Here is a 224,919-nt window from a genome sequence, read left to right as displayed (position 1 = left end):
TGCATACGGTGCCCCCGGTATCGCGGGCCCCCCGTTGTTGAACATGTAGATGACGGTGAAGTTGTTGAAACTGAAGGCGAACGAGGCGATTGCGAGGGGTGCCGTCGCGACGAGCAGGAGCGGCAGGATGATCGACCTGAGAACCCGACCTCGGCCGGCGCCGTCGATCGACGCGGCCTCGAGGGTGTCGCCCGGGAGTGCTTGCAGGGCCCCCGTGCACACGAGGAACCAGTACGGATAGCTCAACCACACGTTGACCCACAGCACCGCCATGCGCGCGAGCCACGGATCACCGAGCCAGTTGATGTCGGCGCCGAAGAAGAAGAGGTCGTTGATGACACCGAACTCGGGGTTGAACATGCCGCGGAAGAGCAGCGCCGACATGAACGCCGGGAACGCGTACGGGAGGATGAAGAGGGTGCGGAGGAACTTGCGCGCGCGCACCCGGGGGTCGTTGAAGACGAGGGCGACGAGGAGCCCGATCGCGAAGCTGATGCCGACCGAGAGGATCGCGAAGGCGAACGTCCAGCCCGTGACCATGAGGAGGGGCTGTGCGAGGTCGGCGTTGGCGAAGAGGCGCAGGAAGTTGTCGAAGCCGACGTTGACGTACCACCCGGTGGGGAGTTCGGTTCCGTCGTCGGCGACGAAGCGGCCATCCTCGGTGGCGGTGTAGACGGTGCCAGACGCGGTGTCGCTGATGGTCTGCCCCGCTTCGTCCCACACGAGGGTCGAGGTGTAGACGGCACCCGTGGTGCCGTCGCGAGTGCGGACCGATCCGTCGTTGGGGTCGTCGGAGACCGGAACGCGCAGCTCGGCGACCTCCTGCTGCAGTGCCGTGTCGGTGAGGAGTTGGGCTCGGGGGATGACCGACCATCCGGGCACCTCCGTGGGTGCGCCCGACGACCCGAGGGTCGCGCCGTCGACCGCGGCGAGCCCGCTCTCGGCCGAGCCGACCTGCACGCCGCCCGTGTCGTCGGCGATCGCGAGCCCGAGCTCGCCGAGCCGTTCGACGACGGCCATCGGATAGGTGGGGGAGCTGTCGACGCGGCGTTCGCCCTGGATGAGGGTGGCTTCGACCGCTTGCTGCTGGGTTCCGGCGTGCCCGCTCCCGTAGTTCGTGAACGCGATGTAGGCGGTGTAGCCGAAGATGAAGATCTGGAACACGGCGAGGAAGGCGAGCCCCGGCAGCAGGTATTTGAGGGGCAGCGCGCGCTTGGTGAAGTAGACGATGTCGGCGACGATGACGAGGCCCGCCGCCACCCCGAGCACGACCCAGGATTCGGCCGCGAAGGCCGAGAGCACCGTCATGACGCCGAGGGCGTTGACGATCGCCATGATGAGGAGCTTCACGAGGAAGCCCCAGCCCGCCCCGCGCCACTGACGTGAGTGCGCTTCGCGGGGTCGACCGCCGCGGGGCGGCGGTTCGACTGCCTCGTTCGCGACCTCGGTCAGCGGTTTCGCCGAGTTCATTGTCATGCGGAGAACCTCTCGTCGGGCTCAACTGGAGTGGGTGAGATGGGGCCGGGTCGTGCGGGGAGGGGCCGGTCGGGTCGCCCGACCGGCCCCGATGGGGTCAGCCCTCGAGGGTGCTCTCGAGATCGACGACCATGCTGTTCCACGTGTCGACGGGGTCGGCGCCGGAGATGATCTGCGACTCCGCGGAGTTCCAGAGGTCCCAGACGGAACCCATCTCGGGGATGCTCGGCATCGGCACGCCGTTCTGGGCCGAGGCGAGGAATCCTGCCGTGATCGGGTCGGACGCGGCCTCCTCGGCGACGGTCGAGTAGGCGGGGATGCGCGGGTCCGCTTCGTAGAGGGCGCGCTGGGCGTCCTCCTGGCCGAGGAAGTTGACGAGGAACTCGGTCGCGAGCAGCTCGTTCTCGCTCTGCGAGCTCAGGTAGAAGCCCTGCACTCCGACGAACGGAGCGGCGGTCTCGCCACCGGCCGAGGGGATCGGGTTGACCGCGAGCTCGAGGTCGGGGAACTCGTTGACGACCCACGGCCCCTGCACGGTGTACGGGGTCTCGCCCGAGCGGAAGAGCTCGAGGTTGATGTCGTAGTCGATCGTGGTCGAGAGGTAGCCGGTTCCGTCGGAGCCGTTCTCGGAGAGCCACTGAGCGAAGGCTTCACCCTCCGCGCCGCCCATGCCGACCTCGGTCGTGTACGACCCGGTGTCGTCTTGCACGAAGACGGGAGCGCCGAAGGAGGTCTGCAGGCCGTACATCGTGTAGCCGTCGCCCGTCTCGCCCGCGGTGTTGATCACGAACGGGCGCTCGGCGCCCGACTCGAGCCCGCGCTCGACGAGGTCGTCCCAGTCGGTGGGGGCTTCGTCTCCGACGAGGTCGACGTTCTGCAGCAGCGCGACGGTCTCGAGCGAGTAGGGCAGGGCGTAGAGCTGACCGTCGTAGGTCATGGCCTCGAGCGCGACGGGCTCGAACTCGGATGCCGCGTCGCCGAGGTCGATCGTGTTGACGACGCCCGCGGTCACGAGCGCTCCGAGCCAGTCGTGCGCACCGACGGTGATGTCGGGTCCCTCGCCCGTGGGCACTTGGGCGATGAAGTCGTTGCGGAGGTCTTCGAAGTTCTTCTGCACGAGCGTGATGGTCGCGCCCGTCTCCTCCTCGAACGCGTCGGCGGCGGCGCGGATCGCGTCTTCGCGCTCCGCATCCGTCCAGATCACGAGTTCGGCGCCGTCGCCGCTCGCGGTCTCGGTCTCGGTGTCGCCGCCGGAGCAACCGGCGAGCACGAGTGCGGAGGCGATGGCGACCGCACCCATTCCCAGGGTCTTGCGCATGTGCTGTTTCCTTCCAGAGGGGTCGCGCCGTGCCGCCTCTGGGCGGATCGCGGCGATGCGACCGGGGTGAGCTCAGACCGGGTGGTCCGAGCCGATGTCGTGGAGCTGTGGGTCGTGGGGTTTGTGGTGGTGGGGTTGGTGGTGGTCGTGGGGCTCGGGAGGGGAGAGGGTCGTCACGGGCTCCCTTCCGCGGCGACTCGCACGATCGCGACGGCACCCGCCGCGACCTCGATCGCGTCGCGCACGGCGGTGTTCGTCAGGAGTTCGACCGACTCGTCGGTGCGGATGGGCAGCGTCACCTGCGCCGGGGCGTCCGAGTGGTTGATCGCGAAGACGTAGTCGCTGGCGTCGGATCGCCGCGTGACGACCTCGACGCGATCGGCGGGGGAGCCGAGGTGCACGCCCGCCGTCGCATAGACGTCGGCGAACAGTATCCGCATCGCATCGTCGCCGAGTCGCGTGCTCACGTACCAGGCCGTTCCCGCGCCGAAGCGGTTGCGCGTGACGGCGGGCTGGCCCGCGAGGGGGCCGGCGGTGTAGGCGGCGACGACCTCGGCGGTCGTGACCGAGATGTCCTCCTGCCACAGGTCGGCCGCGACCTCGGAGCCGTCGTGCCAGCGGAGCGCGGATGTCGCCCCCTCGCGCTGTGGCAGATGCTCGTCGACGAGGGTGCCGAGCACATCCCGCAGGGGCGCGGCAAACCCGCCCTCGTGCACGACATCGCGTTCGTCGACCACCGCGGAGAAGAAGGAGACGACGAGGGTGCCGCCGCCTTCGACGTAGCGCGTGAGGTTCGCGGCATCCGCGGTGCTCAAGAGATATTGCGCGGGGGCGACGACGAGACGGTAACCCGAGAGGTCGTGGCCGGGGAGGGCGAAGTCGACGGTCACGTCGTCGCGCCAGAGCCGCTCGTAGTACGAGCGGATGCGCTCGCGGTGGTCGAGGTCGTTCGACGGGCGCCACTCGAGGTCTTGCGCCCAGAACGACGCGAAGTCCCAGAGAACGGCGACGTCGGCTTTCACGCGGGAGCCGCGGAGCTCATCGAGCTTGGGGAGGTCGCCTCCGAGCGCGGCGACCTCGCGCCACACGCGAGAGCGGGTGCCTGCGTGCGGGAGCATCGCCGAGTGGAACTTCTCCGCCCCCGACCGCGACGCGCGCCACTGGAAGAACAGCACGGCGTCGGCCCCGCGAGCGACGTGCGCGAGCGAGTTGCGCGCGAGTTCCCCCGGCCTCTTCGCGTGGTTGCGCGGCTGCCAGTTCACCGCGGAGGTCGAGTGCTCCATGATGATCCACGGCGCACCGCCGCCCACCGAGCGGGAGAGGTCGGCCGCGATCGAGAGGCCGATCTCGCCCTCCTCGTCGGCGGCCCACAGGTAGTGGTCGTCGGCGACGATGTCGACTTCGCGGCCCCACGCCCAGAGGTCGGTGGTCCACGCCTGGTTGGCCATGAAGTTGGTCGTGATCGGCTGCGCGGCGTGCTCGCGGATGGCGTCGCGCTCGGCGATGTAGCACGCGAGCAACTGGTGGTCGGTGAACCGCGCGAAGTCGAGGCGCTGCGACGGGTTGACGACCGAGGGGGCGGCGGCGGGAGCACCGACGTGATCCCAGTCGATGTAGTGCTGGCCCCAGAACGCGGTGCCCCACGCGGCGTTGAGCCCGTCGAGGTCGCCGTATTTGTCGCGCAACCAGCTGCGGAACGCCCGCACCGATTGCTCGGAGTAGTCCTCGCCCACGGGAACGCCGTATTCGTTGTGCACGTGCCACATCACGACCGCGGGGTGGTCGCTGTAGCGCTCGGCGAGCGTCGAGGCGATGCGCACGGCCGCCGTGCGATAGGCCTCCGACGACGGCGAGGCCATTCCGCGAGCGCCGAAGCCCATGACCACGCCGTCACGGTTGATGACGCGGGCATCCGGATAGCGCGCGAAGAACCAGGCCGGGGGCGATGCCGTGGGGGTTCCGAGGTCGACCGCGATGCCGTTCGAGTGCAGCAGGTCGAGAAGCTCGTCGAGCCAGGAGAAGTCGAACGTGTTCTCGTCTACCTCGATGAGGGCCCACGAGAAGATGCCCACGCTCACGAGGGTCACTCCACCCTCCCGCATGAGGGCGACATCCTCGGTCCACGTCTCCCGCGACCACTGCTCGGGGTTGTAGTCGCCTCCGTAGGCGATTCCGCGCACCGCGGGCCACAGGGAGGAAAGGGTCATGACGCTCCGTCGAGTCAAGGGTGTTGAGTGCCGACGCGATGTCGACGAATAGACTGTAACCGTTCACAGTCGGTTCCGTAACCCTAAGCCGAACTGCCGCCGGCGACCGAGAGCGTTACCTAACTGTGACCGGTTACAGGTGGGTCATCGAATTCTGACGGTCCCTCACTCGGACACGGTAGAGTTCCGAGCCGTGGACGAGACCGCGCTCCGGCGCAAGCCGACGATCCGGGACGTCGCTGCCGCGGCAGGCGTCTCGTACGGCACGGTGTCGCGAGTGCTCAACGGCGGACACTGGGTGTCGGCGCCCGCGAGAACCGCCGTCGAAGAGGCCATCGTGTCGACCGGATACACGACCAACCACGCCGCGCGCAGCCTCGCCACCGGCCGGGCAAACTCACTCGCCTTCCTCCTCACCGAGCCACAACACCTCCTCTTCGCCGACCCCACGTTCGCCCTGCTGCTGCGCGGGGCCGCCGAGTCGCTCGCGCGCCGGTCGATGACCCTCGTGCTGCTCGTCGCGAGCACGCCAGACGAGCGCGCCAACGTCGCCAACTACGTCGCCGCCGGGCACGTCGACGGCGTCATGCTCATCTCGACCCACGAATCCGACCCGCTGCTCGACACCCTCCTGCGCGCGGGCATCCCCACCGTGTGTTGCGGTTTGCCGCTCGGGCACGAGAGCGACGTCGTAGCGGTGTCGGTCGACGAAGAACGTTCGGCGCGCGCCGTCACGCGACACCTCCTCGACCGCGGGCGTCGCCGCGTCGCGACCATCACGGGACCCGCCGACACCCCGGGCGGCCGCTTCCGGCTCGTCGGATACCGCGACGAACTCGGCGAGAGTTTCGATCCCGCCCTCGTCGAGGCGGGTGACTACAGCGTCGAATCGGGAACCGCCGCGATGACGGCACTCCTCGAGCGTGAGCCCGACATCGACGGGGTGTTCGCGGCGAACGACCGCATGGCGGCGGGAGCGCTCGCCGCTCTGCGACGGGCGGGTCGCCGCGTTCCCGAAGATGTCGCGGTCGCCGGTTTCGACGACTCCGGACTCGCTTCGGGCCTCGAACCGCCCCTCACGACCATGCGCCAGCCGTGGGAGCGCATCAGCGAAGAGATGGTCGACCTCCTCCTCGGGCTCATCGCGGGGGAGGACCGCGCGGGCGTCACCCTCCCCACCGAGCTCGTCGTGCGGGAGAGCACGTAGCGCGAGGGGTCGTGCTCGGCGCGTGTGTGGGCGCGGGTGTGGGCGTGTGTGTGTGTGTTTGCGGGCGCGGATGTGGCGCCGGCGAGCCTCGACTAGGAGCCGGCGTGCGGCGCGCCGCGCGTGCATCCGCGTTCCCGGCGTGTCTCGTGTGGAGTCCTACCCCGCGCGCGCGGGAACAGGCGCGGAACGCACCCCGCCCCTGCGCAGGACCGCCCCCGACCCCGCACGTCGACCCGGGCGTCCATAGCAACCTCATACGCCGCGCATGTCGCGTTCACCGGTCCCGCCGCAAAGCTCGTCGCGACCGAACACTCGCGACCGAAAGCATCCACCATGAGCCGCATCCCCGAGCCAGACCGCACCCCGCAGGGCCCCGCCTACGAGGGGCGGCTGCTCGATCGAGCGGATGAGGAGGTCGTCGACCAGGGCGCGTCGTTCGACATGCGCACCCTCGTGAGCCGCCGCGGGATGCTGAGCCTGCTCGGGCTGGGGGCGGGCGCGCTCACCCTCGCCGCGTGCACGAGCGAGACCGGGTCATCGACAGGGAGCGGGTCGAGCGGCGCCTCCTCCGCGACCGCCGAGGGCGAGATCCCCGACGAGACGGCGGGACCGTATCCGGGCGACGGATCGAACGGCCCCGACGTGCTCGAACGGTCGGGCATCGTGCGGAGCGACATCCGCACCAGTCTCGATGGCGGGACGACCGCCGCCGGCGTGCCGATGACCCTCGACCTCACCGTGCTCGACGTGGCGAACGGCGACGCGCCATTCGCGGGAGTCGCCGTCTACGTGTGGCAGTGCGACGCGGCCGGGTTGTATTCGATGTACTCGCCGGGGGTGGAGGACGAGACGTACCTCCGCGGTGTGCAAGTGGCCGACGCAGACGGTCTCGTGAGCTTCTCGAGCATCTTTCCGGCGTGCTACTCGGGCCGCTGGCCGCACATCCACTTCGAGGTCTACCCGGATGTCGCAGACATCACCGACTCGACGACCGCCATCTCGACGTCGCAAGTGGCCCTGCCCGACGACGTGAGCCGCGCGGTGTATGCCTCGAGCGAGTACGCCGGGTCGTCGGCCAACCTCGAACAGGTCTCACTCGAGTCGGACAACGTCTTCGGCGACGACGGCGGGCAACTGCAGCTCGCGACCGTGACCGGCGACACCACATCCGGATACCGCGTCTCGCTCACCGTGCGAGTCGACACGTCGACCGCCCCGACGGCCGGCGCTGCGCCGAGCGGCGGGGGAGGGGCCGGAGTCGGGGGTGCCGGGGGTGGCGCTGAAGCGCCTCGCTGAGGTGCGCCGAGTGCGTGCGCCGCGTCACTCGTGCCCCGAGTAGGAGCCAGCATGCGCCACGCCCTGCGGGCCTCCGCGGCTCCACCCACAGTGGGATGCGCGCTTGAAGCGTGCGTCGTAGTGTGGGCGTGTGAACATCCGGTCGAACGCAGCCTTCGGGCGTCTGGGGGTTGTCGGCGAGCTCTTCGCCGGCATCAGGTAGCCGACCCTCTGCCGGTCCGACGCGCGATGTCGTCCGTCGTCGACCGGCGCAGCACCGACCCCACACCCCACACCTTCGCTCGGCAGCGTTCGCAGTAGCGCGACCGGATTGCCTCGCCTCCGTTCGAGTCGCCCGGCCGATTCAGTCGATCCAGACGTCCAGACATCCAGACATGCAGACCGTCCGGACCGCGCTGACCGCCGTCGAGCCCTCACGATTGGTTCATCTCATGTTCCCTCTCACCGACAAGGCCGTGCGCGCCTCGTTCATCAACGCGTCCCGCAAGGAGACGACCGACATCACTCTCCCCACCGATTTCGACGACCTCGATTGGGGGTCGCTCGACTTCCTCGGGTGGCGCGACCCGAGGCAGCCGCGCCGCGCCTACGCGGTCATCCCGACGCTCGACGGCGACCCCGTCGGCATCCTGTTCAAGCAGGCTGATGCCTCTCCGCGCTCGCGTGCCCAGTGCTCCTGGTGTCAGGATGTGCGGCTGCCGAACGACGTGGTCTTCTACAGCGCGAAGCGGCCCGGGCCGGCCGGGCGCAACGGCAACACGGTCGGAACACTCGTGTGCCAGGAGTTCCAGTGCTCCGCCAACGTGCGCAAAGATCCGCCGCTCGCCTACGAGGGGTTCGACCTCGCGGCCGCGCGCCTCCAGCGCATCCACGACTTGCGCATCCGCACGGCGAGCTTCGCGGCGACGCTCGGGGGCGGAGCGTGAGGTGCGCCGCCGCCGTCGTCGCGCTGGCGTCGGCGGCGCTCGTCTCTGTCGCGCTCTCGGGGTGCGGCACGACGTCGGAAGCCTCGAGCTCGAGTGCGGCCCCGACGCCGAGCCCGTCGACATCCGCGGCTCCCGCTGTCGTCGACGCGAGCGCGGAGTTCGAGGAGCTCGAGGCACGGTTCGACGCGCGGCTCGGCGTGATGGCGATCCAGATCGGTTCGCTCGGCGCTGCACCCGACCCCGAGAACGGGTCGGGCAGCGACGCGACGGGCGGCATCGTCGAGTGGCGTGCCGACGAGCGTTTCGCCTACGCGTCGACGATCAAGGCGCTCGCCGCGGGAGCCGCCCTCGACCTGCTCGGCGTCGACGGGATGCAGGCGACCGTGACGGTCTCGGCCGACGACCTCGTGACGTATTCGCCCGTGGTCGAGACCCGTGTCGGCGGGAGCATGACTCTCGCGGATGTCGCCGACGCCGCGCTCACCGTGAGCGACAACACGGCGGGCAACTACCTCTTCGACGCCGTCGGTGGGCCCGACGAGCTCGATCGTCTGCTCGCCGAGGCGGGAGGCGAGGCCACAACCGTGTCGCGCATCGAGCCCGAGCTCAATGAGGCGACTCCGGGCGACGATCGCGACACGAGCACGCCCCGCGCCATGGCCGACACCCTGCGCGAATACGTGCTCGGAGACATCCTGCCTGCGGCCGAACGAGCACAGCTCGTGGGCTGGATGACGGCGACCGAGACGGGTGACACCCTCGTGCGGGCCGACCTGCCGAGCGAGTGGGTTGTGGGCGACAAGTCGGGTTCGGGTGGCTACGGCACGCGCAACGACATCGCGGTGGTGTGGCCGACGGATGGCGCGCCGATCGTCATCGCGGTCATGTCGAGCCGGGGCGCAGCGGACGCCGAGCGCGACGACCGCCTCATCGCCGAAGCGGCCGCGGTGGCCGTGCATGCCCTCGGCGCGATGGACTGAGGTCGCGGGCGCGCGGGCCGCGCGCTGCGCGCGGCCCGGGCCGCCGACATCCGCTCGCCCTTCTTGCATCCGCCGCCCATCTGTGGCCGGCGGATGCAAATTGGGGCGGCGGAACCGCGGGCGGGCGTGAGTGCGCTCCGGCACCGAGCGCGACAGAATCTTTTCGTGACCTCACCAGCACTAGCACCAGCCCCAGCTCCGTCTGCGGTTCCCCCCTCGATCGAGCCGCGCGTCGTCGCCGTCGCACGCGACGACGACCACCGCTTCAGCAAACCCGTCGCTGACGCGATCACCCTCGTGGAGGGCATCGGCGTAGAGGGTGACGCGCACGCCGGCCCGACAGTGCAGCACCGCTCGCGAGTCGCGCGAGACCCCTCCGTCGAGAACCTCCGGCAGGTGCACCTCATCCACTCGGAGCTTTTCGACACACTCGCCGAGGCCGGTTTCGATGTCAGCCCGGGGCAGCTGGGCGAGAACCTCACAACGGTCGGCGTCGACCTCCTCGGGCTGCCGACCGGTGCGATCCTGCGCCTGGGGTCGGATGCCGTCCTCCGCGTGACCGGGCTGCGAAACCCGTGTCAGCAGATCAACGGGTTCCAGCCCGGCCTGCTCGCCGAGGTGGTGGGGCGGGGCGCCGACGGCACCGTCGTGCGCCGGGCGGGCGTGATGGCCGTGGTGCTCGCGGGCGGCGTCGTGCGCGCGGGTGAGAGCATCCGTGTGGAGTTGCCTGAGGGGGAGAGGCTGCCGCTCGCGCCCGTGTGAGCCGACCCACGCTGACTGTGCCCGGCGGATGAGGCACGGATGTCGTCGACGGGAAGTGGTGGCTTCCCGGTGCCCGCCCGCCGCCCGGTGCCCACTATCCGCCGCCCGTTTCGGCATCCGCGCCGCAAAGATGGGCGGCGGATGCCGATACGCCCGGCGCGACGGCGATCGGAGCTCCTAGGCTTGCCCGATGACGAGAACGGATGGCACCGAAAGTTCGGCCCGCTACGCACGGATGTCGCGTGCGACTCGCTGACACCCGCACCGCGACGGAGGTCGTGCTGACGCCGGTCGACTACGAGTTCGCCGAGGTGTCGGGTGATGACTGGGACGACAACTGGCTCGTCGTCGAGGGGCGCGTGGTGACGGCATCCGCGTCGTGGACCTTTCGACATCCGTCGATCCTCGTGACGGAAGCAGAGGCGCTGCACGACTGGTTGACTCGCGTGGTCGATCGGGTTGAGGCCCCCATGGTCGTCGCGCCGCCGGCCCTCCCGACGCTCACGTTCGTCGAACCGAATCTCGCGTTCGGGGTCGTCGGTTATGCCGGGGGCGCGGTGACGATCCGCGTCTTTCTCGACCAGGAGGCCGCACCACCGCAGGGGCCTGCCGAGCGTGACACGGCCACCGCGACCGTCGACGTCACGGTCGATCTCGCGGCGCTCGCCGACGCCGCGGCCGAATGGCGCGGCGAGATCGACCGGTTTCCCGAGCGCCGTTGAAGCGGAGTGGAGCTGAGCGTGGTGCGCCTCACCGGCCGCCGGTCGAGGACGGTGACCGTGAGGCGTGCTGCGTGCTGCGCGAGCATTCAGGCGTCGACGGTGATCGCCGGCACAACACCCTTGAGCTTCGGCGCGAGGCCGATGTCGACGACGACAACTCGACCGGCGTAGCGCGATCCGGGCGGGAGGAGAAGTCCGGCCTTGATCGCGCCGAACGTGACCGTGACGTCTGCGGTGAGAACCGCAGAATCCGGCACGGCACCGTCGTCTGGCGAGACGCCGCTCGGAAGGTCGACGGCGACGATCGCGGGGCGGTCTGGTGTCTCGAGCGTGGGCAGAAGAGCGACGACGAGGGCTCGGGCTCGTCCGCGAAGCGCGGCTCTGTCGGCGGCGCCGCTTCCGGTTCCGAGGATGCCGTCGACGATGACGTCGCTCGTCGACGAAAGGCCCGCGATCTCGTCTGCGCTGACGCCGCGCCGCATCCCGACCCCCGCCGACGTCGCGGCCTCGAGGGCCTCAGCGTGCACGCCGTCTGCTGTGGCGACTGCCGTCACGGCGATGCCGCTCGCGGCGAGCTCCGCCGCAGCGAAAAGGGCGTCACCGCCGTTGTTCCCCGAGCCGACGAGCATGAGAATGCGCACGGTGTCGTCGCCCCCTCGAATCGGGCGCGAGGCGAGTGTCGCCCGGATCTCGGCGGCGAGCCCGGCCGCTGCCCGGCGCATGAGCGGCATTCCGGCCGCGAGCAATGGCTCCTCGCCTCGGCGTACTTGCGCTGCGGTGTAACCGTGACGAGTCATGGCCGCCATCCCATCACGCTTGCTGACTCTGCGGCCACCCGGTGGAGCGAGATCGACCGGTTCTGGCGTGGCGCGCCGGCCCGCGTCATCCGCTGTCCGAGAGCGATTATTCTTCGCCTGTGGCCACGGAGAAGCGAGTACCCCCGCCGGGACGAGATCGGAGCACGCCTCCGGGAGGTTTCATGGCGGGCAGCTTCGCCTTCCGTCGCGCGGTTCTCAGGCGCACTCTTCCCCAGGATGCCGACTGGCTCGTGTGGGACCCGATGATCGTCCAACAGCAAGCGGCATTGAAGTTCGCACCGATTTCCTCGCTCCTGTGCGTCGGCGTGGTGATCTACTTCGGTGTCACCGAGGGTCTCGTTTTCTGGACCGGTGATGCGATGTCAGCGGGTGGGGCGATTTTTCTCCTCGTCATGGCCGTCTTCCTGCTCGTAAACGCCCGCGACCGGCGCGTAGGTCTGCGAGCGCTGAGAGAGCAACTGGACGCGAGGCGAGACAGCGGGGCACCCCCGGCACGCGGGCCACTCGAGTGAGCAATTATTCTCTTCCCATGAAGACGCGACCAGCGCATCGGCTCACGGCGCGTGAGCGAAGGTCGGTGGCGCTCTCCGCTGTCTACAGCGGAACGTTCTTCGGGGTGGTCAACACGCTCGTCTCCCAGCTCCTGATCGAGCCGTTGCCCCTCCACGTCGGGCTCGTCCAAGGGGTGCTGACGGGCGTCTTCTTCGGCGCTTTCATGGGAGGCGTCATGGCCTTCAACCTCAAACGGGCGGGCGGGCACGCCGGGTCGGCCGCGGTGATGGGCGCGCTCAGGACGCGCACGCTGTCGGATGTTCTCGATCCGCAGACCTGGGACCTGCTTCTGTCACGACAAGAGAGGTCGCTGATACTCGCGCGCCTGTATGCGGCGTTCTTTGTGGTCGCCAGCATTCTCATCGCCGTCATTGCCGCCACGGGAGAGCCGTCGAGATACGAGCCGTTCCTGTGGGGTGGTGCCGTGCTGATGTTCGCGCTCGCGATCGTGACCGTTCTCGAGGCCCGCGTTCGTCGAGCGAAGGTTCGAGGCCTTCGCGAGCAACTGGCGACCGGCTAGCGCTGGATACGGCGAGGAGCGGATCGGCGAACGCGACGCTCGCTGAGGTGAGTTGCACCGGCCTGTTGACGCGCCGCGTGCCGCTCGGTACCGTTCCCGCATGATGAGCATCGGCGCACATTCACGCTGCCGGAGCCGTCGGTGAGCGCCGTCATCCCGGCCGACGCCGTGCGAGTCCCCGGCAGCCGCACACTCCGGTTCGAGGGCGAGGATCACGGCTCCGAGGTGAGCTTCTTCCTCGTCACCAACGACCCCGGGCAGGGCCCCGACCTCCACCGCCACCCCTACACCGAGACCTGGTCGGTGCTCGAGGGGGAGGCCACGATCCGTCTGGGCGACGACACCGTCGTCGCACGCGAGGGCGACAGCGCGGTCGTGCAGGCCGACACCTGGCACGGCTTCACCAACACCGGCAGCGACGTCCTCCGCATCATGTGCATCCACGCTTCGCCCCGCATGGTGCAGGAGGACCGGATGCCGAGCGCCCCGCCAACCGAGGAGTGACATGTCGACCGTGCGAAGCATCTATCCCGTGCTCGCCGTGAGTGACCCGGCCGCGCGTGCCGCGTTCTTCACAACCCATTTCGAGTTCGTGGAGACGTTCGCGGCCCACTGGTACGTGAGCTTGCGGCGCGACGCCCATGAGCTCGCCTTCGTCTCCCACGACCACCCGACGATCCCTGCGGGGTTCGGCACAGCCGTCTCGGGCGTTCTTCTCAACATCGAGGTGGACGACGCGACGGCGGAGTACGCGCGTCTCGTCACGGATGCGGGCCTGCCGTGCCGCCTCGATCTCCGCGACGAGTCATTCGGCCAGAGGCACTTCATCGTCGAGGGGCCCGACCGCATCCTCGTCGACGTGATCGAGGAGATCGCACCGTCGGCCGACTTCGCGAGTGCTTTCAGCGGCTGAAACGAGGCGGGGCGTCTGGAGCGGGAGCCGGCGCGCTCGCTGCTCGTTTCGGCATCCGCCGCCCAGAAATGGCGGGCGGATGCCGAAATGGGCGGCGGATGTGGCGTGGGTCGGGCGCGTGCGCGCCGCGCGCCCGCCGCGCCCGCACCGCCCGCCCCCACCCCGCTCAGTCGTCGTCGCGTCGCCGCGCCGCCCGCGCGATCGCGCCGATCACGCCCGCGGCGACGAGCACCGCGCCGAGCCCGACGACGGCCCAGACCACCACTTCGCCCGTGACGAAGTCGGGTTCGAGGGTCGTCACGACGAAGGTGAGGGCGGCGACGACGAAGAGGATGAGCCCCCACACGACGGTTCCCGCCCGCATCGTGCGCTCGGGGGCCGCGTCCGGGGTGAGGAGCGAGGTGGGGTACTGCTGGGTGGGTGCGGTGCGCGGGTCAGTCATTGCCGTTTCCTTCTGTCGGTGTCGTGTCGAGGTCGCGGATGATGACGACCTCGCCCGCGCCCAGGGTCACGGTGAGGTCGATCGACCGGTCTGCGGGGCTCTGGTCGGCGGTGCGTTCGGCCCCGTAGGCGGTCGAGATGTGGCGCAATACCCCGCGGTCTTCGAACCCGAGGGTGCTGGCGCCGTTCCCGATGCCGGAGGTGGAGCCGGGGGCCGCCTCGATCTCGCCGGCGAGCACCGTCGCCTCGACCGTCGCGCGCTCGTCGGCGGGCAGCAGCACAGTGACCGTGCCCGCCCCGATGACGAGGTTCACTTCTGAGGGGTCGGCGCCGAATCGCGACGGCGCGTTCGCCGCGCCATCCGCGTAGAACTCCCGCAGGTCGACGGTCACGTCGCCCGCCGCCACGACGATGTCGTTCGGATTCTGGCCCGCGGCCGCGGAGGATGCGGAGGGCGTGTAGGTCATCTGGCCGACGACGTCCACCCTCGGGTTGTCGGGCACGAGCCCCGTGATGATCAGGGAGGTGAGCACCACGATCGCGACACCGGATGCCCCACCGGAGCGCTTGCCGATCACCCCGTTGATGATGATGCCGACCGCGAGCACGGCGAGGGTGACGCTCAGGGCGGGGAGCACCGCCGACGCGGTGTCGCTGCCGGCGCGCACGGCGATGAAGCTGAGGCCCCCGGCGATGAGAGACAAGCCGATGACGACGAAGGAGAAGAGCGGGTTCGACCGGGTGCGGGCGTTCTCCGCACGTTCGACTGCGGCGCGCTCCGCTCGTTCGGCGCGAGCCCGAGCCTGCGCGGCTTGCGAGGCCGCGTGACGCTCGGCCTGCTGCTGTCGACGGAACGCGTCGTTCTGGGCGGCGAAGAGTGCCTGGTGTTCGCGCCACGCGGCGAACTCCTCCGCGGACGCGTCGCGCGGTGGGGCGGGTGGAGCTGTGGGTGGCGTGCCCGCCGTCGTGGTCGGCGCTGTGCCCGCGGCTGCGCCACCTGCCGTGCCCGCAGCCGCGCTCGTCGCGAAGGATGCCTCCGCGCCGGATGTCGGCGTCGCGACCGTCGGGCCGTCGTAGGGCGCGCGGTAGGCGCCATCCGGCCACCCCGCGGAGGAGCCGGGCTGGGAGCTCGAGCGCCGGGCGACGAGCACGATGAGGGTCACGATGAGGCCGAGCACGACGATCGTCCAGAGGGCTCGGCCGAACGAGTCGCCCCAATACGGCTCGCCCTGCCAGACGGAGCCGATGGCCCAGAAGCCCTGGCTCACGGGGAGCATCGAGAGGAGCAGCAGGGTGCCGATTCCGGCGATCGGTGATTCGACGCGGCCGCGGAACACCTGCTCGAGGTGGATCTTGTCTGAGCCGTCGGGCAGCAGCAGCCAGGCCGCGGCGTAGAGCAGCAGCGCGGGTCCGCCGAGCACCGCGAGCACGACGACGATGCCGCGCACGATGATCGGGTCGATGCCGAGCCGCTCGGCGATGCCCGCGCACACCCCGCCGATCCAGCCGGGGCGTCGGGGGAGGTCGAGTCCCCGCATCCAGTCGAAGAAGCGGTTCGTGCCGGCGAGGGGTGGAGTGTCTGAAGCGGGCGGCGGGGTCTCGGTGGTCGAGTCGCCGGGGGTGTCGGTAGCCATGAGTCGATGATGGCCGCGGGCGGGCCTCGGCGGCCATGGGGGATGACCCCCATCGCACCCTGATCTTCTCGCTGGGGGTGCGCTGCCGCCGACGCCCTCTGGTTGGATGACGGGGTGACGACACCCCACCACCGGCCGCCTCTCGCGCGGCCACGCCGTGTCATTCTCGGCGGGGTGTGCGAGGCGCTGTCGATGCACCTCGGTTTCTCGGTGCGCGCCGTGCGTGTCGCCATGATCGTGCTCGCCGTGGCGGGTGGCGGCGGAGCGTTGCTCTACCTCTGGCTGTGGGCGCTCGTTCCCCTCGAGCCGGCCCACGCGACCCCGGACTCGGATGTCGACGACACCGCCGTGACGCGTCGCGCCCCCGTCGCGGCGTTGCTCGTGGCGGTCGCGGCGGTCGCCTCGCTCGTGGCGTTCGAGTCGTTCGCTGCCGCGGAGGGCCGCGCGTCGCTCGCGCTCCTCGTCGTCACGGGTGCCGCCGGCACCGCCGTCGGATGGAGCCTCTACTTCGACCGCCACGACCCCGGCCGGTCGCCGCGCTACGGCACGATCGTGCGCATCGCGTCGGCCGGCTTGCTGTTCGTGGCGGGGGCGGTGGCGCTCGCGAGCCGCCCCAACGCGGTCAACGCCGTGCTCGGGGTCGGCCTCGTGGTGCTCGCGGTCGCCGTGATCGCCGCGCCCCGCGTCGTCACCCTCTGGACGGAGCTCATGCGCGAGCGCTCGGCGCGTGTGCGCGAGGAGCAGCGCGCCGAGATCGCGGCCCACCTGCACGACTCCGTGCTGCAGACTCTCGCCCTCATCCAGAACCGGGCGGGTGCCTCGAGCGAGGTCGCGCGCATCGCGCGGGCGCAAGAACGGGAGCTGCGCGATTGGCTGTTCGCCGCGGAGGAACCCGCCGCGGGCGACCTCGCGACCGAACTGCGGCGGGTCGCGGCATCCGTCGAACTCGACTTTCCGGTGCGCATCGACGTCGTCTCGGCCGGGGCCTCCGACGAGCCGGCGTCGGCCCCGCTTCTCGCTGCGGCCCGCGAGGCGATGCTCAACGCGGCGAGGCACGCGGGCGGCGACGTCTCGGTCTACCTCGAGACCCTGCCAGGCTCGACCGACGTGTTCGTGCGCGACCGCGGGCCGGGGGTCGACCTCGATGCCCTGCCCGCAGACCGGCTCGGCATCCGGGAGTCGATCATCGGGCGGATGTCGCGTGCCGGCGGTTCGGCCACGGTGCGCCCCGGTGCGGGCGGCGCGGGCACCGAAGTACATTTGCGTTTGGAGGCTCCCCGTGATTGATGTGCTCATCGTCGACGACCACTCGATTTTCCGCTCCGGTCTGCGCAGCGACCTCGACGCGTCGCTCAATGTCGTGGCGGAGGCCGCGACGGTCGATGAGGCGGTCACGCTCATCGCCGAGCATCGGCCGCGCGTCGTGCTGCTCGACGTGCACCTCCCGGGCGGGGCGGGCGGCGGGGGCGCCGAAGTGCTCCGGCGGTCGAGTGCTCTGCTCGGCGAGGTGCGGTTTCTGGCCCTGAGTGTCTCGGACTCCGCCGAAGACGTCGTCGGGGTCATCCGGGCGGGCGCTCGCGGCTACATCACCAAGGGCAGCTCGGGCGAGGAGGTCTCACGCGCCGTCGCGGCGGTGGCCGGGGGAGACGCCGTGTTCTCGCCGCGCCTCGCCGGGTTCGTGCTCGACGCGTTCGGTGCCGTCGCGGGCGAGCAGGCCGAGACGAGCGACGAGCTCGACCGCCTCTCGGCTCGCGAGCAGGAGGTGATGCGCCTCATCGCCCGCGGATACTCCTACCGCGAGGTCGCGACCGATCTGTTCATCTCGGTGAAGACCGTGGAGTCGCACGTCTCGGCGGTGCTGCGCAAACTGCAGCTCTCGTCACGCCACGAACTCACGGCGTGGGCGTTGGAGCGAAAGCTGCTGTAGCGCGACCCGCTCAGCGCAGCCGCCGCATCATCTCGAGGGTGCGGCCCTCGGCGAAGCCGATCGGGCGCGAGCGACCGGTCGGGGTGAAACCGTGCCGCTCATAGAACCGTTTCGCGGGTGCGCCGTTCTCGTCGACCCACAGTCGCAGCACGTCGCCGCGCTCGGTCGCCCACGCCACGATCCGATCGAGGAGCGCGTCGGCGACACCGCGCTCGCGACCGCGGAAGTCGGGCGTGACATAGACCCCGGTGAGGATGAGCTCGGGCCCGTCGTGATCGCCGGTCTGCGCGCTCATCATGCCGATCCACCGCCCCGTGGCTGTCTCGATGGCCACGATGCTGGTCGCGTCGTCGGCCTGGCCTCGGCGGGCGCGCATCCGCCAGTCGTCCTCAGTCATCGCGAGAGTCGTCTCGAGGGTCGCGCCGTAGGAGATGGGGTTGTCGGTCGCGTTCTCGACGCGCAGTTCGCGCACGCGCGGCCAATCGTCTTCGGTGGTGGTGCGGATGGTGACGTCAGCGAGGGGCACGACGACACCGTAGTGGGCCCCGGGGGAAGTCGAGTGTCGCGAGGCGCGCGCGTGCGGGAGGGGGTGGCGCGGGTTGAGGCCGCATCGTGGTCGCAAAACGCTGTTTCGACCAACACTGGACCACCGTTTGCGACGGCGATCGCGCGGATGCTGCGGATCGCGCGGCCGGAGCCCGCGCACACGCCGATTCCGCAGCGCGAGCCTTGCTCGCGCAGCCGAAAAGGGCCACTCTTCTGGGGAACGAAGGGAACACCATGGTGACGGACGACCACACCGAGTCGGGGTTCAGCGATGTCGAGCTCGCCGCGATGAAACAGCGCGCGGCCGAACTGCGCGAGCAGGCAAAGGGCGGCACCGGGTCGGCGAAGAAGCAGCGCGAAGCCCAGGCGTGCGTCGACGCCATCGAGGGGCTCGAGGGGTCGGATCGGGCCGTCGCCGAGCGGTTGCACGCCATCGTCACGGAGGTGGCGCCGCACCTCGACCCCAAGACCTGGTACGGCTTCCCGTCGTACGCCCGCGACGGCAAGGTCGTGGTCTTCTTCCAACCGAAGTCGAAGTTCGACACGCGTTACGGATCCATCGGGTTCAACGAAGAAGCCCTCCTCGACGAGGGCGTCTTCTGGCCCACGTCGTTCGCCGTGCTCGAGGTGACCGACGCCGTCGAGGCGCAGTTGCGCGAGCTGGTCACCAAGGCTGCCGGCTGAGCGCCCAGCATCCGCGCGCCCCCTCTGCGGACGGCTCGTACACGTCGATCGCGGTCGCATTCGGCGTTGAGGGCGATCGGTAGCGACCATTCGCGACCGCGACCGCGACCGCGATCGCACCCCGTGCTGCCCACTCCACCCCGCGCGCTCTTGCCGCGCGCACCCACACCGCCGGGTTCGCCCGTCCCGCGCAGTTGTCATTAGGCTCACGCCATGACCATCGCCGCCGCCTCGACCTGGGCGTGGCCGGAACTGCATTCGGCGCAGCGGGAGGTTCTCCTCGATGTGCTCATCCACGGGTCGAGGTCTCGCGCGGACCTCGCGAGACGCACGGGGATGTCGCGCACGAGCCTGAGTCGCATCACGCGCGACCTCGTCGACCTCGGTCTCATCTCCGAGGGGGAGGCCTCGGCGCCGAGCGGCCGCGGTCGGCCCGCCGAGATGGTGCATCTGCGGCCGGATGCGGCCCGCTTCATCGGCATCAAGCTCACGGGCGAGGCGCTCTACGCCGCGATCTCCGACCTGCACGCCAACGTGCTCGAGACCGTCGAGGTCGAGCTCGAGTCGCGCGCCGTCGGCGACGTCGTCGCCCTCATGGCCTCGATCATCGCCGACTTGCGCTCGCGGTTCGATCGCATCGCCGCGGTCGGCGTCTGCCTCGCGGGTGACGTGGAGGAGGTCGACGGGCGTTCCCTGCTGATCGGCTCCGACTTCCTCGGGTGGGACGAGGTTCCGCTCGTCGGTCTCGTCGAGGCGGCGACCGGCCTTCCGGCGGCCGTCTCGAACGACGTGCAAGCGCTCACCGTGGCACACCACTGGTTCGGCGCCGGGCTCGGATGCCGCTCCCTCGTCGTCATCGGCCTCGGCGCGGGCATCGGCAGCGGAATCGTCGTCAACGATCAGCTCGTCTACGGTTCGCGCGGCCACTCCGGCAAGGTCGGGCACACGATCGTGAGCGAGGCGGGCACGCGGTGCTCGCGCGGTCACGAGTCGTGCGCGAGCGGGTTCGTCACCATCCCCGCGATTCTGCACAATGCGGGGACCGGCGACTTCGAGGCGACGCTCGCGCTCGCGGGCGAGGGTGAAGCGCGCGCGTCGCGTGCCATCACGTCGGCGGCGCGGGCACTCGGTGAGGTCGTGGCGAACCTCGTGAATCTCGTGAATCCCGAGCGCGTCGTGATCACCGGCGAGGGTCTCGAGATCGCGCGCGCGGGGGCAGACGCGTTCTCAAACGCGGTGTCTGCGCGGCTCGACCCGGCGACGGTCTCGGTGCCGATCGTGCTGGAGGATTTCGATTTCGGCGACTACGCATGGGCCGCGTCGATCGGAGCCATACGCAGGGTCGTCTGAGCCGCCATGTCGACTGGCGCGAGGCGCTGACACTCACCACTTGACATTTTGTGCCGCGCCGGAACAAAATAGGCGAACGCACCGAGAGCTCGTCTTCCACCCGCTCTCTGCCACCGACCGCGGCGCATCGCAGCCCCCGGCGTCACTACAAAGGAGTAGCTGGACAATCATGAAGTCACCCATCAGATTCACCGCCGTCGCCGCCCTCGCGGCGGGCGCTCTCGTTCTCTCCGGATGCGCATCAGGCTCGGGCGGGTCCTCCGACGGCCCGGTCGAGCTCGAGTACTGGACCTGGGCACCCAACGTCGACACGGTCGTCGAGACCTGGAACGCCGAGAATCCCGACATCCAGGTCGAGGTCGTCGAGGCGGCCGGCGCCGACGACATGATGCCCAAGCTTCTCGCCGCATCTCGGGCGGGGGAGGGCCCCGACCTCGCTCAGGCCGAGTTCCAGAAGCTCCCCAACCTCGTCGTGAGCGACGTCGCCGCCGACATCAGCGAATACGCCGACGCGTTCTCGGGAGAGTTCACCGACTCGACGCTCAACCTCGTCACCATCGGTGAGGGCATCTACGGGGTGCCGCAAGACATCGGTCCGATGATCTTCGTCTACCGCGCCGACCTCTTCGAGGAGTACGGACTCACCCCGCCCACGACGTGGGACGAATACGCCGACCTCGCTCGCGAGGTCAAAGAGGTCGCGCCGGACGCGTTCCTCGGTGGCTACCCCGACGACGCCTCCACGTTCGCGGCCTACACGCAACCCCTCGGCGCTGAGTGGTGGTCGACCGACGGCGAGTCGTGGACCATCGGCATCGACGATGCCGCCTCCGAGCGCGTGGCCGAGTTCTGGCAGCCCCTCGTCGAAGACGAGGTCGTCGACACGACCCACTTCTTCACCCCCGAATGGAACACCATGATGAACGACGGCACGCTGTTGAGCTGGACCGCGGGCGTCTGGGCCCCGGGGGTCATGGAGAGTGTCGCCCCCGACACCGCAGGTCTCTGGGCTGCCGCGCCCATGCCGTCGTGGGACGGCGAGTCCGAGGTCGGCCTCATGGGCGGATCGTCGGTCATGGTCACCAACACCTCGGAGCACCCGGCTGAGGCCGCGGAGTTCCTCGCGTGGCTCAACGGTTCCGCCGAGGGTTCGAGTCTGCTCGCATCGGAGGCCGGACTCTTCCCGGCCTCGACCGCCGGGCAGGAGAGCCTCGCCGACCTCCCCGTGCCGAGCCTCGTGAGCGAGCAGACCGACTTCTGGACCTTCGCGGCCGACGTCGGATCGAACACCGCGCCGATCACCTGGGGCCCCAACGTGCAAGTCGCGTTCGACGCATTCAGCGACGGCATCAAGGCGGCGACGGCTTCGGGTGGGTCCTACACCGATGTCCTCGAATCGGCGCAGGACGCCGTCGTCTCCGACCTCGAAGAGAGCGGCTTCACCGTCAACTAGGGGCCCGGATGTCGGGGGCGGTCGTTCGCGCCGCCCCCGACATCCCTCGATCGAAGGACACACCATGACCTCCACTCTCACCGCACCACCGGCGGCGCGAGCCGCCACGTCGCCTCATCGTCGCCGTCGCAACTCCACTCGGCCGCGACTCGCGCCGTGGGCGTTCCTCGCCCCCGCCGTCGCGCTCTTCACCCTCTTCCTCCTCGTGCCCATCGGCTACGCGGTGTTCCTCAGCTTCGTGCAGCTCAAGGTGCAGGGAGGCGCGTTCGGGCGCCGCGAGCAGGTCTTCGTCGGCCTCGACAACTACGTCTTCGCGCTGACCGACCCCGAGTTCGTCGCCTCGCTCGGCAGGCTCGCGACGTTCGGCATCATCTCGGTGCCCCTCACGCTCGGCCTCGCGCTCATGTTCGCGCTCCTGCTCGATCTGCCGGGCATCCGGTTCGCGCGGTTCGCCCGCACGGCGATCTTCATCCCCTACGCGGTGCCCGGTGTGATCGCAACACTGCTGTGGGGGTTCATGTACCTCCCGAGCACGAGCCCGTTCAACGCGGTGCTCACGAGCGTCGGACTCCCGGCCGCCGATTTCCTCGGGTCGTCAGAGATCTACGGATCGCTGTCGAACATCGCCATCTGGGGCGGCGTCGGTTTCAACATGATCATCATGTACACCGCGTTGCGCTCGATCCCCGCCGAGATCTACGAGGCCGCCAAGATCGACGGCGCGAACGAGTGGCAGATCGCGTGGCGCATCAAGATCCCGCTGCTGACACCCGCGCTCGTGCTCACCCTGCTCTTCTCGCTCATCGCGACCCTGCAGGCCTACTCCGAGCCGACGACCCTGCGCACGCTGTCGAACTCGATCTCGTTCTCGTTCTTCCCGCTCATGAAGGTGTATCGCGACGCCTTCGCGACCGACAACGTGTCGGGCGCTGCCGCGGCATCCGTCGTGCTCGCCCTCGGAACCCTCCTCATCTCTCTCGTGCTCCTGCGTCTTCTTCAGCGCCGCACGTTCGAAGAAAGCAAGTGACGCCGTGACCACGACCACTGCACGTCCCGCGTCGCGCGCGGCCGCCAAGCGCCCCGCCGTCGCCCCGTTTCCGACACAGCGTCGGCGCTCGAGCCGCACGCGCATCCTCCCCACGGTTCTGCTGCTCCTCGGCGCCGTCTACACGCTCATCCCGATCGCGTGGGTCGTCACGGCGTCGACGAAGTCCCGCGGCGAGCTCTTCAGCGAGTTCACCTTCCTGCCGGGAACAGGGTTTCTCGAGAACCTCACCGACCTCTCCACCTACGGCGGCGGCCAGTTCTGGCTGTGGTCTCTCAACAGCCTCATCTACGCCGGCGGAGGCGCGCTGCTCTCGACCCTGGTTTCGGGGGCGGCCGGCTACGCGCTCGCCCGCTACCGCTTCCGCGGGCGGGGTCTCGTGTTCGCGGTGCTGCTCGCGGGCGTCATGCTCCCGCAGATCACCCTCGCGATTCCGCAGTACCTGCTCATGTCGGAGATCGGTCTCGCCAACACCTACTGGTCGGTGCTGCTCCCGAGCATCATCAACCCGTTCGGCATCTACCTCGCGTGCATCTATGCGCAGTCGTCGGTTCCGGAGGAGACCATCGAGGCCTCCCGCATCGACGGGGCGAGCGAGTTCCGCACCTTCCGATCCGTCGCGACGCCGATGATGCTCCCGGGCCTCGTGACCGTCTTCATGCTCCAGTTCATCGGCATCTGGAACAACTTCCTGCTGCCGTTCATCATGCTGAGCGACGAGAGCAAGTTTCCGCTCACGACCGGGCTCTACCTGCTCCTGAACCGCGGCACAGGCACCCCCGCCCTCTACAGCCTCGCGATCATGGGCGCGCTGCTCTCGATCATCCCGCTCGTCGCCCTCATGCTCTTCCTGCAGAGGTACTGGAAACTCGACCTCATCAGCGGCAGCCTCAAGGGATGACGTACTACTCACCCCTCACCCTGGGAACCTCCGCGTGGCTCGGGCGGCGCGATCGGGAAGGAACGGATGCCTCCCCCCGCGCCGTTCTCGAGCGCGTGCTCGACGGCATCCGTTCTCTCGCGGTCGTCGACACCTCGAACGAGTACGGCGGGGGGTTCAGCGAGCAGCTCATCGGCGACGTGCTGAGAGAGCGCGGCGGAGTGCCTGACGGCGTGACCATCGCGACGAAGCTCGACAGGGATCCCGCGACGGGAGACTTCTCGGCCGACCGCATGGTGCGCTCGATCGAGGAGAGTCTCGTGCGGCTGGGGATGTCGAGCGTGCCGCTGCTCTACCTGCACGATCCCGAGTCGATCAGTTTTCGCGCGGCGATGGCCGAGGGAGGTCCGGTCCGGGCGCTCGAGGGAATGAAGGCCGACGGCCTCGCCGACCGGATCGGCATCTCGGGCGGCCCCGCTCCCATGCTCACCAACTACGTCGAGACGGGCGTCTTCGACGCGGTCATCACCCACAACCGCTTCACCCTCGTCGACAGGTCGGCCGAGCAGCTCCTCGACGCGGCGGCGCAGCGAGGCGCGCTCGTGTTCAATGCGGCGCCCTACGGTTCGGCGCCCCTCGCGAAGTGGCCCGACCCGGTCACGCACTACGCCTACCGGCCCGCCCACCCCCTCGTCGCCGAGTCGATCGACCGGATGGGGGAGATCTGCGCGCGGCACGGCGTCTCTCTCGCGGCTGCTGCGCTGCAGTTCAGCATGCGGGATCCCCGCATCACCTCGACGGTCGTCGGGCTCAACACCCTCGCCCAGCTGGACCGCACTCTCGACACCGCCGCGCTGATGATTCCCGAGTCTCTGTTCGCCGAACTCGAGGCGGTCCGGCCCGCGCCGGTCAGTTGGCAGGAGCCTCCCGGAGACAGCCCATGGAACGACCCCGATCACCACGAAGGACCCCACAATGACTGAACTCGTCTCCCGCTCCCACGACCAGCCCGCCGGTCGCACCTTTCCGTGGATCGCCGAGGGCATGGCCTTCGGCGGCGATTACAGCCCCGAGCAGTGGGCCGAAGAGGTGTGGGTCGAGGATGTCGCGCTCATGCAGCGCGCGGGCGTCAACTCGGTGAACCTCGGAGTGTTCTCGTGGGGTCTGCTCGAGGTTGCCGACGGGGTCTTCGAGTGGGGGTGGCTCGACCGCATCCTCGATCTCCTGCACGAGGGGGGCATCGGTGTGAACCTCTCGACACCGACCGCCGCGCCGCCCATCTGGTTGCTTCAGACGCATCCCGAGATCGCGACGGTCGACGAGAACGGCGTGCGCACCGGTCAGGGCGGGCGCCTCGCGTGGTCGCCGAGCTCGGCGACGTTCCGCCGCTACGCCCTGCGGATGGTGCGTGCCCTCGCCGAGCGCTATCGCGACCACCCGGCGCTCAGGCTCTGGCACGTGAGCAACGAGATCGGCAATGAGAACTCGCGCTGCTACAGCGACGAGACCGCGGTCGCGTGGCGCGCGTGGCTCGAGGCGAAGTACACGACCGTCGACGCGGTCAACGACTCGTGGGGCTCGGCGTTCTGGGGTCACCATTACACGTCGTTCACGCAGATCGAGCCGCCGCGTTTCGCGCGCGCGAGCCACAACCCCGGTCTCCTCCTCGACTTCGACCGGTTCTCGTCGGACGCTCTCCTCGGCCATTACCTCGCCGAGCGGGAGGTGCTGCGCGAGGTGACCCCCGACATCCCCGTGACCACCAATTTCATGATCATGAGCTTCACCCAGGTCGACGACTACGGCCGCTGGGCCGAGGAGGTCGATGTCGTCGCCAACGATCACTACACGATCTCGTCCGACCCGCTGCGCCACTCCGAGCTGTCGTTCAGCGCCGATCGAACCCGCGGAATCGCGAAGGGCGACCCCTGGCTGCTCATCGAGCACTCGACGAGCGCGGTCAACTGGCAGACCGTCAACCGCGCCAAGGAGCCGGGCGAACTCACGCGAAACAGCCTCGCGCACATCGCGCGCGGAGCCGACGGCGCGCTGTTCTTCCAGTGGCGGATGTCGACGGCCGGAGCCGAGCAGTTCCACTCGGGCATCGTCACGCATGCCGGAGCCGACTCCAAGGTCTTCCGCGAGGTCGAGGCACTCGGTGCGGCACTCAAGAACCTCGCCCCCGTGGTCGGGTCGCGCGTCGAATCGGCGCGAGTGGCGATCCTGTTCGATCACGACTCCGCGTCGGCCCAGTCCTTCGGTCGGATGCCGTCGACCCTCCTGACTCCGCAAGACCTGCCCAAGCGATTGCACCGCGCCTTCGCCGCACGGCACATCGCCGTCGACGTCGTGCCGTCGACGGTCGACCTGAGCGGGTATTCCCTCGTCGTCGTGCCCACTCTCTACCTGGTCTCCGACGAGGCCGCTGAGCGCATCGCCGAGTTCGCTCGCGGCGGTGGGCACGTCGTCGTCTCCTACTTCTCGGGAATCGTCGACGAGAGCAGTCGCGTGCGCGAGGGCGGGTATCCCGGCGCGTTCCGAGACCTCCTCCAGATTCGCACGGACGAGTTCTTCCCCCTCTTCGAAGACGAGTCGGTCGAGCTCGACAACGGCTGGACCGCCGACCTCTGGACCGAGTCGCTCGAGCTCCGGGGGGCGACGGCGCTCGCGAGCTATCGGTCGGGGGAGCGTCAGGGTGTTCCGGCCCTCACGCGCGCGAGTGTCGGAACGGGCACGGCCACGTACCTCGCGTCGCGCCCCGACGACGACGCCATGCTGCAGTTCGTCGATGAGCTCGCGGAGCTCGCGTCACTGCCGGTGATCGCCGACGCGGATGCCGGGCTCGAGCTCGTGCGCCGGGTCGGCGCCGATGCGTCGTTCCTCTTCGCCCTCAACCACACTGCGGGCACGCTGACGGTGCGGGAGGGTGGCACCGACCTCATCACGGGGGAGGAGCACGGGTCGACCGTGACCGTGCCCGCCGGCGGTGCAGTCGTCGTCATGAGGTGATCCGCCCACGATCGGCGGCGCCGAACATCCACCCTCACGCGAGCCGACGGCCCGCACTCCATCGAAAGACCCGCACATGAAATTCACCGACGGCTTCTGGCTCACCCGCCCCGGCGTCACCGCTCAATACGCTCTCGAGGCCTACGACATCGACGTCGAGAGCGCGAGCCCGGGGGTCGACGGCGATCGCATCGTCGTCACCGCCCCCACGCGGGTCATCGAGCGCCGCGGCGACGTTCTCAACCGCACGGCGCTCACGGTGACGCTCTCATCGCCTCTCGAGGGTGTGATCAGGGTGCGGATCGACCACTTCCAGGGGGCGCGACGATCGCGCGGATTCGAGCTCGTCGGGGCCGAGACCGGCCTCGGCGACATCGTGGTCGACGCGCGCGGCGGAACGATCACGTCGGGATCGATCTCCGCGAGGGTGAGCCAGGGTGCGCCATGGAACCTCGAGTTCTCGTCGGGCGGCCGCGTGCTGACGTCGAGCGGGCACAAGTCGGTGGGCTTCATGGAGCTCGGGGCCGACGCCGCGGTGTCGGCCGAACCCGCGGGGGTCGCGGGGGTCACGCTCAACGGGCGAGCGCACGCGTCGAGCTACATCCACGAGCAACTCGACATCACCGTCGGCGAGACGATCTACGGGCTCGGCGAACGATTCGGCCCGCTCGTCAAAAACGGCCAGACGGTCGACATCTGGAACGCCGACGGCGGCACGGCGAGCGAGCAGTCCTATAAGAGCGTGCCCTTCTACCTCTCGAGCCGCGGCTACGGGGTGTTCGTCAACCAGCCCGAGCACGTGTCGTTCGAGGTCGGCTCCGAGACGGTCGAGCGAGTGCAGTTCTCCACCTCGGGCGAGTCGCTCGAATATTTCGTCATCGACGGGCCGACCCCCAAAGACGTGCTCGAGAGGTATACGACCCTCACGGGCAAGCCCGCTCGCGTGCCCGACTGGTCGTACGGTCTGTGGCTCTCGACGTCGTTCACGACGGACTACGACGAGGAGACCGTCGGGCAGTTCATCGACGGCATGCGCGAGCGCGACATCCCCCTTTCGGTCTTCCACTTCGACTGCTTCTGGATGCGTGAGTTCCACTGGACCGACTTCGAGTGGGACGCCCGCGTGTTTCCCGACCCCGAGGGGATGCTCGAGAGGCTGCACGGCAAAGACCTGCGCTTGAGCGCGTGGATCAACCCCTACATCGCCCAGCGGTCGTCGCTCTTCGCCGAGGCAGCGAGCCAGGGTTTTCTGGTCAGACGCGCGAACGGGGACATCTGGCAGTGGGATCAGTGGGTGGCCGGAATGGCCCTCGTCGACTTCACGAACCCGGGTGCGGTCGAGTGGTTCCAGGGCAAAGTGCGGGGTCTCGTGCGGCAGGGGATCGACGCCATCAAGACCGACTTCGGGGAGCGCATCCCGACCGATGTCGTGTGGTTCGACGGCACGGCGCCCGAGACCATGCACAACCTCTATGCCCAGCTCTACAACCAGGCCGTGTTCGCGGCGCTCGAGTCGGAGAGGGGCGCGGGTGAGGCCGTGCTCTTCGCGCGGTCGGCCACCGCCGGGGGGCAGCGCATGCCCATCCACTGGGGCGGAGACAACACATCGTCGTTCGTCTCGATGGCCGAGACCCTGCGCGGCGGACTATCGCTCGCGATGAGCGGGTTCGGCTATTGGAGCCACGACATCGGCGGCTTCGAGGGTCGACCCGACCCCGAGGTGTTCAAGCGTTGGGTCGCGTTCGGACTGCTCTCGAGTCACTCCCGCTTGCACGGGTCGAGCAGCTATCGCGTGCCGTGGATGTTCGACGACGAGGCCGTCGAGGTCACCCGCCGGTTCGCGCAGCTCAAGTTCGAGCTCATGCCCTATCTGTCGCGCGTGGGCGTCGAGGCGCACGAGCGCGGGCTCCCGTTCATGAGGCCGATGCAGCTCGAGTTCGCCGACGACCCCGCTGTGCGCTACCTCGACCGGCAGTACATGTTGGGCTCCGACCTGCTCGTCGCGCCCGTGTTCACGGAGTCGGGAGAGGTCGAGTACTACCTCCCGGCGGGACGGTGGACCAACTACCTCACGGGCGAGCAAGCGGATGGCGGGGTGTGGCGATCCGAGGTGCACGACGTCTTCAGCGTGCCTCTGTGGGTGCGCGAGGGCGCGGTGCTCCCGATCGGCGGGCGCACCGATCGTCCGGACTACGACTACACCGAGGGGCTCACACTGCGCATGTTCGCGGGCGACGTCGACCGGGAGGTCACCGTTGTCGCGCCCGGGCACCCTTCCGTGGTCTTCCGCGTGAGGGGCGATGTCGACGGGCTCGACGTGCGCTCCGAGCCGGCCGTCGTGTTCTCGGTGGCGACGCCGGGCTCCGCACCGCGAATGTCGGTCAACGGCGCGGTTCGGGTCGATCCCTGACACACTCCCCGCCCGCGAGACGTTTGTCGAGCCGTTGCGCATATTCGCCGACCGGCAGACAGTGAGGGGATGCGCACCCGACGAGTGACCCCGTGACCGACGCGCGACGCCGCGAACTCGGCGATCGCGACGACCCCGTCGAAGACGAGCTTGCGGAGTCGTTCGACAACACCATCACCGAGGGTGCCGAGCGCTTGCAGCGCACGTGGCGGGGAATCCTCATCACGGGGTTCTTCGGTGGGCTCGAGGTCGGCCTCGGTGTCATGGCCTATCTCGCCGTGCTCGATCAGACCGGCGATCACCTGCTCGCGGGTCTCGCATTCAGTATCGGGCTCGTCGCCCTCATGCTCGCGCACAGCGAGTTGTTCACCGAGAACTTCTTGATGCCCGTGGCGGCGGTCGTCGCGCGCGAGGGCACGGTCGGCCAGCTCGTCAAGCTGTGGGGTGGCACGCTCGTGATGAACCTCGCCGGGGGCTGGGTCTTCATGTGGCTCGTCGTTCAAGCGTTTCCGCAGTGGCACGACACCCTCGTCGAGTCGGCCAGACACTTCACCGATGCCCCGTTCGGCTTGCAGAGCATCGTGCTCGCTATCCTCGGCGGCAGCACGATCACCCTCATGACGCGCATGCAGCAGGGTACCGATTCCGAGGTCGCCAAGATCGTCGCGACAGTAATCGGGGGATTCCTGCTGGCGGGGTTGCAGCTGTTCCACTCGATCCTCGATTCCCTCCTCATCTTCGGCGCCATCCAGTCGGGAGCGTCGATCAGCTACCTCGACTGGCACGCCTGGTTCGGCTACACCCTGCTCTTCAACATGCTCGGTGGCCTCGTTCTCGTGACGGCCCTGCGGTTACTGCGCACGAAAGAGCTCTTCCAGCAGAAGGCGGATGCCGAGCGCGGCTGAGCGGGGCCGAGAGGGGCGAGACGACCGGGCGAGCCGCCGTGATGAGTCATCGCCGAAATGTTGTCAAACCGAACAATTCGCTCTAACGTGATGCCAACGCCCTTTTTTTTGAAGCAGAATTCCAACGTTGGAAAGACGCTTCGAGAACGCAGCAGGCATCCGGGTTCCAGCGTTGGAGTCGGGGTGTGAGTTCGGAGAATCGGCGCCACGCACTATCCCTCGCAGCAACAGCGGCCGCCCTCGCGGCCACAGACAACGGTGTCTCTGCACCGCGAAAGGAACAGCGAATCTCATGCTCACGAAAAGAACTCTGCTGGCAGCAGGATTGACGACCGTCGTCGCCGCCGGTCTCGTCGGATGCTCGAGTGGTGGCGGCAGCGGCGGAGGTGCCGGCGCGAGCGACACGAACTGCAGCAACGACATCATGGTCGACGACGTGCCCATCGTCACCTACTGGGCCTGGCTCGAAGACAGCGCGGAGACCATCGACAACTTCAACTCGAGCCACGACGACGTGCAGATCTGCTGGACCAACGCGGGTCAGGGCGGCGACGTCTACAGCAAGCTCGCGACGACCATCCAGTCGAACTCCGGTGCCCCCGACATGCTGCAGATCGAGTACGACTGGCTCAACAGCTTCGTGATCCAAGACGGCCTCGTCGACATGGCCGAATACGGAATCGACGAGTACGAGTCCAGCTACACCCCCGGCGCGTGGCGCGACGTCTCGAGCGGTGACGGCGTCTACGCCGTGCCCGTCGACCTCGGTCCCGTAGGCATGTGGTACCGCGAAGACCTCTTCGAGGCCAACGACATCGCCATCCCGACCACGTGGGACGAATACGCTCAGGCCGCGGAGGAGTTGGATGCCGCGACCGACGGTGCGGTCAAGATCGGCAACTTCGCGCCGAACGGTCAGGGCCAGCACCTCGCGTTCCTCGACCAGGCCGGTGCCGCGCCGTTCGACTTCGACAGCGCCAACCTCACCGAGATCGGCATCAACGCCAACGACGACGCGAGCAAGCAGGTCTTCGACTACTGGATCGACCTCGTCGACCGCGGCCTCGTGGGCACCGATCAGGCGTGGACTCCCGAGTTCAACACCAAGCTCGGCACGGGGGAGTACGCCACGGCCGTCTACCCGGTCTGGTACAACATCCACATCCCGTCGTTCGAAGACGCCGACCCCGACGCCGTGTGGCGTGCGGCGCCGATCCCGCAGTGGGACGCCGCCAACCCCGTGCAGGTCAACTGGGGCGGAAGCACCCTCGCGGTGACGACTCAGGCCGAAGACCCCGAGCTCGCGACGCGAGTGGCCGCCGAACTCTACGAGCCGCAGGAGAACAAGGAGCTCGCGGTCGAGGTCGGTGGCGTGTTCCTCGCGCAGCCCGACATGATCGAGTCGGACTACTTCCAGGGTCGCGAGTACGACTTCTACGGGGGACAGCAGATCAACCAGGAGATCTTCTCCCCCGCTGCGCTCGACTACGACGGAGTCACCTACTCGCCGTTCACGCAGTTCTACTACGACGAGATGCAGCGACTGCTCTCGGAGGCGATCGCCGGCGAGATGACGGCCGACGAAGCCGCCGACGGCCTGCAGGAGTCTCTCGAGACGTATGCCGGTGAGCAGGGTTTCACCCTGAAGTGAGTTAGTCCGATGCGGGCGGGGGCCGAGCCCTCGCCCGCATCCTCCTCTGTGTTCATCTGCATCCCAAGGAAGTGATCCATGACCACCACGCAGCTCGACGCACCCCCGCGTTCACCCGATAAGAGCAAGAAGAAGGGCGCGAGCCTCAACCAGAAGAACGCCCGATTCGGGTGGTTGTTCCTCGCCCCGTTCGCCGCCGTCTTCCTCGTCTTCCTCGTGCTCCCCCTCGCGTACGCGTTCTGGATGAGCCTCCACACCAACACCCTCGCGGGTGGCGAACAGTTCGCAGGACTGACGAACTACGTGAGGGCCTTCAACGACGAACGCTTCCTCTCGGGCATGGGCAGAGTCGCGGCCTTCGCCGTCGTGTTCGTTCCCATCCAGATCGGCCTCGCGCTCATCTTCGCCCTCATCCTCGACGACGTGCGCACGCGCTTCTCCTCGTTCACGAGGCTCATGATCTTCGTGCCGTACGCCATCCCCGGCGTCATCGGCGCCCTCATGTGGGGCTTCCTCTACAGCCCCTCGTTCGGCCCCCTCGTCGGGTTCTTCGAGATGCTGAGCCTCCCCGCTCCCGACCTGCTCAGTCGAGACACGATCTTCGGGTCGCTCACCAACATCGTCACGTGGCAGTGGACCGGCTACTACATGATCATCATCTACGCGTCGCTGCAGTCCATCGATCCCACCCTCTACGAGGCCGCCCGCATGGACGGCGCGTCGAAGTGGCAGATCGCCCGGCAGATCAAGGTGCCGATCGTGGCGTCCTCGCTCGTTCTCACCATCGTGTTCTCGCTCATCGGCACGCTGCAGTTCTTCACCGAACCCCAGGTGCTCGCTCCGCTCGCGGGCAACGCCATCGACGCCTCGTACACGCCGAACCTCTACGCCTACAACCTGGCGTTCTCCTACCAGCAGTTCAACTACGCGTCGGCGATCTCGTTCGCGCTCGGACTCATGGTGTTCCTCGCCTCGATCATCTTTCTGATCGCCACTCGCAAGAAGAGCGGACTTCGATAATGACCACCTCACCCGCCCCCCTCGTCGACGAAGCCATCACCGAGTCCCGACCACGCAAGAAGCGCGCGAGCTCGCAGCCCAAACCGAAGAAAGCCGTCGGGATGCACCTGCTCCTGGCCATCGCGGCGCTCTACTTCATCCTGCCCCTGTGGTGGCTCATCGTGGCCGGCACCAAGACCACGAGCGGTCTCTTCGCCGGCACCGGCGGTCCGCTCTGGTTCGACGACGATTTCGCCCTCTTCGACAACATCGCCGAACTGCTCACCTACAACAACGGCATCTACGTGCAGTGGTTGGGCAACTCGTTCCTCTACGCATTCGCCGGGGGTGTCGGCGCGACCGTGCTCGCGGTTCTCGCGGGATACGCCTTCGCGAAATACCGCTTCCGCGGGCGCCAGGTCGCGTTCCTCACGCTCCTCGCCTCGGTCATGGTGCCGCTCACGGCGCTCGTCATCCCGACCTACGTGCTCTTCAACAACCTGGGTCTCACGAACACGATCTGGGCGGTCATCCTGCCCTCGCTCCTGAGCCCGTTCGGCGTCTACCTCATGCGCGTCTACATTCAGGATGCGATCCCCGACGAGCTGCTCGACGCCGCGCGCGTCGACGGCTCCGGTGAGATCCGCACGTTCGTGACGATCGCGCTGCCGCTCATGCGCCCCGCGATCGTCACGGTGCTGCTGCTGTCGATCGTCGGCGGGTGGAACAACTACTTCCTCCCGCTCGCGATGCTCACCGACCAGACCCTGCTCCCCGTGACCGTCGGTCTCAACTACTGGCAGGTGCAGTCGAACTCGGCGACGTCGGCGAGCCTCATCTGGAACCTCGTGACGAGCGGCGCTCTCGTGTCGGTGATTCCGCTCATCATCGCCTTCCTCCTCCTGCAGCGGTACTGGCAGGGTGGGCTGTCGCTCGGCAGCCTCAAGTAACCGAGAGCGGCCTGAGAGTGATGCGAATGATCCAGCATTCCAACGACGGAAGGCGACCATGACCAACGCTCGCGTGACCATCGACCCGCAGTTCGTCGTCGGCGCCATCAATCGCCGCCTCTTCGGCTCGTTCATCGAGCACATGGGGCGCGCGGTGTACACGGGCATCTACGAGCCGGGCCATCCGACGGCCGACGACGAGGGCTTCCGCCGCGATGTCATCGACCTCGTCAGAGAGTTGGGCGTCTCGGCGATCCGGTATCCGGGCGGCAACTTCGTCTCGGGCTTCCAGTGGAAAGACGGCATCGGCCCGAAAGAGGAGCGTCCGCGCCGGTTGAACCTCGCGTGGCGGTCGACAGAGACGAACCAGGTCGGGTTGCACGAGTTCGCGAGCTGGACGGAGAAGGTCGGAAGCGAGCTCATGTATGCCGTGAACCTCGGCACGGCCGACACGACCGACGCCCTCGAGGTGCTCGAGTACGCCAACATCGAGAAGGGGTCGACGGTCTCGGAGCAGCGCATCGCCAACGGCCGCACCGACGCCTTCGGAATCAGGATGTGGTACCTCGGCAACGAGATGGACGGCCCGTGGCAGCTCGGCCACTCCCCGGCCGACGACTACGCGAAGAAGGCATCCCGAACGGCGAAAGCCCTGCGCCAGCTCGACCCCGAGGTCGAACTGGTCGCCTCCGGGTCGTCGCACCCGACGATGGCGACCTTTCCCGAGTGGGACCGCACGGTGCTCGAGTACACCTACGACGACGTCGACTACATCTCGTGTCACGGGTACTACGAGGAAAAGGCGGGCGACCTCGGCTCGTTCCTCGCGTGCGGGGTCAAGATGGACCGCTACCTCGACACCGTCATCGCAACCGCCGACTATGTGAAGGCGCTCAAGCGCAGCGACAAGACGCTCGAGATCTCGTTCGACGAGTGGAACGTCTGGTACCTCGGCGACAACCTGCGCAGTTTCCCCCGACAGGCCGACCGTTTCTATCGCACCGACGAGATCGAGGGGAACGACTGGCCCGAGGCGCCGAGGCTCGCCGAGGACGTCTACTCGGTGGCGGATGCGGTCGTGGTGGGCGGTCTGCTCATCTCGCTGCTGCGCCACGCCGACCGGGTCACCTCCGCGTCGATGTCGATGCTCGTCAACGTGATCGCGCCCATCACGACGGAGCCGGGTGGGGCCGCCTGGCGGCAGACGACGTTCTACCCGTTCGCGCTCACCTCCGCTCTCGCGCACGGGGTCGCCCTCGACGTGCGCGTCGAGAGCGACCACTACGAGACCGACGAGCACGGCAGTGTCGCGCTCGTCGACGCGGTCGCGACCCACGACGCCGACGCCGGTCGAAGCGCGGTGTTTCTCGTCAACCGGTCGCAGTCCGACGACATCACCGTGACGATCGACCTCGCCGCCCTCGGAACGACCGCGGTGCTCGACGCGCAGACGATGGCAGACGACGACATCTCCGCGCGCAACACCCGCGAGGATCCGGATCGCGTGCGCCCGACCGGGAACACCTCGGCGTCGACCGACGGCAGCGTGCTCACGATAACGCTGCCGGCGGTCTCCTGGACGGCCGTCTCGCTCGGCTAGGTGCGTCGCGCGAGCAGCGGCGCGTCGGAGCAGATGTCGGGACCGAACATCTTGAGGATCACGAGAGGGGTGTCGCCCGTGTTGATGTAGAGCAGGTCGCCGGTCGCCCGATCGTGCGACACGAGGAGTTCGTCGTGGTTGTGGCTCTGGCCGACGACCTCGACTCCGCCGACGGTTCCGGTGCCCGACCAGACGAACACACTGAACACGCCATTCTCGGCGCTCCGGTAGCTCGCCCCGGGGTCGATCACGAGGCGTTTGCCGCAGAACTTGTCGGAGCCGTAGAAGATCCACGCCTCGGTCGCGTCCCCCTCGTCGCGGAACACCTCCGGAACGAGGCGGTGGTTGTCGTAGAAGTAGGGATCGCCGTTCTCGTGCCAGTCGATCCAGTGCAGGGGTGCGGTGTCGCCGTGGGAGGCCCGATCGTCGTCGCTCACATCCTTCATGAGGAGGTTCTTGTCGATGATGGCGCCCGCGTTGAGAGCTTGGAGCATCGCGAGCGTGTCGGAGTCTTCCTGAAGCTCGATCGTCAGCGCGGTTCCGGGTGCGTGGAGTACTCCCGACGGGATGAAGAAGCCCTCCTCGGGCACCTGGAGGTAGGCGGGGGAGTAGCGCAGGATGCGGTCGTCGTTCCAGTCGCGGAGCACCGCCGTGAATTCATCCCACAGTCGATCGCGGTCGAGCGAGGGGTGGATACCGAGAAAGGTCTCGGGGTGGGGGCCGAGGTCGACTCCCGACGGAAAGTAGTAGGCCTCGTCTTTGGAGTTGCGGCCGGCACGCGCGGCGAACTCGAGGGGTGGATGGATGTGCTGCGGGATGCGCTCGGCGAAATCGAAGATCTTGGCGAGCCGCCCGAGGCCCGCGTGGGTCTCGGCGTAGGCGGCGCCCAGGAGCAGGTCGGGTGCCGCTGCGACCGCGTCAGCGAGGCTGATCCGTTCTCCCGCCGCCGTGCGGATCATGCTGATCCCCTCGTCGTCGGGGCCGACGGCGTTGTCGGCTCTCGTCGTCGAAGCGAGCCAGCGCTCGCAGATGAAACCGCGAATGCCGACGTCGTAGGCATCTGTGGGCAGACCGAGCCGACGGCCGGGCGGGAGCCAGTCACGAGCGACCCAGGCAGGGTCGAGCCGGAGGATGCCCGCGCTCTCACGCAGTTCCCGCTCGACGAGGTCTCGAGTGGTGCGGGTCATCAAGCTCCCTTCGACGAGCTCCGTCGCTCGTCTCGATGTCACACGTAGTATTACAACGATTACCTTAGGGGGCGACGATGCCGATGGAGCGCGGAATCTATGCGCAGGGGTGGTTCGCTCGCGGCCACAACTACCACCCGAGCCTTCCGCCGCGGCGGCTCAAGATGGCGGAGGACTTCGCCGACTACCGAGCGACGATCACCACGTGGCCCTCTCTCGGCGGCGGCTCGATCTCTCTTCCCTATCTCGAAGACGAAGCTCACGCTCCGGTTCCCGCCAGACTCCGGCAATACGGCTTTCTCAAGGACTCCGAGTTCGCCGACGAACTCCGCCAGCGCGGGGTGAAGGCCTTCGGCGTCATCTTCTCGACCCAGGGGTGGGAGTTTCCGGTCGAGCTCTCCGACGACGAATCGGAGATCCTCGCGATGAACGAGCTTCGCGGCGTCGGAAAACGCGGGTGGCTCGGCCTCCGCGAGTTCACGCAGAACCGGTATCCGAAGCTCTGGGCGCCGTTCGAGAAGTACTTTCCCGACGGCCTCGTCAATTCGCGCGGCGAGGCCGTGACCGATCTGTTCGAGGAGTGCTGTTCGCGAGACATCCACGGGGTTCCGCATCACGCGGGCTGGCTCGAGGTGCCCGGTCGTGAGCACGAGTGCCACTTCATGGACCTCAACAACCGGGTCTGGCGGGAGTATCTCAAAGCCATCGTGCGCATCCAGATCGATGCGGGCGTCGACGGCATCCAGTTCGACGAGCCCGACAGTCCGCTCGGCGCGCTCGGCTATGGCGGCTCCTTCAGCTACGACAACGTCGCGGGGTTTCGCGACTACCTCGCCGGTCTCGCTCCGGGACAGGTGCCCGAGAGCGTCGGCGACCCGGTGGCATTCCACTACGGTCGGTGGCTCCTCGGGCGCGGCGTCGAAACCGTGAGGCTCAAGGCCGACGGCGAAGAGGGAGTCATGGCCCGGCACTACGTGAGGTTCTTGCAGGGATGCCAGGCGGCGAACTTCGCCGAGCTCTCGTCGTATGTGCGGGAGTACGCCGCGAGTGTCGGGCGCACGGTGCTCGTGTCGTCGAATCTCTTCGACGGGGCACCGTGGCACGACCCTCTCGCTTCGATGCTCGACGTTCTCGTGCCCGAGCAGCGTCACACGCTCTACGAGCAGCCGGGGTGGATGCGGTTCATCGCGGGATTCGGTGGGGGCAAACCCGTGTGCGTCTCGACCAACCCCTACGGCGGAGTCATGCCCGAGCTTCTCGCGAAGCTCAACCGAGGCGCTGCGATCGACCGCTACCGCGTCATGATGTACGAGGCCGCGGCCCTCGGGGTCACGATGTCCGTGCCCTACGGCGCGTGGATGGGGTCGAAGATCGAAGACGCCGTGTGGGCGCCGCACGACGAGACGCTCGAGATCCAGAACTTCCTCGCCGACAACGAGCGCCTGTTCTCGCCCGAGACGCACAACGCCCTCGGGGTCGTCTACAGCACCGACAGCAACTTTCTCGAGACGACGTACCAGATGCTCAACTCGAGCGCGGAGGATGTCTACCCCGCCGTCGGCGAGACGTCGCCGCGCGCGATCCCGTTCTTGCGCGCGGTGAACTCCCTCGGTCTCGCTCGTCACCCGCTCGACGTCGTGATGTTCCACGACGGGGTGCATCGCGACGACGACGCGACCGCCGGGGCCCTCGCGCGATACTCGCGCATCGTGCTGCCCGGGTGCGGGTCGCTCACGAGCCGACAGGTCGCGGCGATCGTGGGCTATCTCGACGGCGGCGGCTCCGTCACTCTCTTCGGGGAGCTCGGTGGCCAGGGGGAGTTCGGCGGCCAGAGTGGCGTCGACGTGACGCCCATCCGCGAGCACGCGCGCACGACCGTCGCCGACTCGACGAGTGCGGATGCGCTCGTGCCGGAGGGCTCGCAAGTGGTCGCTACGGGCCTCGTGCGCGGCGCCGTGAGCATCCAGTGCTCGGGGGGAGCGGCGGGCGCTCTCCACGTGGTGAATTACGACTACGACGAGGGGGTCGAGCGAACGGTCGTGGCCGATCTAGTGAGCGTCGACATCGACGTGCCCTTCGAGGTGCGCGGTGCCACGGTGCATCATCCGGGGCGCGCGAGCGAGGTCGTTCCCGTGCGCACGATTGCGGGCCGTGTGCGGGTCGAGATCTCCCAGCTCGGGCCCTACGCGATCGTCGAATTCGACTGACTGCCGCTCGTTTTCTCGGAGGCCCGCCGTCGACCCTGCCGAGGCGTTCGCCGAAACTGCGTCTTGACAGGTGCCGTCTGCGTCACCCATCCTGTCCGTGAGATGGATTTACGACGTTGTAAATCGGCCCCCCGAAGTCGCACCGTCGCGGTTCACCACTAGGCGCCAGCACACCCCCGCGTTGACGCCGAATCTTCATGCACAGAGACGTGCACAGTGAGAGGAAACAGACGGTGAAAGAAACTCAGTCAAGACGGCCTGTCCGTCGACGCAGACCGGGGCGGAGGTGGCTTGCGGCAGTGACCGTCGCCGCCGTCGGTGCCGGTTCGATCCTGGCGGCGCAGAACGCCGTCGCCGCAGGCACCGACCCGTGGATCTCGGTTCCACCGAACCCCGTGGCCGACGTCTACCGGTTCACGGTGCCCGACGCCGCCATCGAGCCCGCGACGGGTGTCGACCCCGCCGTCGTCGCGGTCGAAGGCAACTTCGGCCCGGGCAAGACCTGGTCGACCCTCAATATGGGAGCGAGCGGCGGCAACTGGTCGTCGACGATCGGCCCGCTCGATCCGGGTCTGTACTACTACCAGTACTCGGCGCGACCGGCCTGGAACCAAGACGCCGTCGGGTTCCGCAACCCCGACAGCCCCCAGGAGGTCACGTCGAAGCCCGCGTGGAACACGCTGTTCGTTCCGGGCCCCGGCGCCGAATGGCTCGCCGACGTGCCCGCGGGAGGGCAGCTCGAGACGCTGACCTACGACAGCACCGTTGCCGAAGAGGAACGCTCCGCCCTCGTGTGGACACCGCCGAGCTACGACGCCGACCGCGCTGAACCCTACCCCGTGCTGTACCTCCTGCCCGACGCGGGCCAGAGCTACAGCGAGTGGACAGAGCTGGGTCGGGCCGCTCAGATCCTCGACAACCTCGCGGTCGAAGGCGACCTCGAACCCATGGTCGTGGTGATGGGGGATGGAGACACGGCGGATGCCCGCGCCGAAGTGCTCGACAACATCCTCCCGTCGGCCCGCGCCGAGTTCAATATCTCCGACGACCCGTCGAATCAGGCGATCGCCGGAATCGGTCGCGGTGCCAGCCAGGCGCTCAACCTCCTGCTCACCGACACGGGCGAGTTCTCGAAGGTCGGCTCGTTCTCGGGCAGCCTCGTGAGCACGGTCAACGCCACGAAGGCGGCGCAGATCAACGAGGCGACCGACCTCGTGCGCGTCTACACGGGCAACGTGACAGACCCGGCCTACAACCGGACCGTCGCGCTCGCGAACAAGTTCACGGCCGCGGGAGTGGAGTTCCAGTCCGACGGATCGGACCCCGAGACCGGGGGAACGTGGGACACCTGGCAGAAGAGCCTGCACGACTTCGCGTCGCGCGTGTTCGCCTCGCCGTCCGACACCGGGCCGAGCGAGGGGCACTTGCCTCTCGAGAGCCACTCGCTCCCCGCTCCGGGCACGGCACCGACCCCCTGGATCGACGAGAACGGTGTCGTCACGTTCGAGACCGGCACCGAGTTCGCCGACGCCAACCACGTCACGGTGTGGGGCAACTTCGGCCCGGCGGGCAGCTGGCCGCGAATCCCGATGACGAAGCAGTCCGACGGTCGTTGGCGCCTCACCGTGCCGTTCGAGGGTGGTTCGTACTATTACAAGTTCGTCGTCGAGGGTGTCGATCACAAAGACACCGGCAATCCGACGTCGGTTCTCTCGGAGCCCAACTGGAGCACGTTCTTCGTGGCCGGCGACGGCATCCGCGGGGAGTACACCGGCGACGTCGCTCCCGAGTCAAGGGGCGCGGTCGAGGTCCTGCCCTACATGAGCACCGCGAACGAGCAGGAGCGGTCGGCCTACGTCTGGACGCCTCCGGGCTACGACGCGGATCGCGCCGAGGCCTACCCCGTCTTCTACCTCCAGCACGGTGGCGGACAGACGTGGACCGACTGGGTGGAGGTCGGGCGAGCAGCCCAGATCCTCGACAATCACTACCTCAAGGGAAACATCCTTCCCATGGTCGTGGTGATGGGCAACGGCAACGGGGTCGACTTCCCGAACGAACTGCTCACGCGGATCGTTCCGGCAGCCGAGACGCAGTACAACGTCAGCTCCGACCCGAAGCAGCGCGCTCTCGCGGGACTCTCGATGGGCTCGGGTCACACCCTGAGCACGCTGTGGGCTCACCCGGGAGAGTTCGGCTACATCGGGGCGATGTCGGCTTTCGGCGCACCGCCGGCCGGCGCCGACATCGAGGCCATCAACGAGGGCACCGAGCTCATGCGCATCTACACGGGTGACATTCAGGACTTCACCTACCAGAACACGCTCAGCCTCATCGCCGCTCTCGAGGATCGGGGGATCGACCACGAGTTCGCTCCGATCATCCCGGGTCCGCACAGCTGGGACGTGTGGCAGAAGTCGCTCATCGACTTCCTTCCCCGGTTGTTCAAGGGAGACACGAGCGAGGGCATCCCGATCGAGGCCGAGATTCCTGAGGCCGAGAACGGCGTTCTCGCCATGACGATCGCGGACTACGGTGACGGCGTCGCGCTGTCGGAGCCGGAGAACGCGGGAGACCGTCTTCGGATGACCGGACAGCTGCCCGAGGTGACCGTGTCTGATTCGCGCACGGCTCAGCAGGCGGGAGTCGGCGGGTGGGCTGTGTCGGGTCACGCCGACTCGTTCACCTCGACGGGGCAGACGCTCACGGCCGATCACTTCGGGTGGACGCCCGACGTGCTCACGCCGCGACCGGGTCTCGTCGCCGGGTCGCCGGTCGACACGGTGCTCGACGGTGGTCCGGGGCTCGAAACGCCCGGAACGCTCGCCTCGGCAGATGCTGAGGGTCGATTCGGGTCGGCAGTTCTCGGGGCGGAGCTCGAGCTGGAGGTTCCGGTCGGAACCCAGCCCGGCACCTACACCGGGCTGTTGACCATCTCCCTGTTCCCCGTCGACTAGGCGGGAACTCGAACGAGCGCGGTCGGTCGGAGACACCTCCGGCCGACCGCGCTTCAGTCACTCTCTCGAGGATCATGAATCACATCTCCCCCCGCCGTGCCGCGCGAGCTCTCGTCGTGACCGGCGCCTTCCTTCTCTGCGGCACCCTCTCTCTCGGCCCGACGGCGGCATGGGCCGCTGCGCCGCCCGCCGCCGCGTCAGCCGTCGAACAGACCACGTGGGCGCTCCGCCCCGCCGAGGGGGCTGAGGCCGACGGGCGCGTGTCGCTGCGCCACACCATCGACCCCGGTGCCGCGGTGACCGACGGTCTCGTTCTCACCAATTTCGGCGACCGAGCCGCGTCGTTCGCGCTCTTCGCGAGCGACGGCGCCATCGGTGACGACGGCAACTTCACGGTCGTGTCGGGTGACGCCGCTGTCGACAGTGGCACCTGGATCGAGCTCGAGGTCCGGGGTGCGAAGGCGGATGAGAGCGGCCGCACCGTCGTCGAGGTGCCGGCCGCGTCATCCCGGGCCGTCTCGGTGACGGTGCGTGCTCCCGAGAATGCCACCCCGGGTGACCACCCGGCCGGCATCGTCGCCGAGTTCGTGCCCGGCGACGACTCGAATGTGCAGATCGCCTCAAGAGTTGGCGTTCGCGCGCACGTGCGCGTGGCCGGCGACATCGCGCCGAGCCTCGAACCGCAGGCGGTCTCGGCGGCCTACGAGCCGTCGTGGAATCCGTTCGCCCCCGGTCATGTGACGATCGACTACGCCCTCGCGAACGACGGCAACATCCGTCTGGGTGCGAACGCCGAAGCGGCGTTGGCGGGGCCCGCGGGTCTCGCCGGTGCGACCACATCCACCGAGGTGCGGGAGATCCTCCCGGGAACGAGCGCTACCGCCTCCCAGCGTGTGAGCGTGTGGCCGACCGTGTTCATGTGGGGAAGCGTCGCGGCGACCCCCATCGCCGTCGGTCAAGACGAGGTCACCGAACCGCTCGCCGACTCCCTCACGTCGTTCACGGTCTGGACGATCCCGTGGTCGCAACTCGCACTCATCGTGCTCGTCGTCGGAGCGGTGGTCGTCATCGTGCGGGTGCGGCGCGGGTCGCGCGACCGCGTGCAACAGCGGATCGACGCCGCTGTGGCAGCAGCCACGGCGTCGGCGGCTGCGGAGTCACCCGCTGCCGCGGAGTCGCCGGGTGACGGCGAGTCACCTGCAGACGACGATGCCGCCGTTTCGGGCGACCCGCCGGCGACCACCGAGCGCCCCGCCGTGTCGCCGACCCGGCGGTGACGGCGGGCTGTGCGTGGCGGGCCGTGCGCGGCACGGTCGATTACGCCCCGCTCGACCGCATCAGTCGGTCGCGTCGGCAAACCCCGTCGACTCGCGGCGCACGATCCGGAACTCGGGTTTGATCGTGCGCGGTGGCAGAGCCGTCTCCTTCTCGCCGATGCGCTCGATGAGCAGGTCGACGGCGGTCTGGGCGATCTCGTCGCGACCCGGGTCGACCGTCGACATCGAGGGCACCGAGTATCGCGACTCGTCGATGTTGTCGAACCCGATGAGCGCGACATCCGAGGGCATGTCGACTCCCGCCGCACCGAGCGCGCGGAGGGCCCCGAGGCCGAGGGTGTCGTTGAGGGCGAACACGGCGTCGAAACGCACGCGGTCGTCGAGCAGCCCCTGCGCGGCCTCGGCCCCGGTCGCGCGATTCCAGTGTGAGGCTCGGCGCACCAGCTCGGTGTCGTAGGGAAGCCCTGCGTGTTCGAGCGCCTGGCGGTATCCGCGCAGTCGCAGGCTCGCCGAGCCGGCCTCGGTGCTGTCGGGGTCGCCGGCGCCGATGAGGGCGATGCGCGTGCGTCCGATGTCGAGGAGGTGCTTGACGGCCGCATGCGCGGCGCTCGTGTTGTGCATCGCCACGTGGTCGGTCGGCCCGTTGAAGATGCGCTCCCCGAGCAGCACGATCGGCAGCGGGGTCTCGAGGGCGTCGACGTCGCTCTGGCCGAGACTGATGGGGCTGAAGAGCAGGCCGTCGAGAAAGCTCGGGCGAGCCGCCCCCGACACCGCGAGCAGCTCGCTGTTGCGGTCGCCGCTCGTCTGCTCCACGACGACGCCGAGCCCGCGGCGTTCGGCCGCTCGGATGACGGCGTCGGCCAGTTCGGCGAAGTAGTTCTCTTTGAGTGCAGGGAGCGCGAGCCCGATGATGCCCGTGCGACCGGACCGGAGGCCGCGAGCAGACAGGTTGGGGCGATAGTCGAGCTGGTCGATCGCGGCGAGCACTCGGTCGCGCGTGAAGGTGCGCACGTGAGGGTGGTGGTTGATCACATTGGAGACCGTCTTCACCGAGACGCCTGCGATGCGTGCCACGTCGTGCATGGTCGAGCCCATGACCTGCTCCCTCCCGGGTCGATCGCCGCAGCGGCAGCTTCGATTCAGCCCCAGACGAGAACCGTTTCGTCAGGTCAGTTTGCCACGTCTGCGTTCAGCGACGGCGTCACTCGGCGGCAGAACCCGCGCGAAGATCACGACGAGCAAGCCGACGAGCGGCACGATCGTGAGACCGAGGCGCAGCGACCCGGCGTCGGCGATCGCGCCGACGATCGGGGGCGAGATGAGGAAGCCGACACGGAGCAGCCAGCTCACGAGGGTCAGGGCCGTGCCGGGGCGGAAACCGTCGAGCTCGTCTGCGGCCTGCATCGCGGCGGGGATGAGGGTCGCGACACCGAGCCCGGCGAGACCGAAACCCACGATCGTGCCGACGGTCGACGGAAACCCGAGGGCGAGCCCCATGCCGACGAACACCGTGACGCCGCCCGTTCGCGCCACCGCGCGCTGCCCGAACCGGTCGACGAGCCGGTCGCCGAAGATGCGCCCGACGAACTGCATGCCCTGCAGCGCGACGAATCCGATCCCCGCGACGAACGCGGACGCGCCGAGCGACCCCGACAGGTAGATCGCCGACCAGGAGGCGCCCGAGTCTTCGACGATCGCCCCGGCAGACGCGATGACGACGAGCGCGGCGAGGATCGCGTATTTGAGCATCCCGGTGCGGCGTCGCGGGGTGGCCGCGGGGGAGGTTGCTGCGGGGGAGCCGGCCACTGCCGCCGAGGGGGCCTCGGTCGCGACATCCGCGGGCTCGGGTCCGGGCAGCAGAAAGCGGTAGGCGACCATGGCGATGCCGCCGAAGATCACCGCGGAGATCGCGAGGTGCAGGGGGATGGGGATGCCCGCTTGGGCCGCTCCCGCTCCGAGCACGCCGCCCAGCACGGCGCCGACACTCCAGATGGCGTGGAAGGAGTTGAGGATCGAGCGGCGGAAGAGCCGCTGCACGCGAAGCCCATGGGAGTTCTGCGCGACATCCGTGATCGAATCCATGGCGCCGGCGAGGGCCATGCCGAGGGCGAGCGTGATCCAGGCCGAGCCCGACCCAGCGATCAAGATGCCCGCCGCGGTGACCAGGGTGGACGCCACGGCGACCCTCGACGATCGGAACCGGCGCACGAGGTATCCGGCGCTCAGACCGGCGATGAGCGCGCCGAGGGGAAAGGCGGCGACGGCGAGCCCGAACGCGGTGTTGGTGAGGTCGAGGTTGCGCATGACCTCGGGGTACCGCGGCAAGAAGTTCGCGAAGAGGGCGCCGTTGGTCAAGAAGAGCAGCGCGACGGCGACGCGGGCACGGCGAACCTCGACGCCGGGGCGGCGATCGTGGGGAGGGTGTGAGGTCATGGGAGTTCGCGTCATCGGAGGGGAGCGACCCGGCGTCGAGGTCGCGACGCTGCGGCGTCGGATCAGTGTAGGGGAGCCGAGCCTTGCGCGAGACGGCGGCTCCCCGCACGAGACCCGCTCAGGCGGCGCTCCCGCGCGACGCAGTCACCGCGCGACCGTGAGTGCGCGCCGCATCCTCGGCCGACTCTTTCAGCTCGCGCGCCACGTCGGCGAACGCATCGAGCGCGGGGTTCACTCCGACGAGCGTGAACGGTCGCTGAACGACGCGGAGGTCGAGACCCCAGACGTCTTCGAGCACGCGGCGCAGCCAGGCGGTCGAGTGATCCCAGCCCTCTTTCGGCGTGCCGGGCGCGTAGTTGCCGCCGAGCACGGTGACGAGGGTCGCGGGCTTGCCCTGCAGTGCGGTGCCGGTGGGGTCGATGCGCGAATCCGTGTAGGCGAGGTCGAACCAGGTCTTGACGTGCTGCGAGACGCCGTAGTTGTAGAGAGGCACGGCGAAGAGCAGTGCTTCGGCGCTGACGAGCTCGTCGGCGAGGGACGTTGCGAGGGCGCGCGCGGCCACTTGCGACTCAGACCGCTGGGTCTCGTCGACGAAACCGCCGGTGACGGCGTCGGCCCATGCGGTTGCCGGCACGGGGTCGCGGGCGACGTCGCGGCGGGTGACGACCGAGTCCGGGTGCGCCGTCGTCCACTCCGCCTCGACGATGTCGGCGAGTGCGTGACTGACAGAGGTCGCGGGCAGGATGCTGGCATCCAGGCGGAACAGTGACATGAGATCCCTTTCGTTTTACGTAGTCACTAGGTTTTCCGTAGCGACTACGTGCAGCGTAGCACCGGGTAGACTGGGGCGATGGGCGAATCCGACGAACGCATCCATCTCTGCGATGCCTCCGTCACGCTCGCGTTCAGTGTTCTCGGCAAGCGTTGGAACGGCATGATCATCGCCACCCTCGGGTTGGGAAGCGCCTCGTTCGCGACACTGCGGCGATCAGTCGGGGGGATCAGTGACACCGTGCTCTCCGATCGGCTCGGCGAGCTCGCTCACACCGGGCTCGTGGCGCGAACGGTCGTGAGCGGACCTCCCGTGACGGTGTCGTATGCCCTCACCGACAGTGGCCGCGGGCTCGTGCCGATCCTCGATCAGCTCGGCGTGTGGGCGTCGGCGAACCTGGGCGAACCCTCGAGTTCGTGCTGACGGGAGGCGAGGAGACGCACTGAGTCACGCCCATTCACGGGCGGCACGAAACACTCTTGAGATAAAGCTATTGACATTAGCCAAATGGCGATGCAGACTAGCTTTGTGCTCACCGAGTGCACTCCATCTCCTCCGCTTCACCCACAGAACGGATACGACCATGAGCATCGTCCTCGCCACCACGATCGACATCGCAGCCACCCCCGAGGAGGTCTGGGAGGTGCTCTCCGACTTCTCCGCTTATGGCGAGTGGAGCAACTTCTCGCGTATCGACGGGGCCCCCGAGCTCGGTTCGGCGCTGAAGATGCGCATGCCCGGTTTCTGGTTCTCCTCGACCGTCACGGCGGTGACCGCGGGCCACGAACTCCAGTGGTCGGCGAAGATCCTCACGGCGGGGCTGTTCCTCGGCGAGCACAACTTCACGCTCGAGCGGCAGGCCGACGGAACGACCCGCCTGCACAACACCGAGACCTTCTCGGGGTCGCTCACGCGGCCGTTCGAGGGTTTCTTCGCCAAGAACCACAACGAGGGCGGCTACGCCGCGTTCAACCAGGCGCTCAAGCGTCGCGTCGAGGCCCGCGCCGCGCGCACACTCGTCCCCGCCCTCGCAGCCTAGATTCGTCGGGATCGCCGTTCCGGAAAGTCTCCGGTCGGATCAGTAAACCCGAGTCAGGCCTGGCCTGTCGGGTGGTCGACGACCCGATCTCGGTGGGCCAGCCGCCGGATGGCGAGAATGACCGGCTCGTATAGCGCCGTGCCGAGAACGGCGTAGCTCACTGATTCGTGAGGCGTCATGGTGTCCATCGGCGCGAGCTCCTCTTCAGCCAGGGGGACGAGCGCATCACGGTATCGCCGCGCGACGTCGGGATTCCATGGCAGGCCCGCGTTGTCGAGCCCCTCGAGTGCCGCCTCGAGTTGGCGGGTCGCCGGATACGCGGGGTCGAAAGCGAAGCCCAGTGCGCGGGCCGCATGCTGGGCTCGGGGAAGCTCGGCAGCGGTCGCGTCGAGCGCGTCGGAGTCGTCATCCGATTGCGACTCGTTGTCGTAGGGCGGCAGGGCGGCGACCGCACGGCCCATGGCGTCGACCGGGTCGTCGTGTGCGCCATCGACGATCGCGAGGATCTGCCGCACTCTGGCGATCGGCAACCCCCGCACGGAGGTCAGTGCGCCGATCAGCGCGATCCGCTCGAGATGATCCGAGCCGTAGTCGGCCCGGGTCGGCGAGGTCACGTCGCCTCGCTCGAGCATGCCCTTCCGCAAGTAGAACTTGAGTGTCGGGATAGAGACGCCGCTCGCCGCCGAGAGTTCTGAGATACGCATCCATCGCCTTTCCGCTTGCATTAGATACTACCGCTACCCAATACTGGATACTGTAGATATCCAATTGATCGAAGGTGGCTCGTGGTTCCCCTCATAGTTCTCGCCGCAGCATCCGGTGCCGCTCTCGTTGTGACCGCGCTACGTGGTCCGCATGGTCGGGCGGATGTCGTCGTCTCGCTGCGCGTCGGTGTCGCCGCGATGTTCCTGGTGGCGGGAGTCAGTCACTTCGTGGGGATGCGCGACGCAATGATCGCGATGGTCCCCGATGTTCTGCCGCTGCCCGAAGTCATCGTCACCATCACGGGAATGCTCGAGCTGGCCGCAGCCGGAGCTATGGCGTCGCGTCGCCTCACGCCGTGGGCCGCGATCGGTCTCTCCCTGCTTCTCGTGGCGATGTTCCCGGCGAACGTCAGCCTCGCCCTCACATCGACCGACCTCGCGTGGTCGCAGACCCTCGTGCCGCGCACAATCATCCAAGCCATCTACCTCTCGGCCACCACGGCGCTCGCCATCACGGCGATGCCGCGCGCGAGGCGACCGAGAGTTGCCGCTGCCACTTCGATGTGACGGGCGGCAGGGGGTCGGTGTTGCCTTGCGGCTCCTGGCCCCTCTCTGCGCTGCCTCTGTCGGCGGACTCTTGACAAACCGCTCGTCCTTCGTCATTCTCTTGGTTACATGGTCTGACCATCAGGCCAATTGGACCTACAAGGGAGTAGTTCGATGAACCTGTTCTCACTGCTGGAAGCTCGGCGAGAGCTCGCCGGGCCGATTCGCGTCGGTGTGATCGGCGCCGGCAAATTCAGTTCGATGTTCCTCACCCAGGCGCTCGGCTCGGCAGGCATCCATGTCGTCGGTGTCGCCGACATCGACATTCCGAAAGCGCGCGGAGCCCTTCAGCGCACCGGGTGGCCGGAGGAGCGGTATGCGGCTGGCTCATTCGACGAAGCAGTGCGAACCGGCAGCACGTTCGTGACCGAAAGCGCAGACGAGTTGATCGCTCGCTCCGAAGTCGAGGTCATCCTAGAGATCACCGGCAACCCGCTCATCGGCACGTATCACGCGGTCCGGGCGATCGACAACGGCAAGCACGTGGTCATGGTCAACGTCGAAGCGGATTGCATGGTCGGCCCGCTGCTGCAGCGCCGCGCCGAAGCAGCCGGTGTCGTCTATGCGATGGCCTACGGCGATCAGCCGGCCCTGATCTGCGAGCTCGTCGACTGGTGCCGCACCGTCGGCTTCGATGTGGTTGCGGCGGGCAAGGGAACCAAGTACCTGCCCGAGTACAACTACTCCACCCCCGACACGGTGTGGGACTACTACGGCTTCACCGCCGAGCAACTCGAATCGGGCGACTACAACCCCAAGATGTTCAACTCGTTTCTCGACGGCACCAAATCCGCGATCGAGATGGCCGCGGTGGCGAACGGCACAGGCCTGATCCCCCAGGAGGAAGGCCTGCTCTTCCCCGCGGCGAGCAAGGCGGACCTTCCGACAGTCTTTCGCGAGAACCGCCTCGCCGGCGGAAGCCTCACGCGACGGGGCACCGTCGAAATCGCGTCGAGCATGTACCGCGACGGCACCGAGGTGCCCGACAACCTCCGATGGGGCGTCTACGTCACCTTCGAAGCGACCACCGATTACGCGGTCCAGTGCTTCGCCGAATACGGAGTGCACACCGACGACACGGGTCGCTATGGATCTCTGTACCGGCCGTACCACATGATCGGGCTCGAACTGAATGTCAGCATCGCGGCCGCCGTGCTGCGCAACGAGGCGACGGGAAGCCCCACCGGCTTCCGGGGCGATGTCGTGACCACGACCAAGAAAGCGCTTCGCGCCGGAGACACCCTCGACGGCGAAGGCGGCTACACGGTCTTCGGCAAACTCGCCCCAGCACACCTCTCGCTCGAACGCGAGGCGTTGCCTCTCGGGCTCGCGCACGGAGCGCGACTCATTCGTGACGTTCCGAAAGACACGACCGTGTCGTGGAACGACGTCGAGCTCGACGAAAGCCAGCTCGCGGTGCAGTTCCGCCGTGAACTCGAAAACGAATTCCGTGCCGAGCACTCCTCTGCCGCCGCGGTCTCCGCCTGAGCGCCGCCCGTCGTGGAACCTAGAATGATCGCAACCGGGGCGGCGCGTCCCCGTGAACATCAGGCTCAGGGGTGCATCGAACGTGACGACAGCCGAAGGGTGGCAGCCCGTTCAACGGGTTCGTACCTACGAACAGGTCATGTCACAGATCGAGGAGCGCATCCTCGACGGACGCCTGAAGGCCGGCGACCGTTTGCCGAGCGAACGCGATCTGGCACTGCTGCTGGGTGTGTCACGTCCGTCGCTGCGCGAATCGCTCCGGGTGCTCGAGGCGCTCGGAGTGGTGGATATCCGTCGCGGGGGCGGGGTGGATGGCGGCGCTGTGCTGCTCAGTGCGCCGGGGCCCGGGTTTGTCAACCTGCTCAAGCTGCAACTCGCTCTCGGACACTTCGACTCGACCGACGTGCTCGACACTCGGGTGGCGCTCGAGACATGGTCGTGCTCGGAGGCGGCCTATAGATCGACCGACATCGACCACACCCGGCTGGCAAGCATCCTCGACGACATGGAGGCACCCGGCATCGAGGCCCACGAATTCAACCGCCTCGACACCGCCTTCCACGTCACGATCGCGGAATCCACCGGGAACACCCTCACCGCTCATCTCATGGGCTCACTGAGGGTCGCCATCCACCGACAGATGATCGAGGCATACGACCGGCTCGATGACTGGCGACGCACGGCCGTGACCGTGCGGCAGGAGCATCGAGGCATCCTGCAGGCCATCACCGACAAAGACGCCGCAGGCGCCGCTCGACTCGTCAGCGAACACATTCACGACTTCTACAAGATCGGCAACGTCGGAGGAACCTACCCCGGGCACTGATTTCCGGCCCGGGCGAACCCGGGACTCCTTCGACGGCGTGCCACCCCTGCGGGCGAAACTCGCCAATTATCAAAGGAGATAAATCATGACAACCCACCCCGTGGCCGACCGCCAGCTGGCGGAACGTGCGCGCAACGGTTCCCCCGACAAGCGCAAGACGGCGATCGGAAGTGCCGTCGGCACGACGATCGAGAACTACGACTTCTTGGCATACGGCACCGCTGCCGCGCTCTACTTCGGTGATGCCTTCTTCAACGCCGACGACCCCGTGGTCGGGGTGTTGCTCGGATTCCTCACCTTCGGAATTGGGTTCGCGATGCGACCGCTTGGGGGGATCATCGGCGGGTACCTCGGCGACAAGTACGGGCGCAAACCGGTGCTAGTGGGTGCTCTCCTCATCATGGGGTTCGCGACAGTACTGATCGGTGTACTGCCGACGTACAGCCAGGTGGGAGTGCTGGCGCCCATCCTGCTCACGGCCATTCGCATCATCCAGGGGCTCGCGTTCGGTGCCGAGTGGGGTGGGGCGATCCTCATGACCTTCGAGCACGCGCCGTGGAAGCAGCGCGGGCGCTACACGGGTATCCCCCAGGCGGGAGTTCCACTCGGCCTCCTGCTCGCCAACCTGGTCTTCCTGGCCACGGTCGGGCTCGACAGCGAGTTGGCTTGGCGACTGCCTTTCCTCCTCAGTGCCGTGCTCATCGTCGCGGGCATCGTCATTCGTCTGAAGGTGAGCGAATCGCCTGAGTTTGAAGAAGCCAAAGCGGCGGGGGAGCTCGAGAAGAACCCGATCATCTCGGTGCTCAAGAGCGACTGGCGCAACGTTTTGCGCACCATCTCCCTGCGACTGGCCGAATCCGGCGGGTTCTACGTGATCGTCACCTATTTGATCTCCTACATCAGTGCGGGGGAGGAGCCGATAGCCGACCGCGCTGTCGCCCTGACCGGTTTGGTGATCGCCGCGGCGCTCGGAGTGGGGGCGACAATTCTCTGGGGTGCGCTCGGTGACAGGGTGGGGCGCAAGCCCGTCTACATCGTCGGGACCGTCCTCCTCATCGCTTTCGGGTTCCCGCTATTCGGGCTCGTCAACACGGGGAGCGCGGCACTGATCGTGTTCGCCTACATCTTCGGCCTGACGATCATCCACGACATGCTCGCGGGAACTCAGGGTGCGTGGTTTTCCGAACTGTTCCCCACGAGCACCCGCACCTCGGGAGCGTCGCTCGGATACCAATTCTCGGCGGCGATCTCCGGGTTCATTCCTCTTATCGCGGCCGCGGTGGCCGTGCCGCTCGGGTTCGGCGGCGTCGCGCTCGTCTACATGGGCTGCGGAGTCATCGGACTCGTGGGTGCTCTCCTAACCCGCGAGACCTGGGGGAAGAAGCAGCGCGCCGAGACCGAAGCGATCATCGCCGGCACGTTCAAGGGGTGACGTTCGCCCCTTAAGCCGCGTTGCGAAAGGGCGGAACCCGTCTTCTCGCTCCTCACCGCTTCGAGGAATAGTGTCTGTCGCACATGTCCGTCAAAGGAGGTAACTATGGGACTCGATGACAAGATCAAGAACGCCGCACAGGATCTCACCGGCAAGGTGAAGGAAGCCGTCGGCGAACACCGCAACGATGAAGACCTGAAGGCCGAAGGCCAGAAGGACCAGTCTGCGGCCTCCGTCAAGAAGGCCGGCGAAGACGTCAAGGACGCCTTCAAGTAGACCGCTTCGATCAGCGCGGAGGCGGCGTCCCCTCGGGGGCGCCGCCTTCGTCGTTGTCGCAGATGCCTGCCGATCGCCGACTCCGGGCTCGAGCCGACTCAGCGCGCGGTGAGCGCCTCCGCGTAAGCGCGCACGGAACGGTTGTAGCGCGGGAGGGTCGGTTCGATGGCCTCGATCGCCACGCGGAGCGCCTCGTCGCGACGACCCGCGCTGTGCAGGGCGAGTGCGAGAAACACTCGCGGGGCGGCCCCGGTAGCGGGGTGCTCGGGTGCCGTGCTGAGCATCGCGATCGCCTCGTCGATTCGGCCGAGGTTTCGCAGCGTCGACGCGTGCTGCACGATCATCCGTGCCGCTCGGTCGGCGTCCACCGTGTCGAGTCCGGCTGCGGTTGCGGCGGCGTAGTGCACATGTGCCTCGGCTTCGCGCCCGGCGGAGTCGAATGCGCCGCCGAGCTCGAACTCGGCGAGGGCAGGGTGCGGTGCGTCATCCGCGAGGGCCCGCATTCGGATGACCCGCTGCTGGTCGTCCATGGTGTCGTCAGCCCACAGCGCGTCAACGCGGTGTTGCCAGTCGTCGGAGCTCATCGATCCAGGCTATTGCCCGCGCGACGACGCCGAGCGGTGGTGGGCGCTGCGGAATAGGCGGCGGGCCCCGGCGCCTTGAGTGTCAGTGTGAACACCCTCATCGTCACCGCCCACCCCCACCAGGATTCGCTCACCGCGAGCATCGCCCGACAACTCGAGACCGCGCTGGGGCAGCGCACAGTGGTCGTGGCCGACCTCGCCGCGGAAGGCTTCGATCCGCGTTTCGGCCCGGCAGACCGGGACAGGTATCGCGGCGACGGGGAACTCCCCGACGACGTCGCCCGCGAACAGCGCCGCCTCGATGATGCCGACCATGTCGTCTTGGTCTTCCCCGTCTACTGGTGGTCGATGCCGGCGCTCCTCAAAGGCTGGGTCGACCGCGTGTTCATCAACGGGTGGGCTTTCGAGATCGATCCCACCGAGGGAACCCGCCGCAAACTGAGTGGACTCACGGTCCACCTCCTCTTCGTCGCCGGTGACGCCGCCGAGACCTACGAGCGACACGGCTACGAGCAGGCCATCCGCAACCAGATCGAGCACGGCATCGTCGACTATTGCGGGGCGAATCGCGGCTCCTCCGTCTTCGTCTACGAGTCGGAGCAGGACGACGCGCAGGCCCGCCGGGCGCTCGTCGACGGCGCCGTCGACACGGTCGCCCGCGCCATCCGGGGCTGACGTCTCGCCGGCCGGCTCGGAGTGCAAGGATCGCTGTATGCCCTCCTCCACCGCGCTGCTCGTGATCGACCTACAGGTCGGCGTCGTCGCCGACTGTGTCGACGCTTCTGGCGTCGTGAATCGCACCGCGGCACTCGTCGATCGCGCTCGCGAGAACGATGTTCCCGTCATCTGGGTGCAGGACCACGCGGACTTCCCCGAAGAAAGCGAGGGGTGGATGCTCGCGCCTCCACTGCAACGGCGGCCCGACGAGCCGCTCGTGCGCAAGACCTACCGAGACTCGTTCGCCGACACCGACCTCGCCGACGTGCTCGCCGAGCGGGAGGTGACCCGCCTCGTCGTCGCCGGGGCGCAGAGCGATTTCTGCATCCGCACGACCACGCAAGCGGCCGCGGCTCGGGGGTTCGATGTCACGCTCGTGTCCGACGCCCACACGACGGTCGACGCCGAGCACGACGGCACGACGATCTCCGCGCAGCAGATCGTCGCCCACACGAACATGTATTTCCGGGGCCTCCGCTACCCGGGTCTACAGTTCGGCACCGCGACGCATGCGGAGGTGGTGCTGTGACGCTCGCAGCGGGGTACCGCCTCGTCGACGGTGCGCCCTCGACGGACGACTACGTGCGGCTGCGACGGGAGAGCGGGCTCTCGGTCAAGACCGCCGAGCAGGGCTCTGCCGCGATCACCGGGTCGTGGGCATTCCGGCACGTGGTCGACGCCTCGGGCGACGTCGTGGCGATGGGGCGTCTCGTGGGCGACGGTGCCTGGTACTTTCTCGTGGCCGACATGGCCACGCTCCCCGAGCACCAGGGTCGCGGCATCGGTTCGGCCATCCTCGACTCGCTCCTCGAGCAGATTCACGCCGAGGTTCCGGCGGGCGCCTACGTCACCCTCACGGCAGACCCTCCCGGCCGGCGGCTCTACGAGTCTCGCGGCTTCGTCGACGTGGCACCGGCGCGCACCGGCATGCACCTCGTCACGAACTGACCGTCTCAGTCCGGGCTCTGTTTCCCGAATTCGAGCGTGGCGCGCGGCGTGGTCTGCTTCCGTTCTTGCCGCCACGGTCGAGAGCGACTAGCCAAAGCGACGCCGAGTAGTCCGCCGATCGCGTTGGCGAGAAGGTCGCGAGGGTGCGAGATGCGATCCAGCGGAATCTGCGCCAGTTCGATCGCCAGGGTCAGCGCCAGCGGAAGCGTCAAGCGAGCCGAACCGCGGCACAGGAGTCCTGTCGCCACGCCGACGGGGATGAACATCAGCACGTTGAGCGCGACCTCGAGGGGTCTCCCGGCGGTCCACGACGACGCACTCGTCCACGCCTCCGGGGTGAGAATGCTCAGCCGCGGTTCGGCGCCCTCCGTCGCGAAGGGAACAGGCTGAAGGGTCACCCAGAGCACGGCGCCGACGTAGAGCACCCCGAGGGCGATGACCACCGTCTTCGTTCTCGCCTGCAGTGCGACATCCGTCTTGTGCGCTTTCATGACAACATGTAATTATGTATGTGACGTGTTGTCAAATACATCCGAGCGAGTGAGAGAGGAGTAGCAATGCCCAAGATCGGCTCCGGAACGATCGCCGAGCACAAGGCTCATGTCTGGAACGAACTGCTCGATGCGATGGACGCTCTCATCCTCGAGCGCCCCTTCGAATCCATTTCGATGCGCGACGTGTCCGAGCGGTCGGGTGTCGCCCGCACCGCCGTCTACAACTACGCACCCGACACGCTCACCCTTCTGGTCGCGACGGCCACGCGCGGGAGTGCGGACGTGTATGACGCGGTCTCGAGTCGAGCGACGGACTCGTCCCTCGCGCCCTCCCGGCGCCTTCGCGAGATCGTCACGGTTCTCCTGGTCGACTTCGCGCAGAGCACCAGAGCGTTCCTCGCGATGCAGTCGATAGAACGAAACATCGGGCAAGAGCGGCTGACCGACGCGGTGATCCCGGCTCGCGACCTGATCGGCGACAGCATCGTCGACGTGGTGCAGGCCGGTGTCGATGTCGGCGAGTTCGCGCCTCTGACCGACCCCGGACTGACGCGCGCACTCATGGTCGGTGTGATGCAGGTGGCGTTGCGCCACGGCGATCCCGGCCAGCCCATCGGAGTCGCTCGGGCTGACGCGGTCGCCCAGTTCATCATCAACGCCTTGAGCAACCCGCTACCGACCGGTGACGCTGACCTCGTCACGCGCTGAGGTCTTCGCGCCGCCCGGTCAGTGCGCGATCGTCGCGCCGTTGCTGCGCGCGACCTCGCCAAGCCAGTAGGCGCTCGGCTTCGGGCTGCGCTCGAACGTCGTGCGGTCGACGGCGACGAGACCGAATGTGATGTCGTAGCCGTGCACCCACTCGAAGTTGTCGATGAAGGTCCAGTGCAGATAACCGCGGATGTCGAGGCCGTCTGCGACAGCGTGCGCCAGCCCCTCGAGCGCCCCCGTCGTGTAGTCGATCCGACGGGTGTCGTCGGTCGTGGCGATCCCGTTCTCCGTGACGATCATGGGCGTTCCCCCCGTGACCTCCCACGTGCGTCTGAGCGCCATCTCGAGGGCGTCGGGGCGATACGCCCACCCCACCTGGGTGACTTCGGAGCCCGCAGGGGCGCCTTCGAGGCCGTTCGGTCCGACGAGCTGGCTCGTATACGACTGCACGCCCACCCAGTCGTCGTCTCGTGACGCCTCGAGGTAGATGTCTTCCCAGATTCGGCGGTAGTGGTCGAGCCGGTCTTCGTAACCCTCGCGGGCAACGAGCCCCTGGATGGCTACCGTCCAGCCGACCTTCACGCTCGTCTTCTCGTGCAGAATGGCTCGAGCGCGCTCGTGGGCCGCGAGCATGATCCGCGCCGCTTCTTCCGTCGGCGCGGGCATCGAGAAGGCGTTGAGCCCGGCATCCGAGTCGGAGACACCGTGGGCCTCCGCCAACTGCGCGAACACGGCGGTGGGGTCCGGGTACTGCAGGGGGATCGACATCTGGTGCATGACCGCGAAGATGTTCGGCTCGTTGATGGTCGCGACCCAGGTGACCCCCTCGAGGATCGGTGTCACGGCCGAGACGTAAGCACCGAAACGGTCGGTGGCTTCGGGCGCTCCCCAGCCCCCCGCTTGGGCGAACCAGAGCGGGCTGGAGAAGTGATGCAGCGTGATGACCGGGTCGACTCCCTGAGAGAGGCAGTAATCGATGATCCGTCGATAGTGCGCGAGAGCGTCCGGGTCGATGACGCCCTGCTCCGGCTCGACTCGCGCCCACTCGATCCCGAACCGGAACGCCGTGAACCCGAGCGAGACGACCAAGTCGATGTCTTCTTGCCACCGGTTGTAGGCGTCGACCCCCTTGGCGCTGGGCTCGCGGAATGGCGACCCCTCGAGTTGCTCGAGCGCCCACATGTCGCTGTTGGTGTTGTCACCCTCGTTCTGATGGGGTGCCGACGACGCTCCCCACAAGAACCCCGTCGGAAAGGCGGATGGCGTGGTGGTCATGCGGATGCTCCGTTCGCAACGACGGTGAGGACCGTAGACAGGGGCGCCGTCGAGTCGCCGCCCACCCAGAGGTCGAGCACGGTGGCATCCTGCACGCGGGTTCTGGTGGCCGCGCTCCAGTAGCCGAGCTCGGCGGGACCGAGTTCGAAGGTCACGGTCGTGGTCTCTCCGCCGGCGATCGCGACACGACTGAACCCCTTGAGCTCGCGCACAGGCCGCGACGAGGCGCCGTAGCGCTGATGGATGTAGAGCTGAACGACCTCATCGGCATCGAACTCCGACGTGTTGGTGACATCGACCGACACCACCACGCTCCCGCCGACGGTGATCGTCTCGTTCTCGAGCCTCAGGTTCGAGTAGTCGAATGATGCGTAGCTCAGGCCGTATCCGAACGGGTAGAGAGGAGTCGATTGCTCGTTCCAGTACCGCTTGTCTTGGTTCTCCGGCGCGAAGGTGCGGAGGTGCGAGTAGATGAGCGGCACCTGACCGACGTGGCGGGGCCACGTGAACGGGAGTCGTCCGGCGGGCGAGACATCTCCGAAGAGGAGGCGCGCGATCGCGTCACCGCCGCGCGTGCCGGGATACCACGCCTGCACGATCGCAGACGCGTGCTCATCGATCCACCGCACGTCGAGCGGTCGACCGGACATCAGAACCACCACCACGGGCGTGCCGGTCTCGACGACCCTCTGCACGAGCTCCAGCTGGCGGCCCGCGAGGTCGAGTGTCGAGCGGGAGGCGGTTTCGCCGATCTGGTTCTGTCGCTCGCCGACCACCACGACGGCGACGTCGGCCGCCGCCGCCACGGTGACGGCGTGTTCGATCGCCGCGTCGTCATCGTCGGTCACCCCGATCGCCTTCCCACCCGGATCCGGATCCTGAGCGTCGAACGGCGAGGGGAAGATGCGGTCGGGGATTCCGACCCCGGGGGCGTGATCGACACGGGCGTCTGGGCCGACCCGCGACCGCAGGCCATCGAGGATGCTCACCGTCTCGTCGGTGACGTGACCGAACACCCACGGGCCGAGCGTGTCCCGTTTGCTGTCGGCCAGCTGGCCGATCACAGCGATCGAGGCGGGCCCGGCGATCGGCAGTGTTCCGTCGTTCTTAAGCAGCACAGCCGAGCGTTCGGCCGATGTCTGCGCGAGCTCGCGGTGAGCAGGGTCGACGAGGATGGACTCCGCGGTGTCCTCGTCTGCGAAAGGGTTCTCGAACAGGCCGAGGCGGAACTTCGCAGACAGAACGCGGCGCACAGCCGAGTCGACCTGGCCCTCGGTGATCGCGCCGCTCTTCACCGCTGCGGGAATGGTGTCGAAGGCGGGATCCATCACCGCCATCTCCATGTCGAGCCCGGCATCGATCGCCCGCGCCGCGGCGTCGGTGGCGTCTGCCGCGAAGTGCTGGACCTCCATCGACTTCACCGCGTTGGCGTCGGAGACCACGAAACCCGTGAAGCCGAGTTCCTCGCGCAGCACCTCGGTCAAGAGCCAGGCGTTGCCGCTCGCGGGAACACCGTTGAGGTCCATGTACGCGCTCATGATGTTCTCTGCGCCGGCCTCGATGGCGGCCGCGAAGGGCGGCAGGTACACGTTCCGGAGTTCGGCATCCGACACCTCGGCGTCGTCGTAGTCGCGACCCCCGCGAGCGGCTCCGTACCCGGCGAAGTGCTTGGGGCCCGCGAGCACGTTCTCGTGGCTCAAGTCGCCCTGGAAGCCGCGCACTTGCGCGGCGGCGACCGCGGAACCGAGGTGCGGGTCCTCGCCGATGCTCTCGACGATGCGCCCCCATCGCGGGTCGCGGGCGATGTCGATCATGGGGGCGAAAGTCCAGTGGATGCCGGATGCCCGCGCCTCGCGTGCGGCCACCCGCTGCGCCGCCTCGATGAGCGCCGGGTCCCACGATGCCGTCTGTGCGAGGGGCACGGGGAACACCGTGCGCAGCCCGTGGATCACGTCGAAGCCGAAGATGAGCGGGATGCCGTGGCGGCTTCCGTCGATGACCTTCCGCTGATAGCGGTTGGCGACGGCGGCGTCTTTGATGAAGAGCAGAGATCCGACGCCGCCCCGTGCCGCTGCGGCCTCCACCATCTGCGGTTGACGGAGGAACGCCTGGTGCTCGACGGGCAGAGCCTCGATGTCGAGGCCCTCCGGCACTTCGCCGAAGCAGAAGTACTGGGTCAGTTGCCCCGCCTTCTCCTCGATCGTCATTCGTGCGAGCAGGTCGTCGACGCGCGCGGCGGTGGGCAGCGAGGCGTCCTGATAGGGAAGGTCGGTCATCGGGATCCTTTGTCCGTGTGCGAACGTCGTTGTCATCGCATTGTCGCGCGTCAATAGTATGGCTCGACCGATGACGCGCGTCAATCCCGGTTAACCTGGTAGCGCATCGACCCCAGGAGCGAACACCGCATGATCCCTCGCAGTCAAGACGTCGCCGACCGAGCGGGCGTATCGCGGTCGACCGTCAGCCAGATACTCAACGGGCACGAGGAATTGTTCACCGAGGAGACGCGCGCTCGGGTCGCCGACGCTGTCGCCGAACTCGGTTACCACCCGTCTGCCGCGGGCCGCACCCTCGCGCGCGGGTCGAGCGACCTCGTCATCGTGTTGGTTCCCAACACGACGTTCGGCGGCAATCTGCAAGACATCTACGGAGCACTCACGTCGGCGCTCGCCGAGCGCGGGCTGACTCTCCTTCTCCGGCTCTCCGAAGACAGCGTCGAGTCTCTCGCTCGACTCGCCACCGGGTTGAAACCTCGAGCGGTGCTGACTCTCACCGGGATGCCCGAGGGTCAGAAAAGCGCGCTCAAAAAGCGCGGCGTCGAGGTCATCCAACCCGACGCGAGGTCCGGGGCCGACGTCAATGCACAGATCGGCGCCATCCAAGCGCGTCACCTCATCGACAAGGGATACCGCAAGCTCGCCTACGCGCACCTGCAAGACGAGCGCACCGACCCCTTCGGCACACCTCGGGAGCTCGAGTTCGCCGACGAGTGCCGTCGGCGCGGTGTTCCCGATCCGCGGGTGCTCCACCTCGGGGTGACGCCCGAGTCTGCTGCCGCCGCCCTCGACGATCTCGGGGAGCGGGGTTTCGCTGTCGCGTGCTACAACGACGATGTCGCCACGGCCCTGCTCTACGCCGCCACGCAACGCGGGTGGTCGGTGCCGGAGGACCTCGCCCTGATCGGCATGGACAACACGCCGCTCTCGAGGCTCACGATCCCGCCCCTGACCACGGTCGGTTACGACGCGTCAGAGGTGCTCGCGGCGTCTTTACGTTCACTCCTCCGCGGTCTCGACAAGTCCGACGACGCCCCGATCGACGTCGACGTGCGGGTCGAGATCGTCGAGCGGGCCAGCGCCTAGAGCGAGGTCTCGGCTGCGTATCGGATCTCATCCACGCGAATCCGACCGCTGAGCGCTTGCACTCCGAAGACGCGTCCCGTGAACCCGCCCGCGACTTCCGTGGAGAGATAGCGCCCGTCGAACTCACCGAAACTGTGCTCCGTGCCCTCCGACTCGAGCGCGAGCTCGACGAGGTCCGGTTCCGATGTCGCGCCATGGGGCAGAGGGCGCGGCGCCTTAGCGCGGATCACCAGGGTCGGAACGGTGCCAGGCGAGACGCTCCACTGCCCGACGCTGTGCTCGATCGGACCGATGGCGATCGTCGCCTCCACAGTGCTGCCGTCGTAGGTGAGTCCGTACCAGTGCGTGTCGTCGATCCGCACGAGAAACCTGCCGACCCCCGTTGCGGCGTCGAATCGAGTCGACGCCGCCCACACCGCGTCAGTGGCGCGCGCCGCGAGCATCGCTCGCCCGGGCCGGCTCTCCGCATCGATGAGGAGACCGCCCTCGGGCGCGAGGCGAGTGAAGGTCTCGGGGAACCGTCCGATCCCCAGCCATCGCCCGTGCAGGGCTGCTCCGTCGAATCGGTCTGTGAACGAACGGTCTGTGGGAGGAACAGTGAACCGCGTCTCGTCCGGAACGGGCCAGCCGTCCACCCAGTCGATACCGACCACGAACGACTCCCGCCCGTTCACATGGAAGCCCGGTGTCTGACCGCGAGGTCGCACGCCCAGATGCACGGCGGCCCACGTGCCGTCGGGCAGCTCGACGAGGTCGGCGTGCCCGGTGTTCTGCACCTCGTGAGGCAGGCTCCTGTGGCTCAGAATGGGGTTGCTCGGCGCTGCGTCGAACGGGTCGTCGAGGCTACGAGAGCGAGCGATCGTCACGGCGTGGCCGCGCTCGGTGCCGCCCTCGGCGAGAAGCAGGTACCACCAGTCGTCGATCTGATACAGGTGGGGGCCCTCGGGGAAAGACAGCCCGGTGCCTTGCCACAGCTGCCGGGGTGGTGCGAGGAATGCGCCCGTCTCGGTATCGACGGGTGCCGAGAGGATGCCCGGCTCGTCGGGGTTGAGTGAACACCACGTGACGTGGGCAGTGCCTTCCCGATCCCACGCGATGTCGGGGTCGATCCCCATCGCCCCGGAGATGTATACCGGATCCGACCACGGTCCGGCGGCATCGGTGGCGTGGATGAGAAAGTGTCCCTGCCCGAGGGGAATGCCGTTGACATCCGTGCCGATGATCCAGAACCGACCAGCGTGGTGGCGGATCGTGGGAGCGAAGATACCCGCGCTCGGGTACCCACCGTGCTCCGCAATCTGACCCGGGCGCGTCAAGGCGTTTGCGACGAAATGCCACTCCACGAGGTCTGTGCTCGTGTGGATCGGGATGCCGGGCAGGTACTCGAAGCTCGAGGTGATCAGGTAGTAGGTCTCACCGACCCGGCAGATCGACGGGTCCGGGTAGAACCCGGCGAGAATCGGTTCGGTCGGAGTCACAGTGACGTCTCCTCGGTGTTCGTGGCCCCGACTGGCGCAGCGGTGGGTTCGGCGCCGAGGGAATGAATGGTCATCGCGGTCTCACCGTGTCTCTCGGATGTGACAGTGATGACGACATCACCACTCTCGTTCGCGCCGCGGACGATGGCAATGGCACGACCGCGATAGGTCGTCCGGGTCGAGGCGACGAGGCTCTCGGACGTGGACGGTGTCGCGCTTCCGACGGCAGCGAGAGTCCCCGCGCCGGAGACGCTCACGGTCACCCGGTCCTCCGCCCCGACTTCGACGATCCCGTCGGCGTCGGCGAGTTCGACCCACACATAGGCCAAGTCGTCGGGCCCGTGGAGTTCGTCGGTCTCCGCGCGAAGGCGCACGCGGGCCGGTGCCGCGGAACGGAGTGAACTGCGACCCGATTCGACGCCTCGCCGGTAGCCGATCGCGACCAACTCGCCGGGCTCATAGGGCACGCGGAATCGTGCGAGGTAGCCGCGTTTCGGGCCGGCCGTTCGGCGGCCGAGGGAGCGCCCGTTGATCAGGAGCTCCACGTGATCGTCGCCGGAGTAGACCTCGACCTCGGCGACGCCCGAGTGCCCTCGCCACGACCAGCTCTGCACCGCGTCCGTCGCCAGCCACGGTGTCTTGTTCGCGCGCTGCCCCGCTCGGTCCAGGGGGCGCACGGCGATCCCCGGTTCCGCGGTGCTGCCCCACACCGCCTGGGCGAGAAGAACGGTGGCGCCGGCGGAGCCAGTGATGTCGAACGCCCCGCAGCCCGCGAGAACACCCGGAAAGGGTTTGGCGATTCCGCCGGGCTCCGAACCGTAGGTCCAGTACCCGAGGCCGACCTCGCCGAGGTAGTCCCAGCCCGTCCAGCTGAAGTCGCCGATCACACCGGCAACCGAGGTGACCCGCTTCCAGATCGCCGGCAGGTCGCCGTGCATCGACTCGGTTCCGACGATGACGCGGTCGGGGTATCGGCGCCTGGCGCGCGCGTAACTCGCGAATCCGTAGTTGTATCCCGCGATATCCACGCGGTCGAACGCGGCACGCGTGGCCTTGTCGGCGGCGGGAAGGGTGGAGGCGAGAACCATCATGCGACCGAGCTTCGCCGTGAGCATGTTGGCCGCGGTGCTCGTCGCCGGAGTGCGCTCGAGGGGCTTCTCCTCGTGATCGTCGCTGGGTTTCGCTCGCGCCGACATCATCGCCAAGAGCGGGTTGACGGCGATCGTCGTCGGGCGGGTGGGGTCGAGCTCGGTGAAGAACGAGGTGATCTCCTCGGCGAGGTCGACGCCTGCGTCGACCGCCGCTTCCGCGATCTCGTTGCCGATCGAGTACATGATGACGGAGGGCCGATTGCGATCCTCCTGGATCATGGCCGCGGCATCCGCTCGCCATTCCTCGCGGAACAGCGGAGCCCCGTCGTGGGGTGTCTTCCTGCCGAACCAGACGTCGGAGAGCTCGTCCATGACGTACAAACCGATCTCGTCGCACGCATCGAGGAAGGCGCGGGAGAGTGGATTGTGGGCGCTCCGGATGGCGTTGTATCCCGCCTCCTTCAACAGGCGCGCGCGGCGTCGCTCGGCAGCGGCGAACGTCGCCGCCCCCAGCGGACCGTTGTCGTGATGCACTGCGGTGCCTCGCAAGAGCACGTGCCGCCCGTTCACGCGGAGTCCGTTCCGCGCGTCCACACCGATGGTGCGGATACCCGAGCGCACGCTCCGCGAGTCGAGCTCGATTCCGTCGACGACGAGGGAGACGCGCACGTCATAGAGAGCGGGTCGGTCGGCAGACCAGAGGTGGGCCGACGGAACGGGCACATCGAGTGCGGCGATGCCGCCCTGCACCCCGCTCTTCCGGCGTGCGACGAGCTGACCGTCGAACGAGAACTCTGTGACGACCTGGGCGGTCGGCGGCAACGCCCCGCGCACGCGGACGGACACGTCGACTGATGCGTCAGAGTGCCGGGGCCCGCCGTCGACCGACGTCGTCACGATGCTGATGCCGTCTTGCGCGATCGCCGCCGCACCGACGGAGTCGAGCCACACCGGTCGGTAGATCCCCGAGCCCGTGTACCACCGACTGTTCGGCACCGCGCTGTTATCGACATGCACCTCGATGAGGCTTGCGGAACCGGGGGTCAGAACGCCGAGCGGAAGCCGGAAGGCGCGGTAGGGGCTGGTGCTGCCGCCCACCCGGACGCCGTCGACGACGACGTCACACTCGCCGAAGACCCCCTCGAACTCGACGAAGTACTCGCGCTCCACGACATCCTGCGGGGCGGTCCACCGCTTCCGGTAGACGTAGACACCGCCGGGAAAAAACCCGCCGTGGTTGTCTGTGCCTCCCTGCGCGACGCGGGGCTCGCCGATCATGGCGTCGTGGGGCAGGCGCACGGGAACGCCCTCCACGTCGCCCTCGCGGTGAAACGTCCAGTCGTCGGTGAAAAGCGTCTTCGTCATCTGTTCGACTCCAAGGGGATTGTGGCGGGTGGTCGGCGGGCTTATCGCACGCTGCGCACTTTCCACTGCACGATGATCCCGGCGGTGATGGTGCACACCGCGGCCACGAGAAAGAGCAGCCCGTAGTTTCTGTCGTCGCCGGTGACCCCGATGAGAATGAGCGGTGCGGCGATGAGCGGGGCGACGGCTTGCGCGATCGACGTCGAGTACCCGTTGATTCCGAGAAAACGACCCGCAGCGCTCTCTTTCTCCGGCAGCACCGTGAGCACGAGGGCCTGATCCACCGAGGAGAACACGCCGAGCGCGAGCCCGGTCATGGCCGAGCCGGCGATGAGAATCCCGAAGTTGCTGCCGCCGAACGCGAGCGTGAGGGCACCAACGGTGTAGACGATTCCCGACGCGAGAACGAAGATCTTGCGACGACCGAGCCTGTCAGACAGGAATCCGCCCGCGAGAGCTCCGACACCCGTGACGACGAGGCTCACGAGCGAGATGACGACGATGACGCCGCCGATGTCGGCGACCTGCCCGCCTTCGCTCAAGCGTGACGCGAAGAACAGCGAGGTGAAGGTGGTGGAAAAGGTCACGCCCGTCATGAAGAGCAGTCGCGCCAGCCAGTTCCACGCGAAGTCGGGGTACTGGCGCGGGTTGAAGACCATGCTGCGCAGCACGTTGCGGGTGCTCAGCCGCTCGCTGAACTCGGCCTGACGGGTGTCACGCTCGGGCACCAGAAGGAACCAGAGGAAGAGCAGCACGAGCCCCACCCCTCCGGGCACGAGGAACACGAGAAAGTTGTTTCCGACGAACGCACTGGCGAGACCCACTCCCAACACCGGCGCGGCCATCTGAACGAAGCCGGTCAGACCGGCGACACGGCCGTACTGCGATTCGGGCAGTCGGTCTGCCTGGGACTGCAGCAGCGAGTTCATCGAGGCCGTCCATCCCATGGCGGCGAAGACCCATCCGATGAGCACGACGGGCACGTTTCCGGCGGCGGCGATGACGACGAGACCCAGGAAGCCGAGCACCGCGCCTCCGAGCGCGAACTGCCGACGACGCCCCAGGCGCGAACGGGTCCGGTCGCTCCACAGACCGATGAGCGGTCCGGTGATGGTCGTCACGATCGCTCCGATACCGATGATGTAGCCGAGAACCTCGACGTTGGCGGGCGCGAGTTCTTGCACGCGGAGTGAGAGCGAGAAGCCGATCGGCGCGACGAGCGCGACGTATGCGCCGAGCATTCCGAGCAGCAGGAAGACGATGTATTTCGGCTTCACGGGGGTGCGGATCGTGCCGGTCGCGGTGTGCTCGGCTTTGGTCTCTGCTGCGAGCGCTTGCTGCGCGGGAGAGATCGATGCACCGGGCACCATGGGCGCGCTGGGGTTGTCAGACATGGGGACTCCTTCGTCATCCGACCAGGGCTTCTTCTTCGAATGGAGGGCCTGGAACCTCCGCGCCGGCGATTCGGCTCGTTGACGCGTGACAACGAGTAGAACACGGCGCATTGTCGCGTGTCAACGGGAGGTTTCTCGTGGCGCTCTCGCTCGGGGTCGAGGTGCGCCGCGTACTGCGATCGCAGTAACGAGGCGACTCCGTCGGGATGACGACACCGGTCGTCGCGCCGGTGAGCCTTGAACCACAACCACAACCACGAACACGAACCAGAGAAGAAGGCACGGACACCATGGGAAAACTCGACGGCAAGGTCGTTCTGATCACCGGATGCTCGAGCGGCCTGGGCAAGCAGCAAGCGCTGCGAATGGCCGACGAGGGAGCCGCGCTCGCCATCTGCGCGCGCAGCGAGGAGAAGCTGGCCGAAACGAGACGCGTGTGCGAAGAGCGCGGAGCGGAGGTTCTCGCGATGACGGTTGACATCACCGACTACGACAGCCTCGCCTCGTTCGTGGGCGCGACGGCGGAGCGGTTCGGCACGATCGACGTGCTGGTCAACAACGCCCACACGATCACCATCCCCGCCCCGTTCCTCGAGAAGACGATCGAGCATCTCGACATCGAGATGCGGAGCTCGGTCTACGCCTACTGGCATCTCATGAAGCTGTGCTTTGCGCACATGCGAGACAAGCCGGGCGCCGGCGCCTCGATCATCAACTTCGCCTCCGAGGCCGCCATCGCGGGTGACGCGTTCTACGCCCCGTACGCGGCGTCGAAGGAAGCGGTTCGGGGGCTCTCCCGCGTGGTCGCGCGAGAATGGGGCGTTCACAACATCCGGGTCAACACGGTGTGTCCCAACGGGATGACCGAGAACGTGTCGGAGGGGCTCGCGACGCTCGAGCCCGCGGTGCAGGAGCACGTTCGCAAGGCGTTCGTGGCGAACCCCTTCGGCCGCGCGGGCGACGCGTTCGCCGACGTCGCCCCGGTGATCGTCTTTCTCGCGTCAGACGACAGTCACTGGATCACCGGACAGAATCTGCACGCCGACGGGGGAGCGCTCATCTCGGCGTGAATCGCGCGCGTCGCGTGCCTCGTCGCGGGCGACGCTCACGGGTGGATTCCGGCACGCACCGCGAAGGTGACCAGTTGCGCGCGGTCCCGAGCGCCGACCTTCGTCATCGATCGATTCAGGTGCGTCTTGACGGTGAAGGGCGAGACGAAGAATCGGCGGGCGATCGCGTCGCCGTCGAGGCCGTGCACGAGGGCTTCGACGACTTGGCGCTCCCGGGCGGTGAGGGCGTCGAAGCGGTGCACCATGTCGGGATCTGCGGGCGCTCGTCGCTCGTGGGCCACGTGCCCGATCACCGTTTCGAGCGCGGTCACCGAGAGGGCGTGGCCCCCGGCAGCGACGGAGCGGACCGCATCGATGATCTCCGTCGGCGCGGCTCCCTTGCCCAGAAAGCCTTCAGCGCCCGCGCGCAGAGCGTTGACGACGTTGTCGTCTCTCTCGAACGTCGTCAAGACGAGAATGCGAAAACTCCAGTCGACCGACATCGCCATCATCCGTCTGGTCACTTCGACACCGTCGACCCCCGGCATCTGGATGTCCATGATCACGACGTCCGGGCGGGCGCAAGTGAGGTTCGCGAGGGCGGCGAGCCCGTCGGAATGCTGCGCTACGACGTCGAAATCTTCGGGAGATCCGAGGATGGTTGCGAGGCCGGTGCGAACGATGTCCTGATCCTCGACGATCATGATCCGGATCACGACTCGACCTCCGCGTGCGGAACCAGGATCGTCGCCGTGACTTCGAAGACGTCGTCGGTCGATCGGAGCGAGAGGCTCCCGCCGAGGGACTCCGCTCGTTCGCGCATCCCCACGAGGCCGTGACCTCCTCCGGCAGCCTCCGCGCGCCCTACCGCGTTCCTGCTGGTGATCGTCACGACATCGCCCGTGTGCTGAATGCGCAGTGTCACCTCGCCGGCGGCGTGGCGCTGCGCGTTGGTCAGCATCTCCTGCGCGATCCGGAAGACTGCGGCGCGGATCCGATCGGGAACGGTGACGAGGGGCTCGTCGATCCGGCAGTGCACGCGAAGTCCGGCGGTCTGGAAGCTCTCGATCATCTCGGTCAGAGCGTGCGGACCGGTGATGGGACCGAATGATGACGCGTCGCTCGGCACGCGGAGCATCTGGAGCGTGTGTTGGGTCTCCTCGAGAACGGACTTGATAGCCGTGCGCGCTGCGCGCAGTGACTCTTGCGTTTCGACGTCGGTCGTCTGTGCCGTCATCTCGGCGGTGCCGACGTGCATGCTGATGACCGCGATGCCGTGGCCGATGCTGTCGTGGAGGTCGCGGGCGATGCGAATGCGCTCCTCGGCGACCGCGTTCTGCACCGTGAGGTGCTGATTCCACCTCACGTCGCGCTCGTGCTGCTCCTGGCCGTCTCTCACCTCGGCTCGCGAACGCACGGCAGCCCCGATCGCGGCGGTGAGAGCAGCGCCGAGCACGACCACGGAGGGCCATCGCCCCGCAGCCTCGGTCAAGCCGTAGTGCGACAGAGCGGCGATGAGGTTGGCGAGAGTCACGACCCCGCCGACGAGCAGGGGCGAGGCGCCGCGCAGGGCGAGCAGGAGTGCGGTGAAGATGCACAGGATGCCTGTGCCGGCGGGGTCCCTCCCGGCCGCCGAAGCCAGAACAGGGGCCAGGGCAGACAGCACCAGGCCCACTCGCCACGAGCGGAACGACAGGATCGCCCCCGCGATGCCGAGCAGTGGGCTCGCGGCCCCGACGAGATCACCGGCCCCGAGAAGCGGGATCGCCACGTTGATCCAGCCGCTCAGCGCGATGAGTGTGACCGTGATGAGCGCGGCGCGCCGCGGGGCTATCGCGACCGGGAGCCCGGGGGCGGGGGCGCGGAGGAGTTCGCGGAGGAACATCTGGCCCATCCTTCCTCGAGGGGTCGCGGCGGTCGTACTGCTAGCGCAGTAGCCCGGTCTCGTGCGTCCGGGCGATGGCAGTCGACGTGCCGTGCGTCAATGTGGTCTCGACGGATGCGGTCGCCGGTGCGTATCCGACTCTCGACGAGCGTGTGGCACCATTCATTGACGCGCGTCAATAGTATCGATCACCGGTTACATGACAAGGAGACACAGTGAACTCGACTGACTACACAGGCAAGCGCGTCGTCGTGACCGGATGCTCGTCGGGAGTGGGCGCGGCCACGGCGAAGATGCTCGGCGCGCTAGGAGCCGAAGTCATCGGCTTGAGCAGGCGCGAGCCGACCGAGCCGGTGGCGCAATTTCACGAGGTGGATCTGGCGTCGCCGGAGTCGATCGAGGCCGCGGTGCGCGACATCCAGGCACCGATCGATGCGCTCTTCAACTGCGCGGGCGCACCGCCCACGCTCTCCTCCCTCGAGATCGTCAGGGTGAACTTTCTCGGGCCCCGCCTTCTGACCGAGATGATCGTTCCCCTGATGCCCTCGGGCTCCGCGATCGTGAGCGTGTCGTCGAGCAACGCGGCGGGGTGGCGCAATCGCGTCGATCTCCTCAGGGGGTTCGTCGAGACCGACGGCTTCGACGAGGGTGTCGCCTGGTACGAAGCGAACGTCGACGAGGCGGGCCACGGCTACCCGTTCAGCAAAGAAGCGCTCACCGTGTGGGCCCTCGCGCTCGCCGGCGAGCTCGTCACCCGCGGAATCAGGAGCAACCTCGTGAGCCCGGGAGTGGTTCAGACGCCATTGCTGGAAGCCGCGCAGCAGGCATTCCCACCCGAGATGCTTGCGGGGAGCCTGCGGCCGAGCGGTCGACCATCGACTGTCGACGAGCAGGCGGCCCCCCTCCTCTTCCTCAACAGCTCGGCAGCCTCGTATGTCAACGGTGCCGACCTCGCGGTGGACGGGGGCTACAGTGCCCTGTTCGCTACGTCGGGCTCGTGACCGTCTCGATGAGCGCGATCAGCTCAGCAGGAAGGTGACGTGCATGAGGGGGCTGCGCGCCATCCATTCCTCGAGCGGTTCGACGGGCTGCGCGATGTACGCACGGTGCCTCGGCTGATTGAGGTCGACGATGACCGATTCGAATACGCGGCGGCGCGCGTCTCGATCGACGACGGGTTGCGCCATCGCCGGGAGGTCTGCGCGCACCGAGTTCTTGAGGTGGAAGGTGAACTGCGGGTTCTGTAGGAGGTTCGCATACCAGCTGCGGCTCGCCGGCTGAGTGGTCAGGTAGATCTCGTCGTCGACGCGGTAGAACCAGATCTCGATGCGGCGTTCGCGCCCGGTCTTGGCGCCGATGGTCGTGATGTCGACGGTGCGAGCGGATGCCGACGACGACGGGGTGATGGCGAGCGCTCGCCGAATGCGCTCATCTGCGGCCGACGCTTTCTCGGTCACAGCAGCGCACCGCCGGAGACCTCGAGGCGCTCTCCGGTCGCCCAGCGGAGCCCGGGCGAGACCAGGGCGAGGATCGCGTCGGCGATCTCATCCGCCTCGCCCACTCGCCCGAGAGCGGTCTGCCCCGACAGTGCCTCGCGCATGGCGTCGCTGTCGCGCATGGCTCCGCCGTTGAAGTCGGTCGCGGTCGGCCCGGGGGCGATCGAGTTGACCCGGATGCCGCGTGGGCCGAGTTCGAGGGCGAGGCTGCGGGTGAGTGCTTCGAGTGCCTTCTTCGATGCCGCGTAGACGGATGTCGCCGGGCTGACGTGTCTGCTGAGCGAACTCGACACGTTGACGATGCACGCCTCCTCCGACAGGTGCGGCAGGAAGGCTTGCGTGACGAAAAGCGGTCCGCGAACGTTGACGGCGAAGGTGGTGTCGAAATGCTCGGCCGAGATGTCGCCGAGCGGCGCGAACAGCCCGACCCCGGCGTTGTTGACGAGCACGTCGATGGTGGTGGCGTTCCACTTCTGCGCGATGCTCGCGAGCGCCGCGACGCGTGCCGCCTCGATTGAGGTGAGGTTTGCGACATCCAATCGAATCGCTATGGCGTCTCCGCCCGCGTCGACGATCTGGTGCACGACGTCGCTCGCGTCGCCCCGCGAGGCGACGACGATCCTGAGTCCGTTTCGGGCCAGAGCGAGAGCGGTGGCTCGACCGAGGCCGCGATTGGCTCCGGTGATGAAGGCGATTCGGGGCATGCTGTCTCCAATAAGTAAATGAACGCTTACTTATAAACTAGCCATCCGACCTAGCCGTCGTCAACTGCACCACGAAGGAGACCTATGGCCCGCGACGCCGAAGCCACGAAAGAGCGCATCCTCGCCGCAGCGACCGTCGAGTTCGCTGCCCACGGTTTCGCCGGCGGACGCGTCGAGCGCATCGCCGCCCAGGCGCAGAGCAACGTGCGCATGATCTACGCGTACTACGGCGGCAAGAGCGGCCTCTTCGATGCGACCCTCGCCGAGGCGCTGCGGCGGATGGCCGACAATGTCCCCCCGCGCCCCGACGACCTCGCGGGCTGGGCGGGGGATGTCTTCGACCACCACGAGCGCTTTCCCGAAGTGCTCCGGCTGAGCATGTGGGCCCAACTCGAGCGCCCCGAGGCCACAGCCGAGCCGCGCGAGATCTATCGCAACAAGACGCTCGCCGTAGCGACGGCGGCTGCCAGCCCACTGTCGGCCATCGACGTGCTGGTCTTCATCTACGCGATCGCGCAGGCCTGGCAGCTCTCGCCTGGCGGGCTCACCGGTCTCGAAGAGGGGCCGGGAGTGGAGGCTCGTCGCCACGCGGTCGTCACGGCCGTCGAGCGGATGCTGCGCGCCCGAGCCTGAGCCGAGGTCGCAGTGTTCACTGCATCGAGCATGGTGACGTCTGGCCTCTTCGCGTCCTCTTGGGCCTCGTCGACCGAAGCGGTCTTCCTCAGTCGACCAGGCGCCACTCGCGCACGAACTCGTCGACGGTCTTGGTTTCGAGATCTTGGCGAACCGTTTCGAGGAGGTAATGCGGGTCGCCGACGTCCGCAGGAGTGCGGAGAACCTCGGCCCCACTCGCCCGGCGGCGCACGACGAGGTCGGCGTCGACATCGACGTCACCCCACACCGCGCGCAGCAGAGCCCACATTCGACGGATCATGCGCCGAGCACGGGTGCCCGACGGCTCCTCGAGGTCGGCGACGAGATGGTTCGAGGCGGGCTCCATACATCCATTTTGTCGGATACGTCAGCGCGACCGACGGCCTCCGCTTCAGCGGGCGAGCGTGCAGACGCAAAGAATGGTTGCACTCACACACGCCTGACAGACAACCCCATCTAGCATCGCCAAAGCCCCCGCTTCCCCCTTGCCCGAACGTTCTCAGGAGAACCATGCGCACCGTCAACGCCTACGCGGCACCGTCCGCGACCGAACCCCTCGTCAAGACCACCATCGAGCGCCGCGATGTGGGCCCGCACGACGTCATGATCGACATCGCCTACGCCGGCATCTGCCACTCCGACATCCACACCGTGCGCGGCGAGTGGGGCGACATCCAGTACCCGCAGGTCGTCGGCCACGAGATCGTCGGAACCGTGGCCGAGGTCGGCTCGGAGGTCACCAAGCACAAGGTCGGCGACCGCGTCGGCGTGGGCTGCATGGTCAACTCGTGCCGAAAGTGCGAGTACTGCCTCCGCGGCGACGAGCAGTACTGCGCCGAGGGCAACGTCGGAACCTACACGGGCGTCGACCCGGCCGACGGCACCATCACGCAGGGCGGATATTCGCAGGCCGTCGTCGTCACCGAAGACTTCGTGCTCCGCGTGCCCGAGAGCCTCGACTTCGAGAAGGTCGCGCCGCTGCTCTGCGCCGGCATCACGCTCTACTCGCCGCTGCACCACTGGCAGGCTGGCCCCGACACCAAGGTCGCCATCGTCGGCCTCGGTGGTCTCGGCCACATGGGTGTGAAGATCGCTGCGGCCCTCGGTGCCGACGTCACCGTTCTCTCGCAGACGACCTCGAAGAAGGAGGACTCGCTTCGTTTCGGAGCCAAGGCTCACTACGCGACCAAGGATGCGGAAACCTTCACCGAGCTCGCGAACTCGTTCGACCTCATCATCAACACCGTCTCGGCGAAAGTCGACATGGGCGCCTACCTCGGCCTCCTCAAGGTCGACGGCACCCTCGTGAACGTGGGTGCCCCGTCGGAGCCTCTCGCGGTGCCCGCGTTCGCACTCATCCCGGGGCGTCGCAGCTGGGCGGGTTCCGCCATCGGCGGCATCCGCGAGACGCAGGAGATGCTCGACTTCTGTGCCGAGCACGGCATCTTGCCCGAGACCGAGCTCATCAGCGCCGACGACATCAACGACGCCTACGAGCGAGTGCTCAGCTCGGATGTCCGCTACCGCTTCGTCATCGACACCGCGACGCTCGCGTAACCACCCCTCTCATGAAGCGCCCCCGCGAATCCGCGGGGGCGCTTCGTCGTCTGATGTCGTTCCGATTTCCTCTTCGCCGGTGATCGCTTCAGGGGCCGAGTAAGAGGACAAGCAGGAACCACCACACGGGAACGACAACGACCCCGAGTGAGACCGCGACGACGGCCCACCCGATGCGTGTGCCGCGCTCGACCGAACGATCGAGCAGCGCCGCGACGCCCCCGATCGCGCACAGCACGGCGGGGGTGACGAACCAGAGTCCGATCGGCCCCTGCCGGCCGAGTGAACTCAGCACGAGGGGCACGATGGGGCTGAGGGTGGCGGCCGCGATCAGCACGGCGGCGACGACCGGCACTCGGCGTCGCGGCGTGGTCGCCGCGGGGGGCTCACGGTGCCCGGTCATCCTGCCATTGTCGCGGATGGGCGCCTCCGTCGACGGTCGCCGCTCGAGACGCCGCGACCGAAACTGTTCCGTCCTCGGTTCGCTAGCCGGGCTCCCTCAGAATGAGGGAATGACTCACGATTCGGTTGACGAGCTCCGGGTACTTCGCGGCCGCGCCTACGGGCCACACGCGGATATTCACAAAGACGCGGATGCGGTCCGCCGCTTGCGCGAGCTCGAAGCCGCACACTCCGGCCCGAGTGCTCCGCTCCCCGAGCAGGGCGCACCGGCGACCGAAGACGCATCTATCGATGCATCCGTAGTCCCGGCGACAGAGGACCATGTGGATGACGGGGCGCCGTCGCGCGCCGTCGCCGAGAAGTCGACTTCGGTGGGTTCGCGGAGGCGCCTCACCCTGTGGTGGGGCATCTCCCTCGTCGTTGCGATGGTGCTCAGTGCGGCGATTGCGTCAGCGGTCGCGCCGAGACTCGACGTGAGCCCGCCTGTCGATGGTGCCGAGCTGGTGGCTCGATTGGCAGAAAGCCCCCTCGAGCAATCGGATACCGCCGCTTTCTTGACGGGCGCGGACGGTGCGCAAGGGTATTCAGAGCTGCACGGTCTCGTGGTGATATCGGCGGTTTCTTCGCTGTTTTCGCCCGGAGGTGACGACGCGTGCCTCTTCGTGGCTCGCGCCCAGGATGTCGACGACGCGACGGATACCTCGTACAGCGGGCCCGTTTCCTACGGTTGCGGCGCGGGCCCATTTCCCGCCTCGGTCGAGATGCGAGTCACCGACGATATGCCGGAAGAGTTCGTGGCGCAGTTTGCTCCAGGAGCCGCGCTGCAGTTCGTGCTCGACGAGACCACGTCGTCGGTCGTCGTCTTCGCTGCGGTCGACTGATGGAGGGGGCCGAGGCGGTTCGCTGACCAGCCGGACGTTTCGCCGACTCCCGGGAATGTACGGGGTGAGAGCATTCCACGATCGGAGAAACAGATGCGAAGAGACGAACTCGATGAGCTGCTCGACAAGAGCGACCCTGCCGGCGATCTCACGGCAGCGGAGCAGCGGATGGTCGCTGACCTGGCCGACCAATCGGCCCCGCGCCGGCGAAGTCGATATGCGCGGCCCGTCGCCGCGGGTGCTTTTGCGGCGATGCTGCTCGGAGGAGGGGCGATGGCCGCCGCGGCCGCGACCGGAGTGTGGTCACCCTGGGCGCAGACCGATGCGCTCTACGCCACGACCTACGAGTTGCCCAGCGGTGCCGAGTGCGAGATCCGAGTCGGAGACGTGCGGGGAGCGCGCGAGGATGTCGACGACGTCAACGAGGTCATTCGAGACGCTCTCGCGGGAGTGGAGTTCGACGATCGAGAAGTGGCGGCGGGTGCGGCCCACGTGGGAGTTGAGGGGGACACGGCCACAGATGATCACGCCTATGAGACAGGGCTGTGGTGGGCGGTGCACCTCCGGATAGACGAGGCCCTGATCGCGAACGATCTCGACACGAAGTGGTCGGGCATCGGCGGCGAGGGCAACTGCTCGTGAGGTCGAGCGACAACAGTCATCGCTTGACGGCGGTGCTGCGGGACTCCTCGGCCGACCTTCTGCGCTTTTTTCTCCGCAGGCTCGATCGGGAAGACGCCGCCGACGCCACCGCGGAGGTCATGACGGTCGCGTGGACGCGCGTCGACACGCTGCCGGTGACCCCCGACGAGGCGCGCATGTGGCTGTTCGGGATCGCCCGAAACGTGTTGCTGCACGCGCAGCGCACTCAGGTGCGGAGGTCCAATCTCGCCGCGAAGCTGCGCAGCACTCTGTCGATGCGGGGCGCCCCTCCCGCAGACACCGGGATCGAGATTCGGGATGCGATCGAGAGCCTCGAAGCGGATCTGGCTGAGCTCGTGCGGCTCGTGCACTGGGACGGGTTCTCGATCACCGACGCCGCGAACCTGCTCGGGATACCCCCGTCGACCGCGCGGGGCCGGTATCAGCGGGCGAGGGAGGCACTTCGCGAAACGCTCGCCCCCGTGCCGAGGTGACGGTGGCTCCTTCGCCGCCACCGTCGACAACAGCGAGTCAAAGAGCAGAGCGAGTGACGCCGGTCGTCGGTTCGATCAGATCGAGGTGGGTGTCGAGAGCCGCGACCGCCGCGGAGGTATCGCTGCCGGTCTTTCGCCCGAGGAGGTGGAAGGCCAGGCCGTCGATGACGGCGTGCGTGAGGTCGATCCGGTCCGCGTGAGCGCCGAGGTGCGCGAGGGCCTGGGCGCAGACGTCGCGCACGGCCTCGTGGGTGCGCTCGTAGGCCTCGCGCAGGGAGGGGTCGGTCATCGCGAGGGTGAGAAAGGCGACCGTCACTTCCATCTCGGCTCGGCGCTCCTCGTCGAGGGGGAGCAGTTCGAGCAGGATCGCGCGCGCACTGTCGCGCCTTCGTTCCGCCGACGCCGCTCGTTCGACCCTTTTCGCGAGCCGCTGTATGAGAAGGCCGACGGCCGCCTCCCGCACGCTCGCTTGCGTCGGGAACGTGTAGCGAAGCGATGAGGGCGGAAGGCCCGCCTCGGCGGCGACCTTTCGCACAGACAGCTCGGCCGGGCCATCCCGCACGAGCACCCGCCAGGCGGCTTCGGACACGATGCGGTGCCGTTCGTCGGCATCCATGGTGCGGGGCATGCATCCATAGTGGCACAACTGTGCGGATGTGTGCTAGAACTGTAATCGCACGACCGTACGGATATGGTCGGCGGAGACGAGGACGGACATCATGGCGTGGGTGCTGCTAGTGGTCGCGGGGGTGCTGGAGGCCGTCTGGGCGTCCGCTCTCGGGGCGTCGAAGAACTTCACGAAACGCAGGCCCACGATCCTCTTCGTGGTCGCGCTCGTGCTGAGCATGATCGGGTTGGCGTTGGCGATGAACGACATCCCGGTCGGCACCGCCTACGCGGTGTGGGTCGGCATCGGCGCCGTGCTGACGGTGCTGATCGCCGTCATCCGCAAGCAGGAGAAGATGACCGTGGCCCGCGGGCTCGTGCTCGCCGTGCTCATCGGATCGGTCATCGGACTGAAGGCGGTCAGCTGATGCCGTGGATCATCCTTCTCATCAGCGCCGTGCTCGAAGCGGTGTGGGCGACCGCGCTCGGCCAGAGCGAGGGACTGACCGTCCTCATGCCCTCCATCGTGTTTCTCGTGACCCTGGCCGCCTCGATGGCGACCCTCGGCTACGCCACGCGCCACATCCCCATCAGCACCGCGTACGCGATCTGGGCGGGGCTCGGGGCGGCGTTCACCGTCACCTACAGCATGCTCACGGAAGGCGAACCGGTCACCGTGCTGCGCGTGCTGTTCCTCGCCGGCATAGTCGGTTCCGTCATCGCGCTGAATCTCCTCAAGTCGACCCCGGTGCCCACCGCCGACGACGAGCTCACCGCCCACTGAGCGGGTGACCGCCCGCCGGGCCCGAAAAGGAGACCCGAGCCCGAACGGCCTCGTCGATTCAGAAGCGGACGAGAGGATGTACTCATGACCTACGCGCTACCCGAGACGATGACCGCGGTGGTGACGACGGGTGTCGGCGGGCCGGAGCAGTTGCAACTCCGGAGGGTTCCGGTGCCTTCGGTCGGCCCCCGTGACGTGCTGCTGCGGGTGCTTGCCGCGGGAATCAACAACACCGACATCAACACCCGGGTCGGGTGGTATGACTCGTCAGACACCACGCCGACCGGTCAGAACGCTGCGCCGTCCGGCAGCGCGCCCGGTGGGTACAACGGGGCGACGACGTTTCCGCTGATCCAGGGGGCTGACTGCTGCGGCATCGTGGTTGCCGCGGGTGACGACGTGGTCGACGCTCCCATCGGGTGGCGCGCACTCATCCGATCGTGCATGACCGGAGACGACCAGCAGCAACCGCGCTGGCTCGGAACCGATTGCGATGGCGCGTTCGCCGAGTATGTGGTCGTCCCGGCGACCGAGGTCTTCCCCCTGCTCTCCGACTGGTCCGACGCCGAGCTGGCGACCATCCCGTGCTCCTACGGAACCGCCGAGAACATGGTGCAGCGCAGCGGCCTCGGGCCGGGCGATCGGGTGCTCGTGACCGGTGCGTCGGGCGGAGTCGGCTCCGCAGTGATCCAGTTGGCCCGCCGACGCGGCGCAGAAGTTATCGCCGTCGCGAGCCCCCACAAACACGACGCGATGCGTTCTCTGGGTGCGTCGCACGTCGTCGACCGCAACGCCGACCTGCAGGCGGCCCTGGGCGGTGACCGAGTCGACATCGTCTTCGACAACGTCGCGGGCCCCGGATTCGGCGGCGCTCTCGCCTCCCTCCGCCAACGCGGAACCTACGTCACCTCCGGTGCCATCGCCGGACCCACGGTCGAGCTCGACCTCCGCACCCTCTATCTCAACGATCTGCGCCTCGTCGGCACCACCACGTGGAACGACACCGTGTTCGCGGATGTCGTCTCGTATGTCGAGCGCGACGAGATCCGGCCCCTCCTCGCCGCCACATTTCCGCTCGCCGACATCGTGGCGGCGCAGGAACACTTCCGCGGCGTTGATCGGGTCGGCAACGTCGTGGTGGTTCCTCATTACGTGCCGGATGCGGACTGAGCTATGACGAGCACGTCGTGTGGGCCCGCGACTGCCGTCCGACCGGGGGCCGGGGAGACGTGACGAAGAACAGATCGCGGGAGTCGAAAGTCACGCTCGCGCTTATCGCCTGCGGTGTCGTTCTTCTGACGTCCGCTATCGCTTTCGTCGGGTTGTTTGCGGTTGGCAACCGTCCGTCCGACTACTGCGTGGATCTCGGGCTCGACGTCTTCCGAACGACTGGCGACGTGTCGCATGGAACGGCGCCGACTTATCGGTATTCGCTCGTCCCATTGGGCATCGAGTGCGCCTACTACGTGGCAGCAGACGTGCCGCGCGAGACGCGGTTTCGGGACCTCGGCAGCGTTCCTCTCTACGGGGGACTGGGTCTCACCGCTTACGGAATCTTCAGACACCGTCGCGAGGCTGGGCTCATCGGTTAGCCGCACCGCTCACGAGGCGCATTGATGACTTCGGCGAACCAACTCGTCCGGACTCAAGTGTGCGTCTGTCCGATGGGCTTCCGCCAAGGTGGCCGAATGACTGAAGCAAGAAATTTGATCTCCGGCCAGCGGCGGCGCTGGCGCCTCGCCGGCAACTCCTGATGCACGATGAGTATCGCGAAATGCTGTGGGATCAGCCGGTGCCCCAGGAGGTGCTCCGTTGGTTCGCCCTGAACGGAACACCCGTCGAGGTTCATCAGGTGGCGTGTCGGGAGGGCCTCCCCGACGGGGTGGCGCGCATCCTCGCGACCCAAGGATCGGCCGATACGAGAACAGACTTGGCCATCAATGACGCGCTATCACAGGAAGTCGTATCGGTGCTCTACCAGGGTGCCGACGATGATCAGGCTCGCGAGCTTATTTCGCGACACCCGAACGCACCTGTCGAGCTACTCGTCACCGTGCCCTTCGGTCACGTCACCGGCTTAGCCCTGCACAATTTTCTGAGAAAAGTCGCGGCCACCGAGGCGGAGGAACAAGAGTTGCGGAGAGCTGGCTCATCGATTCGCGGCCAGAGAGCGACACTGGGTGATCTGTGGAGCCAGGTCCGACGCAGCGAACACGAATGAAGAGCGACCGAGACGATAGAAGGACGCGCGCTGCAAACGGCCGCCTCTGGGTCAGACCGTCCAACTCCGCCTATCCGGTGGGCGCGCTGGCGTCCGCCCGTGCGGACCTGTTGTGCAGCGCAATGACGATGAACGGGGGCACGAACACCAGCGGTGTGATGAACATCGCGATCGACCCCCACGCGGCCAGACAGAAGAACGTCCCGACGGCGTGCACGGCTATCGCCGTTCCCAGGGGCCACACGCTCGCCCAGGGTTTCTTGTAGCCGACGCGGTTTATCCACAGCGGGATGGTCTGATTGCCCGCGATGCGCGTCTCGACCAGCCCTGCTCGGGCCGCCAGAACCAGGGCGACAGCGACGATGATCAACCCGGCAACAGCCATCCCGACTCCTCCATCTCTTCAGCGCTTGGCGATCCGCTCGCCCCATGTGATGAGGATGAGCTCTGACTTCGAAGCTCAGGCCAGCTGTGCATGCAAGTCGTCCGTGATCTCGGCGAACCGAACGTTGAAAGCGTGTTCATGGTAGGTCGTGGCGAACAGTGCCGCGCCCTCGTTGCTCGTCATCTCGAGCCTCAGGCTGCTACCACCTGCCGCAGAGGCGGCGGTCCAGGAGCAACGAATGGGCAGTCGCGCGACGCCCCATGGGGTTGCTCCGAGCAGTCGGTAGGCGAACCGGGAGCCGATCTCTCCCTCTCCATCGAGCCCCGGATTCGCAGGGCGCCGGTTGCCCAGGCGCCTCATGTAGGCCGAGACGCGACGCGCTGACTCTTCCGCGGGCAATGTGCTCCCGATATTTACGGATCGGTTAATCGGAAAACGGGGCATGCTCCATTATTTTACGGCTTGGTCGATGCCGCTGACTGGTGACCCGCGCTGTGCAAGCCGAGTCATCCGTCTGCAGGGGGGGTGCCTCGCCCAACGCTGGCTGCGCCCGCGATTAAAGTGGACCAGTGTTCACTGCGATCGCCCTGACGAACCGGGTCGACATGCGGCCTCTCGCTCTTGACGATGCGAAGGAGCTAGCAGCGGCGTATGCGCGTAACCGTGCCCACCTCGCGCCATGGGAGCCGAGTCGGGAGAAGAACTTCTTCACCGAGGATGCGCAGTCGAGAGACATAGCAGCGCGGATCGCGTCGAGCTCGGAGGGCAGCGGGCACTCGCTCGGACTGTTCGAGGGCGTGACTGTTGTTGGTCGGCTCAATCTCGCGGGGATAGTGCGAGGTCCGTTCCAGAGCGCAGCGCTGGGGTACTGGGTAGACGGACAGTACGGGGGCAAAGGGCTCGCCACCGCTGCCGTCAAAGCAATCGTCCAGCTGGCCCGCGACGACCTCGGTCTGCACCGGATCGAAGCGAGCACGCTGCTGAGCAACCACCGTTCTCAGCGGGTGCTTCTCAATGCAGACTTTGAACAGATCGGGATGGCCCCTCGATACCTCAAGATCGCGGGCCTCTGGCAGGACCACAACCTCTACCAAACGCTCCTTCATGACTAACGGCGCAGCGCGACGGAGGACGGTCACCCCGACAAGCCTTCGACGCAATAGCGTCGCTCGATCATCGCTGTGACCCGCCCCCACTCGCTGTTCGCGACCCGGTCTTGGTGAGCTGTGAACGCCGCCTCGTCTTCGAAGAGTTCCTCCACCTGCCAAGTCAGAGGGTCGGCCGTCTGCGTAACGTCGAAGAGGATGCATCCGGGCTCCGCTCGAGTCAGCGCCAGATGGGTCGGCAGGTGGTCCGCGACGAGTCGTGCCTCGTCGTCTGACGTGCAAATGAGTTGGCCCGTCAGGCGCACGCTGTCTATCGGGCGCTCGTCACTGTCGCGGTTGCGCTGGCCTGTCGTGATCAACGTCTCTAGCGCCGCAATCACTTCGCTGGAGGCTGGTCCGTTGTGCTGCTTCCAGCGATCGAAGATTTGATCGAAAGCCGCTGCCCCGACGCTGATGGCACTGTGCCCTCGCGGTGTGACACGCAGATATTTTTTGCGGGCGTCCGTTGGGTCGACGTCCCGGGTCACGTATCCCAGCGCTTCAAGCGTGCCGATCGTCTTCGCCGCGGCCTGTCGACTGACCCCGGTCTCGCGGGCGAGGGTTGCGGCGCTGGATGCTCCGTGGTCGATCGCCTGCATCGCCAACTCGTTCGCCACCGTGAGTCCCGGGTGTCCGGCACTTTCGAGGCTGACGAGAACTTCGTCGACCATGACGTCGAGGGCGCGCACGAGGAGCTGCGCGAACTGGGTGCCGCTGCTGACCTCCATGCTCCAAACCTATCCATCTCGGGGATGTTTGACAACCTAGTTGCCGACTGTTTCAATAGGCAACCTGGTTGTCACTACGAAGGAGAACGCCATGCCCAACACAATCGATGCCCCCGGGGTCACCATCCGCGAGGTTCAGCACCACGCGGCCGACGTCAACGGAACGACCCTGCACTACGTCTCGGCCGGTACCAGCGGTTCCCCCGTCCTCTTGGTGCACGGGTTCCCCGAAACCTGGTGGGCGTTCCATCGCTTGATCCCGTTGCTCGCCGCCGAGCACCGCGTGTTCGCGGTAGACCTTCGAGGCTTCGGAGACTCCGCCACGGCCGCCGACGGCTTCACCAGCGCAGACGCCGCAGAAGACCTGCATGCCCTCATCGTCGAACTGGGCGTCGGCCCCGTTCACCTCGCCGCCCAGGACATCTCCGGTGGGGCCGCGTACCGTCTCGCCTCGGAGCATCCTGAGGATGTCCGCAGCCTCATCGCAACCGAAATGGGGCTCGCCGGTTTCGGTCTCGAGGGATTCGGCGATGTCACCCACGGTGGCTCGTGGCATATCGGCGTCCTCGCCGCTCCCGGCATCGCGGGCCTGCTTTTTACCGGCCGGGAGAGAGAGCTCCTCGGCGGGTGGGCGTTCCCGTCAATGTCGGGTGACCCCGACTCCGTCACCGCTGCGGACATCGACGAGTTCACGCGGACGTACTCCCGCGCAAACGGCTGGAAGGGCGCTGTCGGGCTTTATCAGTCGATGCTCTCCGAAGGCGCAGACTTCCAGGCGCGAGCTGAGCAGAAGCTCGCTACGCCCGCTCTGGCGATCGGTGGTTTCGGTGGTTCCTTCACCGCAGCAACCGTGGCGCAGGTCGTCGAGGGCCCCGTCGATAGCGTTCTTCTCGAAGGTGTGGGCCACTACGTCGCTCTGGAAGCACCGGATCGTCTTGCCGAAGCAATCAAGACCTTCCTGGCCAAGCAGGACTGACTGTCGAGGCGAACCGATTCGTCCACCGGCCAAGTCAGAGGGTCGGCAGGTGGTCCGCGACGAGTCGTGCTTCGTCGTCTGACGAGCAAACGAGTTGGCCCGTCAGGCGCACGTGGCTCGTGGGCCCACGGTAGGTGAAGTCCCGCCGATGGAGCAGACCTGCTGGCACGCGAGCCCGGCATCCGATGGGGGAATAGATTTGCCCGGGGCGGAGCGCTCGCTCGTTTCCGACAGTTCTAGAACACGTGAGGTGCACGGATGAGTGACGCAACGACCGTTCTATCGGGTCAGCGCAGACTCCGCGACATCGTGGGGTTCGTGGTGCTGTATCTCGTTCAGCTCTGCTTCAGCTTCTACGGGTTTGCGGTCATCACCGATTTCGTTCTAACGCGGTCGTATGACTGCTCGTCGTACGGCGGTGAGTGGGGGTGTCTCAACACTTATTGGGGCATGATCATCCCGCCCTTAGCTGGGATAGTCATTGCGGTTGTGGTGCCCGTGTGGGGCGTCGTCCGGATTCGCGATCGGGAGGGCGCCTACTGGCTTCCGCTCGCCGCTATCGCGGTGCTGACCGTCATTTTCGCCGGTTGTTACGGCTATGTCGTCTACGCGCTTGCGGATCCCGCCTCCCGTTTCTCCTTCTAGTGACGTGGCAATCCGCTCGCGTCGAGAGGGACACCTGCAAGCGGCATGAATCCTCATCCGGCTCCGTGTCCTGCGAAGAGACTCACGACACCGAGGAGGACCGAAATCACGGATGCTAAGACGAGCGGAGTAGCTCGGAAAACTAGCGTGACGGGTCGCCACAGATGCGGCGTGTGCTAGAACTCCTGAACGCGGGCGCGGCTCCTGGCGTCCGGTAGTGGATCGGTGAGCGGAATTCTGTTCATTTACCTGCTCGCCGCGAAAGTCGGCCACCGAGGATGAGAAGCGCCAGGCCTACGACGAGGGCAACGTACCCGAGGGCCTCGCCAGAACCTGCGATGACGAAGGCCATGATTCCGACGATCACGCCGGAGAAAAGTAGGACTGTGCCATACATCTGGTGTCGTGTCACGTTGCGATGGTACTTGCGGCCGCGACGGGGCAGGCGTCAACTGCCCGATGAGCAGCCCGCAAGGGTGCCTTGACCGCTATGTGCTCTGGCGGGCGGCACCCCTCACGATTCACCAGGCCACGGGACCGTCGACGTCGGTGAAGGTCCCGGTCGGTCCGTCGGAGGCGATGGTCGCCATGGCCACGGAAGACCGGGCGCCCTCTGCCGGGGTGAGCAGCCCGCGGTGGCCGTTGAGGTCGGTGGCGACAAATCCCGGGCAGACGGCGTTGACGAGGATGTTCTCGGACGCGAGGTCGCGGGCGTACATCATCGTGACCGCTGTGAGCGCGGTTTTGGACGGCACATAACCGAGGGCGATCGGGTCGGTGTTGCCGAAGTGCGAGATGGCCGCGAGCGACCCCGCGCTGCTGGAGACGTTGACGATCCGAGGCGATGCCGAGCGCCGGAGCAGGGGCAGGAACGCGCTGGTGACAGTAATCACGCCGAAGACGTTCGTCTCGAAGACGGCGCGAACGTGGTCGACATCGGCTGAGCGGGGTGATTGCCCTGCGAAACTCGCCCCGGGCTGGTGGCTGATGCCGGCGTTGTTGATCAGCGCGTCGAGCCGGCCGTGTCGCACGGCCACCTGCTCCGCTGCCGCGGCGACCGAGGCGGCGTCGGTGACGTCGAGAGCGACGGCCGTGACGGCCCCACCCGCGGCGCGCAGCTCCGCCGCGGCCTCCTCGCCGCGCTCGAGGTTCCGGGCGCCGATGACGACGGCGTGGCCGAGGGCTGCGAGCTGGGCGGCGATCTCGCGACCGATCCCCTTGTTGGCACCGGTGACGAGGGCGATCAGAGAAGCTGTCATGGGAAGTCCTTCCGTGCCGCGTCGCGGCGAGTGTGACGACGTGCTCCGGGGTGCCGGAGTCGTTCCCCCAGCTTGAACGGCCAGAGCGGGACGCGGAATGTCACAAGGTCGCCTTTTCATGTCGTAGAGTCCAAGAATGCACGTCGACCGGATGTCCGAGGTGCTCGACCTCATCGAGGTGCGTGGCGTCGTCTCTGGGGGTTCCGCGTTGCGGGGCCGGTGGCACACCCGGAGCGTGATCGACGACGACCTGAAGTTCATCGCTGTGGTCCGAGGGTGGGCGATCTTAGACACCGACGGGCCGGCTGCGCCGATCCGTCTCGACGCGGGCGACGTCGCCGTGTTGAACAAGCGGTCGTGGTTGACGCTCGACGGCGGGGACGGTCCGGGGGAGCCGGTGCTCGTCGAGCCTCCCTCCGCGGGAGCGGAGATCCCAGACGCCGACGTGGCCGCGGCCGACGTCGACATCATCATCGGCGGCCGGATCGAGCTGAACTCCACCGGGCGGGAGATGCTCCTGCGGGTCCTGCCGCCCCTCATGCACGTAGGCGCGGACAGCGTCGTCGGTCCGCAGGTCCGGGGGCACGTGCAGCGACTCTTCAGCGAGATCACAGCCCACAGGATGGGCGCGGACTTCGCGATGCGTCAATACGGCCAGCTGCTCGTGCTCGACATCGTCCGCGGGTTCGCCGGCGCCGACGACATCCCGGCAGGGTGGCTCAAGGTCCTGGCCGACGAGCAACTGCGCCCGGCTCTCGACCTCATCCACGAGGGGCCGGCGAGGAGGTGGAGCCTGCACGATCTGGCCCGTGCCTCGTCGATGTCGCGAAGCACGTTCGCGAAGCGGTTTCGAGACGCGGCCGGGACGCCTCCGCTGTCGTACCTGATCGCCTGGCGGATGCTGCTGGCCCAGCGCGAACTCCGCTCGAGAGACACCCGCCTCGGCCCGCTGGCCTCCACGCTCGGCTACAGCTCCGAGAGTGCGTTCAGTGCGGCCTTCAAGAGGCACACGGGAGAGTCGCCCGCAGCCTTCCGGAGCCGATTCGCCCTCGCGAAGCATGGGACTGACCGGTAGCCGATCGCGAGGGTCTCTTGCGTACAGGACGAGGCCCGAAAGTGGTTACCAGGCTCGTTGCTCCCACTCCGTCCGAGCAACTTCGGCCCGCGAAGCAAAAAACTGCGCGGCCTTGGGGTTCCTTGCGCGACGTCCCGACCGGATTCGCTTCTGACGGCGGTCGGTAAACAACTCCACTTCAAAGTCGTCACCAACTTCGTCGGCCACTCGTCTTGCTAAAACGCGACCTGCGTCCTCGAGGGCATCCGGGACCCCGGGCGGACTTTGGCGGTTCGTTTCGTCGGTTTGTCCGGAGGATCGCATCGCCCACCAACGCAGGCCGGCCAGCAGGGAGGGGCTCAGACGGCTTTCCTCAAAACCGATGGGCCCAGGAAACCAAATGATTTCGTCCGCGTGATAGACCTGGAGGCGGATGACCGACGTCTCATACTCGTCTGGTTCGAGTGAACTCTCCATACCCAGAGATTAGGTGCAGGCCGGCGCCACGAACGGTGCCAACAACGTTCCCTGGTTCTGGTTAGCTCGCTCGAGAAGCGATCGTATGTTTCCGACAGTTCTGCAACACGTGAGGCAACCAGATGACGGAAACGGAGGGCGTGATCACTGACGAGAGGCGACGCCGTGACATCGGCGGTTTCGTGGCACTCCTCGTCGCCCAACTGCTTCTCACCTACGTCGGGTTTCTCGCGCTCTTCGAGTTCATCTCTACTGGCGCAACAAACTGCCGGGGTTACGAAGGCGGGCATGAGTGTCTCGACACGGGCTACAGCATCGTCATCCCGTTCTTCGCTGGTTTCATCATGGCTCTGGTCGCCCCCGTGTGGGGAATCGTCCGAATCAGGCAGCGTTTGCTCGCGTACTGGGTTCCTCTTGCTGCGATCGCGTTGCTGACCGTCATTTTCGCGATCAGTTACGGATACGCGGTTTACGCCCTGTCGGATCCCGCAAGCCGATTGTCGGTTTAGAGCCCCGTCAGCTCAATCATCCAGAGCACTCGGTCTCGAAGGTCGAGCTTGGCGAAATCGCGATTGATATGCGACCTGACCGTCACTGACGACAGACGCAACGCCGATCCGCGACCGCGGTGTCGAAAATCGCTGCCCCGCCCGCGCAAATCAAGGACCTGTCGACGGGCTCGAGCGTCCAGTCCACGGCGATTGCTAGGTCACAAGTCCCGAGCTCCGAGTCAATACACTCCTCGGCTCCGCCGGTTGTTGAAGGCGGCTCAATCAGTTACAGCCGCAGAGCGAGGGCGTTGGCGGTCAAGCCCGCGGCGGTGCCGCAAAGCACGACGGTGTCACCGTGACCGATCCGTCCCTCGTCGAGACTCGTGGCGAGCATGAAAGGCACCGATGATGACACCATGTTGCCGAACTCCCTGACGCGGTCTACGTAGGCGTCTTGCGGGATGCCGATTCGGCGCATTGCGATGCTGAGCGCCCTGCTCGCCTGGTGCGGGATGACGAGATCGACCTCCTCGCGGCTGAGTCCGACGCGGTCGAAGAATCGGTCGAAGAAGTCGGGCAGCACACCGAGCATGCCGAGGAGCGCCCGCCGCCCGTTCATCGCAAACAGGTAGTCCGACGGGTCGCCGTCGGCGTAGGACTGGGCCGGATGCAGGGACAGTCCGCCGCGGAGCTCGGTGTCGTGTGCGTGCTCTGGCCATGTCTGCTGCAGGCTCCCGAGCACTCCGGGCGCGACTTCCTCGCTATCCCCGTCAACTCCTCGCGTCAGCACGACGGCGGCGGCGGCGTCGGAGAAGAGCTCGAAGCTCTCGGGTTGGCCCGCGTCGAGAAAGCGGGATCCGACGTCGCCTGAGACGATGACCACCCGCTCGTAGTCGCCCGCGGCGAGGTACCGCGACGCTATGTCCACCGCCGTGATGAAGCTCGTACAGGTCGAGTTGATGTCGAACGCGGCAGCGCGGGCACGGGGGGCGACGCGCTCCATGACGAGCGCGGCCGTGCAGGGGATCGGCTGCACGCCGGCTGCGCATGCCGCGATGATGCAGTCGATGTCGTCGGGCTTGAGGCCTGCGCGTCGGATGGCGTCCTCGGCTGCCGCGGCGAGCATGTCGAGCTGTGACATGCCGTCCGGGATTCGGTAGCGCGTCTGAGTTCCGAACGTGACCATCTCGCCCGGAAGGTAGGTTGCCCAACCCGCCAGCTGGCATTGCCGTAATTGACGCTTTTGCCCGATCACTCGCTGGTGCAGCATCCTCGTGGCTCCTGTCTTCGATGTCATAGCAGGTCCGTACCGGCAGGGTGCTGATCGTGACTGAAAAGTAGTTGCAGCCCTTTACGCTCCCCGGCCAGGAGCAACTGCGCGGTCTCGCGTTGCGCGGTTGTGTCGTGACTGACCAGGCGCGGAATGAGACGGATGCGGCGCTCCGCGCCGAGCAGGTCGCGGCCCCAGGCCGCGTCCCCGGCGAGCAGCACCCGCTGCTCGACGAGGGCGCCGAGGTGACCTCGGGCATGGCCGGGCAGGTCGACGAGCAGATAGGACCCGTCACCGAACAGATCCGCGGTGCGGAGCCCGAACGGGCCGGGCGTGAACGTCGGCGAAGGCACCACCGTCGCCGACCCGAACCACGCAGGCAGTAATCGTCGAAACACCCCCTCGCGAAGCCGCGGACGCTCGAGGGTGCGGCGCGCCGCGTCGCTGAGCACGAATGTGGCGTCCGGGAAGAAGCGGATTCCGCCGATGTGGTCCGGGTGCAGGTGAGAAAGGACGACGTGTGTGACTGATGCGGGGTCGAGCTGCCCCGCGATCGTGTCGCCAGCGTCGATGCGAGGCGGCAACAGTTGTCGATACGCCCACGCGCCGATTCCTGCGCGCCACGGTTCGGGCGCATAGCCGGTGTCGAACAGCACACGCCGTGCGCCAGAGCTGTACAGAAACGCTCCCGCCGGAAAGATGCGGCGCTCAGGGCGGGCACCGCGAAGCAGTCGGTTCATGTCATGGGAGGTCTCGCCACAGGCGAAGTAGGTGAGCTCAGCCACCCGCATACCCTGCAAGGCTCTGGTCGAGCGTCACCGCGGGCCGATAGCCGAGCAGATCCCGTGCGCGGGAGATATCGAGGGTCTGCGATTGGGCGATCGTCGTGACGGTGTACCGCGTGACGGGCGGCTCGGGATGTCCGGGAAGAACTCCGCACACCGCCTCAAGGAGTGCCGCGACCCCGTATGCGACCGTCGCCGGTACCCGCCGGTACCGTGGCTCGATACCCAACCCCGCAAGCAACTGTTCGAGCACCGCGCCGAAGGGACGAGGATCCCCGTTCGTGATGTTGAACGCCTGCCCGTGCACGCCCGGTGCCTCGACCGCGAGCCGCACCGCCAACGCGACATTCTCCACCGCGGTCAGGTCGACGAGTCCGTGTCCGCCGTGCACCAGCGGAATGCCGAACCGCTCGTGCACACGAAGGATCCGGGGGACGAGGCTCGGGTCGCCGCGACCGATGATGCCGCGGGGGCGGAGCATCACGATCTCCGGCTGCACGCCCTCTGCCGCAGCACCCTGCAGCAGTGCCTCCGCCTCGAGTTTCGACCGGATGTAGAAGTTCATCGGATGTCGCGGATCGACCTCGTGCTCCCGGATGCCCACCCGATCGCGGGGGGCGGCGTATATACCGGGCGAGGAGATATGCACTAGGCGACGTGACCCGACGCGTCGGGCGAACTCGAGCACCCGCGCGGTGCCGGTGACGTTGGCATGCTCGAACTCGCTCCAGCGACCCCACGGCGACGAGAGCGCCGCGCAGTGCACGACCACATCCACGGTGCGGCCGAGGTCCGCCCGCGCGAGGGCGTCGACGAAGGTCGCCCCCGCGGGCAGCGCAGCGGCATTGCGGCCCGACGCGATGACGTCGTAGCCGTGTGCGCGCAAGTCGCGCACGACATATCCGCCGAGGAACCCGCTTGCACCAGTGACTAACGCGGTTTCGCCTCGAGACCCGGCGCTCGGCGCATCGCCCCCTGCTGATGCTGCCCCCATGGCGCCAATCCTACGACCGTTGTCGCTTAGATTCGGGACATGCGGATCGCCCTCGTCACCGACTACTACCTGCCCACGCTCGGTGGCGTGCAGACGGCTGTGAAGTCGCTCCGGGAAGCCCTTGCCCACGCCGGTCACGAGGTGACGGTGTTCTGCCCGCTAGCCGACAGGAGCGGCGACCGGTCGATCGTCGCGCTTCCCGTCTCGGGGGTGTTCAGGCCCGATGGCTACCCGTTCACTTGGCCGCCGCGCGGGGCGGTGGCGATGCTGCGGCGGGAGTTCGCGAAGCGGCGCATCGAGGTGGTGCACACCCATTCGGAGATGTTCGCCGCCCTCGCGGGGGTGCGCGCTGCTCGCGAGCTGGGCATCCCGGTCGTCCACACGATGCATGGCCGCGTGGATGTGTACACGACGAGTGTTCTGCCGGTCCCCGCCGTCACTGTTCCGCTGCTCGCAGCCCTCCATTCCCAGCAGATCAGCCATCGAGGTCTCCGCGTTCGGGCCGACTCGCCCTACACCGCCACCCTGCCGGCGAGACGCATGTGGCGCCTCATGCTCGCGCAGTCCCGCGCAAGCGACCGCGTGATCGTGCCTTCCGCGCACTTCGCACGCAAGCTCAGGGAGCAAGGAGTCGAGACGCAGATCTCGGTGATATCGAACGGGCTCGAACAGAGCGTGCTCGACCGTATCGGCACGCCGGTCGAGCGTCGACTCGGCCCGGCGGAGACACTGCGTCTCCTGTGGGTCGGACGACTGTCGCCCGAAAAGCGGCCCGCCGTGATCGCCGAAGCGGCTCGATCGTTCGGCGACGATGTCTCGGTGGACGTGTATGGCGATGGTCTCTCACGGCGGTCGATCGAGCGGATGAATTCTCCGCTGGTACTGCACGGGTCGGTACCGCAGCAGGAGGTGCTCGAGGCCATGCGGTCGAGCCACGTGCTGGTATCGAGCTCGTACGACTTCGACAACCAGCCGATGGTGATGCTCGAGGCGGCAGCATGCGGTCTCCCCGTGCTCTTCTGTGACCCCGACCTCGGCGAGGTTCTCCCGCCGGGTGGTGGCTTCCTCACCGAGACTCCGGACGCCGGGGGCATCGCCGCGCTCGTCGCACGACTCCGGCGTCAACCGGAATCAATTGCCGCCGCCAGCGCGGCGATGATCCGAGGGCGTGACCAGGTGGTCCAGCGGGTCGACGCGGTGGTTGAGGTCTACGAATCCGCAACCGGTGCCTCACGGCCAGCACTCTGAGACCGGAGTTCGCTCCCCTCGAACGCCGTCTGCGAGCCTCCGCGGTCGTCGATGGCTTCCTCGTGCGAGATGGCGATCAGTGCAGTACGGCTTGTGTTGGGCGCCAGCTGCTACCGCCACGCTAGGACAAGCCGTTTGCGTATCGAATTCGCCAAACGGGCGATAGGCATCGAACTAGCATGATGGCCGTGAGGCCGAGAAGATCTGCTGCGGTGATGGTCGTGGTGGTCCTGCTCGCCGTCGCATCCTTCATCGCGATTGCCGGGTTTTCCGGCGCGAGAAATGTGTTCATCGGCGTCACCGGTGACTTCGAGCGTGCCGGAGGTATGTGCAACGTCATCGTTTCTGGCACACCCATCAATGGCGAGGGACTCACGGAGGACGCTGCTGTGATTCCGCTCGGTGGCACCATCACCGAGTCTCTGTTTCCCGGCCGCTACACCGCGACGGCGTACTGCCAGGACGAAGACGGCGCGCAGCGCGAGGGTGAAGTGAACTTCATCGTTTTCGCTAGCGCTGCGGATGTCACAATCACAGCGAGATAGGTCACGTCCCAGCGGGCGACAGTGCCGTTGGAGGATCGGCTACCGTCCGCTTGCCCTGGATCGGCATGTCGTCACTGGAGCGATCCTTGAAGAACCCAACCGATTCGACCCCACAGGGGGATGATCAAAGTATGGACTCCAAGAAAGCAGGACTCGGCTTGAGGCTTCTAGAGGGCGTGGGCAGAGCGGTATCGCGCGCGATCGAGGTTATCGGAACTGCAATCCACGGTGCCTCGAGTGGTGGATTCCAGTCACCCGGCGCCCCCCATAGACCGCCGGGAGAGCGGCCACCCGAGTTTCGTGCCTGACCCGTCGGATGATCAGTCACCCGCCAAGTGCGCGGACTCGTCCCACAAAGGATCCGCTAACGGACGGTAGACCCGTACCGACAAAGCCACTCGACTGTCGAATTCTCGGGGAGGTGGGGGAGACTGTCGGAGTGGTCAGGTTTCAGCAGAAGATCCGCTGGATCGCATACCTCCTGGTAGGCATGCTCGTCTTGCGATCCGTTTTCGTGTTCCTCGAAGGCGGGGTCGGCGAGGGCATCGGAATTCTGATTGCCGCAGCAGTAATTTTGGTATGTCAGCGTTTGATGGAACGAGACGCACGTGACGCCCCATCCGGCGGGCGTGACACTCACCTCTGAGGATCTTCAGCGCATGGTGCCTTCGCCTGGATCCTGCCGCGAAAGCGGCCGCCCAAGGATCGATCACCGACCCTCCTGCTTAGCGCCTCGCGGCCGCAGCGTGTGGGCTGAAGCCGGGTAGTGTCTGCGGCGTGAGGACTAGCGACGGAAAATGGCTGCCAGACAGCGAACGCGGCCGTCAGGTATTCAAGTGGTGCGTGTGGGTCGGCGCTGCCGCTATCGCGGTGTTCATCGTCGTCATCGGAGTGCAAACTGGCTGGAAGTAACAGCAGTACCGGCTGCGGCGCAAAGGACGGCGGTTAGCGGCAGGGATCGTTGGAACTCCCGCAACAAGCGGCGGCCCGCTCGCAACTCTCACACGTAGGTCGAAGCGATCCAACTATGTCCCATACCGATCCCTCAGCGGTTCCCTCGTACCAGCCGAGCGGCATGCTTTGCGTCCGCAACGCAAATCATCGAGGTGCGGGCGCGGTCATCTCCTCGTGAAGCCAGGCGAGGAGAGGACGGGCGACGACCGACGCGAGCAGGGCGTAGCCCTCGGTTGCCGGATGGTAGCCGTCGCCGTCGCGGACCTGCTGACGCCAGAGCGTGCTCGAGTACGTCGCACCGAAGGTCTCGATGAACGGGACGCCAAGCTGCCCGGCGTCCCGGGCCAAAAGGGCGCTGGTGGCCGCGAGGCGCTCATCCTGAGCTGGGTCGCCGACGGCCGGCGGTCCGACGAGGAGCATCGGCACCGTCATCGCGGCTTGCATGTCCTTCAGGGCTCGGAGAGTTTGCTTTGTTGAGGCGCTGAGTCGCCCGGCGCTCTCGACCGTGTCGTTGACACCGAACGACACGACCAGTCGGGGGTCAGTCGCCGGTGTCAGACGCGGGGCCACTTCGATGGGCATGCGGCGGGCGATCTGCGTCGAGGTCTCCCCGCGCACCCCGAGGTTGTAGGCGGTGAGCGGCAAACCGGCAGCAATACCTTCGGCAGTCACCCGCCCGACCCACCCGAGCGCCGTCGGATCCCCGACTCCCGCCACGTACGAGTCGCCCACGAAGCACACCCGCAGATCACGGCCGGCGTCACTTTGAGATCCCGTCACCGCTCCAGCTTAGAAGTCGGCGGCTACTGGAATGTTCTCGGCGTCCGGCGTCCGGCGTCCGGCGTCCGGCGTCCGATTGCTTCACGCGCCCTCAGCGGTGCAAGACGGGTAGCGTTTCTTGGGTGCAGGTGACCCGGCTCCGCGTCTATCCGATCAAGTCGTTTGCCGGCGGCGACGTCAGCTCGTCGCGCGTGCAGCGGTGGGGGCTCGAGGATGATCGCCGCTGGGCCGTCGTCGATCTGGACGGCAAACCCATCACAGCGCGCGAGGCCAACGGCCTGCTCGGATTCACGGCCGAGATTCTGGCCGATGGCGGACTCCTGTTGGGCGACAAGCGCTTCAGCCCCCTGCGGGTGGATCGTCCGATAGATGCGGGACCTGTCCCCGTTGGCCACTCGCGCCAAGGCACCGCGCTGCCGGCCGGCGACGAGTCTGCCGCGTGGCTCACTGCCCGCCTTGGACGCCAAGCTCAGCTCGTCTGGCAGCCCAACCCTGCCGCACGCACCGTCAATCCGAAGCACGGCGGACTGCCAGGAGATCAGGTCTCGCTCGCCGACGTCGGACCTCTTCTGCTCACAAGCGAGGCCTCCCTCGCGCAGCTTGACCGATGGACCGATGACGACACTTTGCCCCTCGACATGGTGCGGTTCCGACCGAACGTTGTGATCGACGGCGACGAGCCGTTCGCTGAGGACGACTGGTCCTCCGTTCGCCTCGGCGACACGAAGTTCCGCGTTGCCGGCAGGTGCGACCGATGCGTCATGACGACGATTGATCCCGCATCGCTAGCGCGCGGCAAAGAGCCGATCCGAACGCTCGCGAGATATCGCAAGAACGACGGCAAAACGTATTTCGGCGTCTGGCTTGTGCCCGTGCTCAATGCCGAGCCCGCGGTCATCGCGGTCGGCGACAACGTCGCGGTCTGAGTCGCGGCTCGACACATTCATCGCCCCCGCCAGGCGCCGCCCTCAGCGGCGCGGGGAGCAGTCGGAATCGAGCAGTTTTGGCTGAGCATCAGGCGCTTGACGGCCTCGACAGCCATTCAGCCTCTGACCGTCGGCGGACGCGTCATCCACACCTCGCGCAGGCCGTCCTCTACCTTCGTTTTTCCGCCGACGAAGCCGTGTCGGCGGTAGAACGCCTGCGCCCGCGGGTTGGGATCTGCCACCCAGAGTCCCGTGCAGGCGTGCGGGTCGAGAACTGCTTCGAGAAGGGAGGCGCCGGCGCCGCGGCCGTGAACTGTCGCGAGCGTGTAGATGAGGTAAAGCTGATCCGTCGTTTCCCCACCCGGATCGAGGGCGGGGCCAGCCATGGCGACTCCGACGAGCGAGCCGTCGAGCTCGGCGACTGCGATCCGGTTCTGTGCATAGAGCGGATTGGTGAGTGCTTCGCTCCAAAAGCGTTCTCGGTGTCTGACGAGGTCCGGATCATCGAGCACGCCATCGCTCATCAAGCCGCGGTACGTCTCTCTCCACGACTCCACATGGACGCGAGCGATGGTAGCAACGTCCTTGCGGGTGGGTCTCCGGACAAGCAGCTCCGATTCCATGGAAAGAGGGTAGGGCGTCGGGTAACCGAAAGCGCATGTCCCGTGCGCGGAGGACACGCACCCACCTGCCTCACCGCCGGACTAGCCTCAGACTCGTGCACGTTGAACAACCTCTTGGCGGCGGAAACGCAGGCGGCCCGGTCATGCGGGCGGGGTCCACAGTGAGAAAGGCCTGGACTCCATCAACCCCTCGCGTGCTCGAGTTCATGGCGGCGGTCCGAGACGCTGGCGTCGATGTTCCGGCAGCTTTTGGCCGCGACGAACAGGGAAGACAAGCCACCGAGTTCATCCCAGGCGACCTTGCACTCAACATCGGACCGCTCGGCCGTCCGGAGCTCAAGCGGGTCGGGTCGATTGTTCGAGCGATCCACGAAGCAAGTGAACGGTTCCGACCATCCGCCGAGGGCGCGTGGATCACGGCCATCCAAGCCCCGGGCAGCGACCTCATCTGCCACAACGACCTCGCCCCGTGGAACTTGATCGTCGGCGAACGCTGGGTGTTCATCGACTGGGACGCGGCCGCACCGAGCACCCGCCTCTGGGACCTGGCCTACGCCGCTCAAGCTTTCACTCTGTCGGACGTTCTCCGTCCTCCCTCGAAGGCGGCAGGCGATTTAGCCGCCTTCGTCGATGGTTACCGTGCAGACACCCGACTCCGCCACGAGCTGCCGAAGGCGATGCATCGCCGGGCCGCCGCGATGCGGGATCTCCTCAGTCGATCGCATGACACCGGTGTCGAGCCTTGGGCGTCAATGTTTGCCGACGGTCACGGTTCCCACTGGCGAGCAGTAACGCAGTACGTGGGATCTCACGAGCAGGTGTGGCTGCGGGCGCTTTTGCCCGTCCGATAGACAACCGGCTTGCGGGCCCAGGACGGGGCCACCGTGTGGCGCAGGCGGGGCAAACCGTCTACTCGCCATATAAGCCGCAACCTGCGCTGGCTGCCTCGTATTGACGGGGATATGGGAAACCGGAGTTGCTCGGATTCGTGGCTGCTCGGCTTTGCGGTCGCTGCTGGGACGTTGACCATCGTTGCGGTTGTCTTCAGCCTCTCGAGCGGAGCGAACGCCTGGTTCGCTGCTTCGGGGTCCGCCCTTCTGTGCGCGGCGACGGCGATAGTCACGAGTCTGCGTAGTTCCAGCAAGAACAGACGCGAGGAAAGAGGCGCGAGAAGCCGAGTTGCCCCGGGAAAGTGACAGCGGCCAAGACCTTCCTCAATAGGCTCAGAGCCCACGACACGTCGGAGGGACAGGCCGTGCGCCAGTCGACCGGCTATCGGACAAGGTTCGATGGCGAACGTGGCACGATCGAGGGGTGAAGGAAAAGCAGCTGTTGGACGAGTTTGCCTGGCAAGAACGAACTGTCCGGTGGGAGCGCTTTGGGTCAGGGCCGGCGCTCGTATTCCTGCATGGGACGCCCTGGTCGTCGCTTCTCTGGCGTCCGATCGCTAGGGCTCTGGCGCGGCGTTTCACTGTCTACCTCTGGGATATGCCGGGGTACGGTTCGTCATCCAAGGAGCCGTCCCACAGCGTTGACCTCGGCGTTCAAAGCGAAGTGTTCGCAGCGCTTCTCGATCATTGGAACCTGACTCGTCCGCACGTCGTCGCACACGACTTCGGCGGCGCAGTCGCGCTCCGAGCGCGTCTTCTCCACGGCGCTGAGTTCGCGTCGTTGTGCCTCGTCGACGTGGTGGCGCTTACTCCCTGGGGATCACCTTTCTTCAACCTCGTGAAGGAGCATGCGGCTGTCTTCGAGCAGCTTCCGTCAGCTGTGCATAAAGGCGCGGTCGAGGCGTATATCAATGGCGCAAGTCACAAGGGGCTGCGTGTCGACGACCTGGAGATGCTCGTTAAGCCCTGGTTAGGCGAGGAAAATCAGACGGCGTTCTACCGGCAGATTGCGCAAGCGGATGAGCGCTTCACGACTGAGATCGAAGGCGAGCTTGGCCGGATCACGGAGCCGGTGCACATCATCTGGGGTGTCGAGGACACTTGGATACCCGCCGACCGGGCCCGTCGACTCAACGACGCCATCCCGCATGCCTCGGTCACGCTGATTCCGGAGGCAGGGCACCTCATTCAGCTCGACGCGCCAGCCGCGCTATCTGCCGAGCTCGCTGACTGGATGGCCGAGAGACACACCGGCACGGTCGAAGCGCGTCGGGCGTAAATGCCGCGTCCGATGCGGCGTGGTGCCTACGACTGCCCGGTTGCCGATCGAATCAAGCGACGGGAATGCCCTCTCGCCGAGATTGAGGGGGCTCTTGGGGCGGGTGACTGTCCACAGTTAAGGTTGAAGAGTGTCAACTCCCGGTGTGGCCGACTACGCGGACTTCTTAGCTGTTTCCTGGCGGGAGCGAGTCGACCTGGCGCCGTCGAGTACGTGGTGGAACTGGCAAGGGCATCAGGTTCACGTGCTCCGACGAAAGAATGCGGATGCATCCGTGCGGGTGCTACTCGTCCATGGAGCTGGCGGTCACAGCGCGGCTCTCTGGCCGATTGCCTCCCTTTTGCCTAAGGATCAAGCCGAGCTGATTGCCGTGGATATGCCGCTGTACGGAGAGACAGTATCCACGGACCCGTCCGCGGTGCGATACCAGGACTGGGTTGCATTACTTTGCGCGTTCGTTGACTCCGAAGACGATGGCCGTCCCTTGGTGTTATTAGGGGCCAGCATCGGCGGGATGCTCGCCTATGAAGTTGCTGCACGCGCCGGCGCTGCTGCAGTGGTGGCGACGAGTTTGCTCGACCCCCGCGATCGGCATGCTCGGGCGGTCATCACTCGCTTCGGCGCGCTTGGCATACTGGGAGGGGCTCTCGCAGGCCTTCTCCCGGGCAGGCTCGCCGGAAGACAAATTCCGATATCCTGGGTCGCTGCCTTATCGAAGATGAGTCGGGATCCCGGTCTGTCACGACTGTGCACTGCGGACTCCCGTGGGGGAGGAGCTCGGGTCCCGCTCGGATTCCTCACCTCGTTCATGACCTACCGCCACACTCCACCGGAAGAGATGCAGATCCCGGTGACGCTGGCCCATCCGGCGAAGGATGATTGGACGCCGGTGGGGATCAGCCTGCGATGGCTCAGTCGAATCGCCGCTCCAGCGGATTTAGTGATGCTGCGCGAGTCCGGGCACTTTCCTATCGAGGACCCGGGGCTGGCTGATCTTGTCGGTGCTGTCGAACGGGTGGTGCAACGCGTCAATGACGGACAAACCGCCAAGCCAGGCTGACGAGGCCGGAGGAGAGGACTTTTCCACTAAGGGATCGGCCGACGGACGCCGCAACGCTCGCATCTCGAAGAGCACCGCGCATCGATCCAATGTTCCTCATCGACTGCGCAGGCGGATGAAGACGTCCGTGCCAAACTTGCGCGCATGAAGCGTGCCTTGGTGGTTGCAGCCATCGCTTTCGCCGCGGCGACCCTCGCGGTGTCTGTAAGTGCTCTCTACGGAAATGTCACCCGCGAGAGTCTTCTCGCGGTTGATGCCTCGGAAACACCCGGTAAGTCGGAAGTCATGCTGGCAATCGGATACGTCGGACTCAGCCTTGCCGCACTCAGCGGCGCCGGCATCCTCGTTCTTGGGCCTGTCGTTCTCTTCCGCTCCGCACGTCACGCATAGTCCGTCGTCTCAGAGAGACAACGTCGGGCACGCCATCGGCTTCGGCTACCAGGCATGTTCGCGTCGCGTCGCATCGCGGGCACCTTCGATCGCAAAGCGCCTCAGTCTGTCTCCACCTCGGCTGGGGGCTGGAACGGCAACCTGGCGATGTGTCCGAAATAGGCAAGGAACACCAGGGGGACTGGCGCAAGCAATGCGAACGACCACCCGGCTAGTAGGCCCTCAGCAATCAGTCCAATACCGATGGCGGCGTTGACCGCAGACACACCCAGGAGGAAAAGCACGGAGAGGACGAGACCCGTTCGGTGGGCGAGGAAGATCGAGTACTGCAGCTCGGCGGTCCGCGCCGACCTTCTGACCAGGAGTAGGGCAATAACCACGCTTGAAAGCAAGACGACGGCACTGAAGGATGCGGAGATGAGCTCTGCTACTGCCACTCCGCCAGATTAGCTCCGGACGCGACTTGCAGCGCGGTTGAGAAGGTGCCCCCTCCCCGATTCATCACCCATTGACCGAGATGCACCGACGAGGGATCGGCATCCGAAGAGGTATACGCGCTAGAGCGATTGTGGCTACCGCTCGCCCCATTTGAGCTGGCGGTAGCGCTTGGATAACCGGCTTGCGCGTGTGCCGGCCACGACCATAACAACGATGACAATAACGAGTACTACCACCCATGCAATCCAGGCAGCAGCCTCACCGCCACTTTCCAGAACATTAGCGAGGAAAGCTCCTTGCACGAAGAAACTGAGAACCATCGCCGCTACATCCAAGCGCATCCGCCGGACCAGTCGACTCTTTTCTTCGCCCACGGCACCCATTATCAAGCGACGAAGTGGCCGAGCGCCCCATAAAGGGCGCCATACAGCGCTTGAGACCGAACTTCAGAGGGACTCCGGCTAATAACGTGGCCGTGATTCCAGCGCCACTGGCGCCACCGGTCGCGCCATACATTATGCCGAAGAACGCTCCCACTAGCGGGTCGGCCACCGTGCAGTGGCGGGCAGCATCCGAGACGCCGGCCCCGTCGTTACTGCGGTGCCCGTTTACCCCGCCCGGTGAAACTGCCCGAAAGGGTGCCCTATCTGCAACGAGCTTCGCCCTGCGCCGACGCTTGGCACGAAGGTGTCGGAAACCTCCAACGTTTCTCGACCAGCCGAAACTGATCGGTAGTGAGCAACTCGGCCGGCGTCGTTTGGGCGCGCGGAATACCCATGTTCGGAAGTGCTCGAAACTCATGGCCGAAATCAAAACCGCCGGAAGCCTCACTTCGGCGTTTCTGACCACAGGTCGCTGGATGGCGTCAGTTCAGTCAACTGGGCCAACCGAGCCAGTGGCGGGAGCTGCGGTGGCCGCTGCACGCTCCGGTTCAGCCAGAAGGGTTGCCCCTGTATTGACCGACCGGTGCCAACTAACTTGAGACAAGTGCCATCTAATTTGAGAACTGACAAGAGAGCGAGTGACGGGAATCGAACCCGCGCTATCAGCTTGGGAAGCTGAAGTTCTGCCACTGAACTACACTCGCGCGTCCGCCGCCCGAGGCCGCGGAACTGGAGTCCACTCTACCGGCTGTGTGCGCTCGCCGGCCCGGGACGGGCGGCGAGCGGCCGTGCTCGGTGGCGGGGCTCGCGACATCCGCGCGTCTGATTTGCGTCCGCAGCGCAGACTTGGTGCGCGGATGCCGAAACCGGCGGCGGATGTCGCGGCGGCGCCCTCCGCGCCAAGCCCAACGCCACGCCGCGCGACGCCGCGCGACGCCGCGCGGCCTGCGGCGCCACTGACGTCACCGCGCGCCGATACCATTGCGCCATGCTGCTCTCCGACCGCGACATCAAAGCCGAGATCGACGCGAAGCGGGTGGCCCTCGAGCCCTACGCTCCCGAGATGGTGCAGCCCTCGAGCATCGACGTGCGGCTCGACCGCTACTTCCGGCTCTTCGATAACCACAAATACCCGTTCATCGACCCGGCCGAAGACCAGCCCGACCTCACGCGCCTCGTCGAGGCGAAGGGTGACGAGCCGTTCATCCTCCACCCCGGCGAGTTCGTGCTCGGATCCACCTTCGAAAAGGTGACACTGCCGGATGATCTCGCCGCCCGACTCGAGGGAAAATCCTCGCTCGGGCGACTGGGCCTCCTCACGCATTCCACGGCCGGTTTCGTCGACCCCGGGTTCACCGGGCACGTGACGCTCGAGCTCAGCAACGTGGCGACACTGCCGATCAAGCTGTGGCCGGGCATGAAGATCGGGCAGCTCTGCTTCATCCGTCTGTCGTCGCCCGCCGAGCACCCGTACGGGTCGGCGGCCTACAGCTCCCGCTACCAGGGGCAGCGCGGGCCCACGGCGTCGCGGTCGTTTCAGAACTTCCACCGCACCGAGACCTCGCACCGCGACGAGAGCCGCCTCGACTGACGTGAGCCTGCGGCGCGACTAGCTCGCACCCCGAAGACGTCAGGCCGTCTTCACGAGCGCCGCCGCGATAGCCCGCGCCGTGTCGGTCGGATGCTGCGGCTCGCGCAAGCGCATCGCGAGGTAGCCCGAGATCACGAGCACGAGCTGGTCGGCGATCGACTTCGGTGCGGTGAGGCCCGCGGCCGCGGCGAGCTCGCTGAGACGGGAGCGCATCGTGTCGGTGTCGCGAGCCACCGCGGCGCGGATCTCCTCCGGTGGGTCGGCGTACTCGGCCGACGACCCGAGAAAAGCGCACCACCGTGACCCCTCCGGGCGCACGCGGAACTCGTCGAGGGCGTCGAAGATGGCGAGCAGCCTGCCCCGCGGCGTCGTGCGGCGGGCGATGGCGGCATCCCACGCATCCATCCACGCGCGATGCCTGCGCTCGAGGGCGGCCGCCACGAGCGCCTCCTTGCTGGGGTAGCCGCGATAGAGGGTCGCCGCCGAAACACCCGCGCGAGCGAGCACCGCGTCGATCGGTGTCGCCGCGATTCCGGCGGTGAAGAACAGCTCGTCGGCGGCGTCGAGCAACTTCGTCTCGGTCGACGCGCGAATAGCCATGCCAGCACCCTAGACTCTCTCAATATGAAACGACCGTTTTTGTTTATAGTGTCGCGGGCGACCGGTGTCGTCATCGCGGGCACCGCGCTCATCGCCGTGACCTACGGCCTCGTGCGCCTCGCCTACGGATTGTTTCTGCCCGACATCCAGGCCGATCTCGGCGTCGACGCCGCCGTCGCCGGCTTCATCTCGTCCGCCGCCTCGGTCGGATACTGCGGGGGAGCGATCGTCGGGTTCTTCATCGCCGCGCGGCACCCCCGACTGCTCGTCGCGGCGGCAGGGGCGAGCGCCGTGCTCGGCGCCGCAGGCATGGCCGGCTCGAACGGCGTCGGAACGTTCGCCGCCTCCGCCGTGGCCGGATCCCTCGGTGCCGGCCTCGCGTCCCCGGGCCTCGTGAGGCTCGTCGGGCGCAACGTGGCCGCGGCAGCGAACGACCGCAGCCAGGCGATCGTCAACTCGGGCACCGGCCCGGGGCTCGCGGCCGCAGGCATCCTCGCCCTCGTGCTGCTGCCCGACTGGAGGCTCGCGTGGGCCGTGGTCGCGGTGATCGGGGTGCTCGCGACCGCCGCGGTTCTCGTGCTCGACCACGCGGGAAAGGCCGAGACCACCATCGGCGCCGACGCCGCCGCACCGGATGCCCGCACCCTCCCCGATCTGCCCTCACGCTCGTGGTTCGCGCACCACGCGCGCGTCATCGTGGCGGCCCTGCTCCTCGGCGCGGGCTCGGCCGCGGGTTGGAACTTCGGGCGCACCCTCATCGTCGAAGCGGGGGCGTCAGACGAGACCTCGGCGGTGGCATGGATCGCGATCGGTGCCGGCGGTGCGGCCGTCATCGGCACGGCACGGTGGCTCGCCTCTCGCGGGCCGCGCGCCGCCTGGACGATCACGACGCTCACGGTCGGCGCCTCGACGGCGATGCTCGCGGTCGTTCCGGGCGCACTCATCCCGAGCCTCGTCGCCTTCGCCGCGTTCGGCTGGGCCTACGTCGCCGCGACCGGGGCGCTCATCGCCTGGACCACCGAGATCGACCCCGAGCGCGCCCCGAGCGGCACGGCACTGCTCTTCGTCGTGCTCGTGTTCGGGCAAGCGCTGGGTGCTGCGGTGCTCGGCGTCGTCGCCGCGGGTGCCGGACTCGTGCCCGCATTCATCGTGGGCGCCGTCGTGACTCTCGCAGCAACGGTTGCGCCGATGCGGTGGCGCCGTGCAGCTACGCCGGCCAGCGCTCCAACTGCCACCCGAGCCACGGGCTGAACGCGAACGGCGCAGCGGCCACAGAGGAACGCAGCTCGTCGGGGGTCAGCCACGCGAACTCGGCGACCTCCTCGGGGTTGGGGGCGACAGCATCCGTCGTCACCGCCGTGAACACCGGGCAGATCTCGTTCTCGACGATTCCGGATGCATCCACCGCACGGTAGCGAAAATCGGGTATCACGGGCGTGACATCGGTCACGGTGATGCCCAGTTCCACGAGTGCGCGCCGCGCGAGGGCGTCGGAGGGTGTCTCGCCGGGGGCGGGGTGCCCGCAGAACGAGTTGGTCCACACGCCGGGCCACGTGCGCTTGCCGAGCGCGCGGCGCGTCACGAGCACGCGCCCGTCGGCGTCGTAGACGTGGCACGAGAACGCGGCGTGCAGGGGGGTGTCGTGCGTGTGCACCGTGGCTTTGTCTGCCCGGCCGATGGGGGCACCGTCGTCGGTGACGAGCACCACGTACTCCGTCGTTGTGCTCATGCTCGTCAGATAGCCTTACCGGGTGAATGCACAGCGGCTGCACGACCTCTCGGTGGAGAGGCAGGCTCAGGTCGACGCCGTGCTGGATCGGTTCTTCAGCCTAGCCAAGAACCGCGCGGCGAGCTTCGGCGCCGAATACGTCAAGCTCTGGCAGACCCTCGAATCGAACACCATCGGGGGCAAGCGTTTTCGTCCGCGCATGGTCATGGCCGCCTACCAGGGCCTCGGCGGAACCGACGACCAGGCCGCCGCCTACGTGGGCGCGGCTTTCGAGCTGCTGCACACCGCGCTCATCGTGCACGACGACGTCATCGACCGGGATTTCAGTCGCCGTGGCATCCCCAACGTCTCCGGAAGCTACCGCGACATCGCCACCACGGCGGGCATCCCCGTGCCGACGGCCGAACACCGCGGGCTCTCCGCCGCGGTCATCGCGGGCGACCTCGCGCTCTTCAACTCCTACCGACTCATCGACCGCAGCGGTGTCGACGACGGCACTCGCGAACGCATCCTCGAGATCATGGATGACGCGCTCTTCGCATCGGCGGCAGGCGAGCTCATCGACGTCGACTTCTCCATCTCCGCATCGATGCCCGCGGTCGACGACGTGCTCTCGATGGAGCGACTCAAGACCGCCGTCTACTCGTTCGAGGGGCCGCTGCAGGCCGGGGCCGTGCTCGCGGATGCCCCGGAATCCGTCGTCATCGCGCTCGGCCGGTTCGGGCGCGAAGTGGGCATCGCCTACCAGATCGTCGACGACCTCCTCGGGGTGTTCGGCCTCGAAACCGAGACGGGCAAGACCACGATCGGCGACCTGCGGGAGGGCAAGCGCACCGTGCTCATCGCGCACGCGACGTCGACCGCGCAGTGGGGCTTCATCAAAGACTTCGTCGGCAAACCCGACCTCACCCTCGACGAAGCCGCGGCCGTGCGCGCGGCGCTCGAGGAGGGCGGCAGCCGCCGGTTCACCCAGCAGCTCGCGCGCGACCACGCCGAGCGCGCGCTCGAGAGCCTCGAGAACCCGGAGATCCCCGATCAGCTCACCGCCGAGCTCACCGCGGTCGCCGCCGACGTGCTCAGTCGAGTGAAGTGATGGCAGGGCAACGCTCCGCGGCCGACCGCCGCGCTTCACGACCCCGCCCGCGACCGCGCCGCGAGAGCCTCTACGACCGCGTCGCCGAAGAGACCGCGGGCGTCGTCATCCGGCGCTACTCCACGTCGTTCGGGCTCGCCTCCCGACTGCTCGGGCCCGACGTGAGGCAGCACGTCGAGAACATCTACGCCCTCGTGAGGGTCGCCGACGAGATCGTCGACGGCAGCGCGTCGGGCGCGGGGGCAGACCAGATGACGGTCGCGCGCATCCTCAACGACCTCGAGCGCGACACCGACGACGCCATGCAGCAGGGCTACAGCGCCAACCTCGTGGTGCACGCATTCGCCCTCACCGCGCGGGAGACGGGCTTCGGCACCGAACTCACCGCGCCGTTCTTCGCCTCGATGCGCGCCGACCTCAGCGCGACCGAGCACGACACCGCGAGCTTCGACGACTACGTCTACGGGTCGGCCGAAGTCGTGGGACTCATGTGCCTGCGCGCGTTCCTGCAGCACGAAACCGTGAGCGCAGCGGATGACGCGACCCTCGTGCACGGGGCCAGGCGACTCGGTGCGGCGTTCCAGAAGGTCAACTTTCTGCGCGACCTCGCCGCCGACTACGAGCAGCTCGGCCGCAGCTACTTTCCCGACATCGACGTGCCCAACCTCACCGAGGCGGAGAAGAACCGGCTGCTCGACGACATCGACGCCGACCTTGCCGAGTCGGCGGCGGTCATCCCCATGCTCCCTCGCAGTTCGCGCCGGGCTGTTGCTCTGGCGCAAGCGCTATTCTCCGAGCTGTCGGTGCGCCTCCGGGCGACCCCGGCGCAGCAGCTCATCCGGTCGCGCGTTCGTGTGCCCAACCCGGTGAAGCTGCGGATCGCCGCAGCCGCAGCATCCGGTCGACTACCGAGAAAGGGCACCCCATGAGCCGCATCGTCATCATCGGTGGAGGAATCAGCGGGCTCGCGTCGGCGGCGCTCCTCGCTCGCGAAGGCCACAGCGTGACCGTGCTCGAGGGGCGCGACCAGGTCGGCGGCCGTGCGGGCTCGTGGGAGCACGAGGGTTTCCGCTTCGACCTCGGCCCGAGCTGGTACCTCATGCCCGAGGTCTTCGACCACTTCTACAAACTGCTGGGCACGAGTGCCGAAGAGCAGCTCACACTGGTGACCCTCGACCCCGGCTACCGGGTGCTGTTCGAGAATGCCGAGTCGATCGACATCGCCGCCGACCCCGACGAGAACCTCGAGATCTTCGAGCGCATCGAACCCGGTTCGCGCAAGAAGATCGTCAAATACCTCGCGTCGGCCGCCGACACCTACGAGATGGCGAAGCGCCGCTTCCTCTACACGAGCTTCGAGAGCCTCCTCCCTCTCATGCGCGGGGATGTTCTCTCCCGACTGCCGCGCCTCGCGCGCCTGCTGCTCCAGCCGCTCTCCACTCTCGCCGCGAGAACCGTCAAAAACGACCGCCTGCGCCAGATTCTGGGGTTCCCCGCCGTGTTCCTCGGCTCCTCGCCGTTCATCACGCCGAGCATGTACCACCTCATGAGCCACCTCGATCTCGACGACGGCGTGCTCTACCCGATGGGCGGGCTCATCCGCCTCATCGACAGCGTCGAGAACCTCGCCCGAGCCGAAGGTGTCGAAATCGTCACCCAGGCGCGGGTCACGCGCATTGTCACTCGCGACGGTGCCGGCCGGAAGCCGGTCGCCTCGGGAGTCGAATACACGGATGCCGCGGGCATCCCCCACGCGCACGACGCCGACATCGTCGTCTCGGCGGCCGATCTGCACCACACCGAGACCACGCTGCTGCCGCGCGAACTGCAGACCTACCCGCAGGAGTACTGGAACAAGCGCACGCCCGGCCCCGGCGCCCTGCTGCTCTACCTGGGTGTGGAGGGCGAGCTTCCGCAGCTCGAGCACCACAACCTCATGTTCACCGAAGACTGGAAGAAGGGTTTCGACGCGATCTTCGGCCCGACCCCGTCGATCCCCAACCCCGCGTCGCTCTACGTGTGCAAGCCGAGCGGCATCGACCCGTCGGTCGCCCCCGAAGGCCACGAGAACCTCTTCGTGCTCGTGCCGATCCCGTCGGACCCTCTGCTCGGCAAGGGGGAGATCGACGGTGACGGCGACCCCCGCATCGAGGCGGCCGCCGACCTCGTGATCGAGCAGATCGCCTCATGGGCGAACATCCCCGACCTCGCCGACCGCATCGTCGTGCGCCGCACCATGGGCCCCGGCGACTTCGCGAGCGACCTCAACTCGTGGAGCGGCACCCTGCTCGGGCCCGCGCACATCCTCTCTCAGAGCGCGCTCTTCCGTGCGGGCAACGTGAGCAAGAAGGTCGACGGCCTCTATTACGTCGGTGGCTCGACCATCCCCGGCATCGGGTTGCCGATGTGCATCATCAGTGCCGAGGTGCTGCTCAAGCGACTGCGCGGCGACACCTCGACCGAGCCGCTGCCCGAACCCCTCGTGAGCTCGCTCGCGCCCGTCGGCCTGCCGGCGGCGGAGCAGCCCGCGGTCGTGGCGGGTGCGGCGGCTTCGGGTGCTGGAGCTTCTGGTGGGGCGGCTCCGGGTGCGGGCGTTTCAGGTGGTGGCGGAGCTGGTGGAGCGGCTGGTGCTGCCGCGTCGGGTGTGCCCGAGTCGCGCTAGTGGGCATCCTCTACCTTGTCGCGCTCGCCATCTCGATCACCGGGATGGTCGTGCTCGACCGACGCTTCACCCTGTTCTTCTGGCGAGCACCCCGCCGGGCGGCGATCGTGCTCGTGGCGGGGGTCGTCTACTTCCTCGTCTGGGACCTCGTCGGAATCGGAGCCGGAGTGTTCTTTCGCGGCGAGACCGACTTCATGACGGGGCTCCAGATCGCCCCGGAGCTCCCCGTCGAGGAGGTCTTCTTTCTCGTGCTGCTGTGCTACCTCACGATGAACCTCGTGGCGGCGGCGCAGCGGGTCGTCGTCGCCCGCTCGCCGAAGAAGGATGCCCGGCTGGCGAGCTCCTCGCACGGACCCTCGGGGTCGCGATCGTGACCTACTGGCTCATCAACGTTCCCTTTCTCGTCTTCGCCGCCGTGGTGGCGGTCATCGCTGTCGCGCTCGTCGCGCGTCGACGTCGGGAGGGTTTCCGCGCGGTCGCGGTGGCTCTCACGCTCGGTATCGTGCTCATCATGACCGCGATCTTCGACAACATCATGATCGGGGTCGGCCTCGTCGGCTACGACACCGACCGCATCTCGGGTCAGTTCATCGGCATCGCCCCGCTCGAAGATTTCGCCTACGCGGTCGCCGCGGTCGTCATGCTGCCCGCGCTGTGGGTCATCCTGTCGCCGCGCGTGGATGCGGGTTCGGGGTCGCGAACATGAGCGTGCTCGCATCCCTCTTCGTGTCGTCGCGGCCGCTGAGCTGGATCAACACGGCGTTCCCGTTCGCCGCCGCCTACTTCGTCACGACACGCGAGGTCGACCTCGTGCTCGTGCTCGGAACCCTCTACTTTCTGATCCCCTACAACCTCGCCATGTACGGCATCAACGACGTGTTCGACTACGAGTCCGACCTCCGCAACCCGCGCAAGGGTGGCGTCGAAGGCGCGTTGCTCGACCCGCGTGTGCACCGCGTCACGCTCATCGCGGCGGTCGCGACGAATGTGCCGTTCCTCGTCTACCTCTTCGCCGTCGGCTCGCCCCTCTCCGCCGTCGTGCTCGTGGTGAGCGTCTTCGCGGTCGTCGCCTACTCGGCCGAAGGGCTGCGGTTCAAAGAGAAACCGTTTCTCGACTCGATCACGTCAAGCATCCATTTCGTGTCTCCTGCCGTGTTCGGGCTCGCGATCGCTGATGCCATCGTGACGCCGGGGCTCGTCGCCATCCTCGTCTCGTTCTTCCTGTGGGGTGTCGCCTCTCACGCGTTCGGTGCAGTGCAAGACATCGTGGCCGACCGGGAGGGAGGGATCTCCTCGATCGCGACCGTCATCGGCGGCCGCGCCACGGTGCGCCTCGCCTTCGTCGCCTACGCTCTCGCGGGTGTTCTGCTGCTGTTCCTCGGGCTGCCGAGCGCGATCGCATCAGTTCTCGCCATCCCGTATGCGGCGAGCGTGCTGCCGTTCTGGTCGATCAGCGACGCTGAAGCCGAAAGCGCCAACCGCGGCTGGAAGCGCTTCCTCTGGTTCAACTTCGCGAGCGGCTTCGTCGTCACGATGCTGCTCATCGTCTACGTGCTCACGAACTCCTAGCGAGCGCGCCGAGCCGAGATCTCGCGCCCACGCGCCCCGTCGCGACATCCGAGCGCCGCGCGGTCGCAAACTGCTGTTCTGCACCGCCGAGAACGACGATTTGCGTCCGCGATCGGTCCCGGGGCGTCGCGGTGTGGAGAACGCGCGTGGGCAGGCGTTCGCGCCGGGCGCAGACATCCCGTTGGGGCGGATCGCGGTCGCATGTGGCGAATGGGCGGCTCAGTGACGACCGATTGCGTCCGCGATCTGTGGCCGAGCGGATGCAAGGCCGAGCGGGTGTCGCCGCATCCCACGCCCGCGCACCCCGCGCCTACCCAGCGGACACCCCGCGCCCACCCACCGGGCGCCGCGCCCCCGCACACGCACACGCACACGCACCACCGCGCCTACTGCGCGTGCGTGGCCGCCCACTGCAGGGCGTTGTCGGCCTGGTCTTTCGTGATCTTGGTGACGCCGCCGCAGTTCGTGCACACGTTGACATACGACGTCGACACCGGAAACAGTGGGATGAAGAAGAGCGTGAAGCGGTTCGTGTTCTTGATCACGCGCTGGGCGACCGCTTTGGAGCAGTAGCCGCACACGAAGTGCACGATCGTCAGAACGGTGTCGCGTGCGTTCGTGCCGAAGAGGAGAAACATCTGCTGATCGTATGCGCCGCGACCATCCGTCGCCGCCCGGTTGACAGGGTCAGCCGCGCCACCCGAGGTTGGCGGCCATGCGCTCGAGGGAACGCACGGTCGTCGCATAGTCGTCGTCGCCGACGCCCTCGGTGACGGAGGCGCGGATGCCCGCGACGACGTCGGCGATCCGCTCGAACGCGGCGCGCCCGGTCGGGGTCAGCACGAGGCCGCTCGGCGAGTCGGCGACCCACTCGCTCTCGATGAGCTCGTCGACCTCGCTCGACACGGTGAGGCCGTCGGCATCTACGGGTTCCACGGGAGCGGCCTCGTCGAGACCGTCAGCGACCGGCGGGCGGATGTCTGCGGCTCGCGTGCGGGCCGGAAGAAACGGCTCGATCGCCACGAACAGCTCGTCGCGGGTGGTGGTTCCGACACTCAGCACGTTGAGCACCTGCCACTGTCGGCGCGTGACCCCGTGTTCGTCGATGGTGGAGTCGAAGCGCTCGTCGATCATGCGGTCGACGAGCTTGAGCCAGTATCCGATCGGTCGTTGATCGGCGATGAAGTCAGCCATGGCTCCACGATACGCCGGGGTCGCGGGCGAGCGGCAGGGGCGAGCGGCAGGGCGGCCCCGACAACTCGCGCAGGCCCGGCGACCCCGCCGGCCCCCGAAGCCCCGCTACTCGATGACCGACGGTCGCGCCTTCACCGGGAGCATGAGCAGTAGTCCGGCGAGAAGCACGAGCACGATGCCGATGATGCCGTAACGGGTGTCTTCGGTGAGCACCACGAAGAGGGTGAAGAGCCCGGGGGCGAGAAAGCTCACGGCGCGGCCGGTGGTCGCGTAGAGCCCGAAGATCTCGCCTTCGCGCCCGGGCGGGGTGATCCGCGCGAGAAAGCTGCGGCTCGCCGCCTGCACCGGTCCGACGAAGAGGCACAGGATGAGCCCGGCGATCCAGAAGCCCGTCTTGCCGTCGCCGATGAAGATCACCGACCCGCCCGCGAGAACGAGTCCGAGGAGCCCGCCGAGGATCACGCGCTTGGCGCCGATGCGGTCGTCGAGCCATCCGCCGATGAAGGTTCCGATGCCGGCCGAGACGTTCGCGGCGACGGCGAAGTAGATGACCTCCGACGGGCTGAACCCGAACACTTGCGCCGCGATGATGGCGCCGAAGGTGAAGACCGCGGCGAGGCCGTCGCGGAAGACCGCGCTCGCGAGCAGGAAGAGCAGCACTTGCGGGCTCTTCTTGGCGAGGGCCGCGACGGTGCGGAACAGCTGGCGGTAACTGCCGAAGAAGCTCACGCGGTTCTCGCGCGCTCGGGCCGGAATCTCGGGAACCTTGAGCAGCACCGGGATGGCGAAGATCGCGAACCACAGGGCGGAGACCACGATGGCGAAGCGGATGTCGAGCGAGCCGCCCTCCGCGCCGAATGGCACGTTGAGCACGCCGTTGCCCGTGTCGCTGCCGAAGTTCTGGATGAACAGCACGAGAAGGATGACGAGCAACACGATGCCGCCGACATACCCCATGCCCCAGCCGAAGCCGGAGACGCGTCCGACCGTTTTCGGCGTCGACACCTGCACGAGCATGGCGTTGTAGTTGACGCCGGCGAACTCGAAGAAGATGTTTCCGACCGCGAGGAGGGCGGCGCCCAGGTAGATGTAGCTCGGCACGGGCGCGACGAAGAACATCGCGAGCATCGCGGCGATCACGAGACCAGTGTTGACTCCGAGCCACAGCTTGCGACGGCCAGAGCCGTCGGACCGTTGACCGAGGATGGGTGCGAGTAGGGCCACGAGCACGCCCGCGATCGTGAGGGCTCCCGACACCACACTCGCGCTCGCCGCTTCGGCCGCGCCTTCGCCGCGTTCGGCGACGATTTCGGGGTCGAAGAAGAGGCTGCTCGCGAGGTAGGTGCTGAAGACGAACGTCGTGACGACGGCGTTGAACGATGCCGAGCCCCAGTCCCAGAGCGCCCAGGCGCGCACGCGCGATTTGGGGATGGGCGCGTCATCCGCGAGTCCCTGCGCGATCTGACCGTGCCCGACGGTGCCGATCGCCCTCGTGTTCGCGACGCGGGGAACCGCGGGGGTGTCGGGTCGGTCGGCGTCGTTGGCGGGGGTCGTGTCCGGCATGGTCACAGGCTAGTGTCCGGCGGTGAACGCGCGGGGTCGGGGCAGGAGGGGTCGCGGCCTAGGCTGGGGCCCACCACGATCAGGAGGAAATGTCATGACTGCTGCCTACGGACCCGACCAGTCCCACACCGCCGCACCCACCGCACCCGCCGCTGATGTCGGCGGCGCCGCGCCGGCCGACGGCAGTGCGCCGCGCAACGGGCTCGGCGTCGTGTCGATGGTGCTCGGCGTCGTGGCCCTCGTTCTCCTGTTGATCCTCGCCGTCGTGCAGGTGTTCGCCATCAGTGGCAGTGGCACGGCCGCTTTCGAGATCATCGGGCTCCTGCAGAGTGTCGTGTCGTTGCTCCTCGGGATCGCCGGGCTCATCACGGGACTCATCGCGCTGCAACGGCGGGGTCTGGCGCGGGGCGCCGCAGGCGTCGGGGTCGGCATCGCCGTCGCGATTCTCGCGAGCGCCATCAACGGGGTGCTCTTCTCGGTGCTCTACCCGTTCGTCGTCGGCTAGGTCCGACGGCGAACACGGGGCACGCGTGGGCAGCGGCCGCCGCCCCGGTCAGTCGGGCCGCGTCGGCGAACCGGTCCCGCTCAGGCGGCCGGGGCTGTCGTAGTTCGGCCGTTCTCGAGGGCGTCGCCCGTGGGTGACCCCATCGGCACGACGAATTGCACCGCACCGGCGCCCGACGTGATGTTGACGACCGACGCCGCGGGGTAGACCGGGTGCTCGGTCGTCGCCACCGTGGTCGCGCGCCCCGCGAAGATGGTCGTGCGCCCGTGGGAGAGGTCGTCGGCCCGCCCGCGCGCGATCCAGTCGCGACGATGCAGAACGGATGTCTCCCCGCCCGTGTCGCCCAGAACCACCGCGCCCTGCACGAACGCCGGGTGCAACCGGTGGGAGAGCGCCGCGAGCGGGCCGGCCGACGGGCGCACGAGAGTGGTGGAGTGCCCCGCCACGACCGTGGTGCCGGGATCGGATCGGAGGGCCTGCACGCAGTCGCTGCGCAGACCGTGATCGCGCTTGTCGCGCAGGATCTGCTCGATCGGACGTGCCCGCGACGTGGCGCTGAGCGGCGTGGTCGGCGTGGTCGGCTCGGCCGCCGCGGGCGCCGTGGGTGCTGTGGCCGAAGCGCTGTCTGACGTCGCGGGGACCGCGAGTCTGCGGAGGAGGGTCACGAGTCGCGTGATGGTGTCGCGCGCGGCCCCGTTGTAGGAGATCGCGACGGAGGGCCCCGACGTGAGGTGCACGACGAGTCGGCCGTCGAGCAGGTGCACGGTGTCTTGGAGCGCCAGAACCTCGCCGTGGGGCGCGGCCCGCACCCCGTAGACATCCTCGGCGCGCGTGAGAACGGTGAGGGTTTCGGCGGTCACGACGATGAGCTGGTCGTAGAGGTTCATGTCGGGGGTCGCGTCACGGCGGGCGATGTTGCGGGGCACTTTGAGCACCAGGAGCGTCTCGGTGAAGTCGATCGCGAAACTGCGGAACAGTCGCGGCGTGCCTTCGACCGTGGTGACGTCGTCGATCCACGGCCCGAAGGCGTCGAACTCGTCTGTGCGCATCCGTCATTCCTAGCGCACCGACCCTCGCAGGTACATGCGAATGCACATATTCGATCGGTGCGGAACTATCGCCTGCGATCGCCGAGCCGCCGCACTTGCCAGCGGTGCACGTCGGGTAGCCAATCGAGCGGAGCGGCGGGCCCGAGTCGGGGGTCATCGAACGGGCCCCCGTCGCGCAGGGTCGTCACGTAGGCACGGTCGAGTTCGATGCGGTGCCGGAGCTGCTCGGCCCCACCGACCGAGCCGTGGCCGGGAACGACGACATCCGCCTCGCCTGCCACCGCGTCGAAGATCGCGAGCGCGGCGAGGTAGTCGTCGATCGGGTGCGCGGCGTCGGCATCGAGAAACGGCATGAGGATGTCGGAGAGCATGTCGCCCGCCACGAGCACGCCGCGCCCCTCGACGAGCAGCGCCGCGTGCCCCGGGGCGTGCGCCTGGTGCTCGATGATGCGCACGTCGGGGCCGTTCCACGGAACCCGCGTCGCGCCGGCGGGCAGCGCCGTGAGAAGTCCGAGCAGCTCCATAGGGATGTCTGCGGCGTACTCCGGCGGCAAGCCCTCCGCCATGCGGTCGACCCAGTCCGCGGTCGAGAGCTGGTCGGCGATCGACGCGGCGCACCGGGCGGTGCCGTACCGCGGAGCATCGCCGAACCGGGAATGCCAGAGCACGTGGTCCCAGTCGGGGTGTGTGGAGAACCCGGCGACGACAGCCTGCCCGAGCTCGCGGATGTCGTCGCCGAGCGCTGCCATCTCGTCGCGGGTGATGCCGGGGTCGACGAGCAGCACACCGCTCGCCCCCTGCACCACGACGGCGTTGCTCTGGATGAACTCGCTCACGTGCACGAACACACCGTCGGCGACCTGGTCGAGCATCGAACGCCTCCCGCTCCGAGGGGGCCACCGTTCGTCTGTCGTCGCGCGAAGACGGTGGTCGTTTCGTGGCACCTATTGTGCTCCTCCGCGGCTCCGCTTCACCAGCGCGGCAGCCTCCCTGCCGGTACTCTGACCTCGTGAACGGCGACTCCCAGACCCCGGACCCGGTAGTTCCCACGGCGACGGTGAGCTACCACCGAGCGTCTCAGCTGAAGGGGTCGACGAGCATCCGCCTGCAACTCGAGCAGGAGCACCTCATCGAGAGTCGTGTCTCGGTGTTCTCTGCGCCCGTCTTCGTCGACGGCCAGAAGCTGCGGGTCAAGTGGGGGAACACCCTCCGATTCAGCGTCGAGGATGCGGGCGTGTCGCGCGCGTGCGTGCTCGTGACCGAGCAGGGCAAGGATGGCTGGCCGGCGACCGTGCCGCGCGTCGTCGCCCTACTCGTCGACGAGGAGCCCGTGCGCCTGAAGCACGAACCTCTCCGCGACGACACCACGCCGTTCGACGAGCAGGTCGTGGAGCGGGAGCCGGAGCCGGAGCCCGCGACTCCAGCGCCGATCGCGGGCGGTCGCACCGAGTTCGCCGAGTGGCTCGAATCCGAGCCATACGGGATCGCCCACCTCGCCGCCCGCCTCGAACCGCGAGCCGTGCTGACGGAGCGGGGACTGCCGCCGGGAATCGCCGGTCTCCACACAGAGACCTTTCCCGTCGACAGGCTCTCCCTGCTCGGCGGCCCGGCGGTCGGCATCACTGCCGCCGAGTGGCCCCGCAACGCCAACGGCACGCGCCTCGCGCACGTGGCCACCCTGAGCCTCACCGCCGTGAACGACGCCCTCGAGGCGGCTCAAGAGGGGCAGCCCGGGGGAAAGCCCGGCCTTCCCGCGACGGGAGTGCTGCAGATATTCCACGACCTCACCGAGACCTACGGATGGGAGCCCGCCGACTGTGACGCGCGAGGGTGGGTTGTGCGGTGGCTCGAGAACCCCGACTTCGCCCACCTCACCGACTCGCCCGACGACGTCGACCTCCCGACTGCCGCGTGTCAGGCCTATGCCGTGGTCGGGTGCCACTCCATCCCCAGCTCCATGGAGTTCGCAGACGAGAGCTTCGACGTGTTCGACGCCGTCGAGCGCGCGGGAGAGGAGATCAATCGGGCGTGGACGCGTCAGCGCACCGGCGACCCGGATGCCGCGGTGGTTCCGGTCACCCACCTGTTCGGGCACAGCCAATCCGGCGTCGACGGTGATGTCAGTGCAGTTCTGTCCGCGGCTCTGCCGCTCACGGCGGCCGGTGACGAGCACCGCCTGATCGTGGACATTGAGAGCTGGACGACTCTCGACGCGTGGTTCGGCGACGCTAAACCCCTCGAGGTCTGGATGAGGCAGTCCGACCTCGAGGCGCGAGCTTTCGACCAGGCGTGGTGCCTCATCCGGACCGACGCGTAGCGCCGTCGACGGACCCCGACCATGACGACCAACGGCTTTGAGATGCCGCACGCGGAGTCCGCACTCGGATTGTCGAGCAGAGTCTTCGTATTCGCGGTCGTGTTGGGAGCCTTCGCGGCAGTGGAGTTCTCTCTCGTGGACTTCTGGTCGGCGTGGCACACGCTGGTTCTCCTCGGGATCGGCATCGTGCTCGGTAGCGTCCTCCCGCACTATCTCGACAGGATCGACAGCACGCGTCGGCGGTCGGTGACGCGGCGGCAGGACGCCAGCATCGTCGTAGCGTCGGGGTGCTTCGCCTTCGCGGCCGCGGTTGTGGCGCGATACGCGGACGAGGCCGGGGTCGCCTTGGGCGGGGCATTCGCCCTTGCACTGGGGTCGTTCTGCATCGCGGCGTTGTGGCGACGCAGTGCCGCAATGGGAGCGCACTCGGCGTAAGCGGCCGCCCTTCGCGACGCGGCGGTGGATCCATAGCGCGGGTGCCGCGCGCGGGTGCCGCGCGCTGTCAGACTGACGGGATGAGGCTGAGCGAGCGAACCTTGAGCGATCCCGCGTGGATGTGGGCTGTTCAGACCGTCACCGCGGTGCTCTTGGTTGCCTCACAGGTCATCTCGGAGCGGGGATCGACCGTTCTTTTGGTCGTGGGCGTGATTCTGGCGTCCGCCGCCGCGACGATGCTCACGCTGACCATTCGGCGTCGGCGCCGGCGTCGGACGGCCGAGCGCGACAGTGAATTCCGGACGACGATCGGATGACTCCTCCGCGCACGCCGATTCGACGCAGCCCGAACAAAACCGTGATCATCGGACTGAGCATCATGCTCATCGTCTTGGGGCTTCTGGTTCTCGGATCCACGATCTTCGGATACTCGGCTGCGATTCCTTTGCTCGGGCAGATAGTTCTGACGCCGTTCTTCCTCACCGCGGTGCTCATGGCCGCCAGCCGCAAGATGAACCACGATCGCCGAGCGCGGGTGGAGACCCACGACGACGCACCGGGGCCGGGATAGCAGCGCCAGCCCCGAGGTCGAACTTTTGCTCAAATAACCTCCCACCGTGGGTGCCCGCTCGGGCATGATGTGAGCAGCATCACGGACGGGATCCCCGCAATGACCACGCACCATCACTCGACAGACGACTTCGCCGAGCTCGCCGAGCTGATGCGAGACGAGAGGGAGAGCGCCGAGCGCCGCGCCCCCGCCGAGGCGCGCGCTCGTCGCATCCGTCGTCGTCGCGGTCTCATCGCCGTGGTGACGGTGATGATGCTCGTGCTCGCGGCCGTCGGAGCATATGTCGTCTGGGCGCTGAACGCGCCGCTGAGTGCTCCGAGCGTCACCTCCCAGGTGCCGCAGGTCGAACCGCCCGCTGCGGCTGCGATCGCCGTGCCGCCGGAGGGGATCTCGGCCATCAGCATCGCGGGCGCCGACGACTACTTCACCGCCGACGTCAGCGGAGGCTGGGCGGCGGGCGCGGCAGACGAACGGCGCCCCATCGGCAGCATCACTAAGCTCATCACCGCCCTCGTGATTCTCGAGGCCCGCCCTCTCGCGAGCCCCGACGACCCCGGGCCCACCCTCACATTCAGCGAGTCCGACAACGACCTCTACGACAAGTACTACGTGCTGGGCGCGACCACCGCCGAGATGCCGACCGGCAGTTCGATGTCGCAGTACGACGCGCTCTCGACCATGCTCGTGCCGTCGGCGAGCAACTACGCCGAGGCAGTGTCGACCTGGGCGTTCGGTTCACAGGGCGCGTTCCTCTCGGCGACGCAGACGTGGCTCGCGGCGAACGGTCTCGGCGGCACCACCGTCGTCGAGCCGACGGGCATCAGCGCACAGAACACGAGCACCGTGACCGACCTCCTGGCGATCGGAAAGCTTGCCGCCGCGAACCCGGTGGTCGCCGCGATCGCCGCGACGCCGTCGATCGCGCTGCCCGGTCCGGGCTCCCTGTCGAACACGAACACGCTTCTGGGCGGGGAGATCACGGGCCTCAAGACCGGAAACCTGGGCGAGGGCACCCACAACCTGCTCTACACCGCGACCGTGGAGGTGGGGGCGGATGCTCCGCTGAGCGTGACCGGGGTCGTGCTGGGTGGGTTCTCACGCGACACCGTGGGGCAGGGTGTCCGCGCGCTGTTGGACAGCATCCGCGCCGGGTTCCACGAGGTCGTCGTCGCGAACAAGGGCCAGGACATCGGCACCTATACGACCCCGTGGGGGGCCACAGCGCAGATGGTGATCGCCGAGAACGCGTCGATCTTCACGTGGTCAGACACGCCCATCGAGGCGTCGATGACGCCCTCAGCGACGGTGACCTACGACGACGGCGAACAGGTCGGAACGATCGACTGGGTCGCCGGGCCGCACACGACGTCGGCCGCGATCGAGATCGAGGGCGAGATCGAGCCGCCCAGCGCGTGGTGGCGGCTCACGCATCCGTCGGAGCTGGGGTAGCTGCGAGCATCCGCTTGACACGTCACGGCGGCGAGTTGCTAGCCTGGAGTCAGTTGCACTCTCGCACCGCGCGAGCGACCCTGACCCCGTCTCCACTTTGCAACGAAGGGACGGGTTGATCATGGGCACCTTCACGTATGACACGTCAGTGCGAGTCGATTTCGACGATCGCGTTCTCATCCACCTGCAGCTGGTGATCTCGGCCAAGCTGCGACGCGACGAGTCGTTCATCTTCACGTGGACCAAACCGGCCGAGGCCGGCGGTGGGCGCACGAGTGTGTGGATCGACCGCAGAGTGCCGGTCGCGTTCGACTACCTCACGAGCACGATGGCGCCGATCAGTCGACGTTGGATCGACGAACTCACCGCCACGACCTTCAACGCGCTCGGGCTCCAGATCGTGCCCGACCCCGGTGATGTGCCGGCGATGGCGGATGCCCCGGCTCGCGAGATGGCGAAGTGACGGCGGGCGACATCGCGGTCGCCGCCGCTCACCCTCAGCTCACAGGCCTCTTGTGGGGCACGGGTGCGGATTGAAGCTCTGACGGGTCGAGCCGTTTCGAGATGATCGCCGCCGCCACCGAGCGCAAGCTCAGGTTGTGGCTGCGCGCGTATCGGCGAAGGGCGTTGAACGCCTCATCCATGTCGTAGCCCCGGATCTCGTAGAGCACGCCCTTGGCTTGCTCGATGACCACGCGACTGTCGAGGGCGTGCTGCAGCTGTGTCGCGACGATGTTTCCCTCGCGGATCACACGCTCCTGCACGATGCCGATCGTCGCGACGTCTGCGAGTGCGCGCGCGGCGGTGACATCGCGTTCGTTGAGCGCGCCGACCTGGGTGCTGAAGAGGTTCATCGCGCCGAGGGTCCGGCCGCGCAGGCGGAGCGGCGTCGCGTACATCGAACGGTAGCCCTGCCCGGCGGCCACCCGCGAGAACTGCGGCCACCGATCGTGGGTGAGGTCGATGTCGGGAACGCTCACGGCGACCCCGGTGTGGAAGCACTCCACGCAGGGGCCGGCGCCGGCGTTGAGCTGCATGATCTCCACGAGCTCGGCCGACTCGCTCGTGGAGGCGACCAAATGCAGGTCGCCCTGTTTGTCGGCGAGCATGAGGCCCCCCGCGTTGGTGTCGAAGAGGTCGGCGCATTCCTCGACGAGCACGTGCAGCATGTTGACGACGTCATAATCCTCCACAAGGGTGTCGGCGAGGCGGACGAAGGTCTGGTTGAGGCGTTGTTCTCGAGACGGGTCAGTCACGGGGGAGCCCTTCCTGCTTGGTGTTCATTGAGGGGTGTTGCCGGTCAGAGTGCGAAAGTCGAGTTGACGAGTGACGACGTCGTGCGCGACCGCTTGCATCGTGCGATCTCGGGCGTAGGCGTGAGCGCGCATAAGCAGGAGGGCGTCGGATGTCGAGCACCCGAGTTGCGCGAGGATCATCCCCGTCGCCTGGTGCACTTCCCTCCGCAGCTCGCCTTCCGGCTCCGCGGGGGTCGCCACGTTGCGGGCGGCGAGAAGCATCGCGCGCTCGGTCGCGGGGGCCACGACAGAACCGACGAGGGTCGCCGCGTCGACCATCTCGGATGGCGTCATGAAGTCGCGTTCGGTTCGGTAGAGCGTCGTCACGCCGACGGGAACGCTCCCGATCGTGAGGGGCAGGGTGATGACCATGCCGACGCCGAGCTTGTTGACGCTCGCGCAGAACTGCACGTATTGCGGGTCGCCGCCGGTGTCGATCTGCACGGGTCGGCCGGTGCGCCGCACCGTGAACCCGGGGCCTTCGCCGAGTTCGAACTGGAGGTCTTCGATGCGCCGCGCGACGTCGTCGCTCGAGGCGAGGATGGCGCCGTACCCCGAGGATCGGAAGATCGAGATCGCTGCCCCCGCTATCGCGAGACCCTCCAGAAAAGGCGCGATCATAGCGCTGGGGGAGGGCGGACCCGGCTCGCCGATATCGGCTGTGTCGCTGTGCGAACTGTGTTCGCCCATTGTCACCCCGGTCGCCGAATTGTCATTGATCGTGACAGGGACTGGGTCTCTCGCCGACGGCGAGTGAACATGCAAGCTCATACAAGTCTGGCATGAAGCGGTGCCCCATTACTAGGGAGGGGCCCGCTGCGGGCGTGTTGCTCAGCCGCGCCGGCGGGCCCGCGCGAGCAGACGAGCGTCTCGCCGAGTCTCGAACGGTGTCGCGATGGCGAGGAAGATCACAGCCACCGCAACCAGGGCGGCGACCTGCCACGGCAGGCTCATGCTTGCCGCAAGGAGCCCCGAAAACAGCCCGAGCAGAGAGGGAAGAATAGCGCGCGACGTCGAGCGCCGAAACTCGATCGCTTCGACGAGTAGTTCCGCCACCCCGGGTGACAGGGGCTCATCCTCGCGGGTCAGACGGGCGAAGCTTCGCCGCTGCGCGGCCGTCAACGCGCCCATCGGTGTTTCTCGTGGCCCGAACGGAGGTTGAGGGAGAAGTCGCCGACTGCGGCGAGCCGACACATATCCCGCGATACACAGGGCGAGAGCGGCCACGAATGCCGCGCCCTGGAGCCACATGAGCGCGGGAGCAGGTCGCGGGTCCTCAGTGTTGATCACGATGGTGGATGCGAGCATCACGCCGACGACCACGATCGCGGCGCTTTGCGTGGAGACGAAGCGCACCGGCTGCCCCTCGACGTTCCACGTGCGCATCCGTCTGATCGCTTCGTCTATTCGTGCTGCATCACCAGGCGCCCACTCGATCACGACGGTCACTGTAGCCGCCGACAAGCTTGGATGCCGACATCCTCGTCACCAATCGCCGAACCTGTCAGTATGACAACCGTGCTTCTCTCCATGGTCGTGTTCCCCGCCGGGATGCTTCTCGTCGTCCTACTGATCGTCGTGGCGATAGTCGGGTCGGCCCAGAAGAGTCCGCTGCAACACCAGCAGGAGGCGGCGTCACGTGCCCGCCGCGACGACAGAACGGGCACGCACCCGGGCGGGTCCGAGTAGCGCCCGCTCGGCGTCGCCCGACGGCTGGGGGTCGGCCGTCGGCCACCCGGCCTCGACAAGGGCGCGAGCCGTGTCGCTCCGAGGCGAGTAGGGGATGTCTTCGCCGCCCACCACGCGATAGTCGTAGGCCCCGGGGCCCGACCACAGCACGGTGCCGTCGGCTCCCGCTACTCCCATCGGCCCGCGTTTGGAGGCATCCTTGTCGCCGTCCGCACCAAGCAGAACGATGAGCGGTCCGGGGGATATCGCCCGAAGCGCGGCGAGCGTCTTCTCGGTCGAGTCGGGTGTGTGCGAGATATCCATGTAGACGCGGGGCCCGGTGTTTCCGGAGACCAGGCTCGTGCGGCCGGGGATGGTCACACGGATGCCCCTGCGCACGCGGATGCCCCTGCGCACGCGGTGGCACAACACATCGAAGTCGTAGCCGACGGTTGCGAGCATCGCGAGCGCGAGCGCCACGGGGCGCCGACAGTCGCGTCCCTTGAAGGCTCCCGCTGGCTGTGGTGTCCGCCGCGGTTGAACCGCCGCTCTGCAGTGCGCCGGAGGGCTCGGTCGCTACCCGAAGGCGGGCGGGCTACCGTGTGTCGATGCCCTCCACCTCTCCTTCGTCCGGTCGCCTTCGCCGCGCCTCCATCACGGTCGCCTACCGCACCGAAACGGGGGTGCGTGACTGGTTGTCACGCCGTGCGGTGCGACGTGGGTGGACTCCGGCGGTCATCCCTTACTCCGGCTACGCGAGCGGCGGCCACGCGCGAGTGCTCGGTCGGGTCGTTCTCGCGCCCGCGAGCGTCGACCCCTCGGGGCGACGTGACGTGCGGGGATGGCGACGGCTTCTCACCCTCGAGAGCCCCGGTGCCGAGGTGCACGTCGAGCTCGCGGGGAGCACGACGACCGTGAGAAGCAACGAGGCCGGCATCATCGACGCTCGCATCGACTTCGACAGTCCCGTCGACTCGAGCACGGCGGATGCGACGCTGACTGTGGGCGCTCGAGACGCGATCGTCGCGAGCATCCACGTCGTGAGCGAGAAGCCGGTGCGCGGCGTCGTGTGCGACATCGACGACACGGCGTGGGTGACCGGAATCTCGCACCCGATCCGGGCGGCGTGGCGCACCCTGCGAGGAACGAGCTCGACGCGGAAGACCGTGCCCGGCATGGGCAGGCTGCTCCAGGCCGCCGTCGAGGGAGACCACCTACCGGGTGTCGTGTACTTGAGCAACGGACCCTGGAACCTGGTCGGCCCGGTCACCCGGTTTCTCGGCAAGAACCACTTCCCGGCGGGCGCCGTGCTCATGACCGACTGGGGGATCACACCCGACCGGTGGTTTCGCGACGGCCAGAAACACAAGTCGTCGTCGCTCGCGCGACTTCTCGACGATTTTCCGCACGTGACGTGGGTTCTCGTCGGCGACGACGGCGAGCACGATCCGCAGCTGTACCGCGACCTCGCCGAGTCTCACCCTGGGCGGGTGGCGGCTATCGCCCTCCGTCAGACGGCGCCGACGCTGACGCCGACCAAGCGCGGGGCGACCGAACAGGAGTCGGTCAACGGGGTGCCGGTGCTGCACGGCCCCGACGGTGATGCCCTCCTGCCGCTTCTGCGTGCGGTGCTCTAGCCGGAGCCCTCGTTCTCGTTCTCGCGCGACGACATCCTCGTGGTGAGCCACTCGACGATGTCGGCCCGCACCTCGGCGTCCAGCAGCGAGAGGGCGTGGCCGGCTCCATCGATCGGTCGCACCGTCACGTCGGCCGAGGCGGTAGCAGGGTTGGGGGCACCGGCGGCATCATCATCCGGTTTGCTCGCCTCGAGTGCGGTCGCGAGAGCCTCGGCCTGGTCGAAGGGGATGAGGTCGTCGTCCCGAGCGTGCACGAGGTAGAACGGCGGGCTGCCCGCATTCGCGAACGTGATCGGCGATGCTGCTGAGGCCGCGGGGCACTCGGCGTAGTCGGCGCACCCGAGGTAGTCGAGTTGCACGCGCTCGAACCCGCGGCCCACGTGCGCCGACGCCGGCTCGGTCAGGTCGAAGGGGGCGCTGACGGTGACGACCGCGACCACCTCGCCGCCGTCCGTCGCGGCGGATGTCGGGGCCCCGCTGTCGAGCGCGAGTAGCGCGGCGAGGTTGCCGCCCGCGGAATCGCCGAACGCCGCGACTCGAGCGGGGTCGATGCGGTAGCTCGCGACCTGCTCGGGATCGCGGGCCCACGCGAGCGCCGAGCGCACGTCGCCGATGGCCGCCGGAAAGGGATGCTCGGGCGCGAGGCGGTAGTTCACCTGGAACACCACGAACCCCTCCGATGCGAGCCACTCGCACGACTCGCGCCACTGTCGCCCCTGCTTGTCTCCGCTGTGCCACCCGCCCCCGTGCACCGACAGGATCGCGGGGCGGGCGGGAGCGTCACTCGAGGTGACCTCGTCGACCGGCACGCAGACATCCAGCGTCTGGTCGGGGTGCGTGCCGTAGGCGAGGTCGGCGTCGACATGAACGGATGCCACCTCTCCGGGCTCGAGAAACGGCGCGAGCTGCAGCGCGAGCGCCGGGCCGAGCAGGCGGCTCCAGGTCGCGGTCATGTGGTGGGTGTCGGAGTAGACGAGTGTCGACCCGATGAGCGCGGGGCAGGTCTCTGCGTTGCACACGGTGTCGGTCATGGTGATGAACCCCGAACCGGTGGTGCGCGCGGCGGCCTCCTGCGCCTCGAGCACCGTCGTGTTGATGGCGTCGCTGCGCGGCACGGCGCACTCGGCGGCCGACTCGAGGTGGGACGCGAGGCACAGCACGGGGGAGCTGCTGAACTCCGGGGTGTCGGCGATCGTCACCACGCGGGTGTCGGCGGGCATCCGCTCGATGCTCGACACCGTGCCCTCCTCCCAGTCCCGGGCGATGAGCTCCTGGTCGCGGTCGGGGCGAGGGGCGATGTGGTTCGTCATGACGACGACGTCGGGCGGGTCGTCGCGGAGGTGCTCGATCACACCGTCGCGCCACGCGGCGCACGTGGGATTGGCGGCGTTGGCCCACGCGATGTCGGTGTCTTGCGATCGGCACTCCGACTTGGTGAACGTCTCCAGCCGGAACCCTTCCTGCTCGGCGGCGACCTGCAGTGCCGGAAACCAGCGTCCGGCGTGGGAGTCGCCGAAGAGCGCCACGGTGACGGGTGAGTCGAGGTCCCCGAACGAGCACGTCGTCACCTCCGCTTCGCCGACGGATTGCTGGCATCCGTTGGAGTAGATCTCGCCCGTGTCGGCGACGGCCTCGTCGAGCGGGGGAGAGACGTCGGAGGGCACGAATTGCGCGGACTCGGGCAGAAGGGTCGCGACCGTTTCGCCCGCGGCTCGATCGGAGTGCAGGGGCATGAGCGCGGCGGCGGCGCTGCCCCCCGCGAGGAGCGCCGCGAGAGCGACCGAGCCGACCGCGGCGAGGCCGAGCGAGCGTCGCGGGCTCGCTCGGCGCGCGCGAGAGCCGCGCCGAAAGGGCGTCTCGACGAAGCGGTAGAGCAACCACGCCACCGGAACCGCGACGACGATGAGGGCCACCCCGAGCCCCATCGGCAGCGCGACACCCGGCGCGGTGTGCTCTTGCACGAGCACGAGGATCGGCCAGTGCACGAGGTAGAGCGAGTAGGAGATGAGGCCCACGAACTGGAACGGGCGCGACCGCAGCAGCCACGACGCTCCCCCGTCGCGGGGGCGACCGAAAGCGATTACGAGAAGCGTTCCGGCGACGGGGGCGAGGGTCGCGAACCCCGGAAAGCTCGTCTCGGCCGTGATGGTGACCGCGCTCACGACAATGAGCGCGAGACCCGCCCAGGTGAGGATGCGGGCGACCACGGCGGGCGTGCGCTGCATCGACGTGATCACCCCGGCGAGCACCCCGCCGACCGCGAGCTCCCACGCGCGGGTGGGGAGCGAGAAGAACGCCCACGGTTGTGATTGCGGCAGAACGACGAGGCACGCGGCGAACGAGAGCAGGGCGACGGCGCCCATCCCGATGACGACACCTCGCGGGGAGCGCCGCGCGACCACGAAGAGCCCGAGCAGCAGGGCCGGCCACAGCAGATAGAACTGCTCCTCCACCCCGAGCGACCAGAAGTGTTGGAACGGCGACGGCTCGGTGCCCGCGAGGTAGTCGGTCTGCGCCACCGCGAACGCGACGTTGGGCACGTAGAGCGCCGACGCGATGGCGTCAGCCAGGATCTGTTCGAGGCGCAGCGGCGACACGAGGATCACCGATGCCACAGCCGTGAGCGCGATGACCGCGAGCGACGCGGGAAGGATGCGTCGAGCTCGGGCCGCATAGAACGCGGCGAAGTCGATGCGCCCGCGCTCCGCAAGGGTGGCGAGCAGGTGCGCGGTGATGAGAAAACCGGAGATGACGAAGAACACGTCGACGCCGACGAAACCCCCCGCGACCGCGCCGACACCGGCGTGCTCGAGCAGCACCAACCCGACGGCGACCGCCCGCAGCCCCTGGATGTCGGGCCGGAACCGCACCTCGGGAGGTCGTGCGGGAGCGGATGTCGCGACTGCGCCCGCACCGCTCATCCGGCCTGCCCCGCCCTGCTTCATCCGTGACGCCGCGCCGGTCTGGCAAGGCGCGTGCACGATAACAAGGCGTCGTGAACAGCCGGGGGCGCTCGCGAGCGATGGCGGGTCACGGCGATGACACGTGCTCAGCTGTAGTGTCGGGCGCGTGAGCCAGCGAGGGTATGGGTATGCGTTGCGGTTGATGTGCGCGCTCGGAGGGGCCCTCATCGTGAGCGGGATTGCGACGCTCGTGGTGAGCGATCGGCCCTCCGTAGCCATCGCCCTGTTGGTGATGGGCGGGCTCGTGGGCGTTGTCGGCTACGGAGCCATACGCGGCCAGCGGCGGAAAGATCAACGATCGTGATCTCATCGGGGCCCGTGCGAGCCGAAGGAACCGGGCCTATATCCGCGGTTCGAGGGCCGCGTCTTCAGCTCATCGGAGGTTGCAAATGGAAAGCCCGCCCCGGACCTCTTTCTGCACGCGGCGTCGCGCATGGGTCACGAGCCCGACCGCTGGGTCGTGATCGAGGACAGCAAGTTCGGGGTGCGTGCCGCGAAGGCGGCCGGGATGCGTGTGTTCGGCTACGCGGGCGGGCTCACCCCCGCCGCCTGGCTCGCCGAGGAGGGTGCCATCGTGTTCACGGACATGGCCGACCTGCCCGGGCTCCTGGGTGAGGTCTAGCGACACCCGAATTCTCAGCAAATGACCTGCCCGCGAGGTGCGCGGGAGGTCTAGCCTCTCTCGTGAGAAACCATCAAGGGAGGAAACCATGGGACTCGACGACAAGATCAAGAACGCCGCGCAGGATGTCGCGGGCAAGGTCAAGGAAGCCGTTGGCGATCACCGCAATGACGAAGACCTGAAGGCCGAGGGTCAGCAGGACCAGTCGGAGGCCTCGCTCAAGAAGGCCGGCGAGAACGTCAAAGACGTCTTCAAGTAGATCCACAGAGCGGCGAGGTGGCATCCCAACGGTGGGGTGCCACCTTCGTCGTTGTCGGCCCGGCGCCCGAGCGTCGACTCACGCGTCGGGGGGTCGCCGACCACTCTCGGAGAAAGCCTTCTTCGGTGAGCTCGTCGAGGTCTTTGTTCGCCTCGTCGAGGAGGTGCTCGGGGACGCCGACATCCGCCGCCGTGCGCAGCACGACCTCTCCCGTGCTCGTGCGGCGCACCAGAGGTCGGTGTCGGCGACCGTGTCGACCGAGCCGAACACGGCCGCGCCGACGACGTTGGCCAAAAACCTGCCGGCCTTGGCGGCGGGGTGGCCGCGCCGGGGTTCGAGCGACGCGGTGAGTGTCGCGCTCGCGGCAGTCTCGTCCATGAGTGCAGGGTAGCGCGGCGCGCGGTGGCCCATCGTGGCGGTGACGGCCCCTTTCGGCCATCATCAACAGAGCCGAAGAGGGCGCGACAACGAGGGGATGGCATGTCTGCAGCCACGAAAGGAACCGCGCTTCGTGAGCGCCCCTCGGGTGGCCGACGCCTTGCGAAGAGGGTGATCGAGGCGTTCCTGGTCGCGCTCCCCGCCCTGCTCGTGGTGCTCGGGACGATCTCCGGCTCTCTCGGAAGCACCCTCGGGAGCTGGCTGTCGGTCGCGGCCGTCGTTGTGATGGCGGCGGGGGTCGCCACGGAGCACTGGGTCGCCTACGTCGTCATCCTCGTGGTGGGCATCATCGCTCTGTTCTCGACGGGGCTCCTGGCGCTCGCCGCGTGGGTGGTCGGCGCGATCTACATCGGGATCGCGGTCATCAACCTCGTGATCATCGTTCGGCGTCGACGTTCGAGCTGACCGAACCCGTCCGCGTCGGGGCGTTGACAGCACCACACATCCTTTGTACCGTTCACTTGATACAAGGAGGTTCGAGTGCTCGACGTCAGCTTGACCGACATCACGCTCGTCGTCGTCGGCTCTCTCGCCTTCATCGCGCTAGCTGCGGCGGGCCTTGCGCTCGTGGGAACGTCGCGGCATCCGCTCGTGGTGAACCGGGCTCGACGTCGATCCGCCTTGAGATCGCTGGTCGCGGTTGGCGTTGCCCTGGCTGCATTCGCGTTCGCTGTGCTCGCGCACCGTCTCGACCCGCGGCTCCAATCGATCCCCTACGTACTCGGGCCTCTCGTTGCGGCGGCCGCCGGCCTGATCGCATTCAGGCTCATGCCGACCCCGTCCATCGACGCGCCGACCCGGCGGCGGGCGGCCAGCGTCGACCGGCGAACGCTTGAGGACTACTCGACTGCCGCGCAACGCCGAGTGTTCCAAGCATCCGCAGTCACCACTGTGCTCATCGTGGTCGTGTGCGGCGTTCTATCGAGACCCTCGCTGGACGGACGATGGATCTGCCCGAGTTTCATCTCCGCCCCCTGTGCCGGGGGAGGTGCACTTCTGTTCCCGGGGTGGATGTTCGGGGTTCCTGCGCTCGTGCTTAGCGCGGCAGTCGCCCTCAGCATGCGTGCGGTGCTGAGGCAGATCGTCGACGCTCCAGCCGCATCTTGGCCGGAGCTGAGCCCTGCTGATGGCGCCCTTCGTGTCGGCGCGATCAGACTCGTCTATCGCGTGACCACCTCGGCATTCGTGCTCGCGGGGGCGATGTTTCTCGGCGTGGCGGCGTTCCCCTTCATCAACGCGGCCGCACTCGGAGACAGTCAAATGTCGGCTGTCGCAACGATCGCGCCCCTCGTTGGGTGGCTGCTGTTCGCCGTGACGGTGGCGAAGCTTCTGTGGGGGGCGGTGTTGGCGGTCATCGCTGTGGTCGGTGCCGTTCGCCTCCCGCGTGCTCCGCGTGTGGTCAGCCTGGGGTCAGTGCTGTGATTCACGTCGACGCCGACGACCCGACGCCGCCCTATGAGCAGATCCGTGCGGGTCTCGCTCGCGAGATCAGGTCGGGTCGAGCCTCAGCGGGCCATCGTCTTCCGAGCGTGAGGCAGCTTGCTGGAGATTTGCGCGTTGCCCCGGGCACTGTCGCCCGCGCGTACCGAGAACTCGAAGAAGCCGGAATGGTTGCCACGCGCGGATCGCAGGGAACGGTCGTGCGTGAAGGATGGGCGTCTGGTGACGAGATGAGTCGGGCGGCTTCGGCGTTCGTCGACGAGGTTAGATGCGTTGCGGACGACCTCGAAGACGTGATCGACGCAGTTCGACAGGCCTGGAGCGGCATCGAGGCGCGGGCGACGACAACTCCCGCGCGATGAGGAACCCCGCTCCGACGGTGGTTCTCGTCGCTCGGTCGAGGGTCGCGCGATCGGTGCGGACGCGAGTCGCTCGCGCGGTCTTCACCGTGGTGGCGAAGTGGACGACGTGGCAGATCGCGGTCGCTTCGCCGTTCGCCTCCCGGGTCTCGCCGTCGAGCCTCGCCTCGCGGCCGTGCGTAATGACGGAGAGAATCCGGAGCTCGGCGGGCTCGCTGGCAGCAGAGTGGCCCCAGCGGCCGCGTTGTCAGCCCCGAGAAGGAGCGGCGATCAGCCGCGCGACCCGCGTCGGAGCAACGCGCCGGTCGACCAGAGGGCCCACGCGATGAGCAGCGGCTGGCCGAAGAGCCGGCCGATGCGCTTGCGGTCGGTGTCGAGACCGAACGCGGGGCGACGGTGCACGGCTTGAGCGATGTTGCCCGGAAAAATGGCGGTGAAGAACGCGGCGGCGACGAGGCCGACCTTCGCGCGCAGCGAGATCGGCGCGAACAGGAGGGCTGACCCGAGCGAGATCTCGGCCACGCCCGACAGCACGACCGTGGTGTCTTCGGGCAGCGGAACGAACTCCGGCACCTGGGCGCGGAAGTCGTCTCGAGCGAACGTGAGGTGGCTCACCCCGGCGAACACCAGAATCGTGCCGAGCGCGATGCGGGCGGTGGTGCGCCCCGGTGAAGCGGACGTGCGGCGGTCGAGTGCCATTTGTCTCCTTGGGGGTCCCGCCCATAGTAGGCACCCCCGTGCGGAACGCGATGTGAGCACTGCGAGCGCATAGCCTCGGCCTATGGATGCAACGGAACCGTGGGATCTGGTCGTGCTCGGCGGGGGGACGGCGGGGCTCGTGGCGAGCCGCGCGGCCGCCGCCGAGGGGCGACGGGTGCTGCTCGTCGAGGCGCACAGGCTCGGGGGCGACTGCCTCAACACCGGATGCGTGCCGTCGAAAGCGCTCATCGCCGCATCACTCGCGGCAGCGACCGCGCGCACATCCGCGGCGCTCGGTGTTCGGAGCCCCGAGGTCGTCATCGACTTCGCAAAAGTCATGGGGCACGTGCGCCAGGCCATCGCCCTCATCGAGCCCGACGACTCGCGGGAGTCGCTCGAGCGCGCGGGGGTCGTGGTGATGGAGGGCCGAGCACGCTTCACGGGGCCGGGCGAACTCGAGGTCGAGGGCGCTCGCATCCGATTCGCGCGCGCCATCATCGCGACGGGAGCGTCGCCCGCCGCGCTCCCCGGTCTGACCGATCGCGCTGACGCTGACGCAGACGACGACGATGTCGTGCTCACAAGCGAGTCGTTCTGGTCGCTCACCGAGCTCCCCGAGCGCCTGCTGGTGATCGGCGGCGGGGCTGTCGGATGCGAGCTCGCCGGGGCGATGGCCAGGCTCGGGTCGGCCGTCACGCTGGTCCACCGCGGCGACCGTCTGCTGCCGAGAGACGACGCCCGCGCGGCCGAGATCGTGCGCGCAGCGCTCGCCGCAGACGGTGTCGATGTGCGGCTCGCGACCACCGTGACGGATGTCGACGGCGCGACGGTGACGCTCGAGATCGGCGACTCCGGTGCGGCCGCCGTCGAGGCCGTCACGGCCGACCGCATCCTCGTGGCGGTGGGCCGTGCCCCGAACACGGCGGCGCTCGGTCTGGAGGTCGTGGGGGTCGAGCTCGACAGCCGCGGCTTCGTGCGCGTCGACGACACGATGCGCACCACGAACCCGGCGATCTGGGCTGCCGGCGACGTCACGGGTCGGCCGCAACTGACGCACATCGCCAACGTCGACGGTCGGGTGGCGGCCGCGAACGCGGCGACAGGCGAGCGGCGGTCGAACGCGCACGGTGTCGTGCCGCGCGTCACGTTCACGAGGCCTGAGGTCGCGGCCGTGGGCATCCGGTGCGACGACGCCGAAACGCACGGCTTCGACGTGGTCACGGTCGACCACCGCGACCTCGACCGGGCGGTGTGCGAGGCGGATGTCGGCGGCTACACCTCGATTGTCGTCGACGGGTCGGGGCGCGTCCGCGGCGCGACCATCGTGGGGCCCCGGGCGGGGGAGTCGCTCGGGGAGGCGTGTCTCGCGGTGCGCCTCGGCGTGACGACGGCGGATCTCGCGAGCGCCACGCATCCGTATCCCACGTATTCCGACGGGGTGTGGAAGGCGGCGCGCATCCACGCGGGATCGCGCGGGGGCGTGAGGTCGACGTCGTGACTCGCAGAGGAATCGGTGTCGGCCTTCTTGCCGGCGGCGGCGTCGTCACGATGGTCGGCCTCATCACTGCCGTCGTCTTCTTTTTTCAACCGTGGCGCACGTGCCCCTACGGCGACGTGCCGGCAGAGTGCGCGATGCTTCCCGCCGATGCCGCGGTGATGGAGGGCGCGCTGGTCGTGATGTTCGTGGGGGTGTGCATCCTCATCGCCGGGGGGATCGTGCTCAACAGACCTCGGGGAAGGTGATCGGGCAGGAGGGCGGGTCGGCTGCGCATCCGCGACGGGCACTGCAAGACTCACGGTCGATGGACTTCGATACCGGCAGTGACGAGCAGCTCGAACGCGTTGCCTATGGCCGTGGGCACCCTCCTGAGCTCGCGGCGAGTGGCTCTCTCGTGGCGGCGGGTTTCGCGGACCAGTCAGCCGAGGATGCGACATCCGAGATCGCCGGAAACAGTGCCACCTCCGTGGAGGACAGCTTCGATCTCTGGTTCGAGGGCCAGCAAATGCCGGCGGACGAGCTCGGCGCCGAGCTGCCGTTGATCGATCCGGAGTCAACCCGAGCGCTTGACACTATGGATTATGTCGACGAGGCGTGGATGGCGAAGGGCCGGGGCGAGCGGTACTGCCTGATTCTCGAAACGAGCGAAGGGGAATCCGGCTATTCGTGGACGTGCGCGAAGCCCGACGCGATCAGTGAGTCGGGACTCGAACTATCGAATGCCGAGTTCCGCATCGAGTGGCGAGCCGAATACTTGTCGATATCTCCGGCCGAAACTGAGAGTTGAGCCTGACTGACTCAAGTTTGCGCCGACTCAACTTGACACGACCCGACTCAGATCGCAGACTTGACCCAACGAGGCTCAAGTACCGGGTCTCGACACGTTTTTGAGAAGGAGCACTGAGCACATGGCTCGAGCAGTAGGAATCGACCTCGGAACCACCAACAGCGTGGTCTCGGTTCTCGAAGGTGGAGAACCCACCGTCATCGCCAACGCCGAAGGCCTCCGCACGACCCCGTCGGTCGTCGCCTTCACGAAAGACGGCGAGGTGCTCGTCGGCGAGACCGCGAAGCGCCAGGCCGTCACCAACGTCGACCGCACCATCTCGAGCGTCAAGCGCCACATGGGCACCGACTGGACCACCGGAATCGACGGCAAGAACTACACGCCTCAGGAGATCTCGGCCCGCATCCTCGCCAAGCTCAAGCGCGACGCCGAGCAGTATCTCGGTGAGCCCGTGACCGACGCGGTCATCACGGTTCCCGCCTACTTCAACGACGCCGAGCGCCAGGCCACGAAGGATGCCGGTGAGGTCGCCGGTCTCAACGTGCTGCGCATCATCAACGAGCCCACCGCCGCGGCTCTCGCCTACGGCCTCGACAAGGGTAAAGAAGACGAGCTCATCCTCGTCTTCGACCTCGGTGGCGGAACGTTCGACGTGAGCCTGCTCGAAGTGGGCAAAGACGACGACTTCTCGACCATCCAGGTGCGCTCCACCTCCGGTGACAACCGCCTCGGTGGAGACGACTGGGACCAGCGCGTCGTCGACTACCTGATCAAGCGCTTCAAGGACTCGACCGGTGTCGACGTCTCGGGCGACAAGATCGCGAAGCAGCGCCTCAAAGAGGCTGCGGAGCAGGCGAAGAAGGAACTCAGCTCGAACATGAGCACGAGCATCCAGCTTCCCTACCTCTCGCTCACCGAGAACGGCCCCGCCAACCTCGACGAGACCCTCTCGCGTGCCAAGTTCGAAGAGCTCACGGCCGACCTGCTCGACCGCACGAAGAAGCCCTTCAACGACGTCATCAAGGAGGCCGGCGTTTCGGTCAACGACGTCGCCCACGTGGTTCTCGTCGGCGGATCGACCCGTATGCCCGCCGTGGCCGAGCTCGTCAAGAAGCTCCTCGGCGGCAAGGACGCCAACAAGGGTGTGAACCCCGACGAGGTCGTCGCCGTGGGTGCCGCACTCCAGGCCGGCGTGCTGAAGGGTGAGCGCAAAGACGTTCTGCTCATCGACGTGACCCCCCTGAGCCTCGGAATCGAGACCAAGGGTGGCATCATGACGAAGCTCATCGAGCGCAACACCGCCATCCCGACCAAGCGCAGCGAGACCTTCACGACCGCCGACGACAACCAGCCGTCGGTCGCGATCCAGGTGTTCCAGGGTGAGCGCGAGTTCACTCGCGACAACAAGAACCTCGGAACCTTCGAGCTCCAGGGCATCGCCCCGGCGCCGCGCGGCATCCCGCAGGTCGAGGTCACCTTCGACATCGACGCCAACGGCATCGTGCACGTGTCTGCGAAAGACAAGGGCACGGGCAAGGAGCAGTCGATGACGATCACCGGTGGCTCGTCGCTGCCGAAGGAAGACATCGAGCGCATGGTGCGCGAAGCCGAAGAGCACGCCGCCGAAGACAAGCAGCGCCGTGAGGCCGCGGAGATCCGCAACACCTCCGAGCAGCTCGCCTACTCGACCGACAAGCTCATCAAGGACAACGAAGACAAGTTGCCCGAAGACGTCAAGACCGAGGTCCAGGCCGACGTCGACGCCCTCAAGACCGCGCTCGCCGGCGACGACGACGCAGCCGTGAAGACCGCGTTCGACAAGCTCAACGAGTCGCAGCAGAAACTCGGCCAGGCGATCTACGCCCAGTCGCAGGCATCCGAAGGCGCCGAGGGCGCCCCGACCGACGCCCCCACCGGCGACAGCACCGACAGCAACGACGAAGACATCGTCGACGCCGAGGTTGTCGACGACGAGCCGACCGACGACACCAAGAAATAAGACACCATGGCAGACACTCCGAACGAAGCGGGCGACGAGCCCGTCGTGCGCGACAACCGCCGGATCGACCCTGAGACGGGCGAGGTTCGTTCCTCGCCCGCCTCGGGCGGTGCAGCCGACGCCGAGTCGACGGGCGTTCCGTCGGAAGACGGCGACACGGCTGACATCGACGGCGGCGCCGAGGACCTCATCCAGGCCGAAGACGCCGACGTCGAGACATCCCTCGACGACGCGCCGCCGGCCGGAGCGGTGCCGCTGAGCGAAGCCGACCAAGCGATGCTCGACGACGCCGAACGCGACCTCGTGGCCGACATGCGCACCGACATGTTGCGCGCGCAAGCCGAGCTCGTGAACTTCCGCAACCGGGTCGAGCGCGACCGCGCAGCCAACCGCGACGCGGTCATCGCCGAAGTCATCCGCACGCTGCTTCCGGCGATGGACGACCTCACGCGCGCCGAAACGCACGGCGACCTCGAGGGGTCACCCCTCGCCCTCGTCGCGCAGAAACTGCGCGGCGGGTTCGAGAAATACGGCTTGCGGTCGGTGGGGGTCAAGGGCGAACCGTTCGACCCCAACTTCCACGAGGCCCTCGTGCAGCTGCCGTCGCCCGACGTCACGACCAACACGGTCGCCGACGTGATCGAACCGGGCTACGCCCTCGGCGACCGCCTCATCCGCGCCGCCAAGGTCGCTGTCCACGTTCCTGCAGAGTAGGGCCCCGGATGGCCAGCCAGGATTGGTTCGACAAGGACTTCTACGCCGTGCTCGGGGTCGCGAAAGACGCGACCCCGGCCGACCTCAAGAAGGCCTACCGCAAACTCGCTCGCAAGTATCACCCCGACGCCAACCCGGGTGACGCTGCGGCCGAGGCGCGCTTCAAAGAGATCAGCGAAGCCAACGCGGTGCTGAGCGACCCCGAGCAGCGCTCGGAGTACGACCAGATGCGAGCAATGGGTGCCGGTCGGGCGCGCTTCGCCGCGGGCGGTCAGCCTGGCGGATTCGACGACGTCTTCGGCGGGATGTTCGGCGGGGGAGGTGGCGGCGCGAACCAGCGCACCACCTACTCCCAGCAGGGCGCCGGATTCGAAGACCTCTTCGGTGGGATGTTCGGTGGCGGAGGCTTCGGGCAGTCGACCGGCGGGTTCCGTGGCTCGGGTGCCCCCTCGAAAGGGCGCGACTACACCGCGTCGACGACGCTCGACTTCATCACCGCTATCAAAGGCGACACCATCCGGCTGCAGCCGTCGGAAGGGCGTCCTCTCAGCGTCAAGATCCCTGCGGGCGTCGCCGACGGCCAGAAGATCCGTCTTCGCGGCAAAGGCGAGCAGAGCATCGACGGTGGTGCCGCGGGAGACCTCGTGCTCACCGTCGCCGTTCGCAGGCATCCGGTGTTCGAGCGCGACGGAATCAACCTGCGCGTCGACGTTCCCGTGACCTTCATGGAGGCCACACTCGGCGCGACGATCGAGGTGCCGACACTCGGCGGAGAGCCCGTGCGACTGCGCGTGGCACCCGGAACGCCGAGCGGGCGCGTACTGCGCGTCAAAGGGCGCGGCGTCGAGACATCCAAGGGCACGGGCGACCTGCTCGCGACCGTGCTCGTCGCGGTGCCGTCGAGGCTCAGCCCCGCGGCGGAGAAAGCGCTCGAAGCCTTCGCCGCAGAACTGCCCGACGAGAACCCGCGGCTCGACCTGCTGGATCGCGCGAAGGGATAACGGGCGCGCATGAACGAGCACACGCCGATCTTCGCGATAGCGATGGCAGCCGAGCTCGCCGGAATGCACCCGCAGACGCTGCGGCAGTACGACCGACTCGGGCTCGTCAGCCCCGACCGCACTGCCGGCAAGTCGCGGCGCTACTCGATGCGTGACGTCGAACAGTTGCGCGAAGTCGGCCGGCTGAGCGCCGAAGGGCTCAACCTCGAAGGCATCCGCCGCATCCTCGAGCTCGAGAACCAGGTGACCGAGCTCTCGGGGCGCGTGCGCCAACTCGAGTCTGCGCTCGCCGACGAGATGCTCAACCGGCCGGGGCGACGCGTGTTCGCGGCGCGGGAATCGGGCGACGTCATCTCGCTGCGCGCCGGCACACGCGCCCAGCGCAGCACCGAAGTGGTCGTGTGGCGGCCGCGGTGGCGGGAGCTCGAGGAGTAGGTCTGTTTGCGAGGGCGGGCGCGGGCCGGCGGGCGCGCGTGCGCGCATCCGGCAACTCGGCGCATCGCGGTCGCAAAACGCTGCGCCGCCCATCGTTGAAGGACCGTCTGCGACCGCGATCCGCGCCCGTGTCGCGGGTACCCTCGACTGTGCCCGAATCCCCGTTCTCCTTCGACGCCTTGCGCCGACGCCCCGACGTCGAAGCAGACAACCTCTTCGCCGTCGACGCGAGCGACCGGCTCATCCTCGACGAGGCTGCAGCGGATGTCGCGGCCGCCGGACCGCGCGGAATGGTCGTGATCGGCGACCACTACGGCGCGCTCACCCTCGGCGCGATCGCCGTGCACGGGGCGCTCGACGTGCGCGTGCACCAGGATCCGCTCACGGGGGAGCGGGCGCTCGCGCTCAATGCGGCCGACCAGGGCATCGAGTCGTTCACGCACCATCCGCTCGACGCGTCACTGCTGGCCGGAGCCCGAGTCGTTCTCGCGCAGTTGCCGCGCAGCCTCGACGCGCTCGACGAGATCGCCGCGGCGGTCGCCCGGCACGCCGACCCCGACGTCGTGTTCGTCGGCGGCGGGCGTCTCAAACACATGTCGATGGCCATGAACGAGGTGCTCGCTAAGCATTTCGGCGACGTGCGCGCCTCCCTGGGGAGGCAGAAGTCCCGCGTGATCACCGCGCGCGGACCGCGCGCCGAGGAGGCGGGCGATGCTCGAGCGTTTCCCCGACGGGAGCATCACGCCGACCTCGACCTCACCGTGTGCGCGCACGGCGCCGTCTTCGCGGGCACCAAGGTCGACATCGGCACGCGCTACCTGCTGAGCTTCCTGCCCGAGATGAGAGCGGATGCCGCGACCGCCGTCGACCTCGGGTGCGGCACCGGCATCCTCGCGTGCGTTCTCGCGCGAACGAACCCGCGGGTCGCGGTGCTCGCATCCGACGAATCGGCCGCGGCCGTGGCATCCGCCCGCGCTACGGCTGAGGCGAACGGCATCGCGCTCACGGTCGAGCGCGACGTCGGATTGTCGAAGCAGCCGGATGGCTGCGCCGACCTCGTGCTGCTCAACCCGCCGTTCCACACCGGGGCGACCGTGCACTCCGGGCTCGCGGGGAGCCTCTTCGAGGAGGCGGCGCGCGTGCTCAAACCGGGCGGCGAACTGTGGACGGTGTTCAACTCGCACCTCGCCTACCGTGCAGCGCTCACCCGCACGGTCGGGCCCACGAGGCAGGCGGGCCGCAACGCCAAGTTCACCGTGACGGTCTCGACCCGGGCCTAACCGCCACCCCGAGAGAACGCAGTTTCCGCGAGGGTGCGCGGGATCCGGCGCACCCTCGCGGAAACTGCGTACTTTGGCGGGGCGGGGTGCGGCGGGGCCGGCGGGGTGCGCGGGGTCACACGGCCGGCAGCGCGACCCTCGTGAGTTGCTGCGAGACCTGCCAGAGGCGGGCGGCGTCGTCGGCGCTGCGCAGGGGCGCGTACATCCGCTGCTCCGCCGGCGCGCCACTCGTGTTTCCGAGTCCGCTCGGACCGTAGAGCACACCGCGCTTGGCGCTCGGGTCGGTCGCGGCCATGAGTGCCGAGTGCCCGGCGGTCTCGGGCGTTCCGGCGAGGATCCCGCGCGCCGACAGCCAGCGGATCACCCGCACCTGCGGGGTGTCGCCTCCGCGCCCGATCTCGGGGCGCGCCGCGAGCAGGTTGGTGGGCGCGACACCGGGGTGCGACAGGTTGCTCGTGACACCCCAGCCGCCCGCCTCGCTGCGACGGTCGAGTTCGAGCCCGAACAGGCCGAACGCGATCTTCGACTGACTGTAGGCCTTCATGCCGTCGTAGGCGCGCTCCGAGTTGAGGTCGTCCCAGTTGATGCGGCCCGACCGCGCCGCGACGCTCACTTGCGAGGTCACTCGCGCGCGGCCCTCGCGCAGCAGCGGCAGAAGGTGGCCGACGAGGGCGAAGTGCCCCAGGTGGTTGGTTCCGAACTGCAGCTCGAAGCCGTCGGCGGTCGTCTGCCGGCTCGGCGGCGTCATGACGCCCGCGTTGTTGATGAGCAGGTGGATCGGGTCACCCTCGCCGAGGAGCGTCGCACCGAGCGCTTCGACCGACTCGAGCGACGAGAGGTCGAGGTCGCGAACCGAGATCTCGGCGTGCGGAACAGCCGAGCGGATGCCGGCGACCGCCGCGTCTCCTTTGGCCCGGTTGCGCACCGGGATGACGACCTCCGCCCCGGCCGCGGCGAGGCGCCGAGCGATGATGACGCCCATCCCGTCGCTCGCGCCGGTGACGAGGGCGCGGGTGCCCCGGAGGTTCGGAATGGTGATGTCGAATGTTCTGCGTGCCATGGTGTTCTCCTCGGATGTCGTGTGTTCCTCCACCGTCGCGGGTGTCGGCCGCAGGAGCCACGGCCTCCCGATCCGTGGCTGCGCGAGAGGGGGATCGGCGGGTCGTGGCTCCCCCCACCCGCACGCGGTAGACATGTGTTCACCCGCCACGAAGGAGACCGCCGTGATCGACCGCCCGGGACTCGCCGAGTTCCTCCGCCACCGCCGCGAGGCCCTGCAGCCCGAGGATGTCGGGCTGACGCGCGGGTCTCGGCGCCGCACATCCGGTTTGCGCCGGGAGGAGGTCGCGGTGCTCTCGCACATGTCGACCGACTACTACGCGAGGCTCGAACGGGAGCGGGGGCCCCAGCCGTCGGAGCAGATGCTCGCCTCCATCGCGCAGGGTCTGCACCTTTCGCATGAGGAGCGAGACCACCTCTTCCACCTCGCGGGGCACACCCCGCCGGCGCGCGGCACGAGCTCGGAGCACATCAGCCCGGGACTGCTGCGCGTGCTCGATCGACTCGACGACACCCCGGCGGAGATCGTCACCGAGATCGGCGAGACGCTGCGGCAGTCCCGACTGGGTGCCGCGCTCACGGGCGACAAGTCGATGCTCCAGGGGCCCGAGCGCAGCCTCGGCTACCGGTGGTTCACCGACCCGTCGGCGCGCAACTTCTACGCGCCCGAGGAGCACCGGTTCTTGAGTCGGATGTATGCGTCGGGACTCCGTGAGATCGCGGCGCTTCGGGGCCCCGAATCCCGCGCAGCCCGGTTGGCGGAGCTGCTGCTCGAGCGCAGCGCGGAGTTTCGGGAGCTCTGGGCCACGCACGAGGTCGGCATCCGGCCCCACGACGTCAAACACTTCGTGCACCCGGAGGTCGGCGCACTCGAGCTGCACTGCCAGCGCCTCGTCGACCCCGGGCACGCGCACTCGCTCATGATCTACACGGCTGTTCCCGGCAGCGAGAGCGCGGAGAAGCTCCGGTTGCTCTCGGTCATCGGGGCGCACACGCTCAGCTGACGCGAGCACCGAGCACCGAGCGGCGGGCGACGAGGCCCGTTTTCGCGCGGTCGCGGTCGCGATGTGTCGTCTCGCGCGCGCCGGAACAGCCGTTCGCGACCGCGATGCGGGCCGGCGTGCCGACATCCGCCCGACCCCGCCCCGCCCGCAAACACAGAAGTGCCAAGCGAAGGGGATCGGGACCCGCAGGGCCACCGGTCTGGGAGACGGTGGTCGTCGGGTGCGATCTCCTCCGCTTGGCACGTTCAGAGGCCGACCGAGGTCGGCGCGCTGTGCTGCGGCGGGGCGATGCCCAGTGGGGCGGTGATTACGGGGTGGGCATTCCGCCGTTGACGTTGAGCGTTTCGCCGACGACGTAGCTCGATTCACCCGACGCGAGGAACACGTAGGCGGGGGCGAGTTCGGCGGGCTGGCCCCAGCGGCCGAGCGGCGTCTGCGAGCCGGCGTCGGGCAGCTGGTCGGTCGGCTGTCCGCCGGCGGTCTGGAGCGGAGTCCAGATCGGGCCGGGTGCGACGACGTTCACGCGGATGCCCTTCGGTGCGAGCTGCTGCGCGAGCGCCTTCGAGAACGTGTTGATCGCGGCCTTGGTGGTCGCATAGTCGACGAGGTGCGGTGCCGGCGAGTATCCCTGGATCGACGACGTGTTGATGATCGTCGAGCCGGGCTTGAGGTGCGCGAGCCCCGCCTTCGTGATCCAGAACATCGCGTAGATGTTGGTTTTGAAGGTCGCGTCGAACTCGTCGTCGCTGATCTCGAGGATGTCCTCGTGGAATTGCTGCTTGCCCGCGTTGTTGATGAGGATGTCGAGTCCGCCGAGCTTCTCGACGGCCGTCGCGACGAGCTCGCGGCTGAACGCGGCGTCGGTGATGTCGCCGGGAAGGGCGACGGCGGTGCGGCCGGCCGCTTCGATGAGCGAGACGATGCGCTGGGCATCCTCTTCCTCTTCGGGCAGGTAGGAGATCGCGACATCCGCACCCTCGCGGGCGTAGGCGATCGCGACGGCGCCACCGATGCCGGAGTCGCCACCGGTGATGAGGGCTTTGCGGCCCTCGAGGCGACCGGTGCCCCGGTAGGTGTCTTCGCCGAGGTCGGCCTTGTCGCGGAGGTTGGCGTCGAGGCCGGCGCCCTCTTGGTACTGCGCGCTCGGCTCGAAGTCGCTGTACATCTCGGCGGGGTTGGTGAATGCGTATTGGTCAGTAGCCATGGTGTGCTCGATCCCGTCCGCGCGTCGGCGGACTGTTCTCGTTTGGGGGTGGCCCGTGAGTTCGTCACGAGCGCTCTCCACGCTAACCGCGTGCTGGCTGGGAGGCATGGGGGTTGCGCTCGCGGCGCAGTGCCCCTACGCGCGGGGGTGAGTGAGACCGGGTTCGCCCCTACGCGCGGGGGTGAGTGAGACCGGGTTCGCCGCGGGGCGGATTTCGCCGTCTGCCGTTCACCTCGTCGTCGTCATCTGGTCGTGAGCGCCGCTTAGTTTCGCTGAGTCCCCCCAACGAAAGCAGCTTCACCATGCGCTCCACCCGGTCGGCCCGCACCCTCGCCGCAACCACCGTCATCGTCGCTCTCGCCGCAGCACCCGCTTTCGGTGCGACCGCCGCGACCGCTGCCCCGCTGCCCGCGGATGCAACGCCGCTGCTCATCAGCGAGATCGTGCCGAACACGGTCGGTGACGACAACTTCGAGTTCTTCGAGGTGACCAACACCTCGGGCGACGCGATCGACCTCGACGCCGAGGGGGTGAGCTTCCGCTACACGGGTGTCGCGTCGGAGCCGCTTCTCGACTTCGAGCCTGGCGTGGTCATCGCTCCCGGCGCCTCGACGGTGTTCTGGTTGAGTTACACGAACGACAGCGGCACCCTCGACAGCTTCGCCTACACCGAAGACGACTTCCGCGCCGAATTCGGGGGCGGCGCCACCGACTACGACATCGTGCGCATCACCGGTCAGGCGGGCATGGCCAACGCGTCGGCTCGCGGCATCCGCGCGGTCGACGGCGCCGGCGCCGAGATCACCGAATCGTTCTACACGGCGGCGCAGGTGGGCGAGAACCGCGGCGCCAACTTCGGCGTCGCGGCGACCGGAACGGATGCCGAGTTCCGCGCGACGACGGCACCGACCCCCGGTGCCATCGACCCGGCCGTTCTCGAGCCCGCCGTGCCCGCCGAGCCCGAGCCGACTCCCGACCCCGAGCCGACCCCCGACCCCACCGACCCGTCGGCACCCTCCGAGGGCGTTGCGGCCGAGTGGCCCCTCGTGGTCACCGAGATCCAGCCAGACAATACGGGGGCCGACACCTACGAGTTCTTCGAGGTCGCCAACACGACCGGTGACGACATCGTGGTGGGGGCCGACGGCTACCGCTTCGCCTACACCTACGTCGACTCGAACGACCGCTCGCGCGATGTGCCGCTGACCGTGCCCGCGGGCACCGTCATCGCGGCGAACGGCGTGACCGTGTTCTGGCTCACCTACGGCACCTCGCTGACGATGACCGACGAGCAGTTCCGCACCTTCTACGGCGGATCGAGCGATTACACCCTCGTGCGTGCGACCGGCCAGGCCGGTTTCGCCAACGGGGGAGACCGCGGCATCCGCGTCGTCGACGAGAACGACGAGACCGTCGGGTGGTCGTATTACGCGGCGGGGTCGTACTCGGGCGGCTCGGGCAACGACTACGCGGTACCCGACGTGCGCGGCGAGCTCTCGATGTCGGTGGTCACGACGTTCGCGGCACCGACCCCCGGTGTCGTCGACCCCGACGCCCTGCAGAGCGACCTCACGCGTCCGTCCGACCCCGATCTCGACACCGCGACCCTGCACGTGACCGAGCTCATGGTCAACTCGCGCAACGTCGGCAGTGGCGACGGCTACGAGTACATCGAAGTCTACAACGCGAGCGACGCGCCGGTGCAGTGGGCCGACTACACGATCCGCTACCTCTACCCGCTCGCCGACCTCACCAACTCGTCGACCGCGCTGTGGCCGTCGGTTCCGCGCGACGCCGAGATCGGCGCGGGCGAGACGATCGTTCTGTGGGTCAAGAACGGCGGCAACGACGCCCTCACCGCAGGTGACTTCAACACCGAGTTCGGCACCGACCTCACCCTCGGCGACGACCTCCTCGAACTCTTCGTCGGCGGAATGGCCAACGGCTCCCCGCGCGGCATCGAGATCATCACCAACACCGAGATCTCGCAGAACCGGGCCTACTACAACCTCGCAGGCGCGACGGATGTCCGCGAGAACCAGGGCATCCACTTCGCCTCGACCGAGGGCGACCCCACGCTCCAGATCATCGAATCCGTCGGAGCACCGACGCCCGGTTCCGTGAGCGACACCCAGGTGCCTCTCGCCCTCAAGGATGTTCCCGACGACACCGTCGCGCCCGTCATCGACAACCGCACGCCGAGCACGTTCGAGCCGGGGGAGGCCATCGAGTTCGTCGCGGCCGTGACCGACGACGCCGAGGTGCGCACCGTCGCCATCGAGCTCGAGAACGACGTCGACGGCGACATGGGCACGCGCAACCTCGTTCCGGGGGCCGACGGCCTCTACCGCGTCTCGGTCGCCGCGGTCGACACGGCGGGCAAGGAGAGTTTCACCTACCGCCTCACCGCTTCCGACGGCAGCCAGGTGAGCGACTCCGGTGAGCTCACGGTGTCGACGTCGCAGCCTGCCGACGACGTGCGCCTCAACCTCGAGAGCGGGCAGTACGTCTCCGACACGGTGGATGTCTCGGCCGCGGGCGATGTCTACCCGCCGACCCTCGGCCTCACGATCGACGGTGCCCCGTTCGCGTCGGAGCCCGAGCTCGAAGCCTCCCCCGTGTTCGCGTTCGAGGCGACCGCGACGGATGCGTACTTCCGCAACGGCGTGCGTCTCGTCGACGACGGCGAGGCCGGCGACATCCTCACGGTCTTCGACGAGGGCTACTACGGCGCGACGGTCACCGTGCCGAGCGACGTCCCCCTCGAGAGGGTCAACCCGGGTCAGGAGTTCTCGGTGCGCGTCTACGCGGGCACCAAGGCCGCCCCCGAGATCGACCTCGACGAGAACAACGACAACTTCTCGCTCTCGAACATGAGGCTCATCCTCCCCGACGGTCGCACCCTGCGACCGGAGGAGGGATACAGCCCCACGGCCTCGATCGCGCTCGGCGACAGCGGCAACGCGGTCGACTTCGTGGAGGCGACGTTCACGGTTCCGGACGACGCGTTCACCGCGGTCGCGGGCCCGTGGGACACCACGGCGGTGAGCGACGGCGCGCACTCGATCGTGGCGACATCCGCCGAGGGCAGCGCGAGCGCCGACGTGATCGTCGACAACACCGCCCCCGTCATCGAGACGGCTCTCGAAGAGCGCCTGTATCAGGGGGAGTTCACGATCGACGGTTCCGCCTCCGACGCGGGGGCCGGGCTCACCGACGACGGTGTGACAGCGACGCTCGACGGCGAAGAGATCGAGTTGCCGTACGCGACCTCGTCGCTGCAGCTCGATGCGGCCGAGCACGTCGTGGTGTTCACCGCCGCCGACCTCGCCGGCAACGAGGCGACTCGCGAGATCCGCTTCACGACGCCCGTCGAGGAGCCCGGCAACGAGCTCATGAGCCCTGAAGACGGCTTCGAGACCGATGAGGAGTCCGTGGACCTCACCGCGCGAGCGGTCGACCCGAGCGGGGACCGTCTCGACGTGACCTTCGGGCGCGGATACGAGCTGACCCCCGGCGACGGCGTCGAGGCGGCGACCGGATCGGCGACCGACTCGCTCGACATCGACCGAGCAGACGCCGTGCTGCTCGACGACGACGAGGTCGCGCAGCTCGGCTCGAAAGACGACGACTCGGTCGTGGCCGAGAGCGACGCGAAGCTGCCGTACCAGCTGTTCACCGTGGCGGTGCCCGCGGGCGCCGACGACGCGACGGTGCGAGTGCGATGGGATGGCTCGGCCAACGCCGAGGCCAAGATCCTGCTTTACGCGCTCGACCCCGACGCGGCCGAGTGGGTCGAACTCGACCGTCACCTCACGACCGACGGCGGGGAGACCGAGTTCTCGCTCGAGGCTCTCGTCGCCGCGGCCGACTACGCCGAGAACGATGAGATCACGGTGCTCGTGCAGCATTCCGAGGGGTTCGCGGGCGACGACCTGTCGACGCGCGACACCGTCGTCGAGCCCAACCACCCCGACGACGTCGTGCGCTCCGCGTACGACTTCACACTCGGGTGGGAGTCGGACACGCAGTACTACAACGGCGACCCCGACATCTACGACCGCCAGACCTCGATCCACGAGTTCTTCCTGCGCGAGCGGGCCGACCTCAACCTGCAGTACGTCACGCACACGGGCGACATCGTCGACCAGTCGAAGGATCCCGAGCAGTGGTTGCGGGCCGACCCGACCTACGCGACGCTCGACGCCGCCGGGCTGCCGTACGGCGTGCTCGCCGGCAACCACGACGTCGACCAGCAGACCGACGATTACACCGAGTTCAGCCAGTGGTTCGGCGAGGCACGGTTCGCCGACAACCCCTGGTACGGCGGCAGTCACCTCGACAACCGCGGTCACTACGACCTCATCACCGCCGGCGGCATCGACTTCCTCATGATCTACATGGGGTGGGCGCCGGGCGACGAGCAGATCGAGTGGCTCAACGAGGTGCTCGCGCAGTACCCCGAGCGCACCGCGTTCCTCAACCTGCACGAGTACATGCTCACGACGGGTGGCCTCGGCCCGATCCCGCAGCGCATGTACGACGAGGTCATCGCGACGAATCCGAACGTCAAGTTCGTGAGTTCGGGCCACTACCACGACGCGTTCACGCGACTCGATTCGTTCGACGACGACGGCGACGGCGTCGACGACCGCACGGTCACGCAGATGCTCTTCGACTACCAGGGCCTGCCGAACGGCGGCGAGGGCTACCTGCGTCTCCTCCACTTCGACACCGAGGCCGAGCAGATCATGGTGCGCACGTACTCCGACTACCTGAAGGACTACAACGCCGACGACCCGACGCTCGCCATCGAGCACCAGGAGTTCGACATCCCGTTCGCGCAAGCCGGCATCGTGCCCGTCGTGAAGCAACTCGCGACCGACGCCTTCCGTGCCGACGTGTTCACGACGGAGGCGATCGAGACGTTCGACGACCTCGAGAGCGGCTCCGAGCCCACCGCCACCTGGGCGCCGGGCCTCGGAGAGCACTCCTGGTTCGTGTCGTCGAGCGACCCTTACGGAGCGACCTCCTATTCCGAGGTGCGCTCGGTGACGTTCGTCGAGGCCACCGAAGAGCCGACCGATCCGACGGACCCGACCGATCCGACCGACCCGACCGATCCGACCGATCCGACCGATCCGACCGATCCGACCGACCCTGGTGTTCCGGATGACGGCGCACCCACGGTGCCGTCGCAGCCGGTTCCGGGTGACGACCTCGACGACTCGCTCGAGGGCGGCATCACCGCTCCCGACTCGGCTCGACCGGGCGACCCGATCACGATCGGCATGGACGCGGGCCGCGCGGGCGACTGGGTGCAAGCGTGGCTCCAGCCCGGCGACGTGGCCCTCGGAACCTGGACTCGCGTCTCGACCGATGGACTCATCAACGCGGTCATCCCCTCGGATCTGCCCCTGGGTGAGTATCGCCTCGTCGTTCAGGATGCCGACGGTGCGGTGATCGGGTGGTCGATGATCGACATCGTGGCCGCCGCCCAACCGGCCGACACCGGGTCGGAGGTCATCGGGGGCGACGGAGCCGGCGACAGTGGAGGCGACCGCGACGACCTCGCGTTCACGGGCTCGACCGTGCCCGTCGGGCTCATCGTCGCCGCCGCGCTCATGCTCGTGCTCGGGGGTGGCCTGCTCGTGGCCCGCCGCCGCAACCGCTCACACGACGGCGCGATCGAGTAACACCCCGCAACGACGAGGGGGCGCCGGATGTCCGGCGCCCCTTCGTTCTCTGCACCGCGCGGCCTGTTGCGCGGTCACGCGCCGTCAGGCGTCGGCGGGCACTCGCACGGTGAGGGCTCCGGGCTCGACCCACGACTTGAACGCCACGGCTTTGCCGAAGCTGTCACCGTCGAGTTCGATGACCTCGGGCCGCGACAGGCGGGCCACGAAACGCTTGGTGGTCTCGTAGTGCAGGTCGCCGTCGTTGCGGCGCTCGCCGGCGACCATCTCGCCCGCCTTCGTGCGGCGCAGCACCCCGTTGGTCCAGACGATCTTGGTCCAGACGCGGATCCAGCCGAGCACCCCGCCGGGGCGCATGAGCAGGAGGTCGAGCAATCCGTCGTCCACGACGGCGTCCGGCATGAGGAGCACGTTGGCGGGCAGTGATCCGCAATTGCCGAGCATGACGGTGTGCACGGTCGCGCGCTTGGTCTGGCCGTCGTCGAGCTTGAAGCGCATCTGGAGTTCGTTCGGGTCGCGCAGCGACTTGACGATCGCGTCGACGTAGGCGACCCATCCGGCCTTCTTCTTGAGGTCGTCGTCGGTGTTCTCGATCATCTTCGCGTCGATGCCCATTCCCGCCATCACGACGTAGACGTGGCGGTCACGTGAGGTGTCGGCACGCTCGATGTCGATGACCCCGAGGTCGATCGCGCGGTCGACGCCCGTGAAGGCGGAGCGCACCGAGTTCGGCATGTTGTCGAGCGTCAGTTTGAGGTTGCGCGCGAGCAGATTGCCGGTGCCCGACGGGAGCAGTGCCACGGGTGTGCCGCTGCCGCGCACGGCTTCGGCGACCGCGCGAACGGTGCCGTCGCCGCCCGCCGCGATCACGAGGTCGACCTTCTTGTCGAGAGCCTCGCGCGAGACACCCTGCCCCTCGTCTTCGACGGATGTCTCGAACCACAGCGTCTCGCCCCAGCCCGCGGCATCCGCCTCGGTCGTGATGGCCTCCCGGAGGGCATCGAGGTCGACCTTGATGGGGTTGTAGATGATCGCGGCGATCTTCGCGGGCTGGTCGGTCATGTAGGAGTCCTCGTGTCGGATGCCGCCCGCGGAGTGCCGGGGTGGCGCGACTACGAGTATGCGGCGGGGCACGGGGCTCACACGACCCATTGCAACCCCGGCGAGAATCTGCCTGGGCGCGCGTATGGTGTGGCGTGTGCGCCGGGTCGGCGTCCGTCGAGGCTCCCCGGGGAGCGGCAAGGACAGCGAACGATGTCGAAGAAGAAGTCGGGCACGAGCACCACCAAGACTCCCAAGCGCATCAAGAAGAAGGTCTACGAGGCCGAACTCGAGCGCCTGCAGATCGAGCTCGTGGCGATGCAGCGCTGGGTCATCGAGACCGGCGCGCGCGTCGTCGTCATCTTCGAGGGCCGCGACGCGGCGGGCAAGGGTGGGGCGATCAAGCGCATCGTTCAGTACCTCAACCCGAGGTCGACGCGCGTGGTCGCGCTTCCGACCCCGAGCGAGCGCGAGAAAGGCCAGTGGTACTTCCAGCGGTATGTCGAGCACCTGCCGACGAAGGGCGAGATCGTTCTCATGGACCGCTCCTGGTACAACCGCGCCGGCGTCGAGAAGGTCATGGACTACTGCACGCCCGAGCAGTACCGACTCTTCCTCACGCAGACGCCGGAGTTCGAGAGGATGCTCGTCGACGACGGCATAACCCTGATCAAGTACTGGTTCTCCGTGTCGGACGACGTTCAGGAGGATCGGTTCCGGTCGCGTCTCGACGACCCGATGCGCCGCTGGAAGCTCTCCGACACCGATGTGCTCTCGATCACGCGCTGGGAGGACTACTCGCGGGCGAAAGACGCGATGTTCGAGGCGACCGATCACGCCGCCGCACCGTGGTGGACCATCGAGAGCGACGACAAACGCTCGTCGCGCCTCAACGCGATCGCCCACTTGCTGTCGCAAATCCCCTACGAGCACCGCGAGCCCGAGGCCATCGAGATCCCCGACCGGCCGACGTCCGACGACTACGACCGACCCGCCCGCGAGCTCTACCAGTTCGTCCCCGACCACGCCGGCCGGATCGCCCGGGTCTGATCCCGACGCCCGGGGCGTCGCGCTCGAGCCGCGGCGACTCAGCGCCCGACGATGCCGAGCTCGTAGGCGAGGATCACGGCTTGCACGCGGTCGCGCAGGCCCTGCTTGAGCAGCACTCGCCCGACGTGGGCTTTGACGGTGGACTCGCTCAGGTGGAGGGTCGAGGCGATCTCGCCGTTCGTCGCCCCGAGCCCGATGAGACGCAGCACCTCGCGTTCCCGCGGGGTGAGGGTGTCGAGCGCGCTCGCTGCGGCGGGTGCGGGATCGCGCGCGAGGTGAGGGGTGCCCACCTCGATGAGTTTCGCGGTGATGCGCGGGGAGACCACGGCGTCCCCAGCGTTCACCGCCCGGATCGCGGCGGTGAGTTCGGCCGGTCGGGTGTCTTTGAGGAGAAAACCGGACGCCCCGGCGCGCAGAGCCCCGAAGGCGTACTCGTCGAGGTCGAACGTCGTGAGCACTAGCACACGGGTGTCGGGCAGAAGGGACGTGATGCGCCGAGTGGCTTCGATGCCCCCGACGCCCGGCATGCGCACATCCATCAAGACGACGTCGGGCCGCAATCGCTGCGCGGCCTCGAGAGCGTGACCGCCCTCCGCGGCCTCGCCGACCACGGTCATGTCGGGTTCGGCGTCGAGCACGAGCCGGAACCCGTAGCGCACGAGCTCCTGGTCGTCGACGATCAGCAGACGGATGTCGCCGCTCATCGTTGCTCCTCCGCCCAGCGCAGCCTCGCGGCGACCCGCCACCCTCGTCCCTCGGCGGGTCCGGATTCGACCGAGCCGCCGTAGAGCGCGACCCGCTCCCGGATGCCGACGAGCCCGCGGCCGGTCGTCGCCGCGGTCTGCCGGGCTTCCGCCGAAGCCCCGGCCGGGCTCGTGCGCGCGGAGTGCGGCGCATCGTCGAGCACGACGATGGTGACATCCTCTGACGACCAGGTGATCGTCGCGGTGACCTCCGTCGCCCCCTCCGCGTGCCGCAGGGCATTCGTGAGTGCCTCCTGCACGATGCGGAACACCGTGAGTCCGAGAGCGGGGTCGGCTGCCGGAGTCCCCTCGACGGTGAGCTCGACGGGCAGTCCGGCGTGCCGGAAATCGGCGGCCAGGTCGTGCACGTGCGACGCGTCGGGTTGCGGCGAGTGTGCGGGCGACGTCGAACCTGCCGCTTCCGGCGCGGCCCCGAGCAGCCGCCGCAGTTCGGCGAGGGTGCGTCGACCGGTCTCGGCCACGCGAGACATGACCTCGCTCGACTCGGCGGGCCGCTCGGTGACGGTCGCGCGCGCCCCCTCGGAGAGCGCGACCATGACCGAGACGCTGTGCGCCATCACGTCGTGCATCTCCCTCGAGATGCGCTCGCGCTCGGCGGCGCTCGCGATCTCGGCCTGCTGGTCGCGCTCGCGCTCGAGCTGGGCCGCGCGGTCGACGAGCGTGTCGACGTAGCGGCGCCGTTGCCCGGCGTTGACCCCCATGAGTGCGGCGACGAGAAACGGCACGAGGATGAGGATGGCGGCGTTGAACCAGTCGTTCACGGGGTCGGCTGTCACGGCGAGCTGGGTCGGCTCCCACAGCGGGAGTCCGTCACGGCCCCGCAGCACGAGGATGACCGCGGCGAGGCATCCGACTCCCGTCGCGAGCGCGAAGCCCGCCCACGCGACGGCGGTCGACCGGAGCGCTCCCACCGAAAAGATCGTCACGACCGCGACGATGCTCTCGGCCCCCGTGCCCGCGAGCGCGGAGAGCACGAAGAGCGCGAGCGCCGCGATGAAGGTGGGAACGGGGTAGCGACGGCGCAACGTGACAACGACGATCCCCCCGGCGAGGAGCGCGAGCGTGAACCACAGTGGAGTGCGGAGGGGAGGGAAGGCCGAGATCGTGGCGAGCAGCACGGCGACGCAGCCGTATACGGTGCCGACGATGGCGTCGGTGAGCCACGGTAGGCGGCGCAGGAGTCGACCGACGAACCCCGGAGGGGGCGGAGCCACGAAAGCATCCGGCGACTCGATCGAGCCGCCGGATGATCCCGATGATGCGAGTGTCAGACGTCTCTCCCCCGAAGCAGCGCCGCGCCGATCGCGAGCGAAATGGCGCTCCACGCTAACACCACGAGTGCGCCGAGTGAGGGGCTCAGCGGGCCGGACCAGTCGGGGTCGGACGTCGCGGCGGTGTCGGCGATGAACGTCATCGACTCGCCCGCGTTCGACAGGAGGTAGGGGGTCGCGTCGCTCACCCACTGCACGGCGCCGCCGAGCATTCCGACCGCGACCGGCAGAATGAGGAGCACCATCACGACGATCGTGATACCCCCGGCGGCGGAGCGCACGGCCGTGCCGACCCCGAGCGCGAACACCGAGACGAGGCCGAGGTAGACGGCTGTTCCCGCGAGAGCGAGCGCGACCCCCGGTTCGCCGAGGCCGACGGCGAGGCCGAGCTCGTCGAAGAGTGGATAGGTGACCGCCCACGACCCGACCGTCGCCACGAGACCGGCGCCCGTCGACACGGTGAAGACGGCGAGGGCTTTCGCGGCGAGCACCGGGAGCCTGCTCGGCACCGAGAGGAGCGCCGGCTGGATGGTTCCCGCCGAATACTCGCCGCTCACCGCGAGCACGCCGAGGAGCGCGGCGACGAGTTGACCGAGCATGTACGCCCCGAACGTGACCGTCCAGAGCAGGAACTCCGCGCTCGGTTGAGACGGCACGCCCGCCGACTCCATGGTGAGCGCGAGGGCGAGGCTGATTCCGAGGCCGGTCACCACGATCGTGGCGAGCGAGAGCACGATCGACCGCAGGCTCGCGAGTTTGATGAACTCCGAGCGGACGATGTGCAAGAGCCGCAATCGCGCGGGCGCGGGGGTGGAGATGTGCGAACTGCGTCGCAGCACTGTCGCGCTCATCGGGTGGCCTCCGTCGCGGGAGACGACGAGTGGTACTCGACGTCGTCGGACGTGAGCGCGAGATAGGCGTCTTCGAGCGACGCGTTGCGCGCGACGACGTCGACGAGCGGCGCGTCTGCCAGAACGCGCCCGCGCCCGATGACGATGAGGTGGTCGGCGGTCTGCGCCATCTCGGCCATGAGGTGAGAGGAGAGCAAGACCGTGCGGCCCTCGGCGGCGAGACTCCGAACGAGGGTGCGCACCCAGCGCACGCCCTCGGGGTCGAGGCCGTTGATGGGCTCGTCGAGGATGACCGTTGCGGGGTCGCCGATGAGCGCCGCGGCGATTCCCAGACGCTGGCCCATCCCGAGCGAGAACTTGCCGACCCTTCTGCCCGCGACCGCATCGAGACCGGAGAATCCGATGACCTCGTGCACTCGGGCGGCACCGATGCCGTGTGTCGCGGCGATCGCGAGCAGGTGCTTGTATGCCGTGCGACCCGGGTGGGCCGCCTTCGCGTCGAGCAGCACCCCGACCTGCCTCAGCGGCGCCTGGTGCTCGCGGTAGGGGAGTCCGTTGACCTCGACGCGGCCGCTCGTCGGGCGGTCGAGCCCCACGATCATCCTCATCGTCGTCGACTTTCCCGCGCCGTTCGGCCCGAGGAATCCCGTGACCTTTCCCGGAAGCACGTCGAAGTCGAGGGAGTCGACGGCCGTGCGTTTTCCGTAGCGTTTCGTGAGCGAGCGTGCGTAGATCATGTGCTGTCCTTTCGTCTGAGGGCGACGCTACGGAACCGCGACGCGCGCGACAGCAGACCCCGGTACCGACTTCTCGAGTGCCCAGTACCCCGGTACCGGGTGCCGCTCGCGGAGCCGGGGTTCGCTCACAGCGATAGCGCTGTGTCACCGTCGGCCGACGGGGGAGCGTAAACTTGAGTCGGCAAGACTCAAGTCTTTCGGAGGATGACACATGGCGAACATGCAGGGCGCACCCGCATCGCAGAGCGACCAGAAGACGGCGCTCCAGCAATACGGCGTCGATCTCACCGAGATCGCCCGCCTCGGCAAGCTCGACCCCGTGATCGGGCGAGACGCCGAGATCCGCCGTGTGAGCCAGGTGCTCACGAGGCGCACCAAGAACAACCCCGTGCTCATCGGAGAACCCGGCGTCGGCAAGACCGCCGTCGTCGAAGGGCTCGCGCAGCGCATCGTCGCCGGAGACGTCGCCGACTCGCTCAAGAACAAGCGGCTCGTGTCACTCGACCTCGCGGCGCTCGTCGCCGGAGCCAAATACCGCGGCGAGTTCGAAGAGCGACTCAAAGCCGTGCTCGCCGAGATCAACGCCGCCGACGGCGAGATCATCACGTTCGTCGACGAACTCCACACGCTCATGGGCGCGGGCGGCGGCGAAGGCTCGGTCGCCGCATCCAACATGCTCAAGCCCATGCTCGCGCGGGGGGAGCTTCGCCTCATCGGCGCGACGACGCTCGACGAATACCGTCAGTACATCGAGAAGGATGCCGCTCTCGAACGCCGCTTCCAGCAGGTGTACGTCGGCGAACCCACCGTCGAAGACACCATCGCCATTCTGCGCGGGCTCAACCCGCGATATGAGAGCCACCACGAAGTGCCCATCTCCGACGCGGCGCTCGTGGCCGCGGCATCCCTCTCGAACCGCTACATCAGCGGTCGTCAACTGCCCGACAAAGCGATCGACCTCATCGACGAGGCGGCGAGCAGACTGCGCATGGAGATCGACTCGGCGCCCGTGGAGATCGACGAGCTGCGGCGCGGCGTCGACCGCATGCGCATCGAAGAGCTCGCGCTCAAGCGTGAGAAAGACGACGCCTCGAAGGCGAGACTCGAGAAACTGCGTGCCGACCTCGCCGATCGCGCGGCCGACCTCGCCCAGCTCGAGACGCGGTGGAACAAGGAGAAGACGGCGATCAACCGCGTCGGCAACCTCAAGAAGCGCGTCGACGCGCTGCAAGTGCAAGCCGACCGCGCCCAGCGCGACGGCAACCTCACCGAAGCCAGCCGGCTGCTCTATGGCGAGATCCCCCTCATCGAGCGCGAGCTCGAGGAGGCCGAGAACTACGTTCCCGAGCACGAACCCATGGTCGGCGAAGAGGTGACGGCCGAAGACATCGCCGCCGTCATCGCCGCGTGGACGGGAATCCCGATGGGCCGACTGCTGCAGGGCGAGACCGAGAAGCTCCTCGCCCTCGAAGCCGAACTCGGTCGCCGACTCATCGGTCAGAAGCCCGCGGTGCGCGCGGTCGCGGATGCCGTGCGCCGCACCCGCGCGGGAATCTCCGACGCCGATCGCCCCACGGGCTCCTTCCTCTTCCTCGGCCCGACAGGCGTCGGCAAGACGGAACTCGCGAAGGCCCTCGCCGAGTTCCTCTTCGACGACGAGAAAGCGATGATCCGCATCGACATGAGCGAGTACGGGGAGAAGCACTCCGTGTCGCGCCTGCTCGGAGCCCCTCCCGGCTACGTCGGCTACGAGCAGGGCGGGCAGCTCACCGAGGCCGTGCGTCGGCGCCCGTACTCCGTGCTCCTCCTCGACGAGATCGAGAAAGCGCACCCCGAGGTCTTCGACGTGCTCCTGCAGGTGCTGGATGACGGCCGGCTCACCGACGGGCAGGGCCGCACGGTCGACTTCCGCAACACCATCATCATCCTCACGTCGAACCTCGGCAGCCAGTTTCTCGTCGACCCGCAGCTCGGCCAGGTCGAGAAGGAGGCGGCCGTCGGAGCGATGGTGCGCCAGGCCTTCAAGCCCGAGTTCATCAACAGGCTCGACGACATCGTGGTGTTCTCGACCCTCTCGACCGACGACCTCGGGCAGATAGTCGAACTCAACATCGACAGGCTCTCGCGCCGACTGTCGGAGCGCCGGCTCCAGCTCGCCGTCACGCCCGACGCCCGGTCGTGGCTCGCCGAGCGCGGCCACGATCCGCTCTACGGTGCCCGCCCACTGCGCAGGCTCATGCAGCGCGAAATCGACGACAAACTCGCGACCGCACTGCTCGCGGGCGACATCCTCGACGGGGACACCGTGAGGGTCGACATCGACACTGCCGGCACCGGCCTCGCCGTGTCGAAAGCACCGCCCATCGTCGTCTGAGAACGGAGTTCTGCTCAGTCGGCGCGCGCGGATGCTCGGTGTGCTCACGGGTTTGCCGAGCCGCTATGCATGCGCGCGCATAAGGCCCTAGTGTCGAACCCGGCCCGACGACGTCGCCACCCACTCCGTCCTGAAAGGACCGACACGTGCCCGACGCACCCAGCCCCCTCGACGCCGCAGAGCAGCGCGCCCGCTTCGCCCGCGTGCGCGCCATCCTCTTCGACCTCGACGGCGTGCTCACCCCGACGGCCGACGTGCACATGCACGCGTGGCAACGCCTGTTCGAGCCCTTCCTCGACGAGCGCGGAGTGGCCGAGAGATACACCGAGGCGGACTACTTCGCCTACATCGACGGCAAGCAGCGATACGACGGTGTGCGGTCGCTTCTCGAATCGCGAGGCATCCACCTCCCCGACGGCGACGTGACAGACGAGCCGGGCGACGCCACCGTCGCGGCCCTCGGCAACCGCAAGAACCTCACCTTCAACGAGGTGCTCGCCGACGACGGAGTCGCGCCATACGCCGGCTCCCTCGCCTTTCTCGACGCGGCGATCGCGGCGGGCCTCCAGGTGGCGGTCGTGTCGAGCTCGCGCAACGCGCGCCCCGTGCTCGAGGCCGCCGGAATCGCCGACCGGTTCGACGTCGTCGTCGACGGTGTCGTCGCCGCCGACGAGAGCATCGCCGGCAAGCCGTCGCCCGACACCTACATCCGCGGTGCCGAGCTCCTCGGACTCACCCCCGCCGAGTGCGTCGTCGTCGAAGACGCTCACTCCGGCGTGCAGGCGGGCCGGGCCGGAGACTTCGGCCTCGTCGTCGGCGTCGACCGCGGGGTGGGAGCAGCGGGACTGCTCGAATCCGGTGCAGACTTCGTCGTGGACGACCTCGCGACCCTCATTCCCTACGTGCGCGCCGCGGGTGCGACCGACACCGGCGCGACGAATACTGGCGCGACGAACACCGGCGCAACGAACACTGGCGCGACGAACACCGAGGAGGCCGGCCGATGAGTCAGTCGTCACCCCTGCGCTCGCCCGTCGAGGATGAGCCGAACGGCACCGCCTCGGCGACCGACGCTCCCGACACCGAGGCACCCGACGTCATCCGCGTGACCGGCGAAGGCAGCTCCAACGCCCCCGGGTTCGACGACCCGCTCGACCGCCATCGCTACCCCGTCGACGAGTGGGCGCTCGTCGAGCAGGAGTTCGAGCAGGGCGACCTCGGTCGCACCGAGACCCTCTTCGCCGTCGGCAACGGCTATTTCGGCCTCCGCGGCAACGTCGTCGAGGGCCGCGACGGCCACGTGCACGGCACGTTCATCAACGGGCTCCACGAGACCTGGCCCATCCGTCACGCCGAAGAGGCGTTCGGTTTCGCTCGCGTCGGCCAGACGATCGTCAACGCGCCCGACGCCAAGATCGTGCGTGTCTACGTCGACGATGAGCCGTTCATCCTCTCCGAAGCCGACATCGCCGGATACGAGCGCAAACTCGACTTCCGCACCGGGGTGCTCTCGCGTCAGCTCGAATGGATCACGCCGTCGGGCAAGCGCGTGATCATCGACGCCACCCGAATGGTGTCGTTCGAAGACCGTCACCTCGCCGTCATCGAATACACCGTCACCCTGCCCGACCACGACGCCTCCGTCGTCATCTCGAGCCAGATCATCAACCGCCAAGACGGCATCGACGAATACGACGTGGCGCCGTCATCCGGCCCCGGCGCGTTCGACCCGCGCAAAGCCGAAGAGCTCACCGAACGCGTGCTGCAGCCGCGGCTGAAGCGTGCCGAAGGCGGGCGATACATGCTCGGCTACCGCTGCACCCACTCCGGGATGTCTCTCGCGGTCGGCGCCGAGCACTCGATGGAGACCGAGAACCAGTGGGAGGAGTCGTCGCAGATCGACGACGACCTCGCCAAGCACGTGTATCGCGTCAAAGCGAAGCGCGGCAAGCCCATCCGTGTCGTCAAGACCGTGACCTACCACTCGTCGCGGGGCATCCCCACGCGCGAACTCGCCGACCGCTGCGACCGCACCCTCGACCGTGCCCGGGCCGACGGCGTCGTGGTGCTCAAAGAACGCCAGTCCGAGTGGCTCGACGCCTACTGGGATCGCACGGATGTCGTCATCCACGGCCAGCCCGAACTGCAGCAGGCCATGCGCTGGAACCTGTTCCAGCTCGCCCAGGCGTCGGCGCGCGCCGACGGCAAAGGCGTCGCCGCCAAAGGGGTGACCGGCACGGGCTACGGCGGCCACTACTTCTGGGACACCGAGATCTACGTGCTCCCCGTGCTCAGCTACACGTCGCCCATCGCCGCGCGCAATGCTCTGCGGTTCCGACAGTCGATCCTCGGTGAAGCGCGCACGCGCGCGGCCGAACTCAACCAAGACGGCGCACTCTTCCCGTGGCGCACCATCAGTGGGCAGGAGTCGTCGGCGTACTACGCGGCGGGCACGGCGCAGTACCACATCGACGCCGACATCTCCTATGCGCTCAGCCAATACGTGCTCGCCACCGGAGACCGGGACTTCGTCGCCCGCGGGGCCATCGACATCCTCGTCGAGACCGCACGCATGTGGGCCGACCTCGGGTTCTGGCGGGCGAACGGCAAGTCGGCGTTCCACATCCACGGTGTCACGGGGCCGGACGAGTACACGACCGTCGTCAACGACAACATGTACACGAACGTCATGGCGCGCTCCAACCTCGGAGCGGCCGCACACGCCGTGCTCAACCTGCAGTCGACCAACGAGTGGGCTTACGAGCGCATGGTCAGTCGACTGGGCCTCAAAGACGGCGAAGTGCAGGAGTGGCTCGACGCCGCCGAGAAGATGTTCATCCCCTACGACGAAGCGCTCGGCGTGCATCCCCAAGACGCGGCCTTCCTCGAGAAAGAACTCTGGGACCTCTCGAAGACGCCCGAAGACCAGCGCCCCCTCCTCCTGCACTACCACCCGCTCGTCATCTACCGCTTCCAGGTGCTCAAACAAGCGGATGTCGTGCTCGCCCTGTTCCTCCACGGAGACCTCTTCACGCCCGAACAGAAGCTCGCCGACTTCGACTACTACGACCCGCTGACCACAGGCGACTCGTCGCTCTCCGCGGTCGTGCAGTCGATCATCGCGGCCGAGGTGGGCTACCAGGAGCTCGCCCTCAAATACTTCCTGGCCGGACTCTTCGTCGACCTCGCCGACCTGCACCACAACACCGCAGACGGCGTGCACGTGGCGTCGACCGGGGGAATGTGGAGTGCCGTCGTCTTCGGATTCGGGGGGATGCGCGACCACAACGGCGATCTCACCTTCGACCCGCGACTGCCCGAAGGGTGGGACGGCATCAGCTTCAAACTGACCGTCTCGGGCAGCCGGATGCGCGTCGACCTCGAACAGGACATCGTCACGTTCACGATCGAAACCGGTTCGAGCGTGTCGTTCTCGGTGCGCGGCCGGGCCGTGACCGTGACGGCGGACGAACCGGTCACGATCGCCCTCGCCCACCAGGGGTCCCGCCGGGTGGGAGCACCGAGCCAGAAGAACATCGAAGGCGGGCGGCGAGCCGACGGCAGCGTCATCACCGCCACGGTGCCCACGAGCTGGCGCAGCGACGAAGACCCGGGGTACAACGACACTGCGGATTAGAGGGCGGTTCGGGGCGGCTGGTTAGGTCGGTCGCTGAGGTTGTCTGGCTGCGCCGTTCTCCTCTTCTCCTCTCCTGCCCATCGTCGTCTCCTCCCCACCCCGTGTGGAGAACCCGCTCTCCGCAGACGATTCGTTCTTCGTTCGAACACGCGTTCGATTCGGGAGAATCGATACATGCCCACCCTCGCCGCCTCCCTCCTCGATCGGGCGGCTGTGGTCGCCGATCTCGGTGGCACGGCGGAGTCGATCGCCGCTCTCGGCCACGCTGATCTGACGGCGGCTGTCGAGGCGGTGACCGCTTTGCGGCAGTGTGTCGATCAGTTCGCTGCCGTCATCGCGGGGGAGGTCGCGCACCGGTCGCGCCCGGAGCTCGGTCACCAGGGCTTGGCCCAACAAGCAGGTTTCGTGAGCCCTGTTGCGATGATCCAGCGGGTCGCGCACGTGAGTCGCATCGAAGCCACCCGGCTCGTCGAGACGGGCGCGCTCCTCGCCGAGGCCGAGTTCACCGCGTCCGCTGGTTCCGCCGACGAAATCACACCGTTGTCGCGTGAACGATGGCCTGACGTTCTTGCGGCTGCCCTGCGGGAGGGAACCCTGTCGCTCGATGCTGTCGACGCGATCCGGCGGGTGTTCTCCGACATCACCCATGTCGACGACGGTGTTCTTCGCGCTGCGGCGGCAGAACTCGTCTTGGCCGCTGCCGGGTTGACTCCGGACCAGGTCCACCGCCGTGCGAGGCAGGTGCGTGATCTCCTCGATGCTGACGGGATCGAGCGTCGGGAGAAACAGCACCGCGACCTGCGGACCGTGCGCACCTGGTGGGACACTGCGACCGGAATGCACTGCGGGTCGTGGCGGCTCGCCCCCGAGGACGGCGCTCTCGTCGCCGAGGCGTTTGCGCAGATCCTGTCACCGCGGCGGGGTGGTCCCCGGTTCGTCGACCCGGACGCCCGTGCGACCGCGGAGGAGCTGCTGAACGATGGCCGCACCGACGAGCAGGTCAGTGCCGACGCGTTCGTCGACCTCGTGAGACTCGCCGTCGACGCAGACCCTGGCACCCTGTTCGGCGGGCGCCGCCCGGCCGTGCGGATCGTGGTGACCGCGGACCGGCTCGAGGGCAGGACAGGTCCAGGGTTCCTCGAGGGCCGCACCGACACCGTGTCTGCTCCGACGATCGAACGGTCGATCTGCAACACCGGAGTCATCAGCGTCGGCTTCGACCGCGACGGCCAGTGCGTGAACGTCGGACGGGACCGGCGCCTGTTCACCGAACGGCAACGCATCGGGTTGACCGTCAGAGACGGCGGATGCCGGTTCCCCGGGTGCGAGAGACCTCCGTCGTATTGCGAGGCCCACCACATCAACCCGTGGGCTGGTGCCGAGGGCCGCACCGACATCGCCGACGGAGTACTCCTGTGTCGGAGGCATCATCTGCTGATCCACGACAACCGGTGGCAAGTGCACCGAGACCGAGCCGACTACTTCCTACGACCACCACCGGACGTCGACCCTCAGCGGGTGTTCATTCCGATGCCGTCACGAAGCCCGGTCGCCCACGAGATCGCCGTGTAGCGGCGAGAGCCGCGTCGCGCCTCGAGCGTCGCATTCCGCCCGTTGTTCACCTTCTCGATGCTTACCCGCCACGCGCCGTCGTTAGCGTCCGTCGGCGGACCGGGAATCACCCTGAGCCGCCCACACCCACACCCAACACCCTCGGGAAGAGTAACGACGTGCATCGAACCACACCCCTCCGCTCCACACCATCGCGACCGGCCCGACGACGCCGCCTCGCCCTCGGAGCCTCGACGGCAGTCGCAGCCGTACTCGCGGGCGGCGCCGCCGTTCCCGCGAACGCCGCACCCGGCGACACCATCGCCCCGCAACCGGGCGTCTACGGCTACTACGTCGACACCTACCGGGCCAACACGAGCACCCTCCAGACGCCGGAGACCAACCCGGCCATCGGCGTGCTCGACACCATGCTCGACTACTGGACGCCCGGCGAAACCTACGACACCGGCACCATCCTCATGCCGTCCGTGCTCGACGCCAACATCCAGCGCAGCATCGACACCACACGCGAACGGTCCGACGCCGACGCCGACGCCGCACACGCCTACCTCATCGACCGGCGCCACCAGAGCTACTCGTCGATCAACGGCCTCGGCCCCCACACCGACGCGTTCCGCACCGCGAGCAACGCCGGCACGACCATCCCCGACACGATCCCCGCCGACGCCACCACCGTCAGATACGACGACGCCGGCAACTCCAACGGCGCCTGGGCAGACGTCGACTCGGATGCCGGCAGCATCGTCACCCTCGTCAACACCGCACGCGGCAGCTACGCGACATCCAACAACGCCAAGGCCTACTACAACTACGCACGGCCGTTCCGCTGGAGCGACGACGTCGAAGTCCTCCCGACCCTGATGCCCGTGATGAAGCCCGTCGAAGAAGCCGAAACCGACGGAGGCTACCCGAGCGGACACACCAACGCCGCCTACCTCGCCTCCTACGCCCTCGCCGCCGCCTTCCCCGAGCGCTACAGCGAACTGGTCACGAGCGCATCGGACCTCGGCGACAGCCGCATCGTCGCCGGCATGCACTCACCCGCCGACGTCATCGGCGGACGCATCCTCGCCACGGCCATCGCGGCATCCGTTCTCAACGACCCGGCCAACGACGCCCTCCTCGAGCAGGCGCGAGCCGAAGCGCTCGACGTTCTCGAGCAGCCGCAGACGGGTACCGACGACTTCGCCGACGCCGACGCCAACCGCGCCCTCTTCGAAGAGCGCCTCACCTACGGGCTCCCGCGCGTCGGAGACACGACACTCCCCGTCGTCGTGCCCAAGGGTGCCGAAGCACTCATCGAGTCGCGCTTCCCGTACCTCACCGACGACCAGCGCCGCTGGGTGCTGCAGAGCACGGGCATCGAGTCGGGCTACGCCCTCCTCGACGACTCCGAAGGCTGGGGCCGCCTCAACACCGTCGCGGCCGCCGAAGGATACGCCGCATTCGACGAGAACGTCGCGGTGACCATGGATGCCGCAGCCGGCGGATTCAGCGCGCTCGACGAGTGGTCGAACGACATCACCGGGGCAGGCTCGCTCACGAAGGACGGTTCGGGTGAACTCATCCTCTCCGGTGACAACACCTACACCGGCGGCACCGTCGTCGACGGCGGAGCCCTCGTCGCTGCCAACGCGACCGCTCTCGGCGCGGGTGACCTGCAGATCGCTGACGGCGAGCTCTACGAGAACGCCGACACCGCACTCTCCATCGGAGGCGACCTCGAGATCGCGGAGGACAGCACGCTCTCGCTGACCTCAGACGCTTCGACCGCAGCGGTCACCGTCGCAGGCGAGGCCACCCTCGGGGGAACGCTCGCGCTGCAGTTCGACGGAGACACGGCACCCGGTGACGAGACGCTCCTCGTGGAGTACGGCTCACTCGCCGAAGGGAGCTCGTTCACCTCGATCGTGGCCGGAGGACTCCCCGCCGGATTCGACGCCGCCCTCGACTACCGGGCCGACGGTCTCTACCTCGTGAACGCGGCAGCCGCCGAGCCGGAGCCCCAGCCCGAACCCGGCGACGGCGAGACCCCCGCACCCGCGCCCGGCACCGGTGGCGACACCGGAGGAGACTCCGACGGCACCACCCCGGTCGCCGTTCCCGGCGCCACCGACGACGACGGCACGAGCACCGGCGGCGCCCTCGCCAACACGGGCGCGAGTTCCGCAGTTCCCGGGATCCTCGCGCTCGGCCTGGCCCTGCTGCTCGCCGGTGCAGGCATCCTGAGTGCCCGCATCTCGCGCATCGCCCGACGGGGAGACCTCGTCTAGGCATCGGCCCGAACGAACGGATCGCCCCCGGGAACACCACGTTCCCGGGGGCGATCGCGTTCCGACGAGCGAGCCGAGCCTCACCCGGCTCGGGCAACCGGTGGGGTAGCCTGACCAACGATGTCTACGACCCGTGCCGCCGAGCGCAAGGCTGCGCGGATAGCCGAACCCGCACACTTCCAGCCCCACATCCAGGGCCTCCGAGCCATCGCCGTTCTGCTCGTCGTCGTCTACCACTTCTGGCCCGGCCGACTCAGCGGCGGCTACATCGGCGTCGACATCTTCTTCGTCATCTCCGGCTACCTCATCACCGGTCAACTCGCGCGAGAACTTCACCGGTCGGGCCGCATCGCCCTCCCCGCGTTCTGGGCCAAACGAGCGCGCCGACTTCTTCCGGCCGCACTCGTCGTGCTCATCTTCGCCACCGTCGCGACGCTCGTATTCCTGCCGCTGTCAGGCATGGTCGCGTCACTGCGTGAAATCCTCGCGGCCACCTTCTACGTCGAGAACTGGGCGCTCGCCGCGAGCTCCGTCGACTACCTCGCCGCAGGCGACGAGACGATGGTGCAGCACTACTGGTCGCTCTCCCTCGAAGAGCAGTTCTACATCTTCTGGCCCCTGCTCCTGCTCGGCGCGGTCTGGCTCGGCGCGAAGTACTTCGCGGAACGCAAGTGGACCTTCCTCCTCGCCGTCGTCGTGGGCGTGAGCATCCTCTCCCTCGTCACCTCGGTCGTCTACACGGCGACCAACCCCGCCGAGGCCTACTTCGTGACCTTCACCCGCATCTGGGAGTTCGGGGTCGGCGCGATCCTCGCCCTGCTGCCCCGACTGCGCCCGCGCGGTGCGGTGTTCACCAACATCCTCGGATTCGGTGGCGTGTTCGTCATCCTCGCGTGCAGCTACCTGTACGACGCGAGCACACCGTTCCCCGGATACGCCGCCCTGCTCCCCGTGCTCGCGACGGCCGCCGTGCTCGTCTCCGACCGCCGCGAAGGCTGGTTCGACATCGGCACGGCCCTGAGCGGGCGCCCCCAGCGGTTCGTCGGCGACATCTCGTACTCGCTCTACCTCTGGCACTGGCCCCTCATCGTCATCGCGCCCTACGTGCCCTGGTGGGGGCTCAGCACGGCCCACCGGCTCGCCCTCTTCGCCGCGTGCTTCGTGCTCGCCTGGCTCACCGCCAAACTCGTCGAAGACCCGGCGCGCACCTGGACCTACCTCACCACCCGCCGCCCCCGCACGACCTACGCGTGGGTCGTCGGATCGATGGCCCTGTCGGTCGTTCTCGTCGCCGGGGTGTTCGCGATCCAGAACCCCCGCTACGAAGCGGCCGCAACCGAACTCGCCCAGATCACCGAGAACCCTCCGGAGTGTTTCGGTGCCGCCGTGTCTGAAGGCTGCGCCAACCCCGAACTCGCCGACGTCATCATCCCGAGCCCCGGGTTCGGCAACGCCGACGAACCCGACCGCGACGAGTGTTTCGTGCAGCTCAACGGCTCGGAGGTCGTCGCGTGCGAGTTCGGGTCGAGCGACACCGCGGCACCCCGGGTCGCACTCATCGGTGACAGCCACGCCTACCAGTACATCGAGGCGATGATCGACCTCGCCGACACCAACGGGTGGGCCCTCACGACCTACCTCAAGGGCGCGTGCCCGTGGACGACAGCGGATGTCAGCGGTCCGAGCGCCGTGTTCACCGACTCGTGTGCGCAGTTCCGCAGCAACCTCGCCGACGAGCTCGACGAGGCAGAGCCTTACGACGCCATCTTCACCGCGGGTCTCGCCGCGACCCCCATCGTGGCCGACGACCCCGTCGAGGCTGCCGCCGCCGGATACGCGGAAGCGTGGACCACACAGGCAGGCGGGGCGCCCGTCGTGACCATCGTCGACAACCCCGACCTCCTCGACGACCCCAACAAATGCCTGCGCACCTCGGATGCCGCAGACTGCGCCGTCGACCGCGACGACGTTCTCGCCGAAACCGACCCTCTCGCGCTCGCCGCCGAGCAGACGGGGGCGACCCTGCTCGACTTCACCGACACGTTCTGCAGCGCGGACGAGTGCGCCGTCGTCATCTCGGGAGCCAACGTCTATCGCGACCAGGACCACCTCACGGTCACCTTCGCGGGCACGATGGCGCCCTACATCGGTGACGCGCTCGAGGCGGCCATCAGCCGCTAGGGGCGACCGCCGGCTGCCCCGATCGCCGGCTACCCCGATCGCTGGCTACCCCGATCGCCCGCGTGGTGAATCGCGGTCGCGATCCGCACTTCCGCCGCGCGCATTCGCGCGGAATGCGACCGCGATCCGGGTCGAGTGCGAGTGCGCGCTGCGACCCGCTCGGGTCAGGCCGCGGCCGCCATCTCGCGACGGATCGCGTCGGCGAACGCGTCGATGTCTGCCTCGGTGGTGTCGAACGCACACATCCACCGCACCTCACCCGTCGCGACATCCCAGTCGTAGAAGCGGAACTGCGCCCGCACACGGTCGGCGACCCCCGCGGGAAGGATGGCGAACACCGCGTTCGCCTCGGTCGGCTGCGTGATCGCCACCCCGTCGATTCCCTCGACGGCAGCCCGGAGTCGCTGCGCCATCGCGTTGGAGTGCTGCGCCGACCGCAACCACAGGTCGCCTTCGAGCAGCGCGACGAGCTGCGCCGACACGAAACGCATCTTCGACGCGAGCTGCATGTCGATCTTGCGCAAGAAGTGGAGCCCCTCGGATGCCTCGGGGTCGAGCACGACGACAGCCTCACCGAACACGAGGCCGTTCTTGGTGCCACCGAAACTGACGATGTCGACACCCGCGTCGGTCGTGAATTCGCGAAAACTCTTGCCCAGGCTCGCTGCCGCATTCGACAGCCGAGCGCCGTCCATGTGCACCCGCATGCCCCGCTCGTGAGCGTGCTCCGTGATCGCCCGGATCTCGTCGACGGTGTATGCCGTGCCGAGTTCGGTCGACTGGGTGAGGCTCACCGCAAGCGGCTGGGCTCGGTGCGCGTCACCCCACCCCCAGGCCTCGGTGTCGATGAGGGCCGGAGTGAGTTTGCCGTCGGGCACCGCGACCGGGAGGAGCTTGAGTCCGCCGACACGCTCCGGCGCCGCGTTCTCGTCGAGGTGGATGTGCGCGTTCGCCGAACAGATGACCGCACCCCACCGGGGGAGCATCGACTGGAGACTCAGCACGTTGGCGCCGGTGCCGTTGAAGACCGGAAACGCCTCGGCCTGATCGCCGAAGTGCTGCTTCATGACCTGCTGCAACCGTGCGGTGTAGGCGTCTTCGCCGTACGACACCTGGTGCCCGCCGTTGGCGTCGGCGATCGCCTGGAGCACTTCGGGGTGAGCCCCCGCGTAGTTGTCTGAAGCGAAGCCGCGGTATCCGGTGTCATGCAAGACGGTCATGCCCTCAGTCTGACACCGGGCGACGGATGCTCCGATCCGCCGCCCGGCGCCGGCCGCTGTCAGTCGCCAGCCCTCGACGCCTCGCTCAGCCCGCGATCGCGTCGCGGAGCTTGACCCGCGTTCCCGTGCGCAAGAGCGCGTTCGAGTAGATGCGGGCACCGAGCACGATCGCTCCGACCGTCGTGAGGAGCAGGATCGCGAGTGACACGAGCGGCTCCCACCACTCCGCGGTCCCGAGGAACAATCGCATGGGCATGCCGACGGGGGCCGCGAACGGCACGTACGACATGATCGTGAGCACGAGGTCGTTGTCGGAGAAGAAGATGACCGCGAAGTAGGGGATCATCACGAGGGTCATGACGGGGGATGTCACCGTTCCGACGTCTTCGACGCGTGACACGAGTGACGCGCTCGCCGCGAACAGTGCCGCGAGAAGCACGAACCCGAACACGAAGAACACGACGAACCACGCGATCACCGGTCCGATCTGGCCGAAGAGCACGTTCTGCCCGGTCACGAGCAACCCGATCGCCGCGATCGCCGCGAGCAGGAGGATCTGACCGAACGCGAGCAGCGAGTTGCCGATCACTTTGCCGGCGAGCAGGAGGCGAGCCGAGATGGTGGCGAGCAGAATCTCGACGATGCGCGTCTGCTTCTCCTCCACGACGCTCTGCGCGATCGTCGACCCGAAGGTGATCGACGACATGAAGAACAGCAGACCCAACCCGAGCGCGACGAAGCTCGCCAAGAGGGGGTCGGTGCTCGTCGGCTCGAGGATGCTCACATCCGGGAGCGTGCTCAGCGAGGTGACGATCGAGGTGGGCGCTTCGTCCAACCCGATGACGGTGAAGCCGAGTTCGGAGTCGGTCGACCCGGCGACAACGGCGGCGTCGACATCCCCCTCTCGAACGAGATCTTCGGCTTCACCGGCCGTGTCGACGAGCACCGTCTCGTAGGTCTCGACCGTCGGCAACCCGTTGGACACCGACCGCTCGACGGCGACCCTCGGCAGTTCGGCATTGGCGGTGACGATGCTGCCGATCACGATGGAGGCGAGCACCATGAGCATGAGGATCGCGCTGGAGATGACGAAGCTCTTGCTGCGCAACCGCGTGGTGACCTCGCGCATCGCGACGAGGCGCACGGCCATGCTCGACGAGATGGCGTGCGGCCCCGACCCGGCCGCCCCGGTCCCGGTGGCGGTGGCTGTGGGCGTTGCGGTGCGTGGCGTGCTCATTCGATGACCTCTCTGAAGATCTGGGCCAGCGACGGCTGCTGGCGCTGGAAACCGGTGACGGTGTCGGTGGTCGTGGCTCGGCGCAGCACCTCTTGGCTCGTCGCCTCACTGTCGACGTCGAAGAGGGCGTAGCCCCCGCTGAAGTCGACGACGGTGACTCCGGGGATGTCGCGCACCCACCCCGCGTCGCCCGCGACGGTGAGTTCGTAGCGCTGACCGCTTCGCTCCTCGCGCAGTTGCTCACGCGACCCGCGCGCTCGGATGCTCCCGTCGGCGATGACGACGAGGTCGTCGCACAGGCGCTCGACGATGTCGAGCTGGTGCGACGAGAACAGCACGGGAGCTCCCGCAGCGGCGCGCGACTTGAGCACCGCGAGAACGCTTTCGACCGCGACGGGGTCGAGTCCGGAGAACGGTTCGTCGAGAACGAGCACCTCGGGGGAGTGCACGAGCGCCGCCGCGATCTGCGCTCGCTGCTGGTTTCCGAGCGACAGCGCCTCGACGGTGTCGTTGGCGCGCGCCTCGAGGCTCAACTGTTCGAGAAGCTCGGCGGTGTTGCTCTTCGCGTCGGCCGCACTGAGCCCGTGGAGCCGCGCGAGATAGACGAGCTGTTCGGCGACCTTCATCTTCGGGTACAGGCCGCGCTCTTCGGGCATGTAGCCGAATCGACGTCGGTCGTCGGCGCCGAGGCGTCGACCGTCGAGCGACACCGACCCGGTGTCGGCGCTCAGCACGCCGAGGATGATGCGCATCGTCGTCGTCTTGCCCGCCCCGTTGCTTCCGACGAAACCGGTCATGCGACCCGGTTTCACCTCGAACGTCACGTCGTCGAGCACGCGACGGTCGCCGAACGACCTGCTCACCCCTTGAACTTCGAGCAACTCGTGCCCCTCTCGTGTGGACTGCCTCCGTGGTGCGCGGGCGTCTTCTGGCCCGCGATCTCACACTAGGAGCGCGAGGATGTTCGCGGCCTCCCCCCGCAGACGGGTTCCCGCTCCGGCGCTCGGGTGAGGTCTCGGGCGGGGTCTCTTGCCAAGCGCCTGGCCCAGTCTCTGGCCCAGGCGCCCATCCTCAGTCGCGACGACCCTCAGTCGCGACGACCCGGCTTCACGATGCCGTGCTCGTATGCCCACACGACCGCTTCGATGCGGTCGCGCACGGCGAGCTTGAGCAGCACGTTCGACACGTGGGTCTTGACGGTCGCCTCGCCGACGAACAGCCGCGTCGCGATCTCGGCGTTCGATGCGCCCTGGGCGAGGAGGTCGAGCACTTCGCGCTCGCGGGCGCTCAAGCGTTCGAGCTGCTCGAGCGCGTCGGCATCCGGAACATCGCCGCGCGGTTCCCGCGCATTCACGGGGTCGCCGCCCGGCATCGCGAACCTCTCGAGCACGCGCCGCGTCACCTCGGGCGCGAGGAGCGCGTCACCCCGAGCGACCACCCTCACGGCGTCGATGAGCGCCTCGGGGCTCGAGTTCTTGAGCAGAAACCCGCTCGCCCCCGCCTGCAGTGCCGAGAAGAGGTAGTCGTCGCGATCGAACGTGGTGAGCACGAGAACGCGGGTCGAGACATCCCTGTCGGCGACGATGAGGCGGGTCGCTTCGAGGCCGTCCATCCCGGGCATCTGCACGTCCATGCACACGACGTCGGGGCGCAACTCGCGCACGAGGGTCACGGCGTCGCCGCCGGTTCCCGCTTCGCCGACGACCTCGAAGCCGGGCTCGCTGCCGAGGATCACGCGGAACCCCGCTCGCACGAGGTGCTGATCGTCGACGATGAGCACGCGCACGGGGGCATCCGTCACCGTCGCCTCGAGCTCTTCGGTCACGCTGCACCGCCCGCCGTGCCGCGCGCCGCGTCGGCGGTCGCGAAGCGTGCGCGCACGAGAAACCCACCGCGCGGGCGCGGTCCGGTCTCGAGGGTGCCGCCCGTCGCGTCCACACGCTCGCGCATACCCACGAGCCCGAGCCCGCCGCTCGAACCCCGGCTCGTGTCCCTGCTCGCCGCCCGCGCACCGACACCCGTGTCGCTCACCTCGATTTCGACGGCGTCGGCCTCGAAGCGCACCCTCACCTCGGCGGTCGCAGCGGCACCGGCGTGCTTGCGCGCGTTGGTGAGGGCCTCCTGGGCGATGCGATACACGGTCAACCCGATCGTGGTCGGAACCTCGCGTGGCACCCCGACGATGGTGAGGGATGTCGGCAGCCCCGCCGCGACGGCCGCATCGACGAGTTCGCTCAGCTGCTCGATCCCTCGCGTGCTCGACTCGTCGGAGGCGCTCCCCGCGGGCACGCCGTCACCGGCCATGCCGCTGGCTGAACCGCTGGCCGACCGGCCGGTGCCGCCACTCGTGACAGCGCCCTCGTCGCGGAGGGTTCCGAGCATCCGGTGCAGGTCGTCGATGGCGCTGCGAGCGCTGCCCTCGATCGCGCTCAGAGCGGTCGTCGCGCCGGCAGGATCGCGGTCGATGATGCGCCTCGCCGCCCCGGCCTGCACCCCCATGACCGACACGTGGTGGGCGACGACATCGTGAAGTTCGCGCGCGATGCGCAGTCGCTCGCGCGTGACCGCTTGAACCGCGGTGCGTTCACGTTCGTCGGCGAGCTCGATGGTGCGCTGCTCGAGCTCGTGTCGCTGCCGGGCGGCCGCGTAGGCGGTGTCGCCGAAGTACCACCCACCCCAGAAGTAGAGCAGGTTCACGATGACGTTGATGAGGCCGAACGCGGCGTAGGGCGACACCGTTCCGACGCGCGAGAGCATCGGCAGCATCTCGGGGTCGAGCGACCTGAAGTAGAGGTCACCGAACAACCACGCGAACATCCCGATCACGATGACGGTGCGCACGATGAGGGCGCGTCGCCGGTTGGTGCTCCATGCGCCGATCGAGTAGAAGGCGATGAAGAGGCTGATGGTGCTGAAGAGCAGCTCGGGAATCACGAGCGGCACCATGCCCATGAAACTGATCGACGCGATGACGGCGACGACCTCGGGGTAGCGTCGCCGCGCCGCGAGAGGCAGGTTGAGGGCTGCAGCCCACAGCACGATCACCCACGGTTCGGCCGTGTCGTCGGTGTACGAGATCGTCGAGTAGAGCGCGGTGCTCACGAGCGTCGCCGCGAACATCACGACCGCGAGAAGGATGTCGCGACGCGACTCCCGGCGTGACGGCGCCGGCCGACGCCACTCGGTTTCGGGGTCGCCCCCTCCCGAGATGGCGCGGAAGGGCTCGGTGGGGGTCACGCGCCCAGGTTAGCGAGGGCGCCGCGTCGCGACATCCGTCGGGCGGGGGATGCGGCAGCTACGCCGTCACCCCGTCGCCCCCGTGATCCCCTCCGTCGACTCGATCACGGGCGCGAGCTTCTTCGCGAGGGCCTCGTAGAACATCGAGAGCGGAAACTCGTCGTCCATCACGGCATCGGTCAGGAGCTTGGGCGGACCGTCGAGGGGCAGGTCGCCCGTCGCCCAGCGCGATGCCGGGTGCGGCGTGACCGTCGACGACACGAGCGCATAGGCGGCGAGCCAGTGCGCGACCTTCGGCCGATCGATCGACCGCCAGTAGAGCTCGTCGATCTGCGCGCCGAGGGCCATCACGACGTCGGGCACGTCGTCCCAGTCGATCGTGAGACGCGTGTCGGTCCAGTGCAGCACCCGATGCTGGTGCAGCCAGGCGAAGAGCAGTTGTCCGCCGAGACCGTCGTAGTTGCGCACGCGCGACCCGGTGAGGGCGAACCGGAAGACGCGATCGAAGAGCACGGCGTACTGCACGAGCGTCGCGCGTTCGCGCGTCACGGCATCGGTCTGCTCGTCACGGGCCAGACGCACCGCCTCGCGGTAGGCGGTGAGGTCGCACCGCAGCTCTTCGAGCGAGTAGAGGAAGAACGGCATCCGCTGCTTGATCATGAACGGATCGAACGGCAGGTCGCCGCGCATGTGGGTGCGGTCGTGGATGAGGTCCCACAGCACGAACGTCTCTTCGGCGAGTCGCTGGTCGTCGAGAAGCGCCGCGGCGTCGACGGGCAGATCGAGGCGCGTGACGGATGCCGCCTCCCGCACCACCCGCCGAAAGCGCGCCGCCTCGCGGTCGGCGAAGATCGCCCCCCACGTGAAAGCCGGGATCTCGCGCATCGCGACGGTCTCCGGAAACAGCACCGCCGAGTTGGTGTCGTAGCCGGGCGTGAAATCGAGAAAGCGGATGGGCACGAAGAGGGCGTTCGAGTAGGCGCCGGCCTCGAGGTCGGCGACGAACTGCGGCCAGATCACCTCGACGATAACCGCCTCGACGAGGCGGTCGGGCGAGCCGTTCTGGGTGACCATCGGAAAGACGACGAGGTGCCGCACCCCGTTCTGCCGAGCGCGTTGCGGTTGGAAGGCGACGAGCGAGTCGAGAAAGTCGGGAACACCGAAGCCCGCGGTGGCCCACCGCGCGAAATCGCGGTCGAGCGCCTCGAGATAGTCGGCGTCGTGCGCGAAGAGCGGGGCGAGAGCGCGGATGCTCGCGCGGATCGTATCGACCCGGGCTCGCGCATCACCGTGGTCGGCGGCATCCGCGACGCTGCCGTCTTTCGACTGGTGCTGCTGCAGGGCGGTCGCCGCCGCCTTGAGGTCGAGCCACGCGGGGTGCGCGGCGAGGTCGGTGCCCGTGGTGCCCGTGCCGGCGGTGGCCGTGCCCGCGGTGGCCGTGGTTGCGCTTGCGGCGTGGTCGGTGGCGGTTGCGGCGGTTGCTGCGTCTTCGACGACCTCGGGTTCCCCGATGATGGTGGGCTGCACGGGGTTCGTGAGCTGTGACATGGGTCGACCTCCGTTCGTCGTGTGGTGCGGGTGATGCGTGTGGTGCGGTGCGCGCGGCGAGCGAGAACCGTGCCGTGGGTGCCGCGAGCGCGAAGGGTGCGCTCATCGCGAGCCTAACGACGCCCGTCAGCCGAAAAGTTGTCGCTCACGCGGATTTCCCGCGTCGGGGGGCTGTCGCCGCGAAACCCGTGCGCTCGCGACCGCCCGAGCGTCACGCGTCGCGGGAATGTCTGCGGCGACGTCGCGGTTGCTCGACGGTGGCAGCGTGGCCGCACCGGTCGTGCGTCCGCCGCCGGTGAACGCTCGGAAAGGACGTCACCCGTGAGCTCTCTCGCCCGGCTTCGACAGCACGGATCGGCCGACCCCACGGCGGCGACCCCCGCCGCATCCCGATCCGCGGAGACGAGCACGCCCCTGCATCCCGTTCTCGCCGAGCGCTGGAGCCCGCGCGCGTTCGACAGCACCGTCGAGATCGACGAGCAGACCCTCACCGCCGCGCTCGAAGCGGCACGCTGGGCGCCGTCCGCCGGCAACTCGCAGCCCTGGCGGTTCATCGTCGCGCGCCGCGGCACCGAGGCTTTCGGCGCGGTGATGCAGACGCTCGTCGGTTTCAACGCCGAGTGGGCGGGTGCCGCGGGTGCCCTCGTCGTCGCGGTGGCCGACACTCTCGACGCTGCGGGGCAGCCCGCCGTCTGGTCGCATTACGACGTCGGCCAGGCTGTGGCCCACTTCACGGTGCAAGCGCACTCCGACGGTGTGCACGTTCACCAGATCGGCGGATTCGATCGCTCCCGCGTCCGCGCCGCGTTCTCGCTCGACGACCGCTTCGAGCCGCTCACGGTGATCGCGGTCGGTTCGCTCGGATCCCCCGACGCGCTGCCCGAGCGTGCGCGAGCGCGCGAGGGTGCACCGCGCACGAGACTCGCGCTCGCCGACATCCTCATCGCCGACAGCGAGATCGCCGACATCTAGGTCGCCGAGAGCCAGGGTCCGCAACCGGAACGCGTGACAGACTGGGCCGCTCAGGAGGTGCGCCATGGCGTCCAGTGTTTTCGGTGATGCGGGACTCTCCGCAGTGTTCCCCTACGTGTTCTCGGTCATCGCCGCGTTCATCGTGCTCGTCTTCGTGTTCGTCATCGTCTCCCGGGTGCGGGCTGCGAAGAAGGTGCGTGACGCCGGTCACGACCCGCTGACCCTCGACAGCGACCTCGCCGTGAGGGCCATGGAGAGCAAGGCTCTCGCGCCGGATGAGAGCGTCGAGTCGCGCCTCGCCGACCTCGAGCAGCTCCTTGTCGCACGCACCATCACGGCAGACGAATACGCCGAAGCGCGACGACGCATCCTCGACAGCATCTGAGTCGACTCACGCCGACCTCGGCTGACCGCCGCTCGCCGGAGCCGACCGCCCTCCGGTCGATGGCGTCCTCTGCGTAGAGCAGACTGGACGGATGGGCGGAGTTCTGGTCGGGTTCGCGATCATCGGCTCGGTCATCGCCCTCGGGTATGTCGTCGGTCGCAGCGGGGTGCTCGGCGAGCACGCCGGTTTCGTGCTCGGCCGCATCGTCTTCTTCGTGCTCTCGCCGTTTCTGCTCTTCACCGTGCTCGCCGACGCCGAGGTCTCGGTGCTCTTCTCCTCCCTGCTCGTCGTGTCGATCGTCGCGGCCGTCGCCTCGTTCGCGATCTATGCGATCGTCGCGTTCGCCGTCTGGCGACGCCCCCTGCCGGAGGGTCTCATCGCCACCGCGGGTGCGGGGTGGGTCAACTCGAACAACATCGGCATCCCCGTGGCCGTCTACGTCATCGGCGACCCCGCGTTCGCCGCGCCGGTGATCCTCGTGCAGCTCATCGTGTTCACCCCGATCGTGCTCACGATGCTCGACCTCGCCACGAGCGGACGCACCTCTGTCGGGCGCGTGCTCTCGCAACCGTTCCGCAACCCGATCATCATCGGTTCGGCTCTCGGTGCCCTCGTCTCGGTGTTCGAGCTCGAGATCCCGGAACCCGTCATGGAGCCGTTCCGCCTCGTGGGTGCCGCGGCCGTTCCCGTGGTGCTCATCGCGTTCGGCATGTCGCTCAGCGGGCAGCGGTTGCTCGTCGCCGGGTCGGGGCGTCGCGACATCCTCTTCGCGTCGGCGATCAAGCTCCTCGTGATGCCCGTGCTCGCGTGGGTGTTCGGCCACTTCGTGTTCGGGCTCGAAGGCCAGGCGCTCTTCGCCGTCGTCGTGATGGCGTCGCTGCCGAGCGCTCAGAACGTCTTCAACTACGCGCAGCGGTATGAGCGCGGCGAGATCATCGCGCGCGACATCGTGCTCATCACGACGGTCGGGTCGCTACCGGTTCTGCTCGTCGTGGCGGCGTTGCTGAGTTGAGTGTGCGGCGCTAGAAGATCATCGGGCGATCGTCGTCGTCACCCTCGAGGGCGAGATCGACGACGACGGGAACGTGGTCGCTCGGCCCGTCGCCCTTGCGTTCCTCGCGGTCGATGTGGGCCGACGTCACGAGCTCGTCGAACGCTGTCGAGCCGAGGATGAAGTCGATGCGCATGCCCTCGTTGCGGGGGAACCGCAGCTGCTGATAGTCCCAGTAGGTGTATCCCTCGATGCCGCGCGAGCGCAGAGCGTCGATGAGCCCCGAGGCTTCGAACGCGCGGAAGGCGTCGCGCTCGGGCTCGCTCACGTGGGTGCGCCCCTCGAACACCGACCTGTCCCAGACGTCGTGGTCGAACGGGGCGATGTTGAAGTCGCCCATGAGGGCCAGCGGAGCATCGGGGTGGGCGGCGAGCCACGCCGTGGTCTCGTCGTTGAGCGTCTTGAGCCACTCGAGTTTGTAGGCGTAGTGGGGGTTGTCGAGTTCTCGACCGTTGGGCACGTAGAGGCTCCACAAACGCACCCCGTCGACGGTCGCGGCGATCGCTCGAGCCTCGACGGGTAGTGCGCCCGTGTCGTCGGGCTTGCCGAACCCCGGGGCGTTCGCGAAACCGCGCTGCACGTCATCCATCGGCAGTCGACTCGCGAACGCGACGCCGTTCCACTGGTTGAGTCCGTGCAGAACGACGTCGTAGCCCGCCTCCTCGAAGACCTCGAACGGAAACTGGCTCTCTTTGCACTTGATCTCTTGCATGCCGAGAACGTCGACGTCTTCGCGCACGAGCCAATCGACGACCCTGGCCGCTCTCGTGCGGATCGAGTTGACATTCCAGGTGGCGACACGCATGGTCCCACGCTATCGCGGCGGAGGACTGCCAGCCTTTTCGCCCTCCAGTCACCCCCGTTCGAGGGTCACGGCGACGTACCGTCGAGGTATGGTCCGCAACGAACCCGAATCTCGTGCGGAGCAGCCAGACACGCCGTCGACGACGACGAAGAGCGAGAGTACGGATGCCGCGCCACGCGACGAGGCCCCGACTCGAGTGACCCGGCCGCTCGCACCCCCGCCCGCCAAGCGCGCGCCCGCACCGTCGGGTGGCGCCACGTCCGGCGGCGCTGTGCCGCGCGCCCGCACCCCCCGCCAGACGTCGCGCCCCGCGCCTCGCCCCGCGCCGCGTTCCGACGGGTCGTCGCCTGCGATCCCGAGCGCTCCGCCGCAGCCGGAGCGGGCTTCGCGACCCCGTCCGCGCGCCGCCACACCACTGGCTGCCGCGGGCTCGGCCGCGGACTCGGAGGCTGTTTCGCCTCCGGTGTCGGGCGCCGACTCGGGGCTGGAATCAGAGTCGCCCTCCGGTCCGGAATCGACGGGGGAAGCCCTCACGGATGTCGACGCGGTGGCAGCGCTTTTCTCCGACCCTGTTGAGCCCTCGCCGGTCCCCCCTCGCGCCGACCGCACCGCGGCACCGCCGCGTGTCGCCCATCGGCCCGCGGTTCCCGTCGCGAACGCGCCCGTGCCCCTCACACCTCCGCCGCCTGCGAGGGGAGTGCTCATGACGGCGACGCGAGAGCGTCTCGCCGTCGCGATCCTCGCCGGGGGTGCGCTCGCCGCAGTCGTGATCGCGGGGGTGAGTGGTGGTTTCTCCGGTCGCGCCGTCGAGATGCAACCCGACCCCTCGGGTGCCTCGAGTTCGTCGTCGACCCTCGACCCGTCGCGCTCCGGGTCGACGGGTGACGGCACCCGACAGGGCGTCGGTGAGAACGCCGCGGGCGAGAACCGCTCGGGTCGGGGTGGCACCGGGCCGGGCGACGGCGACGCGCAGGACCGGCTCGACTCCGATGGGCGCTCCGATGCGCCCTCCGCGGGGGACGCGGCACACGGTTCGGGTTCCGGCACCGATTCCTGGCAGAGATCGGGGTCGCTCGACGCGTTCGAGCAGCGTGCCGCACGATTCTTCCCGGGCATGCAGCCGGGCTCGCAGCCCTCGGCATCGTCGCCCCCGTCGTCGAGTGCCGATCGCAGGCCGAACGCCACGAGAACACCGACCCCGCCGCGCGCGACACCGTCTCGGCCCGCACCCTCGCGGCCGCCGCAGTCGAACCCGGTGCCACCCGTGCGGCCGGCGTCGCCGAGCGTTCCCTCCACACCGACCGTGCCGGCGGTGCCGACACCACCCTCGACACCGGACACGCCGAGCACCCCGACCACACCGAGCACCCCGACCACTCCGTCGCTTCCGACCGACCCTCCCGCGGGGGAGTCGCCTGTCTCGCCGGCACCCGACCCGGAGGATTCGACCCCGGGTGGCGGCGGTCAGGGCGGCGGCCTGCTCGGCGGTCTCCTCGACCCGATCGTGGATCTCTTGCGCCCCTAGGCCGCGCTCACCGCAACCGGCGGTAGCCGCTCACGATGCGCTGCACGGCACTCGCGACGACGAAGAGCGCCCACACCGCGGCGATCTGCCACGCGACGAAAGGCAGGATGAGCCACGCGCTGTGCACGACGATCGTCTCGGTGCCTTCGGCGATTCGCCCGAGGAACGACAGTGAGCGGCCGTCGTCGAGGGTGCGCCCCGTGCGTTCCGCGATCGACGAGAACGCGAGAAAAGCGGTGCCGTTGACGTAGTAGGCGAAGAGCACGAGCAGAAACGGCCACCACGGGGCGTCGAACGCGGTGGTCACGCCGACGGCGACTCCGACGACGGTCGCGCCGTAGACCACGAAGTCGGCGACGATGTCGAGAAAACCGCCAGCTTCGCTCGCGCGCCCGACCGTCGCCGACCCCGGCCCCGACTCCGAACCCACGACGCCGGCGGATGTCGCCGCGATCGTCGCTCGCCGGCGGCGGGCGAGCGTGCCGTCGAGTCCGTCCGCGACGCGGGAGACGAGCCACAGCACGAGGGCGAGCGGCCACAGACCGGCGGCAGCCGCGCCCGCGCTCCCGAGTCCGAGCACGAGTCCCGCGACGGTCAGCCGATCGGGGGTGATGCCGGGACGGTCGATCGCGGCAGCAACCCCGGCGAGCACAGGGTCGAGCACGCGCCGAACGGGAGCGTCAAGCATCCGCTGAGGTGACGCCATCTGCGGAGGTGTCGGCGACGCGGGCGCCGCCGGCGGGCGCATCGTCGTCTTCGTGGGCTTTCTTTCGCGCCCGCACGCCGAAGAGGGCCCCCACGATCGTGAGCACGCCGAGGATGCCGAGGGTCAGGTAGAGCTGCCACCCCATCTCGAGGCCGAACGCTCCGAGCGCCACGTAGGCGAGGGTGCCGGGGATGATCCCCACGGCCGTACCGATCGCGTAGTTGCGCCGGCTGACCCCGGTGAGCCCCGCGCTGTAGTTGATGACGGTGAAGGGGAGCACGGGGATGAGTCGCACGCCGATCATGGCGCCGAGCCCGCGCTCGCGCAGCACCGCGTCGACGCGCGCGACGCGCGAGCCCGTGAACCGCTCGACGGCGTCCCTGCCGAGAGCCCGGCCGATGACGAATCCGGCCGCGGCGCCGACGAGCGCGCCGAGGTATACGGCGAGTGACCCGAGGCCGAACCCCCAGATCACGCCCGCCGCGATGCCCACGAGGTTCTTGGGGATGGGCGTGAGTGTCACGACCCCGTAGGCGAGCACGAAGAGCACGATCCCGAACGCTCCGGCCTGCGCTGCCGTGTCACGGATGACGTCGACGGGAGGGATGTCGATGATGATCCCAACCACCACGGCGATGGCTACGAAGACCAGGAGGATGACGAGCTTGATGAGCGCCCGGCGACGTGCGCCCGTCTTTTCCGCATCCATCGGCGTCGGCCCTCTTTCGTTTTTCGTACATCGCGCGGCACAGACCGTGGGGGTGGACAGAGTGATCTAGGGTCAGAAGTCTTGCACCACTTGTGACCTGTCGACCGCACCGCCCACTCACGTCCCTGCTCATCGACCTCGTCGATGACACCTCACCGAGGAGTTGCCCGTGACCATCTTCCGTCGATCACCGCGAACACGAAGAATCGCTCTAGCCGGGGTCGCCGCAGCGCTCTTCGCCACAACGGTCGCGGGGTGTGCGGCGCCGTCGCCCGACGGCGCGACGTCGGCGTTCGAGAACTGGGACGAGGTCGTCGAGGCGGCCGACGGTCAGACGGTCTCGCTGTGGATGTTCGGCGGCGACGACCGGGCCAACGCCTACATCGACGACGTGCTCGCTCCCGCCGTCGCGGACGAGGGGGTCACCCTCGAGCGCGTGCCCGTCACCGACACCGCGGATGCCCTCAACCGCGTGCTCTCCGAACTGCAGGCCGGTCGCGACGACGACGGCTCCGTCGACCTCATCTGGGTCAACGGCGAGAACTTCGGCACCGGCAAGGAGGCGGGGGCGTGGTTGTGCGACTGGACGAGCATGCTGCCCAACATGGAGCGCACCGACCCCGACGACCCGCTGCTCACGAGCGATTTCGGCACACCGGTCGACGGGTGCGAGGCGCCGTGGTCGAAGGCGCAGTTCAGCCTCGTCTACAACTCCGACGTCATCGACGACCCGCCCTCGACCCTCGAGGGGGTGCTCGAGTGGGCCGAGGAGAACCCCGGCCGTTTCACCTACCCGGCACCGCCGGACTTCACGGGATCGGTGTTCACTCGCGAGGTGCTCTACAGCGTCTCGGGTGGCTATGAGAACGTGCCGCTCGAGTTCGACCAGGCCGCATACGACGAGTTGACTCCGGCGCTCTACGAGCGGCTGACCGAGCTCGCGCCGTCGCTGTGGCGCGAGGGCGACACCTATCCGACCACGGCCGACGAGCTCAACCAGCTCTACGCCGACGGCCAGATCGACATGACGATGACCTACGGACCGTCGACGCTCACGGAGCTCGTCGAAGACGGAACCTACCCCGAGGGAACGCGCATCCTGACCCTCGACGAGGGCACCGTCGGCAACGTGAGCTTCCTCGGCATCCCGTCGAACGCGGAGTCGGCGGCCGGCGCCATGGTCGTCGCGAACGTGGCGCTCTCGGTCGACCAGCAGGTGCAGAAGGCCGACCCCGACGTGTGGGGGCCGTTCACCGTGCTCGACTACGACTCGCTCACCGCCGACGAGCAGGCTCTGTTCGACGCGCTCCCCGAGTCGCCCGTCGTGCCGTCGTTCGAGGTGCTCTCGGAGAACGCCAACCCCGAGCTGTCGGCGGGCTGGGTGCCCGAGATCGAAGAGGGCTGGCGCTCGAGCGTCCTGGGCGCCGAGTAGCTCGAGGTGTCGGACGCCATGAGGGTCATCCTCGACTGCGACACGAAGAACGAGATCGACGATCAGCTCGCTATCGCCTATGCGCTCGGAAGCCCCGAGCTCGACGTGCTCGGCGTCGTCTCGGTGCAGAACACGACCGCGTCGGGTGTGGCATCCGTCGACGTCTACACCGAGGAGGCGCGGCTCGTGGCCGACCTGTGCGGTCGGCCCGATCTGCCGTGCCTGCCCGGTGCCCGCGCCCCGATGGAGACGCCGTCGACGCCCGTCGGCAGCGCCGGGCTCGACTTCATCGTCGAGCACGCGCAGATCGCTCCGCTGACCCTCCTCGCGACCGGCCCGATCACCGATGTCGCGTCGCTCGTTCTGCAGCGACCGGATCTCGTCGAGCGCGTTCACGTCGTGTGGGCCGGTGCCTTTCCCGACGAGGCCACCTGGAACCGCTTCCGGCTCGGCGAACTCAACGCGCGCGCCGACATCGCCGCCTGGAGAGCGCTCTACTCGAGCGACATCCGGCTCACGCTCCTGCCGGGCTGGCCCGCCATCGCGCGCGTCGCGGTGCCCTGGCGCGACTACTCCGCGCAATTGCGTGACCTCGGGGGCGAGCTGAGCGAGTTCCTCGCGACGATTATCGAGGAGTACTCCGCCTCCCGCAGCTCGTGGTGGCTCGGCAGCGAGGAGGCGCAGCGCCACAAGATCCTGTGGGATGTCGTCAACGTCGCGATTCTGCGCAACCCCGCGTGGGTCACCCTCGAGCACCGCGACCTGCCGACCCTCGATGCGGCCGGCGCCCCCGATTACTCCCGACCGGCACGATCGGCGGACGTGTGCGTCGACGTCGACGAGCGCGCCATCATCGACGACCTCTGGACCGTGCTCGAGTCGTTCGCGACGGGGCGCTCCCCGGTCGTCGGGCCCGCGAACGCATGAGCCTCGCTCCGCTGCCCACCCGCTCCGACGCCGCTCGGGCCGCGGGCGCGAAGTCCCGCGTCGTCGGCACCCTCATGGTGATGCCGGCCCTCATCCCCGCGCTTTTCGTGGTCGTCGGAGGAACGGGGGCCGCGATCATCCAGAGCCTCGGTCTCATGCCGCTCATCGGGCCGATCACGTTCGGGTTGGATGCCTACACCGCGCAGGCGTCGGCCCTTCCGACCGCGATCGGGGTCTCTCTCGGTATCGCCGCGGCGTCGACCCTCATCTCGGCGGTCGTCGGGTTCGCGGCCGCCCTCGTGATCGTCTCCGGGCGTTTCGGCGGCCGGCTCATCGCCCTCATCAGCGCCTCGTCGGTCACGGTGCCGCACCTCGTCGGCGCCGCCGCGATCGGCCTGCTGCTCGCCGACTCCGGGTTTCTGCCGCGCCTGCTCGGCATCCCGTCCGACGCGTGGCCCCGCCTCGTCGGCGGACCGTGGTGGGTCGCCGTGATCGCCGAGTACGCGTGGAAGGAGTCGGCGTTCGTCGCCCTCGTCGTCGCCGGCACGCTCGCGACACGCGTGGCCCGATACGACGAGACGGCCGCGCTCCTCGGCGCGAGTCGCGCCAAGCGTCTGCGCTTCGTCATGGTGCCCCTCGCTATGCCGGCCCTCGTGATCTCGTGCACGATCACCTTCGTCTTCACCCTCGGCTCCTACGAGGTCGCGTGGCTACTCGGGCGCACCTACCCCGAGCCTCTGCCCGTGATGGCGCTCCGCCTCTTCGGGTCCATCTCGCTCGCGTCCCGCCCCGAGGCGGCCGCCGTCGCCGTCGTCACGACCCTCATCTCGCTCGTGGTCGTGGCTCTCGCGTTCTTCGCCCTCCGTCGAACGGCGGTGTGGCGCTGACATGACGCTCTCCACTCGCTCCCTCACGGCGGATGTCCCCGACCGCCCCCGCGGCACCCTTAGGCTCCCCGGCGACCCCGGCACGAGACTCACGGTCTCGCGCGGTGCCGGTCGTGTCGCGCGCATCTCGGGCGCGGTGCTCCTAACCGTGTGGTTCGTGCTCCCGTTCGCGCCTCTCGTGCTGTGGGCCTTCGCCGACCGCTGGTCGTTTCCCGCCGTCTTCCCCACCGATTGGGGCACGCGCGGGCTCGAGACGGCGCTCGCCCAGGGCGCGGTGCCCGCGTTCGGCCGCTCCCTCATGCTCGGGCTCCTCGTCGCGGCGATCGCGACACCGATCGGCGCGATGGCCGCTCGAGCGCTCACCCTCGGTCGCGTGCGGTGGCCGCGCGCGGTGAGCGTCATCCTCCTCGCGCCGATCGCGCTGCCCGCGTTCGCCGCGGTCATGGGCCTCAATGTCATCCTCTTGCGTGCCTACATCCCGCCCCTCGTCGGGCTCGTGCTCGTGCTCGTGGTCGTCTCGCTGCCGTACACGACCTTCGCGATGCGGGTCGCCTACGCCGCCCACGACATCCACTACGAGGAGGAGGCGCGCACACTCGGCGCCTCGCCGTTCCAGGTGCTGTGGCGCGTGCACATCCCGCTCGTGGCCCCCGCGCTCGCGCGCGCCGCGTTCCTCGCGTTCCTCGTCGGGTGGAGCGACTACATCGTCACCGTCATCATCGGCGGCGGCACCGTCGTGTCGCTGCCGCTCGTGATCGCCTCGACCGCGTCGGGCATCGGCAACGACTCCAACACCGCCATCCTGTCTCTCGCCGCGGTTCTGCCGCCGCTCGCACTGCTCGTGCTCACCGGCCTCGCCGGCCGCCGGCCCGCGGGCACCGACCGAACGGAGGAGCCGCGTTGAGCGCTCACCTCACCCTCGACTGCGTCTCGAAGTCGTTCTCCGACGCCCACGCTCCCGCCCTCGACGGCGTGACGCTCACGGTCGCGGCGTCGTCGTGCACCGCCATCCTCGGGCCGAGCGGCTCGGGCAAGAGCACCATCCTGCGCGTGATGGCCGGCCTCGATCACGTGAGCGACGGTCAAGTGCTCGTCGACGGAAAGGATGTCGCGGGCCTCGCCCCCGAGCGCCGGGGAATGGGCATGGTCTTCCAACGCCCCCTCCTCTTCCCTCACTTGAGCGTTCTCGACAACGTCGCTTTCGCAGACCGGGTCGCGGGTGTTCCGCGAGCGACGGCACGATCGAACGCCGAGCGGTATCTCGAGATGGTCCAGCTCGGGGGCTACGGCAAGAGGCCGATCACGGCGCTCTCGGGCGGTCAGGAGCAGAGGGTCGCGATCGCCCGAGCGCTCGCGGCGAAACCCGACGTGCTTCTGCTCGACGAACCGTTCAGCGCGCTCGACCCCGCGCTGCGCGAAGACATGCACGTGCTCATCGGAGACATCAGGGAGGCGCTCGCCCCCACCATCGTTCTCGTGACCCACGACCGCGACGAGGCGTCGGCGGTCGCCGACCAGATCGCGATCCTGCACGAGGGCGAGTTGCTGCAGCACGACACCGTCGACCGCATCTACAACCGGCCCGCGTCGGTTCGCGTGGCGCGACTCATGGGCGGTGCGAACGAGGTTGCGGGCGAGGTGCGCGGGGGAGTGCACCACAGCGCACTGGGCGCCGTCGAGCTCGGCGACGCGGTCGACGACGGCCCGGGTGTGCTCGTCGTGCGTCAGGAGGCACTCGGGGTGCGGTCGAGCGACGGCGCGGTCGGCGGCGACGAAGTCGAGGGCACGGTCGCCGACATCCGGCACCTGGGCCCGCGGCGCATCCTCACGATCGCGTTCGGCCCCGCCGGCGAGGTGCGGCTGGGGGCCGAGCTTCCTCCCGGGCAGGGCGTCGCGGTCGGGTCTTCGGTCACCGTGCGGTTGCCGCGTGCCGCCGTCTCGGTCGTGCCCGCCGGGCGGTAGGGCGAGCTCGGGCACCGGTCGCTGAGCGCACAAGAGCGCGCCGACCTACGAGAGGCCGACCGACGCGCGGACCTGCGCGCCGTCCCTAGGCGACGCCCCTAGGCGTCGTCCCTACGCGTCGACGTGCCGTCCGGTCTTGCGCACGGGGCTCAAGCCGTCGGGGCGCGACACGATCGCGGGCTCGGCCTGGTCGCCCGAGCGTCCGATGAGCGGCAGGAGCTTGCGCAGCCCGATGTTCTCGATCGGGTCGAGCACCGAGTGCTGCGTGCACGCGGGCACGAGGCGCCCGTCTTCGGGGTGGCTCATGGCGTACATGCACGAGCCGAGGCGCTCCTGGGTCTCGCGGATCTTCGGGTCGTCACTCGTGACGCCCTCCTCCATGAGCTTCCACGCGGGGGCGACGACATCCGCGTCCATGAAGTTGTGCACCACGAAGGTCTTGAAGCCGAGCTTGCCCTTGCGAGCGGCTCGCAGCATGCGGCCGACCCCGCCGGCGCGCTTGACGACACGACGGGCGAGCCCGATGAGGGGCGGGATGTCTCCGGGGTGACCGGCGATCGCCCTGATGATCTTGATCGTGAGGATGTGCGTCGGGATGTCACCGAAGATCATCCCGCCGAAGTGGTCGAGAAAGCGGTCGCGCGCGGCGATGTCGCGGGGGTCGTCGGCGTCGAGCAGCACGGCGAATCGCCCGTCCACGCGCATTCCGACGGTCGAGCGGTTGCATCGCGGGTCACCGAACTGGGTGGCCTTCCACGGAATCTTGTGGCCGGCACCCTCCTCGATCTGATCCCACACGGCGTCGATCGTGACCTCGGTGAAGTCCTCTTTCCAGCGCCGGTCGTCCCCGATGAAGGCGGCGGGCTGGAACGACATCATGTCGAAGGGCATCTCGAGAACGTCGCGCGTGACCGAGCCGACCTCGCCGACGTTCGACGGCGTCACCGTCATGTTGTGCGCGAGGTACGACTTCACTCCGTGCTCGCGCTTGAGGTCGACGAACATCTGGGCGAACTTCTCGCGGAACGGGTTGAGCTCCGCTTCGCTGCGGGGCCGCACCGCTCCCCGCCGACCGCGCATGAGCGAGTCGAAGTGGGCTGCGAACGACACCTTCTTGAAGCGCGGTGAACCGTCGGCGTCGAGCACGACGTCTTTGAGGTAGTCGTAGGAGAAGTCGCCGTGGGTCATCGACATGGGCTCGCGGCCGAACTTGCGCATCGTCAGAAGGGCCTGGGCGTGGTCTTCTGCGGGGAGGAGACTGACCTCGCCGCCGATGAGCTGGGCGTGGGCACGAGGTCCGCGCACCTGGTGCAGAAACTCCATCTGCTCGTGCACTTCGGCGACGGTGTGGTCGCCGTCGATGCGCACCTTGTTGGCGTCTGCCGAGTGGTAGCACGGCGAACACGTGAGGTCGCACTTCGGGAACACCCCGTGGGTGCCCTCGCAGCCGACAGCGCAGCGACCGAGCAACTGATTGTCGGTCTTGACGTGCTCGGGCAGTTCGGCCCAGCGCTTCGCGAGCGCCCGCTTCGTGTGCGGGTGGATCGGCCTCGTGTCGAGTTCGAACGAGCGGATGCGATTCGCGAGCGACATGCGGTCTCCAGTGAGGTCGGTCGGCCGAATGGTCGCCATCGGCCTGCGTCCGCTGAGTGGCCCAGACGGACGCGAACTCAGCCTAAATGCTTCGGAGCGCTCGACAAGGGGGTTTGGCCACTTCGCGTTTCGTCGCGGATCACTTCACTCGCGACGCGCGGATGCGGCCGAGCACCCCCGTGGCCTTCGACACGAGCCCCTGCCCGAGGCGGGTGCGCACGTCGGAGACGCTCGCTTGCCAGAGGGCGTCGCTGAAGGTCGGGTAGGCGTGCGTCGCGCCGGCGAGGGAACTCGTCGACAGCCCGTTCTTGACCGCCACGGACGCTTCACCGAGGGTCTCGCCGGCGCGAGGCCCCACGATCGTGGCCCCGAGGATGCGTCCTTTCGCGTCGACGACGATCGACGTGTAGCCGTCGGTCTCCGATTCGGCGATCGCGCGATCGAGGTCGGCGTGGTCGATCGTGATCGTGCGCGCGCCGTTCGCGTCGGCATCCGTGGGGCTCAGACCGACGGCCGCGACCTCGGGGTCGGTGAACGTCACTCGGGGTACGGCCGCAGTGTCGACCGAGCGTGTGAGCCCGAGGATCGCGTTGGTCGCGGCGAGGCTGCCGTTGACACCGGCGGTGTGGGTGAACTGCGGCAAGCCGGTCATATCGCCGGCCGCCCACACGCGCGGGTTGCTCGACCGCAAGTGCGCGTCGACGCGCACGTCGCCCTTCTCGTCGAGCCGCACGATCGCTCGAGCGCACTGCAGCGACCCGGTGTTCGGGGTGCGGCCGAGCGCGACGACGACGCGGTCGAACTCGACGACCGATCCGTCGTCGAGGGTCGCGGAGCCCCGAGTGCGATCGTGCGGCGACGCCGTGAACGACACGACCTCGGAAGACGTGCGGATGTCGACACCGTCGCGGGTCATTGCAGCGTGCACGATCTGCGACGCCCGACGCTCCTCTTTCGGGAGGATGCGCTCGCCGCGGTGCACGAGCGTCACGGTCGAACCGAGTCTCGTCATCGCGTGCCCGATCTCGCACCCGATCGCGCCGCCCCCGAGCACGAGGAGGCGCTCGGGCAGGTCGCGGATGTTCCACAGTGTCTCGCTCGTGAGCACGTCGACCCCGTCGATCCCGTCGATGTCGGGCACCACGGGGGAGCCGCCCGTCGAGATGAGGGCCTGGCGAAAACCGATCGTCGTGCCGTCGACGCTGATCGACCGCTCGCCCGTGAACGCCGCCTCGCCGATGAGCACGTCGACCCCCGACGCGGCGAGCGACTCCGTCGAATCGGCGGGAGCGACCTCGAGCATCGCGTCGGTCACGCGCTGCATGACAGCGGCGAAGTCCACCGTGACCCCCTGGGTCGTCACTCCGAGTCGAGCGGATGTGCGCGCCGAGTGCGCCGCGCGAGCCGCGACGATGAGCGATTTGGAGGGCACGCAACCGGTCCACAGGCAGTCGCCTCCGAGCCTGTGGCGCTCGATGAGCAGCACTCGGGCCCCGAACCCCGCCGCCGTGCGACTCGCGACGAGCCCTGCGGTTCCCCCTCCGATGACGACGAGGTCCCACGCGATCTCGGCCGCGGCCGCCAGGGTGAGGGTCGAGAGGGTGGTTCCGCCGAAGGAGTCGGGTGCGCTCGTGCTCGGGCTGTCGCTCGTGTCGTCGCTCATGGGAGCGAGCGTAGACCGTCATAGGCTGGCGCGGACGAGAGGCGGGGCATGGCCATCTTCCGGCGTTACGGGGTCGGCGCGAAGTTCTACGACGTGCTCTCGGGCGAGCGGTTCGTCTACCGCGCGGGGCGGGTCGCGGGCATCCGCGCTCTGGCTCCCGCGCGGGGAGACGTCGTGCTCGACCTCGGGTGCGGCACGGGCCTCAACTTTTCTCTGCTCGTCGACGCGGTCGGTCCCGAGGGAGCGGTGATCGGGCTCGACGCGAGCCCCGACATGCTCGCGATGGCGCGGGCGCGCATCGACCGCGCGGGCTGGCGCAACGTCGCGGTCGCGGTGGCCGACGCGACCGCGTTCGACCCCGATGTGGTGGCGCACGCACTCGAGGGCGCGCACCGGTCCCGGGTGCGACCAGACGACGATCCCGCCACGACGCCTCCCGATCGCCCGGTCGACGGCGTGATCTCCACCTACGCCATGAGCATCTTCGGCGACTGGCCGGCGGCATGGACACGGGTGCGCGCGGTACTCCGCCCCGGCGGGAGCGCTGCGATCGTCGACATGCAGGTGCCCGTCGGCCGCGCCGCCGTCTTCGGGCCGCTCGCGAGACTCGCCGCGGCGACGGGGGGTGCAGACCTCACGGCCCGACCGTGGGAGGCGGTCGAACGCGACGGCGTAAATGTGAGGTCGGTGTCGGTGCGGGGAGGCCACATCCAGGTGCGGGCCGCGGTCATCCCGTGAACCCTCACCCTCTCGTCTAAAGTGAAACCGTGACCGACGTACGCAGCGAGCTCATCGAGCACATTTCAGCCGGGGCAGTGTTCCACGGTGACTTCACCCTCACGAGCGGCAAGAAGGCCACCTACTACGTCGACCTGCGCAAGGTGAGCCTCGACCACCGTGTCGCCCCGCTCATCGGCGCGGTCATGCTCGACCTCATCGCCGAGGTTCCGGATGTCGACGCCGTCGGTGGTCTCACGATGGGTGCCGACCCGATCGCGGCCGCAGTGCTGCACCAGGGTGCTGCGCGAGGGCTCACCTACGACGCGTTCGTCGTGCGCAAGGAGCCGAAAGACCACGGGCGCGGGCGACAGGTCGAGGGTCCCGACCTCGCGGGCAAACGCGTCATCGTGCTCGAAGACACGTCGACGACGGGGGGCTCGCCCCTCGCGGCGATCGCCGCCGTGGAGAAGGTCGGCGCCACCGTCGCGGCCGTCGCGGTCGTCGTCGACCGCGCCACCGGTGCGCGCGAGATCATCGAGAACGCGGGATACCGCTACCTCGCCGCCATCGGCCTCGCCGATCTGGGGCTCGAGCCGTGAGCGACGACCGCCCGCGTTCAGCGTGGGGGCGGATCTTCCGTCGCGGCGATGCGCCCGACGCCCCTGATACCGCTGACGCCGTCGGTGCCCCGGATTCGACCGACGCGGATGTCGCAGCGACGCGGTCACTCGCCACCGCACCCACCTCCGACGACCCGGGCTCATCCGACGACTCCGTGACGTCGGACTGGTTGAGCGAGCAGTTCGACGAGTCCGACGGATCGACCAGCCAGAGCGGGTTCACGTGGGGCCTTCGGCCGCGCGTCGTCGCCGACCCCGAAGCAGCCGACCCCGAGGCAGCTGACGCCGAAGCTGCCGACCAGGAAGCAGCTGACGCGGAAGCAGCCGACCCCGAAGCTTCCGACCCGGAAGCTTCCGGAGTGACCGACGCGGACGGCGCGGACCGATCGGAAGGCTCCGGCGTCGACGATTCCGTCGACCTCGACCTCGACCTCGGCGTCGCCCCGGCGACCCGGGTTCTGCCCGCGAGTCCGTTCGCCCCGCCGCCCCCTCGCGGAGGCGAGGATGCCGGAGCGGCTGCGGTCGGCGCAGCAGGCTCGGCTTCGGCCCCCGCGTCTTCATCCACTTTTCTGGACTCTGCGTCACCGAGCACCGCCGAGATCGCCGCGGCGCTCGCCGCAGCCCGGGTCGCCCGCGCGGCCGCCGTTGCGGGCGCCGCTGCCGCCCGCAACGCGGCGCGGGCGTCCGACGCCGACGGCCTCGAACCCGAGGTGCTCGGCGCAGACTCGCTCAGCACGGACTCGCGCGAGGCAGACCTGCGTTCGGCCGACTCGGGCGACACCGCGGCGACGCCGGTCGGCACCGGTCTGCCGGCCCCCGTGTCGGCCGCCGCGCAGTCCCGACTGTTCTACCCGCCGCCCCCCGTGATCTCACCCGCACCCGCTCGCGCGCCGGCCGAGACGTCTGCCCCGACCAACGCGAGTGATCCGAGCACCCCGAGCACCCCGAGCACCCCGAGCGCTCAGGACTCGGGTGTCGCTGCTGCTGCTGAGGCGCCACCCGCTGCCGCACCCGCACCCGCACCGGCCCCCGCACCCGCACCCGCTCCGGTGACACCGGTGAGCATCGAAGAGGTGCTCGATGCACCGTCTCCCCGCCGTGCCGCTCGAGAGGCCGCGGCTCGCGAAGCGGCAGCGCGTGCGGCCGCCGAACGCGGCGAAACCGCGGTCGACTCGACGAGTTCGGCGTCGGCGGCCCCTGAGGCGAGCCCGAGCGGCAATTTCTCTGACGAGCGCGACAGCCCCGCCGCCGAGAGCGACCCCGTTCCTCTCGTCGAGCCCACGGCCGCGAGCCGCGGCTCGCGCGAACTGCCTCCCGAGCTCTTGCGCGATGTGACCGCCCGAACCGGTCCCGTCGCGACCGACGCTCCCCCCGCGCGAGACGTGGCGAGCACGCAGACCGTTGCGGGTGCGCCCGACCTCGCCACGCGCGAAGCGGCCGCCGCACCCGAGACCGCGGCGCTCGACATGTCGGACTGGGATTCGGTCGATTCCGGGTCGTCCGGCGCTGACTCGCCCGATGCTGATTCGGCCGATGCTGATTCGGCCGATGCCGATTCGCACGATCCCGACTCAGGCGTCGCGGACTCGTCCGACGCGATCACCTCAGACGATGCGGCAGCCCGCCGCTCCTGGCGAAACGGGTCGGACTCCGGCGCACCTGAGCGCGCGGCCCCCGGACCTCCCGCTCTCGCGTGGTTGCCCGAGCGTGCAGCGGCCTCACCCGACGCGGCGCGCGAGTCTGCTCCCGCGCTCGACATCGACGCCCTGTTCGCCCCGCGTGACGACGCCGACGACGAGGGGCTGTCCGATGCCCGCGCCCGTGACGCGCCACGCGACACCAAGCGCGCGTCGTCGTCGGGGCGTGACGCGATGTCGACCGTTCAGCGCGTCGTGCTCGGTGTGCTGCTCACCGCCGCGGTCGCCCTCGCGGTCGTGCTCGGCGTCATCCTCGCGAACCGCTAGCCCGACGCGCGACTCCGCTCGAGCCCCGGTGCCAGACGGGGGCGACGGCGTCGGTGTCAGACCAGTCCGCTGTCAGAGCAGGTCGGTCTGGTACGGCTCGGTGTCGACGAGGTCGATCACGCCGTCGAGCACCTCGGTCGGGCGGAACGGGTAGCGCTCGATCTCCGCGCGATCGCTGATGCCGGTGAGCACGAGGATCGTGTGGAGCCCGGCCTCGATTCCGGCGACGATGTCGGTGTCCATGCGGTCGCCGATCATCCCCGTGTTCTCGGAGTGCGCACCGATCTTGTTCATCGCCGAGCGGAACATCATGGGGTTCGGCTTGCCGACGACATACGGTTCCATGCCGGTGGCTTTCGTGATGAGTGCCGCGACGGCGCCCGTCGCCGGCATGGGGCCTTCGGCGCTCGGGCCGGTCGCATCCGGGTTGGTGAGGATGAAGCGCGCCCCGCCGAGGATGAGCCGGATCGCGCGCGTGATCGCCTCGAACGAGTAGTTGCGGGTCTCCCCGACGACGACGTAGTCGGGTGAGGTGTCGGTCATCACGAATCCGGCTTCGTGCAGGGCCGTCGTGAGTCCGGCCTCGCCGATCACGAAGGCAGAGCTGCCCGGTGCTTGCGACGCGAGGAAGTCGGCTGTCGCGAGGGCGGACGTCCACAAGAACTCTTCGGGCACGTCGAGCCCCGAGGCTTTCAACCGGGCGCTCAGGTCGCGCGGGGTGAAGATCGAGTTGTTGGTGAGAACGAGGAACGGGTTGCCTTTGTCGCGCCACTGCTGCAGCAGGTCGGCTGCGCCCGGCAGAGGGTGGTTCTCATGGACGAGCACGCCGTCCATGTCGGTGAGCCAGCATTCGATGTCTTCGCGTTTGCTCATGGGGCCCATGCTAGCGACCCGGCCTCCTGCCGCGCCCTGTCACGGCTCGCAGCGGCCCAGCCGGTACCCTCGACCAGTGACCGACCTCCCCCCTGACGCTCGAGCGAACCCCAGCGTCGAGCTCACGACCAACGGCCTCGGGCCGTGGGTGGGGCAGCGGCCCGACGATGCGCGCTACGACCCCGAGCTGCTCGAGCGCGGCGACTCCCGCAACGTCATCGACCGCTACCGCTATTGGCGCATGGACGCGATCGTCGCCGACCTCGACGAGTCGCGGCATCCGTTCCACGTGGCGATCGAGAACTGGCAGCACGACATGAACATCGGGTCGATCGTGCGCAGCGCGAACGCCTTCGGGGCCGACGCGGTGCACATCATCGGTCGCCGCCGCTGGAACAAGCGCGGGGCCATGGTCACCGACCGCTACCAGCACATCGTGCACCACGACACGGTGGACGAGTTCGTGGCCTGGGCGGGCGAGCGCGACATCCCGGTCATCGCGATCGACAACCTGCCCGGCTCCGTCATCATCGAGACCTTCGCGTTTCCGTCGGCGTGCATCCTCCTGTTCGGGCAGGAGGGGCCCGGACTCTCGGATGCCGCGGTGCGGGCGTCGTCCGCGGTCGTCGAGATCAGCCAGTTCGGGTCCACCCGCAGCCTCAACGCGTCGGCGGCTGCGGCGGTCGCGATGCACGCGTGGGTGCTGCAGCACGTGACTTTTCCCCGCTGACCCGCTCCCTCGCCTGACCGCGGAGTACCGTAGCGGAATGACCAACAACCTCCTCGGCCCCGCAGAGACGCTCCTTCCCGAAGACCCGGAGGTCGCGGCATCCGTCGCCAGCACGGGTCTCGACGCCGAGGACGTCGTGGTCGCACATCCCTCGTCGCCGCTCGCGTGGGCGCTGCTCGCGAACAACGCGTTCAACGCCGGAAAGACCATCGAGTCGTACGCCTTCGCGCGGGTCGGCTACCACCGCGGGCTCGACGCGCTGCGCAAAGCCGGGTGGAAGGGTCACGGTCCCGTGCCGTGGTCGCACGAACCCAATCGCGGGGTGCTGCGGGCGTTCTACGCGCTCCGCCGCGCCGCCGAGGCGATCGGTGAATCGAGCGAGGTCGAGCGACTCGGCGCCCTCATCACTGACTCCGACCCGACCGCCGCGGCGCAGATCGAGGCCGAACGGCGCTAGCTACCGCGCCCGTCACCGCGATCTACGCACCACCTCCCGGCCGACTACTGCACTTCACGATCCCCGTGGCCCCGAGCATCGACTGTCGTCGACGGCGTTGTTAGCGTCGACGGCACGTTCGCGTTTGGTGGGGTTGCTTCACTGGGTGGAGCGGTTCATCGTTTGAGCGCGGGGGCGGGGGTCCCCATCTATCGGGGGGATCCACCGTGACCACATCTCTGCACCCATCACAGACCGACACCGACACCGGCGCCGCCCTCTCTGCGACGCGCCCGTCGCCGCGAGCCCACCGCCGGGGACCGCGCGCGAGGGCCGTGCTCGCGGGCGGGCTCGTGCTCGGCGTCGGCGCTGCGATCACCCTCGCGGCGTGGAACGACTCGGAGTTCGCGACCGGCGTCTTCACCTCGGGGTCGTTCAACCTCGAGGGCAACGAGGTCACCGCCGCCGGTCCCTACAGCGACCACGCTGAACCCGGTGACGCCGCGGCCCTGACCTTCACGGCCCCGTTCGACAACCTGGCTCCCGACGACGTCGTCTATTCGGGCTACTGGCTGCGGCTCGCCGCGGGCACGACCGTCGACGCCACCCTCGCGGTCGAGTCCATCGCGACGACAGTGCCCACGGCGCCCGCCGTCGGCAACGAGGAGAACCTGAGCTACGACATCTACTCGATCCCGTCGGGATCGCCGTGTGGCGCGGCCGCCGTCGCGGGGGAGACCCCCATCGCGTCGGGTGCCGACCTCACGTCGAACGCGGCCGTCGCGAGCGACACCGTCGACCTGACCCAGGGTGCCACGGTCGACGACGCCGGGTCTGCCGTTCAGCTGTGCATCGTCGTGACCGCGAACGACGACCTCGAGCAGTCGGTGGAGACGACGTCGACGTGGCAGTTCACCGCCACCTCCGTCGACGGGTAGGCCACGATGGTCTCCCCACACCGGGAGCGGTCGACGACGAGGTCGTGGTGGTTGCGCGCGCGGGCGCTCGCGGTCGGCGGGCTCGTGTTGAGCGCAGGAACGGCGGCGACGCTCGCCGCGTGGAACGACAGCGAATACGCGAGTGCCACGATCACGGCGAGCGTGTTCCAGATCGAGGGCAGCACGACGTCGTCGACGACCGGATACAGCGACCACGAGGCATCCGCGTCGGCTGCGGCGCTCACCTTCAGCCCGCCGGTCGGTGCCATGACGCCGAGCGCGCAGACCCACGCCGGGTTCTGGGTGCGCACGAAGTCGGCGAGCACCGCCGGCACGATCGTCGTGCAACCCCCGGTGTCGACGGGCGCGCTCGCTCCCGCGCTCACCTACGGCATCCGCGTGGTGCCGGCGACGGGCGGATGCACGGCCGCGACCTTCGGCGCGAGCACGACCACGATCATCCCGCCGGGAACCGCGCTGACGGCGACGACGGCGGGAACCTCGATTCCCATCGCTGCGGCGGGGGCGACACCCGTGCAACTCTGCTTCCAAGTGACACTCCCGTCGACGACCGCCAACACGTTCCAGGGGACGTCGGCCACGCCCACGTGGCAGCTTCTCGGAACCTCCACCTAGCCGGCACCGCGTGGCGAGTCGACGAGGGGCACCGGTAGCCCACCGGGCGAGGAGGCAGCGGCGATCGGTCGCGAGCCTGCTCGCCGGTGGGCTGCTCAACGTGCTCGCCGCGGGGGGTGTGCTGTGCGTCGCGCTCGTCGTGCTCGGCGTCGTCTTCGACATCACGCTCATCATGTTCAAGACGGGGTCGATGTCTCCCACGATCCCGACGGGGTCACTCGCCGTCGTGCGCGAGGTGCCCGCGTCGAGCATCGCCTTGGGCGACGTCGTGACGGTCGACAGACCGGGCGAGCTGCCGGTCACGCACCGCGTGACGAGCGTGTCCGACGGCGCGGTCGAGCCGGGCGCGACGCGCGTGATCACGATGCGCGGTGACGCGAACGAGACCGACGACCCCGCCCCCTACTCCGTGAGCTCCGTGCGATCGGTGCTCTGGTCGGTGCCGCACCTCGCCTACACGGTGCAGTGGTTCTCGAACCCCGTGGTGCTCGGGAGCATCACCGCCGGAGCGGCCGCGTTCGTGACCTGGGCGTTCTGGCCCAGGCGCGCGGGTGCCCGAGATGTCGGGGTCGAGGCATCCGCACCCCGACGGCACCGCGACTCGCGAGCGCGACTGGGTGGGTCGACGGTCGTCGTGCTCGGGCTCGCGACGGGGCTCGCTCTCGCGACCCCGCAGACTAACGCCATGGCGACCGCGGCGAGTGTGCCGGCGGCAGGTGCGAGCGCCGCTCCGGGGTCGGTGAGTGTCGCGCGCATCTCCGGGGAGTTTCTGACCCTCACGACCGTGAGCGACCGGAGGGCGATGACGAACATGGATGTCGGTGCCTCGGTGGTGTGGACCGTCGGTGTCGAGGCGGCACCCCCGCATCCCGTGCCGGTCACGTTCGGGGTCGCGCTCGAGTCGTCGCAACCGGGAGTGTTCTCGCACCTCATCGAGGCGTGTTCGCGGCAGTGGGAAGACGACGCGTGCTCGGGAGAGAGAGTCGTTCTGCAACCGGAGGCACCCGTCGTGTCGAGCGAGGTCGAGGTGCTCGGCGTGATGTCGTCGAACGAGGAGCGGTGGTTGCGGGTCGTCGTCTCCCGCGACGCCACGGGACACGAGAACGGAGTGCGCGCCGACGTGGAGATCCACGCGTGGGCGGAGGGCGACAGGGTGGGGGTCGGAAGCGGTTCGGCTGGGCAGGACCCGGAGCAGGATGGCGCGGGCGGGAGTCCCGGCGGGGGCGGAGGAGGTTCAGATGACCTCGGGTCGGCGAGCGGCGGATCGCTCGCGTGGACCGGCGCCGACCCGCGGTTCGGCGCGCTTCTCGCTTTCGGGGCGATCACCGCGGGGCTCGGCGTCGCCGCCGTAGCCACCGTGCTGCGCAAACGGGCACCGCGGAGAGACCGATGAGCACCGAGCGCGCGAGCATGCCATCGTGGCGAGCCCGACTCGCGGCGCTGGGCGCGGCAGGCGTGCTCGTGGCGGGTGCCGCCATGGCGCCCCAGCCCGTCGAGGCGAACTTCACGAACTCCGAGTTCGCACGAGGAACGGTCACGGCTGCGACGGTCAACCCGCCGCTCGGGCTGGTGGGTGCGCCGACAGTGATCGGATGCAGCACCAATTTCTTCGGGAATATGACTCTCACGTGGAGGGCCCCGTCGGGAGGGATTACGCCGACCGCCTTTCGAGTGGAGCTCTTCGGGGCCGGGTCGACACCTGTCTACTCCACGACGGCCCCAGCGACGACACTCAGTCGAACGATCAACGCCGACCTGCTCGGGGGGCTGCTCGGGGAGGGGAATTACACGGCCCGCGTCACAACGATCGCGTCGGGGGACCAGTGGACATGGTCATCGACCTCGACGCTCGACCGAAACGTGCGAATCACGATTCTGGGCGGATGGTCGTGCAACACCTGAGTTGACGGACACCTTCGATAGACTCGCGTGTACCCCTTTCGCAACAGAAGGAGCGGCCATGCCCGCAGTAGTGATCATCGGCGCCCAGTGGGGTGACGAGGGCAAAGGCAAGGCGACCGACCTCCTCGGCAGCCGCATCGACTACGTCGTCAAGTTCAACGGTGGCAACAACGCCGGCCACACGGTCGTGATCGGCAACCAGAAGTACGCCCTCCACCTCTTGCCGTCCGGAATCCTCACCGACGGTGTCGTGCCCGTGATCTCGAACGGGGTCGTCGTCGACATCGAGGTGCTGTTCGACGAACTCGACGCCCTCATCGCGCGCGGGGTGGATGTCTCGAAGCTCCGCGTGAGCGCGAACGCCCACGTCATCACGCACTACCACCGCACCCTCGACAAGGTGACGGAACGTTTTCTCGGCAAGAAGCAGATCGGCACGACCGGGCGCGGCATCGGCCCGAGCTATGCCGACAAGATCAACCGCGTGGGCATCCGCATCCAGGATCTGTTCGACGAGGGCATCCTGCGGCAGAAGGTCGAGGCGGCTCTCGACCAGAAGAACCACTTGCTCGTCAAGGTGTACAACCGTCGCGCGATCCTCGCCGACGAGGTCGTCGAGACCCTGCTGTCGTATGCCGACCGGTTGCGCCCCATGGTCGCCGACACGTCGCTTCTGCTCAACGAGGCGCTCGACGAGGGCAAGACCGTGCTCTTCGAGGGTGGCCAAGCGACCATGCTCGATGTCGACCACGGCACCTATCCGTTCGTGACGTCGAGCAACTCGACGTCGGGCGGCGCGGCGACCGGTGGCGGTATCGGCCCGGGACGCATCGAACGGGTCATCGGCATCGTCAAGGCCTACACGACGCGAGTCGGCGCCGGCCCCTTTCCGACCGAGCTCTTCGACGAGTCCGGCGAGTTCTTGCGCGCCGCCGGTTTCGAGTTCGGCACGACCACCGGTCGTCCTCGCCGCACCGGTTGGTACGACGCACCCATCGCGCGCTACTCGGCGCGCATCAACGGGGTCACCGACTACGTCATGACCAAGCTCGACGTGCTCACGGGGCTCGAGACCATTCCGGTCTGCGTCGCCTACGAGGTCGACGGCGTGCGCGTCGACGAGGTGCCGGTTTCGCAGTCCGACTTCCACCACGCGAAGCCCATCTACGAGGAGTTCCCGGGCTGGAGCGACGACATCACGGGGGTGCGCGAGTTCGGCGACCTGCCTGAGAACGCGCAGAAATACGTTCTCGCGATCGAGGCGATGAGCGGATGCCGCATCTCGGCGATCGGCGTAGGCCCCGGCCGAGACGCCATCATCGCGCGCCACGACCTGCTCGACTGATGGGCGCCGTCGCACGTCGCCTCGCACTCACGTCACTGGTGGTCGGGAGCGTCGCCGTTCTTGCGGGATGTGGCGCCGGTTCGGAGACGACGGCCGACCCCGCACCATCCGCTGCGCCGTCTTCGCCGTCTGCGTCGCCGTCACCGTCGCCCGAGCCGTCAGAGCCCGCGGCGCCTGCCGTCGACCCGGCTACGGGGCCGGAGTTCACCGTCGAGCTCACGTCGGGGGAGATGACTATTCGCGCCCCCGAGGGGTACGCCGATGACGACGCCGTTCGCGACCCCGACGGCGGCTTCACCGCTCTTCCCGCCGACCTCCGGAACATCCTGCGGTTCGAGGTCGATCAGTACAGCCCGTTCGGCGACGCCGACCTCGACGTCTTCGCGACGGAAAGAGTGGAGAGCCCCGAGAGCGGGCAACCGATGGAGCGACTGCCCGATGTCGTGGCCGGAGGTCAGACCTTCTACCAGATCGCCGGAGCCGACCCGCTCTTCGACGGCTGGGTTCACGAGTTCGGCGTGCGCTACGACGAATTCGACATCTTCATCTTCATCCACAGCAATCCCGACACCCCTCAGGCTGAGCGCGACGCCACCAACGCATCGGTGCTCGCGTCGGTGACGCTCCCGTAGCGATCCGGTGCGGGCCCGGCCTCTCGGCCTGCGCCTTCGCCCTCGACTAGAACTCGTCGAGGTCGACGCCGTGATCGTAGGCGTCGTTGATCGCTTTGGCCTCGGTGGCCTTGGTGTTGCGGTTGATGCGGGAGCGGATGTCTTCAACCGCCGCCGCGATCGCCGCGCGGGTGTCGTCATCCGTGTCGATGTCGACGTCGACGGGCATGGCCACGACCTCGCTGCCGGCGTCGAGGGTCATGAGCGCTTCGGTGAGCTTCCCGTCGGGGGTGAACGATGGCACGCACACGGCCTCGGAGTGGTCTCGCCGGTCGATGGCGGTAACGAGGTCGAGCAGAGCGTCGGTGATCTCGTCCGTGGTCACAAACGACTTGGAGGCATAGGTCAATTCGCGCATCGTTCCATCTTGGCCCAGGGGGCGGTGGGCCGCGCACCCTTGCGCACACCGCTCGACACCGCTACGTGGCAGGCGGTCGACCCCACTGCTCGCCCGGTGTTAACCCGCTCGACACATTGCCTCACGTAGGTTGATTGAGGCTGCGATCGCGGCCGTCCCCTTCGAGCACACACATCCATGACGGATGTCAGGAGACCTTCCTTTTATGCACTCTTCAACGCGCAAATCGCGGAGGGCCGGTCTCGTCGGCGCTCTCGCCCTTGCCCTCGTCGCCAGCCCCCTCGTGGCGGTTTCGGCGTCGGCCAACACGGCCGGCACCGATGTCGTCATCAACGAGGCCTACCTCAACGGCGGCAGCGCCGGAGCGTCGTACCTCAACAAGTTCGTTGAGCTCTACAACCCCACCGACGCGGCCATCAGCCTCGACGGGATGTCGCTGCAGTACCGCTCGGCGACGGGAACAACAAACCCCAGCGGTGTTCTCGCTCTTTCGGGTTCCATCCCCGCGGGTGGTTACTACCTCATTCAGGGCACGGCGAACTCCACGAACGGCGCCCCGCTCCCGACCCCGGACATCACGACCACCGTCTCGTTCTCGGGGACCGCAGGAACCCTCTTCCTCGCGGACCAGGCCACGGCACTCACGGCTCCACCGACTGGGTCGATCGTCGGAAACTCGCTCGTCACCGATCTCCTCGGTTACGGGACATCGAACACATTCGAGACCTCGGTCGCCACTGCGGCATCCCTCACGACCTCGCTCAACCGCGCCGCCGGTCTCGATACCGACGTCAACAGCGCCGACTTCACGACCGCGCTGCCCACTCCGACCAACGCAGCCGGCGAAGCCGGTTCGGTCGAGCCCGAGCCCGAGCCCGAGCCTCCCGTCGCCACCGACCCGATCGCGATCGACGCGATCCAGGGCACCGGCACCGCGAGCGCTCTCGACGGCGAGGCCGTAACGACGCGTGGCGTCGTGACCGCGAGCTACCCCACGGGCGGCTTCGACGGCTACTACATCCAGACCCCGGGTTCGGGTGCGACCCTCGACGACGCGTCGGACGCGATCTTCGTCTACTCGCCCCAGACCGTCGCCCAGGCGACGATCGGGAGCTACGTCGAGGTCACGGGCATCGTCGACGAGTATTTCGGAATGACGCAGATCTCCGTCGTCACGGGGGGCCTGACTGTGCTCACCGAGACCGTCGACGCCCCGGTTCCGGCCGTCGTCGAGGTGACCCCGAACGCCGTGCAGCGCGAGTCGCTCGAGGGCATGCTCCTCGCACCGACGGGTGACTTCACGGTCACCGACAACTACGACACCAACTTCTACGGCTCGATCGTGCTGACCGCGGGCGACTCTCCCCTCGTGCAACCGACGGCTGTCGTGGATCCGGGCACCCCGGCGTACTTCGAGGCGCTCGCAGCGAACCAGGCGGCGATCATCACGCTCGACGACGGTTCGACGGTCAACTTCAACTCGCAGGCCAACAAGGGCATCCCGCTCCCGTACCTGTCGACGACCGAGCCCGTGCGCATCGGTGCGGCCGTGACCTTCGAGACCCCCGTGGTGCTCGACTACCGCTTCGATGCGTGGAGCTTCCAGCCCCTCACGCAGCTCACCGAGGCGAACGAGGATGTCGTGCAGCCCGCGACATTCGAGAACACGCGCACGCTCGCCCCGCAGGACGTCGGCGGAGACGCGACACTCGCGACGTTCAACGTCTTGAACTACTTCTCCACGACGGGCGACGAGCTCGACGGGTGCCAGTACTTCACCGACCGTGCCGGCGACCCCGTGACGGTGCGGACCGGGTGTGACGCCCGCGGCGCAGCCGAGCAGGAAGACCTCGACCGCCAGCAGGCCAAGATCGTGTCGGCGCTCAACAGCCTCGACGCCGACGTCGTCGGTCTCCAGGAGATCGAGAACTCGGCCGCTTTCGGAGTCGACCGTGACGAGGCCGTCGCCGAGCTGACGGACGCGCTCAACGCGGCGGCGGGAGCCGGCACGTGGGACTATGTGCCCTCGCCCGACGCGGTTCCGCTCGATGAGGATGTCATCCGCACGGCGTTCATCTTCAAGCCCGCCGTCATCGAGCCCGTCGGTGAGTCGGTCATCCTCGACGACCAGGTCGCCTTCGTGAACGCGCGCGAGCCTCTCGCGCAATCGTTCCGCCTCGTCGGCGACGATGAGAGCGAGTTTCTCGCGATCGTCAACCACTTCAAGTCGAAGTCGGCGGGAACGGGCGCCGATGCCGATCAGGGTGACGGCCAAAGCGGCTCGAACGCGTCGCGCGTGCTTCAGGCCGTGTCGCTCGTCGACTTCGCCGACGACCTCACCGCGGGTGACGACGACGCGCGGGTCTTCCTGGTCGGCGACTTCAACTCCTACCTCCAGGAGGACCCCATCGACGTGCTCGTCGACGCGGGTTTCGCGAGCCTCGGAGCGACGACCGGCAAGGAGACCTACTCGTTCGACGGTGCCATCGGTTCGCTCGACCACATCTTCGGCAACGCCGCGGCCGTGGCCGACGTGAACGACGTCGACATCTGGAACATCAACTCGGTCGAGGCGATCGCCCTCGAGTACAGCCGCTACAACTACAACGCGACGCTGTTCTACGAGGACGGTCCGTATCGCTCGTCCGACCACGACCCGATCGTCGTCGGTCTCTCGATCGCCGCCGCGGTTGTGCCGGTCGACCCGACGGACCCGACCGACCCGACGGAGCCCGTCGACCCGACGGATCCGGTCGACCCGACGGACCCGACGGTTCCGGTCGACCCGACCGACCCGACGGACCCGACCACTCCCGACGACTCGGGCGTGAGCCCCGACGGCGACACCGCCGGCTCGGGTTCGGGTTCGGGTTCAGGTTCGAGTGACGGCTCGCTCGCCTACACCGGTGCCGACGGCGTGGTCCCCGCGGTCATCGCGCTGCTGATGCTGCTCGCCGGCCTGTTCGCGGTCATGGCGTCACGTCGCACGCGGCAGACCGACTAGCACCACACCGCACCGCACCACCGAATGGCGTCCCGCACGGGGCGCCATTCGGCGTGGGGGGCTGCGAGAATCGTCACGTGAGCGCGCGCACCCCCTCCCTGCAGACCCTCGTCGGCGCCGTCATCCGTCTCGAACCGATGACGCGTGACCACCTGCCCGCCCTCTACGCCGCCATCGGGCACCCGATCGTCTTCGCCGCAGGATACGGCGGTGGGCCCGCGGGTTATCGCGACACCCTCGAAGGGTTCGTGGAGTGGGCGGAGACCTACTACTCGTGGGGTCGCAACAACGTCTACGTCGTCGTGGTCTCGTCTGGCCCGCACGCCGACGACGTGGTCGGCACGACGACGCTCGGCGATTTCGACGAGCGCAACGAGTCGGCACACATCGGTTGGACCGCCTATGACCCGCGGGTGTGGGGCACCGCCGTCAACGCCGAAGCCAAGAGGCTCCTCCTCGGTCTCGCGTTCGACCACGGCTTCGGTCGCGTCAAGATTCAGGCGGATGCTCTCAACGCTCGCTCTCGCGCCGCCATCTCGCGGCTCGGAGCCACGTTCGAGGGCATCGTGCGCCGCGACATGGTGCGCGCCGACGGCAGCTTCCGCGACAGCGCGATGTTCTCCGTGATCATCGACGACTGGCCGCACGTGAGGGCGCTTCTCGATGAGCGCTTGGCGGCACACGCGGGGAGACCCGTGTTGTTCCGCACGATGCCGACACACTGACTTTCGCTATTGATCCTTTGTGCGGCTGGCGTTCAGACTCCGGTGGTTGCCTGAGGCAATGGAAACTCTCTACACGGCCATTGCCCACGCAACCGGAGGCGGCCGCGACGGCCACGTCCGCTCCGAAGACGACCGTCTCGACTTCGACACCCGTCCCCCCAAAGAAATGGGTGGGTCCGGCGACGGCACCAACCCCGAGCAGTTGTTCGCCGCCGGATACGCCGCGTGTTTCCTCGGCGCGGTTCACGCGGTCGGTCGCGGCCTCAAGGTCGACACGTCCGAGGCCGCCGTGTCGTCGAGCGTCTCGATCGGCAAAGAGGGCGAGGGCATGAAGCTCGCCGTCGAGCTCGACGTGTACCTGCCGAGTGTTCCGGCCGACCGCCGCCAGGAGGTTCTCGACGGAGCGCACCAGATGTGCCCGTACTCGAACGCGACGCGCGGAAACATCGACGTCGCGCTCTCCATCGTCGAGTAGGTCCTCTCGACGAGAGCAGCTTTGTCGACAGGCTCAGTGACCCCACCCGGTCGCTGAGCCTGTCGGGCGTCTGGCCGACGCAATAGGTTGGGAGCATGAGCTCACCCCACCCTGTCGACGGAACCGAGAAGCTGCTGAGCTTGCGTCGCAGCATCGACAACATCGACGCCGCGCTCGTCCACCTCCTCGCCGAACGGTTCAAGTTCACCCAGGAGGTCGGCTGGCTCAAGGCGACGACCGGGCTCCCGGCGTCCGACCCCGACCGTGAGGCGGTTCAGATCGCCCGACTGCGTGCGCTCGCCGAAGAGTCGCACCTCGACCCGGCGTTCGCGGAGAAGTTTCTGAACTTCATCGTCGCGGAGGTCATCCACCACCACGAGCAGATCGCTTCGACGGGCACGATCGAGACCCACGAGTAGGCGACACCCCTCGACCGGGCGGGAAGCTTTTCGGGCCGCAGGCGTTTGAGTCGGTGCACCTACGAAAGGACACCCTCATGACCTACATCGTCACCGGAGCCACGGGCTCCCTCGGATCCCTCGTCGTCGACGCGCTTCTCGCTCGCGGCGCCGACCCCGCAGACATCCTCGCGACCGGACGCAACGCCGAGCGACTCGGTTCGCTCTCGGTGCCGACCGCGGTCGTCGACTACAGCGACCCCTCCACCCTCTCCGCCGCCGTGGAGGGCGGCGACACGCTGCTGCTCGTGTCGGGGAGCGAGGTCGGGCAGCGCGTCGACCAGCACAGCGGCATGATCGACGCGGCGAAAGACGCGGGAGTCGCCCGCGTGATCTACACCTCGGTGCTCGATGCGACGACATCCGATCTGCTTCTCGCCCCCGAGCACAAGGCGACCGAAGAGCACCTCATCGCGTCGGGGGTGCCGTTCACGATTCTTCGCAACGGCTGGTACACCGAGAACTACGCGGCCCAGGTCGCGTCAGCTCGCGAGAGCGGCACGATCGAGGCGAGTGTCGGTGACGGTCGGGTCGCGAGTGCCACGCGCCGGGACTTCGCCGAGGCCGCCGCCGTCGCCCTCCTCGACGACTCGCTCACGGGCCGCACGCTCGAGCTCAGCGGCGACTACGCGTGGAGCTACGACGAGCTCGCGGCCGCGGTGACCGACCTCGTCGGGCGCGACGTGACCTACGTGCGACTGACGCCGGACGAGCACCGCGCCTCCCTGCTCGCGGCGGGTCTCGACGAAGGCACGGCCGGGTTCGTCGTCGGGCTCGACCAGAACATCCGCGAGGGGTTGCTCGCCGTCACACCGGGCGATCTCTCACGCCTCATCGGCCGCCCGACGTCCCCGCTGCCCGAAGGGCTCTGAGCGGCGGTTCGCGGGGGCCGGGTGCCGGGGCGGCGCCGGGCCGCTCACGGCGTGGGCGGCACGATGTCGCCGGGCTGGCGCGCTTGACGATTCGACGTGCGCACGGCGCCAGCACTCGCGACGATGACGAGGCCGATGGCGATGTACTGCACGAGCGTGAGTTGCTGCCCGAGCACGAGCAGCCCCGCGAGGGCAGCGACGGCGGGCGCGAGGCTCATGAGGATCGCGAACGCCGACTCGGTGACCCTCCGCAGGGCGATGAGTTCGGCGGCGTAGGGGATCGCCGACGACAGCACGGCGATCGCGGCTCCGAGCAGCAGCACGGTCGGGGAGAAGAGCACCGACCCGGTCGCGGCGATGCCGAACGGCAGGGTCGCGAGGCTCCCGATCACCATCGCGATCGCGAGTCCGTCGAGTCGCTCGAAGCGGCTTCCGGTGCGCGCGGAGAGCAGGATGTATCCGGCCCATGCCGCGCCCGCCCCCGCCGCGAAGAGCACGCCGACGGGGTCCAACCCTGTGACACCTCCGGCCCCGAGCAGGGCGACCCCGACGAACGCGAGCACCGCCCACAACCAGCTCGCGAGCCTCCGCCCCATCACGACAGACAGGATGAGGGGCCCGACGACCTCGATCGTCACCGCGGCACCGAGAGGCAATCGCGCGAGCGCCTCGTAGAACATCACGTTCATGCCCGCGAGCACGAGGCCGAACCCCGCGACGACGCCCCAGTCGGCGCGCGAGCGGCCGCGCCAGCGCGGTCGGAAGATCGCGACGAGAAAGAGGGCCGAGAACACGAGGCGCAGGGTCACGGTGCCGAGAGCGCCCGCCGTCGGGAACAGCAGAACGGCGACGGAAGCACCCACCTCCTGGCACGCGAGGCCGAGCACGACGAGCCCGGACGCGGCGACCGACCCGCCGCCGCGGGAGGGGGGAGAGGCGGTCACGTGTCGACCGTACGACGCTCGCGCGCGCGAGCGAAATCGGTCAGGTCGTGTAGCTGTTCTCGTCGGTCACGCGCCACCAGTCGTCGCTCGGCGCGACCGGGGTGCGGCGCTTGTGCTCGGTCGCGAGATAGCGTGCCTCGATCGTCTCGGCGACCTCGACCGTGACATCCTGCCCCTCGAGAAAAGCGTCGATGTCGGCGTAGGTGAGTCCGAGGTTGGCCTCGTCGGTCTGGCCGGGGTTGTCGTCGAGGAGGTCGGCCGTGGGCGCCTTCAGATAGAGGCGCTCGGGGGCCTCGAGGTGCTCGAGCAGGGCCTTGCCCTGGCGCTTCGAGAGACCGGAGAGCGGAAGGATGTCGGCGCCACCGTCGCCGTACTTGGTGAAGAACCCGGTCACCGCTTCGGCGGCGTGGTCGGTGCCGACCACGAGGAGTGAGCGCTGGCCGGCGATCGCGTACTGCGCGACCATGCGCGAGCGCGCCTTCACGTTGCCCTTCGTGAAGTCGACCATCTCGTCGCCGAGGGCGTCGGCGTATTCGGCTTCGAAACCGTCGACGCCGCGCTGGATGTTGAACGTCACGGTGCGCGTGGGGCGGATGAACGAGAGGGCGAGCTGCGCGTCATCCTCATCTGCTTGCACCGAATACGGCAGACGCACGGCGAGGAACTCGGACTCGACGGCCCGCTCGGCGAGCCTCTCGACGGCGAGCTGGCACAGTCGGCCGGCGAGGGAGGAGTCCTGGCCGCCGCTGATGCCGAGAACGAACCCTTTCGCGCCGGTCTGCTCGGCGTAGGCGCACAAGAAGTCCACTCGCGCCTCGATCTCGGCGGCGGGGTCGATGGTCGCCGTCACGGCGAGGTCGGTGATGATCCGTTGCTGTGTTTCGCGCATGACCCCACGGTAGAGCGCGAGGGAGCCACCGCGCACCGCTTGAGATGGCATTCGGGGCTCATTGAGAACGAATTGCTAGCCTCGCGACATGAATTGGACACCGTCGAGACTCCCCGACCAGACCGGCCGCCGGTTCGTGATCACGGGAGGCACTGCGGGCCTCGGATACTTCGCGGGCGAACAGCTCGCGCGAGCGGGCGCCACCATCGTGATCGCCGCAAGAAACGAGGGCAGAGCGGATGTCGCGAAGGCGGCCATTCGCGCGCGCGTCGCCGACGCTCGGCTCGAGTACCTCCCCGTCGACCTGTCGTCGCTCGAGTCGGCCCGCGCGGCCGGCGACCGCATCGCCGAGTTCGACCGCGTCGACGGGCTCATTCTCAACGCCGGCACGACGACCGGTGCCCGGGACCGCCAGACGAGCGTCGACGGCCACGAGCTCACGATGGCCACCAACTACATCGGGCATTTCGCGCTCACCGCGCGGGCGTTCCCGGCACTCGAGCGCACGCCCAAAAGCCGCATCGTCGGGCTCGGGAGTCTCGCGACCCTCATCGTGCCCCTCGACCCCGCCGATCTGCAGAGCGAGCACCGCTTCGGTTTCTTCCGTGCCTACGGTTTCACGAAGCACGCTGTGCACGGCTTCATCCTCGAGCTCGACCGTCGGTTGCGCGCATCCGGAACTGATGTGAGCGCGGTGCTTTCCCACCCGGGTTACGCGATCGACAGCCTCACGGCCACCCGTGGCGGCATCGTCGAGGGGGGCGGCGCGGGCATGCTCCTCGCGTTCGGTGCTCAGGGCAAGAACCGGGGAGCCGCGCCCGTCGTGCGCGCGGCGACCGACCCCGCGGCGGTGAGCGGTGACTTCTTCGGGCCCGAATACCTGACCAAGGGGCTCCCTGTGGCCGTCACCCCGGTCGCGTCGAGTGCCTCCCCCGACTTCGGACGCGAACTGTGGCGGCTCTCGGAGCAGTGGACGGGCGAGCGCTTCCGGCCGTAGGGAGCGAGTGGGGTTCGCGGCAGGCATCCGTCGTGGGCGTGCTGGTGGGCTCGAGCTGACCGACGCATCCGCCCCAGTCAGGCGTGCTCGTGCTGTCGTCGGGTGAAGTGGAGGGCAGCTCCGACACCGACCATGGCCGAACCGAGGGGCACCGCGACATCCGTCACCAGCCCGCCCACGCTGAAGACCACGGCGAGAAGGGTCTGATCGAGCTGCGTGCCGCCGTAGAGGCTCACGGCTCCCGCCGCCGCGGTGAGAAGTTGCGCAACGATGAAACCGAGGGCGATCGTCAGGGCGCCGATGACGGCGACAGTTCGAGGTTGCATGATGCTTCTCCCTTGCTACACGAGGAACGGCGACGGCGATGCAGGAGTTTCTGTTTGCCGAGAAGAAAATTCTCCTGCAGAGCGCGCGCATCGCGGGATTTCTCCTGCAGCAGCGGGGCAGCGACGCGGGAGCTGCGCGAGGGCTGCGCGGCGGCTCAGTCGCCGACGCGAGGCCCGAAGTGCGCGGGAAGCGTCGAGCGGTGCGCCCGCTGCAGGTCGTCGAGCGACACCGTGAACTCGTCTTGCACCTCGAGCTCGCCCGAGTCGTCGGTCACCCCGATGCGCAGCACCGGGTAACCGCGACCCTCGCACAGGCCCTGGAAGCGCACGTCGTCCTCGCGCGGAACCGACACGATCACGCGACCGGTCGACTCGCTGAAGAGGGCGGTCGCCGCATCCACACCGTCACGCTGCATGATCTCGGTGAGCCACACGCGCGCCCCCATGCCGAAACGCAGCACCGCTTCGGCGAGGGCGACCGCGAGGCCGCCGTCGGCGAGGTCGTGCGCCGCGCCGATGAGGCTGCCGGAACCACCCGCCGAGATGAGTTCGGCAAGAGCCTTCTCGGCCTCGAAGTCGACGACCGGGGGCACACCGCCGAGGTGGTCGTGGATGACTCCCGCCCACGCCGAGCCGTCCAGCTCCTCAGCCGTGGTGCCGAGCAGGTAGATGTTGTCGCCCTCGTCTTGCCACCCCGAGGGGATGCGCGTCGCGACGTCGGAGATGACACCGAGAACGGCGACGACCGGGGTCGGGTGGATGGGGACATCCCCCGTCTGGTTGTAGAACGACACGTTGCCGCCCGTGACCGGGATCTCGAGTTCGAGGCAGCCGTCGGCGAGGCTCTCGACCGCGCGGGAGAACTGCCACATGACCTCGGGGTTCTCCGGGCTGCCGAAGTTGAGGCAGTCGGAGACGGCGACGGGGGTCGCTCCCGTGACGGCGACGTTGCGGAACGCCTCGGCGAGGGCGACGCGAGCGCCGGCGTAGGGGTCGAGCTGGCAGAAGCGGCCGTTGGCGTCGGTCGCGACCGAGAAGCCGAGCCCCGACTCCTCGTCGACGCGCACCATGCCGCCGTCATCCGGAAAGGAGAGGGCCGTGTTGCCCATGACGTAGCGGTCGTACTGGTCGGTGATCCAGCTCTTGTCGGCGATGTTCGGGCTGCCGAGGAGGGTCAAGAACTGCGCGCGCAGTTCGGCGCTGTCGGTCGGGCGCGCGAGGGTCGACGCGGAGTCGGCCTGCAGGGCGTCGATCCAGGTCGGGTAGGAGACGGGGCGCTCGTAGACGGGGCCGTCGACCGCGACCGTGCGCGGCTCGACGTCGACGATCGTCTCGCCCTGCCACTCGATGATGAGCCGCCCGGTGTCGGTGACCTCGCCGAGAACGCTCGTCTCGACATCCCACTTCTCGACGACCTTCAAGAACCCCTCGAGCTTGTCGGGCGTGACGATCGCCATCATGCGCTCCTGGCTCTCCGACATGAGGATCTCCTCGGCTGTGAGAGAGGGGTCGCGCAGCAGCACCCTGTCGAGCTCGATGTGCATTCCGCCGTCACCGTTGCTCGCCAACTCGCTCGTCGCGCACGAGATGCCGGCGGCGCCCAGATCCTGGATGCCTTCGACCAGATCCTGCGCGAACAGCTCGAGACAGCACTCGATGAGCACCTTCTCGGCGAACGGGTCGCCGACCTGCACCGCGGGCCTCTTCGTCGGGCCGCCCTCGGAGAACGAGTCGGACGCGAGGATGGATGCCCCGCCGATGCCGTCGCCGCCGGTGCGAGCACCGAACAGCACGACCTTGTTGCCGACGCCGCGCGCGTTGGCGAGGTGCAGGTCTTCGTGGCGGAGCACGCCGACCGCGAGAGCGTTGACGAGGGGGTTGGCCTGGTAGACGGCGTCGAAATAGGTCTCCCCGCCGATGTTGGGGAGGCCGAGGCAGTTGCCGTAGAAGCTGATGCCCGACACCACGCCGTCGACGACGCGCGCGGTGTCTTCGGCGTCGATCGCGCCGAAACGGAGGGCGTCCATGACGGCGACCGGGCGCGCGCCCATTGAGATGATGTCGCGCACGATGCCGCCGACACCCGTGGCCGCGCCCTGGAAAGGCTCGATGTAGGACGGGTGGTTGTGCGACTCGATTTTGAACGTCACAGCCCAGCCTTCGCCGACATCCACGACCCCGGCGTTCTCGCCCATGCCGACCATGAGGTTCTCGGTCATCTTGGGGCTGACCTTCTGGCCGAACTGGCGGAGGTAGATCTTGGAGCTCTTGTAGGAGCAGTGTTCGCTCCACATCACGGAGTACATCGCGAGCTCGCCGCTCGTGGGGCGGCGGCCGAGGATCTCGCGGATCTTCGCGTATTCGTCGGCCTTGAGGCCGAGCGCGCCGTAGGGCTGCTCTTTGTCGGGAGTCGCGGCGGCGTTGCTCACCGAATCCGGTGCGGGACGGGTGGGGGTGGTGGCGCTCACGTGTGCGGTGCTCCTCGCGTTCGACGACCGGCACGGTCGCCTCAGTCTATCGAGGGGTCGCGGCCCCGCCCCGCGCGGGCTCCGGTCGCGCAAGCGGCGGCCGCGCAAGCTGCGGCCGCGCAAGCTGCGGGCCCCGAAGGTACGCAGTTTCCGCGAGCGTACGTCGGATCCGGCATACGCTCGCGGAAACTGCGCACTGTGGGCGGGGGGTTTGGGGGGCGGCGGGGTCAGTCGCCGCCGGGTGGGCCCACGACGAGCAGGGTCGCGTAGACCGCCACGAGGGCGACCACGAAGAGCGCCCCGAAAAGCACCGGGTGACGGATGAGCCAGCGCACGAGACGGTCGAGAGGTCGCGAATCACGCGGGTCACCCTCGACGGCGGTGCGCCGCCATCCGCCGGTCAGTCGGTCGCGGCGCTCCAGCCAGCGGTCGAACGGGATCGTCGCATACGGCACCACCGCCGACGCGAAACCGCCGATCATGAGCCCGACGCTCCAGCGCTGATTGAGGCCCACGACCACGACCGTCATGCAGTACGCGAGAAAGACGAACCCGTGGGCGGCCCCACCGATCGTGACACCGACATCGGTCACATCGACGACGTATTTGAGGAACATGCCCGTGAGGAGCATCGTCCAGGTGACCGCTTCGGCGATCGAGAGCGTGCGGTAGAAGAGTCTCGGTGACAACGGGGCTCCGGAGGTGTGACGTCAGGGGACGGGATGTCGCGGGGCGCACGGTTCGCGCGCGCCGGTGTGCGGCTGCGAGCCTACCGTCGCGTGCCTGAGCGGAGGCGGGGTGCGACCCGCCCCGGCGGCGCCCAGCCCGCGACCGCGGCCCGCGCCCGCGGCCCCCGCCCTAGTGCCCCGCCCCGAGGTTGCCCGCGAGCCGCGCGTGGATATCGGTGCTCGCCTGGTTCATGCCGATGATGGTCGCCGTTTTGCCGTGCTTCTCGTACTTGGTCGTGATGGCGTCGAGCGACGCGACGGTCGAGGCGTCCCACACGTGCGACCCGCTCATGTCGATGACGACGTCGTGCGGGTCGTCGGCGTAGTCGAACTGGGTGGTGAGGTCGTTGCTCGAGGCGAAGAACAGTTCGCCCGAGACCGTGTAGTGCGCGACATCCGTGCCGTCGGGCGTCTCGTTGAGGGTGCGCTCGACGGTGGCGAAGTGCGCGACGCGTCGCGCGAAGAGGATCATCGCCACGACGACCCCGAGGATGACCCCGATCGCGAGGTTGTGGGTGATGACGACGGCCGCGACCGTGGCCACCATCACGATCGTCTCGCTCTTGGGCATGCGCTTGAGGGTGGAGATGCGGATGCTGTGCCAGTCGAAGGTCGCGACCGACACGATGATCATGACGGCGACGAGGGCCGCCATCGGGATGATCGCGACGACGTCGCCGAGCAGCACGATGAGGATGATGAGGAACACCCCGGCCATGAAGGTCGAGATGCGAGTGCGAGCACCGGACGCTTTCACGTTGATCATCGTCTGGCCGATCATGGCGCAGCCGCCCATGCCGCCGAAGAAACCGGAGAGCATGTTGGAGACGCCTTGCGCCCAGCTCTCGCGGGTCTTCTGCGAGCGCGTGTCGGTGATGTCGTCCACGAGTTTCGCGGTCATGAGCGACTCGAGCAGCCCGACGAGCGCCATGGCGAGGGCGTAGGGCGCGATGATCGCGAGGGTGTCGAGGTTCAGGGGAACGTCGGGGAAGAACAGCGACGGGAGTCCGTCGGGCAGTTCGCCCTGGTCGCCGACGGTCGGCACGGCGATCGCCGCGACGACGGTCGCGACGGTGATGACCACGATGGCGACGAGCGGCGCCGGAATGACGCGCGTGATGCGCGGCAGGAGGACCATGATGATGATCCCGCCGGCGACGAGCGGGTAGACGAGCCACGGCACCCCGATGAGGTAGGGGATCTGCGACGTGAAGATGAGGATCGCGAGGGCGTTGACGAAGCCCACCATCACGCTGCGCGGGATGAACCTCATGAGCTTCGCAACGCCGATGACGGCGAGGATCACCTGGAACACCCCGCCGAGGATGACCGTCGCGATGAGGTAGTCGACGCCGTGGTCACGGGCGACGGGCGCGATGACGAGGGCGATCGCTCCGGTCGCCGCGGTGATCATGGCGGGGCGCCCGCCGAGGATGGCGATCGAGATGGCCATGACGAACGACGAGAACAGCCCGAGCCGCGGGTCGACGCCCGCGATGATCGAGAAGGAGATCGCCTCGGGAATGAGGGCGAGCGCGACGACGAGGCCGGCGAGAACTTCGCGCGTGAGGATGCGCGGGGTGCGGAGCGCCGTCATGACGCCGTGGGGGTTGCGGGCTCCGGGGGCGGATGCGGCGGGCGCGCGTTCGGTGATGGGCATGGGTGCTCCTTGCGGTGGTGTCGGGGATGCGGCGTGCGACGTCACTGTCGGCGCGGAGATGTGGGGGCGCGATCGCGCCGGAGACAACCCTACCCTCACGTGAGGGTATAGTTGTTCTCGTGCCTGAACGGATGCAGATCGGCGAACTCGCAGACAAGACAGGACTCTCGCTGCGCACCATCCGCCACTACGACGAGGTCGGTCTGCTTCATCCCTCCGACCGGTCTGACGGTGGCTTCCGTCTCTACGACGACGACGATCTCGAACGACTCATGGTGATCCGCCGCATGAAGCCCCTCGGTTTCAGTCTCGACGAGATGGGCGAGGTGCTCGACATCGTGCACGCCCTCGAGAACACCCCGGCCGAGACGGATGTCGCCGCCGCCCGGGAGCGCCTGCAGGGGTTCATCGTCGACGCCGAGCAACGCCGCGAACGCCTCCGCGACCACCTCGCGTGGGCAGACGAGTTCATCGCCCAGCTCCGCTCCCGGTGAGCTGTACAGACCCTGTTCGCGCCGCCGTCGCCCGTCTCACGCGGTCGAGGGTGGAGAATAGGGGAGACGAGCCCTCACCGCGCCGCCTCCGGCCCGCGCCCCGCTCGCCCCACACACGCATTCCTGCACCATCCACACGACTTCAGAGAGAAGCCCTATGACCATGCATCCGCTCGATCTCGGCAAACCGCCCCGCCTCAACGACGGCGCCCTGCGCGTCACCGCCCTCGGGGGGCTCGGCGAGATCGGTCGCAACATGACCGTGTTCGAGCACAAGGGCAAACTGCTCATCGTCGACTGCGGCGTGCTGTTCCCCGAAGAGAACCAGCCGGGCATCGACGTCATCCTGCCCGACTTCTCGTCGATCCGTAACCGCCTCGACGACATCGAGGCGATCGTGCTCACCCACGGCCACGAAGACCACATCGGTGGCGTGCCGTACCTCCTGAAGGAGCGCGAAGACATCCCCGTGATCGGGTCGCAGCTCACGCTCGCGTTCCTCGGGGCGAAGCTCCAGGAGCACAAGCTCAAGCCGCCGTTCATCACGGTGAAGGAGGGCGAGACCCGCGAGATGGGTCCGTTCGACCTCGAGTTCGTCGCCGTCAACCACTCCATCCCCGACGGCCTCGCGATCGCGATCCGCACCGATGCGGGCCTCGTGCTGCACACGGGTGACTTCAAGATGGACCAGTTCCCTCTCGACAAGCGCATCACCGACCTCGGGGCGTTCGCGCGCCTCGCCGAGGAGGGTGTCGACCTGTTCCTCGTCGACTCCACCAACGCGGAGGTGCCCGGCTTCACGATGTCGGAGGAGGGCATCCGCCCGGCCGTCGACGAGGTGTTCCGCACCGCGCCCCGCCGCATCGTCGTGTCGAGCTTCGCGAGCCACGTGCACCGCATCCAGCAGGTTCTCGATGCCGCGGCACGCCACAACCGCAAGGTCGCGTTCGTCGGCCGCTCGATGGTGCGCAACATGGCGATCGCCGGTGACCTCGGCTACCTCAACGTGCCCAAGGGTCTCGTCGTCGACCTCAAAGAGCTCGAGCGGATGCCCGCAGACAAGGTCGTGCTCGTGTGCACCGGCTCGCAGGGTGAACCCATGGCCGCCCTCTCGCGCATGGCGAGCCGCGAGCACATCATCAAGATCGGCGAGGGCGACACCGTGCTTCTCGCGAGTTCGCTCATCCCCGGCAACGAGAACGCCATCTACCGCGTGATCAACGGACTCACCCGCTGGGGTGCGAACGTCGTGCACAAGGGCAACGCGAAGGTGCACGTCTCCGGCCACGCGAGTGCGGGCGAGCTCGTCTACTGCTACAACATCGTGAAGCCGTCGAACGTCATGCCCGTGCACGGCGAGTGGCGCCACCTCGTGGCCAACGCCGAACTCGCGATCCGCACGGGTGTCGCCGAAGACCGCACCCTCATCGCCGAGAACGGTGTCACCATCGACCTCGTCGACGGGCGTGCATCCATCACCGGTCGCGTGAAGGTCGACTACGTCTTCGTCGACGGCGCCCACGTGGGTGGGGCGAGCGAAGAGGCACTCAACGATCGCCGCGTGCTCGCCGAGGAGGGCGCCATCACGGTGCTCGGGATCTTCGACCAGAAGACCGGCAAGCTCGTCGAGCCGGTCGAGTTCTTGGCGCGCGGGTTCGTGCACGACGACCAGTGGATCCGCGAGGCGACCCGCGCGATCGACGACGCCATGAAGGCGCAGCGCGTGCGCGACGGCCAGGAGCTCGAGCAGCTCTTCACCAAGACGCTCGGACGCTGGCTGCAGCGCAAGCACCGCCGCTCGCCCGTGATCACGGCGATCGTGGTCGACGCGTAGGCGATCGAGTTCGAGGAGGGGGTTCCGCTGAGGCGGGACCCCCTTTGTGCGTGCCGTCGCGGCCGGTCCGATCCCGTTCGCGCCGTCATCCGCTGATCGGGTGGATCGGATGTGCGAAACGTCGTGGCCACAGCGCGCATCCTCGCATCGGCGCGGCTCCGGCTCCCAATGCCGGCTCCCCGTGCCGGCTGCCCCGAACCCGGGTTGATCGCGCGGGCGCCGGGCCGATCGGCATCCGCCGGGCACATCAGAACAGCGGATGCCGAAATGGGCGGCGGATGTCGCGAGCTACGCGCATCAACCTGCCACGCGCGCTAGCGCCCGCACGCGCGCCCGCGCGCGCGTCACGCCCGGCGAACGACGAGGTCCCGACACCCATCGGGTGCCGGGACCCCGGTGCAGGGTCGAGTCGCTGTCTAGCTGCGGTCGTTACCGTGCTCGGGGAGCTCGTCGGAGTCGCGGAGTGCGCGGCGCACGTCGTCGACCTCGTCGGGGCCGACCTCGCGGTCTTCCCCTGCCGGCCCGGTCGCCCCGGGTGCACCGGCGGCCCCGGGGGCAACGGTGCGCGTGGCCCCGGTCGGCGCGGTCGTCGCCTTCGCACCGCCGCGCAGCCTCTCGCCGAGGCGACGCAGCGGGTGCACCGGCTCGCGTTCGCCCGGTGCTTCGACCTCGAGTCCGTAGAACTCGCCGATGTCGCCGACGAACGCGGCACGCCGGGCGCGATCGTAGGCGCGACGTTCCCGCTGGAAGGCGATGACGGTCGCGATGCACATGAGGATCATGACGACGCTGAAGGGCAGTGCTGACAGGATCGCCGCGGTCTGCAGTGCGTCGAGTCCCCCCGCGAGGAGGAGTGCGATGGCGAGCACCGACGTGGCGACGGCGAAGAATACGCGGATGCGGTTCTTCGGGTCGGGCGAGCCACCCGTGGCGATCATCGACATGACGAGTGAGCCGGAGTCCGACGAGGTGACGAAGAACACACCGATGAGCAGGATCGCCCCGAAGGTGAGCACGATCTCGCCGGGCATGCCCTCGAAGAGGGCGAAGAGGGCGGAGTTGGAGTCGACGGAGCCGTCGTCGCCGACGAGCCCGCCCGCGCCGTAGAGCTCGCGGTAGAGCGCGCTCCCGCCGAGCACCGCGAACCAGAGGAACGTGATGAGCGTCGGCACGAGGAGAACTCCCATGACGAACTCGCGCACGGTGCGGCCGCGCGAGACGCGGGCGATGAAGACACCGACGAACGGGGCCCACGACATCCACCAGCCCCAGTAGAAGGTCGTCCAGCCCGCTTGCCACTCTTCGCCCTCGGTGCCCGCGAAGGCGCTCACGGTGAAGCTCAACCCGAGGAAGTTCTGCAGGTAGTTTCCGATCGACTGCACGAACTCGCGCAGGAGGAACTGGGTCGGGCCCGCGAAGAGCAGGAAGATCAGGAGCGCTGCGGCGAGAAGCAGGTTGGCTGTCGACAGCCACTTCATGCCGCGCCCGATCCCCGACACGAGCGAGATGATCGTGAGACCGGTGATGATCGCGATGACGATGATCTGGATGGTGAGCGACGACTCGACGATGCTCGCCGACTCGAGACCCGCGGAGATCTGCAGCACGCCGAGGCCGAGCGAGGTCGCGACACCGAAGACGGTTCCGACGAGAGCGATGACGTCGATCGCGTTGCCCCAGCCGCCGCGCACGCGCTTGCCGAGCAGGGGCTCGAGAGCCCAGCGGATCGAGACGGGGCGGCCGCGACGGTGGATGGCGTAGGCGAGGGCGAGTCCGACGACCACGTAGATCGCCCAGGCGTGGAGCCCCCAGTGCAGGAAGGTCTGCGACATGGCCGCTTGCGCGAGCTCGGTGTCGGAGCCGGTCACACCCGGACGCGGGCTCGCGTAGTGGGTGAGAGGCTCGGAGACACCGTAGAAGACGAGGCCGATGCCCATCCCGGCGGCGAAGAGCAGCGAGATCCAGGCGAGCAACGAGAACTCGGGCTTGTCGTCGTCGTTGCCGAGTTTGATGTCGCCGAATCGGCTCGCCCCCATCCAGATCGCGAAGACGACGAACATCGCGGCGAGGAGCACGTAATACCAGCTGAACGAGTTGACGACCGTGGTCTGCAGGGTCGAGAAGACGTTCGTGGCGACATCAGGCGCGATGAGCGCGAAAGCCGCGATGCCGAGGATGATGACGGCGGCGGGCCAGAACACCCAGACGGCGAGGCGCGAGGGTGCAGGGGTGACGTCAGGGGCGTCGGGAGACGCGCCTTTCGTGGCGGACGTGCGGTCGAGCTTGGTCAGGGGGTGCTCCTATCTCGTTGGGGCGCGGAAGTCACACGGGAAATGCACAGCGTTCGAGGCTACCCGAGCACGCTGAGTGCCGCGTCGCCCGGCCGTGCGATCGAAACCGGCCTCAGCCGCGCCCGAATGCCGCGACTTCGCCGAGCAGCACGTCGGGGTGCAGTTTCTGCAGCGCTTGCAACCGCCACTGCGTGCTGAAGAGCGCGATGAGCGCGCCATCCGATCTCGTGAGCACTTCGCACTGGCGCTCCTTCTCGAGAGCGGCTGCTCCGGCGGGGTCTGTACCTCTCGCGACCTCGTACGGCAGGGTTTCGAGGCGGATGGCGGCACCGAAGTCGTGGGTCATCCTCTCGACGACGACCTCGAATTGCATGGGGCCCACAGCGCCGAGCACCGGGGACTGGTCTCCGCGCAGGTCGCTTCGCATCACCTGGATGACGCCCTCGTGGTCGAGCTGCTCGATTCCGCGGCGGAACTGCTTGTGCTTGCTCGAGTCGGCGGAGCGCGCGACCCTGAAGTGTTCGGGCGAGAACATCGGCAGTCGGGGAAACTCGACGGGGGTGCCCTCGAACACCGAGTCGCCGACGCGCAGCGCCGACGCGTTGACAAGCCCGACGACGTCGCCCGGCCACGCGTAGTCGGCTACTTCGCGCACGCGACCGAAGAGCTGCTGGGCGTATTTCGTGGCGAACGGGCGCCCGGTGGCCTGGTGGGTCACGATCATCCCGCGGCGGAACAGCCCCGAGCACACGCGCACGAACGCGACGTGGTCCCGGTGCGCGGTGTTCATCCCCGACTGCACTTTGAAGACGAAGCCCGAGAAGTCGGTGTCGACCCCGCGACGCTCGCCCGCGGCATCCACTCGGGCGTCGGCGGGCGGAGCGATCTCGACGAGCGTCTCGAGCAGTTCGTGCACACCGAACCCTGCGACGGCGGCACTGAACAGCACGGGCGTGGTCTCGTTGCCGAGAAAGCGCTCGTCGTCGTGATCCTGCCCTTCGGCGTCGAGGAGCTCGACCTCTTCGACGGCGGTCTCCCACGCGACCCCCTCGCGCTCCTCGGCTTCCGCGGGCGACAGTCGCTCGGCGATCGGCCTCGTCGCACCTCCCGGGGAGCGGTCGAAGTGCACGAATTCGCCCGTCGAGCGGTCGAGCACCCCGCGGAAGTCGCCCGCGATGCCGACCGGCCACGTGAGAGGGGTCGGCACGAGTCCGGTGCGGTCTTTGATCTCGTCGAGCAGCGCGAGGGCGTCGAGGCCCGGGCGGTCCCACTTGTTGATGACGGTGATCACGGGCAGGTCGCGCTGCTTGCACACCGCGAAGAGCTTCATCGTCTGCACCTCGAGGCCTTTGGCGGCGTCGACGAGCATGACGGCGGCGTCGACGGCCGAGAGCACGCGGTAGGTGTCTTCGGAGAAGTCGGCATGGCCGGGGGTGTCGACGAGGTTGATGATCGTGTCGTCGTAATCGAACTGGATCGCGGTCGACGTCACCGAGATGCCGCGCTCCTGCTCCATCGCCATCCAGTCGGAGACGGTGCCGCGACGGCCCGCCTTGCCGTGCACGGCTCCCGCGGTCGTGATGGCGCGGGCGTGCAGCAGCAGCGCTTCGGTGAGCGTCGACTTGCCGGCATCCGGGTGCGAGATCACCGCGAAGGTGCGGCGGCGACGGGCCTCGGTCGCGATGTCGAGGTCGGCGGCGTCGACGGGCTGAGCCATGATTCCTGGTTTCGGTGGATGTCGGGGAGCGGATGTCTGCCACTCGCCGACGGGGGCGGCACCGGGGCGATGCCGCCGACGCGAAGTCGGCACCACCGCCGAGGCGGTGGACGGGTCAGGCGGCGAGCAGGGAGCTGATCGCGGAGGTGAAGAGGGTGAGGCCGTCGGTGCCCGAGCGCATGGCGAGCGGGGTGTCGGGGCCGAAGCCCTCCTCGACGGCGTGTTCGGGGTGCGGCATGAGGCCCACGACGTTGCCGCGCTCGTTCGAGACGCCCGCGATGTCGTCGATCGACCCGTTGGGGTTCACGCCGAGGTAGCGGAAGACCACGCGGCCTTCGCCCTCGAGTCGCGCGATGGTCTCGGCGTCGGCGATGAACCCGCCTTCGCCGTTCTTGAGCGGGATGGTGATCTCGGCTTGCTCGGCGAAACCGTTCGTCCACGCGGTCGACGTGTTCTCGACGCGCAGTCGCTGGTCGCGGCAGATGAAGCTGCCGTGGTCGTTGCGGATGAGCCCGCCGGGGAGGAGGTGCGCTTCGGCGAGCATCTGGAAGCCGTTGCAGATGCCGAGCACGGGCATGCCGCGCTCGGCCGCCGTGACGACCTCGGCCATGATCGGCGAGAGGCTCGCGATCGCACCGGCACGCAGATAGTCGCCGTAGCTGAAACCGCCGGGCAGAACGAGGGCGTCGACACCGTGCAGGTCGTGCTCGCCGTGCCACAGGGCCACGGGCTCGGCGCCCGCGAGTCGCACGGCGCGCTGGGCGTCGCGATCGTCGAGGCTTCCCGGGAAGGTGATGACGCCGACGCGCATCAGACGGAGGCCTCGTCGGCGACGCGCACGCTCACGACGTCTTCGATGACCGCGTTAGACAGCACCGTGTCGGCGATCTCGCGGATGTCGGCGAGCACTGCGTCGGTCACGTCGCCGTCGACCGTGATCTCGAACCTCTTGCCGACGCGCACGTCGGAGATCTGAACGTGGCCCGTGCGCGCGAGCGCGCCGGCGACGGCCTTTCCTTGGGGGTCGAGAAGTTCGGCCTTGGGCATGACCTCGACGAGGATTGTGGGCACCGGTCACTCCGTTTGCGAGTCGGGCGGTGGCGGTTCGCGCGAGACCGCACGACCAGCCGGGAATAGTGCCCAGTCTACCGACGCTCGCCGCGCGCATCCGCAAGCCCCCGCTCGGTAGCGCGGGAGGGCTGTACTGTCGAAACTTGACGATAGGGGTTGCCATGTTCACACGTTCACGCCCGGCCCGGGTGGCCGAGCAGGTCGACCCGACGAAGACACCCAAGTCGCTGTGGACCGACCCCCTCGGCGCCGCCGCGACCCGGGCGGCGCAAGCGCTCCTGCTGCTGCTCGTCGTCATCGCCGTCATCTACGCGACGGTGACCCTCAAGCTCGTCGTCATCCCCGTGATCATCGCGCTCATCATCGCGTCGGCGCTGCGACCGGTCGTGCGCTGGCTCGAGAGCGTCATGCCCCGCACCCTCGCGGCGATCATCTCGCTGCTCCTCGGCGTCTCGGTGCTCGGCGGGATCATCACGGGTGTCGTGTTCGCGGTGCAAGCGGAGTACGACAGCCTCGAGCAGTCGGTGCTCGAAGGCATCGACGAACTCATCGCCCTCGTGCAGAACGGCGGCCTTCCGGTCGATCAGGATGTCATCAACGACGCCATCGCCGCGGGTCAGGACTTCTTGACGAGCAGCCAGTTCGGTTCGGGTGCGCTCGCCGGTGTCACGACCGCGGTCGAGTTCCTCACGGGAACCGTGCTCTTCATCTTCATCCTGTTCTTCTTCCTCAAGGAGGGCCCGCAGATGTGGGCGTTCCTGATCAAGGCGTTCGACGCCGAGACGCACACGAAGGCGCGCAACGCGGGCAACCGCGCGGTCGAGGTTCTCGGCGGATACATCCGCGGCACCGCGACCGTGGCCCTCGTCGACGCGGTGATCATCGGAATCGGGCTGTTCGTGCTCGACGTGCAGCTCGCCCTGCCTCTCGCGGTCATCGTGTTCATCGGAGCGTTCATCCCCATCGTGGGTGCGACCGCCGCGGGCATCATCGCGGCCCTCGTCGCGCTCGTGACCAACGACCTCAACACGGCGATCATCGTCACGATCATCGTCGTCGCGGTCAACCAGCTCGAAGGCAACCTGCTCGCGCCGTTCGTGCTCGGCAACGCCCTCAAGCTCAACGGCCTCGTCGTGCTGCTCGCGTTGACCGCGGGAACCGTTCTCGGCGGCATCGTCGGAACCCTCCTCTCCGTGCCGCTCACCGCGGTCGCGTGGGCGATCGTCAAGTCGTGGAGCGGTGAGAACGTGCCCGTGCCCGGCATCGACACCCCCAAATCGGCGCGAGGCAGATACGTGTCTCAAGCGGCCGACCGCAAGTCGAAGGTGTCGCGCGGCCTCCTGCGCAAGCCCGCGAAGTCGTAGCGCCCCTCGACAGTCGTCGTGCCCTCGATGGGCTCAGTGGCCCCCGGTCACCGAGCCTGTCGACACGGTGCGCTAGTCGAGCTTGACGCGGGAGTCGGCGCGGTGTGCCGACTGCTCGACGAGCCGCGCATTGGCGTCGTCGGGGCCGAGAGCCCAGGCGCGGGCATCCGACTCCGACTTTCCGAAGCGGATGTGTCGGGCCACGAGTCTCTCGAGCCGCAGCTCTCGCGCGACCTCGACGACCATCGCGTGGTCGAGCAGCGCCGCGACCTCGACCCAGCTCCCGATCTCGAGCAGGAGATAGTTGCCCTCGACGACCACGATGCGGGTGTCGGCGGCGATCGTGACGGCGTGGGGCACAGCCTCTTCCACGGTGCGATCGAAACCGGGCGCGGTCGTCTCGCCGCCGTATCCGGCTCGCACGCGCCGCAGCGTCGCGACGAAGCCGTCGACGTCGAACGTGTCGGGGGCGCCCATGCGATCGCGGCGCCCGAGCTCGACGAGGCGCCGCTGCGACAGGTGGAAGCCGTCCATCGGCAGAACCGCCACGCGCTCACCGTGCTCGCGGAGTCGCGAAACGAGAGCCGCGCTGAGCGTCGACTTTCCGGCCCCCGGTGCGCCCGCTATTCCGATGAGCACGCGATCGCGACCGCTCCGGGCGGCATCGCCGCTCACGTCGAGCACGGTGACCACGACCTCCTCGAGGGTCGAGAGAGTGCGGGGCGAGGCGGTCACGAGGGAGCGTCGCCGAGGGTGAACCCCACCGTGTCTGCGTAGTCGAAGACGTATTCCGCCCACATGCGATAGCCGTCACGGCTGGGGTGGAACCGGTCGGTCGCGAAGAAGCCGTCGACGTAGGGCGGGGGCGGCGGAATGGCGATGACCCCGTCGAGGCGCTCCACGGCAGCGCGCGCGGCGGCGTCGAGACTCATCGCGTGCGCTCCGAGGGTGGATCGCAGCGGTTGAGGCAGCAACTCGAACCTGTCGAATCGCGGCAGAAGCGAGACGAGCACGGTTGCGTCGGGGCTCGCCTCGCGCATGCGGGCGACGATCGCCGCGACATCCCTGGCGAAGGATGTCCGCGACCGCAACCCGAGGGCGTCGTTCGCGCCGATCGTGAGGAGGGCCAGGTCGAAGGGCTGGGCCGTGGCCGCACCGAGGTGGCTCTCGACGACATCGCGAGCGGTCGCACCGTTTCGACCGAAGGCCGCGTACTGGGTGCCGCGGGCGAAGCGCCTCTCGATCTCCACGGCGAACCATCCGGGCAGCGCGTCGTCTTGGGTGTCGGCTCCGACACCGGCCGCCGTCGAGTCGCCGACCACCACGAGTCGAACGGGGTCGGGCCCCGGTCTCGACCCCGACCACGGCAGCGCCGCGTCGGGCAAGCGGGGGGTGTCTCGCCGCAGCCGTCTGCTCTGTCGCCACAGCACCGGAGCTCGGGGCAGAGCGGCGAGGCGGGTGAAGGCGGTCACGCGCTCGACGTTACCCGGATGGTGTTGTTCCACGGGTCGGAGATCGTCACGGTGCGCCCGTCGTCGGCGGGAGCGGATCCGAAGTGGGTCATGCGCTCCACGAGTGCGCCGACTTCGTCGGACGAGGGCACGACGATGTCGACTTCGCCGAGGCCGAGCGCTCGCGTTCGCGGGCTCGCCCCCCGTGATGCCCACGTGTTCATGGCCATGTGGTGGTGATATCCGCCCGCGCTCACGAAGAGGGCCTGGTCGCCGAGCGCGGCGGTCGTCTCGAAACCCAGACGGTCGACGTAGAACTCCCGCGCCTGAGCGATGTCCCCGACCGAGAGGTGCACGTGCCCGACCTCGGCGCCGCCGGGGCTCAGGGGTGTCGTCGAGGCCGCGGCCGTGTCGAGTTCGATGTGCTCGCGGATGAACGCGTTGGGGTCGAGGGCGAGCGTCGCCATCTCGATGTGGCCGTGCACCCAGCTCCACTGCGTCCGATCGCGGTCCCAATAGAGCTCCACGCCGTTGCCCTCGGGGTCGGTGAAGTAGAACGCCTGGCTCACGAGGTGGTCGGCGCTCCCGGTGAAGCTCGCCGGCGCGAGGGTCGCGGTCGAATACACGGCGGCCGCGAGCGCGGCGCGCGACTCGAAGAGGATCGCGGTGTGGAAGAGCCCCGCCGAGCCGAGGGCGGCGGGCGAGAGGTCGGGAGCGAACTCGAGGTGGATGAGTGCGCGCCCGCCTCGACCGAGAGTGACGGTGCCGGCGTCCGCCGCGAGCACGTCGAGTCCGATCGCGTCGCGGTAGTAGCGCGTCATGGCGTCGGGGTCGGCGACGAGGAGGGTCACCGCACCCATCGCGGTGTCGGCGGGCAGGAGATCGGGGGCCATGGTCGAGTCAACCGGTGTCGCGTCGCGGGCATTCCGAAAAAACTTCGGCCCGAGTGCATCCAAAACGCGGTCTGTGGGGGAAGTCCTCTATGTAACCCACCGAACCGCCCCCCGGGGCATGAACAGGAGTATCCCGTGAAATCACGTATTGCCGCTGGCGGAGCTGCCGGCGCCGCCATTCTCGTCGCTCTCGCTGCTCCCCTCTCGGCGAGTGCCGCGACCGCCGACACCGCCCAGCTGACCGTCTTCCACGGCATCCCCGACACTCCCGTCGACGTCTACGTCAACGGTGACCTGACCCTCGACGACTTCGAGCCCGGCACGGTGACCGATGAGCTCTCGCTGCCCGCCGGCGACTACGCGCTCGCACTCACGGCGCCCGACGCCGAGTCGGCCGACGACCCGATCCTCGAGGCCGACGTCACGCTCGCCGCGGGAGCCAACTACACCGCCGCAGCCCACCTCACCGAGGGTGGCGACCCGGCGCTCGCCGCGTTCGAGAACGACATCTCGGCGACCGCAGCCGGCGAGGGACGTCTGACCGTGCGTCACGCGGCAGCAGCCCCCGCCGTCGACGTTCTCGCGGGCGGCGACGCCGTCGTGAGCGACCTGTCGAACCCCAACGAGGCGATCCTCGACCTCGCCGCGTCGACCGTGTCGGCGTCCGTCGCCGCGACGGGAACCACCGAAGCCCTCATCGGCCCGGCCGACGTTCCCATCACCGAGGGCGTCAACACGATCGTCTACGCGTGGGGCAGCCTCGACGACGACAACCTCGACCTCGCCGTGCAGACCGTCGAAGGACTCCACACGCCGCCGGCCGGCATCCCCGCCGGTCAGACCGGTGAAGCGGCCGCGCTCGCGTCGAGCCAGTCGACCTGGTTCGGCGTCGGAGCGCTCGGTCTCATGCTCGCCGCCGCGGGTGCGTTCTTCGCGTCGCGCCGCTCGGCCGCACGCCGCTGAGATCGAATAACACCATCACGATGATCAGGGGACGGGCGGGGGTCGCGCTTATCGCGTCGGCTCTCGCCCTGCCCCTGATCGTCGGGTGCACGAGCCCCACCCTCGAGCCCGTCGCGTCGCCCGCCCCCTCCGCGAGCGTCGCGCCGACCCCCGAAGCCTCGCCCGACGCCGGCGAGACGGCCGTGCCGGAGATCGGCACGCGCGACGCCTCGATCGAGGCGCTCGCGGCATCCGACACGATCGTTCCGACGCGTCTGACGATGCCCGACCTCGACATCGACATGACGGTCGAGGCGCACGGGCTCGACGCCGAGGGAGCGATGGGTCTGCCCGAAGACGCGGCCACCGCGGGGTGGTACCGATTCGGGCCGGGAGCGAACGCCGACGAGGGGGCGACGGTCATCGCCGCCCACATCGACTCCCGTCACGACGGGATCGGACCGTTCAGCCGCTTGCCGAACGCCGCCGAGGGCAGCGTCGTGACGCTCTCGGGCGACGACGGCACGCAGACCGACTATGTCGTGACCGAGGTGCGCACGGTCGGCAAGATCGACGCACCGATGGCGGAAGTCTTCGACCGGAGTGGTTCGCCTCGACTCACCCTCGTGACGTGCGGCGGGGCATTCGATTCTGCGACCGGCCACTACGTCGACAACGTCATCGTCACGGCGGTGCCCGTCGCCGACTCTCCGAGCGAGTGACATGGGCGCCGACGCCGACCGACCCGTCGGAGGCGCTCCCGCGCGATCGGGGGTACCGTGATGTCGGGCGTCGCAACGACTGCGGCGCCGAGATCGCTCCGCCTCACCAGGACACCCGTGACTGAACTGATCCACGACGACCAGTCGTCGCTCGCCACGACGTTCGTGGCGGGAGACGAGCGGGCGCTCGCCGAGATGTACGACCGGTGGAGCAGGCTCGTCTACTCGATGGCCCTGCGCTCTCTCGGTGACCGCGTCGAGGCTGAAGATGTGACTCAGAAGGTCTTCGTGTCGGCGTGGATCGGGCGCCACACGTTCGATCCGGGCCGAGCCAGACTCGCCGCCTGGATCGTCGGGATCGCGAAGAACACGATCGCCGACGCCCACGCGAGGCTCGCGCGGGAGCGCCGCGACCGGGAGGCGCTCATGGCGTCACTCGAGGTCGACGAGGGTGAGTGGAGCGACGACATCGCCGACCGCCTGCTCATCGCCGACGAGCTCGCCCAGCTACCCGACACGCCTCGCCGCATCATGGCTCTCGCGTTCTACGACCACCTGACACACTCTCAGATCGCCGACCGCGAGGGCATGCCGCTCGGTACGGTCAAAAGTCATATCCGTCGAAGCCTCGATCGGCTCCGAACAAGATTGGAGGTGAATGACGATGCATAGTGACCCCGACATCATCGCGATGATCGCGATGGGCGAGACCGACGGTTTGCGCGACGACGTGGAGCACATCCGCGACTGCCCCGAGTGCGCCCACGAACTCGAGAGCCTCACGCGCGTGGCCGACCTCGCGCGCTCCGGTCGCCCGGGCGACGCTCTCGCGACCCCCGACCCCGAGGTCTGGAACCGCATCAGTCAGTCCCTCCAGCTGTCGCCCGACGTGCGGCCGGCGACGGTGAGCGAAGCGGATGCCGCGGCAGCACCCCGAGCGCCGGAGACCTCCGTCGACGTCCCCCTCCGTGAGCGGCGCCGCACGAAGCACGCGTCGCGACGTGGGGTGAACTCGCGCACACGCACGCAGCGGGTGCTCCTCGGCGTGAGTGCGACACTCCTCGCTGTCGGAGCGCTCGCGGCGGTCACGGCCGTCGTGGTCGGCCGACTCGCCGACCCGACCCCGCTCGCCTCCGCGTCGCTCGACCCTCTCGATGCCCACCCCGACGCGTCGGGTGATGCGACCGTCGAGGTCGCATCGAGCGGTGTGCGCGACGTCGTCGTCTCGGTTGCGGGCGGCCCCGCACCTGCAGGCGACTACCGCGAGGTGTGGCTGCTCAACTCCGACCTCGACGAGCTCATCAGCCTCGGTGTGCTCGAGGGCGACGTCGGCCGGTTCACGATCCCCGACGGCGTCGACCTCGCCGACTTCCCCATCGTGGATGTCTCGGTCGAACCGCTCGACGGCGACCCGGCCCACTCGGGCGACTCGATCGTGCGCGGAACGCTCGACCTGTAGCGCGCGGTCAGTCCGTGAGGCGGGAGATGAGCTCGCCGTAGCGCGAGGCGGTGCGTTCGACGACATCCGCGGGCAGTTCGGGCGGGGCCTCGCCGTCGGGCGCCGACGGGTCCCAGTGCTGCAGCAGCCAGTTGCGCACGATCTGTTTGTCGAAACTGTCGGCGTGATTGCCGTCGGCATACGACCGGGCATCCCAGAAGCGGCTGCTGTCGCTCGTGAGCACCTCGTCGCCCAACGTGAGGATCCCCGACGAGTCGATGCCGAACTCGAACTTGGTGTCGGCGAGGATGACGCCGCGCTCCGCCGCGATCTCCGATGCGCGCGCGAAGATCTCGAGGCTCACCGAGCGCAACTGTTCGGCACGCTCCGCCCCCACGAGTTCGACGGTGCGCTCGAACGTGATGTTCTCGTCGTGGTCACCGAACGCCGCCTTGAACGCGGGAGTGTAGATCGGTTCGGGCAGGCGGTCGCCGTTCGAGAGGCCCTCGGGCAGCGGCACGCCGCACACGCTCTGCGTGCGCTCGTACTCGAGCCAGCCCGACCCCACGAGGTAGCCGCGCACGACGCACTCGATCGGCAGCATCTCGAGATCGGTCACGAGCATCGATCTCGCGGCCACGTCGTCGGGCACGCCGTCGAGGCCCGTCGCCGGAGCCGTCACGATGTGGTTGGGCACGTCGAGCTGCTCGAACCACCACACGCTCAAGCGCGTGAGCAACTCGCCCTTGCCCGGAATGCCGGGAGACAGGATGTGGTCGAACGCGCTCACCCTGTCGCTCGCGACCACGAGCATCCGCCCGGGCTGCTCGGGCGAGCGGTAGAGGTCGCGCACCTTGCCCGAGTAGACGTGCGTCCAGCCGGCGAGCACGGGGGCGTCGGTCATCGGGGTGGCCTCGGGCTCGCGACGCTCTCGGCGATGTCGGTGCGATAGTGGCCGCCGTCGAGGTGGATGGCGGCGAGAGCGCGATACGCGCGGTCCCTCGCGGCGGCGAAGTCGGGTGCCGTCGCGACCACACTGAGCACGCGACCGCCCGTCGCCACGAGTTC

Annotated in this window: 219 protein-coding genes, 1 tRNA gene and 1 pseudogene (2 of these 221 only partly in view); 134 read left to right on the top strand and 87 right to left on the bottom strand. The window is 68.2% G+C overall.

The annotated features are described in order from the left end of the window. From ACLHG5_RS10745 to ACLHG5_RS10735, 3 genes are all read right to left on the bottom strand, one after another. On the bottom strand, positions 1 to 1,476 hold the 5' portion of the coding sequence (locus ACLHG5_RS10745; protein ID WP_411318792.1) for an ABC transporter permease subunit. 171 nt of this gene lie to the left of the window's left edge; 1,476 of the gene's 1,647 nt are visible here — the first part of the coding sequence; it begins with the start codon at positions 1,474 to 1,476; its stop codon lies off the left edge, out of view. A 97-nt stretch (positions 1,477 to 1,573) separates the two neighbouring features. Beyond that, positions 1,574 to 2,794: an extracellular solute-binding protein gene (locus tag ACLHG5_RS10740; protein ID WP_411316715.1), complete on the bottom strand. Its 1,221-nt coding sequence runs from the start codon at positions 2,792 to 2,794 to the stop codon at positions 1,574 to 1,576. Positions 2,795 to 2,967: 173 nt separating this feature from the next. Beyond that, positions 2,968 to 5,001 (bottom strand): beta-galactosidase, encoded by a 2,034-nt coding sequence (locus ACLHG5_RS10735; RefSeq protein ID WP_411318791.1) that lies wholly within the window; start codon positions 4,999 to 5,001, stop codon positions 2,968 to 2,970. A 193-nt stretch (positions 5,002 to 5,194) separates the two neighbouring features. On the opposite strand from ACLHG5_RS10735, the gene ACLHG5_RS10730 reads away from it, so the two are divergent. From ACLHG5_RS10730 to ACLHG5_RS10705, 6 genes are all read left to right on the top strand, one after another. After that, positions 5,195 to 6,208, top strand: a complete 1,014-nt coding sequence (locus ACLHG5_RS10730; protein ID WP_411316717.1) for a LacI family DNA-binding transcriptional regulator — start codon at positions 5,195 to 5,197, stop codon at positions 6,206 to 6,208. Between the two features lie 333 nt (positions 6,209 to 6,541). Further along, on the top strand, positions 6,542 to 7,504 hold the full coding sequence (locus ACLHG5_RS10725; protein WP_411318789.1) for an intradiol ring-cleavage dioxygenase: 963 nt from the start codon (positions 6,542 to 6,544) through the stop codon (positions 7,502 to 7,504). A 431-nt stretch (positions 7,505 to 7,935) separates the two neighbouring features. Continuing rightward, positions 7,936 to 8,430 carry an FBP domain-containing protein gene (locus ACLHG5_RS10720; protein ID WP_411318788.1) on the top strand — a complete coding sequence of 165 codons (495 nt, stop codon included), beginning with the start codon at positions 7,936 to 7,938 and terminating at the stop codon, positions 8,428 to 8,430. Then, complete coding sequence (gene bla, locus ACLHG5_RS10715; protein WP_411318787.1) at positions 8,427 to 9,410, top strand: class A beta-lactamase; 984 nt, start codon at positions 8,427 to 8,429, stop codon at positions 9,408 to 9,410. Before ACLHG5_RS10720 ends, bla begins: the two co-directional genes overlap by 4 nt. A gap of 219 nt (positions 9,411 to 9,629) precedes the next feature. Continuing rightward, complete coding sequence (locus ACLHG5_RS10710) at positions 9,630 to 10,172, top strand: MOSC domain-containing protein (protein ID WP_411318995.1); 543 nt, start codon at positions 9,630 to 9,632, stop codon at positions 10,170 to 10,172. A gap of 242 nt (positions 10,173 to 10,414) precedes the next feature. Continuing rightward, positions 10,415 to 10,894 carry a hypothetical protein gene (locus ACLHG5_RS10705; protein ID WP_411318785.1) on the top strand — a complete coding sequence of 160 codons (480 nt, stop codon included), beginning with the start codon at positions 10,415 to 10,417 and terminating at the stop codon, positions 10,892 to 10,894. Between the two features lie 86 nt (positions 10,895 to 10,980). Here ACLHG5_RS10705 and ACLHG5_RS10700 read toward each other — a convergent pair whose 3' ends face one another. Next, a complete protein-coding gene (locus tag ACLHG5_RS10700) occupies positions 10,981 to 11,700 on the bottom strand; it encodes an NAD(P)H-hydrate epimerase (RefSeq protein ID WP_411318784.1) in 720 nt (239 codons plus the stop codon). A gap of 173 nt (positions 11,701 to 11,873) precedes the next feature. Between ACLHG5_RS10700 and ACLHG5_RS10695 the strand changes: the two genes are divergently transcribed. The 4 genes from ACLHG5_RS10695 to ACLHG5_RS10680 all read left to right on the top strand — a co-directional run bounded on the left by ACLHG5_RS10695 (position 11,874) and on the right by ACLHG5_RS10680 (position 13,697). Next, the gene (locus tag ACLHG5_RS10695) at positions 11,874 to 12,224 is read left to right on the top strand and encodes a hypothetical protein (RefSeq protein WP_411316722.1); all 351 of its coding nucleotides are present in this window, start codon (positions 11,874 to 11,876) and stop codon (positions 12,222 to 12,224) included. 17 nt (positions 12,225 to 12,241) lie between these two features. Further along, positions 12,242 to 12,784 (top strand): hypothetical protein, encoded by a 543-nt coding sequence (locus tag ACLHG5_RS10690; protein WP_411318783.1) that lies wholly within the window; start codon positions 12,242 to 12,244, stop codon positions 12,782 to 12,784. A gap of 141 nt (positions 12,785 to 12,925) precedes the next feature. Beyond that, complete coding sequence (locus ACLHG5_RS10685; RefSeq protein ID WP_411318781.1) at positions 12,926 to 13,288, top strand: cupin domain-containing protein; 363 nt, start codon at positions 12,926 to 12,928, stop codon at positions 13,286 to 13,288. Between the two features lies 1 nt (position 13,289). After that, positions 13,290 to 13,697, top strand: coding sequence for a VOC family protein (locus ACLHG5_RS10680; protein WP_411318780.1), 408 nt, complete (start codon positions 13,290 to 13,292; stop codon positions 13,695 to 13,697). A gap of 166 nt (positions 13,698 to 13,863) precedes the next feature. On the opposite strand, the gene ACLHG5_RS10675 is transcribed toward ACLHG5_RS10680, so the two are convergent. Both ACLHG5_RS10675 and ACLHG5_RS10670 read right to left on the bottom strand, forming a co-directional pair. Continuing rightward, the gene (locus ACLHG5_RS10675) at positions 13,864 to 14,139 is read right to left on the bottom strand and encodes a hypothetical protein (RefSeq protein ID WP_411318778.1); all 276 of its coding nucleotides are present in this window, start codon (positions 14,137 to 14,139) and stop codon (positions 13,864 to 13,866) included. After that, entirely contained in the window at positions 14,132 to 15,772 is a 1,641-nt protein-coding gene (locus ACLHG5_RS10670; RefSeq protein WP_411318776.1) for a PspC domain-containing protein, read from the bottom strand. Before ACLHG5_RS10670 ends, ACLHG5_RS10675 begins: the two co-directional genes overlap by 8 nt. 114 nt (positions 15,773 to 15,886) lie before the next feature. On the opposite strand from ACLHG5_RS10670, the gene ACLHG5_RS10665 reads away from it, so the two are divergent. Together ACLHG5_RS10665 and ACLHG5_RS10660 are read left to right on the top strand one after the other, a co-directional pair. After that, positions 15,887 to 17,059, top strand: coding sequence for a PspC domain-containing protein (locus tag ACLHG5_RS10665; RefSeq protein ID WP_411318774.1), 1,173 nt, complete (start codon positions 15,887 to 15,889; stop codon positions 17,057 to 17,059). Further along, positions 17,052 to 17,699, top strand: coding sequence for a LuxR C-terminal-related transcriptional regulator (locus ACLHG5_RS10660; protein ID WP_411316729.1), 648 nt, complete (start codon positions 17,052 to 17,054; stop codon positions 17,697 to 17,699). Before ACLHG5_RS10665 ends, ACLHG5_RS10660 begins: the two co-directional genes overlap by 8 nt. A gap of 10 nt (positions 17,700 to 17,709) precedes the next feature. Here ACLHG5_RS10660 and ACLHG5_RS10655 read toward each other — a convergent pair whose 3' ends face one another. Continuing rightward, positions 17,710 to 18,225 (bottom strand): GNAT family N-acetyltransferase, encoded by a 516-nt coding sequence (locus ACLHG5_RS10655; protein ID WP_411318773.1) that lies wholly within the window; start codon positions 18,223 to 18,225, stop codon positions 17,710 to 17,712. Positions 18,226 to 18,479: 254 nt separating this feature from the next. Here ACLHG5_RS10655 and ACLHG5_RS10650 point away from each other — a divergent pair, with 254 nt between their 5' ends. From ACLHG5_RS10650 to ACLHG5_RS10590, 13 genes are all read left to right on the top strand, one after another. Next, a complete protein-coding gene (locus ACLHG5_RS10650; RefSeq protein ID WP_411318772.1) occupies positions 18,480 to 18,929 on the top strand; it encodes an iron chaperone in 450 nt (149 codons plus the stop codon). Positions 18,930 to 19,142: 213 nt separating this feature from the next. After that, on the top strand, positions 19,143 to 20,279 hold the full coding sequence (locus ACLHG5_RS10645) for an ROK family protein (RefSeq protein ID WP_411318771.1): 1,137 nt from the start codon (positions 19,143 to 19,145) through the stop codon (positions 20,277 to 20,279). 169 nt (positions 20,280 to 20,448) lie between these two features. Continuing rightward, on the top strand, positions 20,449 to 21,732 hold the full coding sequence (locus ACLHG5_RS10640) for an extracellular solute-binding protein (protein ID WP_411318770.1): 1,284 nt from the start codon (positions 20,449 to 20,451) through the stop codon (positions 21,730 to 21,732). A 64-nt stretch (positions 21,733 to 21,796) separates the two neighbouring features. Continuing rightward, a complete protein-coding gene (locus ACLHG5_RS10635) occupies positions 21,797 to 22,759 on the top strand; it encodes a carbohydrate ABC transporter permease (protein ID WP_411318768.1) in 963 nt (320 codons plus the stop codon). 4 nt (positions 22,760 to 22,763) lie between these two features. Continuing rightward, a complete protein-coding gene (locus tag ACLHG5_RS10630; RefSeq protein WP_411318766.1) occupies positions 22,764 to 23,678 on the top strand; it encodes a carbohydrate ABC transporter permease in 915 nt (304 codons plus the stop codon). Further along, a complete protein-coding gene (locus tag ACLHG5_RS10625) occupies positions 23,675 to 24,640 on the top strand; it encodes an aldo/keto reductase (protein WP_411318764.1) in 966 nt (321 codons plus the stop codon). The genes ACLHG5_RS10630 and ACLHG5_RS10625 overlap by 4 nt, the downstream gene beginning before the upstream one ends. Continuing rightward, complete coding sequence (locus ACLHG5_RS10620) at positions 24,633 to 26,666, top strand: beta-galactosidase (protein ID WP_411318763.1); 2,034 nt, start codon at positions 24,633 to 24,635, stop codon at positions 26,664 to 26,666. Before ACLHG5_RS10625 ends, ACLHG5_RS10620 begins: the two co-directional genes overlap by 8 nt. Before the next feature lie 76 nt (positions 26,667 to 26,742). Further along, positions 26,743 to 29,076 (top strand): alpha-xylosidase, encoded by a 2,334-nt coding sequence (gene yicI / locus ACLHG5_RS10615; RefSeq protein WP_411318761.1) that lies wholly within the window; start codon positions 26,743 to 26,745, stop codon positions 29,074 to 29,076. A 92-nt stretch (positions 29,077 to 29,168) separates the two neighbouring features. Next, positions 29,169 to 29,981 carry a formate/nitrite transporter family protein gene (locus ACLHG5_RS10610; RefSeq protein WP_411318760.1) on the top strand — a complete coding sequence of 271 codons (813 nt, stop codon included), beginning with the start codon at positions 29,169 to 29,171 and terminating at the stop codon, positions 29,979 to 29,981. A 292-nt stretch (positions 29,982 to 30,273) separates the two neighbouring features. After that, positions 30,274 to 31,632 (top strand): ABC transporter substrate-binding protein, encoded by a 1,359-nt coding sequence (locus ACLHG5_RS10605; protein WP_411318758.1) that lies wholly within the window; start codon positions 30,274 to 30,276, stop codon positions 31,630 to 31,632. Between the two features lie 78 nt (positions 31,633 to 31,710). Then, positions 31,711 to 32,652: a carbohydrate ABC transporter permease gene (locus ACLHG5_RS10600; protein ID WP_411316738.1), complete on the top strand. Its 942-nt coding sequence runs from the start codon at positions 31,711 to 31,713 to the stop codon at positions 32,650 to 32,652. Next, positions 32,652 to 33,581, top strand: a complete 930-nt coding sequence (locus ACLHG5_RS10595; RefSeq protein WP_411316739.1) for a carbohydrate ABC transporter permease — start codon at positions 32,652 to 32,654, stop codon at positions 33,579 to 33,581. Before ACLHG5_RS10600 ends, ACLHG5_RS10595 begins: the two co-directional genes overlap by 1 nt. Before the next feature lie 58 nt (positions 33,582 to 33,639). Further along, on the top strand, positions 33,640 to 35,181 hold the full coding sequence (locus tag ACLHG5_RS10590) for an alpha-N-arabinofuranosidase (protein ID WP_411318757.1): 1,542 nt from the start codon (positions 33,640 to 33,642) through the stop codon (positions 35,179 to 35,181). On the opposite strand, the gene ACLHG5_RS10585 is transcribed toward ACLHG5_RS10590, so the two are convergent. After that, complete coding sequence (locus ACLHG5_RS10585; RefSeq protein ID WP_411318756.1) at positions 35,178 to 36,368, bottom strand: hypothetical protein; 1,191 nt, start codon at positions 36,366 to 36,368, stop codon at positions 35,178 to 35,180. The two genes, ACLHG5_RS10590 and ACLHG5_RS10585, sit on opposite strands and share 4 nt — an antisense overlap. A gap of 77 nt (positions 36,369 to 36,445) precedes the next feature. On the opposite strand from ACLHG5_RS10585, the gene ACLHG5_RS10580 reads away from it, so the two are divergent. From ACLHG5_RS10580 to ACLHG5_RS10570, 3 genes are all read left to right on the top strand, one after another. Beyond that, positions 36,446 to 38,575 carry a hypothetical protein gene (locus tag ACLHG5_RS10580; RefSeq protein WP_411318754.1) on the top strand — a complete coding sequence of 710 codons (2,130 nt, stop codon included), beginning with the start codon at positions 36,446 to 36,448 and terminating at the stop codon, positions 38,573 to 38,575. 299 nt (positions 38,576 to 38,874) lie between these two features. Next, positions 38,875 to 41,532 carry an alpha/beta hydrolase-fold protein gene (locus ACLHG5_RS10575; RefSeq protein WP_411318753.1) on the top strand — a complete coding sequence of 886 codons (2,658 nt, stop codon included), beginning with the start codon at positions 38,875 to 38,877 and terminating at the stop codon, positions 41,530 to 41,532. A gap of 74 nt (positions 41,533 to 41,606) precedes the next feature. Continuing rightward, positions 41,607 to 42,809, top strand: coding sequence for a hypothetical protein (locus tag ACLHG5_RS10570; RefSeq protein WP_411318752.1), 1,203 nt, complete (start codon positions 41,607 to 41,609; stop codon positions 42,807 to 42,809). A gap of 60 nt (positions 42,810 to 42,869) precedes the next feature. Here ACLHG5_RS10570 and ACLHG5_RS10565 read toward each other — a convergent pair whose 3' ends face one another. The 3 genes from ACLHG5_RS10565 to ACLHG5_RS10555 form a co-directional block, all read right to left on the bottom strand. Continuing rightward, positions 42,870 to 43,892, bottom strand: coding sequence for a LacI family DNA-binding transcriptional regulator (locus tag ACLHG5_RS10565; RefSeq protein ID WP_411318994.1), 1,023 nt, complete (start codon positions 43,890 to 43,892; stop codon positions 42,870 to 42,872). An 81-nt stretch (positions 43,893 to 43,973) separates the two neighbouring features. Continuing rightward, complete coding sequence (locus ACLHG5_RS10560) at positions 43,974 to 45,242, bottom strand: MFS transporter (RefSeq protein ID WP_411318751.1); 1,269 nt, start codon at positions 45,240 to 45,242, stop codon at positions 43,974 to 43,976. Between the two features lie 118 nt (positions 45,243 to 45,360). Next, the gene (locus tag ACLHG5_RS10555) at positions 45,361 to 46,014 is read right to left on the bottom strand and encodes an FMN-dependent NADH-azoreductase (protein WP_411318749.1); all 654 of its coding nucleotides are present in this window, start codon (positions 46,012 to 46,014) and stop codon (positions 45,361 to 45,363) included. A 78-nt stretch (positions 46,015 to 46,092) separates the two neighbouring features. Here ACLHG5_RS10555 and ACLHG5_RS10550 point away from each other — a divergent pair, with 78 nt between their 5' ends. Then, a complete protein-coding gene (locus ACLHG5_RS10550) occupies positions 46,093 to 46,437 on the top strand; it encodes a winged helix-turn-helix transcriptional regulator (RefSeq protein ID WP_411318748.1) in 345 nt (114 codons plus the stop codon). A gap of 160 nt (positions 46,438 to 46,597) precedes the next feature. Further along, on the top strand, positions 46,598 to 47,053 hold the full coding sequence (locus ACLHG5_RS10545) for an SRPBCC family protein (protein ID WP_411318746.1): 456 nt from the start codon (positions 46,598 to 46,600) through the stop codon (positions 47,051 to 47,053). A 53-nt stretch (positions 47,054 to 47,106) separates the two neighbouring features. Here ACLHG5_RS10545 and ACLHG5_RS10540 read toward each other — a convergent pair whose 3' ends face one another. Continuing rightward, the gene (locus ACLHG5_RS10540) at positions 47,107 to 47,757 is read right to left on the bottom strand and encodes a MerR family transcriptional regulator (protein WP_411318745.1); all 651 of its coding nucleotides are present in this window, start codon (positions 47,755 to 47,757) and stop codon (positions 47,107 to 47,109) included. Positions 47,758 to 47,838: 81 nt separating this feature from the next. Between ACLHG5_RS10540 and ACLHG5_RS10535 the strand changes: the two genes are divergently transcribed. The 5 genes from ACLHG5_RS10535 to ACLHG5_RS10515 all read left to right on the top strand — a co-directional run bounded on the left by ACLHG5_RS10535 (position 47,839) and on the right by ACLHG5_RS10515 (position 52,385). Beyond that, entirely contained in the window at positions 47,839 to 48,324 is a 486-nt protein-coding gene (locus ACLHG5_RS10535; protein WP_411318743.1) for a DoxX family protein, read from the top strand. A 153-nt stretch (positions 48,325 to 48,477) separates the two neighbouring features. Next, positions 48,478 to 49,851, top strand: coding sequence for an NAD(P)H-dependent oxidoreductase (locus ACLHG5_RS10530; RefSeq protein WP_411316759.1), 1,374 nt, complete (start codon positions 48,478 to 48,480; stop codon positions 49,849 to 49,851). A 52-nt stretch (positions 49,852 to 49,903) separates the two neighbouring features. Next, positions 49,904 to 50,677 carry a FadR/GntR family transcriptional regulator gene (locus ACLHG5_RS10525; RefSeq protein WP_411318742.1) on the top strand — a complete coding sequence of 258 codons (774 nt, stop codon included), beginning with the start codon at positions 49,904 to 49,906 and terminating at the stop codon, positions 50,675 to 50,677. A gap of 85 nt (positions 50,678 to 50,762) precedes the next feature. Next, a complete protein-coding gene (locus ACLHG5_RS10520; RefSeq protein ID WP_411316763.1) occupies positions 50,763 to 52,109 on the top strand; it encodes an MFS transporter in 1,347 nt (448 codons plus the stop codon). Positions 52,110 to 52,214: 105 nt separating this feature from the next. Continuing rightward, a complete protein-coding gene (locus ACLHG5_RS10515) occupies positions 52,215 to 52,385 on the top strand; it encodes a CsbD family protein (RefSeq protein WP_411316764.1) in 171 nt (56 codons plus the stop codon). Positions 52,386 to 52,483: 98 nt separating this feature from the next. Here ACLHG5_RS10515 and ACLHG5_RS10510 read toward each other — a convergent pair whose 3' ends face one another. Next, on the bottom strand, positions 52,484 to 52,969 hold the full coding sequence (locus ACLHG5_RS10510; RefSeq protein WP_411318740.1) for a tetratricopeptide repeat protein: 486 nt from the start codon (positions 52,967 to 52,969) through the stop codon (positions 52,484 to 52,486). A gap of 87 nt (positions 52,970 to 53,056) precedes the next feature. Between ACLHG5_RS10510 and ACLHG5_RS10505 the strand changes: the two genes are divergently transcribed. The 3 genes from ACLHG5_RS10505 to ACLHG5_RS10495 are packed head-to-tail and all read left to right on the top strand — an operon-like array spanning position 53,057 to position 54,634. After that, positions 53,057 to 53,644 (top strand): NAD(P)H-dependent oxidoreductase, encoded by a 588-nt coding sequence (locus tag ACLHG5_RS10505; RefSeq protein WP_411318738.1) that lies wholly within the window; start codon positions 53,057 to 53,059, stop codon positions 53,642 to 53,644. Between the two features lie 37 nt (positions 53,645 to 53,681). Beyond that, complete coding sequence (locus ACLHG5_RS10500; RefSeq protein ID WP_411318737.1) at positions 53,682 to 54,215, top strand: cysteine hydrolase family protein; 534 nt, start codon at positions 53,682 to 53,684, stop codon at positions 54,213 to 54,215. Continuing rightward, positions 54,212 to 54,634: a GNAT family N-acetyltransferase gene (locus ACLHG5_RS10495; RefSeq protein ID WP_411318736.1), complete on the top strand. Its 423-nt coding sequence runs from the start codon at positions 54,212 to 54,214 to the stop codon at positions 54,632 to 54,634. Before ACLHG5_RS10500 ends, ACLHG5_RS10495 begins: the two co-directional genes overlap by 4 nt. A gap of 5 nt (positions 54,635 to 54,639) precedes the next feature. On the opposite strand, the gene ACLHG5_RS10490 is transcribed toward ACLHG5_RS10495, so the two are convergent. Further along, entirely contained in the window at positions 54,640 to 55,125 is a 486-nt protein-coding gene (locus tag ACLHG5_RS10490) for a VanZ family protein (RefSeq protein ID WP_411318735.1), read from the bottom strand. A gap of 66 nt (positions 55,126 to 55,191) precedes the next feature. Here ACLHG5_RS10490 and ACLHG5_RS10485 point away from each other — a divergent pair, with 66 nt between their 5' ends. Next, positions 55,192 to 55,836, top strand: a complete 645-nt coding sequence (locus tag ACLHG5_RS10485) for a TetR/AcrR family transcriptional regulator (RefSeq protein WP_411318734.1) — start codon at positions 55,192 to 55,194, stop codon at positions 55,834 to 55,836. An 18-nt stretch (positions 55,837 to 55,854) separates the two neighbouring features. On the opposite strand, the gene ACLHG5_RS10480 is transcribed toward ACLHG5_RS10485, so the two are convergent. Beyond that, positions 55,855 to 57,111 (bottom strand): glycoside hydrolase family 1 protein, encoded by a 1,257-nt coding sequence (locus ACLHG5_RS10480; RefSeq protein ID WP_411318733.1) that lies wholly within the window; start codon positions 57,109 to 57,111, stop codon positions 55,855 to 55,857. Then, entirely contained in the window at positions 57,108 to 59,387 is a 2,280-nt protein-coding gene (locus ACLHG5_RS10475; RefSeq protein WP_411318731.1) for a glycoside hydrolase family 3 N-terminal domain-containing protein, read from the bottom strand. The genes ACLHG5_RS10480 and ACLHG5_RS10475 overlap by 4 nt, the downstream gene beginning before the upstream one ends. Before the next feature lie 129 nt (positions 59,388 to 59,516). On the opposite strand from ACLHG5_RS10475, the gene ACLHG5_RS10470 reads away from it, so the two are divergent. Continuing rightward, entirely contained in the window at positions 59,517 to 60,473 is a 957-nt protein-coding gene (locus ACLHG5_RS10470; RefSeq protein WP_411316775.1) for a LacI family DNA-binding transcriptional regulator, read from the top strand. Here the strand turns inward: ACLHG5_RS10470 and ACLHG5_RS10465 are convergent. Genes ACLHG5_RS10465 through ACLHG5_RS10455 form a run of 3 tightly spaced genes read right to left on the bottom strand, consistent with a single transcriptional unit; the run spans position 60,470 to position 65,801 of the window. Further along, a complete protein-coding gene (locus ACLHG5_RS10465) occupies positions 60,470 to 61,951 on the bottom strand; it encodes a family 43 glycosylhydrolase (protein WP_411318729.1) in 1,482 nt (493 codons plus the stop codon). The genes ACLHG5_RS10470 and ACLHG5_RS10465 overlap by 4 nt on opposite strands. Further along, positions 61,948 to 64,407 carry a glycoside hydrolase family 2 TIM barrel-domain containing protein gene (locus ACLHG5_RS10460; protein ID WP_411318728.1) on the bottom strand — a complete coding sequence of 820 codons (2,460 nt, stop codon included), beginning with the start codon at positions 64,405 to 64,407 and terminating at the stop codon, positions 61,948 to 61,950. Before ACLHG5_RS10460 ends, ACLHG5_RS10465 begins: the two co-directional genes overlap by 4 nt. 41 nt (positions 64,408 to 64,448) lie before the next feature. Next, positions 64,449 to 65,801 carry an MFS transporter gene (locus ACLHG5_RS10455; RefSeq protein ID WP_411316778.1) on the bottom strand — a complete coding sequence of 451 codons (1,353 nt, stop codon included), beginning with the start codon at positions 65,799 to 65,801 and terminating at the stop codon, positions 64,449 to 64,451. Positions 65,802 to 66,091: 290 nt separating this feature from the next. On the opposite strand from ACLHG5_RS10455, the gene ACLHG5_RS10450 reads away from it, so the two are divergent. Next, positions 66,092 to 66,871, top strand: coding sequence for an SDR family NAD(P)-dependent oxidoreductase (locus ACLHG5_RS10450; protein ID WP_411318727.1), 780 nt, complete (start codon positions 66,092 to 66,094; stop codon positions 66,869 to 66,871). A gap of 35 nt (positions 66,872 to 66,906) precedes the next feature. On the opposite strand, the gene ACLHG5_RS10445 is transcribed toward ACLHG5_RS10450, so the two are convergent. Both ACLHG5_RS10445 and ACLHG5_RS10440 read right to left on the bottom strand, forming a co-directional pair. Continuing rightward, on the bottom strand, positions 66,907 to 67,566 hold the full coding sequence (locus tag ACLHG5_RS10445; protein WP_411316780.1) for a response regulator: 660 nt from the start codon (positions 67,564 to 67,566) through the stop codon (positions 66,907 to 66,909). Next, positions 67,563 to 68,735: a sensor histidine kinase gene (locus ACLHG5_RS10440; RefSeq protein ID WP_411316781.1), complete on the bottom strand. Its 1,173-nt coding sequence runs from the start codon at positions 68,733 to 68,735 to the stop codon at positions 67,563 to 67,565. The genes ACLHG5_RS10445 and ACLHG5_RS10440 overlap by 4 nt, the downstream gene beginning before the upstream one ends. A gap of 215 nt (positions 68,736 to 68,950) precedes the next feature. On the opposite strand from ACLHG5_RS10440, the gene ACLHG5_RS10435 reads away from it, so the two are divergent. Then, complete coding sequence (locus ACLHG5_RS10435) at positions 68,951 to 69,736, top strand: coniferyl-alcohol dehydrogenase (protein WP_411316782.1); 786 nt, start codon at positions 68,951 to 68,953, stop codon at positions 69,734 to 69,736. A gap of 18 nt (positions 69,737 to 69,754) precedes the next feature. On the opposite strand, the gene ACLHG5_RS10430 is transcribed toward ACLHG5_RS10435, so the two are convergent. Further along, on the bottom strand, positions 69,755 to 70,192 hold the full coding sequence (locus ACLHG5_RS10430; protein ID WP_411318726.1) for a nitroreductase/quinone reductase family protein: 438 nt from the start codon (positions 70,190 to 70,192) through the stop codon (positions 69,755 to 69,757). Beyond that, a complete protein-coding gene (locus tag ACLHG5_RS10425) occupies positions 70,189 to 70,935 on the bottom strand; it encodes an SDR family NAD(P)-dependent oxidoreductase (protein ID WP_411318725.1) in 747 nt (248 codons plus the stop codon). The genes ACLHG5_RS10430 and ACLHG5_RS10425 overlap by 4 nt, the downstream gene beginning before the upstream one ends. 84 nt (positions 70,936 to 71,019) lie before the next feature. Between ACLHG5_RS10425 and ACLHG5_RS10420 the strand changes: the two genes are divergently transcribed. Beyond that, positions 71,020 to 71,568, top strand: coding sequence for a TetR family transcriptional regulator (locus ACLHG5_RS10420; RefSeq protein WP_411318723.1), 549 nt, complete (start codon positions 71,020 to 71,022; stop codon positions 71,566 to 71,568). Positions 71,569 to 71,656: 88 nt separating this feature from the next. On the opposite strand, the gene ACLHG5_RS10415 is transcribed toward ACLHG5_RS10420, so the two are convergent. Next, entirely contained in the window at positions 71,657 to 71,935 is a 279-nt protein-coding gene (locus ACLHG5_RS10415; protein WP_411318722.1) for a hypothetical protein, read from the bottom strand. A 164-nt stretch (positions 71,936 to 72,099) separates the two neighbouring features. Here ACLHG5_RS10415 and ACLHG5_RS10410 point away from each other — a divergent pair, with 164 nt between their 5' ends. Then, positions 72,100 to 73,146 carry an NAD(P)-dependent alcohol dehydrogenase gene (locus ACLHG5_RS10410; protein ID WP_411316791.1) on the top strand — a complete coding sequence of 349 codons (1,047 nt, stop codon included), beginning with the start codon at positions 72,100 to 72,102 and terminating at the stop codon, positions 73,144 to 73,146. An 88-nt stretch (positions 73,147 to 73,234) separates the two neighbouring features. Here the strand turns inward: ACLHG5_RS10410 and ACLHG5_RS10405 are convergent, their stop codons facing one another. Further along, a complete protein-coding gene (locus ACLHG5_RS10405; protein ID WP_411318721.1) occupies positions 73,235 to 73,549 on the bottom strand; it encodes a hypothetical protein in 315 nt (104 codons plus the stop codon). Between the two features lie 472 nt (positions 73,550 to 74,021). Between ACLHG5_RS10405 and ACLHG5_RS10400 the strand changes: the two genes are divergently transcribed. The 3 genes from ACLHG5_RS10400 to ACLHG5_RS10390 all read left to right on the top strand — a co-directional run bounded on the left by ACLHG5_RS10400 (position 74,022) and on the right by ACLHG5_RS10390 (position 75,565). Beyond that, a complete protein-coding gene (locus ACLHG5_RS10400; RefSeq protein ID WP_411318720.1) occupies positions 74,022 to 74,429 on the top strand; it encodes a hypothetical protein in 408 nt (135 codons plus the stop codon). A gap of 93 nt (positions 74,430 to 74,522) precedes the next feature. Next, on the top strand, positions 74,523 to 75,071 hold the full coding sequence (locus ACLHG5_RS10395; protein WP_411318719.1) for a hypothetical protein: 549 nt from the start codon (positions 74,523 to 74,525) through the stop codon (positions 75,069 to 75,071). A 32-nt stretch (positions 75,072 to 75,103) separates the two neighbouring features. Next, positions 75,104 to 75,565, top strand: coding sequence for an RNA polymerase sigma factor (locus tag ACLHG5_RS10390; protein ID WP_411318993.1), 462 nt, complete (start codon positions 75,104 to 75,106; stop codon positions 75,563 to 75,565). A 37-nt stretch (positions 75,566 to 75,602) separates the two neighbouring features. On the opposite strand, the gene ACLHG5_RS10385 is transcribed toward ACLHG5_RS10390, so the two are convergent. Further along, positions 75,603 to 76,193 (bottom strand): TetR/AcrR family transcriptional regulator, encoded by a 591-nt coding sequence (locus ACLHG5_RS10385; protein WP_411316809.1) that lies wholly within the window; start codon positions 76,191 to 76,193, stop codon positions 75,603 to 75,605. Between the two features lie 91 nt (positions 76,194 to 76,284). On the opposite strand from ACLHG5_RS10385, the gene ACLHG5_RS10380 reads away from it, so the two are divergent. From ACLHG5_RS10380 to ACLHG5_RS10365, 4 genes are all read left to right on the top strand, one after another. After that, the gene (locus ACLHG5_RS10380; protein WP_411318718.1) at positions 76,285 to 76,599 is read left to right on the top strand and encodes a DMT family transporter; all 315 of its coding nucleotides are present in this window, start codon (positions 76,285 to 76,287) and stop codon (positions 76,597 to 76,599) included. Further along, positions 76,599 to 76,955, top strand: a complete 357-nt coding sequence (locus ACLHG5_RS10375) for a DMT family transporter (RefSeq protein WP_411318717.1) — start codon at positions 76,599 to 76,601, stop codon at positions 76,953 to 76,955. Before ACLHG5_RS10380 ends, ACLHG5_RS10375 begins: the two co-directional genes overlap by 1 nt. 84 nt (positions 76,956 to 77,039) lie before the next feature. Continuing rightward, complete coding sequence (locus ACLHG5_RS10370) at positions 77,040 to 78,125, top strand: zinc-binding dehydrogenase (RefSeq protein ID WP_411318716.1); 1,086 nt, start codon at positions 77,040 to 77,042, stop codon at positions 78,123 to 78,125. 604 nt (positions 78,126 to 78,729) lie between these two features. Continuing rightward, positions 78,730 to 79,176 (top strand): hypothetical protein, encoded by a 447-nt coding sequence (locus ACLHG5_RS10365; RefSeq protein ID WP_411318715.1) that lies wholly within the window; start codon positions 78,730 to 78,732, stop codon positions 79,174 to 79,176. 70 nt (positions 79,177 to 79,246) lie between these two features. Here ACLHG5_RS10365 and ACLHG5_RS10360 read toward each other — a convergent pair whose 3' ends face one another. Continuing rightward, positions 79,247 to 79,561, bottom strand: a complete 315-nt coding sequence (locus ACLHG5_RS10360; protein WP_411316815.1) for a hypothetical protein — start codon at positions 79,559 to 79,561, stop codon at positions 79,247 to 79,249. A 605-nt stretch (positions 79,562 to 80,166) separates the two neighbouring features. Between ACLHG5_RS10360 and ACLHG5_RS10355 the strand changes: the two genes are divergently transcribed. Continuing rightward, complete coding sequence (locus ACLHG5_RS10355) at positions 80,167 to 80,673, top strand: GNAT family N-acetyltransferase (RefSeq protein WP_411318992.1); 507 nt, start codon at positions 80,167 to 80,169, stop codon at positions 80,671 to 80,673. 23 nt (positions 80,674 to 80,696) lie between these two features. On the opposite strand, the gene ACLHG5_RS10350 is transcribed toward ACLHG5_RS10355, so the two are convergent. Continuing rightward, a complete protein-coding gene (locus tag ACLHG5_RS10350) occupies positions 80,697 to 81,434 on the bottom strand; it encodes a MarR family transcriptional regulator (RefSeq protein ID WP_411318714.1) in 738 nt (245 codons plus the stop codon). Between the two features lie 40 nt (positions 81,435 to 81,474). Here ACLHG5_RS10350 and ACLHG5_RS10345 point away from each other — a divergent pair, with 40 nt between their 5' ends. Then, entirely contained in the window at positions 81,475 to 82,410 is a 936-nt protein-coding gene (locus ACLHG5_RS10345) for an alpha/beta fold hydrolase (protein ID WP_411318712.1), read from the top strand. A 258-nt stretch (positions 82,411 to 82,668) separates the two neighbouring features. After that, positions 82,669 to 83,055 carry a hypothetical protein gene (locus ACLHG5_RS10340; RefSeq protein ID WP_411318711.1) on the top strand — a complete coding sequence of 129 codons (387 nt, stop codon included), beginning with the start codon at positions 82,669 to 82,671 and terminating at the stop codon, positions 83,053 to 83,055. Positions 83,056 to 83,576: 521 nt separating this feature from the next. On the opposite strand, the gene ACLHG5_RS10335 is transcribed toward ACLHG5_RS10340, so the two are convergent. Further along, entirely contained in the window at positions 83,577 to 84,314 is a 738-nt protein-coding gene (locus ACLHG5_RS10335) for an SDR family NAD(P)-dependent oxidoreductase (RefSeq protein WP_411318709.1), read from the bottom strand. Between the two features lie 136 nt (positions 84,315 to 84,450). On the opposite strand from ACLHG5_RS10335, the gene ACLHG5_RS10330 reads away from it, so the two are divergent. Beyond that, the gene (locus tag ACLHG5_RS10330) at positions 84,451 to 85,389 is read left to right on the top strand and encodes an AraC family transcriptional regulator (protein ID WP_411318708.1); all 939 of its coding nucleotides are present in this window, start codon (positions 84,451 to 84,453) and stop codon (positions 85,387 to 85,389) included. A gap of 45 nt (positions 85,390 to 85,434) precedes the next feature. Here the strand turns inward: ACLHG5_RS10330 and ACLHG5_RS10325 are convergent, their stop codons facing one another. Next, positions 85,435 to 85,845, bottom strand: coding sequence for a hypothetical protein (locus ACLHG5_RS10325; RefSeq protein WP_411318707.1), 411 nt, complete (start codon positions 85,843 to 85,845; stop codon positions 85,435 to 85,437). Between the two features lie 122 nt (positions 85,846 to 85,967). Between ACLHG5_RS10325 and ACLHG5_RS10320 the strand changes: the two genes are divergently transcribed. Next, positions 85,968 to 86,354 carry a hypothetical protein gene (locus ACLHG5_RS10320; RefSeq protein WP_411318706.1) on the top strand — a complete coding sequence of 129 codons (387 nt, stop codon included), beginning with the start codon at positions 85,968 to 85,970 and terminating at the stop codon, positions 86,352 to 86,354. 268 nt (positions 86,355 to 86,622) lie between these two features. Here the strand turns inward: ACLHG5_RS10320 and ACLHG5_RS10315 are convergent, their stop codons facing one another. From ACLHG5_RS10315 to ACLHG5_RS10305, 3 genes are read right to left on the bottom strand one after another with little or no spacing between them, the layout of a single operon-like run. Beyond that, complete coding sequence (locus ACLHG5_RS10315) at positions 86,623 to 87,606, bottom strand: 3-oxoacyl-[acyl-carrier-protein] synthase III C-terminal domain-containing protein (protein WP_411316823.1); 984 nt, start codon at positions 87,604 to 87,606, stop codon at positions 86,623 to 86,625. A 23-nt stretch (positions 87,607 to 87,629) separates the two neighbouring features. Beyond that, positions 87,630 to 88,391 carry an MBL fold metallo-hydrolase gene (locus tag ACLHG5_RS10310; protein WP_411318705.1) on the bottom strand — a complete coding sequence of 254 codons (762 nt, stop codon included), beginning with the start codon at positions 88,389 to 88,391 and terminating at the stop codon, positions 87,630 to 87,632. Then, positions 88,384 to 89,385 carry an NAD-dependent epimerase/dehydratase family protein gene (locus ACLHG5_RS10305; RefSeq protein WP_411318991.1) on the bottom strand — a complete coding sequence of 334 codons (1,002 nt, stop codon included), beginning with the start codon at positions 89,383 to 89,385 and terminating at the stop codon, positions 88,384 to 88,386. Before ACLHG5_RS10305 ends, ACLHG5_RS10310 begins: the two co-directional genes overlap by 8 nt. A gap of 39 nt (positions 89,386 to 89,424) precedes the next feature. Between ACLHG5_RS10305 and ACLHG5_RS10300 the strand changes: the two genes are divergently transcribed. Together ACLHG5_RS10300 and ACLHG5_RS10295 are read left to right on the top strand one after the other, a co-directional pair. Continuing rightward, a complete protein-coding gene (locus ACLHG5_RS10300; RefSeq protein ID WP_411318703.1) occupies positions 89,425 to 90,633 on the top strand; it encodes a glycosyltransferase in 1,209 nt (402 codons plus the stop codon). Between the two features lie 188 nt (positions 90,634 to 90,821). Next, entirely contained in the window at positions 90,822 to 91,178 is a 357-nt protein-coding gene (locus ACLHG5_RS10295; protein WP_411318702.1) for a hypothetical protein, read from the top strand. A gap of 1,098 nt (positions 91,179 to 92,276) precedes the next feature. On the opposite strand, the gene ACLHG5_RS10290 is transcribed toward ACLHG5_RS10295, so the two are convergent. Next, positions 92,277 to 92,912 (bottom strand): GDSL-type esterase/lipase family protein, encoded by a 636-nt coding sequence (locus ACLHG5_RS10290; RefSeq protein ID WP_411318701.1) that lies wholly within the window; start codon positions 92,910 to 92,912, stop codon positions 92,277 to 92,279. A gap of 128 nt (positions 92,913 to 93,040) precedes the next feature. Between ACLHG5_RS10290 and ACLHG5_RS10285 the strand changes: the two genes are divergently transcribed. Continuing rightward, on the top strand, positions 93,041 to 93,838 hold the full coding sequence (locus tag ACLHG5_RS10285) for an MOSC domain-containing protein (RefSeq protein ID WP_411318700.1): 798 nt from the start codon (positions 93,041 to 93,043) through the stop codon (positions 93,836 to 93,838). 116 nt (positions 93,839 to 93,954) lie between these two features. Here ACLHG5_RS10285 and ACLHG5_RS10280 read toward each other — a convergent pair whose 3' ends face one another. Then, positions 93,955 to 94,461, bottom strand: coding sequence for a GNAT family N-acetyltransferase (locus ACLHG5_RS10280; protein ID WP_411318698.1), 507 nt, complete (start codon positions 94,459 to 94,461; stop codon positions 93,955 to 93,957). A 194-nt stretch (positions 94,462 to 94,655) separates the two neighbouring features. Here ACLHG5_RS10280 and ACLHG5_RS10275 point away from each other — a divergent pair, with 194 nt between their 5' ends. The 4 genes from ACLHG5_RS10275 (at position 94,656) to ACLHG5_RS10260 (ending at position 98,080) form a co-directional block, all read left to right on the top strand. Continuing rightward, positions 94,656 to 95,312, top strand: a complete 657-nt coding sequence (locus ACLHG5_RS10275) for a phosphotransferase (RefSeq protein WP_411318696.1) — start codon at positions 94,656 to 94,658, stop codon at positions 95,310 to 95,312. A 463-nt stretch (positions 95,313 to 95,775) separates the two neighbouring features. After that, positions 95,776 to 96,630, top strand: a complete 855-nt coding sequence (locus tag ACLHG5_RS10270) for an alpha/beta fold hydrolase (RefSeq protein ID WP_411318695.1) — start codon at positions 95,776 to 95,778, stop codon at positions 96,628 to 96,630. A gap of 145 nt (positions 96,631 to 96,775) precedes the next feature. Then, positions 96,776 to 97,690 (top strand): alpha/beta fold hydrolase, encoded by a 915-nt coding sequence (locus ACLHG5_RS10265; protein WP_411318694.1) that lies wholly within the window; start codon positions 96,776 to 96,778, stop codon positions 97,688 to 97,690. A gap of 144 nt (positions 97,691 to 97,834) precedes the next feature. Further along, the gene (locus ACLHG5_RS10260; RefSeq protein ID WP_411318692.1) at positions 97,835 to 98,080 is read left to right on the top strand and encodes a hypothetical protein; all 246 of its coding nucleotides are present in this window, start codon (positions 97,835 to 97,837) and stop codon (positions 98,078 to 98,080) included. Between the two features lie 101 nt (positions 98,081 to 98,181). Here ACLHG5_RS10260 and ACLHG5_RS10255 read toward each other — a convergent pair whose 3' ends face one another. The 3 genes from ACLHG5_RS10255 to ACLHG5_RS10245 all read right to left on the bottom strand — a co-directional run bounded on the left by ACLHG5_RS10255 (position 98,182) and on the right by ACLHG5_RS10245 (position 99,605). Further along, the gene (locus ACLHG5_RS10255; protein WP_411318691.1) at positions 98,182 to 98,517 is read right to left on the bottom strand and encodes a hypothetical protein; all 336 of its coding nucleotides are present in this window, start codon (positions 98,515 to 98,517) and stop codon (positions 98,182 to 98,184) included. 135 nt (positions 98,518 to 98,652) lie between these two features. Next, entirely contained in the window at positions 98,653 to 98,892 is a 240-nt protein-coding gene (locus ACLHG5_RS10250; protein WP_411318690.1) for a hypothetical protein, read from the bottom strand. Positions 98,893 to 99,534: 642 nt separating this feature from the next. Next, positions 99,535 to 99,605: transfer RNA gene (locus tag ACLHG5_RS10245), tRNA-Gly, on the bottom strand. Between the two features lie 284 nt (positions 99,606 to 99,889). On the opposite strand from ACLHG5_RS10245, the gene dcd reads away from it, so the two are divergent. Further along, positions 99,890 to 100,492, top strand: a complete 603-nt coding sequence (gene dcd, locus ACLHG5_RS10240) for a dCTP deaminase (RefSeq protein ID WP_411316882.1) — start codon at positions 99,890 to 99,892, stop codon at positions 100,490 to 100,492. A gap of 39 nt (positions 100,493 to 100,531) precedes the next feature. On the opposite strand, the gene ACLHG5_RS10235 is transcribed toward dcd, so the two are convergent. Continuing rightward, positions 100,532 to 101,092: a TetR/AcrR family transcriptional regulator gene (locus ACLHG5_RS10235; protein WP_411318689.1), complete on the bottom strand. Its 561-nt coding sequence runs from the start codon at positions 101,090 to 101,092 to the stop codon at positions 100,532 to 100,534. A 24-nt stretch (positions 101,093 to 101,116) separates the two neighbouring features. On the opposite strand from ACLHG5_RS10235, the gene ACLHG5_RS10230 reads away from it, so the two are divergent. Continuing rightward, positions 101,117 to 102,343 carry an MFS transporter gene (locus ACLHG5_RS10230; RefSeq protein ID WP_411318688.1) on the top strand — a complete coding sequence of 409 codons (1,227 nt, stop codon included), beginning with the start codon at positions 101,117 to 101,119 and terminating at the stop codon, positions 102,341 to 102,343. On the opposite strand, the gene idi is transcribed toward ACLHG5_RS10230, so the two are convergent. After that, on the bottom strand, positions 102,300 to 102,821 hold the full coding sequence (gene idi, locus ACLHG5_RS10225; RefSeq protein WP_411318687.1) for an isopentenyl-diphosphate Delta-isomerase: 522 nt from the start codon (positions 102,819 to 102,821) through the stop codon (positions 102,300 to 102,302). The genes ACLHG5_RS10230 and idi overlap by 44 nt on opposite strands. Positions 102,822 to 102,843: 22 nt before the next feature. Between idi and ACLHG5_RS10220 the strand changes: the two genes are divergently transcribed. Genes ACLHG5_RS10220 through ACLHG5_RS10195 form a run of 6 tightly spaced genes read left to right on the top strand, consistent with a single transcriptional unit; the run spans position 102,844 to position 108,145 of the window. Continuing rightward, positions 102,844 to 103,914 (top strand): polyprenyl synthetase family protein, encoded by a 1,071-nt coding sequence (locus ACLHG5_RS10220; protein ID WP_411316887.1) that lies wholly within the window; start codon positions 102,844 to 102,846, stop codon positions 103,912 to 103,914. Next, positions 103,914 to 104,843, top strand: coding sequence for a phytoene/squalene synthase family protein (locus tag ACLHG5_RS10215; protein ID WP_411318686.1), 930 nt, complete (start codon positions 103,914 to 103,916; stop codon positions 104,841 to 104,843). Before ACLHG5_RS10220 ends, ACLHG5_RS10215 begins: the two co-directional genes overlap by 1 nt. Further along, positions 104,840 to 106,576 carry a phytoene desaturase family protein gene (crtI, locus tag ACLHG5_RS10210; protein WP_411318685.1) on the top strand — a complete coding sequence of 579 codons (1,737 nt, stop codon included), beginning with the start codon at positions 104,840 to 104,842 and terminating at the stop codon, positions 106,574 to 106,576. Before ACLHG5_RS10215 ends, crtI begins: the two co-directional genes overlap by 4 nt. After that, a complete protein-coding gene (locus ACLHG5_RS10205; protein ID WP_411316890.1) occupies positions 106,576 to 106,950 on the top strand; it encodes a lycopene cyclase domain-containing protein in 375 nt (124 codons plus the stop codon). Before crtI ends, ACLHG5_RS10205 begins: the two co-directional genes overlap by 1 nt. Continuing rightward, entirely contained in the window at positions 106,947 to 107,282 is a 336-nt protein-coding gene (locus tag ACLHG5_RS10200; protein WP_411316891.1) for a lycopene cyclase domain-containing protein, read from the top strand. The genes ACLHG5_RS10205 and ACLHG5_RS10200 overlap by 4 nt, the downstream gene beginning before the upstream one ends. Next, positions 107,279 to 108,145 carry a prenyltransferase gene (locus ACLHG5_RS10195; RefSeq protein ID WP_411318684.1) on the top strand — a complete coding sequence of 289 codons (867 nt, stop codon included), beginning with the start codon at positions 107,279 to 107,281 and terminating at the stop codon, positions 108,143 to 108,145. The genes ACLHG5_RS10200 and ACLHG5_RS10195 overlap by 4 nt, the downstream gene beginning before the upstream one ends. A 386-nt stretch (positions 108,146 to 108,531) precedes the next feature. Here ACLHG5_RS10195 and ACLHG5_RS10190 read toward each other — a convergent pair whose 3' ends face one another. From ACLHG5_RS10190 to ACLHG5_RS10180, 3 genes are all read right to left on the bottom strand, one after another. Next, complete coding sequence (locus tag ACLHG5_RS10190; RefSeq protein ID WP_411318683.1) at positions 108,532 to 108,783, bottom strand: zinc-ribbon domain-containing protein; 252 nt, start codon at positions 108,781 to 108,783, stop codon at positions 108,532 to 108,534. Positions 108,784 to 108,832: 49 nt separating this feature from the next. Continuing rightward, a complete protein-coding gene (locus tag ACLHG5_RS10185; RefSeq protein ID WP_411318682.1) occupies positions 108,833 to 109,339 on the bottom strand; it encodes a MarR family winged helix-turn-helix transcriptional regulator in 507 nt (168 codons plus the stop codon). Positions 109,340 to 109,444: 105 nt separating this feature from the next. Next, positions 109,445 to 110,902, bottom strand: coding sequence for an MFS transporter (locus tag ACLHG5_RS10180; protein WP_411316895.1), 1,458 nt, complete (start codon positions 110,900 to 110,902; stop codon positions 109,445 to 109,447). Between the two features lie 94 nt (positions 110,903 to 110,996). Between ACLHG5_RS10180 and ACLHG5_RS10175 the strand changes: the two genes are divergently transcribed. Next, positions 110,997 to 111,407 carry a hypothetical protein gene (locus tag ACLHG5_RS10175; RefSeq protein ID WP_411316896.1) on the top strand — a complete coding sequence of 137 codons (411 nt, stop codon included), beginning with the start codon at positions 110,997 to 110,999 and terminating at the stop codon, positions 111,405 to 111,407. An 80-nt stretch (positions 111,408 to 111,487) separates the two neighbouring features. Here ACLHG5_RS10175 and ACLHG5_RS10170 read toward each other — a convergent pair whose 3' ends face one another. Both ACLHG5_RS10170 and ACLHG5_RS10165 read right to left on the bottom strand, forming a co-directional pair. After that, entirely contained in the window at positions 111,488 to 112,456 is a 969-nt protein-coding gene (locus ACLHG5_RS10170) for a hypothetical protein (protein WP_411318681.1), read from the bottom strand. A gap of 65 nt (positions 112,457 to 112,521) precedes the next feature. Next, positions 112,522 to 113,328, bottom strand: coding sequence for an MBL fold metallo-hydrolase (locus tag ACLHG5_RS10165; RefSeq protein WP_411318680.1), 807 nt, complete (start codon positions 113,326 to 113,328; stop codon positions 112,522 to 112,524). Between the two features lie 137 nt (positions 113,329 to 113,465). Between ACLHG5_RS10165 and ACLHG5_RS10160 the strand changes: the two genes are divergently transcribed. From ACLHG5_RS10160 to ACLHG5_RS10135, 6 genes are all read left to right on the top strand, one after another. Next, positions 113,466 to 114,773 (top strand): DUF1963 domain-containing protein, encoded by a 1,308-nt coding sequence (locus ACLHG5_RS10160; protein ID WP_411318679.1) that lies wholly within the window; start codon positions 113,466 to 113,468, stop codon positions 114,771 to 114,773. 21 nt (positions 114,774 to 114,794) lie between these two features. Next, complete coding sequence (locus ACLHG5_RS10155) at positions 114,795 to 115,208, top strand: hypothetical protein (protein ID WP_411318678.1); 414 nt, start codon at positions 114,795 to 114,797, stop codon at positions 115,206 to 115,208. Between the two features lie 80 nt (positions 115,209 to 115,288). Next, positions 115,289 to 115,525, top strand: coding sequence for a hypothetical protein (locus ACLHG5_RS10150; protein ID WP_411318677.1), 237 nt, complete (start codon positions 115,289 to 115,291; stop codon positions 115,523 to 115,525). 41 nt (positions 115,526 to 115,566) lie between these two features. After that, positions 115,567 to 115,779 (top strand): hypothetical protein, encoded by a 213-nt coding sequence (locus ACLHG5_RS10145; protein WP_411318676.1) that lies wholly within the window; start codon positions 115,567 to 115,569, stop codon positions 115,777 to 115,779. 99 nt (positions 115,780 to 115,878) lie between these two features. Then, the gene (locus tag ACLHG5_RS10140) at positions 115,879 to 117,228 is read left to right on the top strand and encodes a D-alanyl-D-alanine carboxypeptidase family protein (protein WP_411318675.1); all 1,350 of its coding nucleotides are present in this window, start codon (positions 115,879 to 115,881) and stop codon (positions 117,226 to 117,228) included. Between the two features lie 121 nt (positions 117,229 to 117,349). After that, positions 117,350 to 117,691 (top strand): ATP-dependent DNA ligase, encoded by a 342-nt coding sequence (locus ACLHG5_RS10135; RefSeq protein WP_411316903.1) that lies wholly within the window; start codon positions 117,350 to 117,352, stop codon positions 117,689 to 117,691. Between the two features lie 34 nt (positions 117,692 to 117,725). Here the strand turns inward: ACLHG5_RS10135 and ACLHG5_RS10130 are convergent, their stop codons facing one another. The 4 genes from ACLHG5_RS10130 to ACLHG5_RS10115 all read right to left on the bottom strand — a co-directional run bounded on the left by ACLHG5_RS10130 (position 117,726) and on the right by ACLHG5_RS10115 (position 120,671). Continuing rightward, positions 117,726 to 118,484, bottom strand: coding sequence for an ANTAR domain-containing protein (locus tag ACLHG5_RS10130; protein WP_411316904.1), 759 nt, complete (start codon positions 118,482 to 118,484; stop codon positions 117,726 to 117,728). Positions 118,485 to 118,508: 24 nt separating this feature from the next. Beyond that, a complete protein-coding gene (locus ACLHG5_RS10125) occupies positions 118,509 to 119,144 on the bottom strand; it encodes a GAF and ANTAR domain-containing protein (protein ID WP_411316905.1) in 636 nt (211 codons plus the stop codon). A gap of 210 nt (positions 119,145 to 119,354) precedes the next feature. Beyond that, positions 119,355 to 119,963, bottom strand: a complete 609-nt coding sequence (locus ACLHG5_RS10120) for a hypothetical protein (protein WP_411318674.1) — start codon at positions 119,961 to 119,963, stop codon at positions 119,355 to 119,357. 195 nt (positions 119,964 to 120,158) lie between these two features. Beyond that, positions 120,159 to 120,671, bottom strand: coding sequence for a glutamate ligase domain-containing protein (locus tag ACLHG5_RS10115; RefSeq protein WP_411318673.1), 513 nt, complete (start codon positions 120,669 to 120,671; stop codon positions 120,159 to 120,161). A gap of 128 nt (positions 120,672 to 120,799) precedes the next feature. On the opposite strand from ACLHG5_RS10115, the gene ACLHG5_RS10110 reads away from it, so the two are divergent. Continuing rightward, positions 120,800 to 121,828, top strand: a complete 1,029-nt coding sequence (locus ACLHG5_RS10110; RefSeq protein ID WP_411318672.1) for an App1 family protein — start codon at positions 120,800 to 120,802, stop codon at positions 121,826 to 121,828. Here the strand turns inward: ACLHG5_RS10110 and ACLHG5_RS10105 are convergent. Continuing rightward, the gene (locus tag ACLHG5_RS10105) at positions 121,825 to 124,773 is read right to left on the bottom strand and encodes an SGNH hydrolase domain-containing protein (protein ID WP_411318671.1); all 2,949 of its coding nucleotides are present in this window, start codon (positions 124,771 to 124,773) and stop codon (positions 121,825 to 121,827) included. The genes ACLHG5_RS10110 and ACLHG5_RS10105 overlap by 4 nt on opposite strands. 361 nt (positions 124,774 to 125,134) lie before the next feature. Between ACLHG5_RS10105 and ACLHG5_RS10100 the strand changes: the two are divergent. Together ACLHG5_RS10100 and ACLHG5_RS10095 are read left to right on the top strand one after the other, a co-directional pair. Continuing rightward, positions 125,135 to 125,413 (top strand): annotated as a pseudogene (locus ACLHG5_RS10100) (HAD-IA family hydrolase); the annotation flags it as partial. Between the two features lie 88 nt (positions 125,414 to 125,501). Next, on the top strand, positions 125,502 to 125,672 hold the full coding sequence (locus ACLHG5_RS10095; protein ID WP_411316910.1) for a CsbD family protein: 171 nt from the start codon (positions 125,502 to 125,504) through the stop codon (positions 125,670 to 125,672). A gap of 78 nt (positions 125,673 to 125,750) precedes the next feature. Here ACLHG5_RS10095 and ACLHG5_RS10090 read toward each other — a convergent pair whose 3' ends face one another. Then, positions 125,751 to 126,050: a hypothetical protein gene (locus ACLHG5_RS10090; RefSeq protein WP_411318670.1), complete on the bottom strand. Its 300-nt coding sequence runs from the start codon at positions 126,048 to 126,050 to the stop codon at positions 125,751 to 125,753. Positions 126,051 to 126,152: 102 nt separating this feature from the next. On the opposite strand from ACLHG5_RS10090, the gene ACLHG5_RS10085 reads away from it, so the two are divergent. The 3 genes from ACLHG5_RS10085 (at position 126,153) to ACLHG5_RS10075 (ending at position 127,912) form a co-directional block, all read left to right on the top strand. Beyond that, positions 126,153 to 126,515: a hypothetical protein gene (locus tag ACLHG5_RS10085; RefSeq protein WP_411318669.1), complete on the top strand. Its 363-nt coding sequence runs from the start codon at positions 126,153 to 126,155 to the stop codon at positions 126,513 to 126,515. A 75-nt stretch (positions 126,516 to 126,590) separates the two neighbouring features. Continuing rightward, positions 126,591 to 127,532 (top strand): hypothetical protein, encoded by a 942-nt coding sequence (locus tag ACLHG5_RS10080; RefSeq protein WP_411318668.1) that lies wholly within the window; start codon positions 126,591 to 126,593, stop codon positions 127,530 to 127,532. Then, positions 127,442 to 127,912 carry a GntR family transcriptional regulator gene (locus ACLHG5_RS10075; RefSeq protein WP_411318990.1) on the top strand — a complete coding sequence of 157 codons (471 nt, stop codon included), beginning with the start codon at positions 127,442 to 127,444 and terminating at the stop codon, positions 127,910 to 127,912. The genes ACLHG5_RS10080 and ACLHG5_RS10075 overlap by 91 nt, the downstream gene beginning before the upstream one ends. 267 nt (positions 127,913 to 128,179) lie before the next feature. On the opposite strand, the gene ACLHG5_RS10070 is transcribed toward ACLHG5_RS10075, so the two are convergent. Then, positions 128,180 to 128,608 (bottom strand): MauE/DoxX family redox-associated membrane protein, encoded by a 429-nt coding sequence (locus ACLHG5_RS10070; RefSeq protein WP_411316915.1) that lies wholly within the window; start codon positions 128,606 to 128,608, stop codon positions 128,180 to 128,182. Between the two features lie 82 nt (positions 128,609 to 128,690). Here ACLHG5_RS10070 and ACLHG5_RS10065 point away from each other — a divergent pair, with 82 nt between their 5' ends. The 8 genes from ACLHG5_RS10065 to ACLHG5_RS10030 all read left to right on the top strand — a co-directional run bounded on the left by ACLHG5_RS10065 (position 128,691) and on the right by ACLHG5_RS10030 (position 136,322). After that, positions 128,691 to 130,106 carry a dihydrolipoyl dehydrogenase family protein gene (locus ACLHG5_RS10065; protein WP_411318667.1) on the top strand — a complete coding sequence of 472 codons (1,416 nt, stop codon included), beginning with the start codon at positions 128,691 to 128,693 and terminating at the stop codon, positions 130,104 to 130,106. Next, the gene (locus ACLHG5_RS10060) at positions 130,103 to 130,351 is read left to right on the top strand and encodes a hypothetical protein (RefSeq protein WP_411318666.1); all 249 of its coding nucleotides are present in this window, start codon (positions 130,103 to 130,105) and stop codon (positions 130,349 to 130,351) included. Before ACLHG5_RS10065 ends, ACLHG5_RS10060 begins: the two co-directional genes overlap by 4 nt. Before the next feature lie 59 nt (positions 130,352 to 130,410). Further along, positions 130,411 to 130,893, top strand: a complete 483-nt coding sequence (locus tag ACLHG5_RS10055; protein ID WP_411318665.1) for a hypothetical protein — start codon at positions 130,411 to 130,413, stop codon at positions 130,891 to 130,893. Positions 130,894 to 131,014: 121 nt separating this feature from the next. Continuing rightward, a complete protein-coding gene (dnaK, locus tag ACLHG5_RS10050) occupies positions 131,015 to 132,892 on the top strand; it encodes a molecular chaperone DnaK (protein ID WP_411316919.1) in 1,878 nt (625 codons plus the stop codon). A 6-nt stretch (positions 132,893 to 132,898) separates the two neighbouring features. Further along, positions 132,899 to 133,606, top strand: a complete 708-nt coding sequence (locus ACLHG5_RS10045; protein WP_411318664.1) for a nucleotide exchange factor GrpE — start codon at positions 132,899 to 132,901, stop codon at positions 133,604 to 133,606. Positions 133,607 to 133,614: 8 nt separating this feature from the next. Further along, positions 133,615 to 134,607 carry a DnaJ C-terminal domain-containing protein gene (locus tag ACLHG5_RS10040; RefSeq protein ID WP_411316921.1) on the top strand — a complete coding sequence of 331 codons (993 nt, stop codon included), beginning with the start codon at positions 133,615 to 133,617 and terminating at the stop codon, positions 134,605 to 134,607. A gap of 9 nt (positions 134,608 to 134,616) precedes the next feature. Further along, a complete protein-coding gene (locus ACLHG5_RS10035; RefSeq protein ID WP_411316922.1) occupies positions 134,617 to 135,042 on the top strand; it encodes a heat shock protein transcriptional repressor HspR in 426 nt (141 codons plus the stop codon). Positions 135,043 to 135,191: 149 nt separating this feature from the next. Further along, positions 135,192 to 136,322 (top strand): class I SAM-dependent methyltransferase, encoded by a 1,131-nt coding sequence (locus ACLHG5_RS10030; protein ID WP_411318663.1) that lies wholly within the window; start codon positions 135,192 to 135,194, stop codon positions 136,320 to 136,322. A gap of 115 nt (positions 136,323 to 136,437) precedes the next feature. Here the strand turns inward: ACLHG5_RS10030 and ACLHG5_RS10025 are convergent, their stop codons facing one another. After that, complete coding sequence (locus ACLHG5_RS10025; protein WP_411318662.1) at positions 136,438 to 137,382, bottom strand: SDR family oxidoreductase; 945 nt, start codon at positions 137,380 to 137,382, stop codon at positions 136,438 to 136,440. 163 nt (positions 137,383 to 137,545) lie between these two features. On the opposite strand from ACLHG5_RS10025, the gene ACLHG5_RS10020 reads away from it, so the two are divergent. Continuing rightward, positions 137,546 to 138,385: a helix-turn-helix transcriptional regulator gene (locus ACLHG5_RS10020; protein ID WP_411316925.1), complete on the top strand. Its 840-nt coding sequence runs from the start codon at positions 137,546 to 137,548 to the stop codon at positions 138,383 to 138,385. A 307-nt stretch (positions 138,386 to 138,692) separates the two neighbouring features. On the opposite strand, the gene ACLHG5_RS10015 is transcribed toward ACLHG5_RS10020, so the two are convergent. Beyond that, positions 138,693 to 139,589: a glucose 1-dehydrogenase gene (locus tag ACLHG5_RS10015; protein ID WP_411318661.1), complete on the bottom strand. Its 897-nt coding sequence runs from the start codon at positions 139,587 to 139,589 to the stop codon at positions 138,693 to 138,695. A gap of 302 nt (positions 139,590 to 139,891) precedes the next feature. Between ACLHG5_RS10015 and ACLHG5_RS10010 the strand changes: the two genes are divergently transcribed. Then, entirely contained in the window at positions 139,892 to 145,285 is a 5,394-nt protein-coding gene (locus ACLHG5_RS10010; RefSeq protein WP_411318660.1) for a metallophosphoesterase, read from the top strand. 84 nt (positions 145,286 to 145,369) lie between these two features. Here the strand turns inward: ACLHG5_RS10010 and ACLHG5_RS10005 are convergent, their stop codons facing one another. After that, on the bottom strand, positions 145,370 to 146,347 hold the full coding sequence (locus ACLHG5_RS10005; protein ID WP_411318659.1) for a diacylglycerol/lipid kinase family protein: 978 nt from the start codon (positions 146,345 to 146,347) through the stop codon (positions 145,370 to 145,372). A 192-nt stretch (positions 146,348 to 146,539) separates the two neighbouring features. On the opposite strand from ACLHG5_RS10005, the gene ppk2 reads away from it, so the two are divergent. After that, on the top strand, positions 146,540 to 147,376 hold the full coding sequence (gene ppk2, locus ACLHG5_RS10000; RefSeq protein ID WP_411316929.1) for a polyphosphate kinase 2: 837 nt from the start codon (positions 146,540 to 146,542) through the stop codon (positions 147,374 to 147,376). Between the two features lie 38 nt (positions 147,377 to 147,414). Here the strand turns inward: ppk2 and ACLHG5_RS09995 are convergent, their stop codons facing one another. From ACLHG5_RS09995 to ACLHG5_RS09980, 4 genes are read right to left on the bottom strand one after another with little or no spacing between them, the layout of a single operon-like run. After that, entirely contained in the window at positions 147,415 to 148,080 is a 666-nt protein-coding gene (locus ACLHG5_RS09995; protein ID WP_411318658.1) for a response regulator, read from the bottom strand. Next, on the bottom strand, positions 148,077 to 149,354 hold the full coding sequence (locus tag ACLHG5_RS09990; protein WP_411318657.1) for a sensor histidine kinase: 1,278 nt from the start codon (positions 149,352 to 149,354) through the stop codon (positions 148,077 to 148,079). The genes ACLHG5_RS09995 and ACLHG5_RS09990 overlap by 4 nt, the downstream gene beginning before the upstream one ends. A 53-nt stretch (positions 149,355 to 149,407) precedes the next feature. After that, on the bottom strand, positions 149,408 to 150,262 hold the full coding sequence (locus ACLHG5_RS09985) for an ABC transporter permease subunit (protein WP_411318656.1): 855 nt from the start codon (positions 150,260 to 150,262) through the stop codon (positions 149,408 to 149,410). Then, positions 150,259 to 150,999 carry an ABC transporter ATP-binding protein gene (locus ACLHG5_RS09980; RefSeq protein WP_411316933.1) on the bottom strand — a complete coding sequence of 247 codons (741 nt, stop codon included), beginning with the start codon at positions 150,997 to 150,999 and terminating at the stop codon, positions 150,259 to 150,261. The genes ACLHG5_RS09985 and ACLHG5_RS09980 overlap by 4 nt, the downstream gene beginning before the upstream one ends. Positions 151,000 to 151,210: 211 nt before the next feature. Here ACLHG5_RS09980 and ACLHG5_RS09975 point away from each other — a divergent pair, with 211 nt between their 5' ends. From ACLHG5_RS09975 to ACLHG5_RS09950, 6 genes are all read left to right on the top strand, one after another. Next, positions 151,211 to 153,373 carry an ATP-dependent Clp protease ATP-binding subunit gene (locus ACLHG5_RS09975; protein WP_411316934.1) on the top strand — a complete coding sequence of 721 codons (2,163 nt, stop codon included), beginning with the start codon at positions 151,211 to 151,213 and terminating at the stop codon, positions 153,371 to 153,373. A 146-nt stretch (positions 153,374 to 153,519) separates the two neighbouring features. Next, positions 153,520 to 154,380 carry an HAD family hydrolase gene (locus ACLHG5_RS09970; protein ID WP_411318655.1) on the top strand — a complete coding sequence of 287 codons (861 nt, stop codon included), beginning with the start codon at positions 153,520 to 153,522 and terminating at the stop codon, positions 154,378 to 154,380. Then, complete coding sequence (locus tag ACLHG5_RS09965; protein WP_411318654.1) at positions 154,377 to 157,010, top strand: glycoside hydrolase family 65 protein; 2,634 nt, start codon at positions 154,377 to 154,379, stop codon at positions 157,008 to 157,010. The genes ACLHG5_RS09970 and ACLHG5_RS09965 overlap by 4 nt, the downstream gene beginning before the upstream one ends. Positions 157,011 to 157,184: 174 nt before the next feature. Next, a complete protein-coding gene (locus ACLHG5_RS09960; RefSeq protein ID WP_411318653.1) occupies positions 157,185 to 158,582 on the top strand; it encodes a DUF222 domain-containing protein in 1,398 nt (465 codons plus the stop codon). A 158-nt stretch (positions 158,583 to 158,740) separates the two neighbouring features. After that, complete coding sequence (locus tag ACLHG5_RS09955) at positions 158,741 to 160,855, top strand: phosphatase PAP2 family protein (protein ID WP_411318652.1); 2,115 nt, start codon at positions 158,741 to 158,743, stop codon at positions 160,853 to 160,855. Positions 160,856 to 160,975: 120 nt separating this feature from the next. Further along, positions 160,976 to 163,036 carry an acyltransferase family protein gene (locus ACLHG5_RS09950; RefSeq protein ID WP_411318651.1) on the top strand — a complete coding sequence of 687 codons (2,061 nt, stop codon included), beginning with the start codon at positions 160,976 to 160,978 and terminating at the stop codon, positions 163,034 to 163,036. Between the two features lie 164 nt (positions 163,037 to 163,200). Here ACLHG5_RS09950 and ACLHG5_RS09945 read toward each other — a convergent pair whose 3' ends face one another. The 6 genes from ACLHG5_RS09945 to ACLHG5_RS09920 all read right to left on the bottom strand — a co-directional run bounded on the left by ACLHG5_RS09945 (position 163,201) and on the right by ACLHG5_RS09920 (position 170,278). Next, complete coding sequence (locus ACLHG5_RS09945) at positions 163,201 to 164,256, bottom strand: threonine aldolase family protein (protein WP_411318650.1); 1,056 nt, start codon at positions 164,254 to 164,256, stop codon at positions 163,201 to 163,203. An 85-nt stretch (positions 164,257 to 164,341) separates the two neighbouring features. Further along, the gene (locus ACLHG5_RS09940) at positions 164,342 to 165,493 is read right to left on the bottom strand and encodes an ABC transporter permease (RefSeq protein ID WP_411316941.1); all 1,152 of its coding nucleotides are present in this window, start codon (positions 165,491 to 165,493) and stop codon (positions 164,342 to 164,344) included. Next, positions 165,490 to 166,374: an ABC transporter ATP-binding protein gene (locus tag ACLHG5_RS09935; RefSeq protein ID WP_411318649.1), complete on the bottom strand. Its 885-nt coding sequence runs from the start codon at positions 166,372 to 166,374 to the stop codon at positions 165,490 to 165,492. Before ACLHG5_RS09935 ends, ACLHG5_RS09940 begins: the two co-directional genes overlap by 4 nt. A gap of 206 nt (positions 166,375 to 166,580) precedes the next feature. Then, positions 166,581 to 167,318 carry a response regulator gene (locus ACLHG5_RS09930; protein WP_411318648.1) on the bottom strand — a complete coding sequence of 246 codons (738 nt, stop codon included), beginning with the start codon at positions 167,316 to 167,318 and terminating at the stop codon, positions 166,581 to 166,583. Next, complete coding sequence (locus tag ACLHG5_RS09925; RefSeq protein WP_411318647.1) at positions 167,315 to 168,730, bottom strand: sensor histidine kinase; 1,416 nt, start codon at positions 168,728 to 168,730, stop codon at positions 167,315 to 167,317. Before ACLHG5_RS09925 ends, ACLHG5_RS09930 begins: the two co-directional genes overlap by 4 nt. Positions 168,731 to 168,796: 66 nt before the next feature. Beyond that, positions 168,797 to 170,278, bottom strand: coding sequence for a DUF6421 family protein (locus ACLHG5_RS09920; RefSeq protein ID WP_411318646.1), 1,482 nt, complete (start codon positions 170,276 to 170,278; stop codon positions 168,797 to 168,799). A 321-nt stretch (positions 170,279 to 170,599) separates the two neighbouring features. Here ACLHG5_RS09920 and ACLHG5_RS09915 point away from each other — a divergent pair, with 321 nt between their 5' ends. The 3 genes from ACLHG5_RS09915 (at position 170,600) to ACLHG5_RS09905 (ending at position 172,647) form a co-directional block, all read left to right on the top strand. Further along, the gene (locus tag ACLHG5_RS09915) at positions 170,600 to 171,250 is read left to right on the top strand and encodes a nitroreductase family protein (protein ID WP_411318645.1); all 651 of its coding nucleotides are present in this window, start codon (positions 170,600 to 170,602) and stop codon (positions 171,248 to 171,250) included. Positions 171,251 to 171,314: 64 nt separating this feature from the next. Next, positions 171,315 to 171,635, top strand: coding sequence for an SHOCT domain-containing protein (locus tag ACLHG5_RS09910; protein WP_411318644.1), 321 nt, complete (start codon positions 171,315 to 171,317; stop codon positions 171,633 to 171,635). A 91-nt stretch (positions 171,636 to 171,726) separates the two neighbouring features. After that, a complete protein-coding gene (locus ACLHG5_RS09905) occupies positions 171,727 to 172,647 on the top strand; it encodes an AEC family transporter (protein WP_411316948.1) in 921 nt (306 codons plus the stop codon). 10 nt (positions 172,648 to 172,657) lie between these two features. Here the strand turns inward: ACLHG5_RS09905 and ACLHG5_RS09900 are convergent, their stop codons facing one another. Next, positions 172,658 to 173,491 (bottom strand): exodeoxyribonuclease III, encoded by an 834-nt coding sequence (locus tag ACLHG5_RS09900; RefSeq protein ID WP_411318643.1) that lies wholly within the window; start codon positions 173,489 to 173,491, stop codon positions 172,658 to 172,660. Between the two features lie 703 nt (positions 173,492 to 174,194). Between ACLHG5_RS09900 and ACLHG5_RS09895 the strand changes: the two genes are divergently transcribed. Beyond that, positions 174,195 to 175,016 (top strand): hypothetical protein, encoded by an 822-nt coding sequence (locus tag ACLHG5_RS09895; protein ID WP_411318642.1) that lies wholly within the window; start codon positions 174,195 to 174,197, stop codon positions 175,014 to 175,016. A gap of 7 nt (positions 175,017 to 175,023) precedes the next feature. Here ACLHG5_RS09895 and ACLHG5_RS09890 read toward each other — a convergent pair whose 3' ends face one another. Both ACLHG5_RS09890 and ACLHG5_RS09885 read right to left on the bottom strand, forming a co-directional pair. Next, the gene (locus ACLHG5_RS09890) at positions 175,024 to 175,704 is read right to left on the bottom strand and encodes a CDP-alcohol phosphatidyltransferase family protein (RefSeq protein ID WP_411316951.1); all 681 of its coding nucleotides are present in this window, start codon (positions 175,702 to 175,704) and stop codon (positions 175,024 to 175,026) included. Then, positions 175,697 to 176,431 carry a TVP38/TMEM64 family protein gene (locus tag ACLHG5_RS09885; RefSeq protein ID WP_411318641.1) on the bottom strand — a complete coding sequence of 245 codons (735 nt, stop codon included), beginning with the start codon at positions 176,429 to 176,431 and terminating at the stop codon, positions 175,697 to 175,699. The genes ACLHG5_RS09890 and ACLHG5_RS09885 overlap by 8 nt, the downstream gene beginning before the upstream one ends. 169 nt (positions 176,432 to 176,600) lie before the next feature. Here ACLHG5_RS09885 and ACLHG5_RS09880 point away from each other — a divergent pair, with 169 nt between their 5' ends. From ACLHG5_RS09880 to ACLHG5_RS09860, 5 genes are read left to right on the top strand one after another with little or no spacing between them, the layout of a single operon-like run. Beyond that, a complete protein-coding gene (locus tag ACLHG5_RS09880; protein ID WP_411316953.1) occupies positions 176,601 to 177,863 on the top strand; it encodes an ABC transporter substrate-binding protein in 1,263 nt (420 codons plus the stop codon). A 6-nt stretch (positions 177,864 to 177,869) separates the two neighbouring features. After that, positions 177,870 to 178,790 carry a nucleoside hydrolase gene (locus ACLHG5_RS09875; protein ID WP_411318640.1) on the top strand — a complete coding sequence of 307 codons (921 nt, stop codon included), beginning with the start codon at positions 177,870 to 177,872 and terminating at the stop codon, positions 178,788 to 178,790. Next, positions 178,787 to 179,677: an ABC transporter permease gene (locus ACLHG5_RS09870; RefSeq protein ID WP_411316955.1), complete on the top strand. Its 891-nt coding sequence runs from the start codon at positions 178,787 to 178,789 to the stop codon at positions 179,675 to 179,677. Before ACLHG5_RS09875 ends, ACLHG5_RS09870 begins: the two co-directional genes overlap by 4 nt. A gap of 1 nt (position 179,678) precedes the next feature. Continuing rightward, positions 179,679 to 180,581, top strand: coding sequence for an ABC transporter permease (locus ACLHG5_RS09865; RefSeq protein ID WP_411316956.1), 903 nt, complete (start codon positions 179,679 to 179,681; stop codon positions 180,579 to 180,581). Beyond that, complete coding sequence (locus tag ACLHG5_RS09860; RefSeq protein ID WP_411316957.1) at positions 180,578 to 181,639, top strand: ABC transporter ATP-binding protein; 1,062 nt, start codon at positions 180,578 to 180,580, stop codon at positions 181,637 to 181,639. Before ACLHG5_RS09865 ends, ACLHG5_RS09860 begins: the two co-directional genes overlap by 4 nt. Before the next feature lie 111 nt (positions 181,640 to 181,750). On the opposite strand, the gene ACLHG5_RS09855 is transcribed toward ACLHG5_RS09860, so the two are convergent. Continuing rightward, positions 181,751 to 183,232, bottom strand: a complete 1,482-nt coding sequence (locus ACLHG5_RS09855) for a hypothetical protein (protein ID WP_411318639.1) — start codon at positions 183,230 to 183,232, stop codon at positions 181,751 to 181,753. 139 nt (positions 183,233 to 183,371) lie between these two features. Then, on the bottom strand, positions 183,372 to 184,895 hold the full coding sequence (locus ACLHG5_RS09850) for a dihydrolipoyl dehydrogenase family protein (RefSeq protein ID WP_411316959.1): 1,524 nt from the start codon (positions 184,893 to 184,895) through the stop codon (positions 183,372 to 183,374). Positions 184,896 to 184,943: 48 nt separating this feature from the next. Between ACLHG5_RS09850 and ACLHG5_RS09845 the strand changes: the two genes are divergently transcribed. Genes ACLHG5_RS09845 through ACLHG5_RS09835 form a run of 3 tightly spaced genes read left to right on the top strand, consistent with a single transcriptional unit; the run spans position 184,944 to position 188,199 of the window. Beyond that, positions 184,944 to 185,633, top strand: coding sequence for a class I SAM-dependent methyltransferase (locus ACLHG5_RS09845; RefSeq protein ID WP_411318638.1), 690 nt, complete (start codon positions 184,944 to 184,946; stop codon positions 185,631 to 185,633). 29 nt (positions 185,634 to 185,662) lie between these two features. Beyond that, the gene (pyrE, locus tag ACLHG5_RS09840) at positions 185,663 to 186,214 is read left to right on the top strand and encodes an orotate phosphoribosyltransferase (protein WP_411316961.1); all 552 of its coding nucleotides are present in this window, start codon (positions 185,663 to 185,665) and stop codon (positions 186,212 to 186,214) included. Then, positions 186,211 to 188,199: a hypothetical protein gene (locus ACLHG5_RS09835; protein WP_411318637.1), complete on the top strand. Its 1,989-nt coding sequence runs from the start codon at positions 186,211 to 186,213 to the stop codon at positions 188,197 to 188,199. The genes pyrE and ACLHG5_RS09835 overlap by 4 nt, the downstream gene beginning before the upstream one ends. 72 nt (positions 188,200 to 188,271) lie before the next feature. On the opposite strand, the gene ACLHG5_RS09830 is transcribed toward ACLHG5_RS09835, so the two are convergent. After that, positions 188,272 to 189,072 (bottom strand): HAD-IIA family hydrolase, encoded by an 801-nt coding sequence (locus tag ACLHG5_RS09830; protein WP_411316963.1) that lies wholly within the window; start codon positions 189,070 to 189,072, stop codon positions 188,272 to 188,274. 7 nt (positions 189,073 to 189,079) lie between these two features. On the opposite strand from ACLHG5_RS09830, the gene ACLHG5_RS09825 reads away from it, so the two are divergent. The 8 genes from ACLHG5_RS09825 to ACLHG5_RS09790 all read left to right on the top strand — a co-directional run bounded on the left by ACLHG5_RS09825 (position 189,080) and on the right by ACLHG5_RS09790 (position 195,691). Further along, the gene (locus tag ACLHG5_RS09825) at positions 189,080 to 189,802 is read left to right on the top strand and encodes a TrmH family RNA methyltransferase (RefSeq protein ID WP_411316964.1); all 723 of its coding nucleotides are present in this window, start codon (positions 189,080 to 189,082) and stop codon (positions 189,800 to 189,802) included. Positions 189,803 to 189,839: 37 nt separating this feature from the next. After that, positions 189,840 to 190,259 (top strand): DUF3151 domain-containing protein, encoded by a 420-nt coding sequence (locus ACLHG5_RS09820; RefSeq protein WP_411316965.1) that lies wholly within the window; start codon positions 189,840 to 189,842, stop codon positions 190,257 to 190,259. A 206-nt stretch (positions 190,260 to 190,465) separates the two neighbouring features. Next, positions 190,466 to 191,176 (top strand): SipW-dependent-type signal peptide-containing protein, encoded by a 711-nt coding sequence (locus ACLHG5_RS09815; RefSeq protein WP_411318636.1) that lies wholly within the window; start codon positions 190,466 to 190,468, stop codon positions 191,174 to 191,176. A 6-nt stretch (positions 191,177 to 191,182) separates the two neighbouring features. Beyond that, positions 191,183 to 191,812: a SipW-dependent-type signal peptide-containing protein gene (locus ACLHG5_RS09810; RefSeq protein WP_411316967.1), complete on the top strand. Its 630-nt coding sequence runs from the start codon at positions 191,183 to 191,185 to the stop codon at positions 191,810 to 191,812. A 10-nt stretch (positions 191,813 to 191,822) separates the two neighbouring features. After that, complete coding sequence (locus tag ACLHG5_RS09805; RefSeq protein ID WP_411318635.1) at positions 191,823 to 193,205, top strand: signal peptidase I; 1,383 nt, start codon at positions 191,823 to 191,825, stop codon at positions 193,203 to 193,205. Next, the gene (locus ACLHG5_RS09800) at positions 193,202 to 193,714 is read left to right on the top strand and encodes a hypothetical protein (RefSeq protein WP_411318634.1); all 513 of its coding nucleotides are present in this window, start codon (positions 193,202 to 193,204) and stop codon (positions 193,712 to 193,714) included. Before ACLHG5_RS09805 ends, ACLHG5_RS09800 begins: the two co-directional genes overlap by 4 nt. Before the next feature lie 58 nt (positions 193,715 to 193,772). After that, positions 193,773 to 195,059, top strand: a complete 1,287-nt coding sequence (locus ACLHG5_RS09795) for an adenylosuccinate synthase (RefSeq protein ID WP_411316970.1) — start codon at positions 193,773 to 193,775, stop codon at positions 195,057 to 195,059. Further along, positions 195,059 to 195,691, top strand: coding sequence for a hypothetical protein (locus tag ACLHG5_RS09790; protein ID WP_411316971.1), 633 nt, complete (start codon positions 195,059 to 195,061; stop codon positions 195,689 to 195,691). The genes ACLHG5_RS09795 and ACLHG5_RS09790 overlap by 1 nt, the downstream gene beginning before the upstream one ends. A gap of 46 nt (positions 195,692 to 195,737) precedes the next feature. On the opposite strand, the gene ACLHG5_RS09785 is transcribed toward ACLHG5_RS09790, so the two are convergent. Beyond that, positions 195,738 to 196,055 carry a hypothetical protein gene (locus ACLHG5_RS09785; protein ID WP_411318633.1) on the bottom strand — a complete coding sequence of 106 codons (318 nt, stop codon included), beginning with the start codon at positions 196,053 to 196,055 and terminating at the stop codon, positions 195,738 to 195,740. Positions 196,056 to 196,293: 238 nt separating this feature from the next. Here ACLHG5_RS09785 and ACLHG5_RS09780 point away from each other — a divergent pair, with 238 nt between their 5' ends. From ACLHG5_RS09780 to ACLHG5_RS09760, 5 genes are all read left to right on the top strand, one after another. Further along, positions 196,294 to 199,092 carry an ExeM/NucH family extracellular endonuclease gene (locus ACLHG5_RS09780; protein ID WP_411318632.1) on the top strand — a complete coding sequence of 933 codons (2,799 nt, stop codon included), beginning with the start codon at positions 196,294 to 196,296 and terminating at the stop codon, positions 199,090 to 199,092. A 77-nt stretch (positions 199,093 to 199,169) separates the two neighbouring features. Beyond that, a complete protein-coding gene (locus ACLHG5_RS09775) occupies positions 199,170 to 199,817 on the top strand; it encodes a GNAT family N-acetyltransferase (RefSeq protein ID WP_411318631.1) in 648 nt (215 codons plus the stop codon). A 58-nt stretch (positions 199,818 to 199,875) separates the two neighbouring features. Then, a complete protein-coding gene (locus ACLHG5_RS09770; protein WP_411316975.1) occupies positions 199,876 to 200,292 on the top strand; it encodes an organic hydroperoxide resistance protein in 417 nt (138 codons plus the stop codon). Between the two features lie 95 nt (positions 200,293 to 200,387). Beyond that, the gene (locus ACLHG5_RS09765) at positions 200,388 to 200,711 is read left to right on the top strand and encodes a chorismate mutase (protein WP_411316976.1); all 324 of its coding nucleotides are present in this window, start codon (positions 200,388 to 200,390) and stop codon (positions 200,709 to 200,711) included. Between the two features lie 77 nt (positions 200,712 to 200,788). Further along, a complete protein-coding gene (locus ACLHG5_RS09760) occupies positions 200,789 to 201,622 on the top strand; it encodes an SDR family oxidoreductase (RefSeq protein WP_411318630.1) in 834 nt (277 codons plus the stop codon). Positions 201,623 to 201,666: 44 nt separating this feature from the next. On the opposite strand, the gene ACLHG5_RS09755 is transcribed toward ACLHG5_RS09760, so the two are convergent. After that, positions 201,667 to 202,566, bottom strand: coding sequence for an EamA family transporter (locus ACLHG5_RS09755; RefSeq protein WP_411316978.1), 900 nt, complete (start codon positions 202,564 to 202,566; stop codon positions 201,667 to 201,669). Positions 202,567 to 202,606: 40 nt separating this feature from the next. After that, a complete protein-coding gene (nadE, locus tag ACLHG5_RS09750; RefSeq protein WP_411318629.1) occupies positions 202,607 to 203,455 on the bottom strand; it encodes an ammonia-dependent NAD(+) synthetase in 849 nt (282 codons plus the stop codon). 88 nt (positions 203,456 to 203,543) lie between these two features. Here nadE and ACLHG5_RS09745 point away from each other — a divergent pair, with 88 nt between their 5' ends. Continuing rightward, positions 203,544 to 204,452 carry an SDR family NAD(P)-dependent oxidoreductase gene (locus tag ACLHG5_RS09745; RefSeq protein WP_411318628.1) on the top strand — a complete coding sequence of 303 codons (909 nt, stop codon included), beginning with the start codon at positions 203,544 to 203,546 and terminating at the stop codon, positions 204,450 to 204,452. Between the two features lie 77 nt (positions 204,453 to 204,529). Here ACLHG5_RS09745 and ACLHG5_RS09740 read toward each other — a convergent pair whose 3' ends face one another. The 4 genes from ACLHG5_RS09740 to ACLHG5_RS09725 all read right to left on the bottom strand — a co-directional run bounded on the left by ACLHG5_RS09740 (position 204,530) and on the right by ACLHG5_RS09725 (position 209,634). Next, the gene (locus ACLHG5_RS09740) at positions 204,530 to 204,778 is read right to left on the bottom strand and encodes a hypothetical protein (protein WP_411318627.1); all 249 of its coding nucleotides are present in this window, start codon (positions 204,776 to 204,778) and stop codon (positions 204,530 to 204,532) included. A 155-nt stretch (positions 204,779 to 204,933) separates the two neighbouring features. Further along, positions 204,934 to 207,246: a phosphoribosylformylglycinamidine synthase subunit PurL gene (gene purL / locus ACLHG5_RS09735; protein ID WP_411318626.1), complete on the bottom strand. Its 2,313-nt coding sequence runs from the start codon at positions 207,244 to 207,246 to the stop codon at positions 204,934 to 204,936. Between the two features lie 227 nt (positions 207,247 to 207,473). Next, a complete protein-coding gene (locus tag ACLHG5_RS09730; RefSeq protein ID WP_411316983.1) occupies positions 207,474 to 207,935 on the bottom strand; it encodes a DUF3817 domain-containing protein in 462 nt (153 codons plus the stop codon). 169 nt (positions 207,936 to 208,104) lie between these two features. Then, positions 208,105 to 209,634: a SulP family inorganic anion transporter gene (locus ACLHG5_RS09725; RefSeq protein ID WP_411318625.1), complete on the bottom strand. Its 1,530-nt coding sequence runs from the start codon at positions 209,632 to 209,634 to the stop codon at positions 208,105 to 208,107. Positions 209,635 to 209,753: 119 nt separating this feature from the next. Here ACLHG5_RS09725 and ACLHG5_RS09720 point away from each other — a divergent pair, with 119 nt between their 5' ends. Continuing rightward, entirely contained in the window at positions 209,754 to 210,128 is a 375-nt protein-coding gene (locus ACLHG5_RS09720; RefSeq protein WP_411316985.1) for a MerR family transcriptional regulator, read from the top strand. 157 nt (positions 210,129 to 210,285) lie between these two features. Further along, positions 210,286 to 211,962, top strand: a complete 1,677-nt coding sequence (locus ACLHG5_RS09715; protein ID WP_411316986.1) for a ribonuclease J — start codon at positions 210,286 to 210,288, stop codon at positions 211,960 to 211,962. Positions 211,963 to 212,378: 416 nt separating this feature from the next. Here the strand turns inward: ACLHG5_RS09715 and ACLHG5_RS09710 are convergent, their stop codons facing one another. The 4 genes from ACLHG5_RS09710 to purS form a co-directional block, all read right to left on the bottom strand. Next, the gene (locus ACLHG5_RS09710; protein ID WP_411318624.1) at positions 212,379 to 214,163 is read right to left on the bottom strand and encodes a BCCT family transporter; all 1,785 of its coding nucleotides are present in this window, start codon (positions 214,161 to 214,163) and stop codon (positions 212,379 to 212,381) included. Between the two features lie 202 nt (positions 214,164 to 214,365). Continuing rightward, the gene (locus tag ACLHG5_RS09705; protein ID WP_411316988.1) at positions 214,366 to 215,970 is read right to left on the bottom strand and encodes a peptide chain release factor 3; all 1,605 of its coding nucleotides are present in this window, start codon (positions 215,968 to 215,970) and stop codon (positions 214,366 to 214,368) included. Between the two features lie 115 nt (positions 215,971 to 216,085). Then, positions 216,086 to 216,781, bottom strand: coding sequence for a phosphoribosylformylglycinamidine synthase subunit PurQ (gene purQ, locus ACLHG5_RS09700; protein WP_411316989.1), 696 nt, complete (start codon positions 216,779 to 216,781; stop codon positions 216,086 to 216,088). Next, positions 216,781 to 217,041, bottom strand: a complete 261-nt coding sequence (purS, locus tag ACLHG5_RS09695) for a phosphoribosylformylglycinamidine synthase subunit PurS (protein WP_411316990.1) — start codon at positions 217,039 to 217,041, stop codon at positions 216,781 to 216,783. Before purS ends, purQ begins: the two co-directional genes overlap by 1 nt. A gap of 161 nt (positions 217,042 to 217,202) precedes the next feature. Between purS and ACLHG5_RS09690 the strand changes: the two genes are divergently transcribed. Next, on the top strand, positions 217,203 to 218,405 hold the full coding sequence (locus ACLHG5_RS09690) for an AI-2E family transporter (protein ID WP_411316991.1): 1,203 nt from the start codon (positions 217,203 to 217,205) through the stop codon (positions 218,403 to 218,405). A 72-nt stretch (positions 218,406 to 218,477) separates the two neighbouring features. On the opposite strand, the gene ACLHG5_RS09685 is transcribed toward ACLHG5_RS09690, so the two are convergent. The 3 genes from ACLHG5_RS09685 to ACLHG5_RS09675 are packed head-to-tail and all read right to left on the bottom strand — an operon-like array spanning position 218,478 to position 220,749. Further along, positions 218,478 to 219,140 carry a nucleoside/nucleotide kinase family protein gene (locus ACLHG5_RS09685; RefSeq protein WP_411318623.1) on the bottom strand — a complete coding sequence of 221 codons (663 nt, stop codon included), beginning with the start codon at positions 219,138 to 219,140 and terminating at the stop codon, positions 218,478 to 218,480. Continuing rightward, positions 219,137 to 219,877, bottom strand: coding sequence for an SGNH/GDSL hydrolase family protein (locus tag ACLHG5_RS09680; RefSeq protein WP_411318622.1), 741 nt, complete (start codon positions 219,875 to 219,877; stop codon positions 219,137 to 219,139). The genes ACLHG5_RS09685 and ACLHG5_RS09680 overlap by 4 nt, the downstream gene beginning before the upstream one ends. Next, positions 219,874 to 220,749, bottom strand: a complete 876-nt coding sequence (locus tag ACLHG5_RS09675) for a VOC family protein (protein WP_411316994.1) — start codon at positions 220,747 to 220,749, stop codon at positions 219,874 to 219,876. Before ACLHG5_RS09675 ends, ACLHG5_RS09680 begins: the two co-directional genes overlap by 4 nt. 135 nt (positions 220,750 to 220,884) lie before the next feature. On the opposite strand from ACLHG5_RS09675, the gene ACLHG5_RS09670 reads away from it, so the two are divergent. The 4 genes from ACLHG5_RS09670 (at position 220,885) to ACLHG5_RS09655 (ending at position 223,872) form a co-directional block, all read left to right on the top strand. Further along, positions 220,885 to 221,712, top strand: coding sequence for a DUF4397 domain-containing protein (locus tag ACLHG5_RS09670; protein WP_411316995.1), 828 nt, complete (start codon positions 220,885 to 220,887; stop codon positions 221,710 to 221,712). A 20-nt stretch (positions 221,713 to 221,732) separates the two neighbouring features. Then, the gene (locus ACLHG5_RS09665; protein WP_411318621.1) at positions 221,733 to 222,413 is read left to right on the top strand and encodes a class F sortase; all 681 of its coding nucleotides are present in this window, start codon (positions 221,733 to 221,735) and stop codon (positions 222,411 to 222,413) included. A gap of 117 nt (positions 222,414 to 222,530) precedes the next feature. Continuing rightward, positions 222,531 to 223,085: an RNA polymerase sigma factor gene (locus ACLHG5_RS09660; RefSeq protein WP_411316997.1), complete on the top strand. Its 555-nt coding sequence runs from the start codon at positions 222,531 to 222,533 to the stop codon at positions 223,083 to 223,085. After that, the gene (locus tag ACLHG5_RS09655; protein WP_411316998.1) at positions 223,072 to 223,872 is read left to right on the top strand and encodes an anti-sigma factor; all 801 of its coding nucleotides are present in this window, start codon (positions 223,072 to 223,074) and stop codon (positions 223,870 to 223,872) included. Before ACLHG5_RS09660 ends, ACLHG5_RS09655 begins: the two co-directional genes overlap by 14 nt. Positions 223,873 to 223,879: 7 nt before the next feature. On the opposite strand, the gene ACLHG5_RS09650 is transcribed toward ACLHG5_RS09655, so the two are convergent. After that, positions 223,880 to 224,755 (bottom strand): phosphoribosylaminoimidazolesuccinocarboxamide synthase, encoded by an 876-nt coding sequence (locus ACLHG5_RS09650; protein ID WP_411316999.1) that lies wholly within the window; start codon positions 224,753 to 224,755, stop codon positions 223,880 to 223,882. Beyond that, positions 224,752 to 224,919 carry the 3' portion of a phosphoribosylamine--glycine ligase gene (gene purD / locus ACLHG5_RS09645; RefSeq protein WP_411318620.1) on the bottom strand. Its footprint extends 1,098 nt past the window's final position, so 168 of the gene's 1,266 nt are visible here — the last part of the coding sequence; its start codon lies off the right edge, out of view; the stop codon is at positions 224,752 to 224,754. The genes ACLHG5_RS09650 and purD overlap by 4 nt, the downstream gene beginning before the upstream one ends.

Origin of the sequence: Marisediminicola sp. LYQ85 (assembly GCF_046600695.1) — a bacterium.
In the GTDB taxonomy this organism is placed as follows: Bacteria; Actinomycetota; Actinomycetes; order Actinomycetales; family Microbacteriaceae; genus Marisediminicola.
This window is presented reverse-complemented; position numbering and strand designations above follow the sequence as displayed.

Excerpts from the sequence above, each read along its gene's own strand:
- ACLHG5_RS10555 (WP_411318749.1), bottom strand. The coding sequence starts at position 46,014 with ATGTCACTGTTCCGCCTGGATGCCAGCATCCTGCCCGCGACCTCTGTC.
- ACLHG5_RS10605 (WP_411318758.1), top strand. The coding sequence starts at position 30,274 with ATGCTCACGAAAAGAACTCTGCTGGCAGCAGGATTGACGACCGTCGTC.
- ACLHG5_RS09920 (WP_411318646.1), bottom strand. The coding sequence starts at position 170,278 with ATGTCACAGCTCACGAACCCCGTGCAGCCCACCATCATCGGGGAACCC.
- ACLHG5_RS10540 (WP_411318745.1), bottom strand. The coding sequence starts at position 47,757 with ATGCGTATCTCAGAACTCTCGGCGGCGAGCGGCGTCTCTATCCCGACA.
- ACLHG5_RS09965 (WP_411318654.1), top strand. The coding sequence starts at position 154,377 with ATGAGTCAGTCGTCACCCCTGCGCTCGCCCGTCGAGGATGAGCCGAAC.
- ACLHG5_RS09705 (WP_411316988.1), bottom strand. The coding sequence starts at position 215,970 with ATGGCTCAGCCCGTCGACGCCGCCGACCTCGACATCGCGACCGAGGCC.
- ACLHG5_RS10065 (WP_411318667.1), top strand. The coding sequence starts at position 128,691 with ATGGATGCAACGGAACCGTGGGATCTGGTCGTGCTCGGCGGGGGGACG.
- ACLHG5_RS10680 (WP_411318780.1), top strand. The coding sequence starts at position 13,290 with ATGTCGACCGTGCGAAGCATCTATCCCGTGCTCGCCGTGAGTGACCCG.
- ACLHG5_RS10695 (WP_411316722.1), top strand. The coding sequence starts at position 11,874 with ATGGCGGGCAGCTTCGCCTTCCGTCGCGCGGTTCTCAGGCGCACTCTT.
- ACLHG5_RS09900 (WP_411318643.1), bottom strand. The coding sequence starts at position 173,491 with ATGCGTGTCGCCACCTGGAATGTCAACTCGATCCGCACGAGAGCGGCC.
- ACLHG5_RS10010 (WP_411318660.1), top strand. The coding sequence starts at position 139,892 with ATGCGCTCCACCCGGTCGGCCCGCACCCTCGCCGCAACCACCGTCATC.
- ACLHG5_RS10440 (WP_411316781.1), bottom strand. The coding sequence starts at position 68,735 with ATGTTCCTCCGCGAACTCCTCCGCGCCCCCGCCCCCGGGCTCCCGGTC.
- ACLHG5_RS09960 (WP_411318653.1), top strand. The coding sequence starts at position 157,185 with ATGCCCACCCTCGCCGCCTCCCTCCTCGATCGGGCGGCTGTGGTCGCC.
- ACLHG5_RS10670 (WP_411318776.1), bottom strand. The coding sequence starts at position 15,772 with ATGGCTACCGACACCCCCGGCGACTCGACCACCGAGACCCCGCCGCCC.
- dnaK (WP_411316919.1), top strand. The coding sequence starts at position 131,015 with ATGGCTCGAGCAGTAGGAATCGACCTCGGAACCACCAACAGCGTGGTC.
- ACLHG5_RS10450 (WP_411318727.1), top strand. The coding sequence starts at position 66,092 with ATGGGAAAACTCGACGGCAAGGTCGTTCTGATCACCGGATGCTCGAGC.
- ACLHG5_RS09940 (WP_411316941.1), bottom strand. The coding sequence starts at position 165,493 with ATGAGCACGCCACGCACCGCAACGCCCACAGCCACCGCCACCGGGACC.
- ACLHG5_RS10370 (WP_411318716.1), top strand. The coding sequence starts at position 77,040 with ATGACCTACGCGCTACCCGAGACGATGACCGCGGTGGTGACGACGGGT.
- ACLHG5_RS10700 (WP_411318784.1), bottom strand. The coding sequence starts at position 11,700 with ATGGCGGCCATGACTCGTCACGGTTACACCGCAGCGCAAGTACGCCGA.
- ACLHG5_RS09885 (WP_411318641.1), bottom strand. The coding sequence starts at position 176,431 with ATGGATGCGGAAAAGACGGGCGCACGTCGCCGGGCGCTCATCAAGCTC.
- ACLHG5_RS10335 (WP_411318709.1), bottom strand. The coding sequence starts at position 84,314 with ATGACAGCTTCTCTGATCGCCCTCGTCACCGGTGCCAACAAGGGGATC.
- ACLHG5_RS09830 (WP_411316963.1), bottom strand. The coding sequence starts at position 189,072 with ATGAGCAAACGCGAAGACATCGAATGCTGGCTCACCGACATGGACGGC.
- ACLHG5_RS09740 (WP_411318627.1), bottom strand. The coding sequence starts at position 204,778 with ATGCAACCTCGAACTGTCGCCGTCATCGGCGCCCTGACGATCGCCCTC.
- ACLHG5_RS10085 (WP_411318669.1), top strand. The coding sequence starts at position 126,153 with ATGTCTGCAGCCACGAAAGGAACCGCGCTTCGTGAGCGCCCCTCGGGT.
- ACLHG5_RS09665 (WP_411318621.1), top strand. The coding sequence starts at position 221,733 with ATGATCAGGGGACGGGCGGGGGTCGCGCTTATCGCGTCGGCTCTCGCC.
- ACLHG5_RS09975 (WP_411316934.1), top strand. The coding sequence starts at position 151,211 with ATGGCGAACATGCAGGGCGCACCCGCATCGCAGAGCGACCAGAAGACG.
- ACLHG5_RS10340 (WP_411318711.1), top strand. The coding sequence starts at position 82,669 with ATGAGTGACGCAACGACCGTTCTATCGGGTCAGCGCAGACTCCGCGAC.
- ACLHG5_RS10375 (WP_411318717.1), top strand. The coding sequence starts at position 76,599 with ATGCCGTGGATCATCCTTCTCATCAGCGCCGTGCTCGAAGCGGTGTGG.
- ACLHG5_RS10125 (WP_411316905.1), bottom strand. The coding sequence starts at position 119,144 with ATGATCGCGCCTTTTCTGGAGGGTCTCGCGATAGCGGGGGCAGCGATC.
- ACLHG5_RS09780 (WP_411318632.1), top strand. The coding sequence starts at position 196,294 with ATGCACTCTTCAACGCGCAAATCGCGGAGGGCCGGTCTCGTCGGCGCT.
- ACLHG5_RS10260 (WP_411318692.1), top strand. The coding sequence starts at position 97,835 with ATGAAGCGTGCCTTGGTGGTTGCAGCCATCGCTTTCGCCGCGGCGACC.
- nadE (WP_411318629.1), bottom strand. The coding sequence starts at position 203,455 with ATGCGCGAAACACAGCAACGGATCATCACCGACCTCGCCGTGACGGCG.
- ACLHG5_RS10595 (WP_411316739.1), top strand. The coding sequence starts at position 32,652 with ATGACCACCTCACCCGCCCCCCTCGTCGACGAAGCCATCACCGAGTCC.
- ACLHG5_RS10585 (WP_411318756.1), bottom strand. The coding sequence starts at position 36,368 with ATGACCCGCACCACTCGAGACCTCGTCGAGCGGGAACTGCGTGAGAGC.
- ACLHG5_RS10330 (WP_411318708.1), top strand. The coding sequence starts at position 84,451 with ATGCACGTCGACCGGATGTCCGAGGTGCTCGACCTCATCGAGGTGCGT.
- ACLHG5_RS10025 (WP_411318662.1), bottom strand. The coding sequence starts at position 137,382 with ATGGCACGCAGAACATTCGACATCACCATTCCGAACCTCCGGGGCACC.
- ACLHG5_RS10650 (WP_411318772.1), top strand. The coding sequence starts at position 18,480 with ATGGTGACGGACGACCACACCGAGTCGGGGTTCAGCGATGTCGAGCTC.
- ACLHG5_RS10175 (WP_411316896.1), top strand. The coding sequence starts at position 110,997 with ATGACTGCTGCCTACGGACCCGACCAGTCCCACACCGCCGCACCCACC.
- ACLHG5_RS10055 (WP_411318665.1), top strand. The coding sequence starts at position 130,411 with ATGGACTTCGATACCGGCAGTGACGAGCAGCTCGAACGCGTTGCCTAT.
- ACLHG5_RS10600 (WP_411316738.1), top strand. The coding sequence starts at position 31,711 with ATGACCACCACGCAGCTCGACGCACCCCCGCGTTCACCCGATAAGAGC.
- ACLHG5_RS09850 (WP_411316959.1), bottom strand. The coding sequence starts at position 184,895 with ATGAGCGACGACACGAGCGACAGCCCGAGCACGAGCGCACCCGACTCC.
- ACLHG5_RS10180 (WP_411316895.1), bottom strand. The coding sequence starts at position 110,902 with ATGCCGGACACGACCCCCGCCAACGACGCCGACCGACCCGACACCCCC.
- ACLHG5_RS10725 (WP_411318789.1), top strand. The coding sequence starts at position 6,542 with ATGAGCCGCATCCCCGAGCCAGACCGCACCCCGCAGGGCCCCGCCTAC.
- ACLHG5_RS09950 (WP_411318651.1), top strand. The coding sequence starts at position 160,976 with ATGTCTACGACCCGTGCCGCCGAGCGCAAGGCTGCGCGGATAGCCGAA.
- ACLHG5_RS10230 (WP_411318688.1), top strand. The coding sequence starts at position 101,117 with ATGAAACGACCGTTTTTGTTTATAGTGTCGCGGGCGACCGGTGTCGTC.
- ACLHG5_RS10365 (WP_411318715.1), top strand. The coding sequence starts at position 78,730 with ATGCTGTGGGATCAGCCGGTGCCCCAGGAGGTGCTCCGTTGGTTCGCC.
- ACLHG5_RS10095 (WP_411316910.1), top strand. The coding sequence starts at position 125,502 with ATGGGACTCGACGACAAGATCAAGAACGCCGCGCAGGATGTCGCGGGC.
- crtI (WP_411318685.1), top strand. The coding sequence starts at position 104,840 with ATGAGCCGCATCGTCATCATCGGTGGAGGAATCAGCGGGCTCGCGTCG.
- ACLHG5_RS09715 (WP_411316986.1), top strand. The coding sequence starts at position 210,286 with ATGACCATGCATCCGCTCGATCTCGGCAAACCGCCCCGCCTCAACGAC.
- ACLHG5_RS10580 (WP_411318754.1), top strand. The coding sequence starts at position 36,446 with ATGCCGATGGAGCGCGGAATCTATGCGCAGGGGTGGTTCGCTCGCGGC.
- ACLHG5_RS10590 (WP_411318757.1), top strand. The coding sequence starts at position 33,640 with ATGACCAACGCTCGCGTGACCATCGACCCGCAGTTCGTCGTCGGCGCC.
- ACLHG5_RS09655 (WP_411316998.1), top strand. The coding sequence starts at position 223,072 with ATGACGATGCATAGTGACCCCGACATCATCGCGATGATCGCGATGGGC.
- ACLHG5_RS10635 (WP_411318768.1), top strand. The coding sequence starts at position 21,797 with ATGACCTCCACTCTCACCGCACCACCGGCGGCGCGAGCCGCCACGTCG.
- ACLHG5_RS09825 (WP_411316964.1), top strand. The coding sequence starts at position 189,080 with ATGCTAGCGACCCGGCCTCCTGCCGCGCCCTGTCACGGCTCGCAGCGG.
- ACLHG5_RS09865 (WP_411316956.1), top strand. The coding sequence starts at position 179,679 with ATGACGCTCTCCACTCGCTCCCTCACGGCGGATGTCCCCGACCGCCCC.
- ACLHG5_RS10640 (WP_411318770.1), top strand. The coding sequence starts at position 20,449 with ATGAAGTCACCCATCAGATTCACCGCCGTCGCCGCCCTCGCGGCGGGC.
- ACLHG5_RS09800 (WP_411318634.1), top strand. The coding sequence starts at position 193,202 with ATGAGCACCGAGCGCGCGAGCATGCCATCGTGGCGAGCCCGACTCGCG.
- ACLHG5_RS10150 (WP_411318677.1), top strand. The coding sequence starts at position 115,289 with ATGAGGCTGAGCGAGCGAACCTTGAGCGATCCCGCGTGGATGTGGGCT.
- ACLHG5_RS09760 (WP_411318630.1), top strand. The coding sequence starts at position 200,789 with ATGACCTACATCGTCACCGGAGCCACGGGCTCCCTCGGATCCCTCGTC.
- ACLHG5_RS09995 (WP_411318658.1), bottom strand. The coding sequence starts at position 148,080 with ATGAGCGGCGACATCCGTCTGCTGATCGTCGACGACCAGGAGCTCGTG.
- ACLHG5_RS10170 (WP_411318681.1), bottom strand. The coding sequence starts at position 112,456 with ATGCGCACAGACGAGTTCGACGCCTTCGGGCCGTGGATCGACGACGTC.
- ACLHG5_RS10035 (WP_411316922.1), top strand. The coding sequence starts at position 134,617 with ATGAACGAGCACACGCCGATCTTCGCGATAGCGATGGCAGCCGAGCTC.
- ACLHG5_RS10315 (WP_411316823.1), bottom strand. The coding sequence starts at position 87,606 with ATGCTGCACCAGCGAGTGATCGGGCAAAAGCGTCAATTACGGCAATGC.
- ACLHG5_RS09675 (WP_411316994.1), bottom strand. The coding sequence starts at position 220,749 with ATGGCCCCCGATCTCCTGCCCGCCGACACCGCGATGGGTGCGGTGACC.
- ACLHG5_RS10235 (WP_411318689.1), bottom strand. The coding sequence starts at position 101,092 with ATGGCTATTCGCGCGTCGACCGAGACGAAGTTGCTCGACGCCGCCGAC.
- ACLHG5_RS10005 (WP_411318659.1), bottom strand. The coding sequence starts at position 146,347 with ATGACCGACCAGCCCGCGAAGATCGCCGCGATCATCTACAACCCCATC.
- ACLHG5_RS10090 (WP_411318670.1), bottom strand. The coding sequence starts at position 126,050 with ATGGACGAGACTGCCGCGAGCGCGACACTCACCGCGTCGCTCGAACCC.
- ACLHG5_RS10720 (WP_411318788.1), top strand. The coding sequence starts at position 7,936 with ATGTTCCCTCTCACCGACAAGGCCGTGCGCGCCTCGTTCATCAACGCG.
- ACLHG5_RS10195 (WP_411318684.1), top strand. The coding sequence starts at position 107,279 with ATGAGCGTGCTCGCATCCCTCTTCGTGTCGTCGCGGCCGCTGAGCTGG.
- ACLHG5_RS10325 (WP_411318707.1), bottom strand. The coding sequence starts at position 85,845 with ATGGAGAGTTCACTCGAACCAGACGAGTATGAGACGTCGGTCATCCGC.
- ACLHG5_RS09820 (WP_411316965.1), top strand. The coding sequence starts at position 189,840 with ATGACCAACAACCTCCTCGGCCCCGCAGAGACGCTCCTTCCCGAAGAC.
- ACLHG5_RS10305 (WP_411318991.1), bottom strand. The coding sequence starts at position 89,385 with ATGGGGGCAGCATCAGCAGGGGGCGATGCGCCGAGCGCCGGGTCTCGA.
- ACLHG5_RS10300 (WP_411318703.1), top strand. The coding sequence starts at position 89,425 with ATGCGGATCGCCCTCGTCACCGACTACTACCTGCCCACGCTCGGTGGC.
- ACLHG5_RS10110 (WP_411318672.1), top strand. The coding sequence starts at position 120,800 with ATGCCCTCCACCTCTCCTTCGTCCGGTCGCCTTCGCCGCGCCTCCATC.
- ACLHG5_RS09855 (WP_411318639.1), bottom strand. The coding sequence starts at position 183,232 with ATGTCGCTCGCGAATCGCATCCGCTCGTTCGAACTCGACACGAGGCCG.
- ACLHG5_RS10570 (WP_411318752.1), top strand. The coding sequence starts at position 41,607 with ATGAATCACATCTCCCCCCGCCGTGCCGCGCGAGCTCTCGTCGTGACC.
- ACLHG5_RS10140 (WP_411318675.1), top strand. The coding sequence starts at position 115,879 with ATGACCACGCACCATCACTCGACAGACGACTTCGCCGAGCTCGCCGAG.
- ACLHG5_RS10480 (WP_411318733.1), bottom strand. The coding sequence starts at position 57,111 with ATGACCACCACGCCATCCGCCTTTCCGACGGGGTTCTTGTGGGGAGCG.
- ACLHG5_RS09910 (WP_411318644.1), top strand. The coding sequence starts at position 171,315 with ATGGCGTCCAGTGTTTTCGGTGATGCGGGACTCTCCGCAGTGTTCCCC.
- ACLHG5_RS10410 (WP_411316791.1), top strand. The coding sequence starts at position 72,100 with ATGCGCACCGTCAACGCCTACGCGGCACCGTCCGCGACCGAACCCCTC.
- ACLHG5_RS10165 (WP_411318680.1), bottom strand. The coding sequence starts at position 113,328 with ATGCTCGACCAGGTCGCCGACGGTGTGTTCGTGCACGTGAGCGAGTTC.
- ACLHG5_RS09770 (WP_411316975.1), top strand. The coding sequence starts at position 199,876 with ATGGAAACTCTCTACACGGCCATTGCCCACGCAACCGGAGGCGGCCGC.
- ACLHG5_RS10735 (WP_411318791.1), bottom strand. The coding sequence starts at position 5,001 with ATGACCCTTTCCTCCCTGTGGCCCGCGGTGCGCGGAATCGCCTACGGA.
- ppk2 (WP_411316929.1), top strand. The coding sequence starts at position 146,540 with ATGTCGAAGAAGAAGTCGGGCACGAGCACCACCAAGACTCCCAAGCGC.
- ACLHG5_RS09985 (WP_411318656.1), bottom strand. The coding sequence starts at position 150,262 with ATGAGCGCGACAGTGCTGCGACGCAGTTCGCACATCTCCACCCCCGCG.
- ACLHG5_RS10550 (WP_411318748.1), top strand. The coding sequence starts at position 46,093 with ATGGGCGAATCCGACGAACGCATCCATCTCTGCGATGCCTCCGTCACG.
- ACLHG5_RS10520 (WP_411316763.1), top strand. The coding sequence starts at position 50,763 with ATGACAACCCACCCCGTGGCCGACCGCCAGCTGGCGGAACGTGCGCGC.
- ACLHG5_RS10045 (WP_411318664.1), top strand. The coding sequence starts at position 132,899 with ATGGCAGACACTCCGAACGAAGCGGGCGACGAGCCCGTCGTGCGCGAC.
- ACLHG5_RS10515 (WP_411316764.1), top strand. The coding sequence starts at position 52,215 with ATGGGACTCGATGACAAGATCAAGAACGCCGCACAGGATCTCACCGGC.
- ACLHG5_RS10470 (WP_411316775.1), top strand. The coding sequence starts at position 59,517 with ATGATCCCTCGCAGTCAAGACGTCGCCGACCGAGCGGGCGTATCGCGG.
- ACLHG5_RS09845 (WP_411318638.1), top strand. The coding sequence starts at position 184,944 with ATGGCCATCTTCCGGCGTTACGGGGTCGGCGCGAAGTTCTACGACGTG.
- ACLHG5_RS09795 (WP_411316970.1), top strand. The coding sequence starts at position 193,773 with ATGCCCGCAGTAGTGATCATCGGCGCCCAGTGGGGTGACGAGGGCAAA.
- ACLHG5_RS10490 (WP_411318735.1), bottom strand. The coding sequence starts at position 55,125 with ATGAAAGCGCACAAGACGGATGTCGCACTGCAGGCGAGAACGAAGACG.
- ACLHG5_RS10645 (WP_411318771.1), top strand. The coding sequence starts at position 19,143 with ATGACCATCGCCGCCGCCTCGACCTGGGCGTGGCCGGAACTGCATTCG.
- ACLHG5_RS09810 (WP_411316967.1), top strand. The coding sequence starts at position 191,183 with ATGGTCTCCCCACACCGGGAGCGGTCGACGACGAGGTCGTGGTGGTTG.
- ACLHG5_RS10360 (WP_411316815.1), bottom strand. The coding sequence starts at position 79,561 with ATGGCTGTTGCCGGGTTGATCATCGTCGCTGTCGCCCTGGTTCTGGCG.
- ACLHG5_RS09905 (WP_411316948.1), top strand. The coding sequence starts at position 171,727 with ATGGGCGGAGTTCTGGTCGGGTTCGCGATCATCGGCTCGGTCATCGCC.
- ACLHG5_RS10675 (WP_411318778.1), bottom strand. The coding sequence starts at position 14,139 with ATGACTGACCCGCGCACCGCACCCACCCAGCAGTACCCCACCTCGCTC.
- ACLHG5_RS10425 (WP_411318725.1), bottom strand. The coding sequence starts at position 70,935 with ATGCCCCGAATCGCCTTCATCACCGGAGCCAATCGCGGCCTCGGTCGA.
- ACLHG5_RS10015 (WP_411318661.1), bottom strand. The coding sequence starts at position 139,589 with ATGGCTACTGACCAATACGCATTCACCAACCCCGCCGAGATGTACAGC.
- ACLHG5_RS09945 (WP_411318650.1), bottom strand. The coding sequence starts at position 164,256 with ATGACCGTCTTGCATGACACCGGATACCGCGGCTTCGCTTCAGACAAC.
- ACLHG5_RS09745 (WP_411318628.1), top strand. The coding sequence starts at position 203,544 with ATGAATTGGACACCGTCGAGACTCCCCGACCAGACCGGCCGCCGGTTC.
- ACLHG5_RS10475 (WP_411318731.1), bottom strand. The coding sequence starts at position 59,387 with ATGACCGACCTTCCCTATCAGGACGCCTCGCTGCCCACCGCCGCGCGC.
- ACLHG5_RS10350 (WP_411318714.1), bottom strand. The coding sequence starts at position 81,434 with ATGGAGGTCAGCAGCGGCACCCAGTTCGCGCAGCTCCTCGTGCGCGCC.
- ACLHG5_RS10155 (WP_411318678.1), top strand. The coding sequence starts at position 114,795 with ATGACGACCAACGGCTTTGAGATGCCGCACGCGGAGTCCGCACTCGGA.
- idi (WP_411318687.1), bottom strand. The coding sequence starts at position 102,821 with ATGAGCACAACGACGGAGTACGTGGTGCTCGTCACCGACGACGGTGCC.
- ACLHG5_RS09650 (WP_411316999.1), bottom strand. The coding sequence starts at position 224,755 with ATGACCGACGCCCCCGTGCTCGCCGGCTGGACGCACGTCTACTCGGGC.
- ACLHG5_RS10395 (WP_411318719.1), top strand. The coding sequence starts at position 74,523 with ATGCGAAGAGACGAACTCGATGAGCTGCTCGACAAGAGCGACCCTGCC.
- ACLHG5_RS10135 (WP_411316903.1), top strand. The coding sequence starts at position 117,350 with ATGGGCACCTTCACGTATGACACGTCAGTGCGAGTCGATTTCGACGAT.
- ACLHG5_RS09765 (WP_411316976.1), top strand. The coding sequence starts at position 200,388 with ATGAGCTCACCCCACCCTGTCGACGGAACCGAGAAGCTGCTGAGCTTG.
- ACLHG5_RS10405 (WP_411318721.1), bottom strand. The coding sequence starts at position 73,549 with ATGACCGGGCACCGTGAGCCCCCCGCGGCGACCACGCCGCGACGCCGA.
- ACLHG5_RS10385 (WP_411316809.1), bottom strand. The coding sequence starts at position 76,193 with ATGCCCCGCACCATGGATGCCGACGAACGGCACCGCATCGTGTCCGAA.
- ACLHG5_RS10625 (WP_411318764.1), top strand. The coding sequence starts at position 23,675 with ATGACGTACTACTCACCCCTCACCCTGGGAACCTCCGCGTGGCTCGGG.
- ACLHG5_RS10620 (WP_411318763.1), top strand. The coding sequence starts at position 24,633 with ATGACTGAACTCGTCTCCCGCTCCCACGACCAGCCCGCCGGTCGCACC.
- ACLHG5_RS10530 (WP_411316759.1), top strand. The coding sequence starts at position 48,478 with ATGAACCTGTTCTCACTGCTGGAAGCTCGGCGAGAGCTCGCCGGGCCG.
- yicI (WP_411318761.1), top strand. The coding sequence starts at position 26,743 with ATGAAATTCACCGACGGCTTCTGGCTCACCCGCCCCGGCGTCACCGCT.
- ACLHG5_RS10565 (WP_411318994.1), bottom strand. The coding sequence starts at position 43,892 with ATGCACGACGTGGCACGCATCGCAGGCGTCTCGGTGAAGACGGTCTCC.
- ACLHG5_RS10280 (WP_411318698.1), bottom strand. The coding sequence starts at position 94,461 with ATGGAATCGGAGCTGCTTGTCCGGAGACCCACCCGCAAGGACGTTGCT.
- ACLHG5_RS10485 (WP_411318734.1), top strand. The coding sequence starts at position 55,192 with ATGCCCAAGATCGGCTCCGGAACGATCGCCGAGCACAAGGCTCATGTC.
- ACLHG5_RS10740 (WP_411316715.1), bottom strand. The coding sequence starts at position 2,794 with ATGCGCAAGACCCTGGGAATGGGTGCGGTCGCCATCGCCTCCGCACTC.
- ACLHG5_RS10355 (WP_411318992.1), top strand. The coding sequence starts at position 80,167 with ATGCGGCCTCTCGCTCTTGACGATGCGAAGGAGCTAGCAGCGGCGTAT.
- ACLHG5_RS10690 (WP_411318783.1), top strand. The coding sequence starts at position 12,242 with ATGAAGACGCGACCAGCGCATCGGCTCACGGCGCGTGAGCGAAGGTCG.
- ACLHG5_RS09870 (WP_411316955.1), top strand. The coding sequence starts at position 178,787 with ATGAGCCTCGCTCCGCTGCCCACCCGCTCCGACGCCGCTCGGGCCGCG.
- purQ (WP_411316989.1), bottom strand. The coding sequence starts at position 216,781 with ATGCGCGTCGGCGTCATCACCTTCCCGGGAAGCCTCGACGATCGCGAC.
- ACLHG5_RS10070 (WP_411316915.1), bottom strand. The coding sequence starts at position 128,608 with ATGGCACTCGACCGCCGCACGTCCGCTTCACCGGGGCGCACCACCGCC.
- ACLHG5_RS10190 (WP_411318683.1), bottom strand. The coding sequence starts at position 108,783 with ATGTTTCTCCTCTTCGGCACGAACGCACGCGACACCGTTCTGACGATC.
- ACLHG5_RS10560 (WP_411318751.1), bottom strand. The coding sequence starts at position 45,242 with ATGACCTCACACCCTCCCCACGATCGCCGCCCCGGCGTCGAGGTTCGC.
- ACLHG5_RS10215 (WP_411318686.1), top strand. The coding sequence starts at position 103,914 with ATGGCAGGGCAACGCTCCGCGGCCGACCGCCGCGCTTCACGACCCCGC.
- ACLHG5_RS10455 (WP_411316778.1), bottom strand. The coding sequence starts at position 65,801 with ATGTCTGACAACCCCAGCGCGCCCATGGTGCCCGGTGCATCGATCTCT.
- ACLHG5_RS10420 (WP_411318723.1), top strand. The coding sequence starts at position 71,020 with ATGGCCCGCGACGCCGAAGCCACGAAAGAGCGCATCCTCGCCGCAGCG.
- ACLHG5_RS10510 (WP_411318740.1), bottom strand. The coding sequence starts at position 52,969 with ATGAGCTCCGACGACTGGCAACACCGCGTTGACGCGCTGTGGGCTGAC.
- ACLHG5_RS10415 (WP_411318722.1), bottom strand. The coding sequence starts at position 71,935 with ATGGAGCCCGCCTCGAACCATCTCGTCGCCGACCTCGAGGAGCCGTCG.
- ACLHG5_RS09895 (WP_411318642.1), top strand. The coding sequence starts at position 174,195 with ATGACGGCGACGCGAGAGCGTCTCGCCGTCGCGATCCTCGCCGGGGGT.
- ACLHG5_RS10500 (WP_411318737.1), top strand. The coding sequence starts at position 53,682 with ATGCCCTCCTCCACCGCGCTGCTCGTGATCGACCTACAGGTCGGCGTC.
- ACLHG5_RS10105 (WP_411318671.1), bottom strand. The coding sequence starts at position 124,773 with ATGAAGCAGGGCGGGGCAGGCCGGATGAGCGGTGCGGGCGCAGTCGCG.
- ACLHG5_RS10040 (WP_411316921.1), top strand. The coding sequence starts at position 133,615 with ATGGCCAGCCAGGATTGGTTCGACAAGGACTTCTACGCCGTGCTCGGG.
- ACLHG5_RS09980 (WP_411316933.1), bottom strand. The coding sequence starts at position 150,999 with ATGATCTACGCACGCTCGCTCACGAAACGCTACGGAAAACGCACGGCC.
- ACLHG5_RS10185 (WP_411318682.1), bottom strand. The coding sequence starts at position 109,339 with ATGGCTGACTTCATCGCCGATCAACGACCGATCGGATACTGGCTCAAG.
- ACLHG5_RS10380 (WP_411318718.1), top strand. The coding sequence starts at position 76,285 with ATGGCGTGGGTGCTGCTAGTGGTCGCGGGGGTGCTGGAGGCCGTCTGG.
- ACLHG5_RS09725 (WP_411318625.1), bottom strand. The coding sequence starts at position 209,634 with ATGCCCATCACCGAACGCGCGCCCGCCGCATCCGCCCCCGGAGCCCGC.
- ACLHG5_RS09890 (WP_411316951.1), bottom strand. The coding sequence starts at position 175,704 with ATGCTTGACGCTCCCGTTCGGCGCGTGCTCGACCCTGTGCTCGCCGGG.
- ACLHG5_RS10460 (WP_411318728.1), bottom strand. The coding sequence starts at position 64,407 with ATGACGAAGACGCTTTTCACCGACGACTGGACGTTTCACCGCGAGGGC.
- ACLHG5_RS10320 (WP_411318706.1), top strand. The coding sequence starts at position 85,968 with ATGACGGAAACGGAGGGCGTGATCACTGACGAGAGGCGACGCCGTGAC.
- ACLHG5_RS10545 (WP_411318746.1), top strand. The coding sequence starts at position 46,598 with ATGAGCATCGTCCTCGCCACCACGATCGACATCGCAGCCACCCCCGAG.
- ACLHG5_RS09690 (WP_411316991.1), top strand. The coding sequence starts at position 217,203 with ATGTTCACACGTTCACGCCCGGCCCGGGTGGCCGAGCAGGTCGACCCG.
- dcd (WP_411316882.1), top strand. The coding sequence starts at position 99,890 with ATGCTGCTCTCCGACCGCGACATCAAAGCCGAGATCGACGCGAAGCGG.
- ACLHG5_RS09790 (WP_411316971.1), top strand. The coding sequence starts at position 195,059 with ATGGGCGCCGTCGCACGTCGCCTCGCACTCACGTCACTGGTGGTCGGG.